We start from the raw sequence: 210285 nt of genomic DNA on the forward strand, positions 1-210285 counted from the left end.
GTCGCGCCGCGAGCCGGCCCCGCCGCGCGAGCGGCGCCCGCGCAGCCGCAACCGGATGTACATCCCGGGGCTCGGCTGCCTCAAGGGCTGCCTGATGGTGCTGCTGGTGCTGGCGGTCGCCGCCGTGGCGCTGTGGAACTTCACGCCGCTGCCGCACTACTGGGACAACGTCCAGGGCTGGTACCACACGGCCTACGACTGGGTGACCAACGTCTTCGACAGCGCGAGGAACTGACGCCCCGCCGGGTCCGGCCGCCCCCCGGCGGCCGCCCGGACGGCGGGATTGACGCTTTGTCGACAATTTCGAAGATTTCTCGCCCGCGAGTGCCGCCCCGGGGCCCTCAGGCGGCCCGCGAGGGGGGTCGGGGCGCGTAGGTTGGTCGGTGTTGTCCCGCCCCACCGAGCGCACCGGACCTTCCGGCGCGCTCCCGCGCCGCCCACGGAGCAGCATTGGCACGCAAGATCGGCAGCCGGTACACCGTCCACCAGGTGATCGGCCGGGGTTCGGCCGGGACGGTCTGGCTCGGCGAGGGGCCGGACGGCCCGGTGGCGGTCAAGCTGCTGCGCGAGGACCTGGCCGCCGACCAGGTGCTGGTCGGCCGCTTCGTTCAGGAGCGCGCCGCGCTGACCAGCCTCGACCACCCCCGGGTGGTCGGCGTGCGCGACATGGTCGTGGACGGCAGCGACCTCGCCCTCGTCATGGAGCTCGTCCAGGGCACCGACCTGCGCTCCCGGCTCGAACGCGACGGTGCCCTGCCCCCGCAGACCGCCGCCTCGGTCATCGCCGACGTCGCCGACGGCCTGGCCGCCGCGCACGCGGCCGGCATCGTCCACCGCGACGTCAAACCCGAGAACGTCCTGCTCGACCTCGCCGCCGCCCCCGGCCCCGGCGGAGCCCCGCGCGCCAAGCTCACCGACTTCGGCGTGGCCCGCCTGGTGGACGCCCCGCGCCGCACGCGGGCCACCCGGATCATCGGCACCCCCGACTACCTCGCCCCCGAGATCATCGAGGGCCTGGAGCCGCGCGCCGCCGTCGACATCTACGCCCTCGCCACCGTGCTCTACGAGCTGCTGGCCGGCTTCACCCCCTTCGGCGGCGGCCACACCGGCGCCGTGCTGCGCCGCCACGTCACCGAGCAGGTGCCGCCGATCCCCGGCCTGCCGGACGGGCTGTGGCGGATCATCTCCGAGTGCCTGGCCAAGGCCCCCGCCTCCCGGCTGCGCGCCGCCGAGCTGGCCGCCCGGCTGCGCGAGCAGCTGCCCGCGCTGGCCGGCCTGCCGGTGCTCGCCGTCCCCTCGCAGGGCCGCGCCCCGGCGGAGGAGGCGATCACCCCCGGCGAGGCCGTCTACGCCGAGGTGGACGCCGCCCCCGGCGCTCACAAGCGCCGCCGCGGCCCGGCCGTCCCGCTGGTGCCCGGCGTCGCCCCGGACTCCACCCGGGACACCCACACCAGCCTGCGCCGCCCGTCCGCGGACGAGCTGGCCGCCTACGCCGCCGAGTCCCGCGCCCAGCGCACCGCCCCCGGCGCGGGCCACCGCCGCGACCGCCAGGCCCTGCTGCGCCGCCGCCGGCTGCTCGCCGTCGTGCTGGCCACCGTCCTGCTGCTGGCGGGCGCCGCCGCGGCCTGGACGGCCTTCGCGGCCACCGCCCCGGACCGCGGCCACCCGGCCCGTCCGGCCGTCCACAGCACCGCCCCGCGGGCCCCCTAGAACCGCTCCAGGGCGGCCGGGGGACCCCGGTGTCGTCATGACCACCCCCGGAACCATTACGCTGGGGGCGTGGCAGCCGTCGATCCTTCCGAAGAGCTCAAGAACCTCGAATCGACCATGGGGTCGATCGAGGCCGTCCTCGACCTGGACAAGATCCGGGCCGACATCGCGGTCCTGGAGGAGGAGGCAGCCGCCCCCACCCTGTGGGACGACGTCGCGAACGCGCAGAAGGTGACCAGCCGGCTCTCCTTCCTCCAGGGCGAGCTGCGCCGGGTCGAGGGCCTGCGCAGCCGCATCGACGACCTGGGCGTGCTGTTCGAGCTGGCCGAGGCCGAGGACGACGCGGACACCCGCACCGAGGCCGAGACCGAGCTCAAGTCGCTCCAGAAGGCTGTCGAGGAGCTGGAGGTCCGCACCCTCCTGTCCGGCGAGTACGACGCCCGTGAGGCGCTGATCAACATCCGCGCCGAGGCCGGTGGCGTCGACGCCGCCGACTTCGCCGAGCAGCTCATGCGCATGTACCTGCGCTGGGCCGAGCGGCACGGGTACCCGACCGAGGTGTACGACACCTCGTACGCCGAAGAGGCCGGCATCAAGTCCGCGACCTTCACCGTCAAGGCGCCGTACGCCTACGGCACGCTCTCGGTCGAGCAGGGCACGCACCGCCTGGTCCGCATCTCGCCGTTCGACAACCAGGGCCGTCGCCAGACCTCCTTCGCCGGCGTCGAGGTGCTCCCGGTCGTCGAGCAGTCCGACCACGTCGACATCGACGAGTCCGAGCTGCGCATCGACGTCTACCGCGCCTCCGGCCCCGGCGGCCAGGGCGTCAACACCACCGACTCGGCGGTGCGCATCACGCACATCCCGACCGGTGTCGTGGTCTCCTGCCAGAACGAGCGCTCGCAGATCCAGAACAAGGCCTCCGCGATGAACGTCCTCCAGGCGAAGCTGCTGGAGCGGCGCCGCCAGGAGGAGCGCGCGGCGATGGACGCCCTCAAGGACAGCGGCAGCTCCTGGGGCAACCAGATGCGCTCCTACGTCCTGCACCCGTACCAGATGGTCAAGGACGTCCGGACGGCGTTCGAGGCCGGCAACCCGCAGGCCGTCCTGGACGGCGACATCGACGGCTTCATCGAGGCCGGGATCCGCTGGCGCAAGCAGCGGGAGACCGCGAACGAGGCGTGAGGAGCTCGGCCTCGATGAAAATCAAGCACAGCATCGAGGCCGGTATCCGCTGGCGCAAGCAGCGCGAGACCAGCGCCGAGTAATCGGGCGACGACGCAGGAGGGCCCCCGACCGGGATCGGTCGGGGGCCCTTCGCGTTCGGTACGTCCCGTCGTGCCTCAGGCCAGCGCCTGCCGGGCGATCAGCGCCACCGCGAGCAGTCCGGCCAGCAGGGCCAGCAGCACCGCGGGGGAGAGCGCGGCGAACGGACCCTGCTGCTCCTGCAGCCGGGCCCGGTTGGCGCGGCAGACCGGGCAACGGCCCTCGCTCACGCGTCCGTTGCAGTTGGCGCACACCAGATGGTCGCAGGTCATGCGATCTCCTCCTCGCTGCTAGAACCAACGCACCGGACGGGGCTTTGGTTCCTTCGCGTGCCCTGTGCGGGGGAGCGGCCGGGCACGGTCGCTCACTCCACTCTGCCAGGTTCCGACCGTTCCGGCTCCCGGGCTGTGAGATGCCTCGCAATTTTCGGGGCATAAGGGGACATTGTCCCCCAGTCTCCGGTAACCGTCCGCTCCGGGCCCTGCGGGCCGACGGTGGATTCGCGTATGGTCCCAAGCCGGGAGCGGCCCTTTCCGTTCCCTTCGCCCGCCCCCGGACCGGGCCCACAGGGGTGGACCGACCGAGGACTGGCGCCGCCTAGGATGGCCTCCGTGATGCAGCCGTGATCAGATTCGACAACGTCTCCAAGACCTATCCCAAGCAGAACCGTCCCGCCCTGGACAACGTCTCGCTGGAGATCGAGAAGGGTGAGTTCGTCTTCCTGGTCGGCTCGTCCGGCTCGGGGAAGTCCACCTTCCTGCGCCTGTGCCTGCGCGAGGAGCGCCCCTCCACGGGTGAGGTGCACGTCCTCGGCAAGGACCTGGGCAAGCTGTCCAACTGGAAGGTGCCGCACATGCGCCGCCAGCTGGGCACCGTCTTCCAGGACTTCCGCCTGCTGCCCAACAAGACCGTCGCGCAGAACGTCGCCTTCGCCCTCGAAGTGATCGGCAAGCCCAAGAGCGCCATCAACAAGGTGGTGCCCGAGGTGCTGGAGCTGGTCGGCCTCGGCGGCAAGGAGGACCGCATGCCCGGCGAGCTCTCCGGCGGTGAGCAGCAGCGCGTCGCGATCGCCCGCGCGTTCGTGAACCGGCCGATGCTGCTGATCGCGGACGAGCCCACCGGCAACCTCGACCCGCAGAACTCGGTCGGCATCATGAAGCTGCTCGACCGCATCAACCGCACCGGCACCACGGTGCTGATGGCGACCCACGACCAGGCCATCGTCGACCAGATGCGCAAGCGCGTCATCGAGCTCGACAAGGGCCTGCTGGTCCGCGACCAGGCCCGCGGCGTCTACGGATACCAGCACTGACCCACCCCCGCTGAACCGTAGGGCCGCCGGCCCGAGCCGTCCGACCCAGCAGTACCGACCCTGGAGTTGTTACACGCATGCGCGCCCAGTTCGTCCTGTCGGAGATCGGTGTGGGTCTCCGCCGCAACCTGACCATGACCATCGCGGTCGTCGTCAGCGTCGCGCTCTCCCTCGCCCTCGCCGGTTCCTCGCTCCTGGTCCGCGACCAGGTGAACTCCATGAAGGGGTACTGGTACGACAAGGTCGAGGTGAGCATCTACTTCTGCACCAAGTCCGACGCCCGGAACTCCCCGCAGTGCGGGCAGGGCGCGGCCACCGACCAGCAGGTGCAGGACGTCAAGGCCCAGCTGGACAAGATGGACTCGGTGGTCCAGTCGTCGACCTTCGAGAGCTCCGCGGAGGCGTACAAGCACTGGAAGGAGATGAACCCGGACAACCCGCTCATCTCCGTCCTCGGTCCGGACGCCATGCCGCAGTCCTGGCGGGTGAAGCTCAACGACCCGACGAAGTACGACGTCATCCAGAGCGCCTTCGCCGGGAAGCCCGGCGTCAAGTCGGTGGAGGACCAGCGGAAGATCCTGGAGAACCTCTTCGGCCTGCTGAACGGTCTGCAGACGGCGGCCTTCGTGATCATGGTGCTGATGCTGTTCGTCGCGCTGCTGCTGATCGTCAACACCGTCCGGGTGTCGGCGTACAGCAGGCGGCGTGAGACCGGCATCATGCGCCTGGTCGGCGCCTCCAACTTCTACGTGCAGATGCCGTTCATCGCCGAGGCCGCGTTCTCCGCGCTGCTCGGGGCCGTGATGGCCTCCGGACTGCTGCTCGGCGGGCACTTCTTCGTCCAGAACTGGCTGGCCGACCGGGTGCAGTTCATCCACTTCATCGGGCTGAGCTCGGTGCTGGCGGTGATCCCGCTGCTGGTCGTGGTCGGCATGGCGATGGCCGGAGTCGCGGCGTTCTTCACGCTGCGCAAGTACCTCAAGGTCTGATCCTCCGGGCCCCGGGCGGCCCCGGACGGCACTGCGCCGTCCGGGGCCGCCGTCGTTCCGCGCTCGGCCGTTCCGGCCCGCGGCGCCGCGCGCGGTGTCTACACTCCGATGCCATGCTGGAAACTCCGCGCAGGGCACGTCAGGTGGCCACCCTCAGCCTGGTGTTCGGCGCCGTGCTGCTGGCCGGGGCCGCCACCGGCGCCTGGGGGGACCCGAGCGAAGCGCCGCGCCGCCCGTCCGCGGACGCCGTCCGGCCCGCGTCCGTCGTCCCCGGTGTCACCGCGGACCCGGCCGGCACCGCGCTCTCGGAGCAGCAGGCCGAGCACCTGCTCGGCGCCAGCGGCGACCGCTGGGGGGCGTACTACAGCGCGCAGGAGTACGCGGAGTTCAGCCAGGGCCTGGACGGCCGCTACCTCGGGGTGGGGCTGTCGGTGGGCCGCGGCGAGGACGGCGTCACCGAGGTGTCCCAGGTGGCCCCGGGCGGTCCGGCCGCCGTGGCCGGGATCGCCCCCGGGGACCGGCTGCTGAGGATCGACGCCGACCAGGCCGACCGGCTGCCGGTCACCGAGGTCGTCGCCCGGCTGCGCGGCCGCGACGGCGAGCGCAGGGCCGGCTCCGAGGTCACCGTCGACGTCCGGCGCGGTGACGGCGAGGTGCGCGAACTGCGCTTGCGCCGGGCCCTGCTGGACAGCCAGCAGGTCACCGCGGAGCACCTGGACAAGGGCGTGCTGCGGATCGTCGTGCGGGCCTTCACCACCGGCGTGGCCGACCAGGTGCGCGCCGCGCTGCGCGCCCCGCACGCCGGCGTGGTGCTCGATCTGCGCGGAAACTCCGGCGGGTTGGTCGACGAGGCCGTCGCCACCGCCGGGGCCTTCCTGGACGGCGGCGCGGTCGGCTCGTACCAGGAGCGCGGCGACACCAGGGAGTTGACCGCCCCGACCGGCGGTGACCAGCGCACCCCGCTCGTGGTGCTCGTGGACGGCGGCACGATGAGCGCCGCCGAACTGCTCGCCGGCGCGCTCCAGGACCGCAGCCGCGCGGTCGTGGTGGGCTCGCGGACCTTCGGCAAGGGCACCGTCCAGCAGCCGAGCCGGCTCGCCGACGGCGCCGTGCTGGAGATGACCGTCGGCCGCTACCACACCCCGGCCGGCCGCTCCCTCGACGGCACCGGCCTCACCCCCGACGTCCCCGCGTCCGGCTCCGAGGACGCCGACGCCCTGGCCCTGCGCGTCCTGGCCGGGCTCGGCACCCGCGCCTAAAGGGGCTGCCCCGCCGGGCCCGAAGTGCGAGAATGACGGCGCTATGGCAAAGGAAACCGGACACAAGCTGATCGCGCAGAACAAGAAGGCGCGACACGAGTACTCGATCCTCGACACCTACGAGTGCGGCCTCGTGCTCACCGGGACCGAGGTGAAGTCACTGCGCGAGGGGAGGGCCAACCTGGTCGACGGCTACGCCTACATCCAGAACCACGAGGCCTGGATCGACAACGTCTTCATCCCCGAGTACACCCAGGGGACGTGGACCAACCACGCCGCGCGCCGCAAGCGCAAGCTGCTGCTGCACAGGATGGAGATCCACAAGATCGAGACCAAGGTGCGCGACGCGGGCCACACCCTCATCCCGCTCTCGCTGTACTTCAAGGACGGCCGGGTGAAGCTCGAACTGGCGCTCGCGGTCGGCAAGAAGCTGTACGACAAGCGCCAGACGCTGCGCGAGAAGCAGGACACCCGCGAGACGGCACGCGCCGTGGCGGCCGCCCGACGGCGCCAGGGTTAATCCGCTGGACCCTCGCCCGTCGCCTCGCGTACTATGGCGCCAGCAACACGGACGGTCACCGTCCGAGCTGTTTCTCAAAAAAACATGGGGATGATCGGTTTCGACAGGGGATGTTGAAACAGGGGAAGCGAGCCGAGGAACGCGGCAATGATCTCGTTAACCACGTGTCGCAAAAAAATAATCGCCAACTCTAAGCGCGATTCCCAGCAGTTCGCTCTCGCTGCCTAATAAGCACCGATAGCGCTTGGGTGTCAGACCGGGGAGTTCCCGACCCGGACCCTGGCATAATCTAGGGAACTCAACCGTCCGCCCGGGCTGCGAGGGTGGATGGGAAATCAAACAGCAGCTGGGCCTGTTGGCGGCTCGTCCGTGTGACCGCCAGGGCCGAGAAAAGCACAGCGGACTGCGCTCGGAGAAGCCCTGAATTAACTCCACTGGACCCGGGTTCGATTCCCGGCATCTCCACCACCCCATGTTCACAAGTGAAGGCCGTCCCCCGCAATGCGGGGGACGGCCTTCACGTTTCCCCCGACCGAGGCGTAGGATCATCCGTCCGCTCGTTTTCCGGAGCCGGATTCCGTCGCAACCACCGAGGCCATGCAGAGCAACACGGACACCACCCCCGCCACCGACCACGAGACCGTGCGCGAGCGCGAGATCGCCGGTGAGCAGCAGCACCTCGACACCGTCTACCACCGGCTCGAGGAGAAGCTCGCCGAGGCCGAGTACATCCTGGAGGACGCCGCCAAGCGGGTCCAGGTCGGCACACCCGGCGCGCTCGCCGAGCGCGACGCCCAGGTCTACCGGGCCGGTGCGCACCTCCAGCGGCTCAACAACGAGTTCGAGGACTTCCTGTTCGGCCGGATCGACCTCCAGCGGGCCGACGCCCCGGAGGAGCACGGCATCCCCTCCGACACGCCGCTCGACCCGGCCGACCCCGCGGTGGCCGAGACCCTGCACATCGGCCGGCTCGGCGTCCTGGACGCCGAGTACGGCCCGCTGGTGATCGACTGGCGGGCGCCCGCCGCCGCGCCGTTCTACCGCGCCACCCCGGTCGAGCCGGGCCGGGTGATCCGCCGCCGGGTGATCCGCTCCAAGGGCCGCAAGGTGATCGGCGTCGAGGACGACCTGCTGCGCCCCGACCTCACCCCCACCCTGGGCGGCGAGGAGCTGGCGGTCGTCGGCGACGGCGCGCTGATGGCCTCGCTCGGCCGCGCCCGCAGCCACTCGATGCGCGACATCGTCTCGTCCATCCAGAAGGAGCAGGACGAGGTCATCCGCGCCGCCGCCGGCGGTGCCACGCTCGTCACCGGCGGCCCGGGCACCGGCAAGACCGCCGTCGCCCTGCACCGTGCCGCGTACCTGCTCTACCAGGACCGCCGCCGCTACGCCGGGGGCATCCTGGTCGTCTCGCCGACCCCGCTGCTGGTCTCCTACACCGAGGGCGTGCTGCCCTCGCTCGGCGAGGAGGGCCAGGTCGCGATCCGCGCGGTCGGCTCGCTGGTGGACGGCATCGAGGCGGGCACCTACGACAGCCCCGAGGCCGCCCGGGTCAAGGGCTCGGGCCGCATGGTGCAGCTGCTGCGCCGGGCCGCCCGCGCGGCGCTGGAGCTGGGCGCGCCGCAGGAGCTCAAGGTGGTCGCCCGCGGCGAGGTGCTGAAGCTCGACGCCGGCCGGCTGAAGGCCGTCCGCGGCAACGTGGTGGGCTCGGGCGGCACGCCGCTGAACCTGCTGCGCCCGCGCGCCCGCCGGCTGCTGCTGGACGCCCTGTGGCAGGAGGCCACCCGGCACCTGCCGAAGCCCACCGACCACTACGCCCGCGAGCAGCGCCAGGAGGAGAAGGAGTCCTTCGACGAGTACGTCTCGGACGAGGCGTCGTTCCTGGACTTCCTGGACGCCTGGTGGCCGGCGCTGTCCCCGCGCAAGGTGCTCGGCACGCTCAAGCACGCGCGCCACACCAACCGGATCGCCCGCCGCGCCGTCACCCCGGACGAGGCGAGGCTGCTGGCGGGCTCCTGGCGGCACCTGTCGGCGGCCGGCGAGGGCGCGCTGTCGGCGCACGACGTCGCGCTGGTGGACGAGCTCCAGGTGCTGCTCGGCGAGCCGGCCCGGCGGAAGGTCCGCGAGGTGGACGCGGTGGACCTGCTGACCGGCCTGGAGGAGGTCACCACCTTCGCCGACCGCAGCGCCCGCCAGCGCGACCGCCAGCCGGTGGAGCGCACGGAGTACGCGCACGTGATCGTGGACGAGGCGCAGGACCTCACCCCGATGCAGTGGCGGTTGATCGGCCGCCGGGCCCGGATGGCGACCTGGACGATCGTCGGGGACCCGGCCCAGTCCTCCTGGCCGTTCCCGCAGGAGGCGCAGGCCGCGCTGGACGAGGTGCTCGCGGGCAAGCAGCGCCGCCGGTTCACGCTGACCGTCAACTACCGCAACCCGGCCGAGATCGCCGAGGTGGCGGCCAAGGTGCTGGCGCTCGCCGCGCCGGGCACGCCGTCGCCGCGCGCGGTGCGCCACGTCGGGGTGGAGCCGCGCTTCGCGGCCGTCACCGACCCGTCGCCGGAGGCCTTCGGCGCGGCGGCCAAGGCCGAGCTGGAGCGCCTGCTGTCCGAGGTGGACGGCACCGTCGCGATCGTGGTGCCGATGGACCGCCGGGCCGAGGCGGCCGGCTGGGCCGAGGGCCTGGGCGAGCGCGTGGTGGCGCTGGGCAGCCTGGAGGCGAAGGGCCTGGAGTACGACGCGACCGTGGTGGCCGACCCGACCGGGATCGCCGGCGAGTCCGAGGCGGGCCTGCGGGTGCTCTACGTGGCGCTCACCCGCGCGACCCAGCGGCTGACCGTGCTGTCCGGTCCGGACGACCTGCCGGACTCGGCCGGCGTGCCCGCGCTGCTGCACGGCTGACGCGCGGCTGACGGCGGGTCCGCGGCCACGAAGAAGGCCCCTCACCGGATGGTGAGGGGCCTTCAGACGTTTACGACACCGACCCGCCATGCTCGCCTCGCGGCAAGTGGTCCCTCTGAGGGACGAAGGTTGGGCCCGGGGGCTTGGATCGAGCCGGTGTCCCGTCCAATGTAACGCATCGGCCCGGAGAGGCAAGAAGTCGCGGGCCCTGTTGTCGCCCGCCCGCCGTCGGCCCGCCGCCCGTCCGGGGGCCCGCTTGTGGGGTCCGCACACTCAATGAACGTTATTTCTGGCTACGCCCTGGTAGGTGCGACGATCGAGGTCTAGCATGCGCAGGTGATGCCTTCAACAAAATGTTGAACCTGCCGATGGATGGAAGAAGGAAGCGTCGATGGCGACGGTGCCAAGTGTCTCCAACTCGATCACGGTGCGGCTCGAAGTCCCGGCCCAGAGCAACGCGGTCAGCGCGATCACCACGGCGGTCGAGTCCTCCGGCGGATCGGTCACCGGCCTCGACGTCACCGCCTCCGGCCTGGAGGCGCTGCGGATCGACGTGACGGTGGCCGCCTCCTCGGTGGCCCACGGCGAGGAGATCGTCGAGAAGCTGCGGGCGATCGACGGCGTGTCGATCGGCAAGGTGTCGGACCGCACGTTCCTGATGCACCTCGGCGGCAAGATCGAGATGTCGTCCAAGCTGCCGATCCGCAACCGTGACGACCTCTCCATGATCTACACCCCGGGCGTGGCCCGCGTGTGCATGGCGATCGCCGAGAACCCCGAGGACGCCCGCCGCCTCACCATCAAGCGCAACAGCGTCGCCGTCGTCACCGACGGCTCGGCGGTGCTGGGCCTGGGCAACATCGGCCCGGCGGCCGCGCTGCCGGTCATGGAGGGCAAGGCGGCCCTGTTCAAGCGCTTCGCCGGCATCGACGCCTGGCCGCTCTGCCTGGACACCCAGGACACCGACGAGATCGTGGCCATCGTCAAGGCGATCGCCCCGGGCTTCGCCGGCATCAACCTGGAGGACATCTCCGCGCCGCGCTGCTTCGAGATCGAGGCCCGGCTGCGCGAGGCCCTGGACATCCCGGTCTTCCACGACGACCAGCACGGCACGGCGATCGTGGTGCTCGCCGCCCTCACCAACGCGCTGAAGGTGGTCGGCAAGGACATCGCCGACATCCGCGTGGTGATGTCGGGCGCCGGCGCCGCCGGCACCGCGATCCTCAAGCTGCTGCTGGCCGCCGGCGTCGAGCACGCCACCGTCGCCGACGTGCGCGGCGTGGTCCACCAGGGCCGTGACGACCTCAACGACAGCCTGCGCTGGATCGCCGAGCACACCAACCGCTCGGGCCGCACCGGCAGCCTCAAGGAGGCCGTGGCGGGCGCGGACGTCTTCATCGGCGTGTCGGCCCCGAACGTCCTGGACGGCGACGACCTGGCCACCATGGCCGAGAACGCGATCGTCTTCGCGCTGGCCAACCCGGACCCGGAGGTCGACCCGGCGATCGCCCGTCAGACCGCCGCCGTGGTGGCCACCGGCCGCAGCGACTTCCCGAACCAGATCAACAACGTGCTGGTCTTCCCGGGCGTCTTCCGCGGCCTGCTGGACGCCCAGAGCCGCACCGTGAACACCGAGATGATGATCGCCGCCGCCCGGGCGCTGGCCACCACCGTCGGCGACGACGAGCTGAACGCGAACTACATCATCCCGAGCGTCTTCCACAAGGACGTCGCCAAGACGGTGGCCTCCGCGGTGCGCGAGGCGGCCCTGGCGGGGGCTCAGGGCGAGCCCGTTCCGGCCCGTCCCACCCCGGGCATCGTCGGCACCCTCGACACGGCTTCCTTCCCCACCGTCAAGCTCTGACGGGGGAGCCCGCGGCGGTGCCGCGGATCGGTCAAATGACCGAATAGCGCCCGTACTCGCCCAAGTCCGCCCCGAACCCTTGCGACACAAGGGCGAGGGGCGTGTTTGGGCTTGTCGTGCCTAGGGCGTACGGTAGCCCTGCACGGGGCAGGCGTGTCCGACAAGTACGGAACGTCCCCCTGGTCTTCCGGCGTGTCGTCCCGACCGCCGCCCGCTCCCGGTCCGCCGGAGCCGACGGAGCGTCACACCTCCGACGGGAGGGCGATGTTCGGGTGGCTCGGCCGGGGCCCGATTGGCTTTCTCGGGGCCGGTCGGGGCAGGATTCGTATCCAGGCAGGCGGGCGGGCCTTCGAAGGCTCCGGCGCGCGGCATCGGGTGCGGACCCGGCCTGCGACCACGCATTGCCTGCACGAGCACTGTGTGCGGACCTGCGGCCCATCCGGGTGCCCCCCGGTGGGAGCACCGATGGGCCCCCGCACACCGCAAGCGAACAGACCACAGGAGTACACATGAACCGCAGTGAGCTGGTGGCCGCGCTGTCCGAGCGCGCCGAGGTGACCCGCAAGGACGCCGACGCCGTTCTGGCCGCCTTCGCCGAGATCGTCGGCGAGGTCGTCGCCAAGGGCGACGAGAAGGTCACCATCCCCGGTTTCCTGACCTTCGAGCGCACCCACCGCGCTGCCCGCACCGCGCGCAACCCGCAGACCGGCGAGCCGATCCAGATCGCCGCGGGCTACAGCGCCAAGGTGAGCGCCGGCTCCAAGCTGAAGGAAGCCGCCAAGGGCGCTGCCTGAGCCACCCCTTGAACGCCCGAGAGGCGGGGCTCCCCGCGGGGAGCCCGGCCTCTCGCCGTCGGCGGACGCCGCCGGTCAGGCGTCGACCAGCTGCTCGCTGGGCAGCTCGACGTGGGCGCCGAGGTCGCGCAGCTTGTCCATGAAGTTCTCGTAGCCGCGGTTGATCAGGTCGATGCCGTGGACGGTCGAGGTGCCCTCGGCCGCGAGCGCCGCGATCAGGTACGAGAAGCCGCCGCGCAGGTCCGGGATGACCAGCTCCGCGCCCATGAGCTTGGACGGGCCGGAGACGACCGCGGAGTGCAGGAAGTTGCGGGCGCCGAAGCGGCACGGGGTGGCGCCGAGGCACTCGCGGTAGAGCTGGATGTGGGCGCCCATCTGGTTGAGCGCGCCGGTGAAGCCCAGGCGCGACTCGTACACCGTCTCGTGGACGATGGACAGGCCGGTGGCCTGGGTCAGCGCGACCACCAGGGGCTGCTGCCAGTCGGTCTGGAAGCCCGGGTGGACGTCCGTCTCCAGGGCGATCGCCTTGAGCTCGCCGCCCGGGTGCCAGAAGCGGATGCCCTCGTCGTCCACCTCGAAGGCGCCGCCGACCTTCCGGAAGGTGTTGAGGAAGGTCATCATCTCCAGCTGGCGGGCGCCGCGGACGTAGATGTCGCCCTTGGTGGCGAGCGCCGCGCAGGCCCAGGAGGCGGCCTCCAGGCGGTCCGGCAGGGCGCGGTGGGTGTAGCCGCCCAGCTCGTCCACACCGGTGATCAGGATGGTGCGGTCGGTGCCCAGGGTGATGATCGCGCCCATCTTCTGCAGCACGCAGATCAGGTCGACGATCTCCGGCTCGATGGCCGCGTTGCGCAGCTCGGTGACGCCCTCGGCGAGGACGGCGGTGAGCAGCACCTGCTCGGTCGCGCCGACCGACGGGTAGGGCAGCTCGATCTTGGTGCCGCGCAGCCGCTGCGGGGCGACCAGGTAGGTGCCCTGCGGGTGCTTCTCGATGGTGGCGCCGAACTGGCGCAGCACCTCGAAGTGGAAGTCGACCGGGCGGCCGCCGATGTCGCAGCCGCCGAGGCCGGGGATGAAGGCGTGGCCGAGGCGGTGCAGCAGCGGGCCGCAGAACAGGATCGGGATCCGCGAGGAGCCGGCGTGCGCGTCGATGTCGGCGACGTTCGCGCTCTCGACGTGCGACGGGTCGAGGATCAGCTCGCCGTCCTCGTCACCGGTGCGCACGGTCACGCCGTGCAGCTGGAGCAGGCCGCGGACCACCTTGACGTCGCGGATGTCCGGGACGTTGCGCAGTCTGCTGGGGCCCTGGCCGAGGAGGGCGGCGACCATGGCCTTGGGGACCAGGTTCTTCGCACCGCGGACGCGGATCTCGCCTTCGAGCGGGTTTCCGCCGTGGACCAGCAGGACGTCGTCGGTCATCGTTCTCGCAATCCGGGGTGCCAGAGAAATGGGGAAGGGCTCCTGCGAGCCGGTGGTGGAACGTTCGTACGGGCGCGTTCGGGCCCCCGGCGAAACCGAGTCGGCACCGTGTAAAGGCGTCCACCATCCGTAGATGGTAGTGGGCGTCCCGATGGTTCCCGTGAGCCTCTCCCGTGATGGTGCTCTCTTCCGGGGTTCCGGCGCCCGCCGATGCGCCCGTACGGGTGTTCGTCCGGCGTGGCGGGGTTTCGTGTGTTGCGGTGTCCGCGCCCGCCCGTTCTGCGGGATCATGTGTGGCATGACGGCGGCCCATTCGCACGGAGGCCGGTCCCACACCGGCCGTCTGCTCGTCGCGACGCCCGTGCTCACCGATCCGAACTTCGCCCGGGCGGTGGTGCTCCTCCTCGACCACGACGCCGAGGGGGCGCTCGGCGTCGTGCTCAACCGGCCGACGCCCGTCGAGGTGGGCAGCGTGCTGGACGGCTGGGGAAGGCTGGTCGGACAGCCGGCCGTGGTGTTCCAGGGCGGGCCGGTGGCGCTGGACTCGGCGCTCGGGCTGGCGGTGGCCCCGGGGGAACCGGGCACCGGCGAGCCGCTCGGCTGGCGGCGGGTGCACGGCGCGATCGGGCTGGTGGACCTGGAGGCGCCGCCCGAGGTGCTGGCCGGTGAACTGGGCGCGCTGCGGATCTTCGCCGGGTACGCGGGCTGGTCGCCCGGCCAGCTGGAGGCGGAGATCGAGAGCGGCGCGTGGTACCTGGTGGACTGCGAGCCGGGGGACATCTCCAGCCCCGAGCCGGAGCGGCTGTGGCGCTCGGTGCTGCGCCGCCAGCGCGGCCCGCTGGCGCTGCTGGCGACCTACCCGGACGACCCGACGCTGAACTGACGGCGGGGGCCGTCGGTGCGACACTGGCCCGGTTTCCCGGGGCGCCCATAGACTTGGCACCTATGAGCACTCTTGAGCCCGAGCGCGGCCTCGGCACCGGCACCCTGGTCGAGCCCGTCCCGCAGGTGTCCAACGGGGACGGCGACCACGAGCGCTTCGCGCACTACGTCCAGAAGGACAAGATCATGGAGAGCGCGCTCTCCGGGTCCCCCGTGGTGGCGCTCTGCGGCAAGGTGTGGGTGCCCGGCCGCGACCCGAAGAAGTACCCGGTCTGCCCGATGTGCAAGGAGATCTACGACGGCATCGGCAAGCCGCAGGGCGGGGACGACGACAAGTAGTCCCGCGGGGCCGCCGCACCGCGCCGTTTTGCATCGTGCGGCGTTTGCGCAGTGGTCTATGCCAATCGTTCCGGGCGCGGGCAGGATGTCGGAATGGACCTCATTCCCGCACCTTCGAGTGCCGTCCGCCGCCCGGGCGAGGACTTCCCCCTCGACGACGCCACGACGCTGACCGCCCCGCTGGTGCTGGCCGGTGCCGCGCACTGGCTGCGCGCGGCGCTGTCCGCCGCCACCGGGCTGCCGTTCGCCCCGGGTGCTCCCGGGGCGGGCGTCGAGCTGGTCCACGACGCCGCGCTGGCCGCCGAGGCGTACCGGGTCTCGGTCCGCCCGGGCCGCGCGGTGATCACCGCGGGCGGTCCGGCCGGCGCGCTGTGGGGCGCGCAGACGCTCCGCCGGCTGCTCGGCCCGGACGCCTTCCGCCGGGCCCCGCTGCGCCGCACCGGCTGGGTGCTGCCCGGCGCCGACATCGAGGACGCCCCGCGCTTCGGCTGGCGCGGCGCGCTGCTGGACGTCGCCCGGCACTTCCTGCCCAAGGCGGACGTGCTGCGCTTCGTCGACCTGCTGGCCGTCCACAAGCTCAACGTCCTGCACCTGCACCTGACCGACGACCAGGGCTGGCGGGTGGAGATCAAGCGGTACCCGGAGCTGACCGCGCGCGGTGCGTGGCGGGAGCGCTCGATGGTCGGCTACCGCAGCGCCGGGCGCCGCGACGACCGGCCGCACGGCGGCTTCTACACCCAGGACGACCTGCGCGAGATCGTCGCGTACGCGGCGGAGCGCGGGGTCACCGTCGTGCCGGAGATCGACCTGCCGGGCCACACCCAGGCCGCCGTGGCCGCCTACCCCGAGCTCGGCAACACCGACGTCGTGGACACCTCGGCGCTCGGCGTGTGGACGGACTGGGGCGTGAGCCACAACGTGCTCAACGCCTCCGAGGCGACGCTGCGCTTCTTCGAGGGCGTGCTGGAGGAGGTGCTGGAGCTCTTCCCGTCCGAATTCGTCCACCTCGGCGGCGACGAGTGCCCGAAGGAGCAGTGGAAGGACAGCGCCGCCGCCCGGACGCGCATCCGCGAGCTCGGCCTCGCCAACGAGGACGAGCTGCAGAGCTGGATCATCCGGCACTTCGACCGCTGGCTGGCCGAGCGCGGGCGGCGGCTGATCGGCTGGGACGAGATCCTGGAGGGCGGCCTCGCGCCGGGCGCCGCCGTCTCGTCGTGGCGCGGCTTCGGCGGCGGGATCGCGGCCGCGCGCGCCGGCCACGACGTCGTGATGTGCCCCGAGCAGCACGTCTACCTGGACCACCGGCAGGCGGACGGCCCCGACGAGCCGATCCCGGTCGGGTTCGTCCGGACGCTGGAGGACGTGTACCGCTTCGAGCCGGTGCCCGGGGAGCTGGACGAGGCCGCCGCCCGGCGCGTGATCGGCACCCAGGCCAACCTGTGGAGCGAGTTCACGGACACCGCCAGGGACGTCGACTACCGGGCCTTCCCGCGGCTCGCCGCCTTCGCCGAGGTGGCCTGGTCCGCCCTGCCCGCCGAGCCGGCCGAGCGCGACTACCCGGCCTTCGCGCGCCGGCTGGCGGCGCACCTGGAGGTCCTGGACGCGCTCGGCGTCGAGTACCGCCCGGCCGACGGCCCGCACCCGTGGCAGCGCCGCCCCGGAGTGGTCGGCCGTCCGATCGAGGGGCCGCCGCCCGTCCGATAGGCGTTCGGGCCGGGCGGCCGGAATGCCGGGCAGCGGGAATGCGGGGGAGGCGGAACGCGGGGAACTTCCGGATGGTCATCCGACGTCAAGAACAGATGAACATCTGTTCCGGTCCGGCCCGGGCCGGGGCAGATAACGCCCGGTATCCGCCCCAAACGGGCAGTCCCGTTCACCGGCCCCGAAGTGATCATCGAGCATTGTGTGCCAGAGTTGCCCAACCCGGCCCGATCGCCCGTACCCTACGGGCCAGGCCGGACTGCTGACGCGGACACCACGGCCGAAGGCCGCGGGCGGCAGGCGATCGATGAGCAAGTGGAGCACGGTGGGACCCAGGTGAACCGGACGATCATGCTGCCGGCCTCGCTCGACGAGGCCGTCGACGCGCTGGCCGCCGCCCCGGCCGCGGTGCCCGTGGCCGGCGCCACCGACCTGATGGAGGCCGTCAACGCCGGACGGCTGCGCCCCGCCGCCCTCGTCGGCCTCGGCCGGATCACCGAACTGCGCGGCTGGCGCTACGAGGACGGCGGCACCGCCGTGCTCGGCGCCGGCCTCACCCACGCCCGGATGGACCGCCCGGACTTCGCCGCGCTGATCCCCGCCCTCGCCGACGCCGCCCGCACCGCCGGACCCCCGCAGGTCCGCAACGTCGGCACCCTCGGCGGCAACATCGTCACCGCCGCCCCGGCCGGCGACACCCTCCCGGTGCTCGCCGCCCTGGAGGCCACCGTCACCCTCGCCCGGGCCGGCGGCACCCGGGAGGTACCGGTCAGTCACCTCCTCACCGGCCTCGACCCGGTGCGCCCCGGCGAACTGCTCACCTGGGTGCGCGTCCCGCTGCTGCACGCGCCCCAGGTCTTCCTCAAGGCGACCGGCCGCAGCGGCCCGGCCCGCGCCACCGCCTCCGTCGCCCTCGTCCTCGACCCCGCCCGGCGCTCCGTGCGCTGCGCCGTCGGCGCCGTCGCGCCGGTGCCGCTGCGGCCGCTGGAGGCCGAGGCCTGGGTGGCCGGCTGCATCGACTGGGACGGCAGCCGGGAGATCGACCCCGCCGCGACCGCCGCCTTTGGCGAGTACGTCGCCGCAGCCTGCGTCCCCGACGGCTACGGCGCCGAGGGTGCCTGGGAGGCCGTGACCGAGGGGCCGAGCGCGGCCGCCGTTCGGCTACGGCGTACCGTGTCGGTGCTGGCCCGACGGGCACTGGGAAGGGCGCTGAAGTGAGCACAGACCCCATCGACACCCTCGACGCCGACCCGCTCGGCTTCTCCCCGCAGGTCAGCCGCGAGCTGCGCCCCTGCGCCTCCTACACCCTGCGGGTCAACGGTTTCGAACGGCCCGTCACCGACGCCTGGATCGGCGAGAGCCTGCTCTACGTGCTGCGCGAGCGGCTCGGCCTGGCCGGTGCCAAGGACGGCTGCGAGCAGGGCGAGTGCGGCGCGTGCTCGGTGCAGGTGGACGGCCAGCTGGTGGCCGGCTGCCTGGTGCCGGCCGCGCTGGCCGCGGACAGCGAGATCAACACCGTCGAGGGCCTGTCGGCGGGCGGCGGCGCGAGCGACGTGCAGCAGGCGCTCGCCGAGTCCGGCGCGGTCCAGTGCGGCTACTGCGCGCCCGGCATGGCGATGGCCGTGCACGACCTGCTCCAGCGCAACCACCGGCCCACCGAGGTCGAGGCCCGGCAGGCGCTGTGCGGCAACCTCTGCCGCTGCACCGGCTACCGCGGGGTGCTGGCCGCCGTCCAGAGCGTCGCCGACGCGCGCGCCCTGGAGGCCGAGGAGGCGGAGGAGGCCGCGCTCGCCGAGGAGGCCACCGCCGCTGCCGCGCCCGCCGCCGAAGGGGCCGCCGGGCAGCCGGCCGCCGACGCGCCCGCGGAGGAGCCCGCCGCCGAACCCCCCGTCTACACCGACGCCGACGCCTGGATCGAGCACGTCCCGCAGCCGCCCGCCGAGGAGCCGGCCGCCGCGGTCCCCGGCCAGGGCCTGCCGTACGGCGCCGACGCCCAGGGCGGCTACGACGGCCAGCACGGCTACGACGGCCAGGCCGGCTACGACACCGGGGTGTACGACACCGGTTCGTACGAGATCCCGGCCGTCCCGCCGCAGCCGACCGACGACCAGGTCTACTACCAGCCGCAGGGCTACCCCGAGCAGCCGTACCAGGCCACCCCCGCGCACGGCACCTACCTGCCCGGCGCCGGCTACCCCGAGGGCTACCCCCAGCAGCCCGGCTACGACGGCGGCTACGACGCCCCCGTCTACGAGCCCACCCCCGCCCACGGCACCCCGGTGCCCGGTCCCGGCTTCGACGGCACGCCCGGCCCCGGCTTCGACGGCGCGCCGTACGTCCCCACGCCCCCGCACGGCGTCCCGGCCGAGGGCGGCGCCCCGGCCGGCGTCCCGTACGGCGCCACCCCCGCCCACGGCATCCGGCTCCCCGAGGACGACCACGCATCATGACGTCGCCTACCGACATCGGCGCAGCAACCCAGCAGGACGGCGACGGGGCCGGCGCGCCGGAGCCGTTCGGGCTCGGCAGCTCGCCGCTGCGCAGCGACGCCCTGCCCAAGGCGCTCGGCATCTACCCGTACGCCGCCGACCTGTGGGCCGAGGGGCTGCTGTGGGGCGCGCTGCTGCGCTCGCCGCACCCGCACGCCCGGATCAAGGCCATCGACACCTCGGCCGCGCTCGCCCTGCCCGGCGTGCACGCCGTCGTCACCGCCGCCGACCTGCCGCCCGGCCCGGACGGCCTGCCCGACGGCGCCCCGGCCGGGCCGATCGTCGCCGACCGGCCGGTGCTGGCCTCGGGCGTGGTGCGCCACCACGGCGAGCCGGTGGCCGCGGTGGCCGCCGACCACCCCGACACCGCGCGGCTGGCGGTCGGTCTGATCGTCGTCGAGTACGAGCCGCTGGAGGCCGTCACCGACCCCGAGCAGGCCTTCACCGCCCCGCCGCTGCACCCGGACGGCAACCTGTTCCGCCACCTGCCGCTGCGCAGCGGGGACCCGGACGCGGTCGGCGAGATCGTCGTCGAGGGCCTGTACCAGGTCGGCCGGCAGGACCCGGCCCCGCTCGGCGCCGAGGCCGGCCTCGCCGTGCCGCGCCCGGACGGCGGCGTCGAACTGCACCTGTCCTCCACCGACCCGCACGGGGACCGCGACCGCACCGCCGCGTGCCTCGGCCTGGAGCCGGACCGGGTGCGACTGGTCGTCACCGGCGTGCCCGGAGCGACCTCGGACCGCGAGGACCTCTCCTTCCAGGTCACCCTCGCGCTGCTGGCGCTGCGCACCGGCCGGCCGGTGAAGATGACGCTCACCCGCGAGGAGTCCTTCCACACCCACACCTCGCGCCACCCCGCGCTCCTGCGCTACCGCCACCACGCGGACGCCGAGGGCCGGCTGGTGAAGGTCGAGGCGCAGATCCTGCTGGACGGCGGCGCCTACGCGGACGTCTCCGCCGAGGCGCTGGCCGCCGCGACGGCGTTCTCGGTCGGCCCGTACGTCTGCCCGAACGTCTTCGTGGACGCGTGGGCGGTGCGCACCAACAACCCGCCGGCCGGGCGGATGCGCGGCGAGGGCGCGCTGCAGTCCTGCTTCGCCTACGAGTCGCAGCTGGACCAGCTGGCCGCCCGGGTGGGCGTGGACTCGGTGGAGATCCGCCGCCGCAACGCGATGGCCACCGGTGACCCGATGCCCACCGGACAGGCCGTCACGTGCCCGGCGCCGGTGACCGCGCTGCTGGAGGCCGTCGCCGCCGAACCGCTGCCGGCGCTGCCGGTGGACGACCCGGACGCCGAGTGGCTGCTGCCGGGCGGGCCCGGCGGCGCCGGCGACCCGGCCGCCGTGCGGCGCGGGATCGGCTACGCCGTCGGCATGGTGCACATGCTCGGCGCCGAGGGCGAGGACGAGGTGTCCACCGCCACCGTGCGGGTCAGCGGCGACCACGCGACCGTGATCTGCGCGGCCGTCGACTCCGGCCAGGGCTTCGCGACGCTGGCCCGGCAGATCGTGCAGACCGTGCTGGGGGTCGGCGAGGTCTACATCGCGCCGGCCGACAGCGACCAGTCGATCGCCGGGCCCTCCGCCCGCGGACGGCACACCTGGGTGTCCGGCGGCGCGGTCGAGCGGGCCGCGCTGATGGTCCGCCACCAGCTGCTCCAGCCGATCGCCGCCAACTTCGGGATGTCGGTGGAGCTGCTCCAGATCGCCGACGGCAAGATCACCTCGTACGACGGGGTGCTCGGCATGCCGGTCGCCGAGGCGCTGGAGGGCAAGGAGCTGTGGGCCACCGCGCAGTGCCGCCCGCACCCGACCGAGCCGCTGGACGAGGCCGGGCAGGGCGACGCGTTCGTCTCCATCGCCTTCTGCGCGATGCGCGCGGTCGTGGACGTGGACATCGAGCTGGGCGCCGTCCGGGTGGTCGAGATGACCGTCGCGCAGGACGTCGGCCGGGCGCTCAACCCGCGGCAGATCGAGGACCGGATCGAGGCGGGCGTGGCCCAGGGCGTCGGCCTGGCGCTGCTGGAGGAGCTGCGCACCGAGGGCGGCGTGCTGCAGAACCCGTCGCTCACCGGCTACCGGCTGCCGACCGCGCTGGACACCCCCGAGGTGCGGATCGCGGCCCTGCTGGAGGAGCGGGACGTGGTCGCGACCTTCGGTGCCAAGGCCGTCAGCGCCGTGCCCGCGGTGGTCGCCCCGGCGGCCGTCGCCGCCGCCGTCCGGGCCGCGACCGGTCTGCCGGTGGGGCGCCTGCCGATCCGGCCGGAGGACGCCGTCGCGGTGTGAGAGAAATGCGGAACGAGGAATTGCCGGTCGACTTTCGCAGTCGACCGGCAATTCCTTTTACCGAGGCCGTGACGGGATTCGAACCCGTGTGTACCGCTTTGCAGACGGTTCCCTGAGCCTCTCGGGCACACGGCCAGTGAATTCAGGATGGCGGATTCCGAGAATGGGGTCAACGGCGTTTTGTAAATTCTGTATGGCAATGTGTGCTACCGTCGGGGACAAGTGGCGTTTTCCCGCCACTCCGGACGAGCGCGTCGTACCCGGTGACGACAAGACGGCGCAGTTCAGCGGCAATCCGGCCGCTGTGGACTGCGGAGGTTCGTACCGTCATGGCCTGGCTCGTTCTGATCGTCTCGGGTGTCCTGGAAACCGTCTGGGCGGTCGCCCTGGAGTCGTCCAAGGGCTTCACCCGCCTCGTCCCCGGTCTCGTCTTCGGCGTCGCCCTGCTGCTGAGCATGGGCGGACTGGCGTACGCGATGCGCACCATCCCGATCGGCACCGGCTACGCGGTGTGGGTCGGCATCGGCGCGGTCGGCACCGCGCTCTACGGCATGGCCGTCCTGGGCGACGCGGTGACCCTGGCCCGGATCGGCTGCCTGCTGCTGATCGTCTCCGGCGTGGTCGGCCTGAAGGTGCTCCACTGACCCGGTCCCGGGGCGTGTCCCGAGGCGTGTCCTAGGTCCTGCGGCGGAGTCGATCACCGACTCCGGTCAGGGGTCCAAACGCCAGACGGCCCTTACGATATTACGTATGACCACTGCCTCCCCCACCTCGGTCGACTCCGCCCCGATACCCGTCGAGAACGACCCCGGCGGCGGGGTGCTCAGTGGCCGCTACCGCGCCCTCACGCTGGGGATCGTGTCGGTGGTCCTGCTGCTCGCCTTCGAGGCGACGGCGGTCAACACCGCGATGCCGGTGGCGGCCCGGCAGCTGGACGGCCTCGGTCTGTACGCCTTCGCCTTCTCCGGCTACTTCACCACCACGCTGTTCGCCCTGGTCGTCTCCGGCCAGTGGTGCGACCGGCGCGGCCCGCTGCAACCGCTCTTCACCGGCATCGCGGTGTTCGGCGCGGGCCTGGTGGTGGCCGGGACGGCGCCGGGGATGTGGCTGTTCGTGGCCGGGCGGGCGGTCCAGGGCCTGGGCGGCGGGCTGGTGATCGTCGCGCTGTACGTCGTGGTCGGCCGGGCCTACCCGGAACGGCTGCGGCCCTCCGTGTTCGCGGCCTTCTCCTCGGCCTGGGTGCTCCCCTCGATCGTCGGACCGGTCGTCTCCGGAGCCGTCACCCAGCACCTGGGCTGGCGCTGGGTGTTCCTGGCCGTGCCGGCGCTGATCCTGCTGCCGCTCGCGGTGATGGGTCCGGCGCTGGCCCGATCGGAGCGCGAGCACCCCGTGCCGAAGGGCGCGGAGTTCGACCGCCGCCGCACCGTGCTGGCCGCGATGGCGGCGCTCGGCGCCGGCCTGCTGCAGTACGCGGGCCAGCGGCTGGACCCGATCGGGCTGCTCCCGGCGGCGGCCGGTGCGGCGCTGCTGCTGCCGGCGGTGCTCGGGCTGCTGCCCCAGGGCACGCTGCGGGCCGGGCGCGGTCTGCCGACGGTGATCCTGCTGCGCGGCGTGGCCGCCGGGGCGTTCTTCGCGGCGGAGGCGTTCATCCCGCTGATGATGGTCACCCAGCGCGGCCTGTCGCCGACGCTGGCCGGGCTCACGCTGACCAGCGGCGGGCTGTCCTGGGCGCTGGGCTCGTGGCTGCAGGGCCGTCCGGGCGCCGAGCGCCACCGCGAGGCGATGATCCGGGGCGGGTTCGTGCTGACCGCGGTGGCGATCGCGGGGGCGGCGCTGGTGCTGGTCCCGGCCGTGCCGGTCTGGGCGGCGGCGGTGGCCTGGGGCGTCGGCGGCATCGGGATGGGGCTGACGGTCGCGAGCGTCAGCGTGCTGATGATGAAGCTGTCCGCGCCGCAGGACGCCGGGGCCAACTCGGCCTCGCTGCAGATGAGCGACGCGCTCGGCAACGTCCTGCTGGTGGGCCTCGCCGGGGTGCTCTTCTCGGCGCTGGGCGGCGGCTCGGTGGCGGTCGCCCACGGGAACGCCGAAGGCGCCGGGTCGCCCGGCGCCTTCGCGGTGATCTTCCTGACGATGACCGGGGTGGCCCTGCTGGGGGCGCTGGTCTCCGGCCGGGTCCGCAGGGCCTGACGGTCAGCCGACGGCGGCGGCCGGGGCGCTGGCGGCGGCGGTGGCGGTGGGGGACGGCGGCGCCGCCGGGGTGCCGAGGAAGCTCTCCCAGCCGCCCGCCGGGGCCTGGCCCGGGGCGAGGGTCTGCAGCTTGCGCAGCACCGCCGGGTCCTGGGCGTCCAGCCAGTCGACCAGCTGGCGGAAGGACACCAGCCGGACCTCGGGCTTGCTCGCGATGGACTTGAAGGCGTCCTCGACGGCGTTCATGTAGATGCCGCCGTTCCACTCCTCGAAGTGGTTGCCGATGATGTACGGCGCCCGGTTGCCGTTGTAGGTGCGGTCGAAGCCCATCAGGTAGGCGTCCCGCGCCTGGGCCTGGAAGCCCGGGTAGAGGGCGGGGTCGGCCTTGGTGTTGGGGCCGCACTGGTTGAACATGATGTTGTAGTCCATCGACAGCACCTGGAAGGTGTGCCCGGGGAACGGGATGGACTGCAGCGGGAGGTCCCACAGGGCGCCGCCCTGGATCTTCTGCGGCCAGACCTGGCTGCCGTTGCCGCTGCTGTCGTAGCGCCAGCCGCGCTTGACGGCGGTGGGCAGCAGGTTGCGCTGGCCCTCCAGGCACGGGGTCCGGCTGCCGATCAGCTCCTTGCCGTAGTCGAACGGCAGCGCCGGCAGGTCGGTGAACCCGGTGTTCGTCCGCCAGTTCGTCACGAAGTCCATGGCCTGCTGGATCTCGCTGTCCCACTCCTCCGGGGACCACTTCCCGACGCCGGTGGAGCCGCAGAAGTGGCCGTTGAAGTGGGTGCCGATCTCGTGGCCCTCCAGCCAGGCGGCGTGGACGTTCTCCAGCGTGTCGTGGATGTGCTGGTCGCTGAGGTAGCCGATCTCGGAGGCGCCGGCCTTGTGCTGGGGCGGGCGGTAGAGGTCCTTCTTGGACTCCGGCAGCAGGTAGAGGCCGCTGAGGAAGAAGGTCATCGACGCGTTGTGCTCCTGCGCCAGCCGGCGGAAGCGGGCGAACAGGCCGTTGTCGAGCTCGCCGGCGCCGTCCCAGGAGAAGACGACGAACTGCGGCGGGCGCTCGCCCGGCTTGAGCCGGTCGGGGACGGGCTGGCGGGGCTGGGCGCCGGTGTCGGAGGTGGAGCCGTCGCCGATCAGCACGACCTGCGGCTTGGCCGGTGCCGGAGCCGGGGTGGCGGGCGGCTCGGTGGTCCCGGCGGGGGCCGGGGTTCCCGTCGCGTGCTCTCCGCCGCCGGCGGCGGTGGTCCCGCAGCCCGCCACCAGGGCGGCGGCGCCGGCCGCGCCGGCGGCCAGCAGGGTGCGACGGGAGAGGGAGTCCATGGTCACTCCGTTCATGAGGCGTTCGGCAGGCGTGCAGGCATGCGAAAGTCCGGTCGGACAAGTGGGGTGATAGAACCCGTGACCGGGTCAGCATGGCATGCGAACGCATTCGGTCCGCGAGTCGCCACATACGGTCTCAAGTGATCGCCCGATGGATGCAACCGGACGGACTCGCTCCGTCGTCGATGGTGTGCGAGGTCGGACCCGCCGTGCCTGGGTGAGGCGGTACCTCGTCGCGCTCCGTGACGGAGCCACCACTCGGCGCACGGGTGACGGCCCTGACCCTGCCGTTTGGGGGGGATTGGTATGACCATCGTATGGACGTGCCTTAGGGTCCCGTCCGGTTCAATTGGTTCCCAGGAAACTCCCAGGAATCGGGAAGTCGTCGGCAGAGGGGAGCGCCCGTGGGCGCCCAACAGCGCAGGAGCCCGTGGCCGGGCACCATCGCGGCCGGTGCCGCGATGGTCCTCGGCGCCTGGCTGCTGCACGACGGCGGCCCCGGCGAGCTCCCTCCCGCGCCCGGCGCCGGGCAGTCCCTGAGCGGGTTCGCCCCGGTCTCGGTCGTCCCGCCGCTCGGCCCGTCCGTGCCGACCCGGATCCGCATCCCCGCCGTCAAGCTCGACGCCCCGGTCACCGGTCTCGGCCTGGAGGCCGACGGCCGGCTCCAGGCGCCGCCCGCGGCGGACCGCAACCTCGCCGGCTGGTACCGCGGCGGGGCGACCCCGGGCCAGCGGGGGACCGCCATCGTCGCGGGCCACGTGGACAACAAGAGCGGCCCGGCCGTCTTCTACCATCTGGGTGCTCTCCACCGCGGTGACCGGATCGAATTCGTCCGCGCGGACGGCGCCACCGCCGTCTACCAGCTGTACGCCATCGAAGTGCACGACCGAAAGGACTTCCCGGACGACCGGGTGTACGGACAGGCCGCCGACGCGCAGCTGCGGGTGATCACCTGCGGCGGTGCGTACAGCGAGGAACACGGCTATGAAGGCAATGTCGTGGCCTACGGTTTCCTGGCCGACACCACCCGGCCGGGGAAAGCGGCATGACCCCGATCACCCTCGCCAACCGCTGGAACCCACTCGACTGGCCGCTGACGCACGGCCCGATCCCGTACGCCGTGCTGGCCGCGGGCTGGGGTGCGCTGCTCGTGCTCGCCGTCGCCCGCAACCGCTCGTGGTGGAGCTTCCGGCTGCCGGCCGCGCTGTTCACCGCGGCGGCGATCAGCCTGCTGCTGGGCGTGGTCGTCGACGACTGGTGGCACCCCTTCCCGGAGGGCACCCCGGACTACGTCACGTGGTGGATCGCCGTCGCCCTGGTGGGCTTCTGCCTGGTCGGCTACCGCTTCCGCGGGATCTCCTGGCGGCGCCGCGGGCTCGTGCTCGGCCTCGGCTCGCTGGTGCTGCTGATGTCCGCGTCGCAGATCAACATCGGCTTCGGCCAGTACCCGAACGGCAAGATCATGCTGGCGCCGTTCCTCACCGACACCGGGGCGAAGATCGCCCCGAAGGTCGCCGAGACCGCGAGCGCGCCGCCGGACAAGGCGCTCTCGGAGGTCTGGACGCGCCCGCCCGGCCTGCCCGCCAAGGGCACCGTCTCGCAGGTGTACATACCCGGGGCCAAGTCCGGCTTCGTCGGCCGCAGCGCCTACGTCTACCTGCCGCCCGCCTACCAGGCCAGCCCGCGGCCGCTGCTGCCGGTGCTCGTGCTGATCACCGGTCAGCCCGGAACGCCCGGGGACTGGGTGCTCAACGCCCAGGTGAACGAGTCGCTGGACGCGTTCGCGGCGGAGCACGGCGGCCTCGCACCGATCGTCGTGATGCCCGACCAGCTGGGCTCTACCTGGGGGAACACGCTCTGCATGGACTCGAAGATCGCGAAGGCGCAGACCTACCTCGCCGCCGACGTCCCCGACTGGATCGACAAGCACCTGCAGACCGCCAAGGGCCGGGGGTCCTGGGCCGTGGGCGGCGCCTCGATGGGCGGCACCTGCGCCCTCCAGCTCGGCATCAACGCGCCCGACGTCTACGGCACCGTCCTCGACATGTCCGGCCAGGAGGAGCCCACCCTGGGCACCCGGGACGAGACCGTCAGGAAGGCCTTCGGGGGTGACCAGGCCAAGTTCGAGGCCGTCGACCCGCTCTCGGTGATGGCCCACCGCAAGTTCCCCGACACCAACGTCGCGATCGTCGTCGGCCGCTGGGACAACGACTTCCGGTCGGGAATGGAGAAGGTCTACCAAGCCGTCCAGACGGCGGGTATGAAGGCCAAGTTCGACCTGGTCCAGGGCGGGCACGGCTGGGGGGCCTGGCGGATCGGCATCGCCGAGCAGCTGCCCTGGATCGCCCGCCAGACCGGGCTGCTCAAGTGAGCCGCACCCAGGCGGCCGCAGCCGTCGTCGCCAGGCCGGAGGTGGTCGTGGACCAGGAGCCGGTCACCCGTACGCCCGTCACCCGCACCCCGGAGCCGCGGCCGCAGCGCGTGCGCCGGACCGCCCGGCTGGTCGGTGCTCGGCTGCGCTCGGCCCCGCTGACGATGGGGGCGCTCGTCGTCCTGTGGGGCGTCGGCGCGGCCACCGGGAGCCTGTCCGGCGGGCCGTCGGGCCGCGTGCTCCGGCAGGCCGGGACCGGCGTGCAGACGCTCTCCGAGGGCCGCTGGTGGACGCCGTTCACCTCGCTGTTCTGGTGCGCCGGGATCGGCGCGTACGTGTTCACCAGCCTGCTGCTGCTGCTCGTCGGCCCGGCCGCCGAGCGGCGGCTCGGCCGGTGGCGCACCCTCGGGGTGCTGGTCGTGGGGCAGGCCGCGGGCACCCTGCTCGGCACCGCGCTGGTCGCGGCCGGCTCCCGGGCCGGCGAGCAGTGGACCGACTCGGTGGTCGACCAGGTCGCGATCGGCCCGGGCCCCGGCCTGTTCGCCCTGGCCGCGGTGCTCGGCTACCGGCTCACCGTCCTGTGGCGCCGCCGGATGCACCTGCTGGTGCTGCTCGTGCCGCTGGTCATGACGCTGTACGTCGGTCACCTGCAGAGCGTCCAGCGGTGCGCCGCCGCGCTGCTCGGGCTCGGCGCGGGCGCGCTGCTCACCCGCGGGCGGCTGCTGCTGCGCACCCATCGCTCCTCGCACACCGAGACCCGGGTGCTGGTGGCGCTGTGCCTGGTCGCCGCCGCCTTCGGCCCGCTGATCGCCTCGCTGTACGACAACGCGGCCGGGCCGTTCAACACCTTCTCCGAGCTGTACTTCTCGCACCGGCTCAGCCCCGAGGAGGTCGCCGACTTCTGCGCGATGTCGGTGCACGACTGCGCCCGCGCGCACGCCGTCGAGCGGATCTTCGACACCCCGGGCCGGCTGATGGCGGCGCTGTTCCCGGCGCTGCTGCTGGTGCTCGCCGAGGGGCTGCGCCGCGGGCTGCGGTTCGCCTGGCGGATCACCGTCGTCACCGAACTGCTGTGGGTGGCGCTGCTGGTGTGGCTGTACAACGACTCCGGGCCGGACGCCGGGGACGTGATCCAGTACTTCGTCGAGGCGCTGCTGCTGCCGCTGCTGACCACGGCCCTGCTGCTCGCCACCCGCCAGCGGTTCCGGCTGCGGCTGGCGGGCCGGGCGGTCCGCCGGCTGGCGGTCGTCCTGGGCGGCGCCGCGCTGGCGGCCGCCGCGGCGTACACGGTCCTCGGGGTGCTGGTCGCCGGCCAGTTCGAGCCGGGGGCCACGTTCCGCGGGCTGGTGCACGGGCTGCCCGCGCAGTTCCTGCCGCCCGCCTACAACGACCTGCTGCCGGACTATCCGATCGCGGTCGGTCCGGTGGCGCGGTTCCTGGAGACGTACTGCGGGCTGGCGTTCTGGGCGGTCGCGCTGACCGCGCTGCTGCTGGCCTTCCGCCGGCCGGTGGTCCACACGGACGCCGCGGCCGCGGAGCGGGCCCGCGCGCTGCTGACCGCGCACGGCGGCGGGACGCTGTCCTTCATCACCACGTGGGACGGCAATCACTACTGGTTCGACGAGGAGGGCCGGGCGGCCGTCGCCTACCGGGTGCTCAACACGGTGGCGCTGACCACCGGGGACCCGTTCGGAGAGCCCGCGGCCCGCGCCGGGGCGGTGGCCGGCTTCGCGCGCTACTGCGACGCGCGCGGCTGGACCCCGTGCTTCTACAGCGTCTCCCGGGACACCAGGGCCGCCGCCGAGCAGCTCGGCTGGCGCTCGGTGCAGGTCGCCGAGGACACCGTGGTCGCGCTGCCCGAGCTGGCCTTCACCGGCCGCAAGTGGCAGGACATCCGGACGGCCCTCAACAAGGCGGGCAAGCAGGGCATCACCGCCGAATGGTGGGCCTACCACGAGGCGCCGCTCGCGCTGAAGGACCAGATCCGCTCGATCTCGGAGGAGTGGGTCTCCGAGAAGGGCCTGCCCGAGATGGGCTTCACGCTCGGCGGCCTGGAGGAGCTGGACGACCCGGACGTCCGGGTGCTGGTGGCGGTGGACGAGCAGGGCGTCGTGCACGGGCTGACCAGCTGGATGCCGGTGTACGAGGACGGCGTGCCGGTCGGCTGGACGCTGGACTTCATGCGCCGGCGCTCGGACGGCTTCCGCGGCGTGAACGAGTTCCTGATCGCCTCGGCCGCGCTCGGCTTCAAGGAGGAGGGCGCGCGCTTCCTGTCGCTGTCCGGCGCGCCGCTGGCCCGCTCGGGGCAGGACGAGCCCACCGGGCTGCAGCGGATGCTGGACTGGATGGGTCGGGTGCTGGAGCCGGTGTACGGGTTCCGCTCGCTGCTCGCGTTCAAGTCCAAGTTCCAGCCGGAGTACCGGCCGATGTTCATGGCCTACCCCGACCCGGCCGGGCTGCCCAGCATCACCCGGGCGATCGGCAAGGCCTACCTGCCGCACCTGACGGCGGCGCAGGGGGTCCGGCTGATGCGCCGGCTGTCGGGCTGACCGGGAGCGGTGCGGGCGGTCGCCGGCCGCGGGCGCGGGGGCGCTCGCGGACGCCGGTCCGCCGGTCAGCCGAGCAGCTCGGCGAGTGCGCGGTCGGCGTCCAGGTGCAGGTGCTCCTCGCCCTCCGGGACGAGCAGCCGGCTGCGCCACAGGAAGCGGCGCAGGTCGGCGGTGTCGAACCGGAGCAGCGCGGTGCCCTCCGGGGCCCGCAGCTCGACCATGGTGCGGCGTCCGGCGGCGGGGCGGACGTGGACGTCGCCGAGCCCGGCGGGCAGCTCCAGGCCCGCCGAGAGCAGGTGGCGGGCGAACACCCAGACGATGTCGTCGGCGGCCTCCGCGCCGTCGCGGGGGCCGTCGGCGGGCTCGTCGAGGGAGAACTCCGCGGGGAAGCCCATCCGGACGGCGAGCGGGTCCTCCGGGCGGTAGGCGAGGGTGACCCGCAGGCGGACCGAGCGGTGGAGGGTGAGGAGCAGGCGGGCCTGGACGGTCTCTTCGACGGCACTGTGGTGCACGGCAGGGTCCTTTCGGGGGTCGGGCGGGGCCTCGGTGGGGCGGCCCCACACCGGTGAGAGCGGGGGGACGGCTTCCGCTTACGTGGTTCAGGGGGTTTTCGGTGTGACCTGCGTCACGTCGATTTCCGGCCGTCCGTCGGCCGCGGGGCTCCCGGGCGGAGCCGGGTCGGAGCGCTGGAACGGTGCCGGGGCCGGTAGGCTGGGCGGGTTGTCCGATCGCCGCCCGACTGCGGGACGAGGCCGCAAAACCGCCTCTGACCTGCGATGATCCCCTTCGGAGCCCGTGAGTACCGCCGCCTCCTCGATGCCGCTCTTCTCCGACGTGTCGGAGCCGGACGCTCCCGTCCGGGCCGCCGGCCATGCCGCACCCGCCTCCTCGCACCACCTCTCGCCGGCCTTCCCCGGCCGTGCCCCCTGGGGTACGGCGGGCAAGCTGCGTGCCTGGCAGCAGGGGGCGCTGGACAAGTACATCGAGACGCAGCCGCGCGATTTCCTCGCGGTCGCCACCCCGGGCGCGGGGAAGACCACCTTCGCGCTGACCCTCGCCTCGTACCTGCTGCACAACCACCTCGTGCAGCAGGTGACCGTCGTCGCGCCGACCGAGCACCTGAAGAAGCAGTGGGCCGAGGCCGCCGCGCGCATAGGCATCAGGCTGGACCCGGCGTACTCGTCCGGGCCGCTCTCTCGGGACTACCACGGCATCGTGGTCACCTACGCGGGCGTCGGGGTGAACCCGATGCTGCACCGCAACCGGACCGAGGCCCGCAAGACCCTCGTGATCATGGACGAGATCCACCACGCCGGTGACTCGAAGTCCTGGGGCGAGGCGTGTTTCGAGGCCTTCGAGCCGGCCGCCCGGCGGCTCGCGCTGACCGGTACGCCGTTCCGCTCGGACACCAACCCGATCCCGTTCGTCCAGTACGAGGCGGGCGGCGACGGCATCCGCAAGTCCGTCGCCGACTACACCTACGGTTACGGGCACGCGCTCGCCGACCACGTCGTGCGCCCGGTGATCTTCCTCAGCTACAGCGGCAACATGCGCTGGCGCACCAAGTCCGGCGACGAGCTGGAGGCCCGGCTCGGCGAGCCGATGACCAAGGACCTGATCGCCCAGGCCTGGCGCACCGCGCTGGCCCCGCAGGGCGAGTGGATCCCGTCCGTCCTCCAGGCCGCCGACCGGCGGCTGACCGAGGTCCGCAAGGCCATCCCGGACGCCGGCGGGCTCGTCATCGCCACCGACCAGACGGTGGCCCGCGCCTACGCCAAGATCCTGCGCGAGATCAGCGGCGAGAAGGTCACCCTGGTGCTGTCGGACGAGGCCGAGGCGTCCAAGCGCATCTCCGACTTCTCGGCGGGCACCTCCCGCTGGATGGTCGCGGTCCGCATGGTGTCCGAGGGCGTCGACGTGCCCCGGCTGGCCGTCGGGGTGTACGCGACCTCGATCTCCACCCCGCTGTTCTTCGCCCAGGCCGTGGGCCGCTTCGTGCGCGCCCGCAAGCGCGGCGAGACGGCCTCGGTCTTCCTGCCGACCATCCCGATGCTGCTGGGCTTCGCCAACGAGATGGAGCTCCAGCGGGACCACGTGCTGGACCGCCCCAAGAAGGAGGGCGAGGGCCTGTTCGACGAGGAGGACCGGCTGCTCGCCGAGGCCGAGCGGGCCAACGACGGCCCGGACGGCGCCGGCGGCGACGAGTTCTCCTACGAGGCGATCGGCTCCGACGCGGTCTTCGACCGGGTGCTGTACAACGCCATGGAGTTCGGCATGCAGGCCCACCCGGGGAGCGAGGAGGAGGAGGACTACCTCGGCATCCCGGGCCTGCTGGAGCCGGACCAGGTGCAGATGCTGCTCCAGAAGCGCCAGCACCGCCAGATCCAGCGCAGCAAGACCAAGCCCGCCGAGGAGGCCGACCTGCTGGAGCTGCCGGCCGAGCAGCGGCCGGTCGTCACCCACCAGGAACTGCGCGAGCTGCGCAAGGAGTTGAACGCCCTGGTGGCGGCCTGGCACCACCGCACCAGCCAGCCGCACGGCACGATCCACAACGAGCTGCGCCGCGAGTGCGGCGGCCCGCTGACCGCCCAGGCGACGGCGAATCAGCTGAAGGCGCGGATCGCCCGAATCCGGGAATGGGCGAAGTAACGGTACGTCAGTGGATTCCTCCCGTTCGGTAAGGGGGGAATCCGGAGCGCGGTAACGCGTTATGACATTCCGGTATAGCTGGTGGAATTGTCGGGGCGATCGGTGTGATCATCCGATAGTGTTCCGCGTGCCGCGCTGCCACCGGACCCGTCCGTGCTGCGCGCCGACCCGACCGGGCCGGCCGTCAGCGACGGTGGAACGGCGGGCACCTCACCACCCGGCAGGCGACGGATCTCGCGGTCGGGCCAGTCAGACCAAGGAGCACAGCGAACGTGTCGTACCCCCCTCAGCCCGGCCAGCCGTACCCGGGCCAGCCGTACCCCGGTCAGCCGTACCCGGGCCAGCCGGAGTACTCGGACAAGTCGAAGATCGTCGCGGGCATCCTGCAGCTCTTCCTCGGCGGGTTCGGCATCGGCCGCTTCTACACCGGTCACATCGGCATGGGCATCGCCCAGCTCCTGACCTGCGGTGGTTTCGGCTTCTGGGCCCTGATCGACGGCATCATGTTCCTGGTCAGCAACGACCGCACGGACGCCCAGGGCCGTCTGCTGCGCGGCTGACCTTGAGCACGCCACGCACGGCACGCCGCCCCGGCTCCGGCCGGGGCGGCTTCGCCGTGCCCGCGCGCCTGCGCACCGCGGGCCCGCCGCTGGCCGTGCTCCTCGGCGGCCTGGCCGGTTCGGCCTACCTGTGGTCGCGCGACCCCCACCTGCCCGGGCAGGCGCTGCCGTTCTGCCCCTGGCGCCGGATCACCGGCCTGCAGTGCCCCGGTTGTGGCGGCACCCGGATGACCTACGACCTCCTGCACGGCGACCTCGCGGCCGCGTTCCACGACAACGCGATGCTGCTGATCTCTCTCCCGCTGGTCGCCCTGATGTACGTGACCTGGCTGCGCGAGGGACTGGCCGGCCGTAGCTGGCGGCCGCCGCTCGGGCGGCGCGGCACGGCGGCGGTGCTCGGCACCGCGGTGGCCTGGACGGTGCTGCGCAACCTCTGGTGAGCGGCCCCGCGCCCGCGGCGGAAACGGCTCCCGCGGCCCGGCCCCCCGAGGCCCCCGACACTCCGAAGTGTCCGGACTTCGGACTGTGCTCGAACTAGAGGTCGGGTGGGGCGGTCGATATGCGGCCTTCTGCCCCGATTCGTTCCGGGTGCCGCAATCGATCACGACCGAATTTTGGACAACCACTTCCGTCGCGACATTTCCTTCACTACCTTTCCCACACGCTCTTCCGCCGGGTCACCCCCGAGAGACGGGCGCCGCAGGGCTCGCACGGGCGTCATGGATTCGCACCGCGATTCGCACTGCGCGACCCGAGCGCGGCCACCCCCCCATCTGCGCGCGAAACCCCGCCCCGGGCCGGCCCCCACCGGTCCGCGAGCCGCCGCGGAAAGGAATGCCCGTCGTGACAGCCGAGACCTCCCAGACCCTGGACCGTGGCGTCCGGGTGCTCAAGCTCCTCGCCGACTCCGAGCGCGGCCTCACCGTCACCGAACTGGCCGCCCGGCTGGCCGTCAACCGGACCGTCGTCTACCGGCTGCTGGCCACCCTCGAACAGCACGGACTCGTCCGCCGGGACATCGGCGGCCGGGCCCGGGTCGGCCTCGGCGTGCTGCGCCTGGCCCACCGGGTGCACCCGCTGCTGCGCGAGGCCGCCCTGCCGGCCCTGCGCAGCCTGGCCGAGGACCTCGGCGCCACCGCCCACCTCACCCTGGTGGACGGCAACGAGGCGCTCGCGGTCGCCGTCGTGGAACCGAGCTGGACGGACTTCCACGTCGCCTACCGCACCGGCCTGCGCCATCCGCTCACCGAGAGCGCCGCGGGCCGGGCGATCCTGGAGGCGCGCACCTTCCCCCACCAGCGGCGGCCCGAGCAGGGTTTCGTCATCACCCGTGCGGAGGAGCAGTCCGGGGCGTGCGGCGCCGCCGCCGCGCTGCTCGGGCTGAGCGGCGTCGAGGGCAGCGTCGGCGTGGTGATGCTGAACGGGCTGGTGCCCGAGCGGGTCGGGCCCCGGGTCGTCGAGGCCGCCACCGAGGTCGCCGACGCCCTGCGGTAGTGCCCGGGCGGGACGTCCGGTGTGTTTGGATTCCTCCTGTGTCCGACTCCAAGCTGACCAAGGCCCTGACCGCCCCGCGGACCCGTGCGCTCACGCTCTGCGGGGTGCTGGTCGCCGCGCTGTTCGGGGTGGCCGGGTTCGTCCCGCTGCCGTACACGCTGACCTGGCCCGGCGTGACCGCGGACACCCTCGGCAGCTACCACGACAAGCCCGTGCTCACCATCACCGGGGCGCCGCTGCGCACCACCGGGGGCGAGCTGCGGATGGTCACCATCTCGGCTACCAACCCGGGGGAGCGGACCACCCTCTGGCGCTCCCTGGAGGCCTGGGTCGACCCGAACGAGGCGGTGCGCCCGACCGAGTCGGTGTACCCGCAGAGCAACCCGGCCAAGGCCGAGCAGGAGACGGCGCAGCAGATGACCGAGTCGCAGGACAGCGCGACCACGGCCGCGCTCGCCTACCTGCACCTGTCGCCGGACCAGGTCAAGGTTAAGGTCGACCTCGGCGACGTGGGCGGCCCGAGCGCGGGCCAGATGCTGGCGCTCGGGATCATCGACAAGCTGGCCGGCGACGGCAAGGGCGGCGACCTCACCGGCGGGCTGACCATCGCGGGCACCGGCACCATCGACGACCAGGGCAACGTCGGCGCGGTGGGCGGCGTGCCGCTGAAGACGCAGGCGGCCGCGCGGGACGGTGCGACGGTGTTCCTGCTGCCCAAGGACGAGTGCACGGACGCCGGCGTGAACAAGCCCGCGCAGCTGCGGCTGGTGCCGGTCGGCACGCTCGCCGAGGCGGTCTCGGCGCTGGACGCGCTCAAGAGCGGCGGCAGCGTTCCGTCCTGCTGAGCGCCGACCGGGTCCCGGCTATTCGGCGGCGGCCTGGTCCACCAGCGGCAGGATGCGGTACGGGACCGGGTTCTCCAGGGCGATCGCCGTCGAGGAGCGGACGATCCCGTCGAAGCCCACCACCCGGTCGATCACCCGCTGGAGGTCGGCGTTGGAGCGGGCCACGATCCGCACCATCATGTCCCCGGCCCCGGTGATCGTGTGCAGTTCCAGCACCTCGGGCACGCTCGCCAGGTGCGCCCGGACGTCCGCGCCCTGGCCCTGGGAGATCTCCAGGGTCGCGAAGGCCGTCACCGGGTAGCCCAGCGCGGCCGGGTCCACCTCGGGGCCGAAGCCGCCGATCACGCCCTTGGCCTGGAGCCGGTCCAGCCGGGCCTGCACGGTGCCGCGGGCCACCTGGAGGCGGCGCGAGCACTCCAGTACGCCGATCCGGGGCTCCTCGGCGAGCAGGCGGATCAGCCGGCCGTCCAGCGCGTCGATCGCGTCGTTCGTGCCGCCGGCCGGGCCGGCCGCGGGCGCGGTGGCGGTGGCGGGCGCGGTGGCGGAAGGGCCCTGCGGGGTGGGGGAGTTGGGCGAGCCGGGCGAGCTCGGGGAGTGGTCGGGGGGCATCGCGGCTCCGTCCTCCGGTGGGCATTCTGTACAGCGGTGCGGCCGATTCTCCCGCCCCGGCGCACAGCTTGACCAGGATGAAACGGAACAGTTGCGCGCAGGTCGGCCCGGCGCCACCCTCCAGCCACGAACCCGTGCCGCCGGGCCCCACACCGGCGGGCGGGGGACCGTCGTGGTCCCGTACGCCCACCGGGAGGACGTCATGACCGACACCGCAGCCGGACCCCTCCGGCGGCCGAGGCCCTCCGGGAGACCGGTCGGGCTCGCGGCCCGGGGCGAGGAGCCCGACCTCGTCCCGATGGGCCGCGCCGACGCGGTGGTCTTCGCGGTCGGCGACGCCGAGCGGGCCGCCCGGCGCTACACGGAGGCGCTCGGCCTGCGCTGCACCGCCTACGCGGGGCCGGAGACCGGCGAACCGGAGACCGTCTCGTACGTGCTGGACGCGCCCGGCACCCGGTTCGTGATCACCTCGCTGGTGCAGGTGATCGGCCCGCGCGGGCGGGAGCTGGCCCGGCACCTGGCCCGCCACGGGGACGGCGTGCTGGACCTCGCGGTGGCCGTGCCGGACGTGTACTACGCGTACGACTACGCGGTGGACCGGGGCGCGGTCTCGCTCGCCGAGCCGTACGTCGTGCGGGACCGGCACGGCACGGTGGCGCTCGCCGCGATCGGCATGCCCGGCGGGACCCGGCACACGCTGGTGGACCGCTCGCGCTACGCCGGGCCGTACCTGCCGGGGTACGTGCCGTTCCGGGGCTGGTGAGCCCGGGGGCCCGGCCGGCGGGGCGTCAGCGGACCGCCGTCTCGACGATCGGCGGGTGGCCGTTCCAGTAGACGAACACCGAGTTGGCCTGGTTGTCCTTGGTGAAGTCCACCCGCATCCACTGGTCGCCGTTCCACACCTGCATCTGCCAGCCCGGGTCCGGGGTGGCCGAGACGAGCGAGGCCCGGTCCGGGCGGATGTCCAGGGCGACCCGGCCGCCGGGCACCGGGTAGCTCTTCACCGAGGACGTCGCCGTGGTGGCCGCGGGCACCGGGCGGCGCGAGGTCGGCGGGGCGGCGGCCGTGGAGGCCGGCGCGCGGGAGGCCGAGGCGGACGGGGAGACGGGCTGGGCGGACACGTCGGGCTGCGGCGCGGACCGCTCCTCGCCCGGGCTCGCGGTCGGCGTGCGCGGGCCGCCGCCGGTGGCCGGGGAGGGCAGCGGCAGGGCCTTGGGCTGTTCGAACGCGTCGCCGGTCAGCACGGCGTGCACGCCGAACCAGGACAGCGCCACCGCCGCCCCGGTGGCCGCCGCCCAGGCGCCGAGTTGTACCAGTCCGTTCCGCATCGTGCGGACATCCTGCCGTACTCCGTGCCCGGGCGGACCGGCACCCCCGTTAATAGGAAGGGGAGTTGCACAATGTCCGGGCCGCGCCCCCGCCGCCCCCCGACCGACCCCCGAGGTACAGACCAGTGACCGCCCATGGCGTACCGTGCAGGGCCATGGCAACAGTGCTCGTGGTCGAGGACGACCCCTTCGTACGTTCCGCGCTCATCCGGCACCTGACCGACACCGGTCACGCCGTCCGCAGCGTGGGCACGGCCCTGGAGGCGCTGCGGGAGGTCGCCCAGGTCGGCTGCGACCTGGTGATCCTCGACCTGGGGCTGCCCGACCTGGACGGCAGCGAGGCGCTCAAGATGATCAGAGGGCTGACCAACGTGCCGGTGATCATCTCCACCGCCCGGGACGACGAAGCCGAGATCGTCCGGCTGCTCAACGACGGCGCCGACGACTACTTGGTGAAACCTTTCTCCGGAGAGCACCTGAGCGCCCGGATGGCCGCCGTGCTGCGCCGCATCGGCGGCGGAGCCGCCCCCGTCGCCCAGGTGCTGCGGGTCGGCGGGCTGGCCATCGACCTCCAGCGCCGCGAGGCCGTCCTGGACGGGCGGCTGCTCGACCTGACCCGCCGCGAGTTCGACCTGCTGGCCTTCCTCGCGGCCCGCCCCGGCGTCGTGGTGCCGCGCAAGGAGATCCTCGCCGAGGTCTGGCAGCAGACCTACGGCGGCGACCAGACCATCGACGTCCACCTCTCCTGGCTGCGCCGCAAGCTCGGCGAGACCGCCTCCAGCCCCCGCTACCTGCACACCGTCCGCGGCGTCGGGGTGCGGCTGGAGGCCGCCGGGGACCAGGGGGAGCACCGGACATGAGGCGCCCGGACACCGGGCGGTTCGGGCTCTCGCTGCGCTGGGCGCTGATCAAGGCGGCCGTCGCCGGGACCACCATGGTCGCGCTGGCCTTCCTCATCCCGCTCGGCCTGATGGTCCAGCAGACCGCCCGGGACCGCGCCTTCACCGCGGCCGAGCGGCAGGCCGCGGCGCTCGGCCCGGCCCTCGCCATCACCACCGACCAGGACGCCATCGACCGCGCCCTGGCCAGCACCGACGCCGGCGCCCAGAACCGGATGGCCGTCCACCTGCCCGCCAGGGTGCCGCCCGCCGTCGCGCCCGGCGACGGCGGCCCCGGCGGACCGACCATCGGTCAGGCCCGGGCCGCCGCGGCCGACGTCTCCACCGCGAGCGGACAGGGCCGCTCCTTCACGGTCGGGGTGCCCGGCGGCTACGCGCTCCTCCAGCCGGTCGCGGTCGACACCGGCCGGACGGCCGTCGTCGAGGTGTTCGTCGCCGACGGCGACCTCACCCGCGGCGTCACCACCGCCTGGCTGGTCCTCTCCGCGGTCGCGCTCGGCCTGGTCGCCATCTCGGTGCTGGTCGCCGACCGGATGGGCACCCGGATCGTCGCCTCGGCCCGCCGGCTCGCCTCCGCCGCCCGCTCGCTGGGCGCGGGCGACCTCGCCGTCCGGGTGCCGGTCGACGGCCGGGTGGCGGCCGGCAGTCCCGAAGAACTGCGGGAGGCCGGCCACGCGTTCAACACCATGGCCGACCGGGTGGTCCAACTCCTCGCCGCCGAACGGGAACTGGCCGCCGACCTGTCGCACCGGCTGCGCACCCCGCTCACCGTCCTGCGGCTCAACGCCGCCTCCCTCGGCGAGGGCGACGCCGCCGACGCCACCCGGCACGCCGTCGCCCAGCTGGAGCGCGAGGTCGACCAGATCATCCGCTCCGCCCGCCGCTCGCCCGGGGACGCGCCCGTCGTCGCCGTCGGCTGCGACGTCACCGAGGTGCTCCGCGAGCGGGTCGGCTTCTGGTCCGCGCTCGCCGAGGACGAGGGTCGCCGCTGGCAGCTCGCCGGGGCCGACCGGCCCCTGCCGGTGCCGGTGCAGCGCGGCGACCTGGCCGCGGTGGTGGACGCGCTGCTCGGCAACGTGTTCCGGCACACGGCGGTCGGCACCGCGTTCTCGGTGGACGTCCTCGCGACGGACGGCTCGGTCATCGTGCTGGTCGGCGACGCGGGCCCGGGCTTCAGCGACCCGGCCGCCGCCCTCAAGCGCGGCGAGGGCCACGGCGGCGAGGGCTCGACCGGCCTCGGGCTGGACATCGTCCGCAAGCTCGCCGAGTCCACCGGCGGCGACCTCGCCCTCGGCCGCTCCGCCGTGCTCGGCGGCGCCGAGCTCCGCCTGCGCCTGCGGACCCGCCCCGAGGTCGCCTCCCCGCGCACCGGGCGGCGCCGCAGCCGTGCCGCGCTGTTCCAGAAGTAGTCGTTCGTGCAAGGGAGTTCACGGGATGGGCTGGCGCGTCGAGGCGTTCGAACGGGACGGCGACGCGCTGTTCGCCGAGTACCCGCTGCCCGGATTCACCGAGGCCGAAGCCGTCCGGGTGGTGGGCGACCACCCGGACATGACGGCGGGCTTCCCGCTGGACGCCGGGCAGCTCGCCGCGCCGGCCGGCTGGCGCGGCGCCGCACCGGATCCGGAGGCCGCCGCCTACTTCCTGAGCGTGTTCGCCGACCGACGCTCCGGACGTCTTCCTTAACGGCCCCCTAAGGGAGTTCTACCCCTCGCTCAGCAGGCCCGTTCCGGCCCTCCGGCGCCGCTAGCGTCGGTCCCGCCGGTCACCCGACCGAGCCGGGACGGCCGTCCGGACACACCCACGCACCCGCGTCCGGCCGACGGTCTCCCGTAGGCACCCGCGGAGGTAGCGCGCCCATGACGATCCAGCCCGACCGCCGTTCCGGCCACCGCAGGCGCAGCCGCAGGGGCGCCGTCATCGGGGCCTCGGCGGTGGCCGCCGCACTGGTCGCGGGAGGTGCCGTCGTCCTCGCCACCTCGGCGAGCGCCGCCTCGCTCGGCGCGGTCTACAGCCGGACCAGCACCTGGGACTCCGGCTACACCGGCCAGTACCTGGTGACCAACCCGGACGCCGCGGCGATCGACGACTGGACGCTCACCTTCGACCTCCCGGCCGGGGCGAGGATCGACTCGCTCTGGAACGCGACCTTCACCGCCGACGGGCAGCACGTCACCGTCCGGCCGGAGTCGTGGGACAAGCGGCTGGAGCCCGGCAAGAGCGTCGTGGTCGGCTTCGTCGCCCAGGGCGCCGGCGCGGCGCAGGGCGAGCCGGCCAACTGTCTGATCAACCACACGTCCTGCAAGGGCGGCGACGGCAGCGTGCCGACCCCCTCGGGCCGTCCGACCGCGACGGCCACGGCGACTCCCACCGCGACGGCGACCCCCACCGCTACCCCCACCGCGACCGCGACCGCGACCGCCAAGCCCAGCCCGACCGCGACGGCGACGGCGACCACGAAGCCGACCACCCCGGCCCCCACCCCCACGGCGACCGGTGTGCCCGTGCCCCCGCCCGCCGCCGGGGCCGGCTTCGCCCCGTACGTCGACACCTCGCTCTACCCGCCGTACGACCTGGTCGCCACCGCCAAGGCCACCGGCGTGAAGAACGTCAACCTCGCGTTCGTCGTGTCCGGCGGCGGCTGCACCCCCAAGTGGGGCGGCGTCAGCGACCTCTCCACCGACGCCGTGGCCGCCCAGATCGGCGCGCTGCGGGCGGCCGGCGGTGACGTCCGGGCGTCCTTCGGCGGCGCCAACGGCACCGAGCTCGCCGCCGCGTGCTCCTCCGTCGCCGACCTGGCCGCCGCCTACCAGAAGGTCGTCGACGCGTACGGCCTCACCCGGCTCGACTTCGACGTCGAGGGCGGCGCGATCGCCGACGCCGCCGCCAACGGCCGGCGCGCCCAGGCCATCGCCCAGCTCCAGCGGACCGCCGCCGCCAAGGGCCGGCCCCTGGACGTCTCCTTCACCCTGCCCGCGCTGCCCTCCGGCCTGACCCAGGACGGCGTCGACCTGGTCGCCGGCGCCAAGGCCGCCGGCGTCGCGATCGGTGCCGTCAACATCATGGCGATGGACTTCGGCGACGGCGTCGCCCCGAACCCGCAGGGCCGGATGGGCACGTACGCGATCGCCGCGGCCACCGCGACCCAGGCCCAGGTGAAGAGCGTGCTCGGGCTGGACGACGCGGCCGCCTGGCGCAAGGTCGCCGTCACCCCGATGATCGGCGTCAACGACGTCGCCAGCGAGGTGTTCACCGTCGCCGACGCCAAGCAGCTCGCCGACTTCGCCGCCGGCAAGCACCTGGCCTGGCTGGCGATGTGGTCCGGCACCCGGGACAAGGCCTGCGACGGCGGTGCGAAGGCCTACGCCGACGCGAGCTGCAGCAGCATCGTCCAGCAGCCGCTGGACTTCACCCGGGCCTTCGGCGCCTACACCGGCTGACCTCGGGCCGGACCCGCTTCCCCTCCCCGCGCCCGGGCCGGGCGTGCTCCGATCCGCGACGGAGCACACCCGGCCCGGGCCTTTCGTCACCCTGCGTGACCGTTCGTGGCCGGGCCCGCCCGGCGGCCATCCGGTATCGTCGCTGGTTGGCCGAGCGGTGGACGGAGTGGACAGTGACAGCGGTGCAAGACGAGCGCAGCCCGGTGCGGACCGCACCCGACCCCTCGCCCGGCCCCCTGTCGGAACGGCTGAAGCACGCGTTCGGCGCACCCGTCCGCTCCCTGCGCGAGGCCCCCCGCCGGCCGCTGCTGGCCGTCTCGGCCGTGGCGTTGCTCTCCCTGGTCGTGTACGCCGTGGTCCGCCACTTCGTGCACACCTCGATGGTCGACATGATCGTCTACCGGGCCGAGGGCGCCGCCGTCGCCAACGGCACCGACCTGTACGCACTGCGCGTCACCGAGTGGAACCTCCCCGCGACCTACCCCCCGTTCGCGGCCATGCTGTTCGTCCCCACGACCTGGTTCCCGGTGCCGTTCCTGCGGGTGGCGATCACTCTCGGCAACCTCGGGCTGCTGGCGCTGCTCACCCACCTGTCGTTCAAGCTGGTCGGCTGGCCGCGCAGGGAACTGCGGCCGCTCGGCGTGATCCTGGTGACCGGCTGCGGCGTCTGGCTCGAACCGGTGTTCACCACGCTCCGCTACGGCCAGATCAACCTCGCGCTCGCCTGCCTGATCCTCTGGGACCTCACCCGCCCGGACGCCCGCCGCAGCAAGGGCGTGGCGATCGGCATCGCGGCCGGCCTCAAGCTCACCCCCGGCCTGTTCGCCGTCTACCTGCTGCTCACCGGCCGGATCCGGGCCGCCTTCGTGGCCGGCCTCACCTTCCTCGGCACCTTCCTGATCGGCGCGGTCGCCCTGCCCGACGCCACCTGGGGCTTCTGGACCAGGTACCTCTACGACTCGTCCCGGGTCGGCAAGACCGAGATCGTCGACAACCAGTCGCTGCGCGGCGCCTTCGCCCGCCTCCTGCACACCGCCGACCCCGGCACCCTCGCCACCCTCGGGGCCGGCGCGGCCGCCGTCGCCGGGCTCTTCGTCGCGGCCTGGGCCGCCCGCAGCTCCCGCTGGCTGCCGCGCGCCGAGGCCTGGGGCGTGTGCTGCGCCGCCGTCACCGCCGTGCTGATCTCCCCGATCAGCTGGACCCACCACTGGGTGTGGTGCGTGCCGGTGCTCGTCCTGCTCGCCGCCGAGGCCTCCGTCGAGCACGCCCGCCCGGCGGCCGTCCGCAGGGTCCGCTGGCGGGCCGCGTTCTGGGCCACGCTCCTCGCGTTCTTCTCCTTCGCGATGTGGGCCGCCAAGCCGCAGGGGCCGGCCGTCCTGCACATGGGGCCGCTGCGCCAGCTGCCCACCTCGGTCTACCCGTGGGTCGGGCTCTGCTTCCTGCTCGCCGCCGCCATCCGGATAAGGGCCCGGCGGCGGGCCGGCGGCGCACCGGTCGTCCGGCTGCCCGGGCAGCGCGACGGCGGACCCGGCGTCGCGCGCGAGCGTCAGCAGGCCCCCGCGGCCCGCTGAGCCGCGCCGGGCCCGGCCCGGCGTCGGGTCGGGTGCGGGCCGGTGGTGGGCCGGGTGCCGCTGCGGCCGGTCCCCGTCCGGCCGGGTGCCCCCGTCGGGGCGGATCCTCACGCGAGCAGCTCGGCGAGCGAGCCGTCCATGTCCAGCGCGGCCAGCTCGCTGCCCGGGGGGACGAGCCGGTGCGCCCGCTCCAGCCAGGCCGCGACGACCGGCAGCGGCGCCTCCAGCAGCGCGTCCCCGGCGGGGGAGCTCAGCGCCAGGCACAGCACGCTGCGCCGGCCCGAGCGGGTCGGCCAGATCCGCACGTCGCCCTGGCCGCACGGGCGGAACGTGCCCTCGACCAGCAGCTCGCGGGCGAACACCCAGGTCACCGGGGAGCCGGAGTCCAGGTGGAAGGTGATGTAGACCGCGTACGGGTCGTGGCTGCCGTACGACAGGCGGGCCTGGACGGGGACGCTGTGTTCGGGGGAGAGCACCAGGTTGAGCTCCAGCTCGTGCTCGACCACGCTGACGGGGCGATCCATGATCGTCTTCCTCTCTGCCTTCGGTTCGTGCCCGGTTTCGGGCCCTGTGACCTTTGAGAGAGCGGTCCGCACCGGCTCTTACTCGTGTTTCCGGAATTTCTTCGGGAAGTTCGGCCCGGGGTTGTGAACGGATGGGGCGAGGGCGCGCGACGGCATTCGCGCGCCAGGGGGCGGCGCGGCCGGATCCCATACCCCGGGCGGGCTCCCGGTGTCCGGTGATTCGCCAACTTCCCGTCACCGGTCCGCCGAGGTACTACCCTTTGTGACTGCCCGGCGACTGTCCGCCCTTCCGGTGATGCCCCCGCACGCACCGACCGCGTAGCCGCCCGCCGCGCCCCGGGCCGCCCGCGGGCCCGCCGGGCGGGCGTGCCGCGGTGGCGCCGCCGGGACCTGCCAGGAAAGAAGACCCTGCATGACGGACCAGTCCTTCGCCGGCGGCGCGGATACGGCGGTCGGGCCCGAGCCGGGCTACTACCCCGACCCCTCGATCCCGGGCTTCGTCCGGTACTGGGGCGGCTCCGCCTGGGTGCCGGGCACCAGCCGGCCCGCCCCGGCGGAGGGCGAGGTGCTGGAGCCGCCGCGTTTCGCGGCCCGGCGGCCGGGGGCGGGTGCCGGTGCCCTGGCAGGGGTGCGGCCGGTGCCGCCGCCCGCCCCCGCCCGGGAGCCGGAGCCCGCCGCGTCGGACGGCGGGGGCGGCGCGGGCGGCGCCGGGGAGCGCGCCTCCGGGGACACCGGGCCGGTGTACCTGGACCAGACGGAGGGCGGGGCGTCGTTCGTCGTGGGGCCACGGATGGAGCCGGTCGTGGAGCCGGTCGGCGGGCCGGTCGTGCAACCGGTCGGCGGGCCGGTGTTCCGGACGGGCGGGGAGGAGGCCGGTGGCCCTGGTGCCTCCGGTGTCTCCGGTGAGCCGTCGATGGCGGTGGACGCGTCCGGGTGGCAGGTCGATCCTCGGGCGCAGCGGGGGCTGATGGAGACGGGCGGGGCGCCGCGCTGGGTCTCGTGGGGGGTGCTTCCGGAGGCGCCCGGGGAAGAAGAGGGGCGCGCGGGCGAGGGGCGCACTCCGGTTGATGAGGCGGCGGCGGTCGATGCCGATCCGGTGGCGGTCGGCGTGGCCGGCGGCCCTGCGGCGGTGCTCGTCGGGGGCGTTCCGGCTGCGCCGGCTGCCACGACTTCCACGACTGCTCCGGCTTCTCTGGCTTCTTCGGCTTCTCCGGTTTCTTCGGTGGCGGTGTGGGCGCCGGAGCGGGCGACGGTGGCAGAACCGGTTCTCGCCGTATCCGCCCCCGCTTCGGAAGGGCCCGGCAAGGCTGCGGAAGCGGGGGCGGCCCAGGCCCCGGCCCCGGCGCCGACCCCCGCCGCCCGTCCGCAGCGGCAGGCCGCCAAGCGCCGCCGCCCCGCCCCCGCCCCGCCCGCCGGGCTCGGACGGCGTCTCGTCGCGCGCGCCGTCGACACCGCCGTCCTCGCGGTCGTCGCCACCGCGGCCGGGATCCCGCTCGGCAACTCCGTGTCCGACCACATCCAGCAGAAGCTCGACCAGGCCCGGATGGCCAGCGCCCTCAGCCGCCACGAGGTCCAGGTGTGGCTCGTGGACGACGTCGTGGTCGGCAAGATCGCCGTCCTGCTCGGCATCCTGCTCTTCGTCAGCCTGCTCTACGAGGTGCTGCCGACCGCCCGCACCGGCCAGACCTTCGGCAAGCGGCTCACCGGGATCCGGGTGGCCGACGCGGCCGCCTCCCCGAGCGCCGCCGTCCGCACCCGGCTGAGCCTCGGCCGGTCACTGCTGCGGTGGGTCGTCAGACAGCTCTCCCTCCTCGTCCCCGTCGCCCTGCTCTGGCCGCTGCTCGACCGCTCGGCCCGGCGCGGCTGGCACGACCGGGCGGCGCGCACCCGGGTCGTCCGCGACTGAGCGGCGGAGTTCGGCCGCTCCTTGCCCTCACCGCGCTCACCGCCCTCCCTGTCATCCCTGCCCTCGCCGTGCAAAACGGACTGAATATCCCAAACCATGAGAATGTGTGATGTTCTACTCGGGGCATGAGTACCCACGACCCCTCAGGCCCTCAGCCGGAGGGGGGCGGCAAGCCCTCCTTCGACAAGCAGTCCCCGCAGCCGGGCGGCGGCACGCCGGAAGGCACGCCGTCGGACCCGTACGGAAGCCCGCCGCCCGCCGACGCCCCCCAGGACCGCCCCGGCGCGTACGGCGGCACGTACGGTGGCACGCCCCAGGATGCACCCGGTTACGGCCAGGCCCCGTACGGGCAGCAGACCTACGGCCGGCCGCCGTACGGACAGGACCCCTACGGCCAGAACCCGCCCGGCCACGACCCGAACGCGTACGGATCCCCCGGCGCCGGACCCGTGCCCGGGATGCCGCCCATCGGCAGCTGGCCCAACCGGATCCTCGCCCGGATCATCGACTACCTGCTCGTCCAGGTGATCGGCGTGCTCCTCGTCCTGCCCTTCGCGAGCCTCGGCGACCGCTCCGGCGAGACCGGCGCGTTCTGGCTCGCCTGCGCCCTCTACCTCGTCTACGAGGGCCTCATGCTCGGCCGGGACGGCCAGACCCTCGGCAAGAAGGCGATGAAGGTCCGCGTCGCCATGCTCGTCGACGGCAACTCGCCCACCCAGTCCGCCGCCTGGACCCGCGCCGCCGTCTACATCCTCCCCGCCGTGCTCTGCTGCGCCGTCCTGTGGTGGATCATCGACGGGCTCTTCGGCGTCTTCGACAAGCCCTACCGCCAGTGCATCCACGACAAGGCCGCGAAGACCGTGGTGGTCTCCACGGCCTGACCGGTGGAGCGGCGACGCCCGAACGGGACGCCCGGCGGCGGATCAGCGCTGCCGGGCGTACTCGTGCCCGGCCGGCGCCGGCACCCGGGCCGTCCGTCCGGACCTCGACGGCAGGGGCAGCAGCGCCACCAGCGTGCCGAGCGCCAGGGCGAACCCCACCAGCACCGCGACCTCCAGGACGCCCGAGGCGCCCGAGACGGCCAGCAGCGCCACGGTGGTGGCGACGACGGTGAACGTACCGAGGAACAGCTGGGCAGCGGACGGACGCGGCATGGCGGGGTCCTTCGCACGTCGGGGGAAACGGGCGGTCGGGGGGATCTGGCCGGCGTGGTGGTGCAGGCCGCCAGGAGTCCTACCCGGAACAGGAGTTCGGTAAGTCCAGGCTAAGCCGGCGGCCCCGGGGCACGGGGGGCGCACGGGCTCACCCCGGGGTCGTCCGGGCCCCTCGGTACGGTGATCGGGACCGACCCTTCACTCTTCAGGGGGAACCGCCCGTGCCCATCCCCGCCGACTGGCCCACCACCGAGGCCGAGGCCCGCGCCGAACAGGAGCGCCTCCGGCCGCTCGTCCAGGCCCACGACGACCCGGACGCCGCCGCCGTACGGCTCGTCGCCGGCGTCGACGTCGCCTACGACGACGACCGGGACCTCGTCGTCGCGGCCGCCGTCCTCCTCGACGCCGACACCCTCGACGTCGTCGAGCAGGCCACCGCCGCCGGGCGGATCCCCTTCCCGTACGTCCCCGGACTCCTCGCCTTCCGCGAGATCCCCGCCGTCCTCGACGCCCTCGCCGGCCTCACCCGCACCCCCGACCTCGTCGTCTGCGACGGCTACGGCCTCGCCCACCCCCGCCGCCTCGGCCTCGCCAGCCACCTCGGCGTCCTCACCGGCCTGCGCACCCTCGGCGTCGCCAAGACCCCGTTCACCTTCGACCACGAGGCCCCCGACACCCCGCGCGGCTCCACCAGCCCCCTCACCGACCCCGCCACCGGCGAGGAGGTCGGCCGGGCCGTCCGCACCCAGCCCGGCGTCAAGCCCGTCTTCGTCTCCGTCGGCCACCGCATCGGCCTCGGCGCCGCCGTCGCCACCACCCTCCACCTCGCCCGCCGCTACCGCCTCCCCGAAACCACCCGCCACGCCGACCACCTCTGCCGCGGAGCGCTGACAGCGGCGCAGGCGGCGTCAACGAACTGATGCCACAACGGGTTTGGCGCGGCGCACGTGTGTTAGACATGGCCTAGTCAAACGGACGTACCGGGGAGGCGCCGCCGATGGCCGCGGGCACTGGCACGGGAACGGGAACGGGCACGGGGCCCAAAGGCGCCGCGGGGCGGGGCTACCGGGTCGAGGTCGAACAGCTCCGCGCCTTCGCCGCCCAAGTGCGGCTCCTCCTCGACGAGTTCCAGCACCGCGCCGACGGCACCACCACCCACGGCCAGAGCGCCATCGGCCGCACCGCCCTCGGCACCTTCGCCGAGGCCACCGAACTCCACGGTCGCTACGACACCATGCGCGACGCGCTCCGCGACATCCTCAACCAGCTCCAACAGGCCGTCGACGAAGCCCAGAAGAAGGCCGAACTCACCGCCACCACCTACGAGGAACACGAACGGCACACCGCGGGCACGCTCCAACTCGCCTCCGACGGCTGGTCCGTGGCCGCCCCCTCCGCCACCAGCCAGGCCGCCTACCAGCGGACCACCGCCCCGCCCGCCCACCACGGCGGCAAGTCCGACCGCTGACGAACGGAGGCGATTCGCCCGTGGCCTACACCGACTTCGGCGCGTACAGCCACACCCAGCTGCGTGCCATGGTCCAGGCCCTCAACCCCGGCGAGGTCATGGCCGCCGGCGACCCCTGGCGCCGCGCCGCCGACACCCTCAAGGCCATCCGCACCACCCTCACCCGCGCCAGCACCGAAGCCGCCACCACCTGGGAAGGCACCACCAGCGACGCCTTCCACACCCGCATGCTCCACCTCGCCGACCGCATCAACCACGCCGCCGCCTACGCCAACGACGCGGCCAACACCCTCCACCACGTCGCCGACGCCATCGCCAAGGCGAAACGCGACATGCCCGAAGAACCCGGCAACTGGGCCCAGTTCAAGGACGCCGTCACCACCTTCACCGACGACGACCCCACCCCGCTGGCCGCCCGCAAGAAAGCCGAAGCCGCCACCGTCATGCAGACCCTGGCCATGCACTACCGCACGGCAACCCCGATGCTGAAGGCGCCCAGCCCACTGGGTGAGCCGCCGAAGAATCGGAACTGGCGGGGGACCGTGGAGGACGCCCCGGCGGGTTTGGAGGCGGATGGGCCGGCAGCCATCGGCTCAGCCATGGCCGCATACGGATTAGGCAGCGTCGACGCGAGCGCGGTGCGAGAAGGCCGAGCTCGTCCGTCAGTGCCGCGAACTGCCGACGTCCGGGATGCCGGAGAGGCAGGCAAGAAGGGGCCGTCGGAATCCGGCGCCAGGGGTGGAACAGCTGTGCCGCTGTCGAAGGTCCCGATCGTTACCGATTCCGGCCATGCGACCGGCATCCAACCCCAGGCTTCCGAACCTGGAGCGCGGGGCAATCCTCCGCGCCCTGGCCTTGCGACTGTGACCGCAGGTGTAACGGACAGTCAGCCTGGTAGTGGCTCCGATGGGATCGAAGAGCCACCACGAGGAGACAAGCCGACCAATCGGGCGCCGAGCAGTGTCGGAGTGGTCGTGGGAGCCGGAGGTGAAGCTGTCCCCGCGAAGTCGGGTGCCATTCCAGGACGGAGCCTGGGCAGGGTCGTCGGAGGGGAGGGGCGTCCAGCGGCCAAATCCGGTAGGAAGGAGGCCTTCACCGAGGGCGGATCCGGCTTGGGCGTTCGCGCCCGGGCCCGTGGAGCCACTGAACTGCGTCCCGGAGGGGCAGCGGGGCAAGGAGTTGCGCCGCCCTGGGCGGGGGCCCACGCGGGTAAGGGCGACACGAGGAGGGCCAAGCGTCCGGACTACCTGGTAGAGGACGAGGAGACCTGGAACTCGACCATGCCCGCCAATCCGAACGTGGTGCAATGAGCGCTGTCCCCGTAGGGGGCGGGCCAATCCGACCGGCCAGGCCGCAGCTCACCGATCTGCGGCCTGGCTGCCGCGCTGAGTTGGAGTGACCGGGCTTGACGAGCGACCGATTGGCGCGCTGCGGTGTCGTGCTTGCTGTTGGGGCCGTGCTGTGGGGGAGCGCGTCGGCGCCCGCCGGTGCGGATCAGATCCGCGACCAGCAGTGGTCGTTGAAGCAGTACCAGGCAGAGACGAGGGTCTGGCCCGTCAGCCAGGGCGAGGGAGTGATCGTCTCTGTGGTGGACAGCGGTGTCATGGCGGACCACCAGGACCTGACCGGGCAGGTCCTCGCCGGAGCCGATTTCTCCGGCGCGAAGACCGACGGGCGCGTGGACGACGAGGGTCATGGCACCGGGATCGCGAGCTTGATCGCGGGACACGGGCACGGGTCCGGATCGGGCGTCATGGGCCTCGCGCCGAAGGCGAAGATCCTTCCGATTCGGATCAGGGCGGCCGGTGAGCACCCGGAGCTCCCGCAGTCCGATATCGAGCTGGCCGTTCGCTACGCGGCCGATCACGGTGCGAAGGTCGTCAACCTGTCGGTCGGGGGCTATGACCGACTCGATTCCGCCGCCCGGCAGGCGATCCTCTACGCGGTCGCCAAGGACGTCGTGGTGGTGGCCGCCACCGGGAACAGCGGCGATTCCGGGGCGTCGGTGGAGTATCCGGCGGCGTTCCCCGGGGTCGTCGCCGTGGGCGCCGTCAGCGAGAACGGCTCGGTGTGGGAGCGATCGACCTCCGGGCCCGAGACGACCTTGGTGGCACCCGGTACGGCGATCTACCAGGCCACGGCCAAGTCGACGTCGAGCTACGGCGTCGGGGACGGGACCTCGGATGCCGCCGCTTACGTCTCCGCCACCGCCGCGCTCGTCCGGGCCGCCTACCCCGGGTTGTCGGCGGGGCAGGTGATCAACCGGATGATCACGTCGGCGTCGGCGCCGGCCGATGCGTCGGCTGTGCCGAACGGCAGGTACGGGTACGGGATCCTCGCGCCGGCCAAGGCCCTGGAGGCGAATCCCGCCGTCGACGGCGGGCCGCGTGAGAATCCGTTGGTGCACCGGGCGGAGTCGCAGTATCCCGATGCCCGGTCCGCTGACGACTCCCCCGCGCCCGTCGTTCCCCGGGCTGCTGCGTCGGCCGGGTGGTACCGGGTCGTGTGGGGGCTCGTCGGTGGTGGGGTTCTGCTCGTCGGGGGGCTTGCCGGGTGGGTGTGGTGGCGGGTGCGGCGGGGGTAGGTGCCGTGGCGGCAATTCGGTGGGTGTTGGCGGCCATGGTGCTGGTCGGGGCTGTGTGCCGGGTTCCATGCTGGGGGCATGAGTGATTCGGGGAACACCGCCGCCATCGTGCCGGACGTCAAGGACTGGACCTGGGTGCTGGAGCGCGCCTGTCCGGAGTGCGGGCTGGAGACGCCGGCCGTCGTCCGGGAGGACGTCGCGGGCATGATCCGGGCGAACGCGGCGGGTTGGGTGGCGCTGCTGGGGGCGGACGGGGCCGCGGTGCGCCGGCGGCCGGCGCCGGGGGTGTGGTCGGCGCTGGAGTACGCGTGCCACGTGCGGGACGTGTTCCGGCTGTTCCACGTGCGCCTGGGGCTGATGCTGACGCAGGACGGGCCGCTGTTCGCCAACTGGGACCAGGACGAGACGGCCGTCGCCGAGCGGTACGGGGAGCAGAGCCCCGCCGTGGTGGCGGAGGAGCTGGTGGCGGCGGCCGAGGTGCTGGCGGCGGCGTTCGACGCGGTGGCGGGGGAGGAGCAGTGGCGGCGGACCGGGAGCCGGAGTGACGGGGCGCGGTTCACGGTGGAGTCGTTCTCCCGCTACCTGGTCCACGACCCGGTGCACCACCTGTTCGACGGGACCGGCGTGCGGCACGCGTAGTGCCTCACCAGCCGGAGGCCTCGCGGTGCATGGTGCGGCGGAGCCGGCCGGCCACGCTGGCGGTGTCGGTGCCGATGACGTCGGCGATCTCGGGTGCGGCGAGGCCGACGACGTAGTGGAGGATCGCCAGGTCGTCGTCGGCGGGGTGGCGCTGCGGGGTGGCGGGCACGGGTCGGCGCGTGTGTTCGGCGACGGTGCCGCGCAGGATCTGCCAGGCGTGTGCGGTGGGGTTGGCGGTGCCGAGCAACTCGCGCCAGTGGACGGCGATTTCGGCGAAGGCCTGTTGGACCGCGGTGGCCGCCTCGGTGCGGTCGGGGAGCCAGACCCGGGCGTAGCTGAGGTACCGCGGGCGGTGGAGTTCGCAGAAGGCGGCGAAGTCCACCGGCACGTCCGCGGGCAGGACGAGCGGAAGGTCGACGGCCAGGTCCGCGGCCAGGTCCGCGGGCGTGCGCGCGGAGGCGCCCGCGGGCATGCCCGGGGGTGCGTCGGCCGGTGCCCGGCCCGGTGGGCCGGCGGGTTCGCCGGGCCTCGGGGGCGGCTCGGCGGAGCTCGGGTGGCGGTTGGTCATCTCGGCTTCTCGGCAAGGGAGATGGGTGTCTGACGGTCGATCATCTGTGCTCACTCTACGGTAGGCCCTCGGTGCGCTGGGTGACCAATCGGATGGAATGCCCGGATCCCGCCGCCGCTCGGCCGGTTCCCGTGCCGGCGGGTGCGGCGCGGTGCGGGCGCGGCCGGTGCGGCGGCGGCGGGGGGATCGGCGGGAGGGTGGTGCGCAGTGCCGCTGGGGCGTGGGGGTGAGCGTGTCGAGGCTGGTCAGAGGTGTGCGGGGGCGTGCTGTCGGTGAGGTCGGCGTGGGTCGCGCGGCGGTTGATGTGCCACCGTAGGCCTTGTGGCGGCCTGCGTCCACGCCTACGGCGCGAAGGCGTGCGCGCGCAACCGCACGCACGACCGGGGCGCCCGATTCCCGGCGTCCGGGGGTGGTGCGGCCACGCCCCGGGGGCATGCTGCCCGGGGCGTGGAGAGGTTGACGGTCCGTCAGTGGTGCGGGCGGGCCTCCACGGGGGAGATGCGGTCGTCCGCGGCGGTGCTGCGTTCGGTCTGGGCGGGGAAGGTTTCGATGGCCCGTCGGCGGGCGAGCTGTGCGGCTGCCGCGGCGGCGGCTCCGGCGGCGCTCGCGGCGGCGGCGGTCGTGCCCGCGCTCTCCTCGCAGGGGTGGGTGGAGTGCGCGCCGGTGACGCGTCGTCGGCGGCCGAGGGCGGTGCGTGCGGCGTGCTCCTCGGCCGCCTGTCTCGCCGCCAGGTAGGCCTGGACGGCGGCCATGCCGTAGACGGGCTGGATGAGCTGGTGGCCCTTGAAGAAGGGTCTGGCGGGGGCGAAGCCGGCGGCGACGACGAGGTCGCGGATCTCCGCTATCTCGGCTTCGCTGCGGGCGGTGAAGCGGACCTCCCACCCCTTCTTGTACGTATGGCCCTGTTCGCCGCTGCGGCGGGCCGGGTCCGGGCGGCGGACGTATCCGGGCAGGCGGCCGAGGCGGAGTTGGGCCGCGCGGAGGCCTGCGGTCTCGTCACGTGACATGACGTAAGCCTAGGCAATCCGGCGGGCGGGAGTGACGCCTGGAGGGTGTCTCGCCGTATGCCTTTGGTCACCCTCGGTCAGACGACCTGGTCGGTGATCGTTTTCGATCAGATAGGACAAGCATATTGGCATCCATTACTCCGAAAGAGTGAGGGTATGGGGACTTTAGTGCGGGCTGGTCCCGGTTTCGCGACGGTTGGGTAACAGTGCGTCAGGCGGTGGCTCGCAGGTCCGGGCGGTTGGGGATGGTGTCGGCATGACCTACCGCATCCCCTCGCCGCCGCCGTCCCTGGAGGAGCTGGCGAAGCGTCAGCAGAACGTCGTCACCGCTAGCCAGCTGCGCGCCCGGGGCGTGCCGGCTCGTCTCATCACCGAGCACTGCCGCCGGGGCGGCCCCTGGCAGCGCGTCCTGCCCCGGGTGTACCTGCTGCAGGTCGGGGAGCCCACGCCGGAGCAGCGGATGTGGGCCGCGCTGCTGTACGCGGCGCAGAACGGCCGCGAGGAGGGCCGCCGCGAGGGCGCGGTGATCACCGGCACGGCGGCGCTCGCGCTGTACGGCTTCGCCGCCGTGCCGCGGCTGCCGGCCGTCACCGGGGTGGACGTCCTGGTGCCGCGCCAGCGCCGCCTGAAGGACGTCGGCGAGGTGCGGATCCGGCGCACCGAACGGGAGTTGGTGGCCCGCTCGGTGCACGGCCTGGCCTGTGCGCCGGTGGCCAGGGCGGTGGCCGACGCGCTGTGCGAGTGGACGGCGGACGGGATGGCCCCGGCGCCGGTCCGGGCGGTGCTGCGGGAGGCCGTGTCGCGGCCCGAGGGCCGGTGCACGGTGCGGGAGTTGGCGGCCGAACTGGCCGAGTCGGGGCTGACCTCCGAGCCGCGGGTGCGGGCGGCGCTGGACGAACTGCTGGCCGCCGAGCGGGAGTCGGTGCTGGACCGGCTCGGCGGGCTGGTGGACGAGTGGCTGCTGCCCGTCCCGCTGGCCGGCCCGGAGCTGCGGATGCGTGGCGGCACGTACATCGCCGTCCCGGACCTGTACTGGCCGGAGCGCGGCGTCGCGGTGGAGGTGGACTCGGACCTGCGCTGCGTCAGCGAGGGGGAGGCCGCGTGGGTGCGCGGGGGCCAGCACCGGATGGAGTACCTGGGGATCCGGGTGGTCTACGTCAGCGGGGCGCGCCTGGCCGCCGACCCGGAGGCCGTCGGCGGCGAGCTGCGCGAGGCCTTCCGGGAGGGCGGGACGGACGTGGTGGAACTGCTCCTCGCCTAGCTCCTCGGCTAGGGCCGTGGCACTGGCGGTGCCTCAGCGCACCACCGGAGCGCCCACCAGCTCGACCCCGGCCGCCCGGAGCTCCTCCAGCGCGGCGGCGGTGGTCCCCGCCGCGACCCCCGCGGTGAGCTCCAGCAGGACGCGGGTGGTGAAGCCGGCCCTGGCCGCGTCCAGCGCGGTGGCCCGGACGCAGTGGTCGGTGGCGATGCCGACCACGTCGACCTCGTCGACCTGGCGCTCGCGCAGCCACTCGACCGGCCCGCGCCCGTTCTCGTCCAGCCCCTCGAAGCCGCTGTACGCGGCCGAGTGGGCGCCCTTGTCGAACACCGCCTCGACCGCGCCGGAGATGACGGCGGGCGCGAAGTTGGGGTGGAAGCCCACGCCCTCGGTGCCGGCGACGCAGTGCACGGGCCAGCTGGTGACGTAGTCCGGCTCGGCGGAGAAGTGGTCGCCCGGGTCGATGTGGTGGTCGCGGGTGGCGAGGATGTGGTGGTAGCCGGCGGAGGACTCGGCGATCAGGTCGGTGATGGCGGCGGCCACCTCGGCGCCGCCGGCGACGGCCAGGCTGCCGCCCTCGCAGAAGTCGTTCTGCACGTCGACGACGATCAGTGCCCGGTGCATGGCTCGCATCCTCGAAATGTGGGGGGCGTCCGGTGGAAGCGGGTGCCCCGGTGGTGGGGGTCCCCGGGAGCGCCCGGCCCGCGGGCGGGTGAGCGCGCGCGGATCGTTCGCGGGGCGTACGCTCCGCCGTCCGGCTCGGCCGGTCGTCACGGTGTACGCGGGGAGTTCCCGGGGACTCCATGGGAACTCTACGGCTGACTCTAGGGAGTGGCGCGCGGAGGCGGAAGGCCCGTGGAGCCGTCCGCCACCCGCGCCCGGTGTTCAGAGGTGCAGTTCGGTCGGCAGGACCGGGTCGCCCTTGGAGAGCTGAGTGGCCGACAGCGGCAGCGCGGCCCGGGCGCGGACGTGCCGGTCGCGCGCGGCGCCGAGCGGTTCGCGGCCGACCGTCTCGCCGGCCAGGACGAGCGGCACCTGCGTCAGGTGCGGCTCCAGCTCGGCCGGGACGGGCCCGGTGCCGACCACCTCGGCCTCGGCCACGCCGTCCGCGTCGGGCCGGCGGGCGGCCCACTTGCGGCCGCCGATGCTGGTCTTGCCGCCGGCCGCGCGCTTGGCGACGGGCACCAGCGGCCCGTCCGGGGTCTCGGCGCGGGCGACGAGCTTGTAGACCATGGCGCAGGTCGGGTGGCCGCTGCCGGTGACCAGGCTGGTGCCGACGCCGTACCCGTCGACGGGGGCGGCGGCGAGCGCGGCGATCGCGTACTCGTCGAGGTCGGAGGTGACGATGATCCGGGTGTTCTCGGCGCCGAGCTCGTCGAGCTGGCGGCGGACGCGGTGGGCGAGCAGGGTGAGGTCGCCGGAGTCGATCCGGACGGCGCCGAGTTCGGGCCCGGCCACCTCGACGGCGGTGCGGACGGCCTCGCGCAGGTCGTAGGTGTCGACCAGCAGGGTGGTGCCCTTGCCCATGGAGGCGATCTGGGCCCGGAAGGCGTCCCGCTCGCTGTCGTGGACGAGGGTGAAGGCGTGCGCGGCCGTGCCGGTGGTGGGGATGCCGTGGGTGAAGCCGGCCTCCAGGTCGGAGGTGGCGGCGAACCCGGCCACGTACGCGGCCCGGGCGGCGGAGACGGCGGCCCGCTCGTGGGCCCGGCGGGCGCCCATCTCGATGACGGGGCGGCCGGCGGCGGCGGCGGTCATCCGGGAGGCGGCGGCGGCGATCGCCGAGTCGTGGTTGAGGATCGAGAGGATGACGGTCTCCAGGATCACCGCCTCGGCGAAGGTGCCGGTGACGGTGAGCAGCGGCGAGCCGGGGAAGTAGACCTCGCCCTCGGGGTAGCCGTGGATGTCGCCGGTGAAGCGGTAGTCGGCGAGGTAGCGCAGGGTGTCGTCGTCGACGACGCCCTGGCCGGCGAGCCAGTCCAGCTGGGCGGGCGTGAAGCGGAAGTCCTCGACCGCGTCGAGCACCCGGCCGGTGCCGGCCATCACCCCGTAGCGCCGCCCGTTCGGCAGCCGCCGGGTGAACACCTCGAAGACGGAGCGGCGGTGCGCGGCCCCGCTGCGCAGGGCGGCCTGCAGCATGGTGAGCTCGTAGCGGTCGGTGAACAGCGCGGTCGAGCCGGCCGCGCGCACTGAAGTGGCGTCCATGAGGATGATGCTACTACCACTTAGCGTCAGTTTGACGATTTCTCATGACCGGGCCGGGGCGAAATCGCCTGGGGGTCCCCCGGATGGCAGCATGGGCACTGGAAGCGCATGGACGTCGAGCGCGGGGAACGCGCAGCGAGGAGGACCCGGCGGTGAGTGTCGCGCCCGTGGAGATCGAGCGCCCGGAGGTCGAAGGACTGCCGGTGACGGAGCCCGACACCCCCTGGGTGACCATCGTGCACAACGACCCGGTCAACCTGATGAGCTACGTCCAGTACGTTTTCCAGGCCTACTTCGGATACCCGAAGGACAAGGCGCGGAAGCTGATGATGGACGTCCACACCAAGGGCCGGGCGGTCGTCTCCAGCGGGTCCCGCGAGGAGATGGAGCGCGACGTCCAGGCGATGCACGGCTACGGCCTCTGGGCCACGCTGCAGCACGACTGACCTCAAGGGCCCCGGCGGATCCCCGCCGTGCGGCCGGCGTGCGGCCGATGTGCGAACGACGAGTGACGACGAAGACGGGCTGACCGATACAGATGGCTGGGTTGTTCGAGAGCACCGGTGGCGGGAGCGCGGCGATCGCGCTGGACGAGGTCGAGGCCTCCATCCTGCGCTCGCTGGAAGTGCAGATGCTGGAGCTGATCGGCCCCGGCCCGGGCGGGGAGGCCGCCGACCCGCTGGCGGCGCTGTTCGCCGAGGGGCCGACCGAGGCGCCCACCGATCCGGCGCTGGCCCGGCTCTTCCCGGACGCCTACGGGGATCCGGCGAAGCCGGCGGACGCGGAGGCCGAGGCGGCCGCCGCGGAGTTCCGCCGCTACACCGAGCTCGACCTGCGGGCCCGCAAGAGGGATGACGCGCTGTCCGTCGTCCGGTCGCTGGACGGCCTCGGCGGCGGTGGCGTGCTCAAGCTGCCCGCCCCGGACTGCCTGCGCTGGCTGGGCGCGCTCAACGACCTGCGGCTGACGCTGGGCGCCCGGCTGGAGGTGACCGAGGAGGACGAGCAGGGCCTCTACGACCTGCCGGACGGCGACGAGCGCAAGCCGCTGGTCATGGCGTACCTGTGGCTGGGCGCGCTCCAGGAGTCGCTGCTGGAGGCGATCGCGGACTGAGGTCCTTGCGCCGCCCCGGTCGTCCGCCTGCGGTCGATCGTGCCCGATCACGGGCGCGCCCCGGTTGATTTGTCCAGGATGTGGACGATCTGCCGGGGCATTCCCGCTCAAATCGGGCGAACCATACCAGGTCATGCTCAAATAACGCTCAGATGAACACCGCTCTCCGAACCCTGCGTGGTACGACTTCTCCACCCCACGAGACCCACCCAGGACGGTGCACCATGGCCGAGCAGCAGTACGACCAAGTGGTCGACGCCACACCGGACGAGGAGGGCTACGAGCGGGGACTCGGCAGCCGCCAGATCCAGATGATCGCGATCGGCGGCGCCATCGGCACCGGCCTGTTCCTCGGCGCCGGGACGGCGATCTCCAAGTCCGGCCCGAGCCTGATCCTCTCCTACGCCGTCGCCGGCGTGGTGATCTTCGCGATCATGCGGGCCCTCGGCGAACTGCTCACCTACCGCCCGGTGTCCGGCAGCTTCGCCGAGTACGCGCGCGAGTTCCTCGGCCCCTTCGCCGGCTACGTGACCGGCTGGACGTACTGGCTGTTCTGGGTCGTCACCGGAATGGCGGAGACCACCGCCGCCGCGGTGTACGTGAAGTTCTGGGCGCCCGGCTTCCCGCAGTGGGTCAGCGCCCTGTCCTTCCTCGTCATCCTCTACGCGGCCAACCTGATCTCGGTGAAGCTGTTCGGCGAGATCGAGTTCTGGTTCTCGATGGTCAAGGTCACCGCCATCATCGGCATGATCCTGATCGGCATCGGCGTGCTCACCCTCGGCTTCAGCAAGGCCGGTGACACCGCGTCGATCACCCACCTGTGGCAGGACGGCGGCTTCTTCCCCAAGGGCATCGGCGCCACCGTGATGACCCTGCAGATCGTCATGTTCGCCTATCTGGGCGTCGAACTCGTCGGTGTCACCGCGGGCGAGAGCGAGAACCCCGAGAAGACCCTGCCGCGCGCCATCAACACCCTGCCCTGGCGCATCGCGCTGTTCTACATCGGCGCCCTCGTGGTCATCCTCTCCCTCGTGCCGTGGACCGAGTTCCAGCCCGGCGTCAGCCCGTTCGTCGCCGCCTTCGGCAAGATCGGCATCCCCGCCGCGGCCGGCATCATCAACTTCGTCGTGCTCACCGCCGCACTGTCCTCCTGCAACTCCGGCATGTACTCCACCGGCCGCATGCTGCGAGACCTCGCGCTGCGCGGACAGGCCCCCGGGCAGCTCACCAAGCTCAACTCCCGCCGCACGCCGGCCTTCGCGATCACCCTGTCCTGCATCCTGATGGGTGCCGGCGTGGTGCTCAACTACCTCGTCCCGGCCCGGGCGTTCGAGTACATAACCTCCGTCGCCACGGTCTGCGGCCTGTGGACGTGGGCGATGATCCTGATCGCCCAGATCCGCTACCGCAAGGCCTGGCGGGCCGGCCACCTGCCGGCCCCCACCTTCAAGGCGCCCGGCGGCGCGTGGGTCAGCTGGGCCGCGCTCGCCTTCCTCGTCCTGGTCGTCATCCTGATCGGCTTCGACGAGGACAACCGGATCTCGCTGTACGTCTTCCCGGTCTGGGCCGTCGTGCTCGTGGTCGGCTACCAGGTGCTCAAGAGCCGCCGCCCCGAGGCCGTCCACGGCGTCGCGCACGACCACCTGCACGCCCCGGCCGGCGCCGACGAGACCCGCTGACCGCTCCCCGGACGCCCCGGCGGACAGCCGCCGGGGCGTGGCTATCCTGACCGCATGCTGACCATCACCCGAGAACTGCGCGACCGGATCGTCGCCCACGCCCGCGCCGACCACCCGGACGAGGCCTGCGGCGTGGTCGCCGGACCGGCCGGCAGCGGCCGTCCCGAGCGGTTCGTCCCGATGCTCAACGCCGCCCGCTCGCCCACCTTCTACGAGTTCGACTCGGGCGACCTGCTCAAGCTCTACCGCGAGATGGACGACCGCGACGAGGAACCCGTGATCGTCTACCACTCGCACACCGCGACCGAGGCCTACCCGTCGCGCACCGACGTGAGCTACGCCTCCGAGCCCTTCGCCCACTACGTCCTGGTCTCCACCGCCGAGGGGAACGGCCCCGAGGACGCCTACCAGTTCCGCTCGTTCCGCATCGTGGACGGCGAGATCACGGAGGAAGACGTCCAGGTCGTCGAGGCCTACCCGGCCTGACCCGCACCCGCCCGGGCACGGCCCGCCGACCGTCACCGGACGGGCGGCGGGCCGCCGTCGTCCCCGGCGAGTCTCACCAGAGGGAACGAAAACATCCGGATCCCGAGACGGACGTGTCGGAGCGGGGTCGGGAATCTATACGATGAGCCCATGCGTTCCGTCGATGTGAGCACCCAGGCCCCGGGCACCCGCCTCGTGGCGCGCCTGCACGTCGACCTGTGCCGGCTCGCCAGTGCGATCTGTCCCGGCACGCCCGCGCGCTCGCGCTGAGCCGCCCACGCCCCACCGGGCCCGCCGCCGCAGGCCGTGCCGCGCCCCGGAACCCGCCACCCCGCCGCGCCCGCTGCGGCCCACCCACCTCACGACTCGCACAGGAGCGCACCCATGGCCATCGAGGTCCGCATCCCGACCATCCTCCGCACCTACACCGACGGCGCCAAGGCCGTCGAGGGCACCGGCAGCAACCTCGGTGAGCTCTTCACCGACCTCGACGCCCGCCACCCGGGCATCGCCGCCCGCCTGCTGGAGGGCGGCGAGCTGCGCCGCTTCGTCAACGTCTACCTGAACGACGAGGACGTCCGCTTCCTGGAGGGCATCTCCACCGCCGTCGCCGACGGCGACAGCGTCACCATCCTGCCCGCCGTGGCCGGCGGCGCCCGCTGATCCCCGGCCCTGCCGGCCCGCCCGCGCGGGCGGGCCGGCAGGGCCACCTTCCCGACCCTCACCGCCGTGGCCGGAGGCCTCCCTTGCGTTACGACAGTCCGCTCGAAGCCGTCGGCAACACCCCGCTGGTCCGCCTGCCGCGGCTGTCCGCCGCCGTTCCCGGCAACGCGGAGGGCCTCGTGACCCTCTGGGCCAAGCTGGAGGACCGCAACCCCACCGGCTCCATCAAGGACCGCCCGGCGCTGCACATGATCGAGCGGGCCGAGGCCGACGGCCGGCTCACCCCCGGCTGCACCATCCTCGAACCCACCAGCGGCAACACCGGCATCTCGCTCGCCATGGCCGCCAAGCTCAAGGGCTACCGGATGGTCTGCGTCATGCCGGAGAACACCAGCGAGGAACGGCGCGAACTGCTCCGCATGTGGGGCGCCGAGATCATCTCCTCCCCGGCCGCGGGCGGCTCCAACACCGCCGTCCGGATGGCCAAGGAGATCGCCGCCGAGCACCCCGACTGGGTGATGCTCTACCAGTACGGCAACCCCGACAACGCGGGCGCCCACTACGCCGGCACCGGCCCCGAGATCCTCGCCGACCTGCCGACCGTCACCCACTTCGTGGCCGGCCTCGGCACCACCGGCACCCTCATGGGCGTCGGCCGCTTCCTGCGCGAGAAGGTCCCCGGCGTGCGGATCGTCGCCGCCGAACCGCGCTACGACGACCTCGTGTACGGGCTGCGCAACCTCGACGAGGGCTTCGTCCCCGAGCTTTACGACGCCGAGGTGCTCACCACCCGCTTCTCGGTCGGCTCCGCCGACGCCGTCCGGCGCACCCGCGAACTCCTCCAGCAGGAGGGCATCTTCGCGGGCGTCTCCACCGGCGCCATCCTGCACGCCGCGATCGGCGTCGGCCGCAAGGCCGCGGCGGCGGGGGAGCGGGCCGACGTCGTCTTCGTCGTCGCGGACGGCGGCTGGAAGTACCTGTCCACCGGCATCTACACCGCCGAGTCCACCGAGGCGGCCGTCGAGGCGCTGCAGGGCCAGCTCTGGGCGTAGGGCGCCTCGCGCGGCTCCTGGCGCCGTGGCCCTAGCTGCCCTGCAGGGCCCGCTGGGCGCGGTCCCAGACCTGACGGTCCACCGTGCCGGCCCGGCGGCGGAAGGCCGACAGCGGCACCCGGCGCAGCTCGTCGGTCTCCAGCCAGCTGGTCCGGCCCTGGCTGTCGTCCACCGAACCGGGCGGCAGCGGCAGCACCCCCGGGCGTTCGACGTGGTGCTTGCTGGTGATCTTCGCGACGGTCGCCGTCCGGCCGTCCACCCGCAGCACCAGGCACGGGCGGTCCTTCGAACCGGGGCCGTCCTCGAACGGCACCTCGGCCCACCAGATCTCCTGCGGCGCCGGCCCGGAGCGGCCCGAGCCCGCCGGGCGGGGCCGGGGCCCGGCCGGTCCGGCGGGGCGCGGGGCCGGGCGCGTCGCGGGCCGGGAGGCCGGCCGGGACCGCCGCACCAGCGCCGACGCGACGGCCGCGAGGACGGCGACGCCCACGACGGCCAGGACCACCCAGATGCCAGTAGTGCCGTTCATGCGGCGAACCGTACCGGCCCGTGGTGAACCCCACCACTGTGAGCGCTGTGACAGTTGAGTATTTGTCCGCGCGTTGCTCCCGGTTCGTCACGGATCGACCACCGCGCCCGATCTGTACCGGGCCGCCGGGCGAGGATTGGAGAGGCTGCGCTCACGAACGTCCGCCCCCGCCCCATCCGGAGGTGCCATCGTGAGTAAACAGCTGTGGTCGTACGCCGAGGTCGCGCACCACATCAACGTCCAGCCCGAGACCGTCCGCAACTACCGCCGCCACGGGCTGCTGCCCGAGCCGGACGTCATCGACGGCAGCGGCCACCCCCGCTGGTACCCCGAGACCATCCGCGCCTGGGCCCGCAAGCGCCCCGGCCACCGCTGATCCGACCGCCGCCGAGACCCGGTTCCGCAGCCGAACCGTAGCCCCCGCCCCGAGCCCCGGCGTTCTGGTGATTCCAGCCACAGCCCGGCACGGGGACGGGGGCAAAGTGCCGCTCCGCCCTTACCCTCGACAACGCGAACGCAGTGCTACCGGCCGGTTCTCCGGTCTGTCCTGCCATTTTCCAGCAGCAGCCAGGACGTGTCGGGGCGGAGGGGCTCGGATGAAACTGACCGTGGTGGGGTGCTCGGGGAGCTTCCCGTCCGCCGAGTCCGCGTGCTCCAGCTACCTCGTCGAGGCCGACGGCTTCAAGGTCGTGCTCGACCTCGGCAACGGCGCGCTGGGCGCCCTGCAGAAGTACACCAGCCTGTACGACGTCGACGCCGTCCTGCTGAGCCACCTGCACGCGGACCACTGCGTCGACCTGTGCGCCTACTGGGTCGCCCGCAACTACCGCGCCGAGGGCTGCCCCGACCCGATGCCCGTCTACGGCCCGGCCGGCACCGCCGAGCGGCTCGCCCGCGCCTACGACATGCCGGAGAACCCGGGGATGAAGGAGGTCTTCGACTTCCGCACCCTCACCCCGGGCGTCTTCGACCTCGGCCCGTTCCGGATCGGCGTCGCCCAGGTCGCCCACCCGGTGGACGCGTTCGCCTTCCGGCTCGAACACGGCGGCCGGTCCCTGGTCTACTCCGGCGACACCGGCGAGAGCGCCGACCTCGTCGAACTCGCCCGGGACGCCGACCTCTTCCTCTGCGAGGCCGCGTACGTCGACGGCCGCGACACCTACCTCGGCGTCCACCTCAACGGCCGCGAGGCCGGCGAGCACGCCACGGCCGCCCGCGCCCGCCGCCTCGTCCTCACCCACATCCCCCCGTGGACCGACGCCGAGCACAACCGCCGCGACGCCGCCGCCGCCTACCCCGGCCCCGTCGACCTCGCCCGCCCGGGCGCCGTCTACGAGATCTGAGCAGGTCGGCGGGCGTTTTCCGACGGCCGGCGGCCGGCGTTCCCGGGCGCGTGGAAATCTCTGCGAATCCACCTGCGACCTTCCGGCCCCGAACACGTCCTTGTAAGTGAGCGGCTGGGGAGGCCGCTCTCGACCGGTCGGGCCCGTCGGGCCGGCCGTCCACACACCACGCACGCTTGATTTGTGCTGCCCGGAACCGGCCGTGCCGGTCGGGGAGCAGTCCATGGGACCTCAAGCCGGAGATCAAGACCGTCGGGGGCAAGCGGGTCGTCGCGGCGGACGCGGGCAAGATCATCGTGCCGGCGGGCGAGAAGACCGAGGTCCACTTCCGGATCGGCGTCACCCGGGGCGGGGGCGACGGGGGCGTCGGCCCGGTCATCGCGCTCCGCTCCGAGCTCAAGGGCTGGCGGCTGCAGTTCCCGGTCGACCCGCCGGTGTCCGACACCCACCGGATCAAGGTGACCAGGGTGGCCGACGCGCCGAAGCCCTCGACCTCGGCTCCCGCTCCGTCGTCGTCGCCGTCGAAGGCCAAGCCGAAGCCGACGCAGGAGCCGTCGGCCACGACGTCCGCGCCGGCCACCGGGTCCACCACGTCCGCCCCGGCCACGACGTCCGCCCCGGCCGCCGGGACGACCTCGACGGAGACGCCCGCTCCGACCGCCTCGACCAGCGCGACCGCCTCGACCGGCGCGACCGCGTCGGCGCCGGCCGGGCAGCTGGCCTCCACCGGCTCGGACGGTGACCACACCGCCCTGATCGCGGGTGGCGCCGCGCTGCTGGTCGGTGCCGGCGCCGGCACCCTCCTCCTGGTCCGTCGCCGCAGGACGCACTTACCGGGCTCGAACCGGGTGGGGGAACGACTCCGCCCCGCCGCTCACGGGGGTGGCGGCGGGGCGGAGTCGTTGCTGCGGGACGGTTGCGGGCCTCAGGCCTTGGTGACGTCCTCGATCTCGTCGTCGTCCTCGCGACCGGGGGTCTTGAGGTCGAACTTGGCGATCGCGAAGCGGAACAGGAAGTAGTACAGCGCCGCGAAGGCGAGGCCGATCGGGATGATCAGCCACGGCTCGGTGGCCTTGTTCCAGGCGAGCACGTAGTCGATCAGGCCGCCGGAGAAGGTGAAGCCGTCGTGCACGCCGAGCGCCCAGGTGACGGCCATCGACACGGCGGTGAGGAGCGCGTGGATGACGTACAGGGCCGGGGCGATGAAGACGAAGGCGAACTCGATCGGCTCGGTGACACCGGTGACGAAGGAGGTCAGGGCCAGCGACATCATCATGCCGGTGATGGCCTTGCGGCGGTGCGGCTTGGCGGCGTGGGCGATGGCCAGCGCGGCGGCGGGCAGCGCGAACATCATGATCGGGTAGAAGCCCGACATGAACTGTCCGGCGGTCGGGTCGCCGGCGAAGAAGCGGGTCAGGTCGCCGTGGACGACGGTGCCGTCCGGCTTGGTGAAGTCACCGGTCTGGAACCAGGCGAAGGAGTTCACGAACTGGTGCATGCCGACCGGCAGCAGACCGCGGTTGACCAGGCCGAAGGCGCCCGCACCGAGCGCACCGGCGCCGATCAGGGTGTCGTTCATGCTCTTGATGGCGTCGCCGATCGGGCCCCAGGTCAGGGCGAAGAGCACGCCGACGGCGGTGCCGACGAAGGCCATGAGGATCGGCACCAGGCGGCGGCCGTTGAAGAAACCGAGCCAGTCGACCAGCTTGGTGCGGTGGTACTTCTGCCACAGCACGGCGGCCAGCAGACCGATCACGATGCCGCCGAGGACGCCCGGGTTCTGGTAGGTCGGGGCGACCCACTTGCCGTCGGCGATGTGGCCCTCGGTGATCGGGAACGCGGTCAGCACGTTCTTGTACACCAGGAAGCCGACCAGCGCGGCGAGCGCGGTCGAGCCGTCCGCCTTCTTCGCGAAGCCGATCGCGATGCCCACCGCGAACAGCAGCGCCAGGTTGTCGAAGACGCCGCTGCCGGCGGTGTTGAACACCGCGGCGACCTTGTCCCAGCCGAGGCCGTCCTTGCCGAACACGTCGTCCTGGCCGAGGCGCAGCAGCAGGCCGGCCGCGGGGAGAACGGCGATGGGCAGCTGGAGGCTGCGGCCGATCTTCTGCAGACCCTGGAGGAGGTTCTGGCCGAACTTCTTGGCGGGGCTTGGCGTGGCCGGAGCCGTGGCGGGCGCCGGTGCCTGCGCAGACTGACTCATGGGGGTGGCTTCCTAACGGCATGGCGGGTCGGTCGGGGGGACGGTGCACAGGGGGGCCGAACCGCGAACTGGTCTACACCACGTGTGGTGTAGACCAGTTTTGTAGCACGGGTGGGGAAGTGGTGGAACCCCGGAAAGCGGTGCCGTCGGGAAGCGCTATGAAATCGAAACCTACTTTCGGAAGGTCGATCATGATTACCCGCCGGGAGCGGGATTTTGGCTAATTGCGCAACAAAAAGCTCCGGCCCGGTCGGGGCGGGCCCGGCGGCCGGTCCGGTGAGGGTCCGGTGCCGGATCCGTGCCGACCCGGAGCCGGAGAGTGAACGAACGGCCACGGGGGCTCCGCGCGGGTGTGCTGCGACGTCCGTCACGGCGGTCGGGAGCGCCGGCGGCCGGTCGGTCCCGCCGGGTCGTCGCCGAACGCGTATCGGAATTGTTTTGCCGTCCGGGTATTAGGTCCTTTCCCGATATGCCGAAGGCCTCCGGATCGACGGGTCCGGAGGCCATTGCGGGTGAGCCCGAGTCACGCCCTGTTCAGGCCTTGGTGACGTCCTCGACTTCGGTCTCGTCCTCCCGCCCCGGCGTTTTCAGGTCGAACTTGACGATGATGAAGCGGAAGAGCGCGTAGTACACCGCGGCGAAACAGAGACCGATGACGATGATCAGCCACGGTTTCCTGGCCAGCCCCCAGTTGATGACGTAGTCGATCAGGCCGGCCGAGAAACTGAAGCCGTCGTGCACCCCGAGCCCCCAGGTGACGGCCATCGAGGCGCCGGTCAGCAGCGCGTGCACGCCGTACAGGGCCGGGGCGATGTAGGCGAAGGAGTACTCGATCGGCTCGGTGACGCCGGTGACGAAGGAGGTCAGGCCCACCGAGAGCATCAGGCCGTAGATTTCCTTGCGGCGGTGCGGCTTGGCCGCGTGCGCGATCGCGAGCGCGGCGGCGGGCAGCGCGAACATCATGATCGGGAAGAACCCGGACTGGAATTGCCCGGCCGTCGGGTCGCCGGCCAGGAAGCGCGGAATGTCGCCGTGCACGATCGTGCCGTCCGGCTTGGTGAACTCGCCGAACTGGAACCAGACGAACGTGTTCAGCAGCTGGTGCATGCCGATCAGCAGCAGCGCGCGGTTGAAGAGGCCGAAGATACCCGCGCCGCCCGCGCCGAGGTCGGCCAGGTTCTGGCTGAAGTCGTTGAGCCCCCGCCCGATCGGCGGCCACACCCACAGCGCGACGACCGCGGTGAGCATGCCGACCAGCGCCGTGATCATCGGCACCAGCCGGCGGCCGTTGAAGAAGCCGAGCCAGTCGACCAGCTTGGTGCGGTGGAAGCGCACCCACAGCCAGGCCGACATCAGGCCGATCAGGATGCCGCCCAGCACCCCCGGGTTCTGGAACGTCGCGGCCGCCGCCTTCGCCGACCCGTAGTTCACGCACTGGTCGCTGACCAGCACCGTCGGCGGCTTGCAGTGCTCCGGGAAGGCGTGCAGCACCTTGTAGTAGACGAGGAAGCCCACCACGGCCGCGAGCGCCGTCGAGCCGTCCGCCTTCTTCGCCATGCCGATCGCGACGCCGATGCAGAACAGCAGCGGCAGGCCGAGCGCTGAGTCCAGCAGCGCGCCGCCGGCCGCGGCGAAGACCTTGGCGACGTCCGTCCAGCCGAGGCCGTCCGAGCCGAAGACGTCGGGCTGCCCGAGCCGGTTGAGGATGCCCGCCGCCGGGAGCACCGCCACCGGGAGCTGGAGGGAGCGGCCCATCTTCTGGAGGCCGCCGTAGAAGGTGTGCCACCACACGGTCTGCGGGGCCGTGGCGCCTGCCGAACTCATGCTTCGCCCTCCGGGAGCAGTTGCCGACCGCCGACCCCCTGCGGGAGCCTCGGGCGGAGCCCTGGAACACCCGGGGTCCTTCCCGCGTTCATCGGAGTACACATATATTGGTGTAGACCACTGAAGGACGCAGGTCGCACGCCGGGACGGGAACCCCGCTGATCGTCATCCTCGGGCGAAGATCCGCGACGGTGCGCGCCGGACTGGGCCAAAAGTGGACTAACGTGGCGGACCGGACCGACCCGGGTGATGCTGGTCGCGCTGCCCAGCAGCACGACCACCGCTGAACCCGCGTCAGCCCCCGGCAGCGACCTCACCGGCCCCGGCCGGGTGGTACCAGCACAGCGCAGGACGGCGCCCGGCAGAGCAGCCGGCGGGCCGAGACAAAGGGAGAGAATCAGATGGCCAGCAAGGCTGAGAAGATCGTCGCCGGTCTGGGCGGCATCGACAACATCGAAGAGGTCGAGGGCTGCATCACCCGCCTGCGCACCGAGGTCAAGGACGCCTCCCTGGTCGACGAGGCCGCCCTGAAGGCCGCCGGCGCCCACGGCGTCGTCAAGATGGGCACCGCGATCCAGGTCGTCATCGGCACCGACGCCGACCCGATCGCCGCGGACATCGAGGACATGATGTGAGCTGAGCCACCCAAGGCTCACCACCGCCCGGCCCGCCCCTCCCCAGGATTCCCGGGAGCACGGCGGGCCGACGCGCATCCGGAACACCCCGCCCGAGCGACTACGCTCGGTGCCTATGTCACGCATCGACGGCCGCACCCCCGACCAGCTCCGCCCCATCACCATCGAACGGGGCTGGAGCAAGCACGCCGAAGGCTCCGTCCTCATCTCCTACGGCGACACCAAGGTGCTGTGCACCGCCAGCGTCACCGAAGGCGTCCCGCGCTGGCGCAAGGGCAGCGGCGAAGGCTGGGTCACCGCCGAATACTCCATGCTCCCGCGCGCCACCAACACCCGCGGCGACCGCGAAGCCGTCAAGGGCCGCATCGGCGGCCGCACCCACGAGATCAGCCGCCTCATCGGCCGTTCCCTGCGCGCCGTCGTCGACCACCGCGCCCTCGCCGAGAACACCATCGTCCTCGACTGCGACGTCCTCCAGGCCGACGGCGGCACCCGCACCGCCGCCATCACCGGCGCCTACGTCGCCCTCGCCGACGCCGTCGCCTGGGCCCGCGACCGCAAGCTCCTGCGGGCCAAGGGCCAGCCCATCACCGGCGGCGTCAGCGCCGTCAGCGTCGGCATCATCGACGGCCTCCCCATGCTCGACCTCCAGTACGAGGAGGACGTCCGCGCCGAGACCGACATGAACATCGTCTGCACCTCCGACGGCCGCTTCGTCGAGGTCCAGGGCACCGCCGAAGGCGCCCCCTTCGACCGCGCCCTCCTCGACCGCCTCCTCGACCTCGGCACCCTCGGCTGCGCCGAGCTCGACGAGATCCAGCGCAAGGCCCTCGAAGGCTGAGCCCCGTTCGGGTACGTCAGCCTGTACACGCCGGGCCCGCAGCCCGTACGGTTCCCGCAGCACTCCGTTGCGGGAACCGTGCCCCGGCCGGCACACGTCCTCCCGTACGGAACCCGCGCCCCCGCGCCCCCAGGAGGACCGGATGCCGTCCAGCATCGCCCGTCCCGCCGCCCTCGCCGTGGCAGGACTGATCATCATCCTCCCCCTCAGCGCGGTCAGTTGCTCTGCCGCCCAGAAGGCCCTCGACTGCGGCACGACCGCCGCCCGCGTCACCGCCGACATCGCCGACGTGACCAGCGCCTACGGCAGCACCAGCAACGACTCCGGCACCGCCCAGGGCAAGGCCCTGCAGAAGCTGCGCACCGACCTCGACCAACTCGGCAGGAACTCCAAGAACACCGACGTCGTCAAGGCCGTCAACGACCTGCGCACCCAGGCCGACAAGGTCCAGCAGGCCGCCGACCGCAAGGAGGCGCCCGACCTCAAGCCCCTCGCCGACGCGGCCGGCAACCTCGGCTCCGTCTGCACCGGCTGACGACCCGCCGGTGCCGGACAGCTGCCGATAGGGTGGGCGATATGTCCACCCGATTGATCCTCGCCACCCGTAACCAGCACAAGGTCGCCGAACTCCGCGCCATCCTCGGCGAGGCCGGCCTGGACGTCGAACTCGTCGGCGCCGACGCCTACCCCGAGATCCCGGACGTCCCCGAGACCGGCGTCACCTTCGCCGAGAACGCCCTCCTCAAGGCCCACGCCCTCGCCCGCGCCACCGGCCTGCCCGCCGTCGCCGACGACTCCGGCCTGTGCGTCGACGTCCTGAACGGCGCCCCCGGCATCTTCTCCGCCCGCTGGGCCGGCAAGCACGGCGACGACCGCGCCAACCTCGACCTGCTCCTCGCCCAGCTCTCCGACATCGCCGAACCCCACCGCGGCGCCCACTTCTTCTGCGCCGCCGCCCTCGCCCTCCCCGACGGCACCGAACGCGTCGTCGAGGGCCGCCTCCTCGGCACCCTGCGCACCGCCCCCGCGGGCGATGGCGGCTTCGGCTACGACCCGATCCTCCAGCCCCTCGGCGAAACCCGCACCTGCGCGGAGCTCACCGCGGCCGAGAAGAACGCCATCAGCCACCGCGGCCACGCCTTCCGGGCCCTGGCCCCTGTGGTGAAGGACCTGTTGGGCTGACGGCCGGCAGAAACGGCGATGGCCCGTTTCCCTTCGAATCGAAGGGAAACGGGCCATTTTGCTCGGTACGCCCGGTGGGACTCGAACCCACGACAACATGCTCCTAAGGCATGCCCCTCTAGCCAGCTGGGGTACGGGCGCACATCGGCACAAGCCTACCGGCTGGCGGCCCCCGCTGTGGTCACTTTCGGTGGACCCGGAGGGTTCAGGCGGCGGCGTCCGATCGAGTGCCGCTGCGATTCATGTTCCGGCCGCAGTAAGTCGGCGTGATGGAGTGACAGTTGGGGCAGAGCAGGCGGAGGTTCTCCCGCCTGTTGTCGAGCCAGTCGCCGTTGATGTGGTCCACCTCCAGGGTCATCGGCTTACCCAGCCAGGTCGGGGGAGTGCCGCACAGTTCGCAGACGTCGGGGTGCCCGATGTGCACGAGCATGGTGCGGAGCCGCTCGCCCGGCACGCGCTGGCTTCCCGGCGGGCGCAGCACCAGCAACTCGTCAGCCGTGCGCCGAGGTCCGGTCTTCTGCCCTTTGTTGTGCGCCTGTCCGGTGAAGTGGCTGGTGTCGAGCCGGTGGTGGTCGATGGCCTCCCGCACCAAGGTCCGCGAGTTGCCGCAGTCGATCATCCCAAGGGCGAGGATCACGGCGCGGTAGCTCCGGTGGGCGGCCACGGCCTGCGCCAGCGCGTCCTTGGGGATGGCTTCCGCCCTGTTGCGGACGTCGCCCCGGAGGGTGAAGTGGCTGGTGTCGATGCCGAATTCGGCGAGGCGCTTCTTCATGTACGAGTAGAGGCTGTCGTACGGCGTGACGCCGAGGTACGCCATCATTCCGTTGATGCTGTCGCTGTTCACGGCAGCCTCGGCCAGGACCTCCCGCGGGTAGCGGCGGCGGCCGTAGTCGGGCCGGCCCTCGTTGAAGTGCGAGGTGTCGATGCCGTAGTGCCGGAGCCGCCTGCTCAGGTAGCTGTGTGTGCCGCCCGCCATCGGCACGCCGAGCTTGCGCATCATCTCGTTCACGCTGCTCGACTCGGCGGCGAGTGAGGCGAGCAGTTCGCGGGTGTACTTGATCGTCATGGTGTTCCCCCGTCGGGCTGGTGTGCGCCCGTCCCCCGGTATGCGAACGACCGAGTGGGGAGTTGGTTACGGTCTTTCGGGATGTTTGGGAGTTGTTTGCCAATTGGTACAGACCTATTGACCTGTCTGGTTCAGACCACATAGCTTCGGCGCCAATTGGAATCCCCCACGTGCGTGCTCCCCCACAGGCACGCGCCGACACTCTCTCCTGGAGGACCGAGTGTTGATCCGAAGCATGGCGGAGCGGCGTCCCACCGCAGGCGTCCGTCGTATGAGTGCCCGGGCCGGGTTCGCCTCGGTGGCCGCGGCCGGGCTGGCCGGGCTGTTGATGGCGACGCTGGGTGCGGCGCCCTCGCAGGCGTCGGCGGCCGTCGACAATTCGGCCTGTCGTCCCGACGGCATGTACCAGACGCCCGGGGTGGACGTCCCGTACTGCTCGGTGTACGACACCGGCGGCCGCGAGAAGATGGGCGCGGACCACCAGCGCCGCATCATCGGGTACTTCACGGGCTGGCGCACCGGCAAGAACGGCGACCAGCCGTACCTGGTGAGCGACGTCCCGTGGGACAAGGTGACCCACCTCAACTACGCGTTCGGGCACGTCGGCGGCGACAACAAGCTGTCCGTCGGCACGGACGGCCCGACCAACCCGGCCACCGGGATCGACTTCCCGGGCGTGCCGGCCGCGCAGCTGGACCCGACGCTGCCCTACAAGGGGCACTTCAACCTGCTGACGAAGTTCAAGAAGCAGTACCCGAACGTCAAGACCCTGATCTCGGTGGGCGGTTGGACCGAGACCGGCGGCTACTTCGACGACAGCGGCTCCCGGGTGAACACCGGCGGCTTCTACTCGCTGACCGTCAACCCGGACGGCAGCGTCAACCAGGCCGGCATCGACACCTTCGCCGCGTCGTCCGTGGACTTCATCCGCAAGTACGGCTTCAACGGCGTCGACATCGACTACGAGTACCCGACCTCGATGAAGGACGCCGGCAACCCGCTGGACTGGCAGCTCGCGAACGCCAAACGCGGTTCGCTGGCCAAGGGTTACGCGGCGCTGATGAAGACGCTGCGCGAGAACCTGGACCGGGCGGGCGCCGCCGACGGCCGGCACTACCTGCTCTCGGTCGCGGCCCCGTCGTCCGGCTACCTGCTGCGCGGCATGGAGACGTTCCAGGTGACGCAGTACCTGGACTACGTCAACATCATGTCGTACGACCTGCACGGCGCCTGGAACAAGTACGTCGGCCCGAACGCCTCGCTCTACGACGACGGCAAGGACGCCGAGCTGGCGGCCGCCAACGTCTACGGCACCTCGCAGTACGGCGGCATCGGCTACCTCAACGCGGACTGGGCGTACCACTACTTCCGCGGCGCGATGCCGGGCGGCCGGATCAACGTCGGTCTGCCGTACTACACCCGCGGGTTCAAGAACGTCTCCGGCGGCACGAACGGCCTCTGGGGCACCGCCTCCGCGACGACCTGCCCGGTCGGTTCGGGCCTGACCTCGTGCGGTGACGGCGCGGTCGGCATCGACAACATCTGGAACGACAAGGACGACGCGGGCAAGGAGTCCCCGGCCGGGTCGAACCCGATGTGGCACGCGAAGAACCTGGAGAAGGGCATCCTGCCCGACTACCTCGCCAAGTACGGCGTGGCGGACACCGCGCTGCAGGGCACCTACAGCCGCAACTACAGCGACAGCCTGGTCGCGCCGTGGCTGTGGAACGACACCAAGAAGGTGTTCCTCTCCACCGAGGACGAGCAGTCGGTGGGCGCGAAGGCGGACTACATCGTCAACCAGGGCGCCGGCGGCGCGATGATCTGGGAGCTCGCGGGCGACTACAAGTGGGACCCGGCGGCCAACGGCGGCAAGGGCGAGTACGTGCCCGGGTCGACGCTGACCTCGCTGATGTACGACAAGTTCAAGGCGGCGTCGCCGTACGGCGCGGTCCGGTCGACGGTCGCGCTGCCGCAGCAGACCCTGCCGATCGACGTGTCGTTCACCAACTTCGCGCTGGGCGACTCGAACTACCCGATCAACCCGAAGATCCACATCGTCAACAACTCGACGGTGACCCTGCCGGGCGGCACGGAGTTCCAGTTCGACTACTCCAACTCGGCGCCGGGCAACGCCAAGGACCAGTCCGGCTTCGGCCTCCAGGTGATCCGCCAGGACAACCCGGGCCCGGGCAACGCCGGCGGTCTGAAGGGCACCTACAACCGGGTGTCGGTCAAGCTGCCCGGCTGGCAGTCGCTGGCTCCGGGCGCTTCGGTGGACATGGACTTCGTCTACTACCTGCCGGTGTCGACGCCGTCGAACTGGACGGTCAACGTGGGCGGGACGCTGTACGGGATCAAGGGTGACCTGACCCGGGGCGCGGTGGACGGGGGCGGCCAGACGCCGACGCCGACGCCCACCCCGACGGTGACGCCGACCTCGACCCCGACGGCCACGCCCACCGCCACGGCCACGCCGACCTCGACCCCGACCGCTACGGCTTCCCCGACCGCGACGCCCACCGCCACCCCGACGGCGACCGCGACGCCCACCGCCACCCCGACCGGGGGCGCCTGCACGGGCGCGCCGGGCTGGGACGCGGGCACCACCTACGCCTCGACCACCAAGGTGTCGTGGAAGGGCCACTACTACCAGAACAAGTGGTGGACCAAGGGCGACGACCCCGCGGCGAGCGGCGCGTGGGGCGTCTGGAGCGACCTCGGCGCCTGCTGACGGCAGCGGCCCGCCGGGGTGACGGACGGCGGTGGCGGTGCACCCGGTCGGGGGGTGCGCCGCCACCGCCTCTTCGTCCTTAGGCCTCGACCTTGAGGTCGCGCAGGAGCTTGGCGACGTGCCCGGTCGCCTTGACGTTGTAGAGGGCGTGCTCGACCTTGCCCTGCTCGTCCACGATCACGGTGGAGCGGATGACGCCGGTGACGGTCTTGCCGTACAGCTTCTTCTCGCCGAACGCGCCGTAGGCCGTCAGCACCTCCTTGTCCGGGTCGGACAGCAGGGTGACCTTGAGGTCCTCGGTCTCGCGGAACTTGCCGAGCTTCTCCGGCTTGTCCGGCGAGATGCCGATGACGTCGTAGCCGGCGCCCGCGAAGGCCTCCAGGTTGTCGGTGAAGTCGCAGGCCTGCTTGGTGCAGCCGGGGGTGAGGGCGGCCGGGTAGAAGTAGACGATCACCTTGCGGCCGAGGTGGTCGGCCAGCGAGACCTGCTTGCCGTCGGCGTCGGGCAGGGTGAAGGCGGGCGCGTTGTCGCCGGGCTGGAGACGCTCACTCACGGTCTGACTCTCCTGTTGCGTGGACGGGGTCGTACCACGGCAAACTTACCTCTGATGGTGGGTGGGGCCGCGCGGCGCTGCCCGGCAACTGACAGACTGGGTCAGTCGCACAGGACAGCATCAGTGAAGTGAATGGGGTGGCCCGAGTGGGCGAGGCGAGCACGCAGGACAAGTCGGCGCGGACGACCGCCCAGATCGAGGCGGACATCGCCCGGACCCGCACCAAGCTGGCGGAGACCCTCGACGAGCTCGCCATGCGCGTCCACCCGACGACGATCAGTGCCCAGGTGAAGGCCAAGGCCGTCGCCGCGGTCGAGGAGAAGACGGCCCGCGCGTACGTGGCGGCCAACGGCGCGGTGGAGAAGCTGCGGGCGCAGTTCGTGGACGAGAAGGGGCAGCCGCGCAAGGAGCGGATCGTTCCGGTGGCGCTGGTCGGCGTGGGCGTGGTGCTGCTGCTGGCCTCGGCGCGGAAGCGCCGCAAGGGCTGAGCGGAGTCCGTCGACGGGCCGGGCGCGGCTGAGCGCCCGGCCTTCCGCATGCCGGGCCAGCGTCACGCCGTCCGCCCGGGGGCGGTACCTTCGGGATCGTGAGTACGAACGACGAACCGACCGCCAGGACCGCCCTCGACGTGCCCCGGCACGACCGCCTGGGCGAGAAGCTCCCGATCAGGATGCTGCACGACCGCGTCCTGGTGAAGCTGGACAGCGGTGAGGGCGAGCGCCACTCCACCGGCGGGATCATCATCCCGGCCACCGCGGAGCTGTCGAAGCGGTGCGCCTGGGCGGAGGCCGTCGCGGTGGGCCAGAGCGTGCGCGCGGTGGAGCCGGGTGACCGCGTCCTGTACGACCCGGAGGACAAGCTGGAGGTGGAGGTCCGCGGCGCCACCTACGTGCTGCTGCGCGAGCGCGACCTGCACGCCGTCGCGGCGATGCGCTTCGGTGACACCGAGGGCTCGACCGGCCTCTACCTGTGAGGCTTCCGAGACCCTGGAAGCGTGCGGGGAGGCGTCCGGCCGTGGTGCGGCTGCGCTACTTCTTCGAGGCGGGCGTCGACGTGCCGCTGTGGCCCGACGACGTCGACAGCCCGTACGGGCACCCGATCGAGCTCGACCGGCTGCCGATCGGTGCGGAGCTCGCGGCGGAGCTGGGCGGGCTGTCCGACTGGTTCCAGTCCTCGATCGACTGGGACTACCCGCCGGACCCGTCCCCGTGGCCGGAGGAGGAGAAGGCGCGCTTCAACGCCCGCGCCCGGGCGGCCCTGGACGCGTTGCGCCGGGAGCTCGGTGCGGGCTGGGAGGTCGAGGACCGGTTCCGGCCGGTGGACTGACGCGTCCCGGCCGTGGATTGTCGGTGCCTGGCGGTACGGTCCGGGCATGACGACGCGTGTGCCGGTGATCGGGGACGACGAGCGGCGGGCCCGGGTGGGGTGGCGGCACCTGCTGGCGCCGTCCGCCCGCGTGGCGTGGGTGGAGGAGGCGGCGGACGCGGTCGTCGGGCTGCACGCGACGGACGCCGCGACGGTGTACCTGTCGGCGTGCGCCCGGTTGCTGGAGCCGTCGGCGGCCGAGGTGGAGCGGGCGCTCTACGAGGACGTCTCGCTGGTGAAGCTGCTGTCGATGCGGCGGACGATATTCGCCGTGACGGAGGAGTTCGCGCCGTACGTGAGTTCGTCGACGGCGCGGGCGATCGCCGCGAAGGAGCGGGCGACGCTGCTGAAGCACCTGCGGGACCACGCCCAGGGCTGGGACGAGGCCCGGCTGGCGGCGGCGGAGCGTGCGGTGCTGGCCGCGCTGGCGCGCCGCGGCGAGGCGACGACGCAGCAACTCGGCGAGGACGTGCCGGAGTTGCGCGAGCAGATGCTGATGTCGGCGGGCAAGCCGTACGAGGCCAAGCAGAGCGTCGGCAGCCGGCTGCTGCGGCTGCTGGCGGCGGACGGGCACGTGCGGCGCGGCCGTCCGCGGGGGTCGTGGCTGAGCAGCAGCTACCCGTGGGCGCCGGTGCCGCAGTGGCCGGACGTGCCGGTGCGGGAGGCGAAGGCGGAGGTGGCGCGGCGCTGGCTGGCCTCGTACGGGCCGGCCACGGTCGAGGACGTGAAGTGGTGGACGGGCTGGACGCTGGGGGACACCCGCAAGGCGCTGGCGGACGTCGGAGCCGAGGCGGTGGAGCTGTCCGGTGGGGTGCCCGCACTGGTCCTGCCGGGGGACGCGGAGCCGGTGGGCGGGCCGGAGCCGTGGGCGGCGCTGTTGCCGGGGCTGGATCCGACGGTGATGGGCTGGCGCGGGCGGGACTGGTACCTGCGGCCGGAGGACGTCCCGGCGTTGTTCGACCGGGCGGGGAACGCCGGTCCGACGGTGTGGTGGTGCGGCCGGGTGGTCGGCGGGTGGGCGCAGCGTGCCGATGGTGAGCTGGTGTGGCGGTTGTTCGGGGACGTCGGGGTGGAGGCGGAGGCGGCGATCGCGGGGGAGGCGGCGCGGTTGGCGGGCTGGCTGGGGGAGGTGCGGGTGACGCCGCGGTTCCGGACGCCGTTGGAGCGGGAGTTGGTGGCGGGGTAGCGGCGGCGGGCCGGAGCCGTCCGCGTCACGGCGCCGCGGGCTGTGTCGCCGCGCCCGTGGGCGGCGCGGTGGCGGAGGCCGGGGGCGTGGGCTTGGGCTGGTGCGTCTGGCTGGGGCGGGGGGTGGCGCTCGGCTGGTCCTGGGTGGGGGTGGGTGCGGGGGCCTGGGGGCTGGGGGCGGCGGGGCCGGGTGTCGGCTCGCCGGGGGTGGCCGTGGGCCGGGCCGGTGCGGCGGCGGTGGGGGTGGGTGCGGGCGCGGTGCCGGGGGGCGTGGCGCCGGGGGTGGGGGTGGTGCCGGGGCTGGGCGTGGTGCTCGCGGGGGCGCTGCCGGTGGGCCAGTTGTACTGGCCGCCGCCGTTGCCGTGTCCGGTCTGGAGGTCGAAGTGCTTGACCTCGGTGCCGTCGAGGGCGTCGGTCATGTAGGCGGTCCAGATCTTGGTGGGGAAGGTGCCGCCGTTGATCCGGGTGAGGCCGGCGGTGCCGGCCAGCGGCTCCTTGGCGTGGGTCTTCGGGTTCTCCCGGAACAGGCCGACGGTGGTGGTGAGTTGGGGGGTGAACCCGGCGAACCAGGCGGAGAGGTTGGAGTCGGTGGTGCCGGTCTTGCCGGCGGCGGGCCGGCCGAGGTCGAGGGCGGCGTTGCCGGTGCCGCGGGTGACGACGTCGCGCAGGACGTCGGTGACGGTGTCGGCGGTCTGCCGGTCGAGGGCGTCGGTGGCGGCGTGGTCCGGCATCTTGGGTACGTCGATGGATCCGGAGCCGGTGTTGAGGCGTTCGAGTTTGAGTACGGACCACGGGGTGTGCGCCTGGCCGTGGTTGGCGAGGGCGGCGTAGACGCCGGCCAGGTCGAGGGCGCTGGGGGTGGCGGTGCCGAGGGTCATCGAGGTGTTGGACGGGTCCATGCCGGGGACGTTGTCGGGGATGCCGAGCTTGACGGCGGTGTCGCGGACGCGGGCGAGTCCGGCGTCGACGCCCTCCTGCGCGTACACGGAGTTGACGGACTTCACCATGGCGTAGCGCAGCGTGATGTTGCCGTAGTCGATGTCGTCCTCGTTGGGCGGTGCGTACGGGGTGGGGCCGCCGGTGACGTGGCGTTCGCTGGTGCCGTCGTAGCGGGTGTCGGGGGTGATCGGGTGGCCGTCGGGGGCGTGCTGGGCGACGAGGCCGGCAGCGAGGTCGATGGGCTTGAAGGTGGAGCCGATCTGGTTGTCCTGGCGCAGCGCGTCGTTGTAGGGCTGTTTGGCGTAGTCGGGTCCACCGTAGACGGCGACGACGCGGCCGGTGGCGGGTTCGACGGAGGCGCCGGCGACGCGGACGTCGGTGTCGGTGGTGGGTCGGCTCTTGGGGTCGAGTTCGTCGGTGAGTTCCTGTTGGACGGCCTTGGTGAAGGCGTCCTGCTTGGGCCTGTCGAAGGTGGTGGTGATGCGCCAGCCGCCGGCCTTGAGGGTGGCGGCGTCGATGATGCCGGCGGAGGTGAGGTAGTCGTCGGCGACGCCGACGAGGTAGCCGGCCTGTCCGGAGAGTCCGGTGGTGGGCTGGGGGTCGATGGGTTCGGGGAAGGTCTCGGCGGCGCGGTCGGCGGCGCTGAGGAAGCCGAGTTGGACCATGCCGTCGAGGGTGTAGTTCCAGCGGGCGATGGCCTTGTCGCGGTTGGCGGGCTTGGCGGTCTTGACGTCGTAGGAGCTGGGGGCCTGGAGGAGCGCGGCGAGGTAGGCGCCCTGGGCGGGGGTGAGTTCGGAGACGTCGGTGCCGTAGTAGGCGTGGGCGGCGCTCTGGATGCCGTAGGCGCCGCGGCCGAAGTAGCTGCTGTTGAGGTAGCCGGCCAGGATCTCGTTCTTGTCGCGCTGCTGGTCGACCTTGAGGGCGATGAACAGTTCGCGGCCCTTGCGGGCGATGGTCTGGTCCTGGGTCAGGTAGTAGTTCTTGACGTACTGCTGGGTGATGGTGGAGCCGCCTTGCGTGCCCTTGCCGATGAGGGTGTTCCAGCCGGCGCGGAGCATGCCCTTCAGGTCGATGCCGCGGTTCTGGTAGAAGGTGCGGTCCTCGGCGGAGACGACGGCGTGCTGGGTGTCGAGCGGGATCTTGTCGATGGTGACGTCGGTGCGGTTGACGGCGCCGGTGCGGGCGATCTCGGTGGCGCCGTCGGAGTAGAGGTAGATGTTGTTCTGGGCGACGGCGTGGGCGTTGGGGTCGGGTACCGGGACGATGACGTAGAGCACGGCGAAGGCGGCGACGGCGGTCATCAGCAGGGTGACGACGGTGCCGAGGACGACCCGCCAGGTGGGCAGGAGTCGGCGCCAGAGCGGGAGGGCGCGGCGGGCCTGGCGTCGCAGGGCCCGTTTGGCCTGGCGGCGGGTGCTCACGGTCATGCCGAGATTATGTGCTATTTGACTGGCGCTCAGGTGTCGTCGGCCTCTGGCGGGCGTGTGCTCGCGGCGAGTTCGGGGTGCGCGTGGAGCTTCCGGGGGCGGGCGGGGGTGGTGGGAGCCCGGTCCGGGGGTCGGTCAGGGCGCCAGTGAAAACCGGGTGCGGGGCTCGGGGCCCGGCGGTACGGTGAAAGGTGCAAACCACATAGCGCACCCGGTTCTGGCAGCTCCGCCCGATCGGCCCGGTACCCCCGGGTCCGGCAGGTCGGAGCCACTGGGGCGTGCGCGGACGCCTGCGGGCCGTCCTGTGCCCGTATTTGTCGACAAGGAGACAATATGCCGAATGCGCCCGGGCTCTACGCCGCCGTCGCGCGCGGGTCCTTCCGCCGCTACTCCACCTACCGGGCCGCCACCCTGGCCGGCACCTTCACCAACACCGTCTTCGGCATCATCCTGGCCTCCTCCTTCCTCGCCCTCTGGCAGGCCCGCCCCAGCCTCGGGGGCTACGACCAGAGCCAGGCCGTCACCTACATCTGGGTCAGCCAGTCCCTGCTGGTCACCGTCGCCGTGTGGGGCGGCGGCTTCCAGGACGACGTCCAGGACCGCTTCCGCAGCGGGGACATCGCCGTCGACCTCTACCGTCCGGTCGACTTCCAGGGCTGGTGGCTGGCCACCGACCTCGGCCGGGCCGCCTTCCAGCTGCTCGTCCGCGGCACCGTGCCGCTGCTGGTCGGCGGGCTGGTCTTCCGGATCCGGCTGCCCGAACACCCGCTGACCTGGGCGGTCTTCCTGCTCTCCGCGCTGCTCGCGACCGTGGTCAGCTTCGGGCTGCGCTTCCTCGTCTCGATCACCGGCTTCTGGCTGCACGACTCGGAGGGGGTGCGCTCGGTGATGCTCGTCGTCTCGATGTTCTTCTCCGGGATGCTGCTGCCGATCGCGCTCTTCCCCGGCCCGCTCGGCACGCTCGCGCACGTCCTGCCGTGGGCGGCGCTGATCCAGGCGCCGACGGACGTCTTCCTGGAGCGCCGCACCGGCGCCGGCCTGCTCGGCCCGCTCGGCTTCCAGCTCGCCTGGGCCGTCGTGCTGCTTGCCGCCGGCCGCGCGGCCCAGCTGCTGGCGACCCGCCGGGTGGTGGTCCAGGGTGGCTGAGACCCTCGCACCCGCCGTACCCCGGGACGGCCTGGCCGCCCGCACCGCCTGGGCCGTCCGCTCCTGGTGGATGTGCGCCTCGATGTGGATGCGCTCGACGATGGCCTACCGGGCGTCGTTCGCGCTGAACCTCGGCGCGAGCCTCGTCACGCACTCGCTCGACTTCGTCGTCCTGGTGCTGATGTTCCGCCACACGAACCAGCTCGGCGGCTGGACCCTGCCCGAGCTGGCCTTCCTCTACGCCACCGCCACCTTCTCGCTCGGCGTCGCCAACCTGCTGGTCGGCTCGGTCGACGGCCTCGGCCAGCGGATCGTCAACGGCACGCTGGACACCATGCTCATCCGGCCCGCCCCGGCCCTCGCCCAGCTGTGCGCCGAGCGCTTCTCGCTGCGCCGCCTCGGCCGCCCGGTCCAGGCACTCGTCGTGCTCGTCTGGTCGCTGGCCGAGCTGCACGTGACGTGGACCTGGGACCGCGTGCTGCTGGTGCCCGTCCTGCTGGTGTGCGGCTGCGTCATCTTCGGCGCGATCTGGATCGGCACGGCGACCGTCCAGTTCTGGTGGGGCGAGGCCAAGGAGATCCAGAACTCCGTCACCTACGGCGGCGCCACGCTGCTCCACTACCCGCCGACGATCTTCGCGAAGGAGCTGGTCGCCGGCGTCGTCTTCGGCGTCCCGCTGGCCTTCGTCAACTGGCTGCCCACGCTGCGCATCCTCGACCGCCCGGACCCGCTCGGCCTGCCCACCGCGTTCCAGTACGCCTCCCCGGTGGCCGCCGCGCTCTGCACCGCCGCCGCCGGCCTCGCCTGGCGCGCCGGGCTGCGGGCGTACCGCGGGACCGGCAGCTGAACCCCCACCACTTCGTAAGGAACTCCCCATGGCACTGATCGAACTCGAAGACGTCCGCCGCACCTTCACCGTCCGGGCCCGCACCGGCCGGTTCAGCCGGGTGAAGCGCGAGGTGCGCGCGGTGGACGGGCTCAGCTTCGCCGTCGAGGCCGGCGAGTGCGTCGGCTACATCGGCCCGAACGGGGCCGGCAAGTCGACCACCATCAAGATGCTCACCGGCATCCTCGTCCCCAGCGGCGGGCGGCTGCGCGTCGCCGGGGTGGACCCGGCCCGCGAGCGCGTCGCGCTGGCCCGCCGGATCGGCGTGGTCTTCGGCCAGCGCACCACGCTCTGGTGGGACCTCCCGCTGCGCGACTCCTTCGAACTCGCCCGCCGGATCTACCGGATCCCCGATCCGAGGTACCGCGAGAACCTCGCCCGCTGCGTCGAACTCCTCGACCTGGCGGCGCTGCTGGACACCCCCGTGCGCCAGCTCTCGCTCGGCCAGCGGATGCGCGGCGACCTCGCCGCCGCGCTCCTGCACGACCCGCAGGTGTTGTACCTGGACGAGCCGACCATCGGCCTGGACGTGGTCAGCAAGAGCAGGGTGCGCGAGTTCCTCCGCGAGGTGAACCGCGACCGCGGCACGACCGTCCTGCTCACCACCCACGACCTGACCGACATCGAGCAGCTCTGCGACCGGGTGATGGTCATCGACCACGGCCGGGTCGTCTACGACGGCGGGCTGGCCGGCCTGCACGACGCGGGGGAGAGCGAGCGGACGCTGGTCGTCGACCTCGCCGAGGCCCGCCCGCCGATCGAGGTGCCCGGCACGCGGGTGGTCAAGGTCGAGGGCCCGCGGCAGTGGCTGGCCTTCCCCGCGAAGGAGAGCGCCGCGCCGCTCGTCGCGGCGGTGGCGGCGCGGTACCCGCTGGTGGACCTGTCGGTGCGCGAACCGGCGATCGAGGACGTGATCGCGCGGATGTACGCGGAGGTCGCGATCGGCTGAGTGCGGCTGAGAGCGGTTGAGAGTGACTGAGGGCGGCTGAGAACGGCCGGGATCTCGCAGGGTGAACCGCCGGCCGTCCGGTTGACCGCCGTCGCCCGTCCGGGGAGTTCCGTGACTCCCCGGCGGGTGCGCGGGTTGAGCCTGCGTCGACGTGCGCACCACGCACCGCGCACGGCGGACCCGATCGCCCACCGCACACCCCGACCGCCCACCGCACCGAGCACCCGAGGGGCAGCACGACCCGATGACCGGACCCGACGTGACCGTGGTGGTCGCGGTCTACAACACCATGCCCTACCTCACCGCCTGCCTGGACTCGCTGGTCGCCCAGACCCTCGCCCCCGGCCGGTTCGAGGTCGTGGTCGTCGACGACGGCTCCACGGACGGCGGCGAGGCCGTGCTGGACGACTACGCGGCCCGCCACCCCGGCCTCTTCCGGGTGGTGCACCAGCGCAACTCCGGCGGCCCGGCCGCCCCCACCAACCGGGCCCTGGCGCTGGCCCGCGGCCGCTACGTGCTGTTCCTCGGCGCGGACGACTGGCTCGGCGGCGAGGCCCTGGAGCGGCTGGTGACGGCGGCCGACGCGTGGGACTCGGACGTCGTCGTGCCCAAGCACGTCGGGGTGAACGGCCGCCTGGTGCCGCAGGGGATCTTCCACGCCAGCGCCGAGTCCGTCGGCTTCGCCGACTCGGCGCTCGCCTGGGCCCTGTCCGACACCAAGCTGTTCCGCCTCGACCTCATCCGGCGGCACGGGCTCTGCCGCGACGAGGGGCTGAAGGTCTTCTCCGACCAGCCGTTCACCCTGGAGGCCTGCCTGCGGGCCGGGCGCGTCTCCGTCCTCGCCGACTACGACTGCTACTTCCTCGTGCTGCGCGAGGACCGCGGCAACGTCACCGAGCGCGCCTCCGTCCTGGACCGGCTGCGCGGCATCGCCGCCCTCCAGCAGGTCGCGGCCGACCTCGCCGAACCGGGGGAGGAGCTCGACGCGATCCGCGCCCGCAGCTTCGCGTGGGACGTGCCGCGCCTGCTCCGGGACGGCTTCCTGCTCCTCGACGACGACGTGCAGCACCGCGTCTGTGCCGAGGTCGGCCGCCTGGTCGACTGCTTCGGCGCCCGCGAGGTCTTCCACCGGCTGCCCGTTCCCGACCGGCTGCGCCTCGAACTGGCCGCCGCCGGACGGCCGGAGGCGCTGCGCGACCTGATCCGCTACGAGGCGGCGCACGGCGAGCCGCCGACGGTCGTCGAGGGCCGCCGCCACTACGCCGGCTACCCGGCCTTCCGGGACGGCCAACTCGGGCTGCCCGACGAGCTGTTCCTCCTGCGGGAGACGGCCGAGGCGGCGGACCCTGCGCCACCGCCGCCCAACCTCGCCCAGCAGCTGTGGCGCGGCATCGTCCCGGAGCACCTCCGCCGCGGCCTGCGGCGCTCTCCGGTGTGGCGCCGGCTGGCCAACTCGGTGAACGGAGGCCGGGGATGAGCGGGACCGGGCAGGGCGGGACGGGGCAGGGCGGGACGGGGCAGGGCGGGCTGGACGTCTGCGTGGTCGGCCTGGGCAAGCTCGGCCTGCCGCTGGCCGTGCAGTTCGCGCTCAAGGGCCACCGGGTGACGGGCGCCGACATCGCGCCCCGGGTGGTCCGGTCCGTCAACCGGGGAGTGCCTCCGTTCCCCCGTGAGGAGGGTTTGGACGAGGCCCTGAAACTGGTCGTCGCCGAGGGGCTGTTGACCGCGACGACCGACACCACCACCGCCGTCGCCGGGGCGGAGGCCGTCGTCCTGGTGGTCCCCCTCGTCACCGCGGCCGACGGCACGCCGGACTTCGCCCTGCTCGACGCCGCCACCGACGCCGTCGCCGCCGGGCTGCGCCGGGGCGTGCTCGTCAGCTACGAGACCACCCTGCCGGTCGGCGTCACCCGCGGCCGCTGGGCGCCCCGGCTGGCGGCCGGCTCCGGGCTGGCCGCCGGGGTGGACTTCGCGCTGGTCTTCAGTCCGGAGCGGGTGCGCACCGGCCGGGTCTTCGCCGACCTGCGGCGCTACCCCAAGCTGGTCGGCGGCGTCGACGCGGCGTCCACCCGGCGCGGCGCCGAGTTCTACCGCGCCGTGCTGGACTTCGACCCCCGCCCCGACCTGCCCCGGCCCAACGGCGTCTGGGAGCTGGCCTCGGCGGAGGCGGCCGAGTTCGCCAAGCTCGCCGAGACGACGTACCGGGACGTCAACATCGCGCTGGCCAACCAGTTCGCGCGGTACGCGGACCGGATCGGCGTCGACTTCGCGGCCGTCGCCGACGCGTGCAACTCGCAGCCGTACAGCCACCTGCACCGGCCGGGCATCGCGGTCGGCGGGCACTGCATCCCGGTCTACCCGCGGCTGTACCTGTGGAACGACCCGACGGCGACGGTCGTCCGGGCCGCGCGCGCGGCCAACCTGGAGATGCCCGGGTACGCGGTCGGGCTGCTGGACGGCGCGCTCGCGGGCGGCGTGGCCGGGCAGGGCGTGCTGGTGCTCGGCGCGTCGTACCGGGGCGGCGTCAAGGAGACGGCGTACTCGGGGGTGTTCCCACTGGTCGAGGCGCTGGCGGCGGCGGGCGCGCGGCCGTACGTCGCCGATCCGCTGTACGACGGGGACGAACTGACGGCGCTCGGGCTGCCCCCGCACGCCGGGGAGCCGGTGGCGGCGGCGGTGCTGCAGGCGGACCACCCGGAGTACCGGGAGCTGGGGCCGGAGGACCTGCCGGGGGTGCGGGTGCTGCTGGACGGGCGGCGGTGCACGGACCCGGAGCGGTGGGCGGGGCCGGGGGTGCGGCGGATCGTGCTGGGCGGGGCGTGAGGGGGCCGGGTGGGGTGTGAGCTCAGCCGTCGGGGGCGCGTGATCGCGGGGCGCGCCCCCGCTCGCGCTGCCCAGCGGGCAGACTGGCGGGGTGAGCGACGAAGCCTTCAGCGGGACCGGCCCCGGGGTCAGGTTCACCGCGGCCGATGAGGAGAAGAGACGCGGCGTCCGCCGGATGAAGACCATCGCGACCGGCCTGCTGGCCTTCGCGACCCTGGTCTTCGCCCTGTCCACGTGGGCCAAGGCGGCCGGCGCGGGCGCCTGGGCCGGGTACGTGGCCGCCGCCGCGGAGGCGGGCATGGTCGGCGCGCTGGCCGACTGGTTCGCGGTGACGGCGCTGTTCCGCCGCCCGTTCGGCCTGCCGATCCCGCACACCGCGATCATCCCGACGAAGAAGGACGCGTTCGGCCGCTCGCTCGGCGACTTCGTCGGGGAGAACTTCCTCTCCGGCCAGGTGGTCCGCGGCCGGCTCGCCGCCCTCGGCATCGGCCGCCGGCTGGGGGAGTGGCTGGCCGCGCCGGGCAGCGCCGAGCGGGTCACCAAGGAGGCGTCGGCGGCGCTGCGCGGCGTGCTCGCGGTCCTGCGCGACGACGACGTGCAGGCGGTCGTCGGCGAGGCGGTGACCAGGCGGGCGGCGGCCACGTCGGTGGCCGAACCGATGGGCCGGATGCTGGGCAAGGTGGTCGCGGACGGCGGGCACCACGGCGTGGTCGACCTGGTGGCCGTCCGCGCGCACGGCTGGCTGACGGCCAACCACGAGGAGGTCGTGCAGCGGGTCACCCAGAAGACGCCGGGCTGGACGCCGAAGTTCATCGACCACCAGGTCGGCGAGCGGGTCTACAAGGAGCTGATGCGGTTCGTCACCGACATCAGGGACGACCAGGACCACCCGGCCCGCGGCGCGATCGACAAGTTCCTCGCCGACTTCGCCACCGAGCTCCAGACGGACCCGGAGACCATCGCCCGGGTCGAGCGGGCCAAGGTCGAGATGCTCGCCCGCCCCGAGGTGCAGGACCTGATCGCCTCCACCTGGGCGGCCGTCCGCACGCTGGTGCTGAACGCGGCGGAGGACGAGGACAGCGAACTGCGCCGGCGCATCCGCGACGGCGTGCGGCGCTTCGGCGCACGCCTGGCCACGGACGCCAAGCTCCAGGCCAAGGTGGACGGCTGGCTGCAGGACGCGGCCCGGTACCTGGTCGACACGTACCGCACGGAGATCACCTCGCTGATCTCCGAGACGGTGGCGGGCTGGGACGCCGACGACGCGTCGCGCAAGATCGAGGCCAACGTGGGCCGCGACCTGCAGTTCATCCGCATCAACGGCACGGTGGTCGGAGCCCTGGCCGGCCTGCTGATCCACACGGTGGCGGTGTCCCTGGGCGGCTGACCGGGGCCCTTCCCGCGCTCCGCCCCGGGCCCCGTGCCTCTCCTCGGCTCCATCCTCGCGCTCCTCTTCCCCCTCACCTCGGTCTCCCCGCAGCCCTCCGGCCCTTCCCGCCGACGGCCCCCTATCCTTGGCGACACAGCGAACGCGCGTAGAGCAGCAGGAAAGAAGGGAACGACCGTGGTCCAGCCGGACGGAAGTCGGATCGGAAACCCCACCGGGGCCCGGGGCATCGAGGCGTTCATCGCCGGCATGCCCAAGGCGGAACTGCACGTCCACCACGTCGGCTCGGCCTCGCCGCGGGTCGTCGCCGAACTGGCCGCCCGCCACGCCGGGCAGTCGAAGGTGCCGGCGGACCCGGCGGCGCTCGCCGAGTACTTCACGTTCACCGACTTCGCGCACTTCATCGAGGTGTACCTGAGCGTCGTGGACCTGGTCCGCGACGCCGAGGACGTCCGCTCGCTCACCTACGGCGTCGCCGAGGACATGGCGCGCCAGAACATCCGGTACGCCGAGCTGACGATCACCCCGTACTCCTCGGTGAAGCGCGGCATCCCGGAGGTCGCCTTCATGGAGGCGATCGAGGACGCCCGCCTGCGTGCCGAGAAGGAGCTCGGCGTCGTGCTGCGCTGGTGCTTCGACATTCCGGGCGAGGCGGGCCTGGAGGCCGCCGAGGTCACCGCGCGGCTCGCGACGGAGCTGGCGCCGGAGGGCCTGGTGAGCTTCGGCCTGGGCGGTCCGGAGATCGGTGTGCCGCGCCCGCAGTTCAAGCCGTACTTCGACCGGGCGCGCGCGGCCGGTCTGCGCTCCGTCCCGCACGCCGGTGAGACGACCGGCCCGGAGACGGTGTGGGACGCGCTGCGGGTGCTGGGCGCCGAGCGGATCGGCCACGGCACGCAGTCCGTGAAGGACCCGGCGCTGCTGGACTACCTGGGCGAGCACCGGATCCCGCTGGAGGTCTGCCCGACCTCGAACATCGCCACGCGCGCGGTCGAGCGGATCGAGGACCACCCGATCAAGCGGATGGTGGACGCCGGGCTGCTGGTCACGATCAACAGCGACGACCCGCCGATGTTCGGCACGGACCTGAACACCGAGTACGCGGTGGCGGCGCGGCTGCTGGGCCTGGACGAGGCGGGCGTGGCCGGGCTGGCGCGCAACGCGGTGGAGGCGTCGTTCCTGGACCAGGCCGGCAAGGCGCGGCTGGCCGGCGAGATCGACGCGTACCTGGCGGGGTGGCAGCAGGGCTAGTTCCCCGCGTTCTCCCTGCGTTTCCCCTGGTGAACCGCCCTGTCGGCCTCGGCCGGCGGGGCGGTTCCGCGTTGTTCGGCGCCATGTTTCCGGGGGTGGTGCTTGCGTGGTGCTTGCATGGCGCCAAAGTGGTGCCATTAATCGCTCGACATGGCGCCACCCCCGTGCCATAGTTGAGCCATGGACCTCACGCCGTACGTCGAAAACCTTCGGAACGAGCTCGCGGTGGCCGCGGGCACGGGCGGGGAAGAAGCCCGTGCGCTGGCCGAGCGGCTGACGCTGCCGCTGGAGTCGGCCGTGCGGCTCACGCTGCTCAACGCCCTGTCGGCCGCCACGAGTGAGATCACCCGTGAGCTCGCGCCGGGCTCGGTGGACGTGCGGCTGCGCGGCACGAACCCCGAGTTCGTGGTGAGCGTGCCGCCGAGCAGTGACGCCTTCCCGCACGAGGTGGAGCCGGTCGCGCAGCCGATGGCGCCATCACTGGCGCCACTGGTGCCGCCCGTGGCGTCGGAGTCGGACGAGGGCGGCACCGCCCGGATCAATTTCAGACTCCCGGCCCACCTCAAGACGAGGGCCGAGGACGCCGCCGGGCAGGAGGGCCTGTCGCTCAACGCCTGGCTGGTCCGGGTCGTGGCGGGCGCGCTGGAGGGCGGTGAGCCGGTCGCGAGGCCGGCCGTCCAGCCCCAGCCGCAGTCCCGGCGCGGCCGGGGGCAAGGGTTCACCGGCTGGGTCCAGTAACGCTTCTCCACACCACCCGTACGGCCTGCACTGCTTCACACCATCAACGTCACCCCCGCTCCGACCAGCGGGAACAGCCTTCGAAGCCAAGAGGACGGGACAGCCATGCCCACGTACGAGACCAACGGCCCGATCACCGCCGTCATCGAGTTCGACATCGCCTCGGTGCGGATCCGCGCCGGCAAGCGCACCGACGTCGTCGCCGAGGTGGCGCCGTCCAACTCCGCCGTCGAGCTGGACGTCAAGGCCGCGCAGCAGACGAAGGTCGACTTCGCCGGCGGCCGGCTCACCCTGAAGGGCCCCCGCAAGCGCAACGTGTTCGGCCGCGTCGGCTCGGTCGACGTCCTGATCGAGCTGCCGGCCGGCTCGGAGGTCGACGGTGACGCCCCGCTGGCCACCTTCGTCACCGAGGGCCCGCTCGGCGACTGCCGGGTGAAGACCTCGCTCGGCCGGATCCACGTGGAGAGCGCGGCGAACGTCTGGCTCAAGACGGACAGTGGGGACGTCCGGCTGGGCTCGGCCGACGGCGACGCGGAGGTCTCCGGCCTCGGCCGGATCGAGATCGGCACGGTGCTCGGCGCGCTGACGGTCAAGAACAGCACCGGCGACACCGAGGTCCGCGAGGTCCACGGGGAGCTCAGGGCCAACGCCTCCTTCGGCCGGATCGAGGTCGGCACCGCGCACGCCGGGGTGGACGCCAAGACGGCGCACGGCCCGATCCGGATCGGCCGGGTGGAGCGCGGCCGGGTGTCGCTGCAGACGGCCCTCGGGGAGCTGGAGGTCGGCATCGCGGAGGGCACGGCGGCCTGGCTGGACGTGCACAGCAAGCACGGCCGGCTGCGCAACGAGCTGGGCGCGACGGAGGGTCCGGGCGAGGCCCGCGAGACCGTCGAGGTCCGGGCGCAGACCGAAATGGGCGACATCACCGTCCGGCGGGCGTGATGGCGGCGATCTCGGCGGTCGGACTGACCAAGGCGTACGGGGAGAAGGTCGTGCTGGACGGCATCGACCTGGAGATCGCGGCGGGCACGGTGTTCGCCCTGCTGGGGCCGAACGGCGCCGGCAAGACGACGACGGTGGAGATCCTCTCCACACTGATCCCGGCGGACGGCGGGGTGGCCCGGGTGGCCGGGCACGACGTCGTCCGCGAGGGGGACGGAGTCCGGGCGGCGATCGGGGTCACCGGGCAGTTCTCGGCGGTGGACAACCTGCTGACGGCCGAGGAGAACCTGATGCTGATGGCGGACCTCAACCACCTCCGCCGTCGGGAGGGGCGGAGGCGGGCGGAGGAGCTGCTGCGGCGGTTCGACCTGACGGAGGCCGCGCGGAAGCCGGTGTCCACCTTCTCGGGCGGGATGAGGAGGAAGCTCGATCTGGCGATGACGCTGGTCGGGAATCCCCGGGTGATCTTCCTGGACGAGCCGACGACGGGGCTGGATCCCCGCAGCCGGCGCACGATGTGGGAGATCATCCGGGGGCTGGTGGCGGACCACGGGGTGACGGTCTTCCTCACCACGCAGTACCTGGAGGAGGCGGACCAACTCGCTGACCGGATAGCCGTGCTGGACGGTGGCCGGATCGTCGCGGAGGGCACGGCCGAGGAGCTCAAGCGGATCGTCCCGGGCGGGCGGATCCGGGTGCGGTTCGCGGACGCGGGCCAACTCGACGCGGCGGCTGAGCTGTTCGATTACGCGACGGCGGACGCCGAGGGGCTGCGCCTGGACATCCCGGGCGACAACTCGGTGGTCACGGTGAAGGCGGTGCTGGACGCGCTCGACAACGCGGGCGTGCGGGCGGAGTCGCTGGTCGTGGAGACGGCGGATCTGGACGACGTGTTCCTGACGCTGACGGGGGAGGGTGCGCGATGAGTGCGACGTACGTGATGAGCGACTCGCTCACGATGCTGCGGCGGAACCTGAAGCACGCGCTGCGGTACCCGGCGATGACGTTCTCGGTCGTGCTGATGCCGGTGATGATCCTGTCGCTGTTCAACTACGGGTTCGGCGGGGCGCTGGGCGCGGGGATCGGCGGTGGGAACTACATCGACTACGTGGCGCCGGGGATCGTGCTGATGACGGCGACGGCGGGGTCGGTGGCCACGGCGGTGGGCGTTTGCGTGGATATGACCGAGGGGATCGTCAACCGTTTCCGGACGATGGCGATATCGCGGTCGGCGTTCCTGGCGGGGCACGTGGTCGGGAGCGTCATCCAGACGATGGTCGCGCTGGTGCTGGTGATAGGCGCGGCGCTGGCGATGGGGTTCCGGCCGCACGCGGGGTTCGTGGAGTGGCTGGCGGCGGCGGGGCTGCTGGGGTTCGTGACGCTGGCGCTGACGTGGATATCGGCGGGGATCGGGCTGGTGTCGAAGACGCCGGAGAGCGCGAGCAACACGCCGCTGCCGCTGACGTTCCTTCCGTTCATCGGGAGCGCGATCGTCCCGCCGGATTCCATGCCGACGGTGCTGAGGTGGTTCGCGGAGTACCAGCCGTTCACGCCGATCATCGAGACGCTGCGGGGGCTGCTGATGGGGACGGAGATCGGCAGCAGCGGGTGGAGCGCGGTGGCGTGGTGCACGGGCCTGACGGTGGTCGGGTTCGTGTGGTCGAAGAAGGTGTTCTACCGGAGGTGACGGGGGTATCGCCGGTACGGCCCGGGTGACGGAGACGTCGCCCGGGCCGGGGGCGTTGCTACCAGCGGTCGATGCCCATGGTGTTGGCGGCGCTGTGGATGGCGTTGTAGTGGGGGATGGACATGTCCGACTTCTTGTCCTTGGGCGGGAGGTTCTTGTCCTTGGCGCGGAACTCGTCCCGGGCGGAGGCGAGGAGCGAGGTGCCGTAGGAGACGGGGACGTCGGGCTTGCCGTGGACGGGGTGGGACTTGGCGGCCGTCTGGCTGCCGGCGTTGGCGAGGATGTTGCGGGCCTGGTTGTAAGCGGCGGCCTTGACGGTGGAGGGGTTGCGGGTGGAGGAGGAGACGGAGGGGGTAGCGGAGGCCACCGGGGCAGCGACGACACCGAGGGCCGCGATGGTGGCGAGGGAGACGAGAACGTTTCGCATGGTCGTGTTCATGATGGCGTCGCTACCCCGTGGTTAGAGGTCGAACTCCCCGGATCGGATCGCAGCGACCAGATCCCGCCATTCGGCGGTGGTGAGTTGGGCGATGCCATCAGGAACCAGACTGCTACGTATGAGGACACCGTCAGCGGTGATCGCCACCTCAGGGCAATTTCCCGAATTGGCGCAAGCAGCAGGGCGCGTCCAGGGCAGGTGATCCATCGGTTACATCTCCTTCTTGATCTTCGTGATCAGATCGCGGGAGCCTTCAACCGATAGGGATCGCTCAGTCATCTGCTCGACGATTGAGCGGTACTGGTTCAGGTGCTCTGCCGAGTCGAGGAAGATCGGTCCATCCACCGAGTCGTACATGACGGTGTCGAGTCGCGGCACCTGACCATGTGCGTAGTAGATGGCTTGACCAGACCCGATGAAGCCTCCCGATGCGAAGCTGACCACTCGAAGCGTGACGTGTGGCAATTCAGACAACTTCAGCATCCAGTCGAGCTGTTCCCGTGCGACGTCACGTCCGCCGAACTGCATGTGCAGCGCCGCCTCGTGGACGATCGCGGTGTAGGGGTGGGCCCCATCTGCCATCAGCATCGCTGATCGACGCATACGGTGTTCAACGCGAGTCTCCACAACGCGTGGAGTCAGCTTCACCTGGGCCTCTTGGAAGATCGAGCGGCAGAACCGCTCCGACTGCATGGGCCCGGGCGGATGGCTGATCTGATACGAGTGCATCCCAAGCGCGAAGTACTCGAACTCGCAGATGTCGAGGAAGCCCGCCGGAACGATGTCGCGATACTCCTCCCACCATCCCTTGGGCCCTCTGCCGGCCATGGCCGCGAGCGCCTCTACATATGCGGAGTCACCTTCCCCGTACTTGTGGGCGAGGGCCATCACCCGCTCGGGCGTCACGGCGTAGGTGCCCTGCTCGATGAGCGTGATCTTCGTTCGGTCTACGCCGAGGACAGCGGCCGCCTCTGTTGTCTTCGTACCGGCGGCATCGCGCATCTTCCTCAGCTCGATGCCAACCCGCTGCCTTCGTGCGCTTGGTGTAGGTGGCATGTGCCCAAGCATCCACCTGGTCGCTATGGCGAGTCCAGCCGCGTTTAGCGGCACATGTGTTGAAGCATGTCGCACATGTACCGTCCCATGCTCTACAGTCTGTGATGCGGCGCTCACGTAACGGAGCGTCAATCCGCCTGTACCGCTGGGAGAATCCCCATGCGTCACCTCAACTCGCCCTCCCTCACGCTCTCCCGTGAGGCCCTCCGCGAAGCGATGGCCAGGGCCGGATGGCCGCCCTCCGCCATCGCCGACGCCGAACTCGCGCTCGTCGAACTGATCGTCAACGCCTGGCGTCACGGCGAGACGACGTCGCCCGTCGTCCTGATCGTCTTCCTCCGCAACACCCTCCGGGTCACCGTCGCCGACCGCAGCGCGACGCTCCCTGAACCCCGGAACCCCTCCGCCCTCTCCGAGACCGGCCGGGGCCTCCAACTCGTCAAGGGCCTCACCCACCGCTGGGGCGTGGAGCCCCAGAAGCTCGGCAAGACGGTCTGGTTCGAGCTGGACGGTGCCGCGTGAACGCCCTGCATCCGATCCACCCCTCCGACCCCGCGATCCGGCACCTCACCACCCGCCAGATCATCGAGCTGATCGTCGAACTGCGATCCGAGAGCCGCGAATTCGGCCTTCTCTGGCCCTCCGCCAAACCCGGCGAGACCGCGATGAACGGCCGCGTGCTGGTGAACCTCGGCAACATCCCGGCCAGCACGCTCATCAATCTGCTGGCGCTGCTGCGCGACTACAACCGTCACCGGGGCCACCGGTGCTCGGACTGCTGATCCTGATCATCCTGGCGGCCGTCGTCGGGGCGGTCTGCGAAGCCCGGACCCGTGAGGTCCGCAGGCGCCGTTGAGGCATGCTGGTCGCCGTGAACCTCTCCTTCGCCCCGCCGCCCCCGTACGACCTAGGCCCGGACCCGGACCTCCACCTCTGGTTGGCGGAATGGGTCGAGTTGATGCCCGACCGGATCGTCCACCTCGGATCCGACGACGGCCGCAGCCACGGCCGGTTGTGCTGGGACGTGTTGGAGCCGACCGGCCTGCTCCACCCGCACTGTGGACACTGCAAGCACGGGCACGGGGGGCCGCGGGATGTGCGGGCGATGGAGGCCGCGCTGGCGATCGTGGTGTCGCCGGAGGAGGCGCCACCGTGGATCGCCGGCACCCTCATCCGGGACCTCGTGTACCGGGGCGGGGACGGCCCGATGCGACCGGTGGCCGACGCGATCGGCCTCGGGCTGGTGTCACTGCTGGGCCCGGATGCCCAGTGGCGGGCCAACGGCTCGACGGCGTACGGAGAGGGGCCGCGGGGGCGCGTGTCGTGGCGTTCGGTCACCGAGGCGACGTTCGACGCGGCGATCGTCGGGATCGGCAACGGTCACGCGGTGGTGATCGCGGCGACGGGGGAGGACTAGAAGCTGCGGAGATCGTAGAGGTAGGACTTGCCGCCCTTCCAACTGCGCCAGGGCCCAAGGGGCGGGAACGGCTCCTCGCCACCCGTACGCCCCAGCAGTGGCCAGGAGTTGGCAATCCCGTGCGCATCGACGGTGCACCACCCCCGGTCGGGGAACCAGCGGCACCAGAGATCCAGATCGAGCCGCTTGAACGAGGGTTTGCCGTTGAAGTCACCGTCACGGAGGAACCGATACGTCAGGCCATCCACCCGCCGAACGAACTCGATCAACAAGGCACCCCACCTCCTCTCCCGAAGCGCCCAAGATAGCCCCCACCCCACCCGACTTCGCGCACAATTCGCACCCCCTCAAGCGGCCCGTCCGCCAGCCACCGAAGGCCCGACGCAGCGCGAGAAGTCGGCCAGTCCGACTTCCTGTGCGATCCCCACACCGCGCGCGTCCCCATCCCGTCAGCTCGGCGAGACACAGGAAGTCGGCCGGTCCGACTTCCTGCACCAGGTCGCGGGCCTCATGCACGCTGCCCGCCGCCGCTCCGAGGGCAACTGGCGCCCAGCAGGCGCGGCGACCGGGCCGCTGCACGTGGCCAGAAGCCCGCCGCGGCGCAGGAAGTCCGCTGGGCCGACTTCCTGCACAATCCGCCGAAGAAGAAAGGTTCCTGCCCCCTTGGCCAAGGCCGCCCTGGCGTAGGAAGTCGACGCGGCCGACTTCCTACGGGGCGCTTGTCCCGGCATCTGCCCGGTAGGCGGCTGGTTGGGGCCCGCGTGAGAAGTCGACTCGGCCGACTTCTCGCGCGCCTGGACGTGCCAAGGCAGAAGAAACGCTCCTGTCGCCGCCGTACGTGGCCAGGTCCGTCCGCTGTCGGCGCCCGGCGTGGGAAGTCCGCTGGGCCGGCTTCCCGTGCGATCCGCCGAAGAAGAAAGGTTCCTGCCGCGTCGGCTGAGGATGCCCTGGCGTAGGAAGTCGACGCGGCCGACTTCCTACGCGGCCCTTGTCGCGGGATCTTCCTAGTGCCGCATCAGGCAACGTTCGCCCTGGTGACGACTTCGCGTAGGCGCTCGTCGGCGGCGTGCTTGTTCCGCCAGATGATGCAGCGGCGGATCATACTGCCCTGTTCTTTGTGGCTGGCGTGGTCGGTGCCGTCGAGGGCGAAGTAGCGAAGGGCGGTGAACTGGGCCTCGATCCGGTTGAGCCAGGAGCTGTTGGTCGGGGTGTAGGCGATCTCCACGTTGTTCGCCGCCGCCCACGTCCCGACCCGCTGGCACCGCTTCGTCGTCAGGTGCGGCGAGTAGTTGTCGCAAACGATCGCGATCCGCACTTCCGCGGGGTGCAGTGAGCGCGGGTAGCGGCAGAACTCCAGGAACTTGGAGCGGTTCCTGGTCTTCTTGACGTGGCCGTAGAGCTGGTCCTTGGCGAGGTCGTATGCGGCGAACAGGTGCCGGACGCCGTGCGGTCGCGTATAGGTGGCCCGCCGCCGCGTTCGGCCCACTGCCGGCCCGGGTGCGGTTGGAGGTTGAGCGGGCCGAAGTCGTCCGGGCAGAAGACGTCTTCGGGCTCGCCCTCTTCGGGAATGACCTCGCCGTCGGCGATCGCGTAGAGGTGTTCGACCCGGGCTTTCTTGGCTGCGTAGTCGGGATCCTTCGAGGTCTTCCAGGTTTTCACGCGTTGAAACGAGACGCCCTCCTCGCGGAGCAGGACCCGAAGGCCCTCGTGGCTGATGTCGTCGACCACCCCCTCCGGCGACCAGGAAGTCGGCCAGCTTGGCCAGGCTCCAGGTCGAGAACGGCGGGCCGTGCTCGGCCGGCTTCGGCTTGGCGATTTTCTTGGTCTCCCGGCGCTCGGGCAGCGTGAACGTCCTCGGTCGTCCGCCCTTGTATTTCGGGTAGAGCGGGTCGAAGCCGTCGGTGTTGAAGTTGTGGATCACGTCGCGGACCCGGTCCGCGCTGGTGAACGTGACCTCGGCGATCTTCGCCACGGGCATTCCCTGGGCCGACAGCAGCACCATCCGGGCCCGCCGCCAGGTCACCACCGACCCAGTGCCCCGGCGGACGATCCGCAGCAACCGCCCGCCCTCGCCATCATCAATCTCACGGACCCTTACTCGTTCTGCCATGCACCAACAGCCTCGCGTCAGGAGCGGACGGGGACAGGAGCGCCTTCGGTGTGCGCTACCCGGCGCGGCGCCGCCGTAGCTCCTCCAGCCACTCTCGTACCTGCTCGTCGTTGTGCAGGTACGGTTCCTCGGGCCCCGGCCGCAAATCGATCCCGTGGAGGTGCTCCAGCGCCCACAGTGACAGGTCGTCCCATTCCAATTCGTCATCGAGGAACCAACGCCCGGCCCACCGGTCGGCTGCATCCCGGCTTACGCGTCCGTCGGCCACAGCAGAGAACCACGACTCGATCTCGTCCAGGTCTGGCTGATCTCTTCCACTCACGGCCTCACCGTATCCAGGCCAGGCAAAGGCTGTCTGACGCGGCACTAGTGGGCCCCGGTGGGGTGAATCTGCCGTGCTGGCGGCTGGTTGGGATCCGCACGAGAAGTCGACCCGGCCGACTTCTCGTGCGCCCGGACTTGCCAAGGCAGAAGAAGCGTTTCTGCCGCCGTGCGTGGCCAGGTCCGTCCGTTGTCGGCGCCCGCAGGAGCCCGTGCCGGCGTAGGAAGTCCGCTGGGCCGACTTCTCGTCCAATCCGCCGAAGAAGAAAGGTTCCTGCCCCCTTGGCCAAGGATGCCCTGGAGTAGGAAGTCGACGCGGCCGACTTCCTACGCGGCGCTCGTGCCGGCACCTGCCCGGTGGCCCCGGTGGGGGTGCATCTGCCGTGCCGAGGGCTCACCCGAGAAGTCGGCCGCGTCGACTTCTTGCGCAGACGGCTCGCCTTACGCGCGCTGCTCGGATCGCCTCTCCGGCGAACTGGGCTCCCGAGTGGGGCCCGGTGCTCAATGGGTGCGTCGAACGGCCGTTGTCCGTCCGTTGGCCGGTGAGGTTGGCCAGCAAAAGCCCAGCGCAGCCGACCGCTTCGATAGCACACAGGAAGTCGGCCGGTCCGACTTTCCGCGCGTGCCGCATGCCTCACTCTTGCACTGCTCGCCGCCACTCCGACGGGCTGAGTCCTCGGGCGCGCTTGAACGCGACGCTGAACGCGAAGGCGTCCTCGTAGCCGACGTCCCGTGCCACGGCCGCGATGGTGTCGTCGCCGTTTCGGAGGAGGTTCGCGGCCAGGTCCATCCGCCAGCCGGTGAGGTAAGTGAGCGGCGGCTCGCCCACCAGCGTGGCGAACCGTGCCGCGAACGCGGCCCGCGACAGCCCGACCCGTCCGGCCAGTTCGGCGACCGTCCAGCGGTGGGCCGGTTCTTCGTGCAGGAGCCGCAGTGCGTCGCCGACGGCCGGGGTCGCCAACGCGCGGAACCAGGAGGGGGATTGGGCCTCCGGTCGGGTGCACCACGCGCGGAGGGCGAGCACCAGGACGAGGTCCAGGAAGCGGTTCAGGACCGCGTCCTGCCCGGGCTCCTCCTCGGCGACCTCGGCGGCGAGCAGGTCGAGCGCGCCGCGGGTTCGGGGGCCCGCAGGTACGACGGCCAGCGGCGGGAGCATGCCCAGTAGGCGGCCGCCGAAGTCGTCGCGCAGGTCGTACGCGCCACGGAGCAGGGTGGTGGCGCCGGGTAGCCCGTCGCCGTACGTGCGCGGGGCGAGGTTCTGATGCGCCGGGCCATTGAGGTACTGCTTCACGCCGGCGCGGATCACCACCTGGGGCGGGGTGTCAGGACCGTCGGCGATCGTGTACCGGCCGACTCCCGTGATCAGCGCGATGTCGCCGGCGGTGAGCCGCACCGGGGGCGTACCCGGTTCCTCGTCGAGCCGGATCGACGCGTGCCCGCCGAGTGCCGCGATGACGGTGAGGGGCGGGGGATCGGCGAAGGTCATCGACCAGGGCGGGCGCTGCACCAGTTGCCGCACCTGGGCGTTGCTCGCGCGGGCCCGGTGGAGGAGATCACTGAGGACGTCCATGGCGGCTCACGCTAGACGATCGCAAAGGGGACGGCGACGATCTCCCATGGATCGTCTGCCCCCAGCGGGATTTCCTGGTGGGCATGCAGACATTCCTCGTTCTCGGCGGCACGGGCACGACCGGCCGCCGCATCGCCCGCCGCCTGCGTGCCTCCGGTCACCCCGTTCGTACGGCTTCTCGCAGCGGCGGCGACGTCCACTTCGACCTTGGCGACCCGGCGAGTTGGGCGCCGGCACTGGACAGCGTCCGCGCCGCCTACCTGATGGAGCCCGACCTCCGTCCGGGCGCCGACCGCCACGAACGCCTCCCGAGGCTCGTCGCCGAAGCCGTGGCGGCGGGGGTGCGGCGCCTGGTGCTGCTCTCCGCCCACGGGGTCGGCGAGGCGGGTGACGACCACCCGCTGAAGGCCGCCGAGCAGGCGGTGCGCGAATCGGGTGTGGAGTGGACGGTGCTCCAACCCGGCTGGTTCGCGCAGAACTTCAGCGAAACGTTCTGGCTCCCGGGCATCGAGGCCGGAAACCTCGCCCTCCCCGCCGGGGACGGGCGGACGCCGTTCATCGACGCCGAGGACATCGCCGACGTGGCGGTGGCCGCCCTCACCGCCGAGGCCGGCCACAACGGCCAGACGTACCAACTGACCGGCCCCCGCCCGCTCGGCTTCGCCGAAGCCGTCGAGCGGATCGCCACCGCGGCAGGCCGCCCGATCAGCTACACCCCCATCGCGCCGGAGGCGTACCTGGAACTCCTGACCGCCCAGGGCACCCCGCCCGCCGTCGCCCGCCTCTTCACCAACCTGCTCATCGACATCCGCGAGGGGAGGGGCATCACCGTCTCGGACGGCGTTGAACGAGCCCTCGCCCGCCCGCCCCGCTCGTTCGAGGACTTCGTCGCCGGCAGTCGGCTCAGCCGCAATCCACGTACGCCGAGGCGACCGTGACGGGCTGGGTGCTCCCGGGAGCGGTGAGGTCGGTGAGGGGCCCGTTGGCCCACTTCGCCTCCCCGCCGAGGTCCCGCTCGGGGAACAGCCCGACCGCACAGTCCTCGCCGGCGGGGAGGGGCGTACGGACCGACTTGGCCTGCACCGGGGGCGTGATGCCGGTGATGTCGGAACCCCGAAGCCGTGACAGCGGCCCCTGCCACACGATGGCCCCGCGCCCGCCCTTCCCCGAGTACAGACACACGTTCGCCTTGGCGCACCCCTCGGCAGCCTGAGCAGCCGGCCCGAACGCCAGCGGCGCGCCGAGCAGGGCGGCCGAGGTCAGGCAGGCGGCGAGGGTTCGTATCCGTCGCATGTGGATCATTGCTCCCAGGATCCGTGCGGGCCCCACGGCGGGCCCGCAAAGTGTCGCCATACTGACATGTACATCGCCGTGATTTCCCTCGATGTGTCCGCGCTTTCTCCCGCTCGGCGTCGGAAGCCGAGCCGTGCATCGGTGCCCACGCACGAGAAGTCGAACCCGCCGACTTCTCGCGACTGCAGAAGGGGGAACGTTCCTGCGCATGCCGGAAACGGTGGGCGCTGCATCAGAAGTCGATCCTTCCGACTTCTGATGCAGCGCCGCCTCGCTCCCTCGGCTGCGAGGGATGCCGGGGCTGTGGGGGCTGTGGGGGCTGTGGGGGGCTGCGCGAAAAGTCGACCTCACCGACTTCTCGCGCGGAGGTCGGCCGTTGCTCAGCTGCCCGTGTCAAAACGCGCCTGCTGGCTGCCGCGAGCTGAGGCGCCGGCAAGAGGCGTCATGCGCGGAAGGCCGGCTGCGTGGCCAAGTGATCCGGCCCGCGCGAGAAGTCGACCCAGCCGACTTCTCGCGCCAGGACCGCCCGGGAGGCAGAAACGTTCCCGCAGTCGGCCAAGGAGCGCTTTGCGCGAGAAGTCGATATGGCCGACTTCCTGTGTGGCGTCCACGGGAGGCCCGCTCGGTGGTCTGGGTGGGGGTGCTTCTGTTGTGCTGGTGCACGGTTGGGTCCTGCGTAGGAGGTCGACCTCGCCGACTTCCTGTGCGGTGTTCGCCTTGGGGCCTGTTCGGTTGTGTCGGGGGGTCCGCGCGGGAAGTCGATGTGGCCGACTTCCTGTGCGGCGTTCTCCGGGAGGCCCGCCCAGTGGTCTCGGTGTCGGTGCTTCTGCTGCGCCGGCGTGTGGTTAGGTCCTGCGCGGGAAGTCGACCCAGCCGGCTTCCTGCGCACGGGGCCTCGGGCGGCCGGCCGCGGATCCAGGAGGCGGTGGCCTGCCCGGGGATGCGATGCCTGTCGGTGGGCGCGAGAAGTCGGCCGAGTCGACTTCTCGCTTTCTCGCTCAACCGGCCACCCGCACCACGTACTTGCCCGTCGCCCTCCCCGCCTCCATGGCGTCGTGGGCGGCGGGGACGTCGGTGAGGTCGGCCAGTTCGGTGACGGGGAGGGGGAGGTGGGCCCCGGCGAGGAAGTCCATGGCTCGGCGGATCGCGCGGGCCAGCTTCGCGGGGGCGGTGGCGGCCAGGCCGCGGTGGCTGAAGCCGGTGACGGTGAGGTTGCCGGCCATGAGGCGGCCGAGCGGCGGCAGGGCGTCGACGGCGCCGCCGCCCGCGTTGCCGAAGAGGACGATCCGGCCGCCGGGGGCGGCGAGGTCGAGGTCGGTCGGCAGGGCCGAGGTGCCGAGCGGGTCGAGGATCAGGTCGACGCCCTGCCCGTCCGTGGCCTTCCGGACGGCCTCGACCAGGTCCTCGTCGCGCGCGAACGCCGCGTCGTACCCGGCCGCGACGGCCGCCGCGGCCTTCTCCGGCCGGCCCACCGTGCCGAGCAGCCGGCCCCCGCCCAGCAGTGGCACCAACTGGGCGACGGCGCTGCCGATCCCGCCGCCCGCCGAGTGCACGAGCACGGTGTCGCCGGCGGTGAAGCGTCCCGCGTCGGTGAGCAGCAGGACGGACGTGGCCAGGCCCAGCGGGACGGCCGCGGCCTCGCGCAGCCCGACCCCGTCCGGGACGGGCACGGTGAGCGCGGCCTCGGCGACGGCGACCTCCGCCAGTCCGCCCCCGACCGGTGCGGCCACGACCCGGTCGCCGACCGCGAGCCCCGTGACGCCCTCGCCGAGCGCCCGGACCGTCCCGGCCACCTCCTTGCCCGGCAGGTACGGCCACTCGGAGGTGTAGCCGCCGTCGCCGCGCCGCGCCATGACGTCGACGAAGTTGAGTCCGGCGTAGGCGACGTCGACGGCCACCTGCCCGGGGCCGGGCTTCGCCGTCTCGACGTCCTTGACCTGCGAGTTCTCCGCCCCGCCGGGTGCGGTCATCACGAGTGCGCGCATGTCGGTTCCCCCTGGAGCTACGATGTTCTACGAACGACGAAATTAGCACCACTCATCTTCGATGTTTGTCGAACATCGAAGGAGGACGCCGAACCTGGAGGCCCACCCGTGCCCCGCAGCACCAGCCGCCGCCGGACGGCGCTCGCGCACCCGGAAGTCGAGGACATCGACCTGCTCGACGTGCTGCACGCGCTCTCCGACCCCACCCGGATGACGATCGTGCGCACCCTCGCCGCCGAGCCCGAGCGCGCCTGCGGCACCTTCCCGGTGGACGTCGCGCCGTCCACGCTCAGCCACCACTTCAAGGTGCTGCGCGAGTCCGGCCTCATCCGCCAGCGCGAGGAGGCCAACCGCCGCCTCACCGCGCTGCGTTCGGCCGATCTGGAGGCGCGTTTCCCGGCCCTGCTGGCCACCGTCCTCGCCGCGTACGAGAGCGCCGAGTACGAGAGCACCACGTACGAGAGCGCCGCCGAGTCCGTGGAAGAGCCCCTGGAAGAGCCCGTGGAAGAGCCTGTGGAAGAGCCCGGCGGCGCCTGATCCCGAAGGTGCCGAGCTCAGCGCCGGCGCCAGACCGTCCACCCCTGCTGCCGGTCGACCCGCTCGACGAACCATTCGGCCGGATGCCCCGGCCAGGCCGCCTCCGGCTCCGCGCCCTCGGTGGCCGGGGGCATGACGACCGCCGTGGCCGCCGCGGGGATCGGCCGGTTGCGCGGGTCGAGGTACCAGACGCGGCCCCGGTAGACCTCGAAGGCCTGCGTGCTGCGGATCCCCCAGTCGCCGTCCCAGCTGAACACGACGCTGTCGTCCGGGTGGAGGCCGGCCCGCTCGGTGAAGCCGGTGGCGAGGCTCCGGCGCCAGTTCGAGTGCGGGTAGCTGATCCGGTCGGTGATCGTGACGGTGGCGAACCCGGCGAACAGTGCCAGCGCGACGGCGAGCCAGACCGCCCGGCGCGAGGTGATCGTCCGCAGCAGGACCACGAGGCCGAGCACGACGAACGCGACGGCGGTCGTCCGCATGATGTGCAGCGAGCTCCAGTCGCCGCCGAGGAACAGGGCGTCCGGCATGCCCCAGGCGACGAAGGCCTGCGTCTTGAGCAGCGGGCCGGCCGACAGCACCACCGCACCCCCGAGTGCCAGCGTGAGCCCGGCCGCCCCGGCCAGGGTCCGGCCCAGGGCGCGCCCCCGGAGTCGGGCCAGCGCCGCGCTGCCGATCACGAAGGCCGCCGGGACGAGGCACGCCGTGTAGCGGGCGTACACCCAGTCGTCGATCCGCTTGTCGTCCGGCAGTGCGGCCGCCGCCGCCAGCGCGGTGCCGACGAGCAGCGCGACCAGCAGCCCGCCGACGACCCGGTACGGCCGGGTGACGCGCTTGTCGAAGACGGCGAACAGGCAGATCACGACGGCCACTCCGGCGACTCCCCAGGTGGAGATGATGACGTACCAGATCTGGCCGGCCGTCCGGGTCAGGGTCCGCGAGGCCGCCTGCGGGTCGGTCAGGCCCTTCCACAGGAAGCCGCCGACGTCGCTGGCCGGCACGGTGAACCGCGCGCGTAGCCAGGAGTCCAGCAGCTTGGCGCCGAGGACGCCCGCCCCCAGCGAGCCGAGGCCCGCCACCGTCGAGCGCCACGGCGCCCAGCGCAGCAGCAGGACCCCGGCGAACACCACGCCGGTGAGGGCGACGACGACGCCGCCGCGGTCGTGCGTGGCCATCGCGTAGGCGGCGGTCAGCCCGGCGCCGGCGGCGTGCCACGCGCGGCGGCGGGTCGTGCCGTCCGCGAGCCAGCCGTGCAGGCAGAGCAGCCAGGCCAGGACGAGGACCGGCATGACGGTGTCCGTCAGCGCGAACTCCGAGTAGAAGACGAGCGGCGGCAGCAGCGCCGTCGCGGCGGCGAACGCGTAGGCCTGGGGCCGCCCGAGGCCGAGGCGGCGCAGGCCGACCCAGGCCAGGGGGAAGACGAGTGCGTTGAGCAGGGCGTTGATGCCCATCACGAGGTGGTAGGCGGTGGACGGGTCGTCGGCGATGCGCAGGGCGGGGGAGATGAGCAGCGGGTATCCGCCCGGGATGACAACGCCGACGGGCATCTCGGTCGTGGGGTGTCCGGCCAGGACCCGGGCGAGGACGAGGTACGACTCCTCATCGGGGTGGACGGACGGGTAGCTGAAGTCCCGCACGAGGTAGAGCCGGAACAGGACCTCGGCGAAGTACCCGGCGAACAGCACCCAGATCCGGAGCCAGCGTCTCGGGTCGGTCCGGCGCTCCGTGCGGTGCGGAGCGCCCTCGGCGATCCGGTCCTCGTCGGTGGCCGGTGCGGACGTCAGTTGCATGTGCCAACCCCTCCCCTGGTGATGCGGCTGTGTGCGCGGGTGTGTGCGCGGGGCGGGGCCGCCCCTGATGTCGCCCGACTATATATGTCGTCCAGCGTCATATGTAGTCGAGGTGGTCGAGGGGGTCGTTTCCGGCGGGTCCGAGGGGTCGAAAAGAATCTTGAGAAACGCCTGCAACCGATCGCCGGGATGAACGTCTATGTCAGTGAGAAGCAGGGAGCCACGATCAAACTCCCGGGGCGCGCGGAAGTTGCAGCCCGCTCTCGACCAGCCATCAGTCATCAGTGCGCTGCTGCGGCATGCCCGCAGCGCGGCTCCAGGGGGGAACCATGTCCACCATCGTTCGCATCCGTCGTACCCGTCGCGCCGTCGTCGCTGCTGCCGCCCTGGGCGCAGCCGCCGTCTGCGGATCGGTCGTGGTCACCGCCCCGGCCGCCTTCGCGGCGGAGCCGTCGCACACCTCGCTCACCGTCCAGGCCCCGGCCTCGGTCGGGTTCGCCGGCGGGCCGGTCGCGTTCACCGAGAACATCACCAACTCGGGCTCGGAGGAGACCGGTTACAACCTGGAGCTGAAGACCACCACCGGGGCCGGAACGCCGCCGAACTCGATCGTCATCGACTACAAGGACCCGGCCGACGGCGCGTGGAAGTCGGTGCCGCTGGCGATGACCAGGGGCAACGAGAGCGTGGTGTACGAGGGGACGGTGATCGGACTCACCGTTCCGGCCGGTCGGACCCGCAAGGTCGACCTGCGGATCGGCGCGCCGATGGGCCTGGCCCACGACGGCGCCTCCAACGGCGGCTTCGATTCGATCACCCTGCGCTCCGACCTCACCACCCCGCCGCACCTCCACAACCGGGTGGAGGCCGAGGCGACCAGCACGATCAAGGTCACCTCGATCGGGAGCTCCCTCGCCCACGTGCCCGCCACCGCCGTCGCGGGCGGCGCGCCGATCGAGTTCGACGCCGTCCTCGACAACCCCACGCCCTCCGACTACACCAACCTCGGCAACGTCCTGTTCGTCGACAAGCACGCGACCGTCCAGGTGCGGACGGCGGACGGGGGCTGGCGCACGCTGGACAAGGTGCCCGGTGACACGCCGGAGGAGCCGGTCGGCGTCTACCTCCAGGGGCGCGACTCCAGCCTCCGGGCGGGTGGCCACCTCGTGGCCCGGGTGCGGGTGTCGTACGACGCGACGACCCCGGCGGGCGCCACCGAGGTGAACCCGTGCGTGTTCGTCAACGAGGGTCGGCCGTTCTGGGGGACCACGCTGTGCTCCACGGGCGCGAAGGTGCAGGTCCAGCCCGCGGGTACGAAGACGCCCGAGCCGACCCCGTCCTCCTCCGCCCCGAAGCCGGTTCCGTCCTCCTCGGCCCCGAAGCCGGTTCCGTCCTCCCCGGCGTCCTCCGCCCCGGCGTCCTCGGCCCCGGCCGTTCCCGTCGTGCCGGCCTCCGACGGCACCCCGAGCGCCCCGGCGGCGGCCCCGTCCACCACCCCCGCGCCGCAGGCCCCCGCCCCTCAGGCCCCGGCGGCCGACGCCCAGCTCGCCTCCACCGGTGCCGACCACACCACCGCCCTCCTCGGCGGTGGCCTCGCCCTGACGGGCCTCGGAGCCGGCGCCCTCTGGCTGCGCCGCGTGCTGCGCCGGGCCTGAGCGAACGCCAAGGAGCCCGTCACCCTCCCGGGTGACGGGCTCCAACCGCTCGGTGCGCTCCGTGCGGCGTCAGCGCAGCCGCGACGACGACAGGATCGACGCCAGGTGCGCCACCACCATGCCCCACGTGATCACCGTGATCCCCGCGAGCGCGGCCCGGGTCGGCGTCAGCCCGCCCACCGCCGCGTCCGCGACGGCCGCCGCGAGCAGCACCAGCGAGGCCTCGATGCCGTTCGTCACGCGGTGGATCTTGAACACCGACGCGAGCCGGCGGGCCGTCGCGATGCCCTGGGAGCGCGGCTGGGTCGACTCCTCGTCGGCCGGGGCCGCGCCGCTGCGGGCGCGGGCGACGTCCACCAGGTCCGTCGAGGCCTTCAGCAGCACCACGCCGAGCGCCGCCGCCAGCCCGGCCGACACCCACAGCTCCGACCCGCCCCGGGCCGCCCGCACGCCCGCGCCGATCATCAGCGCGGCGTCCGCCAGGTAGGCGCCGAGGCGGTCGACGTAGACCCCGGCCATGCTGAACTGGCGCTTCCAGCGCGCCACTTCGCCGTCCACGCAGTCGAACAGCAGGAACAGCTGGAACAGCACCACCGCGAGCACGGCCCCCGTCAGGCCGGGGATCAGCAGGGCCGCCCCGCCGCCGACGCCGCAGACCACCATGACCCACGTGAGGGTGTTCGGCGACACCGAGGTCCGCACCAGCTGCCGGGTCGTGCGCAACGAGAGGCGGCGCATGTACAGCCGGCCCGCCCAGTGCTCACCGTTGCGACTCTGCAGCTTGGCCTGCGGCTGGCACACCTCGCGCAGCTCCGAAAGCGCCGGAGCAGCCACCATGACGAATCCCTCCACCGGTCCGGCGGGACCCGCCGGACGTCCTGTCCCGAAACGATCATCGAACGATCCACCACAGGGTAGAACCTGCCGGGACCCCGCCCGCGCACGGACGGCTGGACCCCGGACGTCGGGATCATGGAGATCCGGTGGGGGAGGTCGATGGGGTCGGCGGGAACGGGGACCGCGTGGAGGTCCGACGCTCCACCGGACCCGCCGACCCGGGCCGCCTGCCGCGCCGCCGGGGCGACCCGGAGGAGCGGCAGGCGGTGCACTCGCGTGACGTCACGCGTCCGCGCGACCGGGCACGCGGGGAACGGATCCGCGTCCGGGACCTCACGCCACCGCGAGCGTCGGCACCGGCGCCCCGCCGCGGTGCAGCAGGGCCCGCTCGGTCGCCGTCCACACCCCCGACGTCACCAGGTACAGCGCCGCCGCCAGCGGCACCAGCGCCGCGAACACGACCGTCCCGAACGACAGGTACGGCAGGAACGCCGCCCCCGGCTGGGCGGTCTGCGCCGCCGCTGCCGCGCGCCGGGCCCGGCGGAAGTTCACGTACCCGACGGCCGCCAGCCCCGCGTACAGCACGCCGAACACCGCCAGCTGCCCGGCGCCGTGGGCGTTCGCGACGTGCAGGCCGAGCGGGGTGCCGAACACGGTGTGGCTCTGCAGGTCGTCGGAGGTGGTGAACAGCCGGTACATCACCGAGAAGAACGGGATCTGCACGAGCGCCGGCAGGCAGCCGGCCAGCGGCGAGACCTGCTCCTTCTGGTGCAGGTCCGCCATCGCCTCGCGGAGCTTCTCCGGGCGGTCCTTGTGCTTGCGGTTCAGCTCGGCGATCTTCGGGGCGAGGCGGGCGCGGTCCTTCTCCCCGCGCGCCGCGGCCCGCGCGAGCGGGTGCAGGGCGAGACGGACCGCGACGGTGAACAGGACGATCGCTAGCGCGGTCGGGACGACGTGGGCGAGCCCGGCGACGACGGTGTGGGCGACGGCGACGGCAGGGTCGAGAACGGCGAGAACGGACATGGTGGAGCGAGCCCTCCGGGGTCTCGGGACATGGGTGATCGACGGAGGGCGGCCGCGGGAACGGCGGGGATGGGGAACCGGACTGGGGAACCAGCCGGAAGCCGGGCGGCAAGACCCGGCCGGAGAACCGGACTGGGAACCGCGCCGGACGGACCCGGGCGCTACGCGGCCGCCGGGGCCGCGCCGGGTGCCCTGGGGCGTCGCCGGCCCCGGGCGTCCGGATCGCGCTGGGACAGGAAGGCCGTACGGAACGCACGGCGCCGCAGCATGCCGTTGCGGACGGCGGCGGGAGCGCGCGCCCCCAGCAGCCGGGCCCCGGCGAGCGTGCCCGCGACGGCACCGGCCAGCAGCACCACGGCGGCGACGGTCGCCACCGAGGCGAGCGATCCGCCCTCGGTGAGCAGCTCGCCGGTCAGCACCCGGAGCAGGCTGAACAGCATCGCGATCACGGTCACGGTGTGCTCCCTTCACTCGGTGCGCGGCTGACTCGCCTGACGGACTCGCCTGACGGACTCGCAGGACGGTGACGACGATCGTACGACGTTCCGGCTTCCGGCGTACACGAGATGTCCCGGTGGATGCCCGGAGCGGGCGCGGAGGAGGCACCGCCGGAGGTGTAGCCGGCTGTGCTACACGGGGCTACCTTGGAAGGGTGAAGACGATTACCCAGCGGGAGTTCCGGAACAACTCCGCCGCGGTGATGGACGCCGTCGAGGCGGGGGAGACCTTCCACATCACCAGGAACGGGGTCGAGGTCGCCGAGCTGCGGCCGGTGTCGAGCCGGCGACGGCTCACGGCGGAGGAACTGGTCGCGCGGCACGTGAAGCTGCCGCGCGTGGACTACCAGCAGATGCGCAAGGAGGCCGAGGAGGACTTCGGCCCCGAGGAGCTGGTGGGCGACGACGGCGACGACCCGTTCGAGCGCCGGCGTGGCTGAGCGCCGGCGGGCCTCCCGGCGCCGGCCCGCCGGGGTCCTCGACACGTGCGTCTACATCGACCTCGCGCTGCTCAGCCCGGCCGACCTGCCCGCCGTGCCGGAGCTCACCGCGATCACCTTCGCCGAACTCCAGCAGGGCGTGTCGATGGCCCGCGACCCGATCAGCCGGGCCGCCCGCCTGGAGGTGCTCGGCGCCGCGATGGCCGACTTCGACCCGCTGCCGTTCGACGCGGCCGCCGCCGCCCGCTACGGCACCCTCGTCACCCTCACCATCGCGGCCGGGCGCCAGCCCCGCCCGCGCCGGATCGACCTCATGATCGCCGCCGTCGCCTCCGCCCACGGCCTGCCGCTCTACACCCGCAACGTGGCCGACTTCCGCGGACTGGCGTCGGCGGTGGAGGTCATCGGCGTGTGACCGGCCGCGCCGGCCATGCCGGTCCGACGCCCGCAGGCCGCCCGTTCGTACCGCGAGCGTGCTTGCAGCAAGCGGATCCGTCGCCGCCGCCCGCCGGTCTCCGGTGCCGGCAGGCGGCGGCACGCGTACCCCGTACGCCCCCGCCCGTCAGCCCAGGCGGACCGTCGTGCCCGTGGCGGCCGAGGTGCGGGCCGCTTCCAGGACGGTGAGCGTGGCGACCGCGTCGTGCGGGTCGACCGGGGCCGGGGTACCGGGGTCGGCCAGGGCGGCGGCGATGCCCGCGTAGAAGGCCGGGTAGTCGCCCGGGTCGGTGGGGAGGGGGATCGGCGCCTCGTCGGTGCCGAGCGTGCCGTAGTGCCCGGGCTGGTCGGCGCCCCACGGACGGTCGCCGTCGGGGCGCAGGCCGGAGCGCAGGTCGGCCTCCTGCGGGTCCATGCCGGACTTGACGTACCCGGCGGCGTCGCCGAGCACCCGCAGCCGGGGCCCGAGCAGCGGGGTGAGGGCACTCGTCCACAGGTGGGAGCGGGTGCCGGAGGCGTGGGTGAGGGCCAGGAACGCGTCGTCGTCCACGACCGCGCCGTCCCGCCGGACGTCGATCTCCGCGTACACCGTCTCGACCGGCCCGAACAGCGTCAGCGCCTGGTCGACCAGGTGGCTGCCCAGGTCGTACAGGGTGCCGCCGGCCTCGGCCGGGTCGGCGAGCTCGCGCCAGCCCGGCTTCGGCTTCGGCCGGAAGCGCTCGAACCGGGACTCGAACCGGTGCACCCGGCCCAGCGCGCCGCCCCGGACGAGGCGGGCGGCGGTCAGGAAGTCGCCGTCCCAGCGGCGGTTCTGGAAGACCGAGAGCAGGACGTTCCGCGACTCCGCCAGCCGGCACAGCTCCAGCGCCTCGGCGGCGGTGCCGGCCAGCGGCTTGTCGACGACGGTGGCCAGCCCGGCGCGCAGGGCGGCGCGGGCGAGCGGGGCGTGGGTGCGGTTGGGCGAGGCGATGACGACCAGGTCCAGCGCGTCCGGGTCGGCCAGCAGCTGCTCGGGCGTGTCGACCGCGCGGGCGCCGGGGTGTTCGCGCTGCAGCTGCGCGCGGCGCTCCGGGTTGGCGGTGACCACGGCGTCCAGCCGCAGGCCGGGGGTGGTCGCGATGAGCGGGGCGTGGAAGGCGGAACCGGCCAGGCCGTAGCCGATCAGGCCGACGCGGAACGGGCGGGGGGTCTCGTCGGGGCTCATGCGTCCACTCAATCACGGGCGGTCCGGCCGTCCCGTCCAGCCACGTCGCGGCTGCGGGGCGGCTGCGGGGCCGCTCCGGGGCGGTTCCGGGGCCGCTCCGGGGTGGCCCGGTCCCGGTCCCGCCCCGGCCGCGCGCCCGGCCCCGTTCCGGCGAACGGACCGTGCTGCCGTCGTTCAGGTGTGCCGATTAGGCTGTGCCGCGTCAGGGCCTTCGCAAGACGTCGCAACACTTCGGGAGACACGCACGTGGCAGACCGCAAGCCCATCGAGTCCTGGCTGACCGACATGGACGGCGTCCTCATCCACGAGGGCACGCCGATCCCCGGCGCGGAGGAGTTCCTGCGCCGGCTCCGGGAGTCCGGCAAGCCGTTCCTGGTCCTCACCAACAACTCCATCTACACCCCGCGCGACCTCAGCGCCCGCCTGGCCGGCATGGGCCTTGAGGTCCCCGAGGAGTGCATCTGGACGTCGGCCCTGGCGACCGCCAAGTTCCTCAAGGGCCAGCGGCCCGGCGGCACCGCGTACGTGATCGGCGAGGCGGGTCTCACCACCGCGCTCTACCAGGCCGGTTACGTGCTGACCGACAACAACCCGGACTACGTCGTCCTCGGCGAGACCCGCACCTACAGCTTCGAGGCGCTGACCAAGGCGATCCGCCTGATCAACCAGGGCGCCCGGTTCATCTGCACCAACCCCGACGAGACCGGCCCGTCCACCGAGGGCGTGCTGCCGGCCACCGGCTCGGTCGCCGCGCTGATCACCAAGGCCACCGGCGTCGAGCCGTACTTCGTCGGCAAGCCCAACCCGCTGATGATGCGCGAGGCGCTGAACAGCGCCGGCGCCCACTCCGAGAGCGCCGTCATGATCGGCGACCGGATGGACACCGACATCGTCGCGGGCATGGAGGCCGGCATGGAGACGATCCTGGTGCTCACCGGCCTGACCGCCGCGGCCGACGTGGAGCGCTTCCCGTACCGGCCGACCCGCGTGGTCAAGTCGATCGCGGACCTGGTCGAGCTGATCTAGCGTCCTGACCTGGCCTCCGCGGTGCCGAATCGGGCTCCGTCTCCTGCCGCGGGCCGGAGACGGGGCCCTTTGCGTCCGCGGAACTCGTACGTGTGGGGAGGAACGGACGGATGGTCACCACGGGGGAGCCGGCGGCCGGGGAGAAGCGGGTCACCTGGGCCGAGCTCTACTTCGACCTGGTCTTCGTCTTCGCGGTCACGCAGGTCTCCGGCCTGCTGCACCACCACCACGACTGGCGGGGCGTCGCCGAGGCGCTCGTCGTGTTCGTGCCGGTGTACTGGTGCTGGGTCGGCACCACGGTGCAGGCCAACATCCGGGACGTGGACAACCTGCGGGACCGCGTCGGCATCCTGCTGGTCGGCCTGGCGGGCCTGTTCATGGCGCTCGCCGTGCCGGGCGCGTGGGGCGGGCGGGGCGTGCTGCTCGGCGCCGGGTACTGGCTCGCGCGGGTGGTGCTGGTCGTCCTGCTGATCCGCGTCCCGGGCGTCTGGCGCGGCCCGTACGGGGTCGGGGTGCTGGTCAGCGGGCCGCTGCTGGTGGTCGGCGGACTGCTGCCGGACGGGCCGCGGCTCGCGCTGTGGGCCGCGGCGGCGGCGTGCGACCTCGCCGCACCGGTGCTGTTCCGGCGGCGGCTCGCGGCGGTGGCGTACCACCCGTCGCACATGCCGGAACGGTTCGCGACCTTCCTGCTGGTCGCGCTCGGCGAGTCGATCGTCGGGATCGGCGCGACGGCCGCCCGGGCCCGGCTGGACGCGCCCGAACTCACCGCCGTCGCGGCCGCGTTCACCATCTCGGCGGGCCTGTGGTGGCAGTACTTCGTCTACGCGGCGGACGCCATGCGGCACGCCGTCGAGGTCACCGACTCGCGCCGGGACGTCGTCCGGCGGATCTTCCAGTACGGGCACCTGGCGCTCGTCGCCGGCGTGATCGGCGTCGCGGTCGGCTTCGGCGAGACGGTCGCGGACCCTTGGCGCGCGCTCGGTCCCGGTGCGGTGGCGCTGCTGTACGGCGGCTGCGGGCTGTACCTGCTGACCTTCGGCTACACCCGGTGGATGATGTTCCGCAAGGTGGCGACCACGCGCATCACCGCGGCGCTGCTGGTGCTGGGCCTGCTGCCCGCGATGATCAACCTGCCGGCGCTGGCGGTACTCGTGGCTCTGGCGGTGCTGCTGGTGGCGCTCAACGTGGTGGAACACCTCATCGTGGCGCGGGTCGCCACAGGGGAGCCAGGGGAGACAGGGGAGACAGGGGAGGCACCGGAAGCCTCGCCGGCTGCCATCCCCACCCCCTCCTCGCCGTCCGCCCCCGCTGCCGCGGAGTGATGTGTCGCCGTTCTCGCCGTCATCTCCACCCCTTCCACACTCCCCGCCCCCGCTCCTGCGGAGCGAGCTGTCGGTGGGCCTGTGTAGCGTTCGGGGTGCAAGAGGGCGTGCGGCCGAACAGCCGCTGTGTGGGAGGTAGATGTCGTGACGGACACGGTCGAGGCGAGCACGGTCGAGGCCGGCGCGGGCGGTGGGCTGGAGCTGCCCGGGTCCTGGCGCGAGGTGCTGGGCGCCGAGACGGAGAAGCCGTACTTCGCCGAGCTGGCGGCCTTCGTGGCGGCCCAGCGGGCGGAGCACCAGGTGTTCCCGCCGAGCGGCCAGGAGTTCGCCGCGCTGGAGGCCACGCCGTACGAGAAGGTCCGGGTGCTCGTGCTCGGCCAGGACCCGTACCACGACGACGGCCAGGCCCACGGCATGAGCTTCTCGGTGCTGCCGGGCACCAGGACGCCGCCGTCGCTGCGCAACATCTTCAAGGAGATGGACGCCGACCTCGGCATCCCCGCTCCGGACAACGGCTACCTGATGCACTGGGCCGAGCAGGGCGTGCTGCTGCTCAACGCGGTGCTCACCGTCCGCGCGCACGAGGCCAACTCGCACAAGGCGAAGGGCTGGGAGAAGTTCACCGACGCCGTGATCAAGGCGGTGAGCGAGCGCGAGGAGCCGGTGGTCTTCGTGCTGTGGGGCAACTACGCGAAGAAGAAGCTGCCGCTGATCGACACCACCAAGCACGTGGTGGTGCAGGGCGCGCACCCGTCCCCGCTGTCCGCCAAGCTGTTTTTCGGCAGCCGCCCGTTCTCGCAGATCAACGCCGCGCTGGACGGGTTCGGCGCCGACGCCATCGACTGGCGGATCCCGAACCTCAAGAAGGACTGACCCGCGGCGCACCGGCCGGCCGGCCGGTTGGTCGGTCAGTCTGCAGGTCGGACGGACGATCGGCCGGCCGGACGGACGGGCCCGACACCCCGTCCGTTCGTGGCCATCCGCCGTTCACCGCGGGTGGCCGCCGGGCTGCGGCCGGTGTGCTTAGCTGGTGCCCGACCGGGTCGCCGGACCCGGTCCGGGGAGGGGCGGCACGTGCGCCGGGTTGGGCGGATATCGGGTGTCCGGTGGGCCGTGGGGGCGGCCCTGACGGGACTGTTGGCGGCTACGGCGGGCTGTGGCGGATCGGGACCGGGGGGTGGTCCGACGTCCTCCGGGGCGCCACCGAACTCCGCCGTGCAGACGCCCGCGCCACCATCCCCACAGGCGGACGGGGGCCTCGCCCAACTGCCCAACCAGACCTTCTACGTCTCCGACCAGACCTCCGCCGCCCGCCAGTCGGCCGCCCTGCGCGGCCAGGGCCGGACGGCGGAGGCGGCCGACCTGCTGCGGATCGCGGCCCAGCCGTCCTCGCAGTGGCTCGGCGAGCAGAACGCCCCGAGCATCGCGGAGCAGGTGAGCCGCCGCGCGGCCGCGGTCGACCGGACGCCGGTCTTCGTCGCCTACGACATCCCGCACCGCGACTGCGGCCAGTACTCGGCCGGCGGTGCCGCCGACGCCGCGTCGTACCGGGCCTGGATCACCGGTGTCGCGGAGGCGCTGGGCGACCGCAAGGCCTGGGTGATCGTGGAGCCGGACGCCGTCGCCCACACCCTGGACGCCTGCGGTGTGAAGGGCGACCTCGCCGCCGAACGGTATGGACTGCTGGCCTTCGCCGTCCAGGAGCTGAAGAAGCGTCCGCAGGTGCGGGTGTACCTGGACGCGGGCAACCCCGGCTGGTCGCAGGACCCTTCGGCGATGGCGGACGCGCTGCGCAAGTCCGGGATCGCCGTCGCGGACGGCTTCGCGGTGAACGTCTCCAACTTCTACGGCACCGACGCCGACGCGTCGTACGGCGGACAGCTATCGGCCGCGCTGGGCGGGAAGCACTTCGTCGTCGACACCAGCCGCAACGGCAACGGCCCGCTGGGCGGCGACTCCTGGTGCAACCCGCCGGGCCGCGCGCTCGGCGAGCCGCCGACGACCGACACCGGCCGGCCCGGGGTGGACGCCTACCTGTGGATCAAGAACCCGGGGGAGTCCGACGGCGAGTGCGGCCGGGGCGAGCCCCGGGCGGGCGAGTTCTGGCTGCCGTACGCGCTGGGGCTGGCGAGGGCGGCCCGCTGACCGGTCCGCGGGCGTTGAGCCGTCCGCGGGCCGTTGAGCTGTCCGCGGGCCGCCTCCCAGCGGTCCAGGAGGGTCAGCCCGTCACCTGGATCCAGCGCGCGACGGACGGGGTACCGGCGGAGTCCGTCAGGAACAGCATGTACCAGCCGGGCGGCAGCAGGTTGGGGTTGCCCGGCAGCGTGAGCGAGACGCCGTCCGCCGTGCGGCCGGTGATGTCCAGGGCCACCGACCGCTGTTCGACGTCCGTCACGTGGGTGACCGAACTCGGCCGGATCAGCTTGGCCGTGGTGACGGCGTCCGGGCGCGCCGCGCCGACGGTGACGGTGCTGCCGAGCCTGGCCCCCTCGGGCGCGGCGGTGACCTGCGGGCGGTCGCCGTGGTACAGGTACGGCGGGGTGTAGATCTCGATCCGCTGCTCGAAGCCGCCGGGCGTGGTGTTGGCGTCGTCGGCGAAGAGCGGGTTGGAGCCGAGGACGGCGACCCGGCCGTCGGGGAGCAGCAGCGCCTCGGAGTGGTAGTCGCGGCCGACGGTCGGTTCGGCGGCCTTGGTGAAGGTGTTGGTGCCGGGGTGGTAGACCTGCGCCTTGAGCAGGTCGCTGCCGCTCTTGCCGCGGTAGCCGCTGGAGCCGCCGGTGGTGAAGACGGTGTCGTCCGGCAGGATCACGCTGTTGAGGTACCGGGTGCCGCCGGCGGGCAGGTCGGGACCGGGGGTGAAGGCGGGCTTCGGCGCGGAGAGGTCGGCGATGTCCGTGCGGGCGCTGGACAGCGGCGACTCGCCGACGCCCCCGCCGCCGAGCACCATCACCTTCTGCGCCTGCGCGGGCGGCAGCAGCACCGAGGACGAGGTCTCGGTGAGGCCGGGGTCGCGCAGGCCCGGGACGGGCTGGAAGCCGTTGTTCGTCAGGTCCCACAGGCCCGGCTCGCGGCCCTTGTCGGCGGGGCCGTAGCCGGCGTTGGAACCGGAGTAGAAGAGCTTGCCGGAGGTGGTCAGGAAGAGCGACGGGTAGGTGGGGAAGTAGCGGTCGGGGGCCTTGGCCCAGGTCTTGGACCTGGGGTCGTAGACCTCGTTGTCGTTGCCGTTGAGGATCTGTCCGGTGTCGTCGAGGCCGGACACCGTGACCACCCGGCCGTCGCCGAGCCCGGTGAGCGTCGGGTACCACCGGGCGTGGGTCATGTCGGTGACCTGCTCGTACAGTTCGGTGTCCGGGTTGAACTCGAACGCCGCGCGGATGCCCTGGTATTCCTGCTTCTCCAAAGTCATCTTGTCGTTCATGCCGTACAGGTTGTGGGCGTCCACGCCGCTCAGGCCCTTGATCCGGTACTGCGCACGGGCGTCGGTGAGGTAGTCCTTGCCCTCCCCGACGGCCTCGACGAACACGTGCTGCTCGCTGGCCGTCACGACGGTTTTGGTGCCCGAGCCGGTCTTCACCGCGGCCGGGACGGTCACGTCGGCGGTGGAGGCGTACTCGCGGCCGTTCGGGGCGACGAAGACGGTGCCCTTGGGGAACGTCCGGGCGCGTTCGGGGCTCTCGTTGCGCACGCGCATGGTGCCCGCGGCCTTCTTCACGGCGCCGTCCAGCTTCTCGTACCGCTGGGTGCCGCCGGCGACCAGCACCCGGCCGTCGGGCAGCGAGGTGTGGCCGCCGCAGAACATGTCGTCCGGGGTCGGGACGAGCTTGTAGGTGTTCTTCGCCGGGTCCCAGAGGAGGCTCTTGAACGTGCCCGCGCCGAAGGCCTTCTCGTCGTTGCCGGAGCCGGCCACGATCAGGACCTTGCCGGTGCGCAGGAGCGTGGCGTGGACGGCGTTGACCCGGAACTCGGCGGGCAGCGTGAGGGTCTGCCAGTGGCCGTACTCCGCCTTGTACTCCGGGCGGTTGATCACGTACTGGTGGTACTGGTCGGAGGCGAAGCCGAGGACGGCGGGCGCGTTCATCCCGGCCACGGTCAGGGCGACCGTGCTGCCGAGGGCGAAGCGCCTGGTCCGTCCGGCGTTGTGGATCTTCACGGTGATCGGTCCCCTCGTGGGCCGGTTCGACGGGTGGCTGTTCGGCAAGCGGCTGTTCGGTGGGTGGCTGTTCGGCGAGTGGCTCTTCGGCGGGTGGCTGTTCGGTGGGTGATCGCGGTGAACGCCCGACGGGCAGCCGCTCGGCGGGCATTCGCTCAGCGGGTGGAGGAGGGCTCGGCCTGCCGGGGCTGCGGCGGCCTCCGGAGTTCCAGCGTGGGCTGGTCGAGGCCCGAGTGGTCCCGCGACTCCCGGTCGAGTGCGGCGGAGTCGAGTGCGGCGGGGTCGAGGAGGACCGGCCGGCGCAGCTGGACGGTGGGCTGGTCCACCCGGACGGCGGTGGCCGAGGGGCCGCCCCCGGTCACGGTGAGCGTGGCCGTGGGCCTGGCCCGCCGGCGCCGGACGGTGTCCGCGGTGGTCACCAGCAGGGGCAGCAGTGTCAGGACGAGGGCGATGAACGCCCAGGTGCGCATGGCCGCGTGGTCGTGGCCGGTGAAGAAGGACGCGACGATCGCGGCCCCGAACACGACCGTCCAGAACAGGTGCAGCCGGAACGTGGAGAGCCGGTCGGGGCTGGCCGAGCCGCCCTTCGGTGTGACGACGAAGCGGCTGCGCAGCCGCAGCGCGGCCTGCACCAGGGCGGCCGCGTAGACCGGCCCGGAGAGCGCCGACATCACCATGCCCGCGACCCCGGAGGAGCCGGCCGGCTCGTGCGGGCTCACGTTGTGCTTGCGGTTCCAGGTGTAGAGCAGGAGCTGGAGCGCGGCGGCGTCGCTGTAGAGCATCATCCAGATCTCCGAGGAGACGTGGACGCCGGACGCCCCGAAGACGAGGTAGAGCACGCTGGAGACCGCCCCGAGGAGCCAGGTCAGCGCCGCCATCGGGTAGAAGCAGACCATCAGCGAGTAGTTGAGCAGCCGTCCGGGGGAGAGCTTCCACATCACCCGCCAGTACTGGGTGAGCAGGGTCTCGTACGTGCCGCGGCTCCAGCGCAGTTGCTGGGAGAAGAAGTCGGTCCAGGAGGACGGGCCCTCGCCGACCGCCAGGACGTCCGGGGTGTAGACGGACTTCCAGCGGGCACCGGTCCGGGGGTTGCGGCTCCGGTGGAACTCCAGACCGGTCGCCATGTCCTCCGTGATGGAGTCGTACAACCCGCCGATCGACTGGAGCGCGCCGATTCGCACGGCGTTGTTCGTGCCGACGAACATCGGCGCCCCGTAGCGGTTTCCGGCGCGCTGAATCAGCGCGTGGAAGAGGTACTGCTGGCTCTCGGAGAATTTGGTGACCGCCGAGCCCGAGCTGCGGTAGTTCCCGTACACCTGAGGGCCGACGACGAATGCCACGTCGGGGTCGCGGAAGTAGCCGAGCATGCGCTCGCAGAAGTCCGGCAGCGGGACGTGGTCGGTGTCGACCGACACCCAGAAGTCGTAGTCGTCGCCGTGCGCCTGGAGCCAGGCGTTGTAGTTGCCGTGCTTGGTCTTGGCGCGGAACCTGCCCTCGGGCCGGTTCCAGTGCGGCCGGCCGAAGCGGCTGAAGTGGCGGACGCCCAGCTCGGCGCAGAGCGCGCGCATCGCAGGATCGTTTCCCTCGTCCAACAGCCAGACGTCGTAGGGGCCTTCGTGCCGCACGGCGAGCGCAGCGGTGAGCGTGGCCCGGACCATCTCCGCGGGCTCTTTGCCCGGTACACAGGTGGTGAGGAAGGCGACCCTGGTGCCGCGCTCGGGCGTGACCGGGACGGGATCGCGGGCGACGAGGGTGGCGTGGGCGTTGGAGACCACGTTGACCAGCCGGAACACCTCGACGACGGCGATGATCCCGATCATCACCTTGTCGGCGGTGAGCAGCCACGCGTCCGTCTCGCCGGGGCGCTCGGGCCAGTGTTCGGGCAGTAACAGCCAGACCAGCAGCACCGCTTCCACGAGCGGGGCGGCCACCAGCAGCAGGGCGGCACGGATCCGGTGCGGCTCGCGGCGCAGCAGGCTGCGGTACTGGACGCGGTAGGGCGCGGATCCGGTGCCGGGCTCGGCGTCCGTTTCCGCGTCGGTGCCGGTACCGGTGTCGGTGCCGGTGTCGGTGCGGGCGCCGTCGTCGGGGTGTATTCGGGTGTCGGTCCAGTTGTCGGCCCAGGCGTCGGTCCAGGCGTCGGTCCGGTAGACCCCGTCGCCGGGGTCGAGGGCCGGTCCGGCGAGTCGGCTGAAGTGGGCGTAGTCGTACGGGGCTTCGGGGGCCGGTACGTCGGCCAAGGCGTCGTCGATCCGTGTACTGCCGCCGCCGTCGGCCGTCTCGGCGTCTTTCCGCCGCGAGAACGGCAAGGTCATGGTTGCTCCCCCCGGAGTCGTGCGTCGACTGGCTGCGCCGCCGCTTCGGAGCCGCCCGGGGCAGAACACTGCCCGGTGAACTGCGGTGGGTCAGGCAGTTTCCGGGCTATTCGTCACATAAACCGTGAGCAATCAATTCTATTGTGTGACTACATGGCGTGTAACTGCGCGACCGGCTTCGAATGCGGGACCCCGGAGCACTTCCCGGTTTCCCCTCCGGGTGTGCGGGATCCTTGGCGTGCTCAACTCTCCCGGAGGGTCGCGGTGATCGCAACCGATCTGAGAGATGATCAGTGCGCAAGCGTGAAGATACTACGGTTCCAAGCCAAACCGGAGTGCCGAAGTGATATTGGCGCGGATTGGACGCGTCCGGCGCATCGGGGCCCGCTCCCGTCGAATGAGCGGGCGAAGAGCGGACTTCGCGCTGAGGCCCTCTCTTCGCCATCTCCGTTTCTCGACAAGTAACTTGACGCTACGTCAGCAATGGGGCTCCGGTCGCTGCGCGCACCTCTTCGAGGGTTCTGCCGGGTGCCGTCTCCACGAGGAGCAGCCCGGCCGGCGTCACGTCCACGACCGCCAGGTCGGTGACGATCCGGTCCACGACCCGCCGCCCGGTGGCGGGGAGCGTGAGCTCCTCGACGATTTTCGGCGAGCCGTCCCTGGCCGTGTGCTCCATGACGACGATCAGCCGCCGGGCGCCGTGCACGAGGTCCATCGCGCCGCCCATGCCCTTGACCGTCTTCCCGGGGATCATCCAGTTGGCGAGGTCGCCGGCCGCCGACACCTGCATCGCGCCGAGCACCGAGACGTCGATCCGGCCGGCCCGGACCATGCCGAAGGAGACGGCCGAATCGAAGTACGAGGCGCCCGCCGCGACGGTCACGGTCTCCTTGCCCGCGTTGATCAGGTCGGCGTGCTCGGCGCCGTCGGCCGGGTACGGGCCCACGCCCAGGACGCCGTTCTCCGAGTGCAGCACCACCTCCACGCCCGGCGGGAGATGGTCGGGGATCAGGGTGGGCAGGCCGATGCCCAGGTTCACGTACTCCCCGTCGCGCAACTCCCTCGCGGCGCGCGCGGCGAGGGCGTTCCGGGGGTCGGGTGCATTGCGGGGGTCGGATGCATTCCGGGGGTCGAGTGCCTTGCGGGGGTCGAGTGCCTTGCGGGGGTCGAGTGCCTTGCGGGGGTCGAGCGGTGTCGCGGCGGTCATCGGCTCAGGCCTGCTCTCGTGTGGCGGTGGAGGTCGGGGCGGTGGGGGTGCCGGGCGTCGCAGGCGTTGCGCGGACCGTGCGGCGCTCGATCCGCCGGTCGGTGGGGTCCGCGGCCACGACCCGGTCGACGTACACGCCGGGGAGGTGCACGGCGTCCGGATCCAGCGCTCCCGGTTCGACGATCCGGTCGGCCTCGACCACGGTGGTCCGGGCCGCCGCCGCGCAGAGCGGGTTGAAGTTGCGGGCGGCCGCGTGGAAGACGCAGTTGCCGTGCCGGTCCGCCGTCTCGGCCCGGACGAGCGCGAAGTCGGCCGTGATCGCCTCCTCCAGGAGGTGGCGCCGGCCGCCGAAATCCCGGACCTCCTTGGCCGGCGAGGCGAGCGCGACCGTTCCGTCCGCCGCGTACCGCCAGGGGAGCCCGCCCTCCTCGACCTGGGTGCCGACGCCCGCCGGGGTGTAGAACGCCGGGATGCCCGCCCCACCGGCCCGCAGCCGCTCGGCCAGCGTGCCCTGCGGCGTCAGCTCCACTTCCAGTTCGCCCGAGAGGTACTGCCGGGCGAACTCCTTGTTCTCGCCGACGTAGGAGGACGTCATCCGGGCGATCCGGCCCGCCCGCAGCAGCAGGCCCAGCCCCCAGTCGTCCACCCCGCAGTTGTTGGAGACCACGCGCAGCCCGGTGGCCCCGGCGTGCACCAGGGCGCCGATCAGCGTGCTGGGGATGCCGCAGAGGCCGAAGCCGCCGACGGCCAGCACGGCGCCGTCGGGGATGTCCCGGACCGCGTCGGCGGGGGAGTCCATGACCTTGTCCAAAGGAGCACCTCGTGAGGGGAGTTGTGGGCGGACGAGTCGCGAGCAGGGAGCGCCGGTCCTTCCACGGTGTCCGGCCCCGCGCCGTCGCGGCCATGGCTGCTGCCGCCATGGCCGGCTGCGGATCCGTGTCGGGAGGGCACACCGTGGCAAGTGCGTGGCACCCGCGCCGCCTCCGGGGCTCGGCGGTATGGCGGTCGCAGCCACATCACGACCGGCTGATGCGTCGTCCGGGCACATGTCGCCGGTCTCACCGCACACCTACGGTTCCGGCATCCACCCGCCGCACCCCCAGGAGTCGGTCACCATGCGCAGCTCGACAGCCCCCACCAGGACCGCGGCCCGTCGGGCCCCGACCGGCGGACCGGGGCGGCGGCTCGCCGCGCTCGCGGCCTGCGTCCTGCTCGCCGCGGGCTGCGCCAAGGCTGGCACCGCCGGGACGGGCGCGGCGGACGGCGGCGGTGTGAAGAGCCCGGTCAAGGTCGGCCTGGTGTACTCCAGGACCGGCCCGCTGGCCGCCTACGGAAAGCAGTACGTGGAGGGCTTCAAGGCGGGGCTGGACTACGCGACCAAGGGCACCGGCGCGGTCGACGGACACCGGATCGAGGTCGAGGAGCAGGACGACGCGGGCGACCCGGCCAAGGCGGTGTCCGCCGCCAAGGACCTGATCGGCAAGGGGCACAAGATCCTCGCGGGCTCCACCGCCTCGGGCGTCGCCCTCCAGGTCGGCCCGATCGCCGCCCAGAACAAGGTGCTCTTCATCAGCGGCCCGGCCGCCGCCGACAAGATCACCGGCCTGAACCGGTACACCTTCCGCTCCGGCCGCCAGTCCTACCAGGACATCCGCACCGCCGCCTCGTTCATCGGCGATGCCAAGGGCAGGAAGGTGACGGTGCTCGCCCAGGACAACGCCTTCGGCCAGGCCAACGTGGCCGCCGTCAACGACGTACTGGGCGCCCAGGGCGCGACGGTCGAGCAGGTGCTCGCCCCGCCGAGCACCACCGACCTCACCCCCTTCGCCACCCAGGCCAGGAACGCCAGGCCCGATCTGCTCTTCGTTGCCTGGGCCGGCGACACCGCGTCGGCCCTGTGGACGGCGCTCAGCCAGCAGGACGTGTTCTCCGGCACCAAGGTCGTCACCGGCCTCGACCTGGCGGCCTCCTACCCGCTGTTCGGTCCGGCCGGCGAACGGATCTCCTTCCTGAACCACTACTTCGCCGGCGCCGCCGGAACCCCGGTGGAGAAGGTCATGACGGACGCCGTGACCGCCGCCGGCGGAAAGACCGACATCTTCACTCCCGACGGCTTCACCGCCGCGCAGATGATCGTGCACGCCGTCGAGGCCGCCCACGGCTCCGCCGAGGACACTTCGGCCCTGGTGAAGGCCCTGGAGGGCTGGAGCTTCGACGGGGTCAAGGGCCGGACCACCGTCCGCGCCGAGGACCACGCCCTGCTCCAGCCGATGTTCCAGGTCCGGCTGACCGGCACCGGCGCCGATGCCAGGCCCTCCGTGGCGAAGGCCCTCACCGCGGACGAGGTCGTGCCCCCGGTCGCCCCGATGGCGGGCTGATCCGATGCCCGCTCCGACTCTGCCCACTACCTCCCCGCCCGTGACCACCTCCGTTCTGAGTCTGGACGGACTCGGCTGGTCCGTCCGCGGCGTCCCGATCGTCGAGGACGTCTCCTTCTCCGTGGCCGAAGGCGAGTTCATCGCCTTCATCGGCCCCAACGGGGCCGGCAAGACCTCCCTGTTCAACCTGATCTCCGGCATCTACCCGGCGACCCGCGGCCGCCTTCGCCTCGACGGCGCCGACATCACCGCCGAGCCCGTCCACGCCCGCGCCCGTCGCGGACTCGGCCGGACCTTCCAGACCTCCTCCCTCTGGCCGGGCACGACCGTCGCCGACCACGTCCGTCTCGCCGCCCAGGCGTCCGCCGGGCCGGGCGCCTCGTACCGGCTCTGGCGCCGCGCCGACCGCTTCGCCGACCAGGTCGCCGAGACCCTCCGCCGCACCGAACTCGCCCACCGGGCCGACACCGTGGCGAGCGCGCTCTCCCACGGCGAGAAGCGCAAGCTCGAACTGGCCGTCCTGCTGGTCTCCGACCCCCGGCTCATCCTGCTGGACGAGCCGATGGCCGGGGTGAGCGCCGAGGAGGTGCCCGCCCTCACCGCGCTGATCCGCTCGGTGCACCGGGACCTCGGCCGGACCGTCCTGATGGTCGAGCACCACATGGACGTCCTGCTCGGCCTCGCCGACCGCCTCGCGGTGATGCACCACGGCACTCTGCTCGCCCTGGGCACCCCGGAGGCCGTGATGGCCGATCCCACCGTCCAACAGGCCTACCTGGGCGAGGCGTTGTGACCGACCTTCCTCCTCTCCTCTCCGTTCGCGATCTGCGCGTGGTCGTCAACGGGCTGCACATCCTGCACGGCGTCGACCTGGACGTCGCCCCGGCCGGGGTCACCGCGCTCCTCGGCCGCAACGGCGCGGGCAAGACCACCACCGTCAGGGCCGTCATGGGCCTGGTGCCCCGAACGGGCAGCATCCTCTTCGCCGATACGGAGATCTCCTCTCTTCCGACTCATCTGGTGGTTCGCCACGGCATCGGCTACGCCCCCGAGGACCGGGGGATCTTCGCCGGCCTGACGATCGCCGAGAACCTCCGTCTCGCCGAGCGCGGCGCTCCCGGCGGCGAACCGGACTACGCCCTCGTCCACGAGCTCTTCCCTGAACTGAGGAAGCGGGCCGCACAGTTGGCGGGCACCCTCTCCGGCGGCCAGCAGCAGATGGTGGCGATCGCCCGGACGCTGCTCAACCGCAACCGGCTGATCATCGCCGACGAGCCGACCAAGGGCCTGGCCCCGAAGGTCGTCGCCGAGGTGGCCGACGTGCTGGCCCGCGCGGCCGAGGCCGTGCCCGTCCTCCTGGTCGAGCAGAACCTCGCCCTCGTGCGCCGGCTCGCCGGTACCTGCGTCGTCCTGGCCGACGGCCGTACCGCCCACCAGGGCGACACCGTCGCGCTGTTGGCCGACGAGGAGGCCGCCCGTCGCCTGCTCGGGGTCGGCACCCGCCGGCCGGTCGCGGCGGCCACGGCCTCGGCGGCCATGCCCGCGGCTGCCGCGCCGGCGGCGGCCCCGCCCTCGGGAGCTCCGAGCGTCTCCGCCGTCACCACGGAGGTGAAGCCCTGATGGACACCATCGTTCTCCTCTCCTGCACTGGACTCGGTCTCGGTGCGCTGTACTTCCTGATCGCCTCCGGTCTGTCGCTGATCTTCGGTTTGATGGACGTGCTCAACTTCGCGCACGGCGCCCTGCTCTCGATCGGCGCCTATGCCACCTGGTGGGCCGGCACCGAGGCCGGTCTCTCCTTCTGGCTCGCCGTGCCCTTCGGCACCCTCGTCGGGACGGCCACCGCCGTCCTGCTGGAGCTCTCCCTGATCCGGCCGCTCTACAGCCGGCCGCGCGACCAGATCCTCGCCACCGTCGGGGTCGGGCTCGCCGTTCCCGCCCTGCTGATGGGGGTGTGGGGCGCGGACGCCCGCCCCTTCCCCCAGCCCGCCGCCCTCGCCGGCACCTGGCACGTGCTCGGCGCGACCGTCCCGGTCAACCGCTTCGTGCTCGTGGCCGCCGCCGCGGTGCTGTTGCTCACTCTTCGGTTGTTCCTCGCCCGCACCCGCTACGGGCTGATCGTCCGGGCCGGCGTCGAGGACCGGGCGATGGTCACGGCGCTCGGCATCGACGTCCGTCGGGCCTTCACCCTCGTCTTCGCCATCGGCGGGGCCGCCGCCGCGCTCGGCGGGGCCCTCGGCGGCCTCTACTTCGGTTCGGTCACCCCCGGCCAGGGGACCGGCCTGCTCGTCTTCGCGTTCGTCGTCGTCGTGATGGGCGGCCTGGGCTCGGTCACCGGCGCCGCCGTCGCCTCGGCCGGCGTCGGTCTCGTCCAGCAGTTCGCCAACTACTACACCGGGGCGGGGCTCGGCGACCTCTCCGTCGTCGTCCTGCTCGCCGTCCTGCTTCTCGTCCGACCCCGTGGACTCACCGGGAGGCTCGCGTGAGCGCCGAAACACCGATCACGAGCACCGGTGGCATGACGGCCGATCGAACCGCCGCCACCCTGGCAGGGGGGACTGACACCAGCCCTGCCGGGACCACCATGTCAGCAGAGGGGACTGACACCAGCTCCGCCGACACCGACACTGTGGCAGGGGGGACTGACACCGGCCCTGCCGTGACCACATCCGATCACAGGAACGAGCCGCGCGGTATCCCTCGAACAGGTGATTCAGTCACTAATCGCTCGACACCGGTGCACAGAGCGCTACGCTGGTGGCCGATCGCTCTGCTGATCTCGCTCCTTGTCGCCCCATACAGTGCGCTTCCCGTCCCGGGACTGCTCGACGGCCCGCTCGGCAGCCCGGGAAGTCTCCAACTCATCGCCCTGTGCCTGCTCTACGGGGCGCTCGCCACCGGGTACGACCTCCTGCTCGGCCGGACCGGACTGCTCTCCTTCGGTCACGCCCTCTACTTCGCCACCGGCCTGTACGCCACCGACCTCGGGATGCTGGAGCTGGACCTGCCGTTCGCCGCCGCCGCGGTGTTCGGTGTGGCCTGCACCGTCGCGCTGGCCCTGCTCCTCGGCTCGGTCAGCCTCCGCGTCTCCGGCATCGGGTTCTCCACGGTCACCCTCGCCTTCGCCCAGGCCGGCTCGATCCTCGTCCAGCGCAACCCCGGTGGCATCACGGGTGGCGAGGAGGGCCGGTCCGCGCCGGCCGACCACCTGCCCGCCGGCCTGCTCGGGATCGAGAACACCGCCAACCTGTACTGGATCGCCGTCGCCTACCTGGCGCTGACCCTCGGCGTCGTCCACCGTGCCGTCAACTCGCCGACCGGCAGGGTCTGGGAGGGCATCAGGGAGAACGAGCGCCGGGTCGAGGTGCTCGGACTGCGGCCCTACGGCTACAAGTTGGTCGCCTTCGTGCTGGCCGGCGGACTCGCCGGAGCGGGCGGGGTCGTCTACCTTCTGCTGACCGGCGGTGCCACTCCGCAGGCCGCCACCTCGGACGCCACCCTCGCGCTGCTGGTCATGGTGGTCCTCGGCGGATCCGGCACCCGCTGGGGTCCGCTGCTCGGCGGCGTGCTCTACACCTGGGCCGGTCACCGGCTCGGCGACCTCGCCAACTCGGGGACGGTCGCGGACCTCCCCGCGGTCCTGCGCGCCCCGCTCTCCCAACCGCTGTTCCTGCTCGGTGCGTTGTTCGTCGCCGTGGTCTACCTGCTGCCCGGGGGTCTGGCCAGGCTGCCCGCCCGTATCCGCGCCGCCCGATCCGCCCGCGCGACGCGCCCGCCGGGTGGCGTCCGTCCTGCCCGTCCCACCGGAGGTGGTCCCACGTGAGCCAGTCGTCCCTGCACCCCGAGGAGTTGGCCGTCCCGGTGCCCGGCGGTGCGCTGTCCGTCCTGCGCTGGCCCGCCGCGGACCCGCGGGCGCCCACCGTCGTGGCGGTGCACGGCATCACCGCCAACGGCCTCGCGTGGTACGAGGTCGCCCGCCGACTGGCCGGGAAGGTCACTCTGCTCGCCCCCGACCTGCGGGGCCGCGGCGGCAGCCGCGCGCTCGCCGGGCCGTACGGCCTGGCCCGCCACGCAGACGACGTGGCCGCACTGATCAACGCGCTCGGACTCGGGCCGGCCACCGTCGTCGGGCATTCCATGGGGGCGTGGGTGACCGCCCTGGCGGCGGTGCGGCACCCCCGACTCGTCGGCCGGGTGCTGCTCGTGGACGGAGCGCTGACCTTCCCGCTGCCCGACGGCGTCCGCGAGGAGGACGCCCTCGCCGCCGTGCTCGGCCCAGCACTGGCGCGCCTCTCGATGACCTTCCCGGACCGGAACGCCTACCGGGCCTTCTGGCAGCGGCATCCGGCCGTCGGCTCCGCCTGGTCGGACGGGATCGACGCCTACGCCCAGCGGGACCTGGTCGGCCGCGAGCCCGAGCTGCGCTCCTCCTGTGTGCTGGAGGCCGTGCAGACCGACGGCGCCCAGGTGCTGCTGGACACCGAAGCGGCCGCAGCCGTGCACCGGTTGCCCTGCCCGGCCGAACTGCTGTGGGCGGAACGCGGCCTGCTCGACGAAGCGCAGGGCCTCTACGACGCCGAGCGGATCGCGCGGTCCGGGCTCGACCGGGCACGGGTGCCGGCCTCGCCCGTGCCGAACACCAACCACTACTCGATTCTCTGGTCGGCGGACGGCGTCGGGGCCATCGCGAGCCGCCTGTCCGGCGGGCACGCCTAGCGTCCGCCGAACCCGTCCCCGCCCCCGTCCCCGCCTGCCGCCTGCCGCTCGCCGGGTGCGGCCGTCAGCCGGCCGCGCCCAGGAAGGTCTCCCAACCGCCGGTGGGCGCCTGGCCGACGTTGAGTGTGCGCAGCTTGCGCAGGGTGGACTGGTCCTGCACCTCCAGCCACTCGACGAGCTGCTTGAAGGAGACCATCCGCACCTCGGGCTTGCCGGCGATGGCCTTGAGCGCGTCCTCGACGGCGTCCATGTAGATGCCGCCGTTCCACTGCTCGAAGTGGTTGCCGATGAAGAACGGCGCACGGTTGCTGTTGTAGGCGCGGTCGAAGCCGGCCAGGTAGGAGTCCCGGGCCTGGTTGCGCCAGTCGCCGTACTTGGACGGGTCGCCCTTGGTGCTGCCGCTGGACTGGTTGGCCAGGATGTTGTAGTCCATCGACAGGACCTGGAAGGTGTGCCCCGGGAAGGGGATGGACTGCAGCGGGAAGTCCCAGACCTTGCCGTCCTGGACCTTCTGCGGCCATATCTGGAGGCCGCCCGCCGAACTCGCGTCGTACTTCCAGCCCATCTTCGCCGCCGTCGGCAGCAGCGCCTTCTGCCCCTCCAGGCACGGGGTCCGGCCGCCGATGAGCTCCTTCTTGTAGTCGAAGGGCAGCGGGTCGACGTCGGTGAAGCCGGTGTTGGTCCGCCACTGGGTGACGAACCCGATCGCCTGGTCGATCTCGCTCTGCCAGTCGTCCGGGGTCCACATGTTGACCCCGTTCTTGTCCGGGCGGCTGGAGCAGAAGTGCCCGTTGAAGTGGGTGCCGATCTCGTGCCCGGCCAGCCAGGCCTGGCTGACGAGCTTGAGCGTGCTCTTGACCGCGCCGTCCGACAGGTACGGGATGTCGGAGGCCCCGACCGCGTGCTTCGGCGGGTGGTAGAGGCTGGACTTGCCCTTCGGCAGGGCGTATATGCCGGAGAGGAAGAAGGTCATCGTGGCCTTGTACTGCTCGGCCAGCTTGAGGAACCGGGGGAACTGGCCGTCGTCGGTGCCGCCCGCGCCGTCCCAGGAGAAGACGACGAACTGCGGCGGACGCTCGCCGGGCTTGAGCTTCTCGGGCTTGGGCTGGTTCGGCTGGGGCCCGGTGTCCGCGTTGGAGCCGTCACCGATCGGCGTGCCCTTGGGCACCACGGCCTGGGTCGGATCGGTGGTGCCGGTCGGGGCGGGGGCGGGGGTGCCCGAGGGGGCGGAGGAGGAGGCCGGTCCCGAGCCGGAGCCGTTGCTGGAACAGGCCGCGACCGCCCCGAGGGCCGCGGTCGCTGCGGTGGCACTGAGCACGGTCCTGCGCGAGATGCTGGTCATGGTCTCCCCTGGTGCCGACGGCCGGTGGTGCGGGCGGCTCTGGGCCTTACCGGTCAAATCGGGCAATTGATGAGTATTCCGCCGTTAGCATGTCATGCGGACCGGACGGCGATCAAAGGGGTCGTCCGGGCCCGACGTGGGTCAACACGCCCATGGCGCCCGGCTGGGCTGCAGGGATCCCGGTTCTGTTGCGGTCCTGTGACGCTTCGCGGCCGACTACTCGCTCGGGCAGTACCGTACCGCCGCGGGGGCGGGCTCCGTCAGAGTGCCGAGAGTCGCCGGTTGCGGCGCACTATTCGTGCTATCGCGGTGCTCACCACGGTCGCCGCCGTGCAGGAGACGGCCAGGCTGAGCCAGGCGGTGTCGAACCAGTGGCTGTTCAGCCAGCCCAGCGTCACGATGTAGGCGGCCCACACCAGCGCCGCCAGTGCCGACCAGTGCAGGAAGCGGTGCGGGTGGTCGGGGGAGTGTCCGATGGCCAGGTCGAGGACGGTCCTTCCCGCCGGCACGAACCGGGCGACCACCACCATCGCGGCGGCGGCCCCGCGCGGCCGTTCGACCAGGGCCTGCTGCACCCGGGACACGCTCGCCGCGAGCTTGGGGCGCCGCGCCAGCCGCCGCTGGACCAGCGGCGCGCCGCGTCGGGCGAGGTGCAGCAGCAGGAGGTCGCCGAGGAACGAGGAAATCGCAACGCCCAGGCCGAGCAGCACCGGGGCGCCGTCGATCTGCGCGGTCTTGAGCACGGCCAGGATCACCAGCGTGCCGCTGGGGATGAAGGGGAGGAGGGCGTCGCCGAGTACGGCGCAGAGCGCCAGGGCGCAGATCCACGAGGATCCGATCGCCGCCACGAAGTTCAAGGCCCGTACTCCCTCCACGCCGCCCGGGGGAGCAGGTGGCTGCTGGGGTCAACGCTAGCGCCTCGACTTTTCATGCCATGAAGCACCCCGGGTATGCGCGGGATCACAGCCGGGGAACGAAGCCGTCGCGGTCGGCGGCACCAGCCGCCGGAGTGACCCGCGCCACATTCCATGCTGCCGCACTTCCCGCCGGGCGTGGAACCCCTGCCGGATTTGCGCCCGCCCGGCCGGATGCGGGCCGCACATGGAATGGAACGAGCCCCCGGAGCGGGGTTTCCACTCCGGGGGCTCGCATGGATCGTCCGGAACTGGTCCAGCCCGGCGACCTTGTCAACGGGAACGGGGGGCTTCCCATCGATGCCCCCGCTCCTGATCACCAGCCTGCCGGACTCCGGCGGTCCATCGCGAGACCTGCGGCTGGCGACTTCCGGCTCTGGCGTGAAGTCGCCACGCGTGTCCGCCCGCTGGCGCTGCGTCAGCCGAACGTCCGGTCGGCAGCGGCTCCGGTCGCGGATCGAGCGGCGGCTCCGGAGATGTGCCGCGGGACACCCCGGAGGCGGGGAACAGCGGGCGCCGGACGGTGGTTGCCCCCGATCGGCAGGAGTAGAAGAGACCGGAAAGGCGAGCGGCATGACCACCGAGGACCAGCAGACACACGGCACCGAACCGCCCGCCCCCGCGATCCGGGGCACCGCCCGCGGCACCGCACCCGCCCCGCTCTCGATCCTCGACCTCGCGACCGTCGGCGCCGGCCACACCCCCGCCGAGGCGCTCGCCGCCACCACCGCACTCGCCCGGAACGCCGAGCGCTGGGGCTACCACCGCTTCTGGGTCGCCGAGCACCACGGCATGCCCGGCGTCGCCAGCTCCACCCCAGCCGTCCTCCTCGCCCACCTGGGCGCCCACACCACCACGCTCCGGCTCGGCTCCGGCGGCGTCATGCTCCCCAACCACGCCCCGCTCGCCATCGCCGAACAGTTCGGCCTGCTGGAGGCCCTGCACCCCGGCCGGATCGACCTCGGCCTCGGTCGCGCCCCCGGCACCGACCAGGCCACCGCCCGGGCGCTGCGCCGCGGCCTCGCCGAGGGCGCCGACGACTTCCCCCAGCAACTCGCCGAACTGACCCACTTCCTCGACGGCGACTTCCCGGCCGGCCACCCGTACGCCCGGCTCACGGCCGTCCCCAACGGCGACGCCCGACCGCCGATCTGGCTCCTCGGCTCCTCGGGCTTCAGCGCCCAGCTCGCCGGCCGCCTCGGCCTGCCCTTCGCCTTCGCGCACCACTTCAGCAGCGCCAACACCCTCCCGGCACTCGACCTCTACCGGGACTCCTTCCGCCCCTCCGCCGTCCTCACCGAGCCCTACGCCCTCATCGGCGTGAGCGCGGTGGCCGCCGACGACGAGGACTCCGCCCGCCGCCTCGCGCGCTCCGCGGCGCTCGGCATGCTCCGGCTGCGCCGCGGCACCCCCGGCCCGATCCCCACGCCGGAGGAGGCCGAGTCCTACCCGTACAGCCCGGTCGAGGCGGACTTCATCGACAACTGGCTGGCCAACGTGGTCCTGGGCGCCCCGGGCGAGGTCGCCGACGGCCTCGAAGCCCTGCGCAAGCGAACGGGCGTCGACGAGCTGATGATCACCTCCCACATCCACGGCCACGAGGCCCGCCTCCGCTCCTACGGCCGGATCGCCGAGGCCTACGGCCTGACGGCCACGGCCTGAGGCAGACCGCCCGACGCAGACCGCCTGTCCCCGGCCATCGTCGTGGCCGGGGTCGGCGGGTCCCTGGCCGGCAGGCCGTGGCGGACTCCGGTGGCGACCGGACTGGCGGGCAACGGGCCTGCTCACAGAGGTGGTGCCGGGGCTGGAGCCCTCAGGGCCGGACCTCCTCGCACGCCGATCGCGACGGAGCCGACCGTTGGGCGCCGAAGCGGGCGCGTCGCGAAGCGTCGAGCGAGCGACCGGCCGTGTCCTGACGGACCTTGCCAGGTCATGGGCGCCGGGCCGGAGACTCCCCGCAGTTGCCGGCGTCCGGTCGTGCAGGCCGCCAGATACCGTCGCGGGCTCGTCCCGAGCCGCCGTCGAGCCGCCGAGCAACCGAGCCGCCCGGCAACCGGGCGGCCGAGAGCGAGGTGGCGAGCCCCTGCGGCCGGATATCCGCCTGACCGCCGGCCGCCCCAGCGCCCCCGGCCCGGCCATCGTCGTGGCCGGGGTCGCGGGGATCCCCGGTACTCGGCCCTGCGGACGCTCAGTCCGCCAGCCGCCAGCCGCCAGCCGCCAGCCGCCAGCCGCCAGCCGCAGTCAGCCGCCGTCCGCCGGACGGCGCTCGCGCTCCGGCCCGTTACCGGGGGGCGGGCCGGGACCGGCGCAGTATGGCGGCGACGCGTTCGGCGTCGCCAGGGCGGGCGAAGTACCAGCCCTGGGCGGTGTCGCAGCCGGTGAGGCGGAGGCGTTCGGCCTGGGCGGCGTTCTCGATGCCCTCGGCGGTGACGGTCAGGCCCAGGGTGTGGGCCAGCTGGACCATCGCTCCGACGATCTGCTCGTCGGCGTCGCTGCGGCGGCTGTCGGGGGCCGGGTGGTCGGCCCGGCCGGCCGGGGCCGGGTCGCGGAAGCCCTCGATGAAGGTGCCGTCGAGCTTGAGCACGTGCACCGGCAGGCGGGAGAGGTAGGCGAGGTTCGAGTAGCCGGTGCCGAAGTCGTCGATGGCGATCCGGACGCCCATGTCGGCGAGCGCCTGCAGGGCCTGGAGCGGGCGGCCGCCGGGGCCGAGCAGGGCGCTCTCGGTGATCTCCAGCTGGAGCAGCCGGGCGGGCAGGCCGGTGCGTTCGAGGGCGCGGGCGACGTCGGCGACGACGTCGGAGTCCCAGATCTGCCGGGCGGCCAGGTTGACGCTGACGAAGGTCTCGGTGTCGGGGAACTCGGTGAGCCACTGCCGGGCCTGGCGGCAGGACTCCTCCAGCACCCACTTGCCGAGCGGCACGATCGCTCCGGACTCCTCGGCGAGCGGGATGAAGCGGTCGGGCGAGAGCGTCCCGTAGCGGGGGTGGCGCCAGCGGACCAGGGCCTCGGCGCCGTGCACCGCGCCGTCGGCGAGGCCGACCAGCGGCTGGTACTCGATGGTGAACTCGCCGCGTTCGAGGGCCGGGCGCAGTGCGGTGGCGAGGAGCTGGCGGGTGAGCTGGTGGGCGCCGCGGTCGGAGTCGTAGAGGGTCCAGCGGGCGCGGCCGTCGGCCTTGGACCAGTAGAGGGTGGCGTCGGCGTCCTTGACCAGGTCGGTCGGGGTGGTCCCGTGCACGGGGCGTTCGACGACGCCGACGCTGGCGGTGATCACCAGGCGGTGGCCGGCGATGTCGAAGGGGAGTTCCAGGGCTTCGAGGATGCGGGCGGCCAGGTCGGTGAGCTGTTCGCTGCCCGCGCTGTCGGTGACGAGGACGGCGAACTCGTCGCCGCCCATCCGGGCGACCAGGTGGGCGCTGTGCCCGGGGAAGCCGCCGCGCAGCCGGGTGGCGACGGCGATCAGGAGCTGGTCGCCGATGTGGTGGCCGAGGGTCTCGTTGATCGCGGCGAAGCCGTCGAGGTCGAGGTAGCAGACGCCGACGCGGCGCCCGTCCGCGGGGCGGGGGTCGCCGGTGAGGCAGGCGGCGTCGAGGCGTTCGAAGAAGTAGGTCCGGTTGGGGAGCCGGGTCAGCGGGTCGTGGAGGGCCTGGTATTCGAGGCGGTCGCCGAGCCGGCGCTGTTCGGTGATGTCCTCGACGAGGGCGAGGGTGTAGAGGGGGTGCCCGGCGCTGTCCCGGATGAGGGAGACGGTCACCTTGCTCCAGACCGTGCGGCCTTCGCGGTGCCTGAGCTGCTTCTCGACCCGGAACCGTTCGCGTCCGCCGTGGACGAGGGCGGGGAAGAGCCGGTGCGGCATGCCCTCAGGGTCGAGGATCTCGTGCAGGTGGGTGCGGACGAGTTCGCCGACGCCGCGGCCGAGCAGGGCCGCGAAGGCGGGGTTGACCTCGATGATCCGGTCGTCGGGGTCGATCAGGGCCATGCCGATGACGGCGTCGCAGAAGGCGGCCCGGAAGCGGGACTCGCTGGCCCGCAGTGCGGTGAGCATCCGGTCGGTCCCGTCGTCCGCCCGGTGGGCGCCGTTGGTCAGTGGCGCCGAGCAGGTGGGGCAGAGGAGCATTTCGGGTGCCGCGTCCGGGGCCACCTCGGGGGTGCTGTCCCGGGCTCCGTCCCGGTTGGTGGGCCCGTCCTCCAGGGCCACCCCCGGGTGGTGTGCGTCGGCCCCCTCGTTCTGGCCCGGCACGGCATGCTCCCGTCCGCTGCTGACGCCTGATGCTGGTCCGACCGGTCACCCGGGACTGCGGCGGCCGGCTCCGCACTCTGTCGCGGTCCTCGGGGTCGGTCCGGCGCGGGACGCCCGGCGGGGAACTGCCGCGTGGGGGAGACCGCGTGGACACCCGCGTGAAGAACAGGGCGCTGCGGCCGATCATAGGACGCGTCGGCAACGCGCGGTGACCGCCGCCAGGGTGATTCGCCCGCTTTGGGGTCAACCGTGGCGGTACATGCAGACGCCCCCGGTACACATCACATGATGTGCGCCAGGGGCGCGTGCGCCGAACCCGCGCCCCATGACACCGGTTGCGCGCCGGGAGCGCGGAGCGGGGTGGGGCCTCGGTCGGCGGGGCGTCCCCCGGAACGTCAGGCCAGCGTGGCCGTCAGGGTGATGGTGGTGCCGGTGAGGGCCTGGCTGACCGGGCAGTTCGCCTTGGCGTCCTCGGCGGCCTTCACGAAGCCGGCCTCGTCCAGGCCCGGGACGTCGCCCACCACGGTCAGGTGGATGCCGGTGATGCCGGCGCCGGGCTGGAAGGTCACGTCGGCCTGGGTGTCCAGCTTGGCGGGCGGGGTGCCGGCGCCGGCCAGGGCGTGCGAGAGGGCCATCGAGAAGCACGCGGAGTGCGCGGCGCCGATCAGCTCCTCCGGGCTGGTCTTGCCGTTGGGCTCCTCGGCACGGGCCGCCCAGGAGACGGGGTACTCACCGATGCCGGACGAGGCGAAGGTCACCTGCCCCTTGCCCTGGAGCAGGTTGCCCTCCCAGGCGGTGCGGGCGGTGCGGGTCGTAGCCACGATCGGTACCTCCATTGCTGACATTGCTGCGGAACTGCTGCGGAACTGCTGAGGAACTGCTGAGGAGCAGCTGAGGAACTGCTGGTGCGTCACTTCCGGTCATGCACGCACCAGCCTACGGCGGGCCCCGGTCCGTCCCCGGGTACTTCGGGCGCCCGGCGGTGCGGCGGTGCGCGCGCCGTCCGGATCGTGGACGGTCGGGTGCAACGGAGGGGACCGGGGCCGGGAGCCCTGTTAGATTGGCGCGGGCCCGAGCTCGGCCGCCGTACGGCCGGGTTTCCACCACCAGCCTTTCCGGGAGCCGCCGCGATGACGGACCACCCCACGACCTCCGACGCCGCTCTGCCCGCGGGGGTGGACGATGCCGTGCGCGCCGAGCTGACCAGCCTGCGCGAGAGCATCGACAACATCGACGCCGCGGTGGTCCACATGCTGGCCGAGCGGTTCAAGGCGACCCAGCGGGTCGGTCGGCTCAAGGCCGAGCACAAGCTGCCGCCGGCCGATCCGGCGCGGGAGCGGGACCAGATCAAGCGGCTGCGCGAGCTGGCCGCCGGGGCCAAGCTGGACCCGGTCTTCGCTGAGAAGTTCCTGAACTTCATCATCGCCGAGGTCATCCGCCACCACGAGGCGATCGCCCGCGCCTGAGGCTCCGCGCACGGGGGCCGCGGGCCCGAGAAGGTCCGGCACTGGCCGATGTCGACCGGTTCCGACTGTTTTCAACCGGTACCGGCGGGCTCTGCGGCGGTGAATCAGCGTCCCGGGGGCCCGGTGTCAGGGGTGCCGGGGGTGTCGGGCGCGGCTAAAGTCCGGATTTCGTGAGGCTCCACGGTTGGCGTAGCGTGCAGGTTTCCGCAGCCGAGAGGTGGAGCAGCGACGATGGCGGTGAACCTGCCCGAAACGCCGAGCGAGGCCGAGGGCCGTGCCGATAGTTCCGCCGCCCCCGGCGGTCGCGCCGAGGCCCGCCGCCGGGCCCGTGGCGGACGCGCCCGCAAGGCCCGGCGGACGCGGCGCAAGCCGCGGCCGTGGTGGATCGAGATCCCGGCGATGATCGCGGTCGGCCTGACGCTCGCGCTGCTGATCAAGACCTGTCTGCTCCAGGTGTTCACCATCCCGTCCGGCTCGATGGAGAACACGCTGCGGATCGGCGACCGGGTCGGCGTGAACAAGCTGGCGCCGCTGACCGGCTGGGAGCCGGAGCCGGGGCAGCCGGTGGTCTTCAAGGACCCGGGCGACTGGCTCCCGCCGCAGCCGGTCGACGGCAACCCGTTCACCAACGCGCTCACCTCGGCGCTGAGCTTCGTCGGGCTGGTGCCGCCGAAGGACGACAACTACCTGGTCAAGCGGGTGATCGCGACCGGTGGCCAGACCGTGCAGTGCACCGGCACCACGCTCACCGTGAACGGGAAGAAGGTCGACGAGCCGTACCTCCACCCGGGGGACGACTCCTGCGCCGGCCTGGACTTCGGGCCGGTAACGGTGCCGGCCGGGCACATCTGGGTGGAGGGCGACCACCGCAGCGACTCGGCGGACTCCCGCTACCACCGCAGCGGCCCGGGTGGCGGCGCGGTGCCGGTGGGCAACGTGGTGGGGCCGGTGTCGGCCGTCGTGTGGCCGCTCAACCACTTCGACTGGTTCGGCTGGGTCGGCCGCTGACCCCGCTCTCGGCGGTGGTCGGCTCCCCGGCGTCCACCGCGACGGCCTCGGCCGCCGCCGCCACCGCCCCCGCGACGGGCTCGACCGCGACGGCGTCCACCGCGACGGACTCCGTCGCCCGCGCGGACCCCGCGGCCTCCGCCGGCTTGCTCGCCTGGGCCGCGAACGCCCCGGCGAGCACCAGCAGGCCGCCCGCGAGCTGCGGCAGCCCGAGGTGCTCGCCGAGCAGGATCCAGGCCAGCACGGTGGCGACGACGGCCTCCAGGTTGGCCACCACCCCGGCGACCGGCGGCGAGAGGTGCCCGACGGAGACCACGCCGGTCAAGTAGGCGAGGACGGTCGCCACCAGCACCATCCAGGCGGCCGGGAGGAACGCGGGCAGCGAGTGCCCGTTCATCACGACGTCCCCGCCGAGCGGGCTCCAGTCGGCCTCCCAGGGCCGGGTCGCCACGGTGAGCACGACCGCGCCGATCAGCAGGCCGAACGCGCTGACGGCCATCGGGTCGACCGGTCGCTCGCCCCGGCGGCCGGCGTCGGCCAGCACGAAGTAGCCGACCTGGCAGCAGGCGGCACCGAGCGCGAACAGGACGCCGAGCGCGTCGAAGCTCAGGCCGTTCCAGACCTCCACCACGCAGGCGAGGCCGGTCACGGCGACCGCGGCGCCGAACGCCGCGCCCCGGCTGACGGGCTTGCGCTGGACGAACTTGACGTAGCCGATGAGCAGCGGTGGGCCGAGGTACTGGATGAGCAGGGCCACGCCGACCGGGATGCGGGAGATCGCCGCGAAGTAGCAGGCCTGGACGCCGGCGACGGCGAGCAGGGCGAAGCCGATCAGCAGGCCGGGGCGGCGGAGCACGGCGTCGCGGTGGCGGTAGGCGATCGGCAGGAGGACCACGGCGGCACCGGTGACCCGCAGCCAGACCACGTGGAGCGGGGAGAGCCCGGCCTCGATCAGCGGCTTCGCGGCCGTGCCGGAGCCGCCGAAGGCGCAGGCGGAGATCAGCGCGAGGCCGAGGCCGAGGGTTCGTCCGGAGGGGCGGGCGGACGGGGCCGTTGTCTGGTGCACCGACGCATTGTGACAGTCATACCGCCGATGGTGTAAGGCGCCATTCCGCCATTTGGTCCTGCGGGCAACTGTACGCAGCGGAGTATTCACACCGCTCGCCCGCAGGGAGTAAGAGGGAGCAGGGGGCAGTAAGAGGGAGCAGGGGGCAGTAAGGGGAAGTAAGGGGAAGCAACGGGAAGCAAGGGGACGTGAAGGCGCACGGCAACGCCCCGGGGTCGGATGAGACCCCGGGGCGCAGGAACCGCCGGATCGGACGGGCCGGGATCAGTTCCCCGGCCCGGCCCCCGTGCCGCCGTTGTTCGTCCCGCCCGTCGGCTGGGTGGTGGGCGTCGTCGTCGGGCCGGTCGTCGGCTGCGTGGTCGGCGTCGGCCGGGTGGTGGGCCTGGTCGTCGGCGGCGACGTGGGGTTCGTGGTCGGCTGCGTCGTGGGCGGCGCGGTCGGCACGGTGTTCCCGCCGGAGTTCGAGCCGTCGGAGCCGTTCGCTCCGCCGTTCTGGGACCCGTTCGACCCGCCGTTCTGCGAGCCGTTCGAGCCGCTGCTCGGCTGGCTGCTCGCGCCGCCGTTCGGGTTGCCGGTGGCGCTGCCCGTCGACGGGGTGCCGGACGGCGTGGCGGGGGAGGTCGGCGCGTCGGTCGCGCCGGAGTCGCCGCCGTCCGACGGGTCCGGGAAGTCGCCCACGGGCTGGCCCTTGAGCGCGGCCTTCATGTAGCTGGTCCAGATCTGCGCCGGGTACTGGCCGCCGGCCGCGCCGTCGATGCCGCCGACGCCGCTCAGGCTCACCTGCGCCCCGGTGCCCGGGTCCTGGCCGAACAGCGCGACCGAGGTGACGAGCTCGGGGGTGTAGCCGACGAACCACACCGACTTCTGGTCGTCCGTGGTGCCGGTCTTGCCGGCGGCCGGCCGGCCCAGCGCCTTCGCCCGGAAGCCGGTGCCGCCCGGGTCGCTCACGACGCCCTGGAGCATCGAGGTGACCTGGTTCGCGGTGTCCGCGCTGATCGCCTGGGTGGTCTTGTGCGCGGGCAGCTGGACGGCCTCGCCCTCGCGGTCCACCGACTGCACGAGCCACGGCGTGATCTGCTTGCCGCCGTTGTCGAGCGTGGCGTACACGCCGGCCATGTCGAGCACGCTCGGGGTGGCCGCGCCCAGCGGGATGGACGGGACCGGGTCGAGGCCCGGGGTGCTGCCGGGCAGGCCCAGCGCGACCGCGGTGTCCTTGACCTTCTGCAGCCCGGTGTCCTGGGCGAGCTGGGCGAACACCGAGTTCACCGACTTGTCGATGGCCTGCTGGAGCGAGATCTGGCCGTAGCTGACGTCGCCCTCGTTCGGCGGCGCGTACGGGGTGCCCTTGCCGCCGCGGACCTTGCGGCCGCTGGTGCCGTCGTAGACGGTGCGCGGGGTGACGGTCCGGCCGTCCTGGGTCTTGGCGTTGTTCTCGAACGCGGCCGCGAGGGCGATCGCCTTGAAGGTCGAGCCGGCCTGGTAGTCGCGCCGGGTCGCGTTGTCGACGTAGTGCTTGATGTAGTCGACGCCGCCGTACAGGGCGACGACCGCGCCGGTCTTCGGGTCCACCGAGGCGGCGCCGGCCTGGGCGGCCGCGTCCTTCTTGCGCTTGTCCGGGTTCAGGGTGTCGTGCAGCTGCGCCTGGACGGCGTCCTGCAGGGCCTGCTGGCGGGTCGGGTCGATGCTCAGCTTGATCGTGTAGCCGCCCTTGGCCAGCTCGTTGTCGCTGATGATCCCGCTGGAGGTGAGGTACTGGGTGGCCGCGTCGACCAGGTAGCCGGACTGGCCGGACAGGCCGGGGTTGGGCTGCGGGTCCTTGACGTCCGGGAACGGGGTCTTGGCCCGCTCGTCGGCGGACAGCCAGCCCTCCTTGACCATGCCGTCCATGACGTAGTTCCAGCGGTTGACCGCGTTCTGCTTGCCCAGCGGGGTCGTGTTGGCCACGTCGTAGGCGCTGGGCGCGTTGAGCAGGGTGGCCAGGTAGGCGCCCTGGGCGGCGTTGAGCGCGGAGGCGTCGATGCCGAAGTACGCCTGCGCGGCGGCCTGGATGCCGTAGGCGCCGCGGCCGTAGTAGGAGGTGTTCAGGTAGCCGGAGAGGATCTCGTCCTTGCTCTCGGTGGCGTCCACCTTGATGGCGATGAAGAGCTCCTTCACCTTGCGGGTGACGGACTGCTTCTGGTTCAGGTACGTGTTCTTCACGTACTGCTGGGTGATCGTGGAGCCGCCCTGGGTGCCCTCGCCCTTGGCGGTGTTGATCGCGGCGCGGGCCAGGCCCTGCACGTTGATCGCGCCCTCGTGGTAGAAGTTGCGGTCCTCGGCGGCCAGCGCGGCGTGCTGGGCGGCGGGGGAGACCTTGTCCAGGCCGACGTTCTGCCGGTTGCGCTCGCCGGTGCGGGTGATCACCGAGCCGTCGGCGTAGAGCCAGGTGTTGCTCTGGGCGGTGGCCGCGGCGTGCGCGTCCGGGACCTTCACGAGCGCGATGCCGAGCGCGAAGAGGCCGACACCGAGGAGGATCGAGGCGGCGAGGCCGAGCAGCGTCATCCGCCAGGTCGGTATCAGCCGGCGCCAGCCGGTGCGCTTGGGGCGGCGCTTCTTGCCGCCCTGGGGATCTCTGGACAAGGCGCGGCCTTTCCTGCGGGCGGACCGGGCCAGCCTGCACAGACGGGGACAACGGTGGTCGGGGGACCTTTGTCCCGATTCCGGTTTACCGCCCAGGACGAACGGGATGGGTCGATCGGCTCCTCCGGAGCGGCAATCGAGACCGACATCACATCCAAAACGCACGCAAAACGGACGCCATGGGCAAAAAAGTTGGGGAGCCCCTCGCTGATGCGAGGGACTCCCCACTGTCTGTGCGCCGCCAGGGACTCGAACCCCGGACCCGCTGATTAAGAGTCAGCTGCTCTAACCAACTGAGCTAGCGGCGCCTGCTGACCTGGAAAACAATACACGGTTCCGAGGGGTGCCTCGAACCGCGTCCGGCCGCACCGGACCGGCGGTGCCCGTTTCCTCCCGGTTGGGGCGGAGTTTTGGCGCGGTTAGGGTGGAAACGTGCCCAGCCCCACCGGACGTCCGCGCGCCCGCGGAGCCGTCGCCGTCCTGCTGCTGATCAGCGCGGTGGCGTACACCGCCTGGGTGCTGGAGGTCGTCCTGAGCACCGGGCTCGACCCGGTCCAGGCGTACATCAGCGAACTCGCCGCCGCGGACCAGCCACTGGGCGGGCTCTTCCGGGCCACCGACCTGGTTGCCGGTCTGGCCGTCCTCGCGGCGGCCGGCACCGCGCTCGTCGGCACCGCGCAGGTCGGCACCGCCCGCCGAACCGGCGCCGAGCCCGTCGGTACCGCTCACCGAACCGGCACCGCCCGCCGAACCGGCGCCCCGCAGCCCCGCCACCGCTGGGCACTGGCGGGCTGGTCGGCCCTGGCCCTGTTCGGCGCGGCGACCGCCGCCGACTCCCGGCTGCCGCTCAGCTGCACCCCCACGAGCGACGAGGAGTGCGCCGCCCGCGAGACGGCCGGGCTCGTGCCCGCCACCCACACCGCGCACGCCGTCACCAGCAGCCTCGCCATGATCGGCGCGCTCGCCGGGCTCGTCGCGCTCACCGTGGCCGCGCGCCGCTACGGATGGTGGCCCCCGGTGCGCCGGTACGGGCCCTGGCTGCTCGGCGCCGAACTGCTCGCGACCACCTGGAGCCTCGCCGCGATCGGCGCCTTCCAGGCCGGACGCGGCACCTGGGCGCTGGGGGCCGGCCAACGGCTCCAGGTGCTGCTGGTCGCGCTCTGGCTGGGCGTCCTCGCGTGGAGCCTGTTCCGCGAGGAGGCCGACGACCGGCGGGCGCACGACCGGCGGGCGCACGACCGGGCCGCGCCCACCCGGGACCGGGCGGGCCGGGAGCCGGTATGACGGCGGCCGGCCCCGCGCCCGTCCGAGCGGCGTTCCTGCGCATCGACGGCGTGCCGCTGCACGTCCGCACCGAGGGCGAGGGCCCGGTCTGCGTGCTCACCGGCGGTCTCGGCAGCAGCTGGTTCGACTGGGACCTCGTCGTCCCGTTCCTCGCCCCCTACCGCACCGTCGTCCGCTTCGACCGGCCCGGCTACGGCCTGAGCGCCCCCGAACCCGCCACCGGCCGGCCCGCCCCGACGGCGGCCGGCGAGGCCGGGCGCATCCGGGCGGTGCTGGACGCCCTCGGGCTGCGCGAGCCGTGCACGCTCGCCGGGCACTCGCTGGCCGGCTTCCACGTCGAGGCCTTCGCCCGGCTGCACCCCGAGCGGGCGGCCGGGCTGGTCCTCGTCGACGGCAGTGTCGAACCGGCGCCCCGGCCGCTGCCCGCCCCCGGGCTGCGCGACCTCGCCGTGCGGGGCGCCGCCGGCGCCGCCACCGCCCTCGCCGTGCCGTACCTGTTCGGCCCGGCCGCCCGGCGGCTGGCCGCCCGGCTCACCACCGTCCGCCGCGAGGACCTGGCCCCGCCGGACCTCGTCCGGCACTGCTACCGCACCGGCCGCGCGCTGCGCGCGCTGCTCCGGGAGAACGCCCGCTACGTCGACGTCGCCGCCGAGCTCGACGGGCTGCGCCGCACCCGGGCCCTGCCCGAGGGCCTGCCGGTCACCGTGCTCGCCGCCGACGACGGACTGCGCTCCCGGCGGACGGAGGCCTGGCTCGCCGAGCAGCGGGAGCTCGCCGCCCTGCTCGGCGCGGACTTCCGCACCACGGCCCCGGCCGGGCACCTGGTGATGTTCGACCGTCCGGACGCGGTGGCCTCGGCGATCCTCGACACGCACTGACTCGCGGACGGCCCGCGGACGGCCGGCGGCAGGAGCCGCAAACGCCGGAAGGCCCCTCGCTCTCGCGAAAGGCCTTCCGGCTGTCTGTGCGCCGCCAGGGACTCGAACCCCGGACCCGCTGATTAAGAGTCAGCTGCTCTAACCAACTGAGCTAGCGGCGCTTGCTGACGCGGAAGACATTACACGGGACCGGGGCGATCCGCCGAATCGTATTCGGCCGATCACGCTACGTGAGATTTTCGTGCGGGCCTTCAGGTGGCCTCCGGGAAGTGGCAGGCCGCCTGGTGCCCGTCCCCCGCGAGCGGGGGCTTCTCCTCCTCGCAGCGGGTCCGCGCCCCGGGCTCCGTGAGGCGGGCGTAGACCGGGCAGCGGGTGCGGAAGGGGCAGCCGGAGTGCCGCTGGGTGGGGGAGGGCGGATCGCCCGCGAGGAGGATCCGGTCCCGGGCGCGTTCGGCGGCCGGGTCGGGCAGCGGGACGGCGGAGAGCAGCGCGCGGGTGTACGGGTGGCGGGGGCGGTCGAAGACGGCGGCGACGTCGCCCTGCTCGACCGTCCGTCCGAGGTACATCACGCTGACCCGGTCGGCGAGGTGCCGGATGACCGAGAGGTCGTGCGAGACGAACAGGTAGGACAGGCCCAGTTCGGCCTTGAGCGACTGCAGCAGGTTGAGGATCCCGGCCTGGATGGAGACGTCGAGCGCGGAGACCGGCTCGTCCAGGACGAGCAGCCTGGGGCGGACGGCCAGGGCGCGCGCGATGGAGATCCGCTGGCGCTGCCCGCCGGAGAACTGGTGCGGGTAGCGGCCGGCGTGCTCCGGTTCGAGGCCGACCTGGCGCAGCAGTTCGGGCACCCGCCCGGCGATCTCGTCGCGGGCGGCGCGCTGGGCGCGCAGGGGCTCGGCGATGATGTCGCCGACCGGCATCCGGGGGTCGAGGCTGGCCATCGGGTCCTGGAAGACGATCTGCAGCTGCGACCGGAGCCGGTGGGCCTCGGCGCGGGTGAGCCGGGACGTGTCCTGTCCGAGGAGCTCGATGCGGCCGGTCTCGGGGGCGGCGAGGTCGAGCAGCTCGAAGAGCGTCGTGGACTTGCCGGAGCCGGATTCGCCGACCAGGCCGAGGGTCTCGCCCTCGCGGAGGTCGAGGTCGACGCCGTCCACGGCGTAGACCTCGCCGACGCGGCGCTTGAACACCGTGCCCTTGAGGAGCGGAAACGTTTTTCCGAGCCCGCTGACCGCCAGTACCTGCGGCCGGGTGTCGCGCGCCCCGGTCACGGCGGGGGCGGGCACCTCCGGCACGGGGTAAACGTCGGCCGGCGCGGGCCGCTGCTCGGCCAGCTCCGCAGAGCGCACGCACGCCGCCAGGTGGCCGTCCCCGCCGAGCAGTTCCGGCTCGGCCGTCGAGCAGCGCGGTTCGGCGAGCGGGCAGCGCGCGGCGAACGGGCAGCCGGGCGGCAGGTCGGCCAGTGGCGCCGGGCTGCCGGGGATCGGGACGAGCGGCCCGCCGCGGCCGTCGAGCCGGGGCACCGCGCCGATCAGGCCGAGCGTGTACGGGTGGCGCGGGGCCGCGAACAGCTCGTCCACGCCGGCCGTTTCGACCACCCGGCCCGCGTACATCACCGCGACCCGGTCGGCCGTCCCGGCGATCACCCCGAGGTCGTGGCTGACCAGCACCAGCGCGGCGCCGGTCTCCCGCTGGGCGGTGCGCAGGACGTCGAGCACCTGGGCCTGGATGGTGACGTCCAGGGCGGTGGTGGGCTCGTCGGCGAGCAGGATGTCGGGGTCGTTGGCGACGGCCATGGCGATCATCGCGCGCTGGCGCATGCCGCCGGAGAACTCGTGCGGGAAGCTGTCGAGCGCGCGGTCGGGGGCCGGGATGCCGACGAGGTCGAGGAGTTCGGCGGCGCGGCGGCGGGCGGCGGCCTTGTCGGTCTTCTGGTGGACGCGGATCGCCTCGGCGATCTGGTCGCCGATCCGGTAGACCGGGGTGAAGGCGGAGAGCGGGTCCTGGAAGACCATCGCGACCCGCCGGCCGCGGATCGAGGCGAGCTCCCGGCCGGGCAGCCCGACCAGCTCCCGCCCGTCCAACCGCACCGAGCCCCGGACCCGGGCGGTGCCGGGCAGCAGCCCGAGGACGGACAGCGCGGTGACGGACTTCCCGGAGCCGGACTCGCCGACGATGCCGAGGGTTTCGCCGCGCCGCAGGGTGAGGTCCACCCCGCGCACGGCCGGGACCGGGCCCTGCGGGCCCGCGAAGTCGACGCGCAGGTCGCGGACGGCGAGCAGGGGGGTTTCGAGGGTGGTGCCGGGGGTGCTGGTCACGGCGGTGGTCACGGCTTCTTCCTACGGGCGCGGCGGCGGGGCGCGCCCGCGGCGGTGGGGTCGAGGGCGTCGCGCAGCCCGTCGCCGATGAGGTTGACGGCGAGGACGAACAGCACCAGCAGCGCGGCGGGGAAGTAGAAGAGCCAGGGGAACACCGGCGCTTCGCTGGTGCCGGCCGCGAGCAGGGTGCCGAGCGAGACGTCCGGCGGCTTGACGCCGAAGCCGAAGTAGGAGAGCGCGGTCTCGCTCATGACGGCGCCGCCGACGGCGATGGTGGCGTCGATGATGAGGAAGGACGCGACGTTCGGCAGGACGTGCCGCAGGATGATCCGCAGCGGCCGGACGCCCATGAAGCGTGCGGCGCGGACGAATTCGCGCTCGCGCAGCGAGAGCGTCATGGACCGGACCACCCGGGCGGTGATCATCCAGTTGAACAGGGCGAGCAGCAGGACGAAGGCGATCCAGCCGGTGCTCTTCAGCCGGGGCGAGACGATCGTGATGATCAGGAAGCTGGGGAAGACCAGCAGCAGGTCCACGACGAACATCAGGCAGCGGTCGGCCCAGCCGCCGAAGTAGCCGGCGCACGCGCCGACCAGCGACGCGAGCACGGTGGAGAAGAGCGCCACCAGCAGACCGATGACCAGCGACTTCTGCAGGCCGCGGACGGACTGCGCGAAGACGTCCTGCCCGATCCCGTTGGTGCCGAACCAGTGCTGGGCTGAGGGCGGTTGGTGCAGGGCGCCGAAGTCGGGCGCGGCGTAGTCCCACTGCGTCAGGTACGGCCCGCCGAAGGCGAGTGCGAACAGCAGCAGGACGAGGACGGCCCCGGCGAGCGCTCCGCGGGCGGCGAGCAGCCGGGCGAGGACGAGCCGGGCGCGGCCGGTGCCGCGGGGCGTGGGGGCCGGGGCGGCGGGTCCGGCCGGTTCTGCGGCGACGGTGGTCATCTGGGTCACCTCCGGTCAGGACCGCACGCGCGGGTCGAGGGCGGCGTGCAGGGTGTCGGCGAGGAAGCCGGAGGCGAGGACCACGAGGGCGGTGAACAGGTTGACCGCGACGACGGAGTTGACGTCCTGTTCGTTGATCGCCTGGATCAGCCACTCGCCCATGCCGTGCCAGCCGAAGATCGTCTCGGTGAACACCGCGCCGGTGAAGATGCCGAGGAAGCTGTAGGCGAACATCGTCGACATCGGGATCACGGCGGTGCGCAGCCCGTGCTTGAGCAGGGCCCGGCCGCGGGTGAGGCCCTTGGCCTCGGCGGTGCGCAGGTAGTCCGAGCCGAGCACGTCGAGCATGATGCCGCGCTGGTAGCGGCTGTAGGTGGCGAGGCCGTACAGCGCGAGCGACATGGTCGGCAGCAGGAGGTGGAGCGCCCAGTCGGAGAGGTGGGCGCCGAGGCCGCCGGCGAGCCCGGGGGTCTCGTAGCCGGTGAACGGGACGACCTCGTGGCCGGCCGCGTCCTTGGCGGCGATGGCGCCGTTCTTCAGGAAGAGGGCGACCAGGAAGACCGGGGTGGAGAGGAGGACGAAGGAGAGCAGGGTCAGCAGCCGGTCGGATATCCGGTACTGCCGCACGGCGCTCCAGGCGCCGACCGCGACGCCGAGCACCATGCCGAGCAGGCTGCCGATCAGCAGCAGCCGCAGCGAGACCCAGATCCGCCGGCCGAAGTCGTCCGTCACCGGGGTGTCGTGGATGGTCCGGCCGAGGTCGCCGTGGACCAGGCCGTCGGCCCAGTGGCCGAAGCGCACGACCACCGGGGTGCGGTCGTTCAGGTTGAGGGCGGTGAGCTGGTGCTCGACCGATTCGGCGGACGGACGGGGGACCTTGGCCTCGAAGTAGGTGCGCGGCTGGAGGGCGGCCGCGGATATCGCGTAGGCCAGGAACACGGCGGCGACGAGCAGGACGGCGTAGTAGCTCAGCCGCTTCGCGAGGTAGCGGAGCATCAGCGGCCGCCCTGGGTGGGGGTGGGGCCGACGCGTCTGGTGGGCATCGGGTGGTGGCCTTCGGTCGGTGGCCCGGGTGCGGGCCGTGTCACGGGCTGTCGGGAAGCAGCAGGTCAGAGTGTTCCAGCGGCGTACGGCCGCCGTGTTGCACGCGTGTTGCCGCGTGTGACTTTTGGATCAGACGTGAACTCCTGCCTCTGGTCGTGGAACTGAACGGCTGTTACGTTCTGCTGGCTCGGTGCCGACTTGGCTGCCCACACTCAAGCCCCGCCACACCTCGCGCGGCACATCTCCTGTCCCGAATTCCCGACGAACCCTCCAGGGGGACCCCCATGGACGCTGCCACCACGGCCCGCCGCTTCGGCCGGGCCACCGCCCTCGCGATAGCCGTCGCCCTGGCGGTGACCGCGTGCACCTCGGGCGGTGGGGGCTCCGCCGACAACGTGGCCAAGAGCGAGCCGCCGAGCCAGGGCTCCAACGACATCAACCCCAAGTCGCCGGACCAGCTGAAGGACGGCGGGGAGGTGCGCTTCCCGCTGTACCAGTGGATCACCCAGTGGAACCCGTTCCAGGTGGACGGCCGCTACGGCGACGCCGTCGACATCATGCGGGCCCTGGAGCCGTCCCTCTTCTCCACGGACGCGGAGGGCACCTTCCACGCGAACCCGGACTACCTGGTGGACGCCAAGGTCACCTCGGCCTCGCCGCAGGTGATCACCTACAAGCTCAACCCGAAGGCCAAGTGGTCGGACGGCAAGGCACTGAGCTACCTGGACTTCAAGGCCGACTGGGAGGCCAGCAACGGCAAGAAGGACGGCTACAACATCGCCGACTCCTCCGGCTACGAGCTGATCTCCGGCGTCGAGCAGGGCGCCGACCCGTCCGAGGTCAAGGTCACCTTCTCGACGCCGTACGCGGACTGGCAGAACCTCTTCCGGCCGCTGATCCCGGCCGCCGGGATCGCCACCGCCGACGACTTCAACAAGGCCTGGATCGAGAAGATCCCGATCACCGCCGGCGCGCTGAAGCTCGGCGTCGCCGACAAGACGGCCCAGACGATCAGCCTCGTCCCGGACCCGGCGTGGTGGGGCGCCAAGCCCAAGCTGGACAAGGTCACCTTCCGGGTGATGTCCCAGGCGGCGACCACCCAGTCGTTCCTCAACAACGAGATCGACTTCGCGACGGCCGGCACCGCGACCGCCTACGGCCAGCTCAAGGACAACAAGGACACGGTGATCCGCACCTCCAGCCCGTGGGACGAGGTGCACATCTCCTTCGGCGGGGGCGGCGCGCTGACCGACCAGAAGGTGCGTCAGGCGCTCGGCAAGGCGCTCGACCGCGACTCGCTGATCAAGATCGCCAACAATGGCGTGCCGGTGCAGTTCAAGCCGCTCGGCAACCACATCTTCATGCCCAACCAGGCCGGCTACCAGGACAACTCGGGCGAGTGGGCGAAGTTCGACCTGCCCGCCGCGAAGAAGCTGCTGGACGACGCCGGCTGGAAGGAGGCGGGCAGCGGTCAGCCGCGCACCAAGGACGGCCAGTCGCTCGAACTGCACTTCGTGTTCAACGACTCCAGCCCGCAGGCCCAGATCGACCTGTACACCGCGGCCGCGGCGATGTGGCTGCAGGCCGGGGTGAAGGTCGACCTGGACAAGGTGGCGAAGAACGACTTCTTCACCAAGTACATCAACGTGGGCAAGTTCGACCTCGCCAGCTGGCGCAACACCGACTCGTTCCCGCTCTCCCAGAGCCTGACCAACTTCCGCCTGCCGGAGGGGGACAACGTCTTCGGCAACTACTCGAAGCTCGGCACCCCCGAGATCGACGCGCTGCTGAAGAAGGCGGCCGGGACGGTCGACCCGGTGGAGGCCGCGAAGTACTACAACCAGGCGGACGCCAAGATCTGGGAGCTCGGCCACACCGTCGAGCTGTACCAGCGGCCCGAGGTGGTTGCGGTGCGCAAGGGCCTGGCCAACTACGGCGCGTTCGGCCTGGCCTCGACCGACTACACCAAGATCGGCTGGGAGAAGTAGCCGCTGCCCCCGACGCGGCGGTCGCCGCGGGCACGGCGGCGGGACAGGCGCTGGCGAGCAGCGCGGTGATCACGAGGCCGGTGGTGCGGACACGGGTGGGACGGCCTTGCCGCCCCCGCTGTCCTGCCACCGGCCTTGACCTTCCGCGTTGCCCGCAGGCCGCCCGTGTCGTGGGGCCCCGCAGGGCCCGCGCTCGCTTTCCAACCGGGGACGAATGTAGCGGGCGGTCCGGCGGCTCGGGCGGTACGGCGCGGGCGCGCCCGGAAACCCGTCGCGCTGTCACCCGGTTCGCGCACCGTGCCGTCAACTGGGGCTGACGGCAAGGGGAAAGGAACGAAGGAAAAGGGACGGAAGGGGCGGGTCCGGCGTCCGCCGGTCCGCGCCGGTGCGTGCGCCGGGCCCGCCCCGCTGCCAGGATGCGCGGGACAGCCCAGCCGTCCGTCCCCGTCCCGGAGCAGCGCGATGACCAGCGATTCCGCCGCAGTGCCCCACCCGCACCCCGCCGACCCGCCCCCGGTGCGCCGGATGGTCCCGCGCGACCGGAACGAGCGGCACCGGGTCGCCACGCCGCTGGAGCTGTTCTTCGACCTCTGCTTCGTCGTCGCGGTCGGCCAGGCCGGGCGCGAGCTCGCCCACTCCCTCGCCGCCGGGCACTACGGCGAGGGCCTGCGGGGCTTCGTGCTCGCGTTCTTCGCGATCTGGTGGGCCTGGATGAACTTCACCTGGTTCGCCTCCGCGTACGACTGCGACGACGTGCCGTACCGGGTCACCACGCTGGTGCAGATCGCCGGGGTGCTGATCCTCGCGGCCGGCGTGCCGAGGCTCTTCGAGGCGCAGGACATGGTCCTGTCGGTGACCGGCTACGTGGTGATGCGCCTGGCGATGGTCACCCAGTGGCTGCGCGCCGCCGCCAGCGAGGAGGGCCCGGCGCGCGGGGTGGCCCTGCGGTACGCGCTGGGGATCACGCTGTGCCAGGTCGGGTGGGTGGTGGTGCTGCTCCTGCCGCACGGCGCCCGGCCGTTCGTCATCCCGATCGGGGTGCTGGCCGAGCTGGCCGTGCCGGTCTGGGCCGAGCTGCGGATGCAGACCACCTGGCACCCGCACCACATCGCCGAGCGGTACGGGCTGTTCACCCTGATCGTGCTCGGCGAGACGGTCGCGGCGGCGACGGTCGCGGTGCAGTCGGGGGTGGACGAGCACGAGGGGCTGGGGCGGCTGGTGCCGGTGGCGATCGGCGGGCTGCTGATCTGCTTCTCGGCCTGGTGGATCTACTTCGCCCGCCCGGTGCACGAGCACCTGCGCTCCAATCGGCAGGCGTTCGCGTGGGGCTACGGCCACTACGTGGTGTTCGCGGCCGCGGCGGCGATCGGCACCGGGCTGGAGGTCGCGGTGGAGTCGGCCGTGCACAAGGCGGAGATCTCCGCGACGGCGGCCACCGGGACGGTCACCGTGCCGACCGCCGTCTACCTGTTCACCGTCTGGCTGCTGCACTCGCGGCACACCAAGACCGGTGCCGCGCAGGCGCTGGCGCCCACCGGCGCGGTGCTGGTGCTGGCCTGCACGGCGCTCGGCGGCTCCGGGGTCCTGGCGGCCGGCCTGGTGTGCGCGGCGATGGTGGCTGTCGGGGTCGCGATGCACGCCAGGGAGGCGTGAGCGGCCTCCGGGCGCAGCCCGAGCAGCATCGGCTCGTGCCGGGCGAGCCAGGCCAGGTAGGCCGGGTTGACCTTGGCGAGGTCCAGGTAGGCGGCCCGCAGTTCGCCGTACAGCGCCTCCAGGGCGGTCGGGGCGAGCGCGCGCGGCCGCCAGGTGAGCAGCAGGCGGACGGCGAGCGGATCGCCGTGGACCGGGCGCACGACCGTCCCGGGGCCGGGCAGGGACGTCGGCTGGCAGGGGCGGACGGCCTCGCCGGAGGCGACCAGGTCGGCGGCGGTGGTGTTGTCCCGGACCTGCACCACCCGGGGGTTGAGGCCGGCCTCGCTGAACACCCGGCGCATCGCCGCGTACTCGTGGTCGGCGGTCGGGTCCACCATCCAGGTGTCCTCGGCGAGGTCGGCGAGGTGGACGACCGGGCGGGCGGCGGCCGGGTGGCCGGCGGCGAGCGCGACGAACTGCGGCTCGCGGGCCATCAGGACCCGGTGCTCGGCGTCCGGGGGCACGCGCAGCGGGAAGCCCTCGCTCTCGTACACGAAGGCGACGTCGAGCTGGTCGGCGGCGACCATCCGCAGCAGGGCGCTGGCGGAGATGTCCACGTGGATGGTGGTGTCGGTGTCCGGCAGCCGCTCGTGGACGCGGCGCAGCCAGGCCGCCACCGCCCGGCTGCCGACGCTGCCGATCCGCAGCCGCCGCCGGCTGCCGGGGCCGGCCGACTCCCGGGCCTCCTGGCGCGCGGCGGCGACCAGCGCCGCCATCTCGGTGATCACCGGCCGGGCCCGGGACAGCACGGAGTGGCCGAGCGCGGTGGGCCGGCTGCCGGTCTGCTCGCGGGTGAACAGGGTGCCGCCGATGGCCCGTTCGATCCGGTGCAGCTGGGTGGTGAGGGAGGGCTGGGTCATGCCGAGCCGGAGCGCCGCCTTGCGGAGGCTGCCGGTGTCGGCTATCGCGCACAGCACCCGGAGGTGTCTCACGTCGAGCTCCACGTCGGGAGCATAGACGCCGACGACCCTTGTCGCCAAGGACATGACACGAATCAACACGGCGGAGGCCCACCGGTATTGACCGGCGTTATCGCCGGTTGACATCATCCGCGACGGCCGTGCCCGGGGGGAATCTGGGGCAGCGATTCCAGCCCCCGGCCGGCAGGCCCGGGGCACCCCCACATTCCGCCCGCCGCCGCCGGCCCCCAACCGGCACCGGTGGCCGGGCGTTTCGCGATCCGGAGCCCCCACATGTCTCGATCCGTCATGTCCCGATCCGTGCTGTCCGCCGCCCTCGGCGTCGCGCTCGCCGCGGGTCTCTCCGCCCTGCCCGGGACGGCCGTCGCCGCACCCGCCGCACCGGCCGCGAGCGTCGCGGGCTACACGCCCGCGGCCGGCTCGGCGTACGCCGGTTCGGCCGCCGAAGCCGCCGACAACCAGGCGTTCTTCCAGGCCGTCATGGCCTCCGCCAAGGCCAAGCAGGCCGCCAACCCGTGGCTGCTGACCGTCACCGTCACCTACGACACCGGCAACGCACCGTCCTTCACCAGCCAGATATCCCAGGCCGCGCAGATCTGGAACGGGTCGGTGCGCAACGTCCAGCTCCAGGAGAGCGGCGGTCAGGGCGACTTCTCCTACTACGAGGGCAACGACTCGCGCGGCTCGTACGCCAGCACCGACGGCCACGGCCACGGGTATGTCTTCCTCGACTACCAGCAGAACCAGCAGTACAACTCCCTGCGCGTCACCGCGCACGAGACCGGGCACGTGCTCGGCCTGCCCGACCACTACTCGGGGCCGTGCAGCGAGCTGATGTCCGGCGGCGGACCCGGCCCGTCCTGCACCAACCCCTACCCGGACGGCAACGAGCGCGGCCAGGTCGACGAGCTGTGGGCCAACGGCGTGCAGTAGCCGGGGCCCGATCGGGGTGCGGCGGGCCGTCCGGCCGGAATCGGGCGGCCCGCCGCTCGGTTGCTTCCCCGGGACGGAGCCTAATCGCCCGGGTGGCGGAATGCCAGGGGTGAGAAAGGGTCAAGTCAAGCCAAAGCAGATTCAAAGGCCGGGAAAACCAGGGGTATTGGACAGGGCTATCGCGGGTTGACATCATCCGCCCCGCCGCCGCGCTGCCCGAAGCTCGGTGGACATCACCCGTTCACCAGGTGCCCCCCACGGCCGGCCCCCACCGGCCACGCACCGCAGGAATCGGAGCCCCCACATGTCTCGATCCGTCATGCCTCGATCAGTGCTGTCCGCCGCCCTCGGCCTGGCACTCGCCGCGGGTCTCGCCGCCCTGCCTGCGACGGCCGTCGCCGCACCCGCCGCCCGGGCGGCCTCCGGTTACACCGCCTCCGCGTCCGCCGGCTCGGCGTACGCCGGTTCGGCCGCCGAGGCGGCCGACAACCAGGCGTTCTTCCAGGCCGTCATGGCCTCCGCCAAGGCCAAGCAGGCCGCCAACCCGAACCTCGCGACCGTCGTCGTCACCTACGACGCCAGCAGCGCCCCGTCGTTCCGCACCCAGATATCCCAGGCCGCGCAGATCTGGAACGGCTCGGTGGGCAACGTCCAGCTGCGCGCCGGCTCGGCCGCCGACTTCCGCTACTACGAGGGCAACGACTCGCGCGGCTCGTACGCCAGCACCGACGGCCACGGGCGCGGGTACGTCTTCCTCGACTACCAGCAGAACCGGCAGTACAACTCGCTGCGGGTGACGGCCCACGAGACCGGGCACGTGCTCGGCCTGCCCGACCACTACTCGGGGCCGTGCAGCGAGCTGATGTCCGGCGGCGGGCCCGGCACGTCCTGCACCAACCCCTACCCGAACGGCACCGAGCGCAGCCGGGTCAACTCCCTCTGGGCGCGCGGCTGACCGACCCCCCGGAACCGCCCGGCCGCCGTGGGCCGCGGCCGGGCACCCCCGGTTCTGTCGGTGGCGCGTGCGAGCATGCGGGCGAGACCCCGTCCGCCCGACCCCGCGAGGTGCCGCCCCCGTGCCGAACGCCGCCCCCAACGTGCCCGACTTCCCCGACCGCCTCGCCGACCTGCGCTTCGCCGACCTGCTCCGCCCGCACACCGGGCCGCTGCGCGCCGACGAGCGCTACGACACCGTGCACTTCGACGGCGGCGAGTACACCGACCAGGCGGCTGCCGGGGCGACGTTCCTGGAGTGCGCGCTCACCGGCGTCGCCTTCAGCGGCGTCAAGCTGCGCCAGGCCCGCTTCACCGACGTGTGGGTGCAGTCCGGCCGCTGGGTGGCCTGCGACCTGAGCGACGGCGAGTGGCAGGACAGCGCCTTCGTCGGCGGCGTGCTGGCCGGGATCGCCGCGCACGGCTCGGCCGTGCGCCGGGTGGTGTTCCGTGGCTGCAAGCTGGAGGCGGTCAACCTGCGGGCGGCCGTCCTGCGGGACGTCGTCTTCGAGGACTGCCTGCTGCGCGACGTGGACTTCGCCGACGCGAAGCTCACCCAGGTGTCGTTCCCCGGTTCGACGCTGGAGGAGGTTCACCTGCGCGGGGCCGCGCTGACCAGGACGGACCTGCGCGGCGCCGCCCGCCTCGGCCTCCCGGACGGCCACCTGGGGCTGCGCGGCGCGATCATCAACTCGCACCAACTCCTGGAGCTGGCGCCGCAGTTCGCCCACGCCCTGGGCATCACCGTCCAGGACCGCTGAGGCCCGCCGGCCGGTCCCCCTCCCCTTCGCATCCTCGGAGTTTCCGTCCCCCGTTCAGCCGGTGGTCGCTCGATGACGGCCGGACGAACAGTCCACCAACCCTCCCGCCCGCATCTGGTGGGCCGGTTCGGCGCCGGTGGAGACTGCTCCGCGATCGATGAGCCCCGACTTGTGCACACAACATCGGTAGTGAAGGGACGGGCTGGGCTGATGGCCGAGCTGAGTCGTAGGAAGTTCGTGACGCTGTCCGGAGCCGCCGCCGCGGGCCTGGCCATGACCGGCGCCGGGGGCGCGGGGGCGGCCCCGACCGCCGCGGGCGCGGCGCCCGCCGCCGTGAACACCGCGGCGCTGTCGCAGACCGGCACCATCGCGGACGTGCAGCACGTGGTGATCCTCATGCAGGAGAACCGCAGCTTCGACCACTACTTCGGCATGATGAAGGGCGTGCGCGGTTTCGCCGACCGCAGCGCGATCCAGATCGCCGGCGGCTACAGCGTGTTCAACCAGCCGAACGGCACCGGCCGCCAGTACCCCTGGCAGTTCAGCCTCACCAAGCCGGCCGGCGGCGCCGACCCCGAGCGCCTCGCCCAGTGCAACGGCGACCTCGCCCACGGCTGGAGCGACCAGCACAAGGCCTGGAACAACGGCAGGATGGACTCCTGGGTCGCGGCCAAGGGCAACGTCCGCACCCTCGGCTTCCTCACCCGCCAGGACATCCCGTTCCACTACGCGCTGGCCGAGAACTGGACCATCTGCGACGCGTACCACTGCTCGGTGCTCAGCGCGACCGGCCCCAACCGCACCTACCACTGGTCCGGCCAGATCGACCCGGCCGGCACCGCGGGCGGCCCCGCCTACGACGGCGGTGACGAGAAGGGCCTGCGGTGGCAGACCTACGCCGAGGCCCTGGAGGCCGCCGGCGTGAGCTGGAAGGTCTACCAGAACGCCGCCGACAACTACGGTGACAACGCCCTCGCCTACTTCAGCCAGTTCGCGGGCGCCCCGGCCGGCAGCGCCCTGGCCGTCAAGGGCATGGCGTCCGTGCCCGCCGTCACCGGCAGCACCCCGGACGACATCGTCGCCGCGATCAAGGCCGACGTGCTGGCCGGCACCCTCCCGCAGGTCTCCTGGATCGTCCCCGACCAGGCCTCCTCCGAGCACCCGTACGCCACCCCGGCCGACGGCGCGCACTTCGTCCACAACGTGATCGACGCGCTCAACGCCGACCCGAACGTCTTCGACTCCAGCGTCCTGTTCATCAACTACGACGAGAACGACGGCTTCTTCGACCACGTCCCGCCGCCGGCCGCCCCGGCCGGCACCCCGGGCGAGTTCTACAGCGGCACCAACATCGGCCTCGGCTTCCGCGTCCCGATGATCGCGGTCTCGCCCTGGACCCGCGGCGGCTGGGTCAACTCGGAGACCTTCGACCACACCTCGGTGCTGCGCTTCCTGGAGACCTGGACGGCCGCCATCGGCGCGCCCGCCACCTGCCCGAACATCAGCGACTGGCGCCGGCGCGTGTGCGGCGACCTGACCAGCGCGTTCGACTTCGCCAACCCGGTCTACGGCCTTCCGGCGCTGCCCGACACCTCGCAGACCATCGGCCTCGCCGCCTGCGGCCCGCTTTCCAACCCGGCGCCGGTCAACAACCAGCTGCCCGTCCAGGAGTCCGGCACCCGCCCGGCCCGCGCGCTGCCCTACCAGCCCAACGCCAACCTGGACCACCTGGAGTTCGGCTCCGGCGGGGTCATGAAGGTCTGGATCAGGATGGCCAACGGGGGCACCGCCACCAAGTCGGCCCACTTCTCGGCCTACGCCAACGCCTACCGCAGCGGCGGCCCGTGGCAGTACACCGTCGACCCGGGCGGCAGCACCAGCGACTTCTTCAACTGCGGCACCGGCTTCGGCAACGGCCCGTACGACCTCACGGTGGTCGGCCCCAACCGCTTCCTGCGCCGCTTCAAGGGCGACGTCACCAAGGCGGGCAAGAACGCCGCCGTCACCGCCTCGTACGCGGTCGAGCCGGGCACCGGCAAGCTGGCCCTCTACTTCGCGCTGGCCAACACCGGCAGCACCGCGCTCACCTTCACCATCGCGTCGAACAACTACCGCACCGACGGCCCCTGGACGTACCGGGTGCCGGCCGGCGGCAGCACCAGCGACTACTTCAACGCGGTGGCCTACAACAACGGCTGGTACGACTTCACCGTCACGGTGGACGCCGACAGCAGCTGGTCGCAGCGGTTCACCGGCCACCTGGAGACCGGCGCCCCCAGCGTCAGCGGCTGACCGCCCCGCCCGAGGGGCCCCGGGGGAACCACGGATCGTGGACCTCCCGGGGCCCCTCCGGCGTCAGCAGGGTGAGCGTGAGCGGCGCCGCCGCGTACTCGGCCAGCAGCACCGAGCCGTGCCGGGTCTCCAGCTCGGCCTGCACGGGCACGCGCAGCTTGCTCAGTGCGCGCCGCAGCTGCAGCGCGTCCCGCCGGCTGACCGGCTGCGGGGCGCGCAGCACCAGCCGCAGCGGGCTGAGCGGTCCGCTCACCGGCACGCCGGTGCCCAGCTCGTAGCCGACGGCGCCGATCGGGCCCCAGGCCAGCCGGTGGTCCGCCGCCAGCTCGCCGACCGCCGGCAGCAGGGCGAGCCCCGGGACCTGCGCGACCCGGCCCGGCGCCAGCAGGGCCCGCCGGGCCGGGAGCTGCTCGGGACGGAAGGTGCGGGCCACCGCCGCCCAGGGCGCGAGCGCGTGCAGCAGCCGGCCGCGGTGCGGGCCGCGCACCGTCACCGGGATCCAGTGCTCGGGCGCCGTGACGTCCCCGGTGCAGCGCACCGGGTGCGGGGTGTCCACCGGGGAGCCGACCACGGCGGGCGCCCTGGCGACCGTCACCCACGGGTGCGCGCGGAGCACCGCCCGCGCCCAGCCCGGGAGTTCGCCGCCGCCGAGCGGGCGCAGCGAACCGGGGCACTGCATGAGCAGCAGGTCGTGCGGGCCGGGCAGCCGCCCGTCCAGCGCGGCGAGCGGCCCGACCAGGCGGCGCGGGCCGCCGTGCTGTTCGTCGATGGCGTTCCTCACACCCCCACCGTCCGCCCGGCCGGGACCGGCCCGCTACGGCCCTTCGATGCGTTCGACCGGGACCAAAGACTCAACGCACGCCGCGTCGAGGCCCGACGTGCGCCCGTCCGGTCGTGGTGTGAGAGTGGGGGACAGCCCGGTATCCGTCCGGAGGAGGAGTCATGGGCATCTTGGACAGGATCTTCCACAGGGGGCACGAGGCCGCCGGGCCGGACGCCACCGAACGGGCCGCGCTCGCCCACGACGAGGCGGCCGACGCGTACAGCGACGACATCGAGCGGACGCGTGAGATGCGCGAGTCGCAGCGGCAGCAGGTCCAGGACCAGGCCGAGGCCGACCGGCGGGCCGCCGAGAACATGACGGCCGAGGGCGACCCCTGGGACTGATCCCGCCGTTCGCGCCCGCCGTTCGCGCGGAACGGACCTAGCCCCTCGGCGGCAGCGGCGGGCGCCGCAGGTCCGGCCGGGGGGTGTCGTCCGGCGGGGGCGCGGCGGCGGGGGCGTCCTCCAGCAGCTCCAGCGCCAGTTGGACGGCCGTGTGCAGTTCCGGGTGCCGCCCGCCGGCCCAGTCGCGCGGGCCCCGCAGCACGTGGACGTCGGGTTCGACGCCGTGGTTCTCCACGGACCAGCCGAGTCCGCCGGTGAACCAGGACGCGTTCTTCGGCACCGAGATCTGGGTGCCGTCGCCGAGGGTGTGCCGCCCGGTCATCCCGACCACCCCGCCCCAGGTGCGGGTGCCCACCACCGGTCCGAGGCCGAGCAGTTCGATCGCCGCGATGATCACGTCGCCGTCCGAACTGGTGGCCTCGTCGGCGAGGGCGACCACCGGCCCGCGCGGGGCGTTGCGCGGCCAGCGGACGGGCTGGCGGTCGCGGGTGAAGTCCCAGGCGAGGACGCGTCGGGTGAGCTTCTCCAGGACGAGTTCGGAGACGTTGCCGCCGGCGTTGCCGCGGACGTCGAGGACGAGGGCGGGCTTGTCGAGCTCGCGGCGCAGGTCGCGGTTGAACTGCGCCCAGCCGGAGCCGCCGAGGTCGGGGATGTGCAGGTAGCCGCACCGCCCGTCGCTGAACTCCCGTACCAGGGCGCGGCGTTTGACCACCCAGTCCTGGTAGCGCAGCGGCCGTTCGTCGGTCAGCGGGGTCACCGTGATCCGCCGCACGGGGGAGCCGGGGTCGCTGCGCAGGCCGATCTCGACGGTGGTGCCACCGGTGCCGGCGAGCAGCGGGAGCGGGCCGCGCACCGGGTCGACCGGGCGCCCGCCGATCTCCAGCAGTTCGTCGCCGTCGCGCACGCCCTGGGCGGCGAGCGGGGCGCGGGCGCGCGGGTCGGAGGACTCGCCGGGCAGCACCCGGTCGACCAGCCAGCGGCCGTCGGGGGAGCGGTGGGCGTTGGCGCCGAGCAGGCCGAGCGGCTGCTGGGCGAGCGAGGGGCCCTCGCCGCGGCGGGACGGGGTGACGTAGGCGTGCGAGGTGCCGAGTTCGCCGAGGAGTTCGCGCAGCAGGTCGGCGAAGTCGTCCGGCCCGGCGATCCGGTCGAGCAGCGGCTCGTACTGGGCGACCAGGGCGGGCCAGTCGAGGCCGGACATCCGGTCGTCCCAGAACTGGTCCCGGACGATCCGGGCGGCCTCGTGGTAGGCCTGGCGCCACTCGGCGGCGGGGTGCACGGTGTGGTTGATCCGGCGCAGGTCCACCGGGGTGCCGGCGGAGGGGGCGCCGACCGGGACGATCCGCAGGGTCCCGGCCGAGTAGACCGCGATCGAGCCGCCGTCGCCGGACACCGCGTACCCGTCGAGCTTGTCGACCAGGGTGGAGCGGGTGCCGCGGGCGAGGTCGAAGTGCTCCAGCGAGGGGCGGCCGGAGGTGTCGTCCGGGCTGGTGAAGGTCTGTCCGAGGGTGCCGGAGATCGGCCAGCGCAGCCAGACCAGGCCGCCGCGGACGGCGTCGGTGGCCGAGTACTTGGAGGCGATCACCGGGAACTGCAGCAGCCGCTCGCCGATGCCCTGCGGGTCGACCCGGACGGTGCCGTCGCCGCCGCCGTCCCCGCGCGGGCCGCCGTCCTCGGCCGGTGCGGCGAACGGGGACGGGGTGTCGGCGGTGAGCGGGACGAGGTAGGGGCGGCAGCCGAGCGGGAAGGAGAGGTCGCCGGTGTGGACGTCGTGGACGGGGTCGAAGCCGCGCCAGGACAGGAAGGCCAGGTAGCGGCCGTCCCGGGTGAACACCGGCTGCTCGTCCTCGAACCTCCCGTCGGTGACGTCGGTGATCGGGGCGGGCGCGTCGGCGCGGGTGAGCCGGATGCGGCGCAGCGAGCGCCCGGCGGCGGGCTGGGACCAGGCGATCCAGTGCGAGTCGGGGGAGAACCGGGCGCTGGAGACGGGCCCGTGGGCGGAGGCGGCGACCTCGCGGACCTCGCCGTCGGCGGCGGTGACGAGCAGCAGCCGCCCGTCCGAGGTGGCGGCGGCCAGCCGGGTGCCGTCGGGGGAGGCGGTGAGCTCCAGGACGCGGCCGAGCCGTCCGGCGGCGAGCACCCGGTGGCGGTGCCGCTCCCCGCTGGTGTGTTCGAGGGGGCCGTCGTGTCCGGGCAGCGGCATCACCTCGACGGCGTCCGCGCCCTCGGCGTCGGTGATCCAGGCGGCCTCGCCGGTGTGCCCGAGCATGACCGGCAGCCGGGTGCGCACCCCCGGGGTGTCGGCGAGCGCGCGGGCCGGGCCGTCCTTGTGGGTGAGCCAGTACTGGCTGCCGCGCACCGTGATCACCCCGGTCCGGCCGGTCTGGTCGCAGGCGAGGTCCTTGACCTGGCTCGCGGCACCGACCTGGTAGGGGCGGCGCCCGGCCCGCGCGCCGCCGAGCGGGACGTGCAGCCGGTGCGGCGCGGGGGCGTCCAGGCCGTCCAGCAGCCAGAGGTCGCCCGCGTGCTGGTAGACGATCCGGGTGCCGTCGGTGGCGGCCTCGCGGGCGTAGTAGGAGGCGTGGTCGGTGTGGCGGCGCAGGTCGGAGCCGTCGGGCCGGCAGGAGTAGACGTTGCCGATGCCCTCGTGGTCGGAGAGGAAGGCGATCCGGTCGTCGGGGGGCTCGCCGACGGTCATCGGTGAGGCGAGGTGGCCGCGGTGGCCGGGGAGCACCTGCTCGCCGTCCACCCAGAGCCGGCCGGTGGCGCCGCCGCGGTAGCGCTTCCACGCGGCGGGCTCGTGCGGGGCGGCGCCGGTGAGCAGGACGGTGCGGTCACGGCTCATCTGGGCGTCGCCGACCGGGCCCCAGGGCATCCGGCGGCCGGGGGAGCCGTCCGGGGGCAGCGCGTGCGCCCAGGTGTAGTGGCCGAAGGGCTCGTGGAAGGAGGTGACGGCGAGCACCTCGCCGTCCGGCAGCCAGCCGCGCACCCGGGTGTCCTGGCTGCCCCAGTGGCTGAGCCGCTGCGCCTCGCCGCCGGCGGTGGGGGCGGTCCACACCTCGGGGGTGAGGCCGAGCCAGCTGGTCCAGGCGAGGGTGGCGCCGTCGGGGGAGAAGCGGGGGTGGCTGACCCGGGTGCGGTCGCAGGTGACCCGCCAGGCCCGGTCGGTGGTGGTGGCGCCGCCGGTGAGCCGGGCGATCCAGACGTCGTCCTCCGCGGTGAAGGCGAGCAGGTCCCCGTGCAGGTGGGGGTAGCGGAGGTAGCCGGGCGAGGTCACCCCTCCATCCTTCGACGGGGTGTCACGCCCGGCAACCGGGGCGGGCCGCGGGGGGGCGGGCCCCGACCGGTCTGGACCATTGACACCGCCCCGCCGCATCCACTTCAGTGGTCTAGTCCAACTTGGGTGCCAGGCCGGGCCGTTCCCCCCACTGGCGCGTGCTCCGGCGTGCCCTCGGACGTCCCCCACGACCACGCCCCCGCAGGAGCCCCCGCATGAGCAGAACTCCCCCGACCTCCCGTCGGCGCCCGTCCCGCGCCGCGCTCGCCGCCGGCACCGCCTCCGCCGTCGCCGCGGCCACCCTGGCCGGCCTCACCCTGGGGCTCGCCCCCGCCGCCTCGGCCGGCGAGTTCCTGGTCAACGGCGGCTTCGAGTCCGGCTCGCTCGGCCCCTGGAACTGCTCCGCCGGCACCGGCAGCGTCGTCGCCAGCCCGGTGCACAGCGGGAGCTACGCCCTGGCCGGGGCCGCCGGCGCGAGCGACACCGCCCAGTGCGCGCAGACCGTCGCCGTCGCCCCCGGCACCACCTACACGCTGAGCGCGTGGGTCAACGGCTCGTACGTGTACCTCGGCGTCGACGGCGGCGGCCCGAGCACCTGGACCCCCGGCACCGGTGGCGCCTACCAGAAGCTCAGCGTCAGCTTCACCACGGGCGCCACGCAGACCAGCGCCACCGTGTACACGCACGGCTGGTACGGCCAGGGCACCTACTACGCGGACGACGTCTCGCTCGACGGGCCGGGCGCGCCGAGCCCGAGCCCGACGTCGACTCCTACGCCCACCGCGTCGCCCACGCCCACCGCGACCCCGACCGGCACCCCGACGGGCACGCCCACCGGCACCCCGACCGGTACGCCCACCGGCACCCCCCAGCCCGGCGGCCACGCCCTGGTCGGCTACCTGCACGCGAGCTTCGCCAACGGCGCCGGCTACACCCGGATGGCCGACGTCCCGAACTCCTGGGACTTCATCGACCTCTCCTTCGGCGAGCCCACCTCGCCCACCTCCGGCGACATCCGCTTCAACCGCTGCTCCACCACCGACTGCCCGACCGCCGAGTCCGACGCGGACTTCAAGGCCGCGATCGCCGCGAAGCGCTCCCAGGGCAAGAAGGTGCTGATCTCGATCGGCGGCCAGAACGGCCAGGTCCAGCTCACCACCACGGCCGCCCGGGACGCCTTCGTCAGCTCGGTCTCGGCGATCATCGACAGGTGGGGCCTGGACGGCCTGGACATCGACTTCGAGGGCCACTCGCTCTCCCTCGACACCGGCGACACCGACTTCAGGAACCCGACCAGCGCGGTCATCGTCAACCTGATCTCGGCGCTGAAGACCCTCAAGGCCAAGTACGGGCCTGCCTTCGTGCTGACCATGGCGCCGGAGACGTTCTTCGTCCAACTCGGCTACCAGTACTACGGTTCCGGCCCGTGGGGCGGCCAGGACCCGCGTGCCGGCGCCTACCTGCCGGTCATCCACGCGCTGCGCGACGACCTCACCCTGCTGCACGTCCAGGACTACAACTCCGGCTCCGTCATGGGCCTGGACAACCAGTACCACTCGATGGGCGGCGCCGACTTCCACGTCGCGATGACCGACCTGCTGCTCAAGGGCTTCCCGGTGGCGGGCAACACCAACAACGTGTTCCCGCCGCTGCCCGCCTCGAAGGTCGCCATCGGCATGCCGGCCACCACCAACGCGGGCAACGGCTACGTCGCCCCGGGCGAGGTGGACAAGGCCCTGGACTGCCTGACCAAGCTCACCGACTGCGGGACGTACGTGCCGCGTTCGGGTGCCCAGCCGAACCTGCGCGGGCTGATGACCTGGTCGATCAACTGGGACCGGTTCGGCGGAGGGGAGTTCTCGAAGAACTTCGACGCCTACTACGGCCGCTGACCCGCGGCCTAGCAGTCCCGAAGTCCCGCAGTCCCGTGCTTGAACCTCACACCGGTGTGAGGTTCGAGCATGGTCCGCATGACGACCGCACAGACCGCACAGACCGCACAGACCGCACAGACCGAGCAGACCACGCAGACCGCGAAGCCCGTATCCCGTACGGCACTTCCGTACCCCGCCCTGCTCGCGCTCGCCACCGCGGTGTTCGTCACCGCGCTGACCGAGACCCTGCCCGTCGGTGTCCTGCCCGGGATGAGCGGGTCCCTCGGCGTCGGCGAGTCGGCGACCGGCCAGACCGTCACCGTCTACGCGCTCGGCACCGCCGCCACCGCGATCCCGCTCACCGCGGCCACCTCCGGCTGGAGCCGCAAGCGGCTGCTGCTCGCCGCGATGGCCGGCTTCGCCGCCGCCAACACGGTGACCGCGCTCTCCTCGGACTACCCGCTGACGATGGCGGCCCGCTTCGTCGCGGGCGTGGCGGCCGGTCTCGCCTGGGCGCTGCTGGCGGGCTACGCGCGCCGGCTGGTGCCCGCCGAGCTGCAGGGCCGGGCGATCGCGATCGCGATGGCCGGCATCCCGGTGGCGCTCTCCCTGGGGGTCCCGGCCGGCACCTTCGCCGGTCAGGCGCTCTCGTGGCGGGTGCCGTTCCTGGCGATGACGGCGCTGGCGCTCGGCGTGATCGGCTGGACCGCCGCCGTCCTGCCGGACCAGCCCGGCAGGACGGCGGGGGAGCGGGCACCGCTGCGGCGGGCGCTCACGGTGCCGGGGGTCGTGCCGGTGCTCGCCGTGACCCTGCTCTTCGTGCTCGCGCACACCATCCTGTTCACCTACATCGCGCCCTTCCTCGCCCGGGCCGGGCTCGGCGGCTCGACCGACTCGGTGCTGCTGGTCTTCGGCCTGGCCTCGCTGGTGAGCATCTGGTTCGTCGGCGCGCACATCCACCGCAGGCTGCGTCCGCTGACGATCGGCGGCGCGCTGCTGGTCGCGGTGACGGCGGGCGTCCTCGCGGTCGGGTCCGGCAGCGCGCCGCTGGTCTACTTCGCGGCGCTGCTCTGGGGCCTCGGCTGGGGCGGGGTGCCGACCCTGCTGCAGACCGCCGTCGGCGACGCCGGCGGGGAGCAGGCCGACGCGGCCCAGGCGATGCTGGTCACCCTGTGGAACGCCGCGATGGCGGGCGGCGGGGTGGTCGGCGGCCTCGTGCTCGGCCGCCTCGGCACCGGCGCACTGCCGTGGACGGTGCTCGCCCTGGTGCTCCCCGCCCTCGCGGCGGTCCTCGCCGCCCGCACCCACGGCTTCCCGGCCCGCCGCGGCTGACCGAACAGTCCTATCCGAGCAGCAGGTTGGTGCTCAGCAGCGACTCCGCGAGACCCGCCGGGGCGGTCGCGAGGGAACCGGCCGAGTACGGGGGCCGCGGGTCGTACTCGATGACCAGCTGGATCGCCTCGGCGGTCGCGTCCCCGGCGATGCGGCCGGTCAGCGTCAGGGCCAGGTCGATGCCGGCCGAGACCCCGGCTGCGGTGGCGTACTTGCCGTCGATGACGACCCGCTCGGTGCCGGTCGGCTCGGCGCCGAAGCCGGTCAGCGCGTCGAGGCAGCACCAGTGCGAGGTGGCCCGGCGTCCGGCGAGCAGTCCGGCGGCGCCGAGCAGCAGGGAGCCGGAGCAGACCGAGGTGGTCCAGGTGGTGGTCGCGTCCACCCGCCGCACCCAGTCGACCAGTTCCCCGTCGGCGAGGGCCGGCTCGGTCCCGGGGCCGCCGGGCACGAGCAGCACGTCGGCGGTGTCGACCTCGTCGAGGGCGGCGTCGGCGGTGAGCGCGAGGCTCTTCATGTCGGTGCGGACCGGCCCCCGCCGGGCCGCGGTGAACACGACCTCGGCGCCGGGGATGCGGGACAGCACCTCGTACGGGCCCACGGCGTCCAGGGCGGTGAAGTCGTCGTACAGCAGGACGGCGATGCGCATCAGTTTCCTCCGGGAGGGCTGGGGTGGAAGCGGCGGCGGTACTCGGCGGGTGGTGCGGCCAGGGTCCGGACGAAGGCGCGCCGCATCGCCTCCGGGGTGCCGTAGCCGCAGGCGCGGGCGATCTCCTCGATCCCGTCCCCGGTGTCCTCCAGGCGGCGCCGGGCGGCCTCCAGCCGGACGCCGTCCACGTACCGGCCCGGGGTGACCCCGACCTCGGCGGCGAAGGCGCGGGCGAAGTGCCGCGGCGAGAGCGCCGAGCGCCGGGCCAGCGCCTCGACCGAGAGGTCCTCCTCGGGGTGCTCGGCGATCCACCGCTGGACCTCGCGCAACGGGTGCCGTGCGGCCACCTGGGCGGCCAGCTGGGTGCTGAACTGGGCCTGGTTGCCCGGCCGGCGCAGGAACACCACCAGGTGGCGGGCGATCAGCAGCGCGGCGTCGCGCCCGAGGTCCTCCTCGACCAGGGCGAGCGCGAGGTCGATGCCGGCCGTGACCCCGGCCGAGGTCGCGACGTGCCCGTCCCGGACGTGGATCGGGTCGGGGTCCACCTCGACGTCGGGGAACCGCCGGGCCAGGGCGTCGCAGTACGCCCAGTGGGTGGTCGCCCGGCGCCCGGCGAGCAGCCCGGCCTCGGCGAGCAGGAAGGCGCCGGTGCACACCGACGCCACCCGTTCGGCCCGGCCGGCCAGCTCCCGGATCCGCGCCACCAGGGCCGGATCCGGCGCGTCCGTGCCCTCCCCGCCGGGCACCAGCAGGGTGTGCACGGGTCCGACGGCGGCCAGGTCCGCGTCCGGCAGCACCCGCAGGCCGCTGCAGCTGCGCACCGGCCCGCCGCCCGCGGCGGCGAGCGTGACCCGGTACGCACCCGGCCGCCCGGCGGCGGCGCCCGCTCCCGCGAACACCTCCAGGGGGCCGGTGACGTCCAGGCTCTGCACGCCGTCGTAGAGGACGACGACCACGCTGCGCGTTCTCATGCGGTCAGCCTGTCAGCGGGCCGGGACGGCAGCAATGACCTGTTTCCCACCTTTCCTGCCACCGGCCCCCCTCGGCTGCTCTCGGCCCAGGGGGGAACGCCGAAACGCCGGAAGGCCCCTCGCTCTCGCGAAGGGCCTTCCGGCTGTCTGTGCGCCGCCAGGGACTCGAACCCCGGACCCGCTGATTAAGAGTCAGCTGCTCTAACCAACTGAGCTAGCGGCGCCTGCTGACGCGGAGAACATTACCTGGTCAGCGGCGGAAACACACAATCGGCCCGGGGCGCCCCGCCGACGGGCGTCACACGGTGAGGACGACCTTCCCCCGGACGTGCCCGGTGGCGACCATCCGGTGGGCGTCGGCGGCGCGCTCCAGCGGGAAGGTCTCGGCGACCTCCAGGCGCAGGCCGCCCGCCTCCCACAGCTCGACCAGCTCGGCCAGCCGGGCGGCCGTCCGCTCCGCGCGCAGCTGCCGCAGCCCGAGCCGCTCGGCGGTCGCGTAGTCGACGACCGTGCCGATCCGGTCCCGGTCGGCGACCAGCTCGACCGAGGCCTCCAGCGCGCCGCGCCCGGCGGCGTCGAACGCGGCGTCCACGCCGTCCGGCGCGAGCGCCCGGACCCGTTCCACCAGTCCGTCGCCGTACGCGACCGGGATCGCGCCCAGTTCGCGCAGGTAGTCGTGGTTGCGCTCGCTCGCGGTGCCGATCACGGTCGCGCCGTAGGCCCGGGCGAGCTGGACGGCCACCGTGCCGACGCCGCCGGAGGCGCCGTGCACCAGCACGGTGTCGCCCGGGCCGACCTTGAGCAGGTCGAGGGCCATGTGCGCGGTCTGGCCGGAGGCGGAGAGCGAGCCGGCCTGCTCCCAGGGCATCCCGGCCGGTTTGGCGACCAGGTGCGAGGTGTCCACGACGACGAACTCGGCCTGGCTGTCGAGCACCCGGAAGCCGATCACCTCGTCGCCGACCTCCCAGCCGTAGCTGCCGGGCCCGAGCTGGTCGACCACGCCGGCGAACTCGTTGCCGAGCACCAGCGGGCCCTCGGCCACGACGCCCGGCGGCCGGAAGCCCGCCCGGATGGCGAGGTCCACCGGCTGCACCCCGGCGGCGTACACCCGGACCCGCACCTGGCCCGGCCCGGCGGTGGGGGTGGCCACCTCGACGACCCGCAGGGCCTCCGGGCCGCCGGGCTCGGGGACGGTGACTGCCTTCATCGGGGGTTCCTGCCTCTCGTCGGTGGTGCGGCCGGTGCTTCCTTCCGATCATCTGACCTCAAGTGCGCTTGAGGTCAACTGCCTTCCCGGCGTGTCCTCCCGGATGGGCGCATTGTCAGATTTATCCTGGGCGGCGCTCAGCCGTCCGTCGCCCGGTCGTCCCCGCCGTCCGCCGCGGGCCGTCCGCCGCCCAGCCGTCCGTCGTCGAGAGGAACCCCCCGTGGGCCAGCTGCCCCTGTTCTTCCTGGTGCTGCTCGCCTCGGTGGTGACCCTGCCGCTCGCGCGCCGCACCGGCGTCCCGCAGCCGGTCCTGATGACGCTGCTCGGCATCGTCATGGCGCTCGTGCCGCAGATCCCGGACATCTCCGTCGAACCCGAGCTGATCCTCCCGCTGGTCCTGCCGCCGCTGATCTTCGCCGTCGCCCGGCGCTCCTCGGTGCGCTACTTCAAGGCCAACATCCGGTCGATCCTGCTGCTGGCCGTGGCGCTGGTCGTGGTCACCACGATCGCGGTGGCGGGCGCCGTCCACTGGCTGCTGCCCGCCCTGCCGCTCGCCGCGGCCGTCGCGGTCGGTGCGCTGGTCTCCCCGCCCGACCCGGTCGCGGCCGTCGCCGTGGCCGGCAGCGTCGGCCTGCCGCGCCGCCTGGTCGCCATCCTGGAGAGCGAGGGCCTGTTCAACGACGTCACCGCGATCGTCATCTACTCGCTCGCCATCGACGCCGTGGTCGGCGGCGACTTCTCGCCCGGCCACGCGGTGCTGCGCTTCGTCCTGTCGGCGGTGCTCGCCGTCGTCGTCGGCGTCGCGCTCGGCTGGGTCAACACCAAGCTCGCCGAGCTCCTGGAGGACCCGACCCAGCAGGTCGCGCTCAACCTCCTGGTCCCGTTCGCCGCCTACACGATCGCCGAGGAGATCCACGGCTCCGGCGTGCTCGCCGTCGTCGTCTGCGCGCTCTACCTCGCCGAACGGGCCGCCGACGCGGACGCCGTCTCCTACCGGCTGGTCGGCAACGCCTTCTGGGAGGTCGTCGAGATCCTCATCACCGGCGTCGCCTTCGGCCTGATCGGCCTCGAACTCGCCACCGTGCTCAAGGAGGCCGGCCAGGGCTGGACCGGCTTCATCGGCGACGCGAGCATGGTGATCGCGGTCGTCGTCGTGGTCCGCCTGCTCTGGCTGCTCCCGGCCGGCTGGCTGTCCCGGCGGCTGCGCGCGGGGGACGACGAGGACACCCCGTTCAGCTGGAAGGAGAGCGTGGTCCTCTGGTGGTCCGGCATGCGCGGGGTCGCCACCGTCGCCCTCGCCCTGGCCATCCCGCTCACCGTCGACTCCGGCGCCGGCTTCCCCGAGCGCGGCCGGCTGGTCTTCATCGCCTTCAGCGTGGTGCTGTTCACGCTGCTCGTCCAGGGCCTGAGCCTGCCCTGGCTGGCCAAGCGCTTCCAGCTCGACCTAGACCAGGACCGGCACGAACAGGCCGTCCGTCAGCTCTGGTGGCGCGCCGCCCGGGCCGGGCTCGACCGGCTGGGCGAACTGGAGGAGCAGGACCGGCTGCCCGCCGAGGTCGCCGACCGCCTGCGGGACCGTCAGCACGACCGGCTGGCCCGGCTCTGCCCCGAGAAGTACGCCGAGGAGGAGGCCTCCGAGGCGAAGCTGCGGCTCTCCCAGTGGCGGGCCGCCCGGGACGTCGAGCAGGAGATGATCGCCGCCTCGCGGCGCGAGATGCTGGTCGCCCGCAGCGAGCTCGGCGCCGACCCGGAGCTCGTCGACCAGGTGCTGCGCGGGCTCGACCTGCGCTCCGAACGCAAGTGACGCGCCGTTCGCGCCGGAGCGTCCACCCGCAGTCCACCGCAGTCCACCGCACTCCGGACGTGCCCGTACGGAATGTGCGCCGCTCCCTCCGGCGTTGCATAGGCTGGCCCCGGGCAGGCCGTCAACGGAGTCGGCGCACCACCGGAACCCGCACGACCTCGCGAAGAGACCCTCACCGCCTGGCCCTGCCGGTATCTGCACCCAGATGAATCGAGGAACACCGATGTCGGAGACCAGCGCCGACGCCCGCACGCCGCTCGACCGCACCCCGCAGTGGGCCGCCCTCGGCAAGCACCGCGCCGAGTTCGGCGACACGCACCTGCGCGAGCTGTTCGCCGCCGACCCCGAGCGCGGTCGCCGCTACACCCTCGGGGTCGGCGACCTGCACGTCGACTACGCCAAGCACCTGGTCACCGACGAGACCCTGGAGCTGCTGCGCGAGCTCGCCGCGGCCACCGGCGTCGCCGAGTTGCGGGACGCGATGTTCCGCGGCGAGAAGATCAACAACACCGAGCAGCGCGCCGTCCTGCACACCGCGCTGCGCGCCCCGCGCGGCGCCGTCGTCGAGGTCGACGGCGTGAACGTCGTGCCCGGCGTGCACGCCGTCCTCGACAAGATGGCCGCCTTCGCCGACCGGGTCCGCGGCGGCGAGTGGAAGGGCCACACCGGCAAGCCGATCCGCACCGTCGTCAACATCGGCATCGGCGGCTCCGACCTCGGCCCGGCCATGGCCTACGAGGTGCTCCGCTCCTTCGCCAAGCGCGACCTCGACGTCCGCTTCGTCTCCAACGTGGACGGCGCCGACCTGCACGAGGCCGTCCGCGACCTGGACCCCGCCGAGACGCTGTTCATCGTCGCCTCGAAGACCTTCACCACCATCGAGACCATCACCAACGCGGTCTCGGCGCGCACCTGGCTGCTCGACGGACTGGACGCCGGCACCGGGGCGGTGGCCAAGCACTTCGTCGCGCTGTCCACCAACGCCCAGGGCGTGCACGACTTCGGCATCGACACGGCCAACATGTTCGAGTTCTGGGACTGGGTCGGCGGCCGCTACTCCTACGACTCGGCGATCGGCCTCTCGCTGATGCTCGCCATCGGCCCGGACGCCTTCCGCGAGATGCTGGACGGCTTCCACCTCGTCGACGAGCACTTCCGCACCGCCCCGCCGGAGGAGAACGTCCCGCTGCTGCTGGGCCTGCTCGGCGTCTGGTACGGCGCGTTCTTCGACGCCCAGGCGCACGCGGTGCTGCCCTACTCGCACTACCTGTCCAAGTTCACCGCCTACCTCCAGCAGCTGGACATGGAGTCCAACGGCAAGTCGGTGGACCGCGCGGGCAACCCGGTGAACTGGCAGACCGGCCCGGTCGTCTGGGGCACCCCGGGCACCAACGGCCAGCACGCCTACTACCAGCTGCTGCACCAGGGCACCAAGGTGATCCCGGCCGACTTCATCGGCTTCGCCCGGCCGGTCGCCGACCTGCTCCCGGGCCTGGTCCCCCAGCACGACCTGCTGCTGGCCAACTTCTTCGCCCAGACCCAGGCGCTGGCCTTCGGCAAGACCGCCGAGGAGGTCGAGGCCGAGGGCGTGCCGGCCGAGCTCGTCCCGCACAAGACGTTCAAGGGCAACCACCCGACCACCACCGTCCTGGCCGGCGAGCTGACCCCGTCGGTGCTCGGTCAGCTGGTCGCGCTCTACGAGCACAAGGTGTTCGTCCAGGGCGCGATCTGGAACATCGACTCCTTCGACCAGTGGGGCGTCGAGCTGGGCAAGGTGCTCGCCAAGCGGATCGAGCCGGTGCTGCTCTCCGGCGAGGGCGCCGAGCAGCTGGACAGCTCCACCGCCGAGCTGGTCGCCCGCTACCGCGGGCTGCGCGGGCGCTGAGCCGTCGGGCCGCCCGTCCTCCGCGGGCGGGCGGCCCCCGGCAGTCCCGGCGCCACCCGACGCGGAAACGCCGGAAGGCCCCTCGCTCTCGCAAGGGGCCTTCCGGCTGTCTGTGCGCCGCCAGGGACTCGAACCCCGGACCCGCTGATTAAGAGTCAGCTGCTCTAACCAACTGAGCTAGCGGCGCCTGCTGACAGAGAAGACTCTAGCAGCGGCCCCGGCCCGCGCCAAAATCGAATACCGGTCGCGCGCTGTTCACCGCGCGGTCACCGCCGGCCCGGCGGGGCCCGCCGCGACCGGCTCGCGCGAGGCCCGGACGCACGCCCACAGCACCACCGAGGCGCCCGGCAGCCACGGCTCCCGGTCCTCCGGCGCCACGATCCACCGGCCGGCGCCCAGCCCGGGGGAGTCCGGGCCGTGCACCATCCGCTGCACCGGCGGCACCGTCACCGTGTCGCCCTTGCCGTGGCAGAGCAGCGGCGGCACGTCCCGGGCCCATTCCTCCCAGGCCAGCAGCCTGCGCAGCCGGGGCGCCGCGCCCGGCTGGACGAACAGCAGGGTCCGCCCGCGGTAGGCCGCGACCGGCCCGCAGCCCGGCCCGGAGGCCCACAGCTCGTCCAGCACCCGGCGGCCGAACAGGGACGGCATGCTGATCACGTCGAACGCCCGCCCGCACGGCAGCACCGACGGCGCCCACGGGCGGGAGTCCCACAGCGCGCGCATGCTGCGCGGGTACTCGCTCGCCGAGGCCAGCCAGGCCTCCCCGGCCACGGTGACGTACTCCACCGACTGATAGGTCCAGATCTCCACGCACAGCAGCGTGCGCGCTGCGCGGGCGCGGCCGGGCGGAAAGGGCCGTTCGCCGGACAGGCCGGCGCGCGGCGGCGTACCCTTCCGCCCCGCGCATATGCCAGGGGCGAGTTTCCGGGGCCTCGGATCCGGCCGGTGCGCGGTCCCGGGGCTCAGTCCCGGGGCTCAGTCCTCGTGGCGGCGCGGCTGGAGCAGGCCGCGGCCGTACTCGATCATCTTGGTGGCGTAGTCGGGGGTCCAGTCCGCCCGCTGCGCGATGTCGTCCGCCGACAGCGCGTCGAAGCGGCGCGGGTCCGCGAGCTGCGCGGCGGCGACCGCCTGGAAGTCCGTGGCCCGCTCGGCGGCCGCGCGGAACGCCAGGGCGAGCTCGGTCGAGCGGCGCAACAGCTCCGCCGGGTCGTCGATCGACTCCAGGTCGAAGAAGCGTTCCGCCTCCGGCTCCGCCGCCTGCGGCTCGAACAGCAGCTGCACCGGACGCAGCCGCCGGGCCGGCGCGGACGGACCACCGGAATCGGACGCCATCGCGTGGGAGTCGGGCATGGACGGACACCTCCGGGTGCTCGGTGAGGGGCGGACGGCGGTTGCTCCGGGGCCGCGCCGCCCGGTCGGGCCGCCGTCCATTGTCGCGCGGAGGCGGCCGATGGCGGAACGGTGCGCGTGCGGGCGCTATTCCCCCGTGCGCGCCCCCGGCGCGCCCCGGACTCCCGCGAGCCGGACACCTTCGGGTGGTCCTTCCCGTGCCGCGGCATCGGGGCGGGGACCGGGCCGTTGTGCCGGGTGATCCCTTCGTCGACCAACGGAACCCCTACAAGGAGAACCATGCGTGTGCGGAACGCCTTCCCGGTCCTCGCCCTGCCCCTCGTCCTCGCCTGCGCGTCCCCGGCCGCCGCCGCCGAGACCACCGTCGTGGTGACCGGGGTCAAGAGCGCCCCCGGCGGTGGATCGACCGCGACCTGCCCCGCCCACAGCCACCTGACCGGCGGCGGCTACACCTTCGCCCCCGCCGGCCCCGGCGACACCGTCCTGGTCAACGCGCCCGCCCCCGGCGCCCCGGGCACCTGGTCGGCCCGCGCCGACCACGGCGTCGTCACCGCGTACGCGCTCTGCGAGACCGAGGACTGACCGCCCCCGGGGCTCAGCGCAACCGCACCCGGTGCCCGGACAGGTGGTGCAGCACCTGGTGGTTCGCCTCCCAGCCGTCCGGGAACCTGACCGAGACGCCCAACTGCACCGGTTCCGTGGACGGATGCTCGTCCAGCAGCTCGGCGATCCCGGCCCGGGCCACCACGATGCACGCGTGCCGGTGGCGGGAGGCGAGCACGCAGAGCCGGCCCGTCTCCAGGTGGAAGGCGGTGGCGTCGGGCCGCCCGGAGAGCGGGTGGAGGACGACGGTGACGTCGTACTCGCGTCCCTGCAGCCGGTTCGCGGTGTCCACGGTGACCGCCGGGCCGGCCGTCCCGTCCACCGGGACGCCCACCTTGAGCAGGGCCGCGCGCACGGCCGCCGCCTGGTCCCGGTGGGCCGTCCCGACCGCGATCCGGTCCGCGGTGAGCGGGGCCTGCCCCTGCTCGGAGTGCGCGCTCAGCCCGCGCTCCAGCAACCGGCGGACGGTCGCCGCGACGGCCGCCACCGCCTGCGGGTCGGTCCGCACGGTGTGCCGGGCGGGCAGTTCCAGCAGCGCCCAGCCGTGCTCGGCCGCCCGGTCGATCGCCGCGTCCAGCGCCGAGCCGTCCGGGCGGACGGTGGCGGTGAGCCGGCGGTCGTCCGGGCCGGTGCCGGAGCGGAACGGCGTGTACGGGTAGAACGCGTCCGAGATCAGCGGCGCCGCGCTGGCCGGCAGCCGCCAGGAGACCGGCAGCCGGTGCGGCTCGATCTGCGGGTTGTGCGCCAGCATCGTGACCACGGCGCTGCTCGACGGGTCGTAGGACAGGCCCGCCCACTGCTCGGTGCCGACCACGGTGAACGGGTCCAGCTGGCCCGGGTCGCCGACGAACAGCGCCCGCTCGAACAGCCGGGCCACCGCGAGCAGCGCGTCCGAGCGCATCTGGTACGCCTCGTCGACGATCGCGTGCCGCCACGGCGCCTCGGCCCGCACCCACTGCCACTTGGCGGAGGTGGAGATCACGACGTCGTGCTCGACCAGGTCCGCGACCTTGTCGGACGGGGTGACGTTGGCGTGCCGCAGCACCTCCGGGCCCGGCCGGCCGTCGGCGGCGTGCAGCCGGCCGATCGTCAGCTCCGGCGCCTTCTCGGCCAGCCGGCCGACCAGGTCGTCCACCTGGCCGTTGGTCTGGGCGACGATCATCAGCCGCTCGCCCGACCGGACCAGCTCCCGGGCGGCGCGCACCACGAGCGTCGACTTCCCGGCGCCGGGCGGCGAGTCCACCACCACGCCGCGCGGGGCGCCGGCCGGCGGGTGGACGGTCGCGGCCAGGATCCGGGCCACGGCGGCGTCGGCGGCCGCGCCCGGGGCCTGGCCCGCTGAGCTCTGCTCGGTCACGCGCTTGCTCACTCCCAGTCGAAGTCGGCCGCGGGGCCCGGGGATCCGGGCGCGGCGCCGGGCGGGCCGCCGTGCGTCCACGGGGTGTCGTCCGGCTCGGGCAGCGGCGCGGACTGGCGGACGGTCAGCTCGAAGAGGGTGAACGTGACCGGCTCGCCGGGCTCGGGCACGCTGCCCGGCTCGGGCTCCTTCCTGCGGCCCATCCCGGACAGGATCCGCAGCGTGATCGTGCCCTCCGCCGGGTCGGCCGCGACGATCTCGGCCTTCTGCGCGGACTGACCTCCCCCGGCCTCCGGGCGGGGGGACCCCCAGACCCGGTGCGCCTCGCGGCCGAGGTCGGCGTGCGGGCGGTCGTCGGTCCGCACGGTGACCAGCGGACGCGGCTTGGGGGAGCGGCCGGAGGTGTCGTGGTCCGGGACGACGTCCGTCACCACGCCGGCGAACGCCTCGCCCGCCAGCCGGTGCTCGGCCATCGCGAGCGGATCGTCCAGCGCCTCCTGGACGTCCAGCCTGGCCTGCTCGCGCTCGCGCTGGGCGAGCTTGCGGGCGGCCGTCACCGCGTCGTCCTGCCGGGGCTGCGGGGGCTCGCCGGCCGCCAGGCGGTCCCGGTGGCCGGTGTACGACCAGCGGTCGCCCGTCCAGCGCTCCGCCAGGTGCCCGGCGGGCGGCAGCGAACGCAGCAGGTCGATGCCGCGCCACACGTCGTGCCAGGTGGGCAGCAGCACGGCGGACAGCGCGCCGCGCACCTGCTCGACGGCCGCCCGGACGGCCTCGCGGGCGCGCGCCGCCGCTTCGTCGTCCCGCTGCTCGGTGCTGTACTGCAGCGCGGAGGCGGCGGCGTCGTACCGGGCGATCGCCGGGCCGAGCACGACGCTGTCGAAGGACGGGTCGGTCGCCGGACCGGCCGGCGGGTGCAGCAGCTGGCCCCGGTCGTCCCGGGCGGACTCGGCCCGCTCGGCCGCCTCGGCCCCGCCGACGCCCTCCGGCGGGAAGTGCCAGGCCAGCCGGGCCGCGAGGTGCTGGTCCTCCAGGTGGCTCTGGCCGGTCGCCCAGTGCCGGGCCAGCAGGCCGGTCATCGGGAGCAGCAGGCTGGAGCCGGGCACCTGGGCCCGGTCGGTGAGGTGGGTCAGCCAGCGGCCGAGCAGCGGGACCCGCACCGGGGCCGGGTACGGGCCCGGCTCGTCGTCCTCGACCGTGCGGCGGAACCGGGTCGAGCGGCCGATCAGTGCGAGGTGGTGCACGCCCGCGCCGTTCGGCACGATCAGCTGCGGCGCGTCGGCGCACAGCTCGCGGAACACCTGCGTCTTCTCGCCGGTCTCCGGGTCCTTCTCGGAGCCCTCGATCTGCTCGACCTCGGCCCCGAAGGACTCCACGTAGGGCAGGAGGTCGGCGGCCAGCGCGGCCAGGAAGTCGAAGCGCAGCGTGCGGTTGAGCGGCTGCGGCACGAGGTGCAGCCGGGGCGCGTCCCGGTCGGTGCCGAGCAGGACGGCCAGCGGCGCGCCCGCCTCGCCGGCGGCGGTCAGCGGGACGAGCACCATCGGCCGGTCGGACAGGTGCCGGTGCCGGACGGTGGCCAGCGGCTCGGCCCGCCCGCTGCGGACGGCCTCCAGCCGGGCGAGGGTGGTCAGCAGACTCATGGCCCCTCGACGATTCGCTCGCTCGTGTGAACGGTCACTTCCGCGGTCACTTCCGCGGTCTCTTCTCCGGCCACTTCCCGGTCACTTCCCCAGGGCTTCGGCGCGCAGCGCGGCCGCGTACGCGAGCCGCTCCGCCGCCTCGTCCGTGCCGCTGCCGGTGGCGGCGGCCAGCGCCTGCGTCACCGTCCGGATGCTGCCCAGCTCGCCGCGCACGCCACGGCCCAGCTGCTCGACCCGGTCGCCGCAGCGGGCCTGGGCGCGGCAGTGGAAGCCGAGCTCGCAGGTGGAGAGGCAGTCCGGGCTGTACGCGGCGGGCACGGCCGCGACCGCGTCGGCCAGCTCGTCGCCCGAGCGGGCCGGAGCGCCCTCCTCGTCGACCGCGAGGTCGAAGGCGGTGCCCTCGGGCAGCGCCTCCAGCAGTCGGCCGATGCCGGTCATCCGGCTCAACTGGCGCCGGGTGGTGGCGAGTTCGCGGCGGATGTCGACGGCGACCGCGGTCGGCCGGTTCCCGAAGTCCTTCGGGCAGACCAGCAGCACGCTCAGCCGGGGACTGCCCGGCAGCCGCTGCTCGGCGTACGGGTCCGGCGTGAGCGCCGCGCCGGACCGGGAGGCGGCCGCGTGCTGCAGCGCCAGCACGTACACGGCCGCCTGGCGGGCGGCGGCGCCGACCTTGGCCGGGTCGGCGGCGCCGTCCAGCACCGGGAAGGACTTGATCTCGACCACCGTGCACCGCCCGCCGTGCACCACGACGGCGTCCGGCTCCAGGTAGGCGGTGCTGCCGGCCACGTCGAGCCGCAGCAGCGGGTGGTCGAGCAGCGTCCACGCGTCCGGGTCGGCGGCGGCCTCCGCCAGCGCCTCGGCCGTCCGGTCCGCGCGCACGGCGGGGCCCGAGCGCTGCAGGAGGTCCGGGACGACCAGCGGGGCGCCGCCGTCCGGCGGGAGGCCGAGGTGGCGGCGCAGCGGTTCCAGCAGCGCCGCGTAGCCGTCGGCCTTCAGCCGGGACTCGAAGATCACGCCGCGGGCGATCGCGAACGGGGACTGCCCGAACGGCGCCGGCCGGCCGAGCCGGGAGGCGAGCACCGCCTTGTCCACCCCGGCCGCGTCCAGCACGGCCCTGCGGTGACAGCCCGGATTGGCGGCGAGCGCGGCGAGGGAGCGGGCGTTCAGACTGCGCTGCGGCGCGGGACCGCGCAGTTCGGCGAGCCGGCGGGCGAGCGGCTCAGAGTGCCCACGGGAGGGGGCGTTCGTCGAGACGTTCATGGTGCGGCCCAGTGTCGCATCCGGGTCCGACAATCCGGCGGGGATCACCCCGTTCCGGCCCGTTCCCGGCCCGCGTCGTGTCCGTCCGGCGCCTTCCCGTGCCCTCCGGCCCCCGCCACCCTTCGCGTTCGCGTCGCCGCTCCGGCCCCTGCTCCCGGCCCGCGTCGTGTCCACCGTCCGGGTGAGGGATCATGGAGCCCGGTGCTCAAGGGTGAGACCGACCGTTGCCGCCGCCCCGTCGCGAGGAGCCCCCCATGCCCGCCCGTATCGTGCTGGTCCGCCACGGCGAGACCGAGTGGTCCGCCACCGGCCGTCACACCGGCCGCACCGACATCCCGCTCACCGAGGAGGGCCGCGCGATGGCCCGGGCGCTCGGTGCCCGGCTGGCCAAGGCGCCCTGGAGCGGGCTGCCGGACGCGCTCGTCTACACCAGCCCGCTCGGCCGGGCCAAGGAGACCTGCGCCCTGGCCGGCTTCGGCGACCGGGCCGTGGACCGCCCCGAGCTCCTCGAATGGGACTACGGCCAGTACGAGGGCCGCACCGGCGCCGACATCCGGGCCACCGACCACCCGGGCTGGCTGATCTGGCGCGACGGCGTGCCGGGCGGCGAGAAGCTCTCCGAGGTGGCGGCCCGCGTGGACGCCTTCCTGGCCGGGCTCAACGACGAGCACGGCGTCCCGGAGACGGACACCACCGTCATGCACGGCGCCGACCGGGACGTCGTCCTCTTCGCCCACGGGCACCTGCTCCGGATCCTGACCGCCCGCTGGCTCGGCCTGCCGCCCGAGTTCGCCCAGCGCTTCAAGCTCGGCACGGCGGCCCTGTGCGTCCTGTCCTGGGAGTACGGCGCGCCCGCGGTCGAGGTGTGGAACGACCTCTCCCACCTGGAGGGCCTGGGCGCCGGCCACTGACCTGGAGGGCCTGGGCACCGGCCGCTGAAGGACCGCCGACCGGCTCCGCTCAGGCGGCGGTCGCGACGTCGTACGCGGCCAGGAACCCGCCGACCTCCGGCACCGCGCCGTGCGGCCGCAGCCGTTCGGCGGTGTGCGCGAGCATGCTCCGGATCCGGGCGGAGCGGACCTCGCCGAACAGCGCCACGGCGGCCGAGCCGTGGTGCGCGGCGCCCGTGAGGTCGCCCCGGCCGAGCCGGTCGTGGGCGAGCTCGGCGGTGTACAGCACCCGGTTGCGGACGAAGTGCGGCTCCTGGAGCGTTATGGCGAGCCCGGCCTGCTCGCTGGCCCGGTCCCAGTCGCCGAGCGCGGACCAGCACTGGGACTGGAGCCCGGCGATCTCGGCCTCGCCGAAGAAGGACATCCACTCCGGGTCGGCCTCGCAGGGCCCGCGGTCGAACAGGGTGTACGCACGGGCGATCGCGCGCTCGCAGGCGGATCGGTCCTGCAGGAGCGCCCAGCCGCCGGCCTCGCGCATGGCGAGCAGCGCCAGCAGCCGGTCGGAGTCGAGGTGCCGGGCGGCCGCCTGCCCGGCCTGGGCGGCGCGCAGCGCCTCGCGGGGGCGGCCGGCGTCCCGGGCGAGGAAGGCGCTGTTGGAGAAGACGTGCGCCTCCAGGGCGGAGTCGCCGGCCATCCGCGCGGTGGCGAGCGCCTCGGCGTAGAGCGAGCGGGCGTCCGCGAGCCGGTTGGAGTCGTGGGCCAGCCAGCCGACGGAGATGGCGAGTTCGCCGGCCCCGGCCTGCAGCCGGCGCTCCGTCTCGGCGCTGTACTCGCCCTCGTTGAGCAGCACGTAGGCCGTCCGCAGCGACTGCCCGGCCAGCTCGAACAGGGTGTCGCCGCCGTGCGCGTCGTCGGCGAGCCGGATGTCCCGGACGGCCTGTTCCACGCCCAGCACCTCGGCGGCGCCGACCTTGCGCAGCGGCACCGGGGCGCTGCGGCCGGGCACCAGGGCACCGGCCCCGGCGCCCGGGCCGGTGCCGGGGGCGGCCGCGGCGGGCGGGTCGAATCCGATCGCGGTGGCCAGGGCGGCCGAGCCGCCGGTCAGGAACGTACGGCGACGCACGTCGTCGTTCTCCTCGTCGAGAAGGCGCGGTCCGGCGGGCCCTCGGGGCACCGCCGCGGAGAGCGGCCACGGGGGGCCGTCCGGGGCGGGCGGATCCGCGTACGGCGAGGCAGCGTACGGGAGTTGGGTGGAGAGTGGCGAGCGCGGGGCGGGCAGGGTCGGGAACGGTGGGTGGAGCGGGGGTGGCGTGTCGCCCGGGGCGCCGTCCGCCGGGCGGCGGCGGACGGAGGTCCTGGGGGCGAAGCCGAGGTCGGTGAGCGAGCGGCCCGGCCACATGTGCCGGAACACGCGCTCGTAGGCGTAGTTGGGACAGCGGATCTCGCCGGACTCGACCCGTCCGACGTAGCGGGCGTCGCAGGACACGTGCTCCCCGATCTCGCGGGCGGCGCGGCGCACGGCGGTGGCGAACTCGCCGGGCGAGCGGTCGCCGCGCAGTGCGCGCATCACGGTGTTGGGTGACGGGCGGGTCGGCTCGGCCGGTGGGGTGGCTGCCATGGTGCGCTCCGTGGAGGTGCGGGGGCGGTGCCCGGGTGCTCCGAACGGATCACCCCGGCCCGCCACCGACAGTACCGGGAGTCACCGGTCGGCCACAGCGCGTTCCCGTCCGATATATGGTCAATCCGGGGCGAAACGGGCGCAGTTGCCGAGATCTGCCATGAAATGCCATGCCTTGCTGTAAGGCGCCCCGTGGCCTGCGGCGCGGTTGCGGCGTTGTCCTGGTACGTGGAACCCAGGCCGCCGCCCCCGGCCCCGCCGCCCGCTCCGGCGACACCCCCACCTCCCCGGACCGCCCGGGGCCTCCCGGCGGCCCGGCTTCCGATCCGACGAGGTGACAGGAGGGCCCGTGATGGCCACCGGACTGCCGCAGTACCGACCTGCCGTCGGAGGTGTGCTCGCCGGCGCCGCCCCCGCCCTGCTCCCCGATCCCGCCGACGACCGGATCCCCGGCCGGGGACCGGTCGAGGGCGGCCGCGCCCCCTGCGGGGGCCGGAGCCCCGGCCGCCGCCCGGCCGTCGGCGAGGGCACCGTCCTCCCCGGCTACGACACCGTGACGGTCGGCGTGCGGCACGGACTGGAGGCGGTCGACATCCTGCGCCTGCGCCGCGCCTGCGGGGCCGTCCTGCAGAGCCGCAGCGGCAGCACCGTCTCCTTCTACGTCCCGGCCGGCACCTGTGACACCTGGCACCTGCCCGGCAGCTCGTGCACGCCCGGCGCCCTGCTGCTGCCCGTCGCCGATCCGCGCTGGGTGATGCCCCCGACCGCCACCGACGGCTCCACCCGGCCCACCGACGCGTGGGTGCTCCGCTCCGCGCTCTGCGAGGCCGCCTGCACGCTGACCGCCGGCGGCCTCGGCCCGTTCTAGCGGGCGTGCCGTGCGGATCCCGCCGGGCCCTCGGTCCGTTCCTCCGGCCGGATCCACCCAGCACGCCCGCGGGCGTTCGCCAGTTCGAGTGGTCCCATCGACCTGCGCCGATAATGGCTGTCATGGGACGAAGCAGCAGGGCCGCGCGCGGCACCGACCGGGGCCGCGCGACGGCGCAGCCGCAGCCCGACACCACCGGGCCCGGCGGCCGCCTCCACGCCCAGGGGCCGCTCACCCGTCCCGTCGGCTCCGGCCTGGCCGAGCTCCGCCCGGACCGGGACCGCCCCGCCGCGTGGTCCCTGCTGATCGACGGCGCCCCGCAGTCGATGGTCGACCTCGCCGACCCGACCCACCTCGGCTTCGAGTACCAGCGCCGGCTCGGCCACCTGATAGACCTCGTCGCGCCGCCCGGCCGCCCGCTCACCGTCCTGCACCTCGGCGGCGGCGCCCTCACCCTCGCCCGCTACGTCGCGGCGACCCGCCCCCGCTCCCGGCAGCAGGTCGCCGAGATCGACACCGCGCTCACCGAGCTGGTCCGCGCCGAACTCCCGCTGGAGCGCGGCTGGCAGATCAAGGTCCGCGGCGGGGACGCCCGCAACGTGCTGGAGCGCACCCCGGAGGGCAGCGTCGACCTGGTGATCACCGACGTCTTCTCCGGCGCCCGGACCCCGGCGCACTGCACCACGGTCGAGTTCGCGACGCTCGCCTCCCGCGCGCTCGCCCCCGGCGGCTGGTACGCGGTCAACATGGCCGACGGCTCCGCCCTCCCGTTCGCGCGCGCCCAGGTCGCCACGCTGGGCGCGGTCTTCCCCGAGCTCTGCCTCGTCGCCGACCCGGCGGTCCTGCGCGGCAAGCGCTTCGGCAACCTGATCCTGGCCGCGGCCCACGCCCCCCTCCCGGTCGCCGACCTCACGCGGCGCGTGGCCACCGACTCCGCCCTCGCCCGCGTCGAACACGGAGGGCCCCTGGCCGCGTTCACCGCCGGGGCCGCTCCCGTGACGGACGCCACGGCCGTCCCGTCCCCGGCCCCGCCGGCGGGCGTCTTCCGCTGACGGGCGGTGCGGCGCGGGCGCTCGCCGTGTGGCAGGTGCCTTGCCGAGCCGTTCCTGCGGCGTCCGTCCGACCGCGACCGCCGCGTCGGCTCGGCTTTGCCTGGGGGGCTGTGCCCACCGCGCCCGCCCGCCGCGTTCGCTCGGCTGTGCCTGGGGGGCTGTGCCCATCGCGCCGGCCCGCCGCGTTCGCTCGGCTGTGCCTGGCGGGGTGCGACCACCGCGCCCGCCCGGCCGTGTCCGCTCGGCTGTGCCTGGCGGGCTGTGCCCATCGCGTCGGCCCGGCCGCGCCGGCCGGCCGCGGCCGCTCGGCTGCGCCAACCGCCGTGCTCGACCCGGCGCGCGTCCACCCGGGCTGTGAACTCGTCCCCCCGGCAAGGGATCCCGCCCGCCAGGCCCCGTCGGGTCAGTGCCCCCGCGGCAGCCCGCGGTGCTTCCACATCGCCGCCCCCGTGAGCAGGAGCCCGGCCGCGATGGGGGCGAGGACGGCGGTGGCCGTGCCGGAGCCGTCCTTGGCGGCGGTCACGGTGGCCGTGTCGGCGAGCGCGAGGGCCGAGGGCGTTCCCGGAGCGCCGGTCGAGGGCGCGGTGGACGTCTGTCCGGTGTGCCCGGTGCCGGCGGTGGCGTCGGGTGCCGCGGGTCCGGCGGCCGTGCCCGACGGCACCGCGGGCTCGGGTGCGGCGGCGGCCGGTTCGGCCTTCCGCGCCGCCGGTGCGGAACCCGCGGGGTGTGCGGACCTCGTCCCGCCGTGCTCGCCGGGGGTGGCCGTGGACCCGGCGGGTCCGCCCTCGCGCGGCGCGGGTGTCGCGGTGGGCCGGCCCTGGGGCGGCACCGCGCCGAGCAGGCCGGAGGCCAGGGCGAAGGCGTCGGGTACGGCCGCCCGCTGGCCGGGGAGCGGCAGGCCGCCGGCCCGGATGCGTTCCTGCAGGCCGCCGTTGGCGGCCCCGGTGGTGCCGGCGAGCTCGTCGACGAGCCCGGGGGAGTTCGAGGCGGGCGTCCGCGCGGGAGTGCCGACGCGTTCGGCCGACTCCTTGTCGTGCTGCGCCGGCGTGCCGTGCAGGGCGCGTCGGACGGCGGTGTCGGCGGGGGCGGGCAGGGGGTCGGTCGTGGCCGCGTACGCGCCGGTGGCGCCGATGCCCCAGAGCTGTGCGAGCAGTGCCCCGCCGGCCGCGACGGCGCGGGGCCCGGGGAGCCACCGGCCGGCCGAGCGCCGGGCGCCGGTGGCGCCGAGGGGGTCGGGTTCCTGGTGCCTGGTGGCGTGATTGGCTCGCATGTGAGTTGAGAACGAGCGGACGGGCCGTGAGGTCACGCCGGCCGTCACGGACAGTCATCGTGGCCCCGGGGATGCCGCCCCGGGGCCACGGACCGCGCGGCGGTCAGGAGTTGGGGCGCAGGGTCCAAGTGACCGTCATCACACCGGTGACGGCGCCGTCGGCCCGGGTGATCTCGACGGTGACGGGGAACTCCGGGCGCTCGCCCGCGTCCAGCTCGGCGACGATGTCGGCGGCCGGGCGGCCCAGCACGGCGGTCGCGGTGACCTCGCCCATCGCGAGCTTCTTGTACGCGATCTCGGCGTTGACGGCGAGCGGCACGGCGCGCGAGAGCTGGTCGCCGAAGGCGGCGAGCACGATGCAGCCGCTGGCGGACTCGGCGAGGGTGAACATCGCGCCGGCGTGCGGCCCGCCGACGTGGTTGTGGTACTCGGGCTGGTCGGGCAGCCGGAGCACGGCGCGCTCCGGGGTGGTCTCCAGGTACTCGAGCTTGAGGGTGCGCGCCATCGGGACGGTGGCGTCGAGCATCTGGCCGATCGAAGGTGTCGTCATGCGGACGATGTTACTGCTCGGTAGCTTCCGGCGACAGGCCCGTCCTCGACGGGCGGTGCGGGAGTCCGATGTGAGGGAACGCGAAAACGCCCGAGGGGCCGACCTCTTGAAGAGATCGGCCCCTCGGGCTCGTGGGGTGAGTGACGGGACTCGAACCCGCGGCCACCTGGACCACAACCAGGTGCTCTACCAACTGAGCTACACCCACCATCTGTCCGGCCCGTTCCCGCTCTTCGCGTTCCCGTTCCGACAGGAAGAACTCTACAGGATCCGAGAGGGTGCTCGCGCCAGGGTTTCCCGCGGGCGTGCGCGGACCCCTCGCGGAGCCCTACCGGAGCCCGCCGGACCGTCCGATCGGACGGTCCGGCGGGTGGGTGCGCGGGTTGGTGCGGAGGGTCAGTCCGTCGCGGGCCGGTACTTCTCGGCGATCGCGCGCGCGGTGTCGGTGTCCGGGCCGGGCTGGGGGACGAACACCGCCTCGCGGTAGTACCGCAGTTCGTCGATGCTCTCGCGGATGTCGGCGAGCGCGCGGTGGTTGCCGCCCTTCTGCGGGCTGTTGTAGTACGCCTTCGGGTACCAGCGGCGGGACAGCTCCTTGATCGAGGAGACGTCCACGATCCGGTAGTGCAGGTGGCCCTCCAGGGCGGGCATGTCCCGGGCCAGGAAGCCGCGGTCGGTGGCCACCGAGTTCCCGCACAGCGGCGTCTTGCCGGCCTCCGGCACGTGCTGGCGCACGTACGCGAGCACCCGCTCCTCGGCCTCGGCGAGCGTCACCCCGTGCTCGAGCTCGTCGAGTAGCCCGGAGGAGGTGTGCATGGCGCGCACCACCTCGGGCATGTTCGCCAGCGCCTCCGCGGGCGGGCGGATGATGACGTCGACACCCTCGCCGAGGATGTTCAGCTCGGAGTCCGTCACCAGCGCCGCGACCTCGACCAGGGCGTCCCGGTCGAGGTCGAGGCCGGTCATTTCACAGTCGATCCATACCAAACGGTCATTCACGCAACTCACCCTACGGCGCGATCACGCGCCGCGGGGACCGGTGGAGCCGAGCGGGGGGCCTGGGCGAGCGCCTCGGCGGACCGTTCGTCCGGCCCGAGGCCGTCCGCGTGGTCGCCGTGCTCACCGAGGTCGCGGTGCTCCGCGGCGCCGGTGTGGTCGGCCTCCCGGTCCGAGCGGACGGGGTGGCCGTCCCGTCCGGGCCTGGCCTCCCTCGCCGCGGCACGGCCGCCGTCGGCCGCCGCCGCGCGTCCGCCCTGTGGACGGACCTGCGGCGCCCGGGCCTGACGCGCCCGGACGTCGCCGCCGGACACCGGCTGCCCGCCGGGCGAGCCGTGACCGCGCACCGCCCCGGCGCCACCCGGCTCGTCCGCCGGCCGCTCGACCGCGCTCCGGTGACCCTGCCCCTGGCCGCGCGCACCCGGCTGCGGGAGCCCGTCCTCGGTCGCCGCGTGCTCGGCCGTGCGCGGCGGACGGCCCGCGCCCGGACCGGCCTGCGGCGGCACGAGCGGCGGCCGCATCGGACCGCGCGCCGCACCCGGCTGCCCGGGGTACGGCTGCTGCGCGGCCTGCTGGTACGGGTACGCCTGACCGGGGCGCGCGTGGTGCGGCTGCGGGGCCTGCGCACCGGCGGGACCGGGACCGAACGGACCCGGCTGGCCGTGCGGACCGGCCTGACCGTGGCCGCCCGGCTGGCCGTGCGCCGCCGCCTGCCCGTGCTGCGGGTGCTGACCGTGCTGCGCGGGCAGCACCGGACCGCCGGCCGCCGCCGGGAACCCGTGCGCCGGCTGCTGGCCGTGCACCCCGCCGAACGCGCCGCCGCCCGCCGCCGTCGCGGTGGCCGCCCCGTGCGGACCGGCCGGTCCCGCGGTCTGCGGGCCGGGCCGACGCGCCCGGTAGCCGGTCCGGTAGGCGGCCGGCGAGACCCCGAGCTGACGGCGGAAGTGCCCGCGCAGCGCCACCGGCGAACGGAACCCGCACCGCCGCGCGACGTCGTCCACCGACAGCTCCGACGTCTCCAGCAGCCGCTGCGCCTGGAGCACCCGCTGGGTGATCAGCCACTGCAGCGGCGCGCTGCCGGTGAGCGTGCGGAACCGCCGGTCGAAGGTGCGCCGGCTCATGTAGGCGCGAGCCGCCAGCACCTCGACGTCGAACTGCTGGTTGAGGTTCTCCAGCGCCCACGTGACCACCTCGGCCAGCGGGTCGTTGCCGATCTCCTCCGGTAAAGACTGATCGATGTACTGGGCCTGTCCTCCACCGCTGCGGCGGCTCGGCACCACCAGGCGGCGGGCGAGCGCGTTGGCCGCCTCGGCGCCGTGGTCGCTGCGCACCACGTGCAGGCAGAGGTCGATGCCGGCGGCGGTGCCGGCCGAGGTCAGCACGTCGCCGTCGTCGACGAAGAGCTCACGCGGGTCGACGTGCACCCGCGGGTAGCGCTTGGCGAGGGTCGGGGCGTACATCCAGTGGGTGGTCGCCGGCCGCCCGTCGAGCAGGCCGGCCGCGGCGAGCACGAACGCGCCGGTGCACAGGCCGATGATCCGCGCACCCTCGTGGTGCGCCTTGCGCAGGGCGGTGATCGCCTCGACCGGCGGCGGCTGCGAGATCGACCGCCAGGCCGGTACGACGATCGTGCCGGCCCGGGCCAGGGCCTCCAGGCCGTAGGGGGCGGAGAGGGTGAGGCCGCCGGTGGTGGCGAGCGGGCCCTCCTCCCCGGCGCACACCAGCAGGCGGTAGCGCGGCACCCCGGCGTCCTGGCGGTCGACCCCGAAGACGGAGAGCGGGATCGAGCTCTCGAAGATCGGGGCGCCGCCGAAGATCAGCACCGCGACGGTCTCGCGGCGGCGCCGGCCGGACAGCTTGCGCGGCGCGGCGGTCATCACCGCCGTCGCGGAGCCGTTCGCGCCGGACCGCTCGCCGAGCGGGCCGCCGTGGGCACCGCCGTGTGCGGGACCGTGCGGAGCGCCGTGTCCGAGCGGACCGTGCCCGCCCGCGACGCCCACGCCCGGGCCGAGGCCGAGTCCGCCGAGCGTGCCGGTGGAGCCGCCGGGCAGGCCGGGAGCGCCAGGCGTGCCCGGGTAGACGGGGTAGTCCGCGCCGTAACCCTGGCCCGCGCCGCCGGATCCGTAACCCTGGCCCGCGGCTCCGGAGCCGTAACCCGCGCCCGCGGTACCGGATCCGTAGCCCGGGCCTGCGGTGCCGGATCCGTATGCCGCGCCCGCACCGCCGGAGCCGTACGGCTGGCCTGGGTTGATGGGGCCTCGGCTGACGGCCGGTCCGCCGTGCTCCGGGGACGCGCCGTAGGAAGGGGCGCCGGGCGCGGCGGAGTGGGCGGCCGGAGCGTTCGGTCCGGCGGAGTGGGAGGGGTACGAAGCGGTGCCGGAGGTGCCGGAGTTGCGGGTGGTGGCGGCGATCGCGGAGGTGCCAGCGCTTCTCGCGGGGCGACCCGCGATGCCGGCCACCGTCTGGCCGCTGTCAGGACCCGCGTCGCTCCTGCTCACCCTGCTCAAGGCGCTCAAGCCCCCTCGGTGGTGTGGTGTGGGTGGTGCGGCACTGCTAGCCAAGATCGAAATCTATCGGGTGGACCGTTGCCGTTGTGACAAGTTCACCATCCGACGCTATGTCGACATGGCAATTTGGCGTGATGCATTCGATCACGAAGCGTGGCACCCGTCGACCCTTCTGGGAAGAGGGCCGGTGTAACGGTGGCTGGTTGTCGCGGGGCCGCTCCTGGGGCGTCCGGCTCCGGGGCGCCCGGCCGGCGGGTCTGGGCTGCGGATTTGCCCAAGCGGGAGGGACCGGCCAGAAATTGACCGAAAATCGGCGGTGCACGGGAGGGCGCACAAGTCGGCGGAAGTGCGCCTCCCTGGCTTCATTCGGCCAGGGTCCGGGCGGGCCGCGGCCGGCGTGACGGCCCGGGTTGCCGTCCAGTCGTGAACGATCCGCGCCGGCTCGAACAGGCCAACGACAACGCTGCCGCCTTCTGGCTCGGCCAGGCCCGGGCGCACGGCTGGCGGACCCGCACCGGCGGCGCCCTCACCGCCGTCCGCTGCGCCCGCACGCCGGACGACCCGCACCGCGTCCTGATCACCCGCCCGTACGCCGAACCGGCTCTGCCGGAAGCGGAGTTGGCCGAGCTCCTGGCGGCCTGGTCCACCGGCCGCTTCACCCTGGAGGACCCGTACGGCGGCCTCGACCTGACCGGCCTCGGAGCTACCCGCCTGCCGGTCATGCCGGTGATGGTCCGTGAGCCGGGCCCGGTCGGGGGCGGCGGGCAGTCGCTGCCGTACGCCCGTGAGGCGGCGGGCGGAGGTTCCCTGACGGTGGATGAGGTGGTGGACGGCGACACCCTCGCCGCCGCGGAACGCGTGATCGTCGACGGTTTTCCGCAGCCCGCCCGGCAACCCTGGACACGCGGCGAGGCGGTCCCGGAGCGGATGCTGCACGACTCCGGCTGCCGGGTGTGGCTGGGACGCCTCGACGGCACGCCGGCGGGCGCCTGCCTCACCTACGACGACGGCCGTGCCACCGGGGTGTACTGGCTCGCCACGCTGCCCTTCGCCCGTGGCCGGGGCGTGGCGCGCGCCGTGCTGGAGACCGCCCTGGCGGCGGCCCGACCCGACCGCCCGGTGACGCTGGTCGCCACCGCCGTCGGCGAACCGCTCTACCGCAGGCTCGGGTTCGCCGACCAGGGGCGCACGTGCTGGTGGACCCGGACCGCGCAGGCGGCCCGGGCGCAGGCGTAGCCCCGGTACGTCGGCCTTGCCGACGACCTCCTGTTGCCGGCCTCTGCTGCCGGCCCCTTGCCGCCGACCTACCGCGCCGCTGCCGTCGGCAGCGCCTCCAGCGGGACGGCGAACCTGGTTCGCACGGGCCCATCCGCCCTGGGGAGCAACGCCGTTGGACGTTCGACGGGCGTGCCCGCACCGTTCGCGCCCGCCTCGTTGTGCTCCGCGACGATCACGGCAAGCTCACCTGAGCGGTTTCGGACAGCGACCCCCGCCTCCGGTCCTCCGGTGCCGCCCGCCCCGGCGTTCACGGGAACAGGCGCACGTGAGCCCTCCGAGGCGGACGCTGTCGGCCGTACGCCGGACCGCGCGCCGATGAGCGCCGTCACGGCCGCCTGCCCGCTCGCAGCGCTGCCCGCCGAGGCGGCCACCACGCGCGTCTGCCCGGCCGGTCGCCGCCGGACCGGCACGCCCGCGCGGACGCCCGCCCGGACGGACGGCGCGTTGCGCGCGGCCAGCACCTGGCCGACGGCCTCCGGCAGGCCGGCGGCCTTCAGCGTCGGCCGGTAGCCGATCTCGGCCCAGGGCCGGCCGTGGTGCAGCCAGACGCTGCGCAGACCGGTCAGCTCCGCTCCGGCGATGTCGGCCGGCGCGTGGTCCCCGACCATCCAGGTGTGCGCAGCCCAGTCGCCGGTGGGGGAGACGCCGCACCGCCGGGCGGCGATCTCGAAGATCAGCGGGTCGGGCTTGACGCAGTCGGCCTCCTCGGAGATGACCCAGCCGTCGACCAGCGGGCCGAGCCCGGTCCGCAGGATCTTCTCCGACTGGGGGCCCGTCCCGCCGTTGCTGACGATGCCGAGGGTCCACCCGGCGGCCCGGGCCGCCCGCAGCGCTTCGACGTGTCGGGGCGGGCAGTGGATGTGCGAGTTGATGCCGTGTCGGTAGTGGTCGAGCAGGTCGTCGGAAGAGGCGTCCAACCCGTAGCGGCGCCGGACGGCGGACAGTACGGTGCTGCGCGGCACGTAGCCGCCGCCGTCCAGGGTGACGAACCAGTCGACGTCTCCGGGCGGTAGGTCGCGTTCGGACAGGAAGTCCTGCGCCCAGGCCCGGAAAGCGGCGTCCCTGGGGAGCAGCGTGTTGTCGAGGTCGAACAGGAGCAGGGGCATGCCGAGCATGGTGCCAGTGCCCGCGCCTATGCACGTGGCAAATGCCAGAGAGCGTCGCGAACCCGCACGAAGTGGCTGAAACGGGTGCTGCGGACCGGTGTGCCGGTGGGGCGGAACGGGCCTGGTGGGACGGGTGGGACGTCACGGGTCGCGACGGCCCGCGACGGATCGTCGCCGATCAATGACAGTCCGGTCACGGTGTTCCGTGGGCCTGTTGCGCGGTCCGGTTCGCTCAGTCAAGCTCCAGGGAACCTCCTTTCCGGAGGGGGCGCGAAGGCTTGCGAGTGGGGCGCGCGGTCTCGGTGGGCGCATCCCCCTTTCGCGGGAACAACGGCGCCCCGGGGCTTCGCCGCTGGGCTGGGCCTCACGCCCGTCGTACTCTGAAAGGAACAGGTCACAAACGGTGCTGGGCGGCGCAGACCGATGTCATCCCGTGGGCGGGCCTGCTCCCCGGGCAGCGTTGTCCTCTCCTGTCGGCCCCTCTCCCGCGAAGAGCCGTGAGCCATGGCTGGTTTTGAGTTCTCCCGACCGGTTGAACCGGACGCTCCCCGTGGCACGGGCCCAGCGACCGGAGGCGACTCCGCTCCGCGCGACGACGCCGACCGTGCGGATTCCGGCCAGGTGGATTCGAGCCGTGCGCATTCCGGCTGTGCGGACACCGGCCGTGGAGATGCTTACCGTGCAGACACCGGACGCGCAGGCGTTGGCCGTGCAGACACCGGACGCGCAGATACCGGCCGTGCAGATACCGGCGACGGAGCCACCGGTGATGGAGTCACCGGCCGTGCGGACGTCGGCCAAGCGGACTCCGGCCGCGCAGGCTCCGGCCGGCCCGATGCGGGCGCTCCCGGCGGTGCCCACCGAGCAGAGCACCACGAGCCCGCGCACGGCGGCGTGCAGGGCTTCGCGCGCTCGCTGCGCGACATCGTCCGCCGCGACCGCGCCGGTGGTCGTCCCGGTGACCGCCGACGGCGCGGTGAGCCCGCGGCCGACCGCACGGAGCCCGCGGTGAGCGGGCGCCTGGGCCCGGGCGCCGACCGCCCGGAGACGTCCGGCCGGTCCGCGCACACCGAGCCGATCGTCCAGGACGAGCCCGGCCGCGCCTGCGACCCGGCCTTCCAGCACGGCGTGGTCGTCGGCTTCGACGGCTCGCTGTCCAGCGAGCGAGCCCTCGCCTACGCGGTGGGCATGGCCCGCCGTTCGCAGTGCGGCCTGGTGATCGTGCACGTCGCCAACCGCCTGCCCGCCACGGTCTGGGCGGGTTGTGAGCCTCCCGTCTTCGTGGACCTCCCGGACCACCGCACCGAGGTGCTGGGCCTGGAGCTCGCCTGTGCCGACTTCCTCGCCGGCGTGCCGTGGATCCTGGTCGAGCGCGGCGGCGACATCTGCCACGAGATCGAGGAGGTCGGCCGCGAGTACGCCGCCGACGCCATCGTCGTCGGGACGACGCACGGCCTGCTCGGCAAGATCTTCGGTTCGGTCTCCGGTCGGCTGGCGCGCCGCGCCAACCGACCGGTGATCGTCATCCCCTGACGCCGCACCAGCCCGGCGTCCATCCCCTCGCGTCCATCCCCTCACCGTCCCGCTCCGGCGCGGGCCCACGGCTGTCGCCGTCCGCCGGAGGTGGCCGCAGCTGCCGACCGCCGCGGACGGCCGGCCCCGGTCGCCTGCCCCAACCGTCCCTGCGGGGGCGGGCGTTACCCCCGCAGGGTGCGGTTCAGGACGTGACGCCGAGCTCCCGGGCGATGAGCATGCGCTGGACCTCCGACGTGCCCTCGCCGATCTCCAGGATCTTGCAGTCGCGCCAGAAACGGGCGACCGGGAATTCGTTCATGAAGCCGTACCCGCCGTGGATCTGCGTCGCCTCGCGCGCGTTGTCGACGGCGGCCTCGGACGAGTACAGCTTCGCGATGGCGGCCTCCTTCTTGAACGGTTCTCCGTGCAGCAGCCGGGAAGCGGCGTCCCGCCAGGCCAGGCGGGAGGTGTGGGCGCGCAGCTCCATGTCGGCGAGCTTGAACTGGATGGCCTGGTTGGCACCGATCGGCCGGCCGAAGGCCCGGCGCGTGCCGGCGTACGCGACGGACTCGTCGACGCAGCCCTGGGCCAGGCCGGTGGCCAGGGCCGCGATCGCGATGCGGCCCTCGTCGAGGATCCGCAGGAACTGGGCGTAGCCTCGGCCACGCTCGCCCAGCAGGTTGGCCGCGGGAACGCGGCAGTCGGTAAAGGACAGTTCGCGGGTGTCGGATGCGTTCCACCCGACCTTCGAGTACTTCTTCGAGACCTGGAACCCCGGGGTCCCGGTGGGCACGATGATGGAAGAGATCTCGCGCGTTGGCGAGCGGAATTCGCCCTCTTCACTCGAACGAGCGAGCGGTTCCGTGAGGGCGGTGACGGTGACCAGCCCGGTGATGTCCGTCCCGGAGTTGGTGATGAAGCACTTCGTGCCGTTGATGACCCACTCGTCGGTGGCCTCGTCGTAGCGGGCCGTCGTGCGGGTCGCGCCGGCGTCCGAGCCGCCCTCGGGCTCGGTCAGGCCGAAGGCGCCGAGGAGCTCGCCCGAGGTGAGCCGCGGCAGCCACTCGCGCTTCTGCTCCTCGGTGCCGAAGCGGTAGATCGGCATGGCGCCGAGGGAGACCGCCGCCTCCAGGGTGATGGCCACCGAGGAGTCGACCCGGGCGAGTTCCTCCAGCGCGAGGCCGAGCGCGAAGTAGTCGCCGCCCATGCCGCCGTACTCCTCGGGGAAGGGCAGGCCGAACAGGCCCATCCGCCCCATCTCGCGGACGATCTCGTACGGGAACTCCTCCCGCTCGTAGAACTCGCCGATCTTCGGCGCCACCACGTCCTGGGCGAACTCGGCGACGGTGCGCCGCAGGTCCTCGTACTCGCTGTTCAGCCGGTGATCGAACACGGTGTTCCTCCTGGGGCCGCCCGGCCGGGGTGGCCGCGGGCGTGAGCGGGGTGACCGGCGTCCGTCCGATGGTGTGACGGTCGCGTGGTGTGGTCGTCTGGAAAGAAGGTCGTCCGAGTGGACGGGGGACGCCGGACGGCGATCCGGGACGGTCAGCCCCGGGCGGCGCCGAGCAGCGCCTGGACGGTGCGGGAGGGGCTCGGGCGGCCGAGGCGCTCGGCCATCCAGCCACTGGTGGCGACCAGCGCGCGCAGGTCCACGCCGGTCCGGACGCCGAGGCCGTGCAGCATCCACACGAGGTCCTCGGTGGCGAGGTTGCCGGTCGCGCTCTTGGCGTACGGGCAGCCGCCCAGGCCGCCGGCCGAGGCGTCGACGGTGGTGACGCCCTCGCGGAGCGCCGCGAGCGTGTTGCTGAGCGCCTGGCCGTAGGTGTCGTGGAAGTGCACCGCGAGCCGCTCGGCCGGCACCCCCGCCGCGGCGAACGCGGCGAGCAGGGCGGCGACCTGCCCCGGGGTGGCGACGCCGATCGTGTCGCCGAGGCTCAGCTCGGCGCAGCCCATCTCCAGCAGCGCGACGCCGTGGCGGACCACCTGGGAGACCGGGACGGGGCCCTCCCACGGGTCGCCGAAGCACATCGAGAGGTAGCCGCGGACCGCGACCCCGGCCGCCGTGGCGCGCTCGACGACCGGGCGGAACATCGCCATCGCCTCGTCCGCCGAGCGGTTGAGGTTGCGGCGCGCGAAGGTCTCGGTGGCACTGGCGAACACCGCGATGTCGGCGGCGTGGTGGGCGAGCGCGCGGTCGAGGCCGCGCTCGTTGGGCACCAGGACGGGCAGCCGCAGCCCGGGGTGGCGCCCGGGCAGGTCGGCCAGCCGGGGTACCAGGTCCTCGGCGTCGGCGAGCTGCGGCACCCACTTGGGGTGGACGAAGCTGGTGGCCTCGACCGTCCGCAGCCCGGCGGCGGCGAGCCGGGCGATGAACTCGGCCTTGACCTCGACGGGCACCAGGGCGCTCTCGTTCTGCAGCCCGTCGCGCGGTCCGACCTCGTGGATCCGGACCTTCTCCGGCAGGCCGGGGGCGCGGACGGGGTCGGGCAGGCCGAGTTCGAGCGCGTCGGGCTCGTGGGCGGGGGAGGCGGTGGTCACGACCGCACCTCCGCCGGGCTCGTGGCGGTCGCGTCCGCGCCGGTGGGGGCGCCCGCGGGAACGTCCGCGCCCTCCTCCGTGGGGGTGACCACCACCAGCAGCTCCTCCATCGCGACGGTGGCCCCGGCGGTGGCGCGGAGCTCGCTCACGACTCCGTCGTGCGGGGCGGAGATCACGTGTTCCATCTTCATGGCCTCCAGGACGAGCAGGGCCTGGCCCTTGCGGACCGCCTCGCCCGTCGCGGTCTTGACGACGGTGACGGTGCCGGGCATCGGGGCGGTGAGGGCGCCGTGGTGGGCGCCGGCCGCGGCGGCGCCCTCGCCGACCGCGTCGTGGCTGTGCAGCGGCCAGGCGTCGCCCTCGACGCCGAGCCAGGTCACCGGGGCGCCGGCGACCCCGGGGGTGTCGTCGACGGTCAGCGCGAAGGAGGTCTGCAGGCCGTCGACCGTCAGGTGCAGCCGGTCGGCGGTGCGGACCGCCCGGGCCCGGTGGGCCGGGCCGGAGCCGAGTCCGATTTCCACCTCAAGGGTGACATTGCCGGGAATGTCAGTGGCGTCGGCTACGTTGCCGACAGTGATCGAACGGATGCGCACCGAGACGGGGTCCTGGCCGGGGGCCCGGAGCCGGTGGGTGGTCCAGGCGGGTGCGCCGCCCAGGCGCCAGCCGGAGGGGAGGGAGAAGGGGTCGGTCCAGCCGCCGGAGTCGGCGGCCGGGGTGAGGTCCGCGTGCCGCGCGAGGGCGGCCGCGTAGTAGAGGAGGTGGACGGGTGCGGGATATCCGTCGGTCGCGCCCGGGTCGGCCGGGGCCGCGTGGTCGGTCCCGGCGGTTCGGTCGGCCTGGTCGGCCTGGTCGGCTGCCGAGTCGGTGGCCGTCGCGGGCGAGTGCGGCGAGGCCAGCAGGGCAGGCTGTTGCCGGACGGTCTGTTCCACCAGGCCGGTGTCCAGTCGGCCGGCGACGACGTCGGGGTGGGCGAGCAGTCGCCGCAGGAAGCCGGTGTTGGTGGTGACGCCCAGGATGCGGGTGTCGGCCAGCGCGGCGCGCAGGCGGCGGAGCGCGGTCGGGCGGTCGGGCCCGTACGCGATGACCTTGGCGAGCATCGGGTCGTAGGCGCTGGTGATGACGCTTCCGGGGGCGACCCCGGAGTCGACCCGGATGCCCTCGCCCTGCGGCTCGTCGAGCACCAGGATCCGTCCGCCGGTGGGCAGGAAGTCCCGTTCCGGGTCCTCGGCGCAGATGCGGGCCTCGATGGCGTGGCCCAGGAAGGAGATGTCGGACTGACCGAAGGTGAGCCGCTCGCCGGCGGCGACGCGCAGCTGCCACTCGACCAGGTCCAGACGGCGGGGCCGGCCGCCGTCCGGGTCGGCGACGGCGATGGCGAGCTCGGTGACGGGGTGTTCCACCTGGAGACGGGTGTTCATCTCCATGAAGAAGAACTCCCGCACGTCCTCGGGGGAGTCGGGGGCGGGGGAGTCCGGGTCGATGCCGGGGACGATGAACTCCACGGTGCCGGCCCCGGTGTAGCCGCAGGACTCCGCGGCGCGGACGGCCGCGGCTCCCATCGCGGCCCGGGTCTCGGCGTTGAGCAGGACGGAGGGTGCCTCTTCGATCAGTTTCTGGTGGCGGCGCTGGAGGCTGCACTCGCGCTCGCCGAGGTGGACGGTGGTGCCGTGGGCGTCGGCGAGCACCTGCACCTCGATGTGGCGGGGGCGGTCCACCCAGCGCTCCAGGAGCAGGGTGTCGTCACCGAAGGCCGTCCGGGCGACACGGCGCGCGGCGGCGATCTCGGTCCGCAGTTCGGCCGGGTCCCGCACGAGCCGCATGCCCTTGCCACCGCCGCCGGCGGACGGCTTGAGGAGGACGGGGTAGCCGATCTCGTCCGCGGCGGCGACGAGTTCGTCGTCGGTGGGCGCGGTGGCCCGGCTGCCCGGGACCACCGGGACGCCGGCGGTCCGGACGGCCTCCTTGGCGTTGATCTTGTCACCCATCAGCTCGACCGCACCGGGAGGAGGACCGATGAAGACGAGGCCCGCGTCCGCGCAGGCGCGGGCGAAGGCGGCGTTCTCGGCGAGGAAGCCGTAGCCGGGGTGGACGGCCTGGGCGCCGGTGCGCCGGGCGGCGGCGAGGATCTGGTCGGTCCGCAGGTAGGTCTCGGCGGCCGAGCTGTCGCTGCGGTCGGCCGGGCCGAGCCGGACGGCGACGTCGGCCTCGCGGACGTGCGGGGCGTCGGCGTCGGCGTCGCTGAACACGGCGACCGAGCGCACGCCGAGCCGCCGCAGGGTGCGGATCACCCGGAGGGCAATCTCGCCGCGGTTGGCGACCAGAACTGTGTCGAACATGGGAGGCGTTCCTCCGGGTCGAGGGGGCCGTACGAAGGAGGTGGGGTGGACGGTCCGGGCGCGGGCCCGGGCGATGGGCCCGGCGGCCGGCGTCGGAGGGGTCACACCGGGAGCGGGTGCGCCCCGGGCGGGGAAGGGAGGTGCGGGGCCCCGCCCGGGGAGCGCGGGGTCACATCCGGAAGACGCCGTACGGACCGGGCGGCGGCAGCGGGGAGTTGGCGCAGGCGGTGAGGGCGAGGCCGACCACGGTGCGGGTGTCCATCGGGTCGATCACGCCGTCGTCCCAGAGCCGTGCCGTGGCGTAGTAGGCGTTGCCCTGGCGCTCGTACTGCTCGCGGACGGGTCGCTTGAACTCCTCCTCCGCCTCGGCCGGCCACTCCTCGCCGTGCCCCTCCAACTGGTCGCGGCGGACGGTGGCGAGGACGGAGGCCGCCTGCTCGCCGCCCATCACGGAGATCTTCGCGCCCGGCCACATCCACAGGAAGCGAGGTGAGTAGGCCCGGCCGCACATCGAGTAGTTGCCGGCTCCGTACGAGCCGCCGATCACCACCGTCAGCTTCGGGACGCGGGTGCAGGCGACGGCGTTGACCATCTTGGCGCCGTGCTTGGCGATGCCGCCCGCCTCGTACTGCCGGCCGACCATGAAGCCGGTGATGTTCTGCAAGAAGAGGAGGGGGATGCCGCGCTGGTCGCACAACTCGATGAAGTGGGCGCCCTTGACGGCCGATTCGGAGAACAGCACGCCGTTGTTGGCGACGATGCCGACGGGGTGGCCGTGGATCCGGGCGAACCCGGTGACCAGGGTCGCGCCGTACTCGGCCTTGAACTCGGCGAACCGGCTGCCGTCGACCAGCCGGGCGATCACCTCGCGCACGTCGTAGGGCGTGCGCGGGTCCACCGGGACGGCCCCGTACAGGCCGGCCGGGTCGACGGCCGGCGGCTCGACCGCGGCCAGCGGCCACGGCCGCTCCGGGCGCGGGCCCAGGCCGGCCACGATCGTGCGGACGATGGAGAGGGCGTGGGCGTCGTCCTCGGCCAGGTGGTCGGTCACGCCGGAGGTGCGGGAGTGCAGCTCGCCGCCGCCCAGTTCCTCGGCGGTGACCACCTCGCCGGTGGCTGCCTTCACCAGCGGCGGCCCGCCCAGGAAGATCGTGCCCTGGTTGCGGACGATGACGGCCTGGTCGCTCATCGCCGGGACGTACGCGCCGCCCGCCGTGCACGAGCCGAGCACGGCGGCGATCTGCGGGATGCCCGCGGCCGAGAGCCGGGCCTGGTTGTAGAAGATCCGGCCGAAGTGGTCCCGGTCGGGGAACACCTCGTCCTGCATGGGGAGGAACGCGCCGCCGGAGTCCACCAGGTAGATGCAGGGGAGACGGTTCTCCAGCGCGACCTCCTGGGCGCGCAGGTGCTTCTTCACCGTCATCGGGTAGTACGTGCCGCCCTTGACGGTGGCGTCGTTGGCGACGACCACCACCTCGCGCCCGGCGACCCGGCCGATGCCCGCGATGACGCCGGCCGCGGGCGCGGCGCCCTCGTACATCCCGTCGGCCGCCAGCGGGGCCAGCTCCAGGAAGGGCGAGGCGGGGTCGAGCAGGGTGTCCACGCGGTCGCGGGGGAGCAGCTTGCCGCGCGCGGTGTGCCGGGCGCGGGCCTTGGCACCGCCGCCGAGGGCGGCCGCGCCGAGCTTCTGGCGCAGCTCGGCGACCAGCGCCCGGTGCGCCTCGGTGTTGGACCGGTAGGCCTCGGAGGCCGGGTCGGCGGCCGTGCCGAGCCGGGGCGCGGGGGCGGCGGCCCCGGGCGGTACGGGCCCGGGCGCTGCTACGCCGCCCGCCGCGCCACCACGCGCTGCGCTGCCGTGGACGCCGGTGGATACGCCGGCGGTTGAGATGACCATTCCCAAGAGCTCCCTTGCCCTCGGCACCGGGTGGCGGGGTGGCCCGGGTTCCGGTGCGCCCACTCTCCCTGAAGTTAATTAACGTTAACTTACGCGCCCAGGTTAACGGGCGATAACCCGACTGTCTACGATGGGCGGCATGCCGAACGTCCCCGGAACCACCGCGCTCCCGCGCCGCGACCAGATCCGCCGGGAAGCCGCCCGGCTCTTCGCCGCCCGGGGCTTCCTCGGCGTGGGCGTGGACGAGATCGGCAAGGCCGTCGGCATCAGCGGCCCCGGTCTCTACCGGCACTTCGCCGGGAAGGACGCGATGCTCGCCGACCTGTTGATCGGCATCAGCGAGCGCCTGCTGGAGGAGGGGCGCCGGCGCGCGGGCGGCGGAGACGGCCCGGCCGCCGCGCTGGACGCGCTGATCGGCGGCCACGTCGAGTTCGCCCTCGACGACCGCGACCTGATCACCCTGCACGACCGCGAGCTGCTGAACCTCAAGGAGGAGGACCGCCGCACCGTCCGCCGGCTCCAGCGCGGCTACGTCGAGCTGTGGGTCGACGTGGTCCGGCAGGCCTACCCGGCGCTGGCCGACCCCGCCGCCGAGCCGGTCGCCCGCGCCGCGGTGCACGCCGTCTTCGGCCTGATCAACTCGACCCCGCACAGCCTCGGGCCCAACCCGGCGGCCCAGGCCGATCGCCCCGGCCCCGGCCTCCAGCGCGACGGCATGGCCGCGCTGCTGCACAGCCTCGCCCACGGTGCGTTCTCGGCGGCGGCCGAATCGGCGTCCGCCCACGCCTGAGGCGGCTGCGGCTGCCCCGGGGGTCGACTGCGCCGTCGCCCGAGGCCGCCCGTGGCCGCCCGTGCTAGCGGCCGCGACCGGGGCCGGCTGCGGTCGCGCCCGGCTCCCGTCCCGCCTCCGGACCTAGGTCCAAAGGACGGCGCCCGGCCGCCCCCTGGCCGGTGGGCGATCGGGGCGGGCGTGGCCGACCCTGGTGACAGCGGGGCCGGTTGGTCCGTCCGGGTGTCCGGGCGGGAATCACCGCAGGCCGCGGGCTGTTGGCCACTCCGCCGGAGCCTGTCGCGAGCGTGCGCCCGGGCGCACGCCCGACCCGCCCCGCACCCCGGCCCGGCCGGAAACGGCATGGCGGCGTCCCGATGGAATGGTTAGCATCCCTAAATATGCCTGAGACTCACGGATCTACGGTGGAGCAATCCCCGAGCGGCCCACCTGCCCCCGACGCGAAACCGGAACCGACCGCCGCGGCCGGTCCCGAGAGCCTGGTGCCCCCGGCGACCCCGGCCGGCCCGGCGGTCGCGGCGACTCAGCCTGCCCCCACGACCCCCGTAACCCCAGCGCCGACCGGGCCGACCGGGCCGACCGCGCCGCCCGCAACGGCGGCACCGGCCGGGCCGCCCGCAACGGCGCCGCCGACCGCCGCGTCCCCCGAGGCCGGCGGCTGGCTGCGCCGCCTGATCGGCTACTGCCTGCGGTCCCGGCGCAGCCTGCTGCTCGCCTTCGGTGCCTCGCTCGTCGGCATGGCCGTCACCTCGCTCGTGCCGCTGGTCACCAAGCTGATCATCGACGACGTCATCACCACGCACTCCCGCTCGCTCGGCCCCTGGGCGGTCGTCCTGTTGCTCGCCGCCGTCGTGGTCTTCGGCTGCACGCAGGTCCGCCGCTACTACGGCGGTCAGCTCGCGCTCGACGTCCAGCACGACCTGCGCAGCGACCTGTTCCGTTCGCTCGGCCGGCTCGACGGCCACCGCCAGGACCGGCTGGACACCGGCCAGGTGGTCGGCCGCGCCACGTCGGACCTCCAACTGGTCAACGGGCTGCTCTCGATGCTGCCGATGATGACCGGCTACCTGCTGATGTTCGTCATGTCGGCGGCCGTGATGGTCTGGCTCTCCCCGCCGCTCACCCTGATCGCCCTCGTGATGGCCCCCGCCCTCTGGTGGGTCACCGTGCTCAGCCGCAAGCGCCTGTTCCCCTCGACCTGGGCGGCCCAGCAGGAGGCCGCGGCCGTCGCCGGCGTCGTGGACGAGGCGATCGGCGGGGTCCGCGTGGTCAAGGGCTTCGGCCAGGAGGCGCAGGAGCTGGACAAGCTGGAGGTCGCCTCCCGCAACCTCTTCGCCGCCCGCCTGCGCTCGATCCGGCTCAACGCCCGCTACAACCCGGCGATGCAGGCGATCCCGGCGCTCGCCCAGGTCGCGGTGCTGGCCTTCGGCGGCTGGCTGGCCGTGGACGGGCGGGTCTCGCTCGGCACCTTCGTCGCCTTCTCCACGTACGTCGCCCAGATGACCGGCCCGGTGCGGATGCTCACCATGGTCATCACGGTCGGCCAGCAGGCCCGGGCCGGCGTCGAGCGCGTCCTCCAGCTGATCGACGAGCGCCCGCTGGTCCAGGAGCGCCCGGACGCGGTGGCCCTCGACCTCACCGGCGCCGCCCCCGAAGGTGCCCCCGGTGTCGCCGCGCACCGGGACGCCGCCGGTACTGCGACCGGTACCGCGACGGTCGGCCCGCGCACGCCCGGCGTGGCGCTGCAGTTCGACCGGGTCGAGTTCCGCTACGACCCCGAGCACCCCGTGCCCGTCCTGCACGGCCTGGACCTGACCCTCGCCCCCGGCGAGACCCTGGCCCTCGTCGGCGCCTCCGGCTCCGGCAAGTCGACGGTGGCCCAACTGGTGCCCCGGTTCTACGACCCGGCGGCCGGCGCCATCCGCCTGTACGGCCACGACCTGCGCGACCTCACCCTCGACTCGGTCCGCTCGGCCGTCGGCATCGTCCCCGAGGAGAGCTTCCTCTTCTCCGAGACGGTCCGCACCAACATCGCGTACGGCCGGCCCGATGCCACCGACGAACAGGTCGTCGCCGCCGCGCGCGCCGCGCAGGCCGACGAGTTCGTCCGCGCGCTGCCGGACGGCTACGACACCAAGGTCGGCGAGCAGGGCCTCACCCTCTCCGGCGGCCAGCGCCAGCGAATAGCCCTCGCCCGCGCGATCCTCACCGACCCGCGGATCCTCCTGCTGGACGACGCGACGTCCGCGGTCGACCCGCAGATCGAGGCGGAGATCCACGACGCACTGCGCTCGGTGATGACCGGCCGCACCACGCTGCTGATCGCCCACCGCCGCTCGACCCTCCAACTCGCCGACCGGATCGCCGTGCTGGACCGCGGCCGGCTGCTGGACATCGGCACCCACGAGGAACTGGAGGCCCGATGTCCCCAGTACCGGGCCCTGATCACCGACCCGGAGGCCGGCCGCACACCCGGCCGGACCGCGCCCGGGGCCACACCTGAGCCCGAGCGCGACCCCGCAACGGACACCGTCCCCACAGCGGCCGCCGTACCCGGTGCCGCGCCCGACACCGCGCCCGACAACCAAGCGGCCCCAACGCCCGGCCCCACCCCCGAGCTCCCCACTCCCGCCCTGACCAAGGCGGCCCGCACCGCTGAGCCCGACCTGCTGGCCAAGGTCGCCGCGCTCCCGCCCGCCGGCGACACCCCGGCGATACCGCGCGCCGAGGCCGAGGCCGGCGACCCGGACTTCTCCCTCCGCCGGATGCTGCGCCCCTTCCGGGCCCCGCTCGCCCTGGCCCTGCTGCTGGTCGCCCTGGACGCGGGCGCCGCGCTGGTGCTGCCGGTCCTGATCCGGCACGGCATCGACCAGGGCGTGAGCAAGACCCTGATGTCCGGGGTCGCCGTGGCCTCGGTGGCCGCCCTGGTGGTCGTCCTGCTGGACTGGCTGGTGCAGAGCGCCGAGAACCGGGTCAGCGGACGCACCGGCGAGCGCGTGCTCTACACCCTCCGCCTCAAGATCTTCGCCCACCTCAACCGGCTCGGCCTGGACTACTACGAGCGCGAGCTGTCCGGCCGGATCATGACCCGGATGACCACCGACCTCGACTCGCTGACCTCCTTCCTGCAGACCGGGGTCGTCACCGCCGTGGTCAGCCTGCTGACCTTCGCCGGCATCTTCGCCGCCCTGCTGATCATCGACGCGGGCCTGGCCCTGGTGGTCTTCGCGGTGCTGCCGCTGCTGGTGATCGCCACGCTGGTGTTCCGCAGGAAGTCACGGGACCAGTACGAGATCTCCCGGGACCTGATCAGCACCGTCAACGCCGACCTCCAGGAGAACGTGGCCGGCATGCGGATCGTCCAGGCGTTCCGCCGCCTGGACGCCAACACCGACCGCTTCGTCGCCCGGGGCGTCGCCTACCGGGAGGCGCGGGTCCGGGCGCAGCTCTACATCTCGCTCTACTTCCCGTTCGTCCAGTTCCTGTCCAGCGTGGCCGCCGCGCTGGTGCTGATCGTGGGCGCGGCCCGGGTCGACGCGGGCACCCTGACGGTCGGCGCGCTCGTCGCCTACCTCCTCTACATCGACCTGTTCTTCGCGCCGGTGAACCAGCTCTCCCAGGTGTTCGACGGCTACCAGCAGGCGGCGGTCGGCCTCGGCCGGATCCGGGAGCTGCTGCGCACGCCGACGACCACCGCCGTCGCGGCCGAGCCGGTGCCGGTCGAGAAGGGGCTGCGCGGCGAGATCTCCTTCGAGGGCGTCGGCTTCGCCTACAACGGCGGCGCGGACGGTTCCCCGGACGTCCTCACCGGGGTGGACCTGCACATACCCGCCGGTCAGACGGTGGCGCTGGTCGGCGAGACGGGGGCCGGCAAGTCGACGCTGGTGAAGCTGGTCGCCCGTTTCTACGACGCGACCGAGGGCACCGTCCGGGTCGACGGGGTCGACCTCACCCGGTACGACCTCGCGCAGTACCGCCACCGGCTCGGCGTCGTGCCGCAGGAGGCGTACCTGTTCGCGGGCACGGTGCGGGAGGCGATCGCCTACGGCCGGCCGGAGGCCACGGCGGCCGAGGTGGAGGCGGCGGCGCGGGCGGTCGGCGCGCACGAGATGATCGTCCGCTTGTCGGGCGGGTACGACCACGAGGTCACGGGCCGGGGGCGAAACCTTTCGGCAGGTCAGCGCCAGCTGATCGCGCTGGCCCGGGCCGAACTGGTCGACCCGGACATCCTGCTGCTCGACGAGGCCACCGCAGCGCTCGACCTGGCCACCGAGGCCGCCGTGAACAGCGCCGCCGACCGGCTCAGCGGCGGACGGACCACCCTGGTGATCGCCCACCGGCTGACCACCGCCGAACGCGCCGACCGGGTCGTCGTCCTCGACCACGGCCGGGTGGTCGAGGACGGCACGCACGCCGGACTCCTCGCCCTCGACGGGGCGTACGCGCGGCTCTGGCGCGCGTTCATCGCGGACGGGCACCACGACGCGGCCTCCGCCGTCGGGGAGACCGTCGCCGCCGGGTGACCAAGAGCCCGGTCCGGGGCCGGGCCCGGGCCGGCCCACGCTGGGTTCGGGCCGGGCCCGAACCCAGCGTGGGTCAGGCCGCGATCAGCGACGTCAGCAGCCCGGTCGCGTCGATCCCGTGCGGCAGGTCGCTCACCTGCCCGTCCCCGACCTCGACCACCCGCCAGCCGGAGCCGTCCGCCCGGCTGGCGAGGTCGGTGGTGACGAACCGGCAGCCGAGCGTCCGCACCAGCGAGCGCACACCGGTCAGGTCGGGGTCGACCTCGTCGCGCGGCGCGTCCGGGTGCGGTCCGACGAGCACCGGTTCGCCGTCCAGCCACCACACCCGGGCCTCCACCGCCCGGGTGCCCCCGACGCCGACGCCGACGCCGAGACCGACGCCGAGACCGACGCCGGCACCGGCCTCGGTGCCGACGGGAGCGGACGCCCGCGCGAACTCCTCGTACCGCCGAAGCACCACCCCGCCCGCCAGGAACTCGCCCTGCAACTCGACGAACCGGGCCACCACCCGACCGACGGCGTCCAGGTCGGCGAGCTCCGGCACGTAGCAGGCCTCGTGCCACTCGTGCTTTCGGGACTTCACGTAGTCCTTGACGATCGCCGGGCCGCGCCCGCCCAACCGGGCCACGGCATCGGCCAGTTCCTCCCGCCCCGGTCCCGGAGCCGGTGCAGACCCGCCCGCTGCCTCGCCCGCCGAGGGGATCCACACGCTCGACGGCGTCGATCCCTCGAACACGCCGTACCAGCCGGGAAGTTCGTGTGCGGCCGCGTAGCCTGCGGCACTCGTGAGCAGGTTCCCGCCGCGCACGGAGAGGGCGGCGGCGAAGGCGGCGTAGTCCCGGGAGGGGATCATCCAGCCCCGGTACCAGAGCGGGCCGCCGCCCTCCGGCACCCGCCGGACGGCCTCCTCGGCCCGTCCGGCCAGCAGCGCGTCGTGGTCGACGAGATGGTGCTCGCCGCCCAACTCCCGGACCAGCCTGGCCTCCCAGGCGAAGTGCGGGTCGGGCCGGCGCGGGTTGAGCGGGTCGGCGGGAAAGACGATCGCGGGTACGGGTACGGGTACGGGCATGGGCGTCAGCGTACGGCGGTACGGGTCCTCCGCGCGCCGTCACACCGTTCCGCCAGCGCCTGTCCCGCCACCACCTGTCCCGCCACCGTCCGTCCGGTCACGGCCCCGTACCGCCACCGCCCGTGCCGCCACCGCCCGTCCCGGAATTCGGAGACGCCCGTCGCCGGGCGCTGCGAGAGTGGGCCGATGAAACGACAGCAGCGCTTCCGCAACCCGCTGGGACTCGTCGGACTGTGGCGCCCCCGCGAGCGCGTGCCCCGGCAGGCGGCCCGGACGGCGGTTCTGGCCGAGGACGGCTCGGTCTTCCTGCTCCGCTCCGACAACTCCGAGGTCGGCGTGCACTGGACGATGCCGGGCGGCGGACTGGACCCCGGCGAGACCCCGCGCGAAGGCGCCGTCCGTGAACTCCGCGAGGAGACCGGCTGGACGGACCTCGAACCCGGCCCGCTGCTCTGCACCTGGGAGCACGACTTCACCTGGCACGGCACCCCGGTCCGCCAGCACGAGCACATCTACGTCACCCGGGGCCCGCGCCGCGGCCCGGTCGGCGACGTCAGCGCGGTGCACGCCGTCGACCGCATCCTCGACTGGCGCTGGTGGACGCCGTCCGACCTCGCCGCCCCGGACGCCGACGCCCTCTGGCCGCCCAGGCTCCCCGAGCTGCTGGCGATGGTCCGGTCGGGCGACTGGAACGTCGACGGGAGCGACGCGGGCGCCGTCCACCTCGGCTACATCCCGAACTCCTCGCCGGAGCACTGACGTCCGTCCGTCGGGCGCTACGTCGGGCGCTACGTCGGGCGCTACGTCGGGCACGACGCCGGGCCGAACGGCACGGACCGGCTACGCCCGTCCGCCGCGCCGTCCGCGCGCGGCCCGCCAGTCGTGCAGGTCGAGCTCCCGGTCGTGCAGGGCACCGGGGTTCATCATCACCGTCAGCTGCACGCCGGCCAGTTGTTCGAAGGCGAGCCCGGTGGCGGACAGCAATTGCTCGGTCGGCACCGAGACGGCGATGGCGGGTCGCCAGGAGGGCAGCACGACGAGGCTGGTGCCGCGCCCGATCCGGACCGGCTCGGCGGTCACCCGGACCGGCGTGCGCTCCTCCGGGCGGCCGACCGCCTCGGGTTGGTGGGGGCCGGCGCCGATCAGGATCCCGAGCGGGGTCTCGACCTGGTCGGCCCCGGTGCCGGCCCCGGCCCCGGCCCCGGTGCCGCCGGTCGGCCGCCAGGCCGCCGCGGTCCCTGCGGCCCCGTTCGCTCCCGCCGCCGTCCTGCCCGCTCCCCGTGCTGACCTGCGCGGGAGTGGCCCCTCAGGTGCGGCCGTCTCCCGTTCGGCCGCCTCCTGCCCGGTCGGGGCGGCATCGGGGTGCATGCGGCGCAGCCGGCGCGAGGGCGAGGGCCGTCGTGTCGCGAGGGTCCGCGGTTCCTCGCGGGCCGCCCGCAGCACCGGTACCGGCCGTTCGGCCGTCGGTGCGGCGGGCTGCGGGAGTTCGCGCGTGTGAACGTCGCGCGTGTGGACGTCGCCGGGCTCGCCCTGGTCGTCCTGAACCTGCCAGGCCGGCGGAGCCTCCACCGGCACGGCCTCGCCCAGGAGCGCCGCGACCTCCGCCACCGGCCGTCGACACGCGGCGGCCAACTCGGCGAGCGTGCGCCCCTGCAGGCGTGCGGCCCGCAGCCGTTCGGCGAGCGCGGCCTGCACACGGGCGGCCGTCCGCTGGTCCGGCGCGCCGGTGAGGGGTGCGCGGGTCGCCGCCCCGCCGTCGGCGTCGCCGGGGCCGCTGCGCGGTCGCGGCACCGAGTCGTCCCGGGCGCCGCCGCCCGGCGCACCGGGGAGCTGTCCCATGTCGGCGGCCTGCGCGATGGAGCAGCGCGCGGCGGCCTGACGCGGGGCTCCGGCGCGGTCCGCGGCCGGGCCGGGGCGGGCTGGGTCGGTGGGGGTGGGGTGGAGCGAGGTCATCGGCACGGGCCCTTCGGGGGACGGTCCAGACGATCCTCCCGCACCGAGTGACCAGCTCCAAGCGCCGGTTCCCCGTTCGGACGCCCGCACGCCCCTCCGGGAGCGGGCCGCGGGCACCCCGCCCCTACCCGGCGTGTCGGCTCAACTGCCGGGCGCGACGAAGCCCTTGAGGTCGGCGAGCACCGCGTTGGCCGCCATGACGCCGAGCCCGAGGAACCAGGTCTCGTCCGAAACCGGCCGCGCCTGACCGGACTTGACCGCTCCGAGGGTCTTCCAGAGCGCGCCGCCGAGCACCGTGTCCTGGTTGGTGGAGGTGGGCGATCCGTACACGCCGTAGAAGATCCAGTCGGCGTCCGCCTTGTCGATCTGCTCGGGGCTGATCTCGACCGCGAGTTCCTTGACCCGCTCGATCGCGGGCTGCGGCAGCGGCACGTCGGTGAGGATCGTGCCGATGAACGACAGCTCCGCGTAGAGGCGGGTCTTGCCGGGCATGAAGCGCAGCGGCGTGATGGCCGGTCGCTTGTCGCCGAGCCGGGCGCCGATCGCGGTGGCGGCGGCCTGGTAGGCGTCGAGCTGGGTCTTGGCCTCGGCCTCCAGGCCGAAGGTGCTCGCGTTGAGCAGGAAGTTCTGCTTCCACGGGTAGCCGGGGCGCAGCGAGAAGACGGTCGGTGCGATCTTCGACAGCTGCGCGTACTGGTCCTGGGCGCGCAGCTGGCTGCCGAGGATCAGGTCGGGCTTGAGGGCGGCGATCGCCTCCAGGTTGAGGCTGTTGATGGTGCCGACGTTCGCCGGGCTGCCGGCCTTGTCCTTGAGGTAGGACGGCATGGTCTTCGAGCCGTCGGTGTGGACGACGCCGACCGGCTGGACGCCGAGCGACACGACGTTGTCGAGCTCGCCGGTGTCGAGGACGACGACGCGGACGGGCTTGGCGGGGAGGACGGTCTCGCCCATCGCGTGCCTGACCGTGCGGGGGTAGACGCCGGGGGCGGCGTCGGTGCCGAAGCCCTTCATCTTCTCGATCACGGTGGCGTAGTCGTCGCCGCCCTGCTTGACCGACTTCTGGTCGGGGGAGCCGCCGCCGGACGGCTTCGCAGTGCCGGGTCCGGCCGACCCGTCCGAGCTGCCGCAGGCGGTGAGGAGCCCGCCGAGGCCGAGCACGGCACCGCCGGTGAGCCCGGCGGCGAGGAAGCGGCGGCGGGAGGCGGTGCGGCGGGCGGGGGTCAGGTCGTCGGCGTTGGGGGCCACGCGACGCTCCTTCGGGATCGGCGGGCGGGTCAAGGACGGGTCGGGGGCGAGTCGGGGACGGCGCGCGGCCGCAGGGGCGGCCACGGACCCGCAACTAAGGTGAGGCTAACCTACTCCACAAGGCCACGTTCATCCCGGTGGCCCGCACGCTGCCGGCGATGAGCGCCTACCGGGCCGTCCCGCCGCGCTTCGGCGCCGTCCACCCGGGCTTCCGGACCCCGGGGTCGGCGGCCTGCTGCTCAGCGCCGTCTTCCTGCAGGCGGAGTTCTTCCGCGGCGAGACGCTGCGCCGCGACACCCCCGCCCTCGTCGTCGAGGACTGAGGCCGACGGCGAAAACCGGTGACCGCGGCGGGGGACCGGCGCTATGGTCGAAGGCATGAAGCGCTCCACGGGCCTGTGCTGGTGGCCGTCCTAGGACGGCCACCGCTGCATGCCTGACCAGGGCCGTCCGGGATGGACGGCCCTGTCGCGTTTCCCCAGCGGGACGGGCCCGCGCCCCGGACGGCCACCACCACCGCCGTACCGAGGAGACAACCCGCATGACCGCCACGACCGCCCACCCCGTCGCTGCCGCCGCTCCCGTTCCCGTTCCCGCTCCCGCTCCCGTCGCGGCTCCGGCGGCCCGCCGCGTCCTGACCGGCGACCGCCCCACCGGCCCGCTCCACATCGGCCACTACTTCGGCACCCTGCAGAACCGGGTCCGCCTCCAGGACCAGGGCGTCGAGATGTTCATCGTCGTCGGCGACTACCAGGTCATCACCGACCGGGACATCGCCGACCGGCTCGCCGAACACACCGAGAACCTCGTCCTCGACAACCTCGCGGCCGGCCTCGACCCCGACCGCGCCACGATCTTCGCGCACAGCCGCGTCCCCGCTCTCAACCAGCTGCTGCTGCCCTTCCTCAGCCTGGTCAGCGTCGCCGAACTGAGCCGCAACCCCACCGTCAAGGACGAGATCGCCCACTCCAGCCAGGCCGCCGTCAGCGGACTGATGTTCACCTATCCCGTCCACCAGGCCGCCGACATCCTCTTCTGCAAGGCCGGCCTCGTCCCCGTCGGCCAGGACCAGCTGCCCCACCTCGAAGTGGCCCGCACCATCGCCCGCCGCTTCCACGAGCGCTACCCGCACGCCGACGGCACCGCCGTCTTCCCCCGCCCCGAGGCCGTGCTCTCCGACGCGCCACTGCTCCTCGGCACCGACGGCGGCAAGATGAGCAAGAGCCGGGGCAACGCCGTCTTCCTCGGCGCCTCCGAGGACGAGACCGCCCGGCTGATCCGCGGCGCGAAGACCGACACCGACCGGCACATCGCCTACGACCCGGCGAACCGGCCCGAGGTCGCCAACCTCGTCCTGCTGGCCGCCCTCTGCCAGGGCCGGGCACCCGAGGACGTCGCAGCCGAACTCGGAGACGGCGGCGCGGCCGCGCTCAAGGGCACCGTCACGGAGTCCGTCAACGAGTTCTTCCGCCCGATCCGCGCCCGCCGCGCCGCGCTCGCCGCCGACCGCGGCCACCTCCGCCAGGTGCTGCGCGACGGCGCCGAGCGCGCCAACGCCATCGCGGACGCCACCCTCGCCGAGGTCAGGGAGGTCATGGGGTCGGTCTGAGGACGACGGGGCATACCACTTGCGGCGGGCCCCGCCGGATCCGACCGCACCTCACCCCCTCACGCTCCGACGCCCGCACCCTGGAAGGATCCCGGCCATGGACCAGCACCCGACCACGCCCGCCCGAGGGCTGACTCGTCCGCCGCAGCTCCGTCCGGGGGACCACGTCGTCGTGGTCGCCCCCAGCGGCCCGATCGACCCCGAGCGGCTCACCGCCGGGACCGCGATCCTGCGCTCCTGGGGGCTGCGGGTCACCGTCGCCCCGCACGTCCTCGACACCCACCCCACCCTCGGCTACCTGGCCGGCACCGACGCCGACCGGGCCGCCGACCTGCAGGACGCCTGGCTCGACCCCACCGTCGACGCCGTCGTCTGCGCCCGCGGCGGCTACGGCGTGCACCGCGTCGTCGACCTGCTCGACTGGGCCGCGATGCGCCGCGTCCCGCCCAAGGTCCTCATCGGCTTCAGCGACGTCTCCTCCCTGCACGAGGCCTTCGCCCAGCGGCTCGGCCTCGCCACCCTCTACGGGCCGATGTGCGCGGCGGCCTCCTTCATCGAGGACGCCCCCACCGCCGAACACCTGCGCCGCACCCTCTTCGAGCCCGCCACGACCACCGTCCTCACCGGACCGGCCGCCGCACCGCTCGTCCCCGGCCGGGCCCGCGGCGTCACGGCCGGCGGCTGCGTCCACGTCCTCGCGGCCGAGCGGGGCACACCCGCCGCCCGGCCCTCCTTCGCCGGCGCCATCCTGATCCTCGAAGACGTGAACGAGCACCCGTACCAGCTCGACCGCCTCCTCACCCAGTTCCTCCGCTCCGGCGCCCTCGACGGCGTGGCCGGCATAGCCCTCGGCTCCTGGGAGGGCTGCGGGCGACCGGACCGGGTCCGCGAGGTGATGCTCGACCGCCTCGGCCCGCTCGGGGTGCCCGTGCTGTGGGAACTGGGCTTCGGCCACTGCCCCTCCACCCTCACCGTCCCGCTCGGGGTCCCGGCCGTGCTCGACGCCGACGCGGGAACGCTGACCCTGGAGGTGCCGGCCCTCGCCGCCCGGTGAGGCGTCGGCAGCGGAGAAGCGAGCGGCCCGGGCCGGGGCGGGAAGGATGAGTAGGGTGCGGCCATGAACGAGGACCGCCTCACCGCCCTCGCCCTCGGACTCCTCCGGGGCCCGGGCAGCAACGCCCGTACGATCCTCGGACTCACCGGCCCTCCCGGGGCCGGCAAGTCCACCCTGGCCCGGCACCTGGTCGCCGAGGTCGAGCGCGCCGAGGGCCCGGGCAGCGCCGCCTACGTCCCAATGGACGGCTTCCACCTCTCCGCCGCCCAGCTCGACCGCCTGGGCCTCACCCACCGCAAGGGCGCACCCGCTACCTTCGACACCCACGGCTACGTCGCGCTGCTGCGCCGCATCGCCGCCGACCGCTTCCAGGACATCTACGTCCCCGACTTCGACCGCACCCTCGACGAACCGGTCGCTGCCCGCCACGTCGTCCGTCCGCAGGCCCGCCTCGTCATCACCGAGGGCAACTACCTCGCCTCCACCGACGCCCCGTGGCCGGACGCCCGCCGACTGCTCCGCGAACTCTGGTACGTCGAGACCGACGACGCCCTCCGCGAGGAACGCCTCCTGCGCCGCCACCGCGACGGAGGCCGGGACGAGCCCACCGCACGCCGTTGGGTCACCGGCAACGACCACCCGAACGGCGAACACGTGAAGGCGGGCCGCCCGCTCTGTACCCGGACGGTCCCCGGCACGGGTTTGCCCGGAGCGCCGAACAGGGGTAGTGTTCTCTAGTCGCTCGGCAGGGAGCACCGGACACGCATCGGCGCGGACGGTCCCGGGGCGGCCAATCCTCTGAAACACCACTTCCCGACTGTGGGCTGGGTCGCGTCTTGTCGCGGCTCGGTGTGTATTCGGCGTGCGCGTTTTATTGGGTTGCGGTCGGACTTCGGCTGGATTCGCTTTTCGGAGCGGGGATCGGCTAGAGTTTGAAACGTCGGACGGGGCGTCAAGTCCCGGAAGACATCGGCAAGTTGGATGACGAAGCCCCGGAAAACGGAGCGGAAAACATCTGATAAGCTGGAAACACGAAAGAACGAAGCGCCCGGAGGGCCCGCTGGAAGGCGGCTCGAAGGAAGCGTCCGTTCCTTGAGAACTCAACAGCGTGCCAAAAGTCAACGCCAGATATGTTGACATCCCCGGCCTCGGTCACTTGATCGGGGTTGGAGATTCCTTTTGAAATAACACTAGCGAGGACGCAGTGCGCGGGACCGCCCTATTCCGGTGGTTGCCGTGCCGCTCAACGCGAGTGTGGACCGGATAGCCGGTAAACATTCACGGAGAGTTTGATCCTGGCTCAGGACGAACGCTGGCGGCGTGCTTAACACATGCAAGTCGAACGGTGAAGCCCTTCGGGGTGGATCAG

180 protein-coding genes, 7 tRNA genes, 1 rRNA gene, 1 other RNA gene, 5 pseudogenes and 1 riboswitch are annotated in these 210285 nt (G+C 73.3%); of the genes and pseudogenes, 118 read left to right on the forward strand and 76 right to left on the reverse strand.

Annotated features, from left to right (window positions below; genetic code table 11):
- The 3 genes and pseudogenes from ACFXDE_RS05545 to prfB form a co-directional block, all read left to right on the forward strand.
- Nucleotides 1-235, forward strand: a pseudogene (locus ACFXDE_RS05545) (serine/threonine protein kinase); the annotation flags it as partial.
- Between the two features lie 215 nt (nt 236-450).
- Nucleotides 451-1710, forward strand: a complete 1260-nt coding sequence (locus tag ACFXDE_RS05550; protein ID WP_380435425.1) for a serine/threonine-protein kinase — start codon at nt 451-453, stop codon at nt 1708-1710.
- A gap of 69 nt (nt 1711-1779) precedes the next feature.
- Entirely contained in the window at nt 1780-2895 is a 1116-nt protein-coding gene (prfB, locus tag ACFXDE_RS05555) for a peptide chain release factor 2 (protein ID WP_380435424.1), read from the forward strand.
- A 158-nt stretch (nt 2896-3053) separates the two neighbouring features.
- On the opposite strand, the gene ACFXDE_RS05560 is transcribed toward prfB, so the two are convergent.
- Nucleotides 3054-3248, reverse strand: a complete 195-nt coding sequence (locus ACFXDE_RS05560) for a hypothetical protein (RefSeq protein ID WP_359960365.1) — start codon at nt 3246-3248, stop codon at nt 3054-3056.
- 350 nt (nt 3249-3598) lie between these two features.
- Here ACFXDE_RS05560 and ftsE point away from each other — a divergent pair, with 350 nt between their 5' ends.
- The 8 genes from ftsE to ACFXDE_RS05600 all read left to right on the forward strand — a co-directional run bounded on the left by ftsE (nt 3599) and on the right by ACFXDE_RS05600 (nt 12615).
- The gene (gene ftsE, locus ACFXDE_RS05565) at nt 3599-4288 is read left to right on the forward strand and encodes a cell division ATP-binding protein FtsE (protein ID WP_063349173.1); all 690 of its coding nucleotides are present in this window, start codon (nt 3599-3601) and stop codon (nt 4286-4288) included.
- Between the two features lie 77 nt (nt 4289-4365).
- Nucleotides 4366-5277, forward strand: coding sequence for a permease-like cell division protein FtsX (ftsX, locus tag ACFXDE_RS05570; RefSeq protein WP_329929190.1), 912 nt, complete (start codon nt 4366-4368; stop codon nt 5275-5277).
- Nucleotides 5278-5390: 113 nt separating this feature from the next.
- Nucleotides 5391-6536 (forward strand): S41 family peptidase, encoded by a 1146-nt coding sequence (locus tag ACFXDE_RS05575; RefSeq protein ID WP_380491199.1) that lies wholly within the window; start codon nt 5391-5393, stop codon nt 6534-6536.
- 43 nt (nt 6537-6579) lie between these two features.
- Complete coding sequence (gene smpB, locus ACFXDE_RS05580) at nt 6580-7056, forward strand: SsrA-binding protein SmpB (RefSeq protein ID WP_380435422.1); 477 nt, start codon at nt 6580-6582, stop codon at nt 7054-7056.
- A gap of 86 nt (nt 7057-7142) precedes the next feature.
- Nucleotides 7143-7524, forward strand: a transfer-messenger RNA (tmRNA) gene (gene ssrA, locus ACFXDE_RS05585).
- A gap of 129 nt (nt 7525-7653) precedes the next feature.
- On the forward strand, nt 7654-9957 hold the full coding sequence (locus ACFXDE_RS05590) for a HelD family protein (RefSeq protein ID WP_380491202.1): 2304 nt from the start codon (nt 7654-7656) through the stop codon (nt 9955-9957).
- Nucleotides 9958-10348: 391 nt separating this feature from the next.
- On the forward strand, nt 10349-11821 hold the full coding sequence (locus ACFXDE_RS05595; protein WP_380491204.1) for an NAD-dependent malic enzyme: 1473 nt from the start codon (nt 10349-10351) through the stop codon (nt 11819-11821).
- Nucleotides 11822-12330: 509 nt separating this feature from the next.
- The gene (locus ACFXDE_RS05600; RefSeq protein WP_030242980.1) at nt 12331-12615 is read left to right on the forward strand and encodes an HU family DNA-binding protein; all 285 of its coding nucleotides are present in this window, start codon (nt 12331-12333) and stop codon (nt 12613-12615) included.
- A gap of 75 nt (nt 12616-12690) precedes the next feature.
- Here ACFXDE_RS05600 and murA read toward each other — a convergent pair whose 3' ends face one another.
- Nucleotides 12691-14031 carry a UDP-N-acetylglucosamine 1-carboxyvinyltransferase gene (gene murA / locus ACFXDE_RS05605; RefSeq protein ID WP_359960375.1) on the reverse strand — a complete coding sequence of 447 codons (1341 nt, stop codon included), beginning with the start codon at nt 14029-14031 and terminating at the stop codon, nt 12691-12693.
- A 289-nt stretch (nt 14032-14320) separates the two neighbouring features.
- Between murA and ACFXDE_RS05610 the strand changes: the two genes are divergently transcribed.
- The 6 genes from ACFXDE_RS05610 to ACFXDE_RS05635 all read left to right on the forward strand — a co-directional run bounded on the left by ACFXDE_RS05610 (nt 14321) and on the right by ACFXDE_RS05635 (nt 21727).
- Nucleotides 14321-14914, forward strand: coding sequence for a YqgE/AlgH family protein (locus ACFXDE_RS05610; protein ID WP_380491206.1), 594 nt, complete (start codon nt 14321-14323; stop codon nt 14912-14914).
- Nucleotides 14915-14976: 62 nt separating this feature from the next.
- Nucleotides 14977-15252, forward strand: coding sequence for a DUF3039 domain-containing protein (locus tag ACFXDE_RS05615; protein WP_329929182.1), 276 nt, complete (start codon nt 14977-14979; stop codon nt 15250-15252).
- A 93-nt stretch (nt 15253-15345) separates the two neighbouring features.
- On the forward strand, nt 15346-16956 hold the full coding sequence (locus ACFXDE_RS05620) for a beta-N-acetylhexosaminidase (protein WP_380491209.1): 1611 nt from the start codon (nt 15346-15348) through the stop codon (nt 16954-16956).
- A 348-nt stretch (nt 16957-17304) separates the two neighbouring features.
- On the forward strand, nt 17305-18171 hold the full coding sequence (locus ACFXDE_RS05625; RefSeq protein ID WP_359960722.1) for an FAD binding domain-containing protein: 867 nt from the start codon (nt 17305-17307) through the stop codon (nt 18169-18171).
- On the forward strand, nt 18168-19403 hold the full coding sequence (locus ACFXDE_RS05630; RefSeq protein WP_380491211.1) for a 2Fe-2S iron-sulfur cluster-binding protein: 1236 nt from the start codon (nt 18168-18170) through the stop codon (nt 19401-19403). Before ACFXDE_RS05625 ends, ACFXDE_RS05630 begins: the two co-directional genes overlap by 4 nt.
- Nucleotides 19400-21727, forward strand: coding sequence for a xanthine dehydrogenase family protein molybdopterin-binding subunit (locus ACFXDE_RS05635; protein WP_380491213.1), 2328 nt, complete (start codon nt 19400-19402; stop codon nt 21725-21727). The genes ACFXDE_RS05630 and ACFXDE_RS05635 overlap by 4 nt, the downstream gene beginning before the upstream one ends.
- Before the next feature lie 63 nt (nt 21728-21790).
- Here the strand turns inward: ACFXDE_RS05635 and ACFXDE_RS05640 are convergent.
- Nucleotides 21791-21862: transfer RNA gene (locus tag ACFXDE_RS05640), tRNA-Cys, on the reverse strand.
- 83 nt (nt 21863-21945) lie between these two features.
- A riboswitch (guanidine-III (ykkC-III) riboswitch) is annotated at nt 21946-22011 on the forward strand.
- Nucleotides 22012-22056: 45 nt separating this feature from the next.
- On the opposite strand from ACFXDE_RS05640, the gene ACFXDE_RS05645 reads away from it, so the two are divergent.
- Nucleotides 22057-22371, forward strand: a complete 315-nt coding sequence (locus ACFXDE_RS05645; RefSeq protein WP_359960387.1) for an SMR family transporter — start codon at nt 22057-22059, stop codon at nt 22369-22371.
- A 106-nt stretch (nt 22372-22477) separates the two neighbouring features.
- Entirely contained in the window at nt 22478-23914 is a 1437-nt protein-coding gene (locus ACFXDE_RS05650; protein ID WP_380491216.1) for an MFS transporter, read from the forward strand.
- Nucleotides 23915-23917: 3 nt separating this feature from the next.
- Here ACFXDE_RS05650 and ACFXDE_RS05655 read toward each other — a convergent pair whose 3' ends face one another.
- Entirely contained in the window at nt 23918-25231 is a 1314-nt protein-coding gene (locus ACFXDE_RS05655; RefSeq protein ID WP_380491219.1) for a hypothetical protein, read from the reverse strand.
- Nucleotides 25232-25692: 461 nt separating this feature from the next.
- Here ACFXDE_RS05655 and ACFXDE_RS05660 point away from each other — a divergent pair, with 461 nt between their 5' ends.
- From ACFXDE_RS05660 to ACFXDE_RS05670, 3 genes are read left to right on the forward strand one after another with little or no spacing between them, the layout of a single operon-like run.
- Entirely contained in the window at nt 25693-26280 is a 588-nt protein-coding gene (locus ACFXDE_RS05660; RefSeq protein WP_380435292.1) for a class F sortase, read from the forward strand.
- On the forward strand, nt 26277-27602 hold the full coding sequence (locus tag ACFXDE_RS05665) for an alpha/beta hydrolase (RefSeq protein WP_380435111.1): 1326 nt from the start codon (nt 26277-26279) through the stop codon (nt 27600-27602). The genes ACFXDE_RS05660 and ACFXDE_RS05665 overlap by 4 nt, the downstream gene beginning before the upstream one ends.
- Nucleotides 27599-30151, forward strand: coding sequence for a rhomboid family intramembrane serine protease (locus ACFXDE_RS05670; protein ID WP_380491222.1), 2553 nt, complete (start codon nt 27599-27601; stop codon nt 30149-30151). Before ACFXDE_RS05665 ends, ACFXDE_RS05670 begins: the two co-directional genes overlap by 4 nt.
- 65 nt (nt 30152-30216) lie before the next feature.
- On the opposite strand, the gene ACFXDE_RS05675 is transcribed toward ACFXDE_RS05670, so the two are convergent.
- Entirely contained in the window at nt 30217-30663 is a 447-nt protein-coding gene (locus ACFXDE_RS05675; protein ID WP_380435113.1) for an SsgA family sporulation/cell division regulator, read from the reverse strand.
- Between the two features lie 304 nt (nt 30664-30967).
- Here ACFXDE_RS05675 and ACFXDE_RS05680 point away from each other — a divergent pair, with 304 nt between their 5' ends.
- From ACFXDE_RS05680 to ACFXDE_RS05700, 5 genes are all read left to right on the forward strand, one after another.
- Nucleotides 30968-32800, forward strand: coding sequence for a DEAD/DEAH box helicase (locus tag ACFXDE_RS05680; RefSeq protein WP_380491456.1), 1833 nt, complete (start codon nt 30968-30970; stop codon nt 32798-32800).
- 272 nt (nt 32801-33072) lie between these two features.
- Nucleotides 33073-33360, forward strand: a complete 288-nt coding sequence (locus tag ACFXDE_RS05685) for a TM2 domain-containing protein (protein ID WP_380435114.1) — start codon at nt 33073-33075, stop codon at nt 33358-33360.
- Nucleotides 33361-33362: 2 nt separating this feature from the next.
- Nucleotides 33363-33800: a DUF2752 domain-containing protein gene (locus tag ACFXDE_RS05690; RefSeq protein ID WP_380435115.1), complete on the forward strand. Its 438-nt coding sequence runs from the start codon at nt 33363-33365 to the stop codon at nt 33798-33800.
- 403 nt (nt 33801-34203) lie between these two features.
- Nucleotides 34204-34854, forward strand: coding sequence for a helix-turn-helix domain-containing protein (locus tag ACFXDE_RS05695; RefSeq protein ID WP_359960406.1), 651 nt, complete (start codon nt 34204-34206; stop codon nt 34852-34854).
- Nucleotides 34855-34892: 38 nt separating this feature from the next.
- Nucleotides 34893-35699, forward strand: a complete 807-nt coding sequence (locus ACFXDE_RS05700; protein ID WP_380435116.1) for a S16 family serine protease — start codon at nt 34893-34895, stop codon at nt 35697-35699.
- A gap of 18 nt (nt 35700-35717) precedes the next feature.
- On the opposite strand, the gene ACFXDE_RS05705 is transcribed toward ACFXDE_RS05700, so the two are convergent.
- Nucleotides 35718-36179 (reverse strand): Lrp/AsnC family transcriptional regulator, encoded by a 462-nt coding sequence (locus ACFXDE_RS05705; RefSeq protein WP_218200569.1) that lies wholly within the window; start codon nt 36177-36179, stop codon nt 35718-35720.
- Between the two features lie 331 nt (nt 36180-36510).
- Here ACFXDE_RS05705 and ACFXDE_RS05710 point away from each other — a divergent pair, with 331 nt between their 5' ends.
- Nucleotides 36511-37071: a VOC family protein gene (locus ACFXDE_RS05710; protein ID WP_380435118.1), complete on the forward strand. Its 561-nt coding sequence runs from the start codon at nt 36511-36513 to the stop codon at nt 37069-37071.
- 25 nt (nt 37072-37096) lie between these two features.
- On the opposite strand, the gene ACFXDE_RS05715 is transcribed toward ACFXDE_RS05710, so the two are convergent.
- A complete protein-coding gene (locus ACFXDE_RS05715; protein ID WP_380491226.1) occupies nt 37097-37636 on the reverse strand; it encodes a hypothetical protein in 540 nt (179 codons plus the stop codon).
- A 155-nt stretch (nt 37637-37791) separates the two neighbouring features.
- Here ACFXDE_RS05715 and ACFXDE_RS05720 point away from each other — a divergent pair, with 155 nt between their 5' ends.
- The 5 genes from ACFXDE_RS05720 to ACFXDE_RS05740 all read left to right on the forward strand — a co-directional run bounded on the left by ACFXDE_RS05720 (nt 37792) and on the right by ACFXDE_RS05740 (nt 43543).
- Nucleotides 37792-38496 carry a response regulator transcription factor gene (locus ACFXDE_RS05720; RefSeq protein ID WP_380435120.1) on the forward strand — a complete coding sequence of 235 codons (705 nt, stop codon included), beginning with the start codon at nt 37792-37794 and terminating at the stop codon, nt 38494-38496.
- A gap of 32 nt (nt 38497-38528) precedes the next feature.
- Complete coding sequence (locus tag ACFXDE_RS05725; RefSeq protein ID WP_380435294.1) at nt 38529-39944, forward strand: sensor histidine kinase; 1416 nt, start codon at nt 38529-38531, stop codon at nt 39942-39944.
- Between the two features lie 25 nt (nt 39945-39969).
- The gene (locus ACFXDE_RS05730; RefSeq protein WP_380491230.1) at nt 39970-40218 is read left to right on the forward strand and encodes a hypothetical protein; all 249 of its coding nucleotides are present in this window, start codon (nt 39970-39972) and stop codon (nt 40216-40218) included.
- Between the two features lie 173 nt (nt 40219-40391).
- Nucleotides 40392-41972: a cellulose binding domain-containing protein gene (locus ACFXDE_RS05735; RefSeq protein ID WP_380491233.1), complete on the forward strand. Its 1581-nt coding sequence runs from the start codon at nt 40392-40394 to the stop codon at nt 41970-41972.
- A gap of 173 nt (nt 41973-42145) precedes the next feature.
- The gene (locus ACFXDE_RS05740) at nt 42146-43543 is read left to right on the forward strand and encodes a glycosyltransferase 87 family protein (protein WP_380491237.1); all 1398 of its coding nucleotides are present in this window, start codon (nt 42146-42148) and stop codon (nt 43541-43543) included.
- Nucleotides 43544-43650: 107 nt separating this feature from the next.
- Here the strand turns inward: ACFXDE_RS05740 and ACFXDE_RS05745 are convergent, their stop codons facing one another.
- The gene (locus ACFXDE_RS05745) at nt 43651-44067 is read right to left on the reverse strand and encodes an SsgA family sporulation/cell division regulator (RefSeq protein WP_380435124.1); all 417 of its coding nucleotides are present in this window, start codon (nt 44065-44067) and stop codon (nt 43651-43653) included.
- 412 nt (nt 44068-44479) lie between these two features.
- Between ACFXDE_RS05745 and ACFXDE_RS05750 the strand changes: the two genes are divergently transcribed.
- Together ACFXDE_RS05750 and ACFXDE_RS05755 are read left to right on the forward strand one after the other, a co-directional pair.
- Entirely contained in the window at nt 44480-45973 is a 1494-nt protein-coding gene (locus tag ACFXDE_RS05750; protein WP_380491240.1) for an RDD family protein, read from the forward strand.
- Between the two features lie 125 nt (nt 45974-46098).
- Nucleotides 46099-46854 carry an RDD family protein gene (locus ACFXDE_RS05755; protein ID WP_380491243.1) on the forward strand — a complete coding sequence of 252 codons (756 nt, stop codon included), beginning with the start codon at nt 46099-46101 and terminating at the stop codon, nt 46852-46854.
- 42 nt (nt 46855-46896) lie between these two features.
- On the opposite strand, the gene ACFXDE_RS05760 is transcribed toward ACFXDE_RS05755, so the two are convergent.
- Nucleotides 46897-47127, reverse strand: coding sequence for a hypothetical protein (locus ACFXDE_RS05760; RefSeq protein ID WP_380435127.1), 231 nt, complete (start codon nt 47125-47127; stop codon nt 46897-46899).
- Between the two features lie 221 nt (nt 47128-47348).
- Between ACFXDE_RS05760 and ACFXDE_RS05765 the strand changes: the two genes are divergently transcribed.
- The 5 genes from ACFXDE_RS05765 to ACFXDE_RS05785 all read left to right on the forward strand — a co-directional run bounded on the left by ACFXDE_RS05765 (nt 47349) and on the right by ACFXDE_RS05785 (nt 51818).
- Entirely contained in the window at nt 47349-48047 is a 699-nt protein-coding gene (locus ACFXDE_RS05765) for an endonuclease V (RefSeq protein WP_380491245.1), read from the forward strand.
- Between the two features lie 77 nt (nt 48048-48124).
- Nucleotides 48125-48595: a hypothetical protein gene (locus tag ACFXDE_RS05770; protein ID WP_380491248.1), complete on the forward strand. Its 471-nt coding sequence runs from the start codon at nt 48125-48127 to the stop codon at nt 48593-48595.
- 20 nt (nt 48596-48615) lie between these two features.
- Nucleotides 48616-49905 carry a WXG100 family type VII secretion target gene (locus ACFXDE_RS05775; RefSeq protein ID WP_380491250.1) on the forward strand — a complete coding sequence of 430 codons (1290 nt, stop codon included), beginning with the start codon at nt 48616-48618 and terminating at the stop codon, nt 49903-49905.
- A 95-nt stretch (nt 49906-50000) separates the two neighbouring features.
- Nucleotides 50001-51179: a S8 family serine peptidase gene (locus ACFXDE_RS05780; RefSeq protein ID WP_380491252.1), complete on the forward strand. Its 1179-nt coding sequence runs from the start codon at nt 50001-50003 to the stop codon at nt 51177-51179.
- 78 nt (nt 51180-51257) lie between these two features.
- Nucleotides 51258-51818, forward strand: coding sequence for a DinB family protein (locus ACFXDE_RS05785; RefSeq protein WP_380491254.1), 561 nt, complete (start codon nt 51258-51260; stop codon nt 51816-51818).
- A 4-nt stretch (nt 51819-51822) separates the two neighbouring features.
- On the opposite strand, the gene ACFXDE_RS05790 is transcribed toward ACFXDE_RS05785, so the two are convergent.
- Entirely contained in the window at nt 51823-52386 is a 564-nt protein-coding gene (locus ACFXDE_RS05790; RefSeq protein ID WP_380491256.1) for a hypothetical protein, read from the reverse strand.
- A gap of 467 nt (nt 52387-52853) precedes the next feature.
- Nucleotides 52854-53393, reverse strand: a complete 540-nt coding sequence (locus tag ACFXDE_RS05795) for a hypothetical protein (protein WP_380435134.1) — start codon at nt 53391-53393, stop codon at nt 52854-52856.
- Between the two features lie 256 nt (nt 53394-53649).
- Between ACFXDE_RS05795 and ACFXDE_RS05800 the strand changes: the two genes are divergently transcribed.
- Nucleotides 53650-54654, forward strand: coding sequence for a hypothetical protein (locus ACFXDE_RS05800; protein WP_380435135.1), 1005 nt, complete (start codon nt 53650-53652; stop codon nt 54652-54654).
- Between the two features lie 33 nt (nt 54655-54687).
- Here the strand turns inward: ACFXDE_RS05800 and ACFXDE_RS05805 are convergent, their stop codons facing one another.
- Together ACFXDE_RS05805 and ACFXDE_RS05810 are read right to left on the reverse strand one after the other, a co-directional pair.
- Nucleotides 54688-55275 (reverse strand): isochorismatase family protein, encoded by a 588-nt coding sequence (locus ACFXDE_RS05805; RefSeq protein ID WP_380435136.1) that lies wholly within the window; start codon nt 55273-55275, stop codon nt 54688-54690.
- Between the two features lie 261 nt (nt 55276-55536).
- Complete coding sequence (locus ACFXDE_RS05810) at nt 55537-56853, reverse strand: nicotinate phosphoribosyltransferase (protein WP_380491259.1); 1317 nt, start codon at nt 56851-56853, stop codon at nt 55537-55539.
- Nucleotides 56854-57005: 152 nt separating this feature from the next.
- On the opposite strand from ACFXDE_RS05810, the gene clpS reads away from it, so the two are divergent.
- The 7 genes from clpS to ACFXDE_RS05845 all read left to right on the forward strand — a co-directional run bounded on the left by clpS (nt 57006) and on the right by ACFXDE_RS05845 (nt 61844).
- Nucleotides 57006-57299: an ATP-dependent Clp protease adapter ClpS gene (gene clpS, locus ACFXDE_RS05815; RefSeq protein WP_280680041.1), complete on the forward strand. Its 294-nt coding sequence runs from the start codon at nt 57006-57008 to the stop codon at nt 57297-57299.
- Between the two features lie 92 nt (nt 57300-57391).
- Nucleotides 57392-57964: a DUF2017 domain-containing protein gene (locus tag ACFXDE_RS05820; RefSeq protein ID WP_380435138.1), complete on the forward strand. Its 573-nt coding sequence runs from the start codon at nt 57392-57394 to the stop codon at nt 57962-57964.
- Nucleotides 57965-58188: 224 nt separating this feature from the next.
- On the forward strand, nt 58189-59643 hold the full coding sequence (locus ACFXDE_RS05825) for an amino acid permease (protein WP_380435139.1): 1455 nt from the start codon (nt 58189-58191) through the stop codon (nt 59641-59643).
- Nucleotides 59644-59697: 54 nt separating this feature from the next.
- Complete coding sequence (locus ACFXDE_RS05830; RefSeq protein WP_380435140.1) at nt 59698-60129, forward strand: Mov34/MPN/PAD-1 family protein; 432 nt, start codon at nt 59698-59700, stop codon at nt 60127-60129.
- Nucleotides 60130-60279: 150 nt separating this feature from the next.
- Entirely contained in the window at nt 60280-60399 is a 120-nt protein-coding gene (locus ACFXDE_RS05835) for a putative leader peptide (protein WP_327677307.1), read from the forward strand.
- Nucleotides 60400-60513: 114 nt separating this feature from the next.
- Nucleotides 60514-60792 carry a MoaD/ThiS family protein gene (locus ACFXDE_RS05840; protein ID WP_218200404.1) on the forward strand — a complete coding sequence of 93 codons (279 nt, stop codon included), beginning with the start codon at nt 60514-60516 and terminating at the stop codon, nt 60790-60792.
- A gap of 83 nt (nt 60793-60875) precedes the next feature.
- A complete protein-coding gene (locus tag ACFXDE_RS05845) occupies nt 60876-61844 on the forward strand; it encodes a PLP-dependent cysteine synthase family protein (RefSeq protein WP_380491263.1) in 969 nt (322 codons plus the stop codon).
- A gap of 31 nt (nt 61845-61875) precedes the next feature.
- On the opposite strand, the gene ACFXDE_RS05850 is transcribed toward ACFXDE_RS05845, so the two are convergent.
- Nucleotides 61876-62370 carry a type II toxin-antitoxin system PemK/MazF family toxin gene (locus ACFXDE_RS05850; RefSeq protein WP_380491265.1) on the reverse strand — a complete coding sequence of 165 codons (495 nt, stop codon included), beginning with the start codon at nt 62368-62370 and terminating at the stop codon, nt 61876-61878.
- A gap of 190 nt (nt 62371-62560) precedes the next feature.
- Here ACFXDE_RS05850 and ACFXDE_RS05855 point away from each other — a divergent pair, with 190 nt between their 5' ends.
- From ACFXDE_RS05855 to ACFXDE_RS05865, 3 genes are all read left to right on the forward strand, one after another.
- Complete coding sequence (locus ACFXDE_RS05855) at nt 62561-62746, forward strand: helix-turn-helix transcriptional regulator (protein WP_380435142.1); 186 nt, start codon at nt 62561-62563, stop codon at nt 62744-62746.
- Between the two features lie 220 nt (nt 62747-62966).
- Nucleotides 62967-63713 carry an MBL fold metallo-hydrolase gene (locus tag ACFXDE_RS05860; RefSeq protein ID WP_380435143.1) on the forward strand — a complete coding sequence of 249 codons (747 nt, stop codon included), beginning with the start codon at nt 62967-62969 and terminating at the stop codon, nt 63711-63713.
- A 176-nt stretch (nt 63714-63889) separates the two neighbouring features.
- Complete coding sequence (locus ACFXDE_RS05865) at nt 63890-64732, forward strand: LAETG motif-containing sortase-dependent surface protein (RefSeq protein WP_380491268.1); 843 nt, start codon at nt 63890-63892, stop codon at nt 64730-64732.
- Here the strand turns inward: ACFXDE_RS05865 and ACFXDE_RS05870 are convergent.
- Both ACFXDE_RS05870 and ACFXDE_RS05875 read right to left on the reverse strand, forming a co-directional pair.
- Complete coding sequence (locus ACFXDE_RS05870) at nt 64639-65916, reverse strand: PTS transporter subunit EIIC (RefSeq protein ID WP_380491270.1); 1278 nt, start codon at nt 65914-65916, stop codon at nt 64639-64641. The genes ACFXDE_RS05865 and ACFXDE_RS05870 overlap by 94 nt on opposite strands.
- Nucleotides 65917-66450: 534 nt before the next feature.
- A complete protein-coding gene (locus ACFXDE_RS05875) occupies nt 66451-67740 on the reverse strand; it encodes a PTS transporter subunit EIIC (RefSeq protein ID WP_380435146.1) in 1290 nt (429 codons plus the stop codon).
- Nucleotides 67741-68114: 374 nt separating this feature from the next.
- Between ACFXDE_RS05875 and ACFXDE_RS05880 the strand changes: the two are divergent.
- From ACFXDE_RS05880 to rdgB, 4 genes and pseudogenes are all read left to right on the forward strand, one after another.
- Nucleotides 68115-68375, forward strand: a pseudogene (locus ACFXDE_RS05880) (glucose PTS transporter subunit EIIB); the annotation flags it as partial.
- A 115-nt stretch (nt 68376-68490) separates the two neighbouring features.
- The gene (gene rph, locus ACFXDE_RS05885) at nt 68491-69216 is read left to right on the forward strand and encodes a ribonuclease PH (protein WP_380435147.1); all 726 of its coding nucleotides are present in this window, start codon (nt 68491-68493) and stop codon (nt 69214-69216) included.
- A 142-nt stretch (nt 69217-69358) separates the two neighbouring features.
- Entirely contained in the window at nt 69359-69751 is a 393-nt protein-coding gene (locus ACFXDE_RS05890) for a hypothetical protein (RefSeq protein ID WP_380491273.1), read from the forward strand.
- Nucleotides 69752-69792: 41 nt separating this feature from the next.
- The gene (gene rdgB, locus ACFXDE_RS05895; protein WP_380491275.1) at nt 69793-70398 is read left to right on the forward strand and encodes an RdgB/HAM1 family non-canonical purine NTP pyrophosphatase; all 606 of its coding nucleotides are present in this window, start codon (nt 69793-69795) and stop codon (nt 70396-70398) included.
- Nucleotides 70399-70464: 66 nt separating this feature from the next.
- Here the strand turns inward: rdgB and ACFXDE_RS05900 are convergent.
- Nucleotides 70465-70539 (reverse strand) — tRNA-Leu (locus ACFXDE_RS05900).
- 64 nt (nt 70540-70603) lie between these two features.
- Nucleotides 70604-71464 (reverse strand): HNH endonuclease, encoded by an 861-nt coding sequence (locus ACFXDE_RS05905; protein WP_380491277.1) that lies wholly within the window; start codon nt 71462-71464, stop codon nt 70604-70606.
- A gap of 271 nt (nt 71465-71735) precedes the next feature.
- Here ACFXDE_RS05905 and ACFXDE_RS05910 point away from each other — a divergent pair, with 271 nt between their 5' ends.
- Nucleotides 71736-74198 carry a chitinase C-terminal domain-containing protein gene (locus ACFXDE_RS05910; protein WP_380491279.1) on the forward strand — a complete coding sequence of 821 codons (2463 nt, stop codon included), beginning with the start codon at nt 71736-71738 and terminating at the stop codon, nt 74196-74198.
- A 79-nt stretch (nt 74199-74277) separates the two neighbouring features.
- On the opposite strand, the gene bcp is transcribed toward ACFXDE_RS05910, so the two are convergent.
- The gene (bcp, locus tag ACFXDE_RS05915; protein ID WP_380435151.1) at nt 74278-74751 is read right to left on the reverse strand and encodes a thioredoxin-dependent thiol peroxidase; all 474 of its coding nucleotides are present in this window, start codon (nt 74749-74751) and stop codon (nt 74278-74280) included.
- Nucleotides 74752-74897: 146 nt separating this feature from the next.
- Between bcp and ACFXDE_RS05920 the strand changes: the two genes are divergently transcribed.
- The 4 genes from ACFXDE_RS05920 (at nt 74898) to ACFXDE_RS05935 (ending at nt 77302) form a co-directional block, all read left to right on the forward strand.
- Nucleotides 74898-75239: a DUF3618 domain-containing protein gene (locus tag ACFXDE_RS05920; RefSeq protein WP_380435152.1), complete on the forward strand. Its 342-nt coding sequence runs from the start codon at nt 74898-74900 to the stop codon at nt 75237-75239.
- A 182-nt stretch (nt 75240-75421) separates the two neighbouring features.
- Nucleotides 75422-75724: a co-chaperone GroES gene (locus ACFXDE_RS05925; protein ID WP_329929219.1), complete on the forward strand. Its 303-nt coding sequence runs from the start codon at nt 75422-75424 to the stop codon at nt 75722-75724.
- A 41-nt stretch (nt 75725-75765) separates the two neighbouring features.
- Nucleotides 75766-76077, forward strand: a complete 312-nt coding sequence (locus ACFXDE_RS05930) for a hypothetical protein (protein WP_380491282.1) — start codon at nt 75766-75768, stop codon at nt 76075-76077.
- 46 nt (nt 76078-76123) lie between these two features.
- A complete protein-coding gene (locus tag ACFXDE_RS05935; protein WP_380491284.1) occupies nt 76124-77302 on the forward strand; it encodes a winged helix DNA-binding domain-containing protein in 1179 nt (392 codons plus the stop codon).
- Nucleotides 77303-77327: 25 nt separating this feature from the next.
- Here the strand turns inward: ACFXDE_RS05935 and ACFXDE_RS05940 are convergent, their stop codons facing one another.
- The gene (locus ACFXDE_RS05940) at nt 77328-79667 is read right to left on the reverse strand and encodes a transglycosylase domain-containing protein (RefSeq protein ID WP_380491286.1); all 2340 of its coding nucleotides are present in this window, start codon (nt 79665-79667) and stop codon (nt 77328-77330) included.
- 333 nt (nt 79668-80000) lie between these two features.
- Here ACFXDE_RS05940 and ACFXDE_RS05945 point away from each other — a divergent pair, with 333 nt between their 5' ends.
- The 11 genes from ACFXDE_RS05945 (at nt 80001) to ACFXDE_RS05995 (ending at nt 91473) form a co-directional block, all read left to right on the forward strand.
- Nucleotides 80001-80813, forward strand: a complete 813-nt coding sequence (locus ACFXDE_RS05945) for an ABC transporter permease (protein ID WP_380491288.1) — start codon at nt 80001-80003, stop codon at nt 80811-80813.
- Nucleotides 80806-81660, forward strand: coding sequence for an ABC transporter permease (locus ACFXDE_RS05950; RefSeq protein WP_380491290.1), 855 nt, complete (start codon nt 80806-80808; stop codon nt 81658-81660). The genes ACFXDE_RS05945 and ACFXDE_RS05950 overlap by 8 nt, the downstream gene beginning before the upstream one ends.
- A 28-nt stretch (nt 81661-81688) precedes the next feature.
- Nucleotides 81689-82648 carry an ATP-binding cassette domain-containing protein gene (locus ACFXDE_RS05955; RefSeq protein WP_380491292.1) on the forward strand — a complete coding sequence of 320 codons (960 nt, stop codon included), beginning with the start codon at nt 81689-81691 and terminating at the stop codon, nt 82646-82648.
- Nucleotides 82649-82892: 244 nt separating this feature from the next.
- Complete coding sequence (locus tag ACFXDE_RS05960) at nt 82893-84125, forward strand: glycosyltransferase (protein ID WP_380491294.1); 1233 nt, start codon at nt 82893-82895, stop codon at nt 84123-84125.
- Between the two features lie 50 nt (nt 84126-84175).
- Nucleotides 84176-85471 carry a nucleotide sugar dehydrogenase gene (locus ACFXDE_RS05965; RefSeq protein ID WP_380491459.1) on the forward strand — a complete coding sequence of 432 codons (1296 nt, stop codon included), beginning with the start codon at nt 84176-84178 and terminating at the stop codon, nt 85469-85471.
- A gap of 91 nt (nt 85472-85562) precedes the next feature.
- Nucleotides 85563-86858 (forward strand): DUF445 domain-containing protein, encoded by a 1296-nt coding sequence (locus tag ACFXDE_RS05970; RefSeq protein WP_380491296.1) that lies wholly within the window; start codon nt 85563-85565, stop codon nt 86856-86858.
- Between the two features lie 177 nt (nt 86859-87035).
- Nucleotides 87036-88106: an adenosine deaminase gene (locus ACFXDE_RS05975; RefSeq protein WP_380491298.1), complete on the forward strand. Its 1071-nt coding sequence runs from the start codon at nt 87036-87038 to the stop codon at nt 88104-88106.
- A gap of 180 nt (nt 88107-88286) precedes the next feature.
- On the forward strand, nt 88287-88844 hold the full coding sequence (locus ACFXDE_RS05980) for a hypothetical protein (RefSeq protein WP_380491300.1): 558 nt from the start codon (nt 88287-88289) through the stop codon (nt 88842-88844).
- Between the two features lie 105 nt (nt 88845-88949).
- Nucleotides 88950-89786, forward strand: a complete 837-nt coding sequence (locus ACFXDE_RS05985) for a DUF4097 domain-containing protein (protein WP_380491302.1) — start codon at nt 88950-88952, stop codon at nt 89784-89786.
- Entirely contained in the window at nt 89786-90712 is a 927-nt protein-coding gene (locus ACFXDE_RS05990; protein WP_380491304.1) for an ATP-binding cassette domain-containing protein, read from the forward strand. The genes ACFXDE_RS05985 and ACFXDE_RS05990 overlap by 1 nt, the downstream gene beginning before the upstream one ends.
- Complete coding sequence (locus ACFXDE_RS05995; RefSeq protein ID WP_380491307.1) at nt 90709-91473, forward strand: ABC transporter permease; 765 nt, start codon at nt 90709-90711, stop codon at nt 91471-91473. The genes ACFXDE_RS05990 and ACFXDE_RS05995 overlap by 4 nt, the downstream gene beginning before the upstream one ends.
- Before the next feature lie 58 nt (nt 91474-91531).
- On the opposite strand, the gene ACFXDE_RS06000 is transcribed toward ACFXDE_RS05995, so the two are convergent.
- Genes ACFXDE_RS06000 through ACFXDE_RS06010 form a run of 3 tightly spaced genes read right to left on the reverse strand, consistent with a single transcriptional unit; the run spans nt 91532 to nt 92980 of the window.
- Nucleotides 91532-91900, reverse strand: coding sequence for a hypothetical protein (locus ACFXDE_RS06000; protein ID WP_380435166.1), 369 nt, complete (start codon nt 91898-91900; stop codon nt 91532-91534).
- 33 nt (nt 91901-91933) lie between these two features.
- The gene (locus ACFXDE_RS06005; RefSeq protein ID WP_380491309.1) at nt 91934-92119 is read right to left on the reverse strand and encodes a DUF397 domain-containing protein; all 186 of its coding nucleotides are present in this window, start codon (nt 92117-92119) and stop codon (nt 91934-91936) included.
- A gap of 3 nt (nt 92120-92122) precedes the next feature.
- Complete coding sequence (locus ACFXDE_RS06010; protein ID WP_380491311.1) at nt 92123-92980, reverse strand: helix-turn-helix domain-containing protein; 858 nt, start codon at nt 92978-92980, stop codon at nt 92123-92125.
- Nucleotides 92981-93127: 147 nt separating this feature from the next.
- Between ACFXDE_RS06010 and ACFXDE_RS06015 the strand changes: the two genes are divergently transcribed.
- The 3 genes from ACFXDE_RS06015 to ACFXDE_RS06025 all read left to right on the forward strand — a co-directional run bounded on the left by ACFXDE_RS06015 (nt 93128) and on the right by ACFXDE_RS06025 (nt 94385).
- Nucleotides 93128-93490 (forward strand): ATP-binding protein, encoded by a 363-nt coding sequence (locus tag ACFXDE_RS06015; RefSeq protein ID WP_380491313.1) that lies wholly within the window; start codon nt 93128-93130, stop codon nt 93488-93490.
- A complete protein-coding gene (locus ACFXDE_RS06020) occupies nt 93487-93750 on the forward strand; it encodes a hypothetical protein (protein ID WP_380435168.1) in 264 nt (87 codons plus the stop codon). Before ACFXDE_RS06015 ends, ACFXDE_RS06020 begins: the two co-directional genes overlap by 4 nt.
- A gap of 77 nt (nt 93751-93827) precedes the next feature.
- The gene (locus ACFXDE_RS06025) at nt 93828-94385 is read left to right on the forward strand and encodes a hypothetical protein (protein WP_380491315.1); all 558 of its coding nucleotides are present in this window, start codon (nt 93828-93830) and stop codon (nt 94383-94385) included.
- Here ACFXDE_RS06025 and ACFXDE_RS06030 read toward each other — a convergent pair.
- The 4 genes and pseudogenes from ACFXDE_RS06030 to ACFXDE_RS06045 all read right to left on the reverse strand — a co-directional run bounded on the left by ACFXDE_RS06030 (nt 94382) and on the right by ACFXDE_RS06045 (nt 98386).
- Complete coding sequence (locus ACFXDE_RS06030) at nt 94382-94657, reverse strand: hypothetical protein (protein ID WP_380491317.1); 276 nt, start codon at nt 94655-94657, stop codon at nt 94382-94384. The two genes, ACFXDE_RS06025 and ACFXDE_RS06030, sit on opposite strands and share 4 nt — an antisense overlap.
- Nucleotides 94658-95400: 743 nt before the next feature.
- Nucleotides 95401-96495, reverse strand: a pseudogene (locus ACFXDE_RS06035) (IS630 family transposase).
- Between the two features lie 55 nt (nt 96496-96550).
- Nucleotides 96551-96694, reverse strand: coding sequence for a hypothetical protein (locus tag ACFXDE_RS06040; RefSeq protein ID WP_380491319.1), 144 nt, complete (start codon nt 96692-96694; stop codon nt 96551-96553).
- A gap of 756 nt (nt 96695-97450) precedes the next feature.
- Entirely contained in the window at nt 97451-98386 is a 936-nt protein-coding gene (locus tag ACFXDE_RS06045) for an AraC family transcriptional regulator (RefSeq protein WP_380491321.1), read from the reverse strand.
- A gap of 83 nt (nt 98387-98469) precedes the next feature.
- On the opposite strand from ACFXDE_RS06045, the gene ACFXDE_RS06050 reads away from it, so the two are divergent.
- Nucleotides 98470-99324 (forward strand): NAD(P)H-binding protein, encoded by an 855-nt coding sequence (locus tag ACFXDE_RS06050; RefSeq protein ID WP_380491323.1) that lies wholly within the window; start codon nt 98470-98472, stop codon nt 99322-99324.
- Here ACFXDE_RS06050 and ACFXDE_RS06055 read toward each other — a convergent pair.
- Nucleotides 99290-99679: a hypothetical protein gene (locus ACFXDE_RS06055; RefSeq protein ID WP_380491325.1), complete on the reverse strand. Its 390-nt coding sequence runs from the start codon at nt 99677-99679 to the stop codon at nt 99290-99292. The genes ACFXDE_RS06050 and ACFXDE_RS06055 overlap by 35 nt on opposite strands.
- A gap of 998 nt (nt 99680-100677) precedes the next feature.
- Nucleotides 100678-101664, reverse strand: a complete 987-nt coding sequence (locus ACFXDE_RS06060) for a zinc-binding alcohol dehydrogenase family protein (RefSeq protein WP_380491327.1) — start codon at nt 101662-101664, stop codon at nt 100678-100680.
- 108 nt (nt 101665-101772) lie between these two features.
- Between ACFXDE_RS06060 and ACFXDE_RS06065 the strand changes: the two genes are divergently transcribed.
- Nucleotides 101773-102201: an ArsR/SmtB family transcription factor gene (locus ACFXDE_RS06065; protein WP_380491329.1), complete on the forward strand. Its 429-nt coding sequence runs from the start codon at nt 101773-101775 to the stop codon at nt 102199-102201.
- Between the two features lie 17 nt (nt 102202-102218).
- On the opposite strand, the gene ACFXDE_RS06070 is transcribed toward ACFXDE_RS06065, so the two are convergent.
- On the reverse strand, nt 102219-103988 hold the full coding sequence (locus ACFXDE_RS06070) for a hypothetical protein (protein ID WP_380491331.1): 1770 nt from the start codon (nt 103986-103988) through the stop codon (nt 102219-102221).
- A gap of 329 nt (nt 103989-104317) precedes the next feature.
- Between ACFXDE_RS06070 and ACFXDE_RS06075 the strand changes: the two genes are divergently transcribed.
- On the forward strand, nt 104318-105643 hold the full coding sequence (locus tag ACFXDE_RS06075; protein WP_380491334.1) for a hypothetical protein: 1326 nt from the start codon (nt 104318-104320) through the stop codon (nt 105641-105643).
- A gap of 69 nt (nt 105644-105712) precedes the next feature.
- Here the strand turns inward: ACFXDE_RS06075 and ACFXDE_RS06080 are convergent, their stop codons facing one another.
- The 3 genes from ACFXDE_RS06080 to ACFXDE_RS06090 form a co-directional block, all read right to left on the reverse strand.
- Nucleotides 105713-106480, reverse strand: a complete 768-nt coding sequence (locus tag ACFXDE_RS06080; RefSeq protein ID WP_380435180.1) for a CDP-alcohol phosphatidyltransferase family protein — start codon at nt 106478-106480, stop codon at nt 105713-105715.
- Between the two features lie 333 nt (nt 106481-106813).
- Entirely contained in the window at nt 106814-107503 is a 690-nt protein-coding gene (locus tag ACFXDE_RS06085) for a YidC/Oxa1 family membrane protein insertase (RefSeq protein ID WP_380491336.1), read from the reverse strand.
- Nucleotides 107504-107664: 161 nt separating this feature from the next.
- On the reverse strand, nt 107665-107958 hold the full coding sequence (locus ACFXDE_RS06090) for a DUF6412 domain-containing protein (RefSeq protein WP_380491338.1): 294 nt from the start codon (nt 107956-107958) through the stop codon (nt 107665-107667).
- A gap of 197 nt (nt 107959-108155) precedes the next feature.
- Here ACFXDE_RS06090 and ACFXDE_RS06095 point away from each other — a divergent pair, with 197 nt between their 5' ends.
- Complete coding sequence (locus ACFXDE_RS06095) at nt 108156-108440, forward strand: type II toxin-antitoxin system Phd/YefM family antitoxin (protein WP_380435183.1); 285 nt, start codon at nt 108156-108158, stop codon at nt 108438-108440.
- A complete protein-coding gene (locus ACFXDE_RS06100; protein WP_359960592.1) occupies nt 108433-108855 on the forward strand; it encodes a type II toxin-antitoxin system VapC family toxin in 423 nt (140 codons plus the stop codon). The genes ACFXDE_RS06095 and ACFXDE_RS06100 overlap by 8 nt, the downstream gene beginning before the upstream one ends.
- A gap of 147 nt (nt 108856-109002) precedes the next feature.
- Here the strand turns inward: ACFXDE_RS06100 and ACFXDE_RS06105 are convergent, their stop codons facing one another.
- Entirely contained in the window at nt 109003-110079 is a 1077-nt protein-coding gene (locus ACFXDE_RS06105; RefSeq protein WP_380491341.1) for a Gfo/Idh/MocA family oxidoreductase, read from the reverse strand.
- A 246-nt stretch (nt 110080-110325) separates the two neighbouring features.
- Between ACFXDE_RS06105 and ACFXDE_RS06110 the strand changes: the two genes are divergently transcribed.
- The 4 genes from ACFXDE_RS06110 (at nt 110326) to ACFXDE_RS06125 (ending at nt 114572) form a co-directional block, all read left to right on the forward strand.
- Nucleotides 110326-111105, forward strand: coding sequence for an HAD-IIA family hydrolase (locus tag ACFXDE_RS06110; protein WP_380435185.1), 780 nt, complete (start codon nt 110326-110328; stop codon nt 111103-111105).
- 110 nt (nt 111106-111215) lie between these two features.
- Nucleotides 111216-112427, forward strand: coding sequence for a low temperature requirement protein A (locus ACFXDE_RS06115; protein ID WP_380491343.1), 1212 nt, complete (start codon nt 111216-111218; stop codon nt 112425-112427).
- A gap of 144 nt (nt 112428-112571) precedes the next feature.
- Nucleotides 112572-113300, forward strand: coding sequence for a uracil-DNA glycosylase (locus ACFXDE_RS06120; protein ID WP_380491345.1), 729 nt, complete (start codon nt 112572-112574; stop codon nt 113298-113300).
- Nucleotides 113301-113642: 342 nt separating this feature from the next.
- The gene (locus tag ACFXDE_RS06125) at nt 113643-114572 is read left to right on the forward strand and encodes a glycoside hydrolase family 6 protein (RefSeq protein WP_380491346.1); all 930 of its coding nucleotides are present in this window, start codon (nt 113643-113645) and stop codon (nt 114570-114572) included.
- 73 nt (nt 114573-114645) lie between these two features.
- On the opposite strand, the gene ACFXDE_RS06130 is transcribed toward ACFXDE_RS06125, so the two are convergent.
- From ACFXDE_RS06130 to ACFXDE_RS06145, 4 genes are all read right to left on the reverse strand, one after another.
- Nucleotides 114646-116505 (reverse strand): galactose oxidase-like domain-containing protein, encoded by a 1860-nt coding sequence (locus ACFXDE_RS06130; RefSeq protein ID WP_380491461.1) that lies wholly within the window; start codon nt 116503-116505, stop codon nt 114646-114648.
- 227 nt (nt 116506-116732) lie between these two features.
- Entirely contained in the window at nt 116733-118892 is a 2160-nt protein-coding gene (locus tag ACFXDE_RS06135) for a glycosyltransferase family 2 protein (protein WP_380491348.1), read from the reverse strand.
- Between the two features lie 472 nt (nt 118893-119364).
- Nucleotides 119365-120099, reverse strand: a complete 735-nt coding sequence (locus ACFXDE_RS06140; protein WP_380491350.1) for a 3-oxoacid CoA-transferase subunit B — start codon at nt 120097-120099, stop codon at nt 119365-119367.
- Nucleotides 120100-120103: 4 nt separating this feature from the next.
- Nucleotides 120104-120910, reverse strand: a complete 807-nt coding sequence (locus ACFXDE_RS06145; RefSeq protein ID WP_380491352.1) for a CoA transferase subunit A — start codon at nt 120908-120910, stop codon at nt 120104-120106.
- 304 nt (nt 120911-121214) lie between these two features.
- Here ACFXDE_RS06145 and ACFXDE_RS06150 point away from each other — a divergent pair, with 304 nt between their 5' ends.
- The 6 genes from ACFXDE_RS06150 to ACFXDE_RS06175 all read left to right on the forward strand — a co-directional run bounded on the left by ACFXDE_RS06150 (nt 121215) and on the right by ACFXDE_RS06175 (nt 127193).
- On the forward strand, nt 121215-122477 hold the full coding sequence (locus tag ACFXDE_RS06150; RefSeq protein ID WP_380491354.1) for a substrate-binding domain-containing protein: 1263 nt from the start codon (nt 121215-121217) through the stop codon (nt 122475-122477).
- 4 nt (nt 122478-122481) lie between these two features.
- Complete coding sequence (locus tag ACFXDE_RS06155; RefSeq protein WP_380491356.1) at nt 122482-123270, forward strand: ABC transporter ATP-binding protein; 789 nt, start codon at nt 122482-122484, stop codon at nt 123268-123270.
- A 38-nt stretch (nt 123271-123308) separates the two neighbouring features.
- Complete coding sequence (locus ACFXDE_RS06160) at nt 123309-124097, forward strand: ABC transporter ATP-binding protein (RefSeq protein ID WP_380491358.1); 789 nt, start codon at nt 123309-123311, stop codon at nt 124095-124097.
- Nucleotides 124097-124963 carry a branched-chain amino acid ABC transporter permease gene (locus ACFXDE_RS06165; protein WP_380435194.1) on the forward strand — a complete coding sequence of 289 codons (867 nt, stop codon included), beginning with the start codon at nt 124097-124099 and terminating at the stop codon, nt 124961-124963. The genes ACFXDE_RS06160 and ACFXDE_RS06165 overlap by 1 nt, the downstream gene beginning before the upstream one ends.
- 251 nt (nt 124964-125214) lie before the next feature.
- Nucleotides 125215-126300 (forward strand): branched-chain amino acid ABC transporter permease, encoded by a 1086-nt coding sequence (locus ACFXDE_RS06170; protein ID WP_380491360.1) that lies wholly within the window; start codon nt 125215-125217, stop codon nt 126298-126300.
- Nucleotides 126297-127193, forward strand: coding sequence for an alpha/beta fold hydrolase (locus ACFXDE_RS06175; RefSeq protein WP_380491363.1), 897 nt, complete (start codon nt 126297-126299; stop codon nt 127191-127193). The genes ACFXDE_RS06170 and ACFXDE_RS06175 overlap by 4 nt, the downstream gene beginning before the upstream one ends.
- A gap of 64 nt (nt 127194-127257) precedes the next feature.
- Here the strand turns inward: ACFXDE_RS06175 and ACFXDE_RS06180 are convergent, their stop codons facing one another.
- Both ACFXDE_RS06180 and ACFXDE_RS06185 read right to left on the reverse strand, forming a co-directional pair.
- Nucleotides 127258-128535: a hypothetical protein gene (locus tag ACFXDE_RS06180; RefSeq protein ID WP_380491365.1), complete on the reverse strand. Its 1278-nt coding sequence runs from the start codon at nt 128533-128535 to the stop codon at nt 127258-127260.
- A 260-nt stretch (nt 128536-128795) separates the two neighbouring features.
- Nucleotides 128796-129383 (reverse strand): DedA family protein, encoded by a 588-nt coding sequence (locus ACFXDE_RS06185; RefSeq protein WP_380435299.1) that lies wholly within the window; start codon nt 129381-129383, stop codon nt 128796-128798.
- A gap of 639 nt (nt 129384-130022) precedes the next feature.
- Here ACFXDE_RS06185 and ACFXDE_RS06190 point away from each other — a divergent pair.
- Entirely contained in the window at nt 130023-131111 is a 1089-nt protein-coding gene (locus ACFXDE_RS06190) for an LLM class flavin-dependent oxidoreductase (RefSeq protein WP_380491366.1), read from the forward strand.
- A gap of 619 nt (nt 131112-131730) precedes the next feature.
- On the opposite strand, the gene ACFXDE_RS06195 is transcribed toward ACFXDE_RS06190, so the two are convergent.
- Both ACFXDE_RS06195 and ACFXDE_RS06200 read right to left on the reverse strand, forming a co-directional pair.
- Nucleotides 131731-133686 (reverse strand): putative bifunctional diguanylate cyclase/phosphodiesterase, encoded by a 1956-nt coding sequence (locus tag ACFXDE_RS06195; protein ID WP_380491368.1) that lies wholly within the window; start codon nt 133684-133686, stop codon nt 131731-131733.
- Between the two features lie 395 nt (nt 133687-134081).
- Nucleotides 134082-134507 (reverse strand): OsmC family protein, encoded by a 426-nt coding sequence (locus ACFXDE_RS06200; RefSeq protein WP_380435199.1) that lies wholly within the window; start codon nt 134505-134507, stop codon nt 134082-134084.
- A 309-nt stretch (nt 134508-134816) separates the two neighbouring features.
- Between ACFXDE_RS06200 and ACFXDE_RS06205 the strand changes: the two genes are divergently transcribed.
- Both ACFXDE_RS06205 and lepB read left to right on the forward strand, forming a co-directional pair.
- The gene (locus ACFXDE_RS06205) at nt 134817-135152 is read left to right on the forward strand and encodes a chorismate mutase (protein ID WP_380435200.1); all 336 of its coding nucleotides are present in this window, start codon (nt 134817-134819) and stop codon (nt 135150-135152) included.
- A gap of 231 nt (nt 135153-135383) precedes the next feature.
- Nucleotides 135384-136160: a signal peptidase I gene (gene lepB / locus ACFXDE_RS06210; protein ID WP_380491371.1), complete on the forward strand. Its 777-nt coding sequence runs from the start codon at nt 135384-135386 to the stop codon at nt 136158-136160.
- Here lepB and ACFXDE_RS06215 read toward each other — a convergent pair.
- From ACFXDE_RS06215 to ACFXDE_RS06225, 3 genes are all read right to left on the reverse strand, one after another.
- The gene (locus ACFXDE_RS06215) at nt 136123-137226 is read right to left on the reverse strand and encodes a DMT family transporter (RefSeq protein ID WP_380491373.1); all 1104 of its coding nucleotides are present in this window, start codon (nt 137224-137226) and stop codon (nt 136123-136125) included. The two genes, lepB and ACFXDE_RS06215, sit on opposite strands and share 38 nt — an antisense overlap.
- Nucleotides 137227-137490: 264 nt before the next feature.
- Entirely contained in the window at nt 137491-139845 is a 2355-nt protein-coding gene (locus tag ACFXDE_RS06220; RefSeq protein ID WP_380435203.1) for a transglycosylase domain-containing protein, read from the reverse strand.
- Nucleotides 139846-140079: 234 nt separating this feature from the next.
- Nucleotides 140080-140153: transfer RNA gene (locus ACFXDE_RS06225), tRNA-Lys, on the reverse strand.
- A 124-nt stretch (nt 140154-140277) separates the two neighbouring features.
- On the opposite strand from ACFXDE_RS06225, the gene ACFXDE_RS06230 reads away from it, so the two are divergent.
- Together ACFXDE_RS06230 and ACFXDE_RS06235 are read left to right on the forward strand one after the other, a co-directional pair.
- The gene (locus ACFXDE_RS06230; protein WP_380491376.1) at nt 140278-141129 is read left to right on the forward strand and encodes a DUF998 domain-containing protein; all 852 of its coding nucleotides are present in this window, start codon (nt 140278-140280) and stop codon (nt 141127-141129) included.
- On the forward strand, nt 141126-142007 hold the full coding sequence (locus ACFXDE_RS06235) for an alpha/beta fold hydrolase (RefSeq protein WP_380491378.1): 882 nt from the start codon (nt 141126-141128) through the stop codon (nt 142005-142007). Before ACFXDE_RS06230 ends, ACFXDE_RS06235 begins: the two co-directional genes overlap by 4 nt.
- 87 nt (nt 142008-142094) lie before the next feature.
- Here the strand turns inward: ACFXDE_RS06235 and ACFXDE_RS06240 are convergent.
- From ACFXDE_RS06240 to ACFXDE_RS06255, 4 genes are all read right to left on the reverse strand, one after another.
- Nucleotides 142095-142168: transfer RNA gene (locus tag ACFXDE_RS06240), tRNA-Lys, on the reverse strand.
- Nucleotides 142169-142258: 90 nt separating this feature from the next.
- Nucleotides 142259-144334, reverse strand: a complete 2076-nt coding sequence (locus ACFXDE_RS06245; protein WP_380491380.1) for a dipeptide ABC transporter ATP-binding protein — start codon at nt 144332-144334, stop codon at nt 142259-142261.
- Nucleotides 144331-145266, reverse strand: coding sequence for an ABC transporter permease (locus tag ACFXDE_RS06250; protein ID WP_380491382.1), 936 nt, complete (start codon nt 145264-145266; stop codon nt 144331-144333). Before ACFXDE_RS06250 ends, ACFXDE_RS06245 begins: the two co-directional genes overlap by 4 nt.
- Before the next feature lie 15 nt (nt 145267-145281).
- Nucleotides 145282-146262, reverse strand: a complete 981-nt coding sequence (locus tag ACFXDE_RS06255; RefSeq protein ID WP_380435208.1) for an ABC transporter permease — start codon at nt 146260-146262, stop codon at nt 145282-145284.
- 332 nt (nt 146263-146594) lie between these two features.
- On the opposite strand from ACFXDE_RS06255, the gene ACFXDE_RS06260 reads away from it, so the two are divergent.
- Nucleotides 146595-148298: an ABC transporter family substrate-binding protein gene (locus ACFXDE_RS06260; RefSeq protein ID WP_380491384.1), complete on the forward strand. Its 1704-nt coding sequence runs from the start codon at nt 146595-146597 to the stop codon at nt 148296-148298.
- Between the two features lie 462 nt (nt 148299-148760).
- On the forward strand, nt 148761-149951 hold the full coding sequence (locus tag ACFXDE_RS06265) for a low temperature requirement protein A (protein ID WP_380491386.1): 1191 nt from the start codon (nt 148761-148763) through the stop codon (nt 149949-149951).
- A gap of 104 nt (nt 149952-150055) precedes the next feature.
- On the opposite strand, the pseudogene ACFXDE_RS06270 reads toward ACFXDE_RS06265, so the two are convergent.
- A pseudogene (locus ACFXDE_RS06270) lies at nt 150056-151039 on the reverse strand (LysR family transcriptional regulator); the annotation flags it as partial.
- A gap of 159 nt (nt 151040-151198) precedes the next feature.
- Here ACFXDE_RS06270 and snpA (ACFXDE_RS06275) point away from each other — a divergent pair.
- The 4 genes from snpA (ACFXDE_RS06275) to ACFXDE_RS06290 all read left to right on the forward strand — a co-directional run bounded on the left by snpA (ACFXDE_RS06275) (nt 151199) and on the right by ACFXDE_RS06290 (nt 155889).
- Nucleotides 151199-151843, forward strand: a complete 645-nt coding sequence (snpA, locus tag ACFXDE_RS06275; protein ID WP_380491388.1) for a snapalysin — start codon at nt 151199-151201, stop codon at nt 151841-151843.
- 319 nt (nt 151844-152162) lie between these two features.
- Nucleotides 152163-152798: a snapalysin gene (gene snpA, locus ACFXDE_RS06280; protein WP_380491390.1), complete on the forward strand. Its 636-nt coding sequence runs from the start codon at nt 152163-152165 to the stop codon at nt 152796-152798.
- A 121-nt stretch (nt 152799-152919) separates the two neighbouring features.
- Nucleotides 152920-153597 (forward strand): pentapeptide repeat-containing protein, encoded by a 678-nt coding sequence (locus ACFXDE_RS06285; RefSeq protein WP_380491392.1) that lies wholly within the window; start codon nt 152920-152922, stop codon nt 153595-153597.
- 210 nt (nt 153598-153807) lie between these two features.
- Nucleotides 153808-155889: a phosphocholine-specific phospholipase C gene (locus ACFXDE_RS06290; protein ID WP_380491393.1), complete on the forward strand. Its 2082-nt coding sequence runs from the start codon at nt 153808-153810 to the stop codon at nt 155887-155889.
- Here the strand turns inward: ACFXDE_RS06290 and ACFXDE_RS06295 are convergent.
- On the reverse strand, nt 155879-156670 hold the full coding sequence (locus ACFXDE_RS06295; RefSeq protein WP_380491395.1) for a phosphoribosyl-dephospho-CoA transferase MdcG domain-containing protein: 792 nt from the start codon (nt 156668-156670) through the stop codon (nt 155879-155881). The genes ACFXDE_RS06290 and ACFXDE_RS06295 overlap by 11 nt on opposite strands.
- Nucleotides 156671-156831: 161 nt before the next feature.
- Here ACFXDE_RS06295 and ACFXDE_RS06300 point away from each other — a divergent pair, with 161 nt between their 5' ends.
- Entirely contained in the window at nt 156832-157056 is a 225-nt protein-coding gene (locus ACFXDE_RS06300; protein WP_380435216.1) for a hypothetical protein, read from the forward strand.
- Nucleotides 157057-157093: 37 nt separating this feature from the next.
- On the opposite strand, the gene ACFXDE_RS06305 is transcribed toward ACFXDE_RS06300, so the two are convergent.
- Nucleotides 157094-160429 (reverse strand): S41 family peptidase, encoded by a 3336-nt coding sequence (locus tag ACFXDE_RS06305; RefSeq protein ID WP_380491398.1) that lies wholly within the window; start codon nt 160427-160429, stop codon nt 157094-157096.
- Between the two features lie 116 nt (nt 160430-160545).
- Between ACFXDE_RS06305 and ACFXDE_RS06310 the strand changes: the two genes are divergently transcribed.
- Together ACFXDE_RS06310 and ACFXDE_RS06315 are read left to right on the forward strand one after the other, a co-directional pair.
- A complete protein-coding gene (locus ACFXDE_RS06310; RefSeq protein ID WP_380491400.1) occupies nt 160546-162222 on the forward strand; it encodes a chitinase in 1677 nt (558 codons plus the stop codon).
- 78 nt (nt 162223-162300) lie between these two features.
- Entirely contained in the window at nt 162301-163536 is a 1236-nt protein-coding gene (locus ACFXDE_RS06315; protein WP_380491402.1) for an MFS transporter, read from the forward strand.
- 10 nt (nt 163537-163546) lie between these two features.
- Here ACFXDE_RS06315 and ACFXDE_RS06320 read toward each other — a convergent pair whose 3' ends face one another.
- The 4 genes from ACFXDE_RS06320 to ACFXDE_RS06335 all read right to left on the reverse strand — a co-directional run bounded on the left by ACFXDE_RS06320 (nt 163547) and on the right by ACFXDE_RS06335 (nt 166360).
- Nucleotides 163547-164182 (reverse strand): DJ-1/PfpI family protein, encoded by a 636-nt coding sequence (locus tag ACFXDE_RS06320; protein ID WP_380491404.1) that lies wholly within the window; start codon nt 164180-164182, stop codon nt 163547-163549.
- Complete coding sequence (locus ACFXDE_RS06325) at nt 164182-165153, reverse strand: GlxA family transcriptional regulator (RefSeq protein WP_380491406.1); 972 nt, start codon at nt 165151-165153, stop codon at nt 164182-164184. Before ACFXDE_RS06325 ends, ACFXDE_RS06320 begins: the two co-directional genes overlap by 1 nt.
- A 150-nt stretch (nt 165154-165303) precedes the next feature.
- Nucleotides 165304-165377 (reverse strand) — tRNA-Lys (locus tag ACFXDE_RS06330).
- A 74-nt stretch (nt 165378-165451) separates the two neighbouring features.
- Nucleotides 165452-166360, reverse strand: coding sequence for an NADP-dependent oxidoreductase (locus ACFXDE_RS06335; RefSeq protein WP_380491408.1), 909 nt, complete (start codon nt 166358-166360; stop codon nt 165452-165454).
- Nucleotides 166361-166580: 220 nt separating this feature from the next.
- Between ACFXDE_RS06335 and ACFXDE_RS06340 the strand changes: the two genes are divergently transcribed.
- Complete coding sequence (locus tag ACFXDE_RS06340; protein ID WP_380435223.1) at nt 166581-168164, forward strand: Na+/H+ antiporter; 1584 nt, start codon at nt 166581-166583, stop codon at nt 168162-168164.
- A 223-nt stretch (nt 168165-168387) separates the two neighbouring features.
- Nucleotides 168388-170049, forward strand: coding sequence for a glucose-6-phosphate isomerase (gene pgi, locus ACFXDE_RS06345; protein ID WP_380491410.1), 1662 nt, complete (start codon nt 168388-168390; stop codon nt 170047-170049).
- 113 nt (nt 170050-170162) lie between these two features.
- On the opposite strand, the gene ACFXDE_RS06350 is transcribed toward pgi, so the two are convergent.
- The 3 genes from ACFXDE_RS06350 to ACFXDE_RS06360 all read right to left on the reverse strand — a co-directional run bounded on the left by ACFXDE_RS06350 (nt 170163) and on the right by ACFXDE_RS06360 (nt 171399).
- Nucleotides 170163-170236: transfer RNA gene (locus tag ACFXDE_RS06350), tRNA-Lys, on the reverse strand.
- A 68-nt stretch (nt 170237-170304) separates the two neighbouring features.
- Nucleotides 170305-170859: a bifunctional DNA primase/polymerase gene (locus tag ACFXDE_RS06355; protein ID WP_380491412.1), complete on the reverse strand. Its 555-nt coding sequence runs from the start codon at nt 170857-170859 to the stop codon at nt 170305-170307.
- 165 nt (nt 170860-171024) lie between these two features.
- Nucleotides 171025-171399, reverse strand: a complete 375-nt coding sequence (locus ACFXDE_RS06360) for a hypothetical protein (protein WP_380445948.1) — start codon at nt 171397-171399, stop codon at nt 171025-171027.
- Nucleotides 171400-171678: 279 nt separating this feature from the next.
- On the opposite strand from ACFXDE_RS06360, the gene ACFXDE_RS06365 reads away from it, so the two are divergent.
- Nucleotides 171679-171981: a hypothetical protein gene (locus tag ACFXDE_RS06365; RefSeq protein WP_380491414.1), complete on the forward strand. Its 303-nt coding sequence runs from the start codon at nt 171679-171681 to the stop codon at nt 171979-171981.
- A gap of 13 nt (nt 171982-171994) precedes the next feature.
- On the opposite strand, the gene ACFXDE_RS06370 is transcribed toward ACFXDE_RS06365, so the two are convergent.
- The 3 genes from ACFXDE_RS06370 to ACFXDE_RS06380 all read right to left on the reverse strand — a co-directional run bounded on the left by ACFXDE_RS06370 (nt 171995) and on the right by ACFXDE_RS06380 (nt 176256).
- Nucleotides 171995-173359 (reverse strand): AAA family ATPase, encoded by a 1365-nt coding sequence (locus tag ACFXDE_RS06370; protein WP_380491416.1) that lies wholly within the window; start codon nt 173357-173359, stop codon nt 171995-171997.
- 8 nt (nt 173360-173367) lie between these two features.
- Nucleotides 173368-174996 carry a hypothetical protein gene (locus ACFXDE_RS06375; RefSeq protein WP_380491418.1) on the reverse strand — a complete coding sequence of 543 codons (1629 nt, stop codon included), beginning with the start codon at nt 174994-174996 and terminating at the stop codon, nt 173368-173370.
- 81 nt (nt 174997-175077) lie between these two features.
- Nucleotides 175078-176256 (reverse strand): hypothetical protein, encoded by a 1179-nt coding sequence (locus tag ACFXDE_RS06380; RefSeq protein WP_380491420.1) that lies wholly within the window; start codon nt 176254-176256, stop codon nt 175078-175080.
- A gap of 254 nt (nt 176257-176510) precedes the next feature.
- Between ACFXDE_RS06380 and ACFXDE_RS06385 the strand changes: the two genes are divergently transcribed.
- Nucleotides 176511-177167 (forward strand): histidine phosphatase family protein, encoded by a 657-nt coding sequence (locus ACFXDE_RS06385; protein ID WP_380491422.1) that lies wholly within the window; start codon nt 176511-176513, stop codon nt 177165-177167.
- A gap of 49 nt (nt 177168-177216) precedes the next feature.
- On the opposite strand, the gene ACFXDE_RS06390 is transcribed toward ACFXDE_RS06385, so the two are convergent.
- On the reverse strand, nt 177217-178764 hold the full coding sequence (locus ACFXDE_RS06390; protein WP_380491424.1) for a tetratricopeptide repeat protein: 1548 nt from the start codon (nt 178762-178764) through the stop codon (nt 177217-177219).
- A 352-nt stretch (nt 178765-179116) separates the two neighbouring features.
- Here ACFXDE_RS06390 and ACFXDE_RS06395 point away from each other — a divergent pair, with 352 nt between their 5' ends.
- Nucleotides 179117-179632 carry a hypothetical protein gene (locus tag ACFXDE_RS06395; RefSeq protein WP_380491426.1) on the forward strand — a complete coding sequence of 172 codons (516 nt, stop codon included), beginning with the start codon at nt 179117-179119 and terminating at the stop codon, nt 179630-179632.
- Between the two features lie 122 nt (nt 179633-179754).
- Nucleotides 179755-180684, forward strand: a complete 930-nt coding sequence (locus tag ACFXDE_RS06400) for a spermidine synthase (protein ID WP_380491428.1) — start codon at nt 179755-179757, stop codon at nt 180682-180684.
- Between the two features lie 403 nt (nt 180685-181087).
- Here the strand turns inward: ACFXDE_RS06400 and ACFXDE_RS06405 are convergent, their stop codons facing one another.
- The 5 genes and pseudogenes from ACFXDE_RS06405 to ACFXDE_RS06425 form a co-directional block, all read right to left on the reverse strand.
- Nucleotides 181088-181954 (reverse strand): hypothetical protein, encoded by an 867-nt coding sequence (locus ACFXDE_RS06405; protein ID WP_380491430.1) that lies wholly within the window; start codon nt 181952-181954, stop codon nt 181088-181090.
- Nucleotides 181955-182057: 103 nt separating this feature from the next.
- Nucleotides 182058-182504 (reverse strand): DUF4442 domain-containing protein, encoded by a 447-nt coding sequence (locus ACFXDE_RS06410; protein WP_329929065.1) that lies wholly within the window; start codon nt 182502-182504, stop codon nt 182058-182060.
- Between the two features lie 132 nt (nt 182505-182636).
- A tRNA-His gene (locus tag ACFXDE_RS06415) sits at nt 182637-182712 on the reverse strand.
- A 188-nt stretch (nt 182713-182900) separates the two neighbouring features.
- Nucleotides 182901-183503 carry an oligoribonuclease gene (orn, locus tag ACFXDE_RS06420; RefSeq protein WP_359974490.1) on the reverse strand — a complete coding sequence of 201 codons (603 nt, stop codon included), beginning with the start codon at nt 183501-183503 and terminating at the stop codon, nt 182901-182903.
- 593 nt (nt 183504-184096) lie between these two features.
- Nucleotides 184097-185377, reverse strand: a pseudogene (locus tag ACFXDE_RS06425) (helix-turn-helix domain-containing protein); the annotation flags it as partial.
- 1053 nt (nt 185378-186430) lie between these two features.
- Here ACFXDE_RS06425 and ACFXDE_RS06430 point away from each other — a divergent pair.
- Nucleotides 186431-187243 carry a GNAT family N-acetyltransferase gene (locus ACFXDE_RS06430; protein ID WP_380491433.1) on the forward strand — a complete coding sequence of 271 codons (813 nt, stop codon included), beginning with the start codon at nt 186431-186433 and terminating at the stop codon, nt 187241-187243.
- 68 nt (nt 187244-187311) lie between these two features.
- Here ACFXDE_RS06430 and ACFXDE_RS06435 read toward each other — a convergent pair whose 3' ends face one another.
- Nucleotides 187312-188391, reverse strand: a complete 1080-nt coding sequence (locus tag ACFXDE_RS06435) for an HAD family hydrolase (protein ID WP_380491435.1) — start codon at nt 188389-188391, stop codon at nt 187312-187314.
- 1077 nt (nt 188392-189468) lie between these two features.
- Here ACFXDE_RS06435 and ACFXDE_RS06440 point away from each other — a divergent pair.
- Complete coding sequence (locus ACFXDE_RS06440; protein WP_380445965.1) at nt 189469-189924, forward strand: universal stress protein; 456 nt, start codon at nt 189469-189471, stop codon at nt 189922-189924.
- Between the two features lie 184 nt (nt 189925-190108).
- Here the strand turns inward: ACFXDE_RS06440 and ACFXDE_RS06445 are convergent, their stop codons facing one another.
- The 4 genes from ACFXDE_RS06445 to ACFXDE_RS06460 form a co-directional block, all read right to left on the reverse strand.
- The gene (locus ACFXDE_RS06445) at nt 190109-191299 is read right to left on the reverse strand and encodes an acyl-CoA dehydrogenase family protein (protein WP_380445960.1); all 1191 of its coding nucleotides are present in this window, start codon (nt 191297-191299) and stop codon (nt 190109-190111) included.
- Nucleotides 191300-191451: 152 nt separating this feature from the next.
- Nucleotides 191452-192444 (reverse strand): hydroxymethylglutaryl-CoA lyase, encoded by a 993-nt coding sequence (locus tag ACFXDE_RS06450; protein WP_380491437.1) that lies wholly within the window; start codon nt 192442-192444, stop codon nt 191452-191454.
- Entirely contained in the window at nt 192441-194780 is a 2340-nt protein-coding gene (locus ACFXDE_RS06455) for an acetyl/propionyl/methylcrotonyl-CoA carboxylase subunit alpha (RefSeq protein WP_380491439.1), read from the reverse strand. Before ACFXDE_RS06455 ends, ACFXDE_RS06450 begins: the two co-directional genes overlap by 4 nt.
- A 169-nt stretch (nt 194781-194949) precedes the next feature.
- Entirely contained in the window at nt 194950-196674 is a 1725-nt protein-coding gene (locus ACFXDE_RS06460; RefSeq protein WP_380491441.1) for a carboxyl transferase domain-containing protein, read from the reverse strand.
- Between the two features lie 139 nt (nt 196675-196813).
- Here ACFXDE_RS06460 and ACFXDE_RS06465 point away from each other — a divergent pair, with 139 nt between their 5' ends.
- Entirely contained in the window at nt 196814-197464 is a 651-nt protein-coding gene (locus ACFXDE_RS06465) for a TetR/AcrR family transcriptional regulator (protein ID WP_380445964.1), read from the forward strand.
- Between the two features lie 662 nt (nt 197465-198126).
- Nucleotides 198127-201987: an ABC transporter transmembrane domain-containing protein gene (locus ACFXDE_RS06470; RefSeq protein ID WP_380491464.1), complete on the forward strand. Its 3861-nt coding sequence runs from the start codon at nt 198127-198129 to the stop codon at nt 201985-201987.
- A 73-nt stretch (nt 201988-202060) separates the two neighbouring features.
- Here ACFXDE_RS06470 and ACFXDE_RS06475 read toward each other — a convergent pair whose 3' ends face one another.
- Complete coding sequence (locus ACFXDE_RS06475) at nt 202061-203056, reverse strand: ATP-grasp domain-containing protein (RefSeq protein ID WP_380491443.1); 996 nt, start codon at nt 203054-203056, stop codon at nt 202061-202063.
- A 186-nt stretch (nt 203057-203242) separates the two neighbouring features.
- Between ACFXDE_RS06475 and ACFXDE_RS06480 the strand changes: the two genes are divergently transcribed.
- Nucleotides 203243-203815: an NUDIX hydrolase gene (locus ACFXDE_RS06480; protein WP_380491445.1), complete on the forward strand. Its 573-nt coding sequence runs from the start codon at nt 203243-203245 to the stop codon at nt 203813-203815.
- An 81-nt stretch (nt 203816-203896) separates the two neighbouring features.
- Here the strand turns inward: ACFXDE_RS06480 and ACFXDE_RS06485 are convergent, their stop codons facing one another.
- Together ACFXDE_RS06485 and ACFXDE_RS06490 are read right to left on the reverse strand one after the other, a co-directional pair.
- Nucleotides 203897-205009, reverse strand: a complete 1113-nt coding sequence (locus ACFXDE_RS06485) for a hypothetical protein (protein WP_380491447.1) — start codon at nt 205007-205009, stop codon at nt 203897-203899.
- A 141-nt stretch (nt 205010-205150) separates the two neighbouring features.
- Entirely contained in the window at nt 205151-206254 is a 1104-nt protein-coding gene (locus tag ACFXDE_RS06490; RefSeq protein WP_380491449.1) for an ABC transporter substrate-binding protein, read from the reverse strand.
- 540 nt (nt 206255-206794) lie between these two features.
- Here ACFXDE_RS06490 and trpS point away from each other — a divergent pair.
- The 4 genes from trpS to ACFXDE_RS06510 form a co-directional block, all read left to right on the forward strand.
- Nucleotides 206795-207862: a tryptophan--tRNA ligase gene (gene trpS, locus ACFXDE_RS06495; RefSeq protein ID WP_380491451.1), complete on the forward strand. Its 1068-nt coding sequence runs from the start codon at nt 206795-206797 to the stop codon at nt 207860-207862.
- 97 nt (nt 207863-207959) lie between these two features.
- Complete coding sequence (locus ACFXDE_RS06500; RefSeq protein ID WP_380491453.1) at nt 207960-208916, forward strand: LD-carboxypeptidase; 957 nt, start codon at nt 207960-207962, stop codon at nt 208914-208916.
- 63 nt (nt 208917-208979) lie between these two features.
- On the forward strand, nt 208980-209654 hold the full coding sequence (locus ACFXDE_RS06505; RefSeq protein ID WP_380448723.1) for a nucleoside/nucleotide kinase family protein: 675 nt from the start codon (nt 208980-208982) through the stop codon (nt 209652-209654).
- Nucleotides 209655-210193: 539 nt separating this feature from the next.
- A 16S ribosomal RNA gene (locus tag ACFXDE_RS06510) occupies nt 210194-210285 on the forward strand; the annotation flags it as partial.

Source organism: Kitasatospora sp. NPDC059408, assembly GCF_042751525.1.
GTDB lineage: Bacteria > Actinomycetota > Actinomycetes > Streptomycetales > Streptomycetaceae > Kitasatospora.

Excerpts from the sequence above, each read along its gene's own strand:
- ACFXDE_RS06300 (WP_380435216.1), top strand. The coding sequence starts at position 156,832 with ATGGGCATCTTGGACAGGATCTTCCACAGGGGGCACGAGGCCGCCGGG.
- ACFXDE_RS06380 (WP_380491420.1), bottom strand. The coding sequence starts at position 176,256 with ATGAACGTCTCGACGAACGCCCCCTCCCGTGGGCACTCTGAGCCGCTC.
- ACFXDE_RS06150 (WP_380491354.1), top strand. The coding sequence starts at position 121,215 with ATGCGCAGCTCGACAGCCCCCACCAGGACCGCGGCCCGTCGGGCCCCG.
- ACFXDE_RS05820 (WP_380435138.1), top strand. The coding sequence starts at position 57,392 with ATGGCTGGGTTGTTCGAGAGCACCGGTGGCGGGAGCGCGGCGATCGCG.
- ACFXDE_RS05890 (WP_380491273.1), top strand. The coding sequence starts at position 69,359 with ATGCCGTCCAGCATCGCCCGTCCCGCCGCCCTCGCCGTGGCAGGACTG.
- ACFXDE_RS06320 (WP_380491404.1), bottom strand. The coding sequence starts at position 164,182 with ATGCGCATCGCCGTCCTGCTGTACGACGACTTCACCGCCCTGGACGCC.
- murA (WP_359960375.1), bottom strand. The coding sequence starts at position 14,031 with ATGACCGACGACGTCCTGCTGGTCCACGGCGGAAACCCGCTCGAAGGC.
- ACFXDE_RS05595 (WP_380491204.1), top strand. The coding sequence starts at position 10,349 with ATGGCGACGGTGCCAAGTGTCTCCAACTCGATCACGGTGCGGCTCGAA.
- ACFXDE_RS05810 (WP_380491259.1), bottom strand. The coding sequence starts at position 56,853 with ATGGACGCCACTTCAGTGCGCGCGGCCGGCTCGACCGCGCTGTTCACC.
- ACFXDE_RS05575 (WP_380491199.1), top strand. The coding sequence starts at position 5,391 with ATGCTGGAAACTCCGCGCAGGGCACGTCAGGTGGCCACCCTCAGCCTG.
- ACFXDE_RS05990 (WP_380491304.1), top strand. The coding sequence starts at position 89,786 with ATGGCGGCGATCTCGGCGGTCGGACTGACCAAGGCGTACGGGGAGAAG.
- ACFXDE_RS06400 (WP_380491428.1), top strand. The coding sequence starts at position 179,755 with ATGGGACGAAGCAGCAGGGCCGCGCGCGGCACCGACCGGGGCCGCGCG.
- ACFXDE_RS05620 (WP_380491209.1), top strand. The coding sequence starts at position 15,346 with ATGGACCTCATTCCCGCACCTTCGAGTGCCGTCCGCCGCCCGGGCGAG.
- rdgB (WP_380491275.1), top strand. The coding sequence starts at position 69,793 with ATGTCCACCCGATTGATCCTCGCCACCCGTAACCAGCACAAGGTCGCC.
- ACFXDE_RS06165 (WP_380435194.1), top strand. The coding sequence starts at position 124,097 with ATGGACACCATCGTTCTCCTCTCCTGCACTGGACTCGGTCTCGGTGCG.
- ACFXDE_RS06395 (WP_380491426.1), top strand. The coding sequence starts at position 179,117 with ATGGCCACCGGACTGCCGCAGTACCGACCTGCCGTCGGAGGTGTGCTC.
- ACFXDE_RS05680 (WP_380491456.1), top strand. The coding sequence starts at position 30,968 with ATGCCGCTCTTCTCCGACGTGTCGGAGCCGGACGCTCCCGTCCGGGCC.
- ACFXDE_RS06130 (WP_380491461.1), bottom strand. The coding sequence starts at position 116,505 with ATGAACGCGCCCGCCGTCCTCGGCTTCGCCTCCGACCAGTACCACCAG.
- ACFXDE_RS06365 (WP_380491414.1), top strand. The coding sequence starts at position 171,679 with ATGCGTGTGCGGAACGCCTTCCCGGTCCTCGCCCTGCCCCTCGTCCTC.
- ACFXDE_RS06465 (WP_380445964.1), top strand. The coding sequence starts at position 196,814 with ATGCCGAACGTCCCCGGAACCACCGCGCTCCCGCGCCGCGACCAGATC.
- ACFXDE_RS06290 (WP_380491393.1), top strand. The coding sequence starts at position 153,808 with ATGGCCGAGCTGAGTCGTAGGAAGTTCGTGACGCTGTCCGGAGCCGCC.
- ACFXDE_RS06480 (WP_380491445.1), top strand. The coding sequence starts at position 203,243 with ATGAAACGACAGCAGCGCTTCCGCAACCCGCTGGGACTCGTCGGACTG.
- ACFXDE_RS05875 (WP_380435146.1), bottom strand. The coding sequence starts at position 67,740 with ATGAGTTCGGCAGGCGCCACGGCCCCGCAGACCGTGTGGTGGCACACC.
- ACFXDE_RS06460 (WP_380491441.1), bottom strand. The coding sequence starts at position 196,674 with ATGGTCATCTCAACCGCCGGCGTATCCACCGGCGTCCACGGCAGCGCA.
- ACFXDE_RS05905 (WP_380491277.1), bottom strand. The coding sequence starts at position 71,464 with ATGACGATCAAGTACACCCGCGAACTGCTCGCCTCACTCGCCGCCGAG.
- ACFXDE_RS06000 (WP_380435166.1), bottom strand. The coding sequence starts at position 91,900 with ATGCGAAACGTTCTCGTCTCCCTCGCCACCATCGCGGCCCTCGGTGTC.
- ACFXDE_RS05910 (WP_380491279.1), top strand. The coding sequence starts at position 71,736 with ATGAGTGCCCGGGCCGGGTTCGCCTCGGTGGCCGCGGCCGGGCTGGCC.
- ACFXDE_RS06015 (WP_380491313.1), top strand. The coding sequence starts at position 93,128 with ATGCGTCACCTCAACTCGCCCTCCCTCACGCTCTCCCGTGAGGCCCTC.
- ACFXDE_RS05660 (WP_380435292.1), top strand. The coding sequence starts at position 25,693 with ATGGTCCTCGGCGCCTGGCTGCTGCACGACGGCGGCCCCGGCGAGCTC.
- ACFXDE_RS06010 (WP_380491311.1), bottom strand. The coding sequence starts at position 92,980 with ATGCTTGGGCACATGCCACCTACACCAAGCGCACGAAGGCAGCGGGTT.
- smpB (WP_380435422.1), top strand. The coding sequence starts at position 6,580 with ATGGCAAAGGAAACCGGACACAAGCTGATCGCGCAGAACAAGAAGGCG.
- ACFXDE_RS06205 (WP_380435200.1), top strand. The coding sequence starts at position 134,817 with ATGACGGACCACCCCACGACCTCCGACGCCGCTCTGCCCGCGGGGGTG.
- ACFXDE_RS05560 (WP_359960365.1), bottom strand. The coding sequence starts at position 3,248 with ATGACCTGCGACCATCTGGTGTGCGCCAACTGCAACGGACGCGTGAGC.
- ACFXDE_RS05835 (WP_327677307.1), top strand. The coding sequence starts at position 60,280 with ATGCGTTCCGTCGATGTGAGCACCCAGGCCCCGGGCACCCGCCTCGTG.
- pgi (WP_380491410.1), top strand. The coding sequence starts at position 168,388 with ATGTCGGAGACCAGCGCCGACGCCCGCACGCCGCTCGACCGCACCCCG.
- ACFXDE_RS05625 (WP_359960722.1), top strand. The coding sequence starts at position 17,305 with ATGCTGCCGGCCTCGCTCGACGAGGCCGTCGACGCGCTGGCCGCCGCC.
- ACFXDE_RS05610 (WP_380491206.1), top strand. The coding sequence starts at position 14,321 with ATGTGTGGCATGACGGCGGCCCATTCGCACGGAGGCCGGTCCCACACC.
- ftsX (WP_329929190.1), top strand. The coding sequence starts at position 4,366 with ATGCGCGCCCAGTTCGTCCTGTCGGAGATCGGTGTGGGTCTCCGCCGC.
- ACFXDE_RS06505 (WP_380448723.1), top strand. The coding sequence starts at position 208,980 with ATGAACGAGGACCGCCTCACCGCCCTCGCCCTCGGACTCCTCCGGGGC.
- ACFXDE_RS06410 (WP_329929065.1), bottom strand. The coding sequence starts at position 182,504 with ATGACGACACCTTCGATCGGCCAGATGCTCGACGCCACCGTCCCGATG.
- ACFXDE_RS05735 (WP_380491233.1), top strand. The coding sequence starts at position 40,392 with ATGACGATCCAGCCCGACCGCCGTTCCGGCCACCGCAGGCGCAGCCGC.
- ACFXDE_RS05790 (WP_380491256.1), bottom strand. The coding sequence starts at position 52,386 with ATGACCAACCGCCACCCGAGCTCCGCCGAGCCGCCCCCGAGGCCCGGC.
- ACFXDE_RS06375 (WP_380491418.1), bottom strand. The coding sequence starts at position 174,996 with ATGAGTCTGCTGACCACCCTCGCCCGGCTGGAGGCCGTCCGCAGCGGG.
- ACFXDE_RS06070 (WP_380491331.1), bottom strand. The coding sequence starts at position 103,988 with ATGCAACTGACGTCCGCACCGGCCACCGACGAGGACCGGATCGCCGAG.
- ACFXDE_RS05760 (WP_380435127.1), bottom strand. The coding sequence starts at position 47,127 with ATGCCGCGTCCGTCCGCTGCCCAGCTGTTCCTCGGTACGTTCACCGTC.
- ACFXDE_RS05715 (WP_380491226.1), bottom strand. The coding sequence starts at position 37,636 with ATGCGGAACGGACTGGTACAACTCGGCGCCTGGGCGGCGGCCACCGGG.
- ACFXDE_RS06060 (WP_380491327.1), bottom strand. The coding sequence starts at position 101,664 with ATGCGCGCACTCGTGATGACCGCACCCGGCGGGGCGGAGAACTCGCAG.
- ACFXDE_RS05945 (WP_380491288.1), top strand. The coding sequence starts at position 80,001 with ATGCCGAATGCGCCCGGGCTCTACGCCGCCGTCGCGCGCGGGTCCTTC.
- ACFXDE_RS05935 (WP_380491284.1), top strand. The coding sequence starts at position 76,124 with ATGACGACGCGTGTGCCGGTGATCGGGGACGACGAGCGGCGGGCCCGG.
- ACFXDE_RS06155 (WP_380491356.1), top strand. The coding sequence starts at position 122,482 with ATGCCCGCTCCGACTCTGCCCACTACCTCCCCGCCCGTGACCACCTCC.
- ACFXDE_RS05995 (WP_380491307.1), top strand. The coding sequence starts at position 90,709 with ATGAGTGCGACGTACGTGATGAGCGACTCGCTCACGATGCTGCGGCGG.
- ACFXDE_RS06180 (WP_380491365.1), bottom strand. The coding sequence starts at position 128,535 with ATGACCAGCATCTCGCGCAGGACCGTGCTCAGTGCCACCGCAGCGACC.
- ACFXDE_RS06485 (WP_380491447.1), bottom strand. The coding sequence starts at position 205,009 with ATGACCTCGCTCCACCCCACCCCCACCGACCCAGCCCGCCCCGGCCCG.
- ACFXDE_RS06500 (WP_380491453.1), top strand. The coding sequence starts at position 207,960 with ATGGACCAGCACCCGACCACGCCCGCCCGAGGGCTGACTCGTCCGCCG.
- trpS (WP_380491451.1), top strand. The coding sequence starts at position 206,795 with ATGACCGCCACGACCGCCCACCCCGTCGCTGCCGCCGCTCCCGTTCCC.
- ACFXDE_RS05960 (WP_380491294.1), top strand. The coding sequence starts at position 82,893 with ATGACCGGACCCGACGTGACCGTGGTGGTCGCGGTCTACAACACCATG.
- ACFXDE_RS05770 (WP_380491248.1), top strand. The coding sequence starts at position 48,125 with ATGGCCGCGGGCACTGGCACGGGAACGGGAACGGGCACGGGGCCCAAA.
- ACFXDE_RS05800 (WP_380435135.1), top strand. The coding sequence starts at position 53,650 with ATGACCTACCGCATCCCCTCGCCGCCGCCGTCCCTGGAGGAGCTGGCG.
- ACFXDE_RS06005 (WP_380491309.1), bottom strand. The coding sequence starts at position 92,119 with ATGGATCACCTGCCCTGGACGCGCCCTGCTGCTTGCGCCAATTCGGGA.
- ACFXDE_RS05745 (WP_380435124.1), bottom strand. The coding sequence starts at position 44,067 with ATGGATCGCCCCGTCAGCGTGGTCGAGCACGAGCTGGAGCTCAACCTG.
- ACFXDE_RS05795 (WP_380435134.1), bottom strand. The coding sequence starts at position 53,393 with ATGTCACGTGACGAGACCGCAGGCCTCCGCGCGGCCCAACTCCGCCTC.
- ACFXDE_RS05955 (WP_380491292.1), top strand. The coding sequence starts at position 81,689 with ATGGCACTGATCGAACTCGAAGACGTCCGCCGCACCTTCACCGTCCGG.
- ACFXDE_RS06325 (WP_380491406.1), bottom strand. The coding sequence starts at position 165,153 with ATGAGAACGCGCAGCGTGGTCGTCGTCCTCTACGACGGCGTGCAGAGC.
- ACFXDE_RS05840 (WP_218200404.1), top strand. The coding sequence starts at position 60,514 with ATGGCCATCGAGGTCCGCATCCCGACCATCCTCCGCACCTACACCGAC.
- ACFXDE_RS05825 (WP_380435139.1), top strand. The coding sequence starts at position 58,189 with ATGGCCGAGCAGCAGTACGACCAAGTGGTCGACGCCACACCGGACGAG.
- ACFXDE_RS06140 (WP_380491350.1), bottom strand. The coding sequence starts at position 120,099 with ATGACCGCCGCGACACCGCTCGACCCCCGCAAGGCACTCGACCCCCGC.
- ACFXDE_RS06105 (WP_380491341.1), bottom strand. The coding sequence starts at position 110,079 with ATGAGCCCCGACGAGACCCCCCGCCCGTTCCGCGTCGGCCTGATCGGC.
- lepB (WP_380491371.1), top strand. The coding sequence starts at position 135,384 with ATGGCGGTGAACCTGCCCGAAACGCCGAGCGAGGCCGAGGGCCGTGCC.
- ACFXDE_RS05985 (WP_380491302.1), top strand. The coding sequence starts at position 88,950 with ATGCCCACGTACGAGACCAACGGCCCGATCACCGCCGTCATCGAGTTC.
- ACFXDE_RS05730 (WP_380491230.1), top strand. The coding sequence starts at position 39,970 with ATGGGCTGGCGCGTCGAGGCGTTCGAACGGGACGGCGACGCGCTGTTC.
- ACFXDE_RS06385 (WP_380491422.1), top strand. The coding sequence starts at position 176,511 with ATGCCCGCCCGTATCGTGCTGGTCCGCCACGGCGAGACCGAGTGGTCC.
- snpA (WP_380491390.1), top strand. The coding sequence starts at position 152,163 with ATGCCTCGATCAGTGCTGTCCGCCGCCCTCGGCCTGGCACTCGCCGCG.
- ACFXDE_RS05860 (WP_380435143.1), top strand. The coding sequence starts at position 62,967 with ATGAAACTGACCGTGGTGGGGTGCTCGGGGAGCTTCCCGTCCGCCGAG.
- ACFXDE_RS05755 (WP_380491243.1), top strand. The coding sequence starts at position 46,099 with ATGAGTACCCACGACCCCTCAGGCCCTCAGCCGGAGGGGGGCGGCAAG.
- ACFXDE_RS05600 (WP_030242980.1), top strand. The coding sequence starts at position 12,331 with ATGAACCGCAGTGAGCTGGTGGCCGCGCTGTCCGAGCGCGCCGAGGTG.
- ACFXDE_RS05830 (WP_380435140.1), top strand. The coding sequence starts at position 59,698 with ATGCTGACCATCACCCGAGAACTGCGCGACCGGATCGTCGCCCACGCC.
- ACFXDE_RS06075 (WP_380491334.1), top strand. The coding sequence starts at position 104,318 with ATGTCCACCATCGTTCGCATCCGTCGTACCCGTCGCGCCGTCGTCGCT.
- snpA (WP_380491388.1), top strand. The coding sequence starts at position 151,199 with ATGTCCCGATCCGTGCTGTCCGCCGCCCTCGGCGTCGCGCTCGCCGCG.
- ACFXDE_RS05805 (WP_380435136.1), bottom strand. The coding sequence starts at position 55,275 with ATGCACCGGGCACTGATCGTCGTCGACGTGCAGAACGACTTCTGCGAG.
- ACFXDE_RS06315 (WP_380491402.1), top strand. The coding sequence starts at position 162,301 with ATGACGACCGCACAGACCGCACAGACCGCACAGACCGCACAGACCGAG.
- ACFXDE_RS05785 (WP_380491254.1), top strand. The coding sequence starts at position 51,258 with ATGAGTGATTCGGGGAACACCGCCGCCATCGTGCCGGACGTCAAGGAC.
- ACFXDE_RS06250 (WP_380491382.1), bottom strand. The coding sequence starts at position 145,266 with ATGACCACCGTCGCCGCAGAACCGGCCGGACCCGCCGCCCCGGCCCCC.
- ACFXDE_RS05655 (WP_380491219.1), bottom strand. The coding sequence starts at position 25,231 with ATGGACTCCCTCTCCCGTCGCACCCTGCTGGCCGCCGGCGCGGCCGGC.
- ACFXDE_RS06025 (WP_380491315.1), top strand. The coding sequence starts at position 93,828 with ATGCTGGTCGCCGTGAACCTCTCCTTCGCCCCGCCGCCCCCGTACGAC.
- ACFXDE_RS06045 (WP_380491321.1), bottom strand. The coding sequence starts at position 98,386 with ATGGACGTCCTCAGTGATCTCCTCCACCGGGCCCGCGCGAGCAACGCC.
- ACFXDE_RS05750 (WP_380491240.1), top strand. The coding sequence starts at position 44,480 with ATGACGGACCAGTCCTTCGCCGGCGGCGCGGATACGGCGGTCGGGCCC.
- ACFXDE_RS06235 (WP_380491378.1), top strand. The coding sequence starts at position 141,126 with ATGACGGCGGCCGGCCCCGCGCCCGTCCGAGCGGCGTTCCTGCGCATC.
- ACFXDE_RS06135 (WP_380491348.1), bottom strand. The coding sequence starts at position 118,892 with ATGACCTTGCCGTTCTCGCGGCGGAAAGACGCCGAGACGGCCGACGGC.
- ACFXDE_RS05645 (WP_359960387.1), top strand. The coding sequence starts at position 22,057 with ATGGCCTGGCTCGTTCTGATCGTCTCGGGTGTCCTGGAAACCGTCTGG.
- ACFXDE_RS06255 (WP_380435208.1), bottom strand. The coding sequence starts at position 146,262 with ATGCTCCGCTACCTCGCGAAGCGGCTGAGCTACTACGCCGTCCTGCTC.
- ACFXDE_RS05850 (WP_380491265.1), bottom strand. The coding sequence starts at position 62,370 with ATGAACGGCACTACTGGCATCTGGGTGGTCCTGGCCGTCGTGGGCGTC.
- ACFXDE_RS05590 (WP_380491202.1), top strand. The coding sequence starts at position 7,654 with ATGCAGAGCAACACGGACACCACCCCCGCCACCGACCACGAGACCGTG.
- ACFXDE_RS05925 (WP_329929219.1), top strand. The coding sequence starts at position 75,422 with ATGCTGCACGACCGCGTCCTGGTGAAGCTGGACAGCGGTGAGGGCGAG.
- ACFXDE_RS06435 (WP_380491435.1), bottom strand. The coding sequence starts at position 188,391 with ATGCCCCTGCTCCTGTTCGACCTCGACAACACGCTGCTCCCCAGGGAC.
- ACFXDE_RS06475 (WP_380491443.1), bottom strand. The coding sequence starts at position 203,056 with ATGCCCGTACCCGTACCCGTACCCGCGATCGTCTTTCCCGCCGACCCG.
- ACFXDE_RS06055 (WP_380491325.1), bottom strand. The coding sequence starts at position 99,679 with ATGCGACGGATACGAACCCTCGCCGCCTGCCTGACCTCGGCCGCCCTG.
- ACFXDE_RS05615 (WP_329929182.1), top strand. The coding sequence starts at position 14,977 with ATGAGCACTCTTGAGCCCGAGCGCGGCCTCGGCACCGGCACCCTGGTC.
- rph (WP_380435147.1), top strand. The coding sequence starts at position 68,491 with ATGTCACGCATCGACGGCCGCACCCCCGACCAGCTCCGCCCCATCACC.
- ACFXDE_RS05665 (WP_380435111.1), top strand. The coding sequence starts at position 26,277 with ATGACCCCGATCACCCTCGCCAACCGCTGGAACCCACTCGACTGGCCG.
- ACFXDE_RS06405 (WP_380491430.1), bottom strand. The coding sequence starts at position 181,954 with ATGCGAGCCAATCACGCCACCAGGCACCAGGAACCCGACCCCCTCGGC.
- ACFXDE_RS06310 (WP_380491400.1), top strand. The coding sequence starts at position 160,546 with ATGAGCAGAACTCCCCCGACCTCCCGTCGGCGCCCGTCCCGCGCCGCG.
- ACFXDE_RS06265 (WP_380491386.1), top strand. The coding sequence starts at position 148,761 with ATGACCAGCGATTCCGCCGCAGTGCCCCACCCGCACCCCGCCGACCCG.
- ACFXDE_RS05720 (WP_380435120.1), top strand. The coding sequence starts at position 37,792 with ATGGCAACAGTGCTCGTGGTCGAGGACGACCCCTTCGTACGTTCCGCG.
- ACFXDE_RS05980 (WP_380491300.1), top strand. The coding sequence starts at position 88,287 with ATGGACCTCACGCCGTACGTCGAAAACCTTCGGAACGAGCTCGCGGTG.
- ACFXDE_RS06190 (WP_380491366.1), top strand. The coding sequence starts at position 130,023 with ATGACCACCGAGGACCAGCAGACACACGGCACCGAACCGCCCGCCCCC.
- ACFXDE_RS05650 (WP_380491216.1), top strand. The coding sequence starts at position 22,478 with ATGACCACTGCCTCCCCCACCTCGGTCGACTCCGCCCCGATACCCGTC.
- ACFXDE_RS06260 (WP_380491384.1), top strand. The coding sequence starts at position 146,595 with ATGGACGCTGCCACCACGGCCCGCCGCTTCGGCCGGGCCACCGCCCTC.
- ACFXDE_RS06050 (WP_380491323.1), top strand. The coding sequence starts at position 98,470 with ATGCAGACATTCCTCGTTCTCGGCGGCACGGGCACGACCGGCCGCCGC.
- ACFXDE_RS05635 (WP_380491213.1), top strand. The coding sequence starts at position 19,400 with ATGACGTCGCCTACCGACATCGGCGCAGCAACCCAGCAGGACGGCGAC.
- ACFXDE_RS06360 (WP_380445948.1), bottom strand. The coding sequence starts at position 171,399 with ATGCCCGACTCCCACGCGATGGCGTCCGATTCCGGTGGTCCGTCCGCG.
- ACFXDE_RS05710 (WP_380435118.1), top strand. The coding sequence starts at position 36,511 with ATGACCGACACCGCAGCCGGACCCCTCCGGCGGCCGAGGCCCTCCGGG.
- ACFXDE_RS05870 (WP_380491270.1), bottom strand. The coding sequence starts at position 65,916 with ATGAGTCAGTCTGCGCAGGCACCGGCGCCCGCCACGGCTCCGGCCACG.
- ACFXDE_RS06085 (WP_380491336.1), bottom strand. The coding sequence starts at position 107,503 with ATGTCCGTTCTCGCCGTTCTCGACCCTGCCGTCGCCGTCGCCCACACC.
- ACFXDE_RS06080 (WP_380435180.1), bottom strand. The coding sequence starts at position 106,480 with ATGGTGGCTGCTCCGGCGCTTTCGGAGCTGCGCGAGGTGTGCCAGCCG.
- ACFXDE_RS05940 (WP_380491286.1), bottom strand. The coding sequence starts at position 79,667 with ATGACCGTGAGCACCCGCCGCCAGGCCAAACGGGCCCTGCGACGCCAG.
- ACFXDE_RS06115 (WP_380491343.1), top strand. The coding sequence starts at position 111,216 with ATGGTCACCACGGGGGAGCCGGCGGCCGGGGAGAAGCGGGTCACCTGG.
- ACFXDE_RS06390 (WP_380491424.1), bottom strand. The coding sequence starts at position 178,764 with ATGGCAGCCACCCCACCGGCCGAGCCGACCCGCCCGTCACCCAACACC.
- ACFXDE_RS06305 (WP_380491398.1), bottom strand. The coding sequence starts at position 160,429 with ATGCGGCGGGGCGGTGTCAATGGTCCAGACCGGTCGGGGCCCGCCCCC.
- ACFXDE_RS06335 (WP_380491408.1), bottom strand. The coding sequence starts at position 166,360 with ATGAAGGCAGTCACCGTCCCCGAGCCCGGCGGCCCGGAGGCCCTGCGG.
- ACFXDE_RS06455 (WP_380491439.1), bottom strand. The coding sequence starts at position 194,780 with ATGTTCGACACAGTTCTGGTCGCCAACCGCGGCGAGATTGCCCTCCGG.